203 protein-coding genes, 2 tRNA genes, 2 pseudogenes and 1 riboswitch (2 of these 208 running past the window's edge) are annotated in these 230,686 nt (G+C 52.0%); of the genes and pseudogenes, 99 read left to right on the top strand and 108 right to left on the bottom strand.

The window, feature by feature from the left end; genetic code table 11:
* The 4 genes from K1Y77_RS05100 to K1Y77_RS05085 all read right to left on the bottom strand — a co-directional run.
* Positions 1-1,594, bottom strand: the beginning of a protein-coding gene (locus K1Y77_RS05100; protein ID WP_264430675.1) for an NAD-glutamate dehydrogenase. It extends 3,230 nt beyond the left edge of the window; 1,594 of the gene's 4,824 nt are visible here — the first part of the coding sequence; the start codon lies at positions 1,592-1,594; the stop codon falls past the left edge of the window.
* Between the two features lie 170 nt (positions 1,595-1,764).
* On the bottom strand, positions 1,765-2,880 hold the full coding sequence (gene trmA / locus K1Y77_RS05095; RefSeq protein ID WP_030070180.1) for a tRNA (uridine(54)-C5)-methyltransferase TrmA: 1,116 nt from the start codon (positions 2,878-2,880) through the stop codon (positions 1,765-1,767).
* A 57-nt stretch (positions 2,881-2,937) separates the two neighbouring features.
* Complete coding sequence (murI, locus tag K1Y77_RS05090) at positions 2,938-3,735, bottom strand: glutamate racemase (protein WP_264431423.1); 798 nt, start codon at positions 3,733-3,735, stop codon at positions 2,938-2,940.
* A gap of 112 nt (positions 3,736-3,847) precedes the next feature.
* Positions 3,848-4,393 carry a hemerythrin domain-containing protein gene (locus K1Y77_RS05085; RefSeq protein WP_030070178.1) on the bottom strand — a complete coding sequence of 182 codons (546 nt, stop codon included), beginning with the start codon at positions 4,391-4,393 and terminating at the stop codon, positions 3,848-3,850.
* A 270-nt stretch (positions 4,394-4,663) separates the two neighbouring features.
* On the opposite strand from K1Y77_RS05085, the gene K1Y77_RS05080 reads away from it, so the two are divergent.
* The gene (locus K1Y77_RS05080) at positions 4,664-6,007 is read left to right on the top strand and encodes a replication-associated recombination protein A (protein ID WP_264430673.1); all 1,344 of its coding nucleotides are present in this window, start codon (positions 4,664-4,666) and stop codon (positions 6,005-6,007) included.
* Positions 6,008-6,076: 69 nt separating this feature from the next.
* On the opposite strand, the gene lolA is transcribed toward K1Y77_RS05080, so the two are convergent.
* Positions 6,077-6,730 carry an outer membrane lipoprotein chaperone LolA gene (gene lolA, locus K1Y77_RS05075; protein WP_030070176.1) on the bottom strand — a complete coding sequence of 218 codons (654 nt, stop codon included), beginning with the start codon at positions 6,728-6,730 and terminating at the stop codon, positions 6,077-6,079.
* Positions 6,731-6,898: 168 nt separating this feature from the next.
* The gene (locus tag K1Y77_RS05070) at positions 6,899-10,303 is read right to left on the bottom strand and encodes a DNA translocase FtsK (RefSeq protein ID WP_264430671.1); all 3,405 of its coding nucleotides are present in this window, start codon (positions 10,301-10,303) and stop codon (positions 6,899-6,901) included.
* 118 nt (positions 10,304-10,421) lie between these two features.
* Between K1Y77_RS05070 and aat the strand changes: the two genes are divergently transcribed.
* The 3 genes from aat (at position 10,422) to infA (ending at position 12,297) form a co-directional block, all read left to right on the top strand.
* On the top strand, positions 10,422-11,174 hold the full coding sequence (aat, locus tag K1Y77_RS05065; RefSeq protein ID WP_264430670.1) for a leucyl/phenylalanyl-tRNA--protein transferase: 753 nt from the start codon (positions 10,422-10,424) through the stop codon (positions 11,172-11,174).
* A gap of 30 nt (positions 11,175-11,204) precedes the next feature.
* Complete coding sequence (locus K1Y77_RS05060) at positions 11,205-11,939, top strand: arginyltransferase (protein ID WP_030070173.1); 735 nt, start codon at positions 11,205-11,207, stop codon at positions 11,937-11,939.
* A gap of 139 nt (positions 11,940-12,078) precedes the next feature.
* The gene (gene infA / locus K1Y77_RS05055; RefSeq protein ID WP_007111068.1) at positions 12,079-12,297 is read left to right on the top strand and encodes a translation initiation factor IF-1; all 219 of its coding nucleotides are present in this window, start codon (positions 12,079-12,081) and stop codon (positions 12,295-12,297) included.
* A gap of 194 nt (positions 12,298-12,491) precedes the next feature.
* On the opposite strand, the gene clpA is transcribed toward infA, so the two are convergent.
* From clpA to K1Y77_RS05040, 3 genes are all read right to left on the bottom strand, one after another.
* Positions 12,492-14,768, bottom strand: a complete 2,277-nt coding sequence (clpA, locus tag K1Y77_RS05050) for an ATP-dependent Clp protease ATP-binding subunit ClpA (protein WP_264430643.1) — start codon at positions 14,766-14,768, stop codon at positions 12,492-12,494.
* A gap of 138 nt (positions 14,769-14,906) precedes the next feature.
* On the bottom strand, positions 14,907-15,230 hold the full coding sequence (clpS, locus tag K1Y77_RS05045) for an ATP-dependent Clp protease adapter ClpS (RefSeq protein WP_035536235.1): 324 nt from the start codon (positions 15,228-15,230) through the stop codon (positions 14,907-14,909).
* Positions 15,231-15,547: 317 nt separating this feature from the next.
* On the bottom strand, positions 15,548-17,785 hold the full coding sequence (locus K1Y77_RS05040; protein ID WP_030070170.1) for an NADP-dependent isocitrate dehydrogenase: 2,238 nt from the start codon (positions 17,783-17,785) through the stop codon (positions 15,548-15,550).
* A 286-nt stretch (positions 17,786-18,071) separates the two neighbouring features.
* On the opposite strand from K1Y77_RS05040, the gene K1Y77_RS05035 reads away from it, so the two are divergent.
* The 9 genes from K1Y77_RS05035 to K1Y77_RS04995 all read left to right on the top strand — a co-directional run bounded on the left by K1Y77_RS05035 (position 18,072) and on the right by K1Y77_RS04995 (position 26,990).
* Positions 18,072-18,674 carry a pseudouridine synthase gene (locus K1Y77_RS05035; protein WP_030070169.1) on the top strand — a complete coding sequence of 201 codons (603 nt, stop codon included), beginning with the start codon at positions 18,072-18,074 and terminating at the stop codon, positions 18,672-18,674.
* Positions 18,671-19,132 carry an NUDIX hydrolase gene (locus tag K1Y77_RS05030; RefSeq protein ID WP_030070168.1) on the top strand — a complete coding sequence of 154 codons (462 nt, stop codon included), beginning with the start codon at positions 18,671-18,673 and terminating at the stop codon, positions 19,130-19,132. Before K1Y77_RS05035 ends, K1Y77_RS05030 begins: the two co-directional genes overlap by 4 nt.
* A 73-nt stretch (positions 19,133-19,205) precedes the next feature.
* The gene (gene mnmA / locus K1Y77_RS05025; protein ID WP_264018592.1) at positions 19,206-20,348 is read left to right on the top strand and encodes a tRNA 2-thiouridine(34) synthase MnmA; all 1,143 of its coding nucleotides are present in this window, start codon (positions 19,206-19,208) and stop codon (positions 20,346-20,348) included.
* Complete coding sequence (gene hflD / locus K1Y77_RS05020; protein ID WP_264018593.1) at positions 20,345-20,983, top strand: high frequency lysogenization protein HflD; 639 nt, start codon at positions 20,345-20,347, stop codon at positions 20,981-20,983. The genes mnmA and hflD overlap by 4 nt, the downstream gene beginning before the upstream one ends.
* A 147-nt stretch (positions 20,984-21,130) precedes the next feature.
* A complete protein-coding gene (gene purB, locus K1Y77_RS05015; RefSeq protein WP_030070165.1) occupies positions 21,131-22,516 on the top strand; it encodes an adenylosuccinate lyase in 1,386 nt (461 codons plus the stop codon).
* 55 nt (positions 22,517-22,571) lie between these two features.
* Positions 22,572-23,753, top strand: coding sequence for a cupin domain-containing protein (locus K1Y77_RS05010; protein ID WP_030070164.1), 1,182 nt, complete (start codon positions 22,572-22,574; stop codon positions 23,751-23,753).
* A gap of 2 nt (positions 23,754-23,755) precedes the next feature.
* Positions 23,756-24,178, top strand: a complete 423-nt coding sequence (locus tag K1Y77_RS05005; RefSeq protein ID WP_264430640.1) for a GNAT family N-acetyltransferase — start codon at positions 23,756-23,758, stop codon at positions 24,176-24,178.
* A gap of 447 nt (positions 24,179-24,625) precedes the next feature.
* Positions 24,626-26,224: an isocitrate lyase gene (locus K1Y77_RS05000; RefSeq protein WP_030070162.1), complete on the top strand. Its 1,599-nt coding sequence runs from the start codon at positions 24,626-24,628 to the stop codon at positions 26,222-26,224.
* 298 nt (positions 26,225-26,522) lie between these two features.
* Positions 26,523-26,990, top strand: coding sequence for an outer membrane lipoprotein (locus tag K1Y77_RS04995; RefSeq protein WP_030070161.1), 468 nt, complete (start codon positions 26,523-26,525; stop codon positions 26,988-26,990).
* Between the two features lie 141 nt (positions 26,991-27,131).
* On the opposite strand, the gene K1Y77_RS04990 is transcribed toward K1Y77_RS04995, so the two are convergent.
* Positions 27,132-27,413, bottom strand: a complete 282-nt coding sequence (locus K1Y77_RS04990; RefSeq protein WP_030070160.1) for a hypothetical protein — start codon at positions 27,411-27,413, stop codon at positions 27,132-27,134.
* A gap of 178 nt (positions 27,414-27,591) precedes the next feature.
* On the opposite strand from K1Y77_RS04990, the gene K1Y77_RS04985 reads away from it, so the two are divergent.
* Positions 27,592-28,074, top strand: a complete 483-nt coding sequence (locus tag K1Y77_RS04985; protein WP_009722554.1) for an FKBP-type peptidyl-prolyl cis-trans isomerase — start codon at positions 27,592-27,594, stop codon at positions 28,072-28,074.
* Positions 28,075-28,145: 71 nt separating this feature from the next.
* Here K1Y77_RS04985 and nikR read toward each other — a convergent pair whose 3' ends face one another.
* Complete coding sequence (gene nikR, locus K1Y77_RS04980; RefSeq protein ID WP_030070159.1) at positions 28,146-28,547, bottom strand: nickel-responsive transcriptional regulator NikR; 402 nt, start codon at positions 28,545-28,547, stop codon at positions 28,146-28,148.
* 119 nt (positions 28,548-28,666) lie between these two features.
* Between nikR and K1Y77_RS04975 the strand changes: the two genes are divergently transcribed.
* From K1Y77_RS04975 to K1Y77_RS04955, 5 genes are read left to right on the top strand one after another with little or no spacing between them, the layout of a single operon-like run.
* The gene (locus K1Y77_RS04975) at positions 28,667-30,247 is read left to right on the top strand and encodes an ABC transporter substrate-binding protein (RefSeq protein ID WP_264430635.1); all 1,581 of its coding nucleotides are present in this window, start codon (positions 28,667-28,669) and stop codon (positions 30,245-30,247) included.
* Entirely contained in the window at positions 30,238-31,218 is a 981-nt protein-coding gene (locus K1Y77_RS04970) for an ABC transporter permease (RefSeq protein WP_030070157.1), read from the top strand. The genes K1Y77_RS04975 and K1Y77_RS04970 overlap by 10 nt, the downstream gene beginning before the upstream one ends.
* Positions 31,215-32,015, top strand: coding sequence for an ABC transporter permease (locus K1Y77_RS04965; RefSeq protein ID WP_264430633.1), 801 nt, complete (start codon positions 31,215-31,217; stop codon positions 32,013-32,015). Before K1Y77_RS04970 ends, K1Y77_RS04965 begins: the two co-directional genes overlap by 4 nt.
* 15 nt (positions 32,016-32,030) lie before the next feature.
* Positions 32,031-32,885 carry an ATP-binding cassette domain-containing protein gene (locus K1Y77_RS04960; protein WP_264430632.1) on the top strand — a complete coding sequence of 285 codons (855 nt, stop codon included), beginning with the start codon at positions 32,031-32,033 and terminating at the stop codon, positions 32,883-32,885.
* A complete protein-coding gene (locus K1Y77_RS04955; RefSeq protein ID WP_030070154.1) occupies positions 32,878-33,522 on the top strand; it encodes an ABC transporter ATP-binding protein in 645 nt (214 codons plus the stop codon). The genes K1Y77_RS04960 and K1Y77_RS04955 overlap by 8 nt, the downstream gene beginning before the upstream one ends.
* Here K1Y77_RS04955 and K1Y77_RS04950 read toward each other — a convergent pair.
* From K1Y77_RS04950 to K1Y77_RS04935, 4 genes are all read right to left on the bottom strand, one after another.
* Positions 33,479-34,666: an MFS transporter gene (locus K1Y77_RS04950; RefSeq protein WP_030070153.1), complete on the bottom strand. Its 1,188-nt coding sequence runs from the start codon at positions 34,664-34,666 to the stop codon at positions 33,479-33,481. The two genes, K1Y77_RS04955 and K1Y77_RS04950, sit on opposite strands and share 44 nt — an antisense overlap.
* 36 nt (positions 34,667-34,702) lie before the next feature.
* The gene (locus tag K1Y77_RS04945; RefSeq protein ID WP_030070152.1) at positions 34,703-35,341 is read right to left on the bottom strand and encodes a C40 family peptidase; all 639 of its coding nucleotides are present in this window, start codon (positions 35,339-35,341) and stop codon (positions 34,703-34,705) included.
* Between the two features lie 106 nt (positions 35,342-35,447).
* Complete coding sequence (locus tag K1Y77_RS04940; RefSeq protein ID WP_264430628.1) at positions 35,448-37,913, bottom strand: DUF1266 domain-containing protein; 2,466 nt, start codon at positions 37,911-37,913, stop codon at positions 35,448-35,450.
* A gap of 273 nt (positions 37,914-38,186) precedes the next feature.
* Positions 38,187-38,429 carry a GlsB/YeaQ/YmgE family stress response membrane protein gene (locus K1Y77_RS04935; protein ID WP_264430626.1) on the bottom strand — a complete coding sequence of 81 codons (243 nt, stop codon included), beginning with the start codon at positions 38,427-38,429 and terminating at the stop codon, positions 38,187-38,189.
* A 159-nt stretch (positions 38,430-38,588) separates the two neighbouring features.
* Here K1Y77_RS04935 and K1Y77_RS04930 point away from each other — a divergent pair, with 159 nt between their 5' ends.
* From K1Y77_RS04930 to K1Y77_RS04915, 4 genes are all read left to right on the top strand, one after another.
* Entirely contained in the window at positions 38,589-39,458 is an 870-nt protein-coding gene (locus K1Y77_RS04930) for a D-hexose-6-phosphate mutarotase (protein WP_030070149.1), read from the top strand.
* Between the two features lie 61 nt (positions 39,459-39,519).
* Complete coding sequence (locus K1Y77_RS04925; protein WP_030070148.1) at positions 39,520-39,708, top strand: hypothetical protein; 189 nt, start codon at positions 39,520-39,522, stop codon at positions 39,706-39,708.
* Between the two features lie 4 nt (positions 39,709-39,712).
* Positions 39,713-41,101: a YcjX family GTP-binding protein gene (locus K1Y77_RS04920; protein ID WP_030070147.1), complete on the top strand. Its 1,389-nt coding sequence runs from the start codon at positions 39,713-39,715 to the stop codon at positions 41,099-41,101.
* Complete coding sequence (locus K1Y77_RS04915) at positions 41,098-42,135, top strand: YcjF family protein (protein WP_264430623.1); 1,038 nt, start codon at positions 41,098-41,100, stop codon at positions 42,133-42,135. Before K1Y77_RS04920 ends, K1Y77_RS04915 begins: the two co-directional genes overlap by 4 nt.
* 68 nt (positions 42,136-42,203) lie before the next feature.
* Here the strand turns inward: K1Y77_RS04915 and K1Y77_RS04910 are convergent, their stop codons facing one another.
* From K1Y77_RS04910 to K1Y77_RS04880, 7 genes are all read right to left on the bottom strand, one after another.
* Positions 42,204-43,325 (bottom strand): ABC transporter ATP-binding protein, encoded by a 1,122-nt coding sequence (locus K1Y77_RS04910; protein ID WP_264018602.1) that lies wholly within the window; start codon positions 43,323-43,325, stop codon positions 42,204-42,206.
* Positions 43,326-43,509: 184 nt separating this feature from the next.
* Entirely contained in the window at positions 43,510-44,388 is an 879-nt protein-coding gene (locus K1Y77_RS04905) for a carbohydrate ABC transporter permease (protein ID WP_030070144.1), read from the bottom strand.
* Complete coding sequence (locus K1Y77_RS04900; protein WP_264430621.1) at positions 44,381-45,295, bottom strand: carbohydrate ABC transporter permease; 915 nt, start codon at positions 45,293-45,295, stop codon at positions 44,381-44,383. The genes K1Y77_RS04905 and K1Y77_RS04900 overlap by 8 nt, the downstream gene beginning before the upstream one ends.
* A gap of 80 nt (positions 45,296-45,375) precedes the next feature.
* On the bottom strand, positions 45,376-46,671 hold the full coding sequence (locus K1Y77_RS04895) for an ABC transporter substrate-binding protein (protein WP_030070142.1): 1,296 nt from the start codon (positions 46,669-46,671) through the stop codon (positions 45,376-45,378).
* 154 nt (positions 46,672-46,825) lie between these two features.
* The gene (locus K1Y77_RS04890) at positions 46,826-48,298 is read right to left on the bottom strand and encodes an ATP-binding protein (protein ID WP_264430619.1); all 1,473 of its coding nucleotides are present in this window, start codon (positions 48,296-48,298) and stop codon (positions 46,826-46,828) included.
* Positions 48,295-49,020 carry a response regulator gene (locus tag K1Y77_RS04885; RefSeq protein ID WP_264430618.1) on the bottom strand — a complete coding sequence of 242 codons (726 nt, stop codon included), beginning with the start codon at positions 49,018-49,020 and terminating at the stop codon, positions 48,295-48,297. The genes K1Y77_RS04890 and K1Y77_RS04885 overlap by 4 nt, the downstream gene beginning before the upstream one ends.
* Before the next feature lie 120 nt (positions 49,021-49,140).
* A complete protein-coding gene (locus K1Y77_RS04880; protein WP_030070139.1) occupies positions 49,141-49,938 on the bottom strand; it encodes a Cof-type HAD-IIB family hydrolase in 798 nt (265 codons plus the stop codon).
* 196 nt (positions 49,939-50,134) lie between these two features.
* Here K1Y77_RS04880 and K1Y77_RS04875 point away from each other — a divergent pair, with 196 nt between their 5' ends.
* Complete coding sequence (locus K1Y77_RS04875; protein WP_030070138.1) at positions 50,135-52,075, top strand: exoribonuclease II; 1,941 nt, start codon at positions 50,135-50,137, stop codon at positions 52,073-52,075.
* 141 nt (positions 52,076-52,216) lie between these two features.
* Here K1Y77_RS04875 and K1Y77_RS04870 read toward each other — a convergent pair whose 3' ends face one another.
* Both K1Y77_RS04870 and K1Y77_RS04865 read right to left on the bottom strand, forming a co-directional pair.
* On the bottom strand, positions 52,217-53,353 hold the full coding sequence (locus K1Y77_RS04870; RefSeq protein ID WP_264430617.1) for an extracellular catalytic domain type 1 short-chain-length polyhydroxyalkanoate depolymerase: 1,137 nt from the start codon (positions 53,351-53,353) through the stop codon (positions 52,217-52,219).
* A gap of 38 nt (positions 53,354-53,391) precedes the next feature.
* Positions 53,392-53,808: a CopG family transcriptional regulator gene (locus tag K1Y77_RS04865; RefSeq protein ID WP_030070136.1), complete on the bottom strand. Its 417-nt coding sequence runs from the start codon at positions 53,806-53,808 to the stop codon at positions 53,392-53,394.
* A 291-nt stretch (positions 53,809-54,099) separates the two neighbouring features.
* On the opposite strand from K1Y77_RS04865, the gene K1Y77_RS04860 reads away from it, so the two are divergent.
* The gene (locus K1Y77_RS04860; RefSeq protein WP_264430615.1) at positions 54,100-55,218 is read left to right on the top strand and encodes a glycosyltransferase family 4 protein; all 1,119 of its coding nucleotides are present in this window, start codon (positions 54,100-54,102) and stop codon (positions 55,216-55,218) included.
* Positions 55,196-56,236 carry a lysylphosphatidylglycerol synthase transmembrane domain-containing protein gene (locus tag K1Y77_RS04855; RefSeq protein ID WP_264430614.1) on the top strand — a complete coding sequence of 347 codons (1,041 nt, stop codon included), beginning with the start codon at positions 55,196-55,198 and terminating at the stop codon, positions 56,234-56,236. Before K1Y77_RS04860 ends, K1Y77_RS04855 begins: the two co-directional genes overlap by 23 nt.
* A gap of 67 nt (positions 56,237-56,303) precedes the next feature.
* Here the strand turns inward: K1Y77_RS04855 and sucD are convergent, their stop codons facing one another.
* From sucD to sdhC, 9 genes are all read right to left on the bottom strand, one after another.
* Positions 56,304-57,176 carry a succinate--CoA ligase subunit alpha gene (gene sucD / locus K1Y77_RS04850; protein WP_009722518.1) on the bottom strand — a complete coding sequence of 291 codons (873 nt, stop codon included), beginning with the start codon at positions 57,174-57,176 and terminating at the stop codon, positions 56,304-56,306.
* Positions 57,176-58,342 (bottom strand): ADP-forming succinate--CoA ligase subunit beta, encoded by a 1,167-nt coding sequence (gene sucC, locus K1Y77_RS04845; protein WP_009722517.1) that lies wholly within the window; start codon positions 58,340-58,342, stop codon positions 57,176-57,178. Before sucC ends, sucD begins: the two co-directional genes overlap by 1 nt.
* 149 nt (positions 58,343-58,491) lie before the next feature.
* Positions 58,492-59,931: a dihydrolipoyl dehydrogenase gene (lpdA, locus tag K1Y77_RS04840; protein ID WP_030070133.1), complete on the bottom strand. Its 1,440-nt coding sequence runs from the start codon at positions 59,929-59,931 to the stop codon at positions 58,492-58,494.
* A 114-nt stretch (positions 59,932-60,045) separates the two neighbouring features.
* Positions 60,046-61,608 carry a 2-oxoglutarate dehydrogenase complex dihydrolipoyllysine-residue succinyltransferase gene (odhB, locus tag K1Y77_RS04835; protein WP_264430608.1) on the bottom strand — a complete coding sequence of 521 codons (1,563 nt, stop codon included), beginning with the start codon at positions 61,606-61,608 and terminating at the stop codon, positions 60,046-60,048.
* A gap of 38 nt (positions 61,609-61,646) precedes the next feature.
* A complete protein-coding gene (locus K1Y77_RS04830) occupies positions 61,647-64,481 on the bottom strand; it encodes a 2-oxoglutarate dehydrogenase E1 component (RefSeq protein WP_030070131.1) in 2,835 nt (944 codons plus the stop codon).
* Between the two features lie 407 nt (positions 64,482-64,888).
* Positions 64,889-65,599 carry a succinate dehydrogenase iron-sulfur subunit gene (locus K1Y77_RS04825; RefSeq protein WP_030070130.1) on the bottom strand — a complete coding sequence of 237 codons (711 nt, stop codon included), beginning with the start codon at positions 65,597-65,599 and terminating at the stop codon, positions 64,889-64,891.
* Positions 65,600-65,626: 27 nt separating this feature from the next.
* Positions 65,627-67,399: a succinate dehydrogenase flavoprotein subunit gene (gene sdhA, locus K1Y77_RS04820; RefSeq protein WP_030070129.1), complete on the bottom strand. Its 1,773-nt coding sequence runs from the start codon at positions 67,397-67,399 to the stop codon at positions 65,627-65,629.
* Between the two features lie 3 nt (positions 67,400-67,402).
* Positions 67,403-67,750 (bottom strand): succinate dehydrogenase, hydrophobic membrane anchor protein, encoded by a 348-nt coding sequence (sdhD, locus tag K1Y77_RS04815; RefSeq protein WP_030070128.1) that lies wholly within the window; start codon positions 67,748-67,750, stop codon positions 67,403-67,405.
* Positions 67,744-68,121 (bottom strand): succinate dehydrogenase, cytochrome b556 subunit, encoded by a 378-nt coding sequence (sdhC, locus tag K1Y77_RS04810; RefSeq protein WP_198023687.1) that lies wholly within the window; start codon positions 68,119-68,121, stop codon positions 67,744-67,746. The genes sdhD and sdhC overlap by 7 nt, the downstream gene beginning before the upstream one ends.
* Positions 68,122-68,609: 488 nt before the next feature.
* Here sdhC and gltA point away from each other — a divergent pair, with 488 nt between their 5' ends.
* Positions 68,610-69,896, top strand: coding sequence for a citrate synthase (gltA, locus tag K1Y77_RS04805; protein WP_030070126.1), 1,287 nt, complete (start codon positions 68,610-68,612; stop codon positions 69,894-69,896).
* Between the two features lie 114 nt (positions 69,897-70,010).
* On the top strand, positions 70,011-70,892 hold the full coding sequence (locus K1Y77_RS04800) for an NAD(P)-dependent oxidoreductase (RefSeq protein ID WP_264430605.1): 882 nt from the start codon (positions 70,011-70,013) through the stop codon (positions 70,890-70,892).
* A gap of 420 nt (positions 70,893-71,312) precedes the next feature.
* Here the strand turns inward: K1Y77_RS04800 and K1Y77_RS04795 are convergent.
* The 3 genes from K1Y77_RS04795 to gltX all read right to left on the bottom strand — a co-directional run bounded on the left by K1Y77_RS04795 (position 71,313) and on the right by gltX (position 73,190).
* Positions 71,313-71,388: transfer RNA gene (locus K1Y77_RS04795), tRNA-Glu, on the bottom strand.
* An 83-nt stretch (positions 71,389-71,471) separates the two neighbouring features.
* Positions 71,472-71,547, bottom strand: a tRNA-Ala gene (locus K1Y77_RS04790).
* A 164-nt stretch (positions 71,548-71,711) separates the two neighbouring features.
* Positions 71,712-73,190 (bottom strand): glutamate--tRNA ligase, encoded by a 1,479-nt coding sequence (gene gltX, locus K1Y77_RS04785; protein WP_264430603.1) that lies wholly within the window; start codon positions 73,188-73,190, stop codon positions 71,712-71,714.
* A 302-nt stretch (positions 73,191-73,492) separates the two neighbouring features.
* Between gltX and K1Y77_RS04780 the strand changes: the two genes are divergently transcribed.
* The gene (locus K1Y77_RS04780) at positions 73,493-74,017 is read left to right on the top strand and encodes a helix-turn-helix domain-containing protein (protein ID WP_030070123.1); all 525 of its coding nucleotides are present in this window, start codon (positions 73,493-73,495) and stop codon (positions 74,015-74,017) included.
* Positions 74,018-74,038: 21 nt separating this feature from the next.
* On the opposite strand, the gene K1Y77_RS04775 is transcribed toward K1Y77_RS04780, so the two are convergent.
* Positions 74,039-74,611: a hypothetical protein gene (locus K1Y77_RS04775; RefSeq protein WP_264018607.1), complete on the bottom strand. Its 573-nt coding sequence runs from the start codon at positions 74,609-74,611 to the stop codon at positions 74,039-74,041.
* A 401-nt stretch (positions 74,612-75,012) separates the two neighbouring features.
* On the opposite strand from K1Y77_RS04775, the gene dusA reads away from it, so the two are divergent.
* A complete protein-coding gene (gene dusA / locus K1Y77_RS04770; protein WP_030070121.1) occupies positions 75,013-76,041 on the top strand; it encodes a tRNA dihydrouridine(20/20a) synthase DusA in 1,029 nt (342 codons plus the stop codon).
* A 75-nt stretch (positions 76,042-76,116) separates the two neighbouring features.
* Here the strand turns inward: dusA and K1Y77_RS04765 are convergent, their stop codons facing one another.
* Positions 76,117-77,571 (bottom strand): catalase, encoded by a 1,455-nt coding sequence (locus K1Y77_RS04765; protein WP_264430600.1) that lies wholly within the window; start codon positions 77,569-77,571, stop codon positions 76,117-76,119.
* 233 nt (positions 77,572-77,804) lie between these two features.
* Positions 77,805-78,836, bottom strand: a complete 1,032-nt coding sequence (locus tag K1Y77_RS04760; protein ID WP_030070119.1) for a succinylglutamate desuccinylase/aspartoacylase family protein — start codon at positions 78,834-78,836, stop codon at positions 77,805-77,807.
* A gap of 205 nt (positions 78,837-79,041) precedes the next feature.
* Here K1Y77_RS04760 and K1Y77_RS04755 point away from each other — a divergent pair, with 205 nt between their 5' ends.
* Together K1Y77_RS04755 and K1Y77_RS04750 are read left to right on the top strand one after the other, a co-directional pair.
* The gene (locus K1Y77_RS04755) at positions 79,042-79,653 is read left to right on the top strand and encodes a TetR family transcriptional regulator (RefSeq protein WP_030070118.1); all 612 of its coding nucleotides are present in this window, start codon (positions 79,042-79,044) and stop codon (positions 79,651-79,653) included.
* A 62-nt stretch (positions 79,654-79,715) separates the two neighbouring features.
* Positions 79,716-80,648, top strand: coding sequence for an alpha/beta fold hydrolase (locus K1Y77_RS04750; protein ID WP_264430598.1), 933 nt, complete (start codon positions 79,716-79,718; stop codon positions 80,646-80,648).
* A gap of 10 nt (positions 80,649-80,658) precedes the next feature.
* Here K1Y77_RS04750 and K1Y77_RS04745 read toward each other — a convergent pair whose 3' ends face one another.
* From K1Y77_RS04745 to K1Y77_RS04720, 6 genes are all read right to left on the bottom strand, one after another.
* Positions 80,659-81,336, bottom strand: coding sequence for a hypothetical protein (locus K1Y77_RS04745; protein ID WP_404813842.1), 678 nt, complete (start codon positions 81,334-81,336; stop codon positions 80,659-80,661).
* A gap of 246 nt (positions 81,337-81,582) precedes the next feature.
* A complete protein-coding gene (locus tag K1Y77_RS04740; protein WP_264430596.1) occupies positions 81,583-83,604 on the bottom strand; it encodes an oleate hydratase in 2,022 nt (673 codons plus the stop codon).
* Positions 83,605-83,835: 231 nt separating this feature from the next.
* Positions 83,836-87,033 (bottom strand): efflux RND transporter permease subunit, encoded by a 3,198-nt coding sequence (locus K1Y77_RS04735; RefSeq protein WP_264430594.1) that lies wholly within the window; start codon positions 87,031-87,033, stop codon positions 83,836-83,838.
* Positions 87,033-88,301, bottom strand: a complete 1,269-nt coding sequence (locus K1Y77_RS04730) for an efflux RND transporter periplasmic adaptor subunit (protein ID WP_264430593.1) — start codon at positions 88,299-88,301, stop codon at positions 87,033-87,035. Before K1Y77_RS04730 ends, K1Y77_RS04735 begins: the two co-directional genes overlap by 1 nt.
* Before the next feature lie 92 nt (positions 88,302-88,393).
* On the bottom strand, positions 88,394-89,872 hold the full coding sequence (locus tag K1Y77_RS04725; protein WP_264018613.1) for a TolC family outer membrane protein: 1,479 nt from the start codon (positions 89,870-89,872) through the stop codon (positions 88,394-88,396).
* A gap of 278 nt (positions 89,873-90,150) precedes the next feature.
* Positions 90,151-90,996 carry a fructosamine kinase family protein gene (locus K1Y77_RS04720; protein WP_030070111.1) on the bottom strand — a complete coding sequence of 282 codons (846 nt, stop codon included), beginning with the start codon at positions 90,994-90,996 and terminating at the stop codon, positions 90,151-90,153.
* 286 nt (positions 90,997-91,282) lie between these two features.
* On the opposite strand from K1Y77_RS04720, the gene K1Y77_RS04715 reads away from it, so the two are divergent.
* Positions 91,283-91,594: an NGG1p interacting factor NIF3 gene (locus K1Y77_RS04715; RefSeq protein ID WP_264018615.1), complete on the top strand. Its 312-nt coding sequence runs from the start codon at positions 91,283-91,285 to the stop codon at positions 91,592-91,594.
* Positions 91,595-91,638: 44 nt separating this feature from the next.
* Here the strand turns inward: K1Y77_RS04715 and K1Y77_RS04710 are convergent, their stop codons facing one another.
* The gene (locus tag K1Y77_RS04710) at positions 91,639-92,196 is read right to left on the bottom strand and encodes an NUDIX hydrolase (RefSeq protein WP_030070109.1); all 558 of its coding nucleotides are present in this window, start codon (positions 92,194-92,196) and stop codon (positions 91,639-91,641) included.
* Positions 92,197-92,290: 94 nt separating this feature from the next.
* Between K1Y77_RS04710 and K1Y77_RS04705 the strand changes: the two genes are divergently transcribed.
* Genes K1Y77_RS04705 through K1Y77_RS04690 form a run of 4 tightly spaced genes read left to right on the top strand, consistent with a single transcriptional unit; the run spans position 92,291 to position 95,876 of the window.
* Positions 92,291-92,950, top strand: coding sequence for a CoA pyrophosphatase (locus K1Y77_RS04705; protein ID WP_264430589.1), 660 nt, complete (start codon positions 92,291-92,293; stop codon positions 92,948-92,950).
* The gene (locus K1Y77_RS04700; RefSeq protein ID WP_264018616.1) at positions 92,947-93,642 is read left to right on the top strand and encodes a 2OG-Fe(II) oxygenase; all 696 of its coding nucleotides are present in this window, start codon (positions 92,947-92,949) and stop codon (positions 93,640-93,642) included. Before K1Y77_RS04705 ends, K1Y77_RS04700 begins: the two co-directional genes overlap by 4 nt.
* 6 nt (positions 93,643-93,648) lie before the next feature.
* Positions 93,649-95,181: a PAS domain-containing sensor histidine kinase gene (locus K1Y77_RS04695; protein ID WP_264018617.1), complete on the top strand. Its 1,533-nt coding sequence runs from the start codon at positions 93,649-93,651 to the stop codon at positions 95,179-95,181.
* Positions 95,178-95,876 carry a response regulator transcription factor gene (locus tag K1Y77_RS04690; RefSeq protein ID WP_264430585.1) on the top strand — a complete coding sequence of 233 codons (699 nt, stop codon included), beginning with the start codon at positions 95,178-95,180 and terminating at the stop codon, positions 95,874-95,876. The genes K1Y77_RS04695 and K1Y77_RS04690 overlap by 4 nt, the downstream gene beginning before the upstream one ends.
* Here the strand turns inward: K1Y77_RS04690 and K1Y77_RS04685 are convergent.
* Entirely contained in the window at positions 95,873-96,838 is a 966-nt protein-coding gene (locus K1Y77_RS04685; protein ID WP_264430583.1) for a L,D-transpeptidase family protein, read from the bottom strand. The genes K1Y77_RS04690 and K1Y77_RS04685 overlap by 4 nt on opposite strands.
* Before the next feature lie 508 nt (positions 96,839-97,346).
* Here K1Y77_RS04685 and K1Y77_RS04680 point away from each other — a divergent pair.
* Positions 97,347-97,814: a PRC-barrel domain-containing protein gene (locus K1Y77_RS04680; protein WP_030070103.1), complete on the top strand. Its 468-nt coding sequence runs from the start codon at positions 97,347-97,349 to the stop codon at positions 97,812-97,814.
* A 172-nt stretch (positions 97,815-97,986) separates the two neighbouring features.
* Here K1Y77_RS04680 and K1Y77_RS04675 read toward each other — a convergent pair whose 3' ends face one another.
* From K1Y77_RS04675 to K1Y77_RS04665, 3 genes are all read right to left on the bottom strand, one after another.
* The gene (locus K1Y77_RS04675) at positions 97,987-98,409 is read right to left on the bottom strand and encodes an OsmC family protein (protein ID WP_030070101.1); all 423 of its coding nucleotides are present in this window, start codon (positions 98,407-98,409) and stop codon (positions 97,987-97,989) included.
* Positions 98,410-98,535: 126 nt separating this feature from the next.
* On the bottom strand, positions 98,536-99,396 hold the full coding sequence (locus tag K1Y77_RS04670; RefSeq protein ID WP_030070100.1) for a flagellar motor protein MotB: 861 nt from the start codon (positions 99,394-99,396) through the stop codon (positions 98,536-98,538).
* 3 nt (positions 99,397-99,399) lie between these two features.
* Entirely contained in the window at positions 99,400-100,188 is a 789-nt protein-coding gene (locus K1Y77_RS04665) for a MotA/TolQ/ExbB proton channel family protein (RefSeq protein ID WP_030070099.1), read from the bottom strand.
* Positions 100,189-100,450: 262 nt separating this feature from the next.
* On the opposite strand from K1Y77_RS04665, the gene K1Y77_RS04660 reads away from it, so the two are divergent.
* Positions 100,451-101,356 (top strand): DMT family transporter, encoded by a 906-nt coding sequence (locus K1Y77_RS04660; protein ID WP_030070098.1) that lies wholly within the window; start codon positions 100,451-100,453, stop codon positions 101,354-101,356.
* On the opposite strand, the gene K1Y77_RS04655 is transcribed toward K1Y77_RS04660, so the two are convergent.
* The 6 genes from K1Y77_RS04655 to K1Y77_RS04630 all read right to left on the bottom strand — a co-directional run bounded on the left by K1Y77_RS04655 (position 101,310) and on the right by K1Y77_RS04630 (position 106,971).
* The gene (locus tag K1Y77_RS04655; RefSeq protein WP_264430578.1) at positions 101,310-102,155 is read right to left on the bottom strand and encodes an MOSC domain-containing protein; all 846 of its coding nucleotides are present in this window, start codon (positions 102,153-102,155) and stop codon (positions 101,310-101,312) included. The genes K1Y77_RS04660 and K1Y77_RS04655 overlap by 47 nt on opposite strands.
* Positions 102,156-102,260: 105 nt before the next feature.
* Positions 102,261-103,256: a gluconate operon transcriptional repressor GntR gene (gene gntR / locus K1Y77_RS04650; RefSeq protein ID WP_030070095.1), complete on the bottom strand. Its 996-nt coding sequence runs from the start codon at positions 103,254-103,256 to the stop codon at positions 102,261-102,263.
* Positions 103,257-103,378: 122 nt separating this feature from the next.
* Positions 103,379-103,903, bottom strand: coding sequence for a gluconokinase (locus K1Y77_RS04645; RefSeq protein ID WP_030070094.1), 525 nt, complete (start codon positions 103,901-103,903; stop codon positions 103,379-103,381).
* Positions 103,904-103,915: 12 nt separating this feature from the next.
* A complete protein-coding gene (locus K1Y77_RS04640) occupies positions 103,916-105,196 on the bottom strand; it encodes a TRAP transporter large permease (RefSeq protein ID WP_009722466.1) in 1,281 nt (426 codons plus the stop codon).
* Positions 105,197-105,198: 2 nt separating this feature from the next.
* Positions 105,199-105,825: a TRAP transporter small permease gene (locus tag K1Y77_RS04635; protein ID WP_264430576.1), complete on the bottom strand. Its 627-nt coding sequence runs from the start codon at positions 105,823-105,825 to the stop codon at positions 105,199-105,201.
* Positions 105,826-105,897: 72 nt separating this feature from the next.
* A complete protein-coding gene (locus K1Y77_RS04630) occupies positions 105,898-106,971 on the bottom strand; it encodes a TRAP transporter substrate-binding protein (protein ID WP_030070087.1) in 1,074 nt (357 codons plus the stop codon).
* Positions 106,972-107,221: 250 nt separating this feature from the next.
* On the opposite strand from K1Y77_RS04630, the gene K1Y77_RS04625 reads away from it, so the two are divergent.
* Positions 107,222-107,671 carry a MarR family winged helix-turn-helix transcriptional regulator gene (locus K1Y77_RS04625; RefSeq protein WP_030070085.1) on the top strand — a complete coding sequence of 150 codons (450 nt, stop codon included), beginning with the start codon at positions 107,222-107,224 and terminating at the stop codon, positions 107,669-107,671.
* Between the two features lie 153 nt (positions 107,672-107,824).
* A complete protein-coding gene (locus K1Y77_RS04620; protein WP_030070083.1) occupies positions 107,825-108,250 on the top strand; it encodes an organic hydroperoxide resistance protein in 426 nt (141 codons plus the stop codon).
* Here the strand turns inward: K1Y77_RS04620 and K1Y77_RS04615 are convergent.
* Entirely contained in the window at positions 108,247-108,942 is a 696-nt protein-coding gene (locus tag K1Y77_RS04615) for an aspartate/glutamate racemase family protein (protein ID WP_264430574.1), read from the bottom strand. The two genes, K1Y77_RS04620 and K1Y77_RS04615, sit on opposite strands and share 4 nt — an antisense overlap.
* Before the next feature lie 168 nt (positions 108,943-109,110).
* On the opposite strand from K1Y77_RS04615, the gene yghU reads away from it, so the two are divergent.
* Both yghU and K1Y77_RS04605 read left to right on the top strand, forming a co-directional pair.
* Positions 109,111-109,974, top strand: coding sequence for a glutathione-dependent disulfide-bond oxidoreductase (gene yghU, locus K1Y77_RS04610; RefSeq protein ID WP_030070079.1), 864 nt, complete (start codon positions 109,111-109,113; stop codon positions 109,972-109,974).
* 125 nt (positions 109,975-110,099) lie between these two features.
* On the top strand, positions 110,100-110,330 hold the full coding sequence (locus K1Y77_RS04605; protein WP_030070077.1) for a DUF2798 domain-containing protein: 231 nt from the start codon (positions 110,100-110,102) through the stop codon (positions 110,328-110,330).
* 134 nt (positions 110,331-110,464) lie between these two features.
* On the opposite strand, the gene K1Y77_RS04600 is transcribed toward K1Y77_RS04605, so the two are convergent.
* The 13 genes from K1Y77_RS04600 to K1Y77_RS04540 all read right to left on the bottom strand — a co-directional run bounded on the left by K1Y77_RS04600 (position 110,465) and on the right by K1Y77_RS04540 (position 124,531).
* Positions 110,465-112,576 (bottom strand): TonB-dependent siderophore receptor, encoded by a 2,112-nt coding sequence (locus tag K1Y77_RS04600; RefSeq protein ID WP_264430573.1) that lies wholly within the window; start codon positions 112,574-112,576, stop codon positions 110,465-110,467.
* Positions 112,577-112,883: 307 nt separating this feature from the next.
* Entirely contained in the window at positions 112,884-113,201 is a 318-nt protein-coding gene (locus K1Y77_RS04595) for a DUF6693 family protein (RefSeq protein ID WP_030070073.1), read from the bottom strand.
* A 108-nt stretch (positions 113,202-113,309) separates the two neighbouring features.
* Entirely contained in the window at positions 113,310-113,831 is a 522-nt protein-coding gene (locus tag K1Y77_RS04590) for a DUF421 domain-containing protein (protein ID WP_030070071.1), read from the bottom strand.
* 74 nt (positions 113,832-113,905) lie between these two features.
* A complete protein-coding gene (locus K1Y77_RS04585) occupies positions 113,906-114,226 on the bottom strand; it encodes a hypothetical protein (protein ID WP_030070069.1) in 321 nt (106 codons plus the stop codon).
* 26 nt (positions 114,227-114,252) lie between these two features.
* Complete coding sequence (locus K1Y77_RS04580) at positions 114,253-115,242, bottom strand: lipid A deacylase LpxR family protein (RefSeq protein ID WP_030070067.1); 990 nt, start codon at positions 115,240-115,242, stop codon at positions 114,253-114,255.
* 190 nt (positions 115,243-115,432) lie between these two features.
* The gene (locus tag K1Y77_RS04575) at positions 115,433-115,972 is read right to left on the bottom strand and encodes a YaeQ family protein (protein ID WP_030070065.1); all 540 of its coding nucleotides are present in this window, start codon (positions 115,970-115,972) and stop codon (positions 115,433-115,435) included.
* Positions 115,973-116,038: 66 nt separating this feature from the next.
* The gene (locus tag K1Y77_RS04570; RefSeq protein ID WP_030070063.1) at positions 116,039-116,734 is read right to left on the bottom strand and encodes a glutathione S-transferase family protein; all 696 of its coding nucleotides are present in this window, start codon (positions 116,732-116,734) and stop codon (positions 116,039-116,041) included.
* 135 nt (positions 116,735-116,869) lie between these two features.
* Positions 116,870-117,643, bottom strand: coding sequence for an enoyl-CoA hydratase-related protein (locus tag K1Y77_RS04565; protein WP_030070062.1), 774 nt, complete (start codon positions 117,641-117,643; stop codon positions 116,870-116,872).
* Between the two features lie 131 nt (positions 117,644-117,774).
* Positions 117,775-118,623, bottom strand: a complete 849-nt coding sequence (locus tag K1Y77_RS04560; protein WP_030070061.1) for a 3-hydroxybutyryl-CoA dehydrogenase — start codon at positions 118,621-118,623, stop codon at positions 117,775-117,777.
* A 17-nt stretch (positions 118,624-118,640) separates the two neighbouring features.
* Positions 118,641-120,272, bottom strand: coding sequence for an acyl-CoA synthetase (locus K1Y77_RS04555; RefSeq protein WP_264018634.1), 1,632 nt, complete (start codon positions 120,270-120,272; stop codon positions 118,641-118,643).
* A gap of 128 nt (positions 120,273-120,400) precedes the next feature.
* Positions 120,401-122,191: an acyl-CoA dehydrogenase gene (locus K1Y77_RS04550; RefSeq protein WP_030070059.1), complete on the bottom strand. Its 1,791-nt coding sequence runs from the start codon at positions 122,189-122,191 to the stop codon at positions 120,401-120,403.
* Positions 122,192-122,371: 180 nt separating this feature from the next.
* Positions 122,372-123,742, bottom strand: a complete 1,371-nt coding sequence (locus tag K1Y77_RS04545; RefSeq protein ID WP_030070058.1) for an MFS transporter — start codon at positions 123,740-123,742, stop codon at positions 122,372-122,374.
* Between the two features lie 150 nt (positions 123,743-123,892).
* Positions 123,893-124,531, bottom strand: coding sequence for a class I SAM-dependent methyltransferase (locus K1Y77_RS04540; RefSeq protein WP_264430566.1), 639 nt, complete (start codon positions 124,529-124,531; stop codon positions 123,893-123,895).
* Positions 124,532-124,571: 40 nt separating this feature from the next.
* On the opposite strand from K1Y77_RS04540, the gene K1Y77_RS04535 reads away from it, so the two are divergent.
* From K1Y77_RS04535 to K1Y77_RS04520, 4 genes are all read left to right on the top strand, one after another.
* Positions 124,572-124,955, top strand: coding sequence for a VOC family protein (locus K1Y77_RS04535; protein WP_264430564.1), 384 nt, complete (start codon positions 124,572-124,574; stop codon positions 124,953-124,955).
* An 87-nt stretch (positions 124,956-125,042) separates the two neighbouring features.
* Complete coding sequence (locus K1Y77_RS04530) at positions 125,043-125,435, top strand: DUF4870 family protein (protein WP_030070052.1); 393 nt, start codon at positions 125,043-125,045, stop codon at positions 125,433-125,435.
* A gap of 3 nt (positions 125,436-125,438) precedes the next feature.
* The gene (locus K1Y77_RS04525) at positions 125,439-126,371 is read left to right on the top strand and encodes a lysophospholipid acyltransferase family protein (protein WP_264430562.1); all 933 of its coding nucleotides are present in this window, start codon (positions 125,439-125,441) and stop codon (positions 126,369-126,371) included.
* A gap of 17 nt (positions 126,372-126,388) precedes the next feature.
* Entirely contained in the window at positions 126,389-126,739 is a 351-nt protein-coding gene (locus tag K1Y77_RS04520; protein ID WP_264430561.1) for a DUF4870 family protein, read from the top strand.
* Between the two features lie 17 nt (positions 126,740-126,756).
* On the opposite strand, the gene K1Y77_RS04515 is transcribed toward K1Y77_RS04520, so the two are convergent.
* Both K1Y77_RS04515 and K1Y77_RS04510 read right to left on the bottom strand, forming a co-directional pair.
* A complete protein-coding gene (locus K1Y77_RS04515) occupies positions 126,757-128,166 on the bottom strand; it encodes a mannose-1-phosphate guanylyltransferase/mannose-6-phosphate isomerase (protein ID WP_264430559.1) in 1,410 nt (469 codons plus the stop codon).
* Positions 128,163-129,776, bottom strand: a complete 1,614-nt coding sequence (locus K1Y77_RS04510) for an alkaline phosphatase family protein (RefSeq protein WP_264430557.1) — start codon at positions 129,774-129,776, stop codon at positions 128,163-128,165. Before K1Y77_RS04510 ends, K1Y77_RS04515 begins: the two co-directional genes overlap by 4 nt.
* 176 nt (positions 129,777-129,952) lie before the next feature.
* On the opposite strand from K1Y77_RS04510, the gene K1Y77_RS04505 reads away from it, so the two are divergent.
* The 4 genes from K1Y77_RS04505 to K1Y77_RS04490 all read left to right on the top strand — a co-directional run bounded on the left by K1Y77_RS04505 (position 129,953) and on the right by K1Y77_RS04490 (position 135,509).
* Positions 129,953-131,482, top strand: coding sequence for a glucan biosynthesis protein (locus tag K1Y77_RS04505; RefSeq protein ID WP_030070041.1), 1,530 nt, complete (start codon positions 129,953-129,955; stop codon positions 131,480-131,482).
* Complete coding sequence (mdoH, locus tag K1Y77_RS04500; RefSeq protein WP_264430555.1) at positions 131,475-133,454, top strand: glucans biosynthesis glucosyltransferase MdoH; 1,980 nt, start codon at positions 131,475-131,477, stop codon at positions 133,452-133,454. The genes K1Y77_RS04505 and mdoH overlap by 8 nt, the downstream gene beginning before the upstream one ends.
* A complete protein-coding gene (locus tag K1Y77_RS04495) occupies positions 133,454-134,236 on the top strand; it encodes an FkbM family methyltransferase (protein ID WP_264430554.1) in 783 nt (260 codons plus the stop codon). Before mdoH ends, K1Y77_RS04495 begins: the two co-directional genes overlap by 1 nt.
* Before the next feature lie 484 nt (positions 134,237-134,720).
* Positions 134,721-135,509 (top strand): creatininase family protein, encoded by a 789-nt coding sequence (locus K1Y77_RS04490; RefSeq protein ID WP_264430553.1) that lies wholly within the window; start codon positions 134,721-134,723, stop codon positions 135,507-135,509.
* Here the strand turns inward: K1Y77_RS04490 and ribA are convergent.
* The gene (gene ribA, locus K1Y77_RS04485) at positions 135,506-136,609 is read right to left on the bottom strand and encodes a GTP cyclohydrolase II RibA (RefSeq protein WP_264018645.1); all 1,104 of its coding nucleotides are present in this window, start codon (positions 136,607-136,609) and stop codon (positions 135,506-135,508) included. The genes K1Y77_RS04490 and ribA overlap by 4 nt on opposite strands.
* Positions 136,610-136,673: 64 nt before the next feature.
* Between ribA and K1Y77_RS04480 the strand changes: the two genes are divergently transcribed.
* Positions 136,674-137,531 (top strand): RibD family protein, encoded by an 858-nt coding sequence (locus K1Y77_RS04480; RefSeq protein WP_320055284.1) that lies wholly within the window; start codon positions 136,674-136,676, stop codon positions 137,529-137,531.
* A gap of 63 nt (positions 137,532-137,594) precedes the next feature.
* Here the strand turns inward: K1Y77_RS04480 and K1Y77_RS04475 are convergent.
* From K1Y77_RS04475 to K1Y77_RS04460, 4 genes and pseudogenes are all read right to left on the bottom strand, one after another.
* Positions 137,595-138,476: pseudogene (locus tag K1Y77_RS04475) on the bottom strand (lysylphosphatidylglycerol synthase transmembrane domain-containing protein); the annotation flags it as partial.
* 4 nt (positions 138,477-138,480) lie between these two features.
* A complete protein-coding gene (locus K1Y77_RS04470) occupies positions 138,481-140,445 on the bottom strand; it encodes a glycosyltransferase (protein WP_264430550.1) in 1,965 nt (654 codons plus the stop codon).
* Positions 140,442-140,840, bottom strand: a complete 399-nt coding sequence (locus K1Y77_RS04465; RefSeq protein WP_009722429.1) for a 6-pyruvoyl trahydropterin synthase family protein — start codon at positions 140,838-140,840, stop codon at positions 140,442-140,444. Before K1Y77_RS04465 ends, K1Y77_RS04470 begins: the two co-directional genes overlap by 4 nt.
* A gap of 78 nt (positions 140,841-140,918) precedes the next feature.
* Positions 140,919-141,908 carry a zinc-dependent alcohol dehydrogenase gene (locus K1Y77_RS04460; RefSeq protein ID WP_264018648.1) on the bottom strand — a complete coding sequence of 330 codons (990 nt, stop codon included), beginning with the start codon at positions 141,906-141,908 and terminating at the stop codon, positions 140,919-140,921.
* 257 nt (positions 141,909-142,165) lie between these two features.
* Between K1Y77_RS04460 and K1Y77_RS04455 the strand changes: the two genes are divergently transcribed.
* The 3 genes from K1Y77_RS04455 to K1Y77_RS04445 all read left to right on the top strand — a co-directional run bounded on the left by K1Y77_RS04455 (position 142,166) and on the right by K1Y77_RS04445 (position 145,080).
* On the top strand, positions 142,166-142,888 hold the full coding sequence (locus K1Y77_RS04455; protein ID WP_030070024.1) for a CDP-alcohol phosphatidyltransferase family protein: 723 nt from the start codon (positions 142,166-142,168) through the stop codon (positions 142,886-142,888).
* Positions 142,889-143,223: 335 nt separating this feature from the next.
* Positions 143,224-144,876 carry a sodium:solute symporter family protein gene (locus K1Y77_RS04450; RefSeq protein WP_264430545.1) on the top strand — a complete coding sequence of 551 codons (1,653 nt, stop codon included), beginning with the start codon at positions 143,224-143,226 and terminating at the stop codon, positions 144,874-144,876.
* A gap of 72 nt (positions 144,877-144,948) precedes the next feature.
* On the top strand, positions 144,949-145,080 hold the full coding sequence (locus K1Y77_RS04445; protein WP_009722425.1) for a putative transporter small subunit: 132 nt from the start codon (positions 144,949-144,951) through the stop codon (positions 145,078-145,080).
* Between the two features lie 202 nt (positions 145,081-145,282).
* On the opposite strand, the pseudogene K1Y77_RS04440 reads toward K1Y77_RS04445, so the two are convergent.
* Positions 145,283-145,507 (bottom strand): annotated as a pseudogene (locus tag K1Y77_RS04440) (class A beta-lactamase); the annotation flags it as partial.
* Positions 145,508-145,801: 294 nt separating this feature from the next.
* Here K1Y77_RS04440 and K1Y77_RS04435 point away from each other — a divergent pair.
* A complete protein-coding gene (locus K1Y77_RS04435; RefSeq protein WP_264430541.1) occupies positions 145,802-146,365 on the top strand; it encodes a manganese efflux pump MntP in 564 nt (187 codons plus the stop codon).
* A gap of 116 nt (positions 146,366-146,481) precedes the next feature.
* On the opposite strand, the gene bla is transcribed toward K1Y77_RS04435, so the two are convergent.
* Positions 146,482-147,339 (bottom strand): class A beta-lactamase, encoded by an 858-nt coding sequence (gene bla, locus K1Y77_RS04430; RefSeq protein ID WP_406567282.1) that lies wholly within the window; start codon positions 147,337-147,339, stop codon positions 146,482-146,484.
* A 186-nt stretch (positions 147,340-147,525) separates the two neighbouring features.
* Here bla and K1Y77_RS04425 point away from each other — a divergent pair, with 186 nt between their 5' ends.
* Entirely contained in the window at positions 147,526-148,347 is an 822-nt protein-coding gene (locus tag K1Y77_RS04425; RefSeq protein WP_264430539.1) for an aldo/keto reductase, read from the top strand.
* A 73-nt stretch (positions 148,348-148,420) separates the two neighbouring features.
* Here the strand turns inward: K1Y77_RS04425 and K1Y77_RS04420 are convergent, their stop codons facing one another.
* Positions 148,421-149,392 (bottom strand): hypothetical protein, encoded by a 972-nt coding sequence (locus K1Y77_RS04420; protein WP_264430538.1) that lies wholly within the window; start codon positions 149,390-149,392, stop codon positions 148,421-148,423.
* 223 nt (positions 149,393-149,615) lie between these two features.
* On the opposite strand from K1Y77_RS04420, the gene K1Y77_RS04415 reads away from it, so the two are divergent.
* From K1Y77_RS04415 to thiC, 3 genes are all read left to right on the top strand, one after another.
* Complete coding sequence (locus K1Y77_RS04415) at positions 149,616-150,560, top strand: integron integrase (protein ID WP_264018657.1); 945 nt, start codon at positions 149,616-149,618, stop codon at positions 150,558-150,560.
* A 93-nt stretch (positions 150,561-150,653) separates the two neighbouring features.
* Positions 150,654-150,810, top strand: a riboswitch (TPP riboswitch).
* A gap of 78 nt (positions 150,811-150,888) precedes the next feature.
* A complete protein-coding gene (gene tenA, locus K1Y77_RS04410; RefSeq protein WP_264430536.1) occupies positions 150,889-151,587 on the top strand; it encodes a thiaminase II in 699 nt (232 codons plus the stop codon).
* Between the two features lie 44 nt (positions 151,588-151,631).
* Complete coding sequence (thiC, locus tag K1Y77_RS04405; RefSeq protein ID WP_264430534.1) at positions 151,632-153,578, top strand: phosphomethylpyrimidine synthase ThiC; 1,947 nt, start codon at positions 151,632-151,634, stop codon at positions 153,576-153,578.
* A gap of 59 nt (positions 153,579-153,637) precedes the next feature.
* Here the strand turns inward: thiC and K1Y77_RS04400 are convergent, their stop codons facing one another.
* Both K1Y77_RS04400 and K1Y77_RS04395 read right to left on the bottom strand, forming a co-directional pair.
* Entirely contained in the window at positions 153,638-154,717 is a 1,080-nt protein-coding gene (locus tag K1Y77_RS04400) for an NAD(P)-dependent alcohol dehydrogenase (protein WP_030070002.1), read from the bottom strand.
* A 207-nt stretch (positions 154,718-154,924) separates the two neighbouring features.
* On the bottom strand, positions 154,925-155,581 hold the full coding sequence (locus K1Y77_RS04395; RefSeq protein ID WP_264430533.1) for an amino acid kinase family protein: 657 nt from the start codon (positions 155,579-155,581) through the stop codon (positions 154,925-154,927).
* A 224-nt stretch (positions 155,582-155,805) separates the two neighbouring features.
* Between K1Y77_RS04395 and K1Y77_RS04390 the strand changes: the two genes are divergently transcribed.
* Positions 155,806-157,272, top strand: a complete 1,467-nt coding sequence (locus K1Y77_RS04390) for a DASS family sodium-coupled anion symporter (RefSeq protein ID WP_320055283.1) — start codon at positions 155,806-155,808, stop codon at positions 157,270-157,272.
* A gap of 81 nt (positions 157,273-157,353) precedes the next feature.
* Here K1Y77_RS04390 and K1Y77_RS04385 read toward each other — a convergent pair whose 3' ends face one another.
* The 6 genes from K1Y77_RS04385 to K1Y77_RS04360 form a co-directional block, all read right to left on the bottom strand.
* Positions 157,354-157,533 carry a CsbD family protein gene (locus tag K1Y77_RS04385; protein WP_030069995.1) on the bottom strand — a complete coding sequence of 60 codons (180 nt, stop codon included), beginning with the start codon at positions 157,531-157,533 and terminating at the stop codon, positions 157,354-157,356.
* 362 nt (positions 157,534-157,895) lie between these two features.
* Complete coding sequence (locus tag K1Y77_RS04380) at positions 157,896-159,224, bottom strand: TRAP transporter large permease (protein ID WP_030069993.1); 1,329 nt, start codon at positions 159,222-159,224, stop codon at positions 157,896-157,898.
* Positions 159,221-159,736, bottom strand: coding sequence for a TRAP transporter small permease subunit (locus K1Y77_RS04375; RefSeq protein ID WP_030069991.1), 516 nt, complete (start codon positions 159,734-159,736; stop codon positions 159,221-159,223). Before K1Y77_RS04375 ends, K1Y77_RS04380 begins: the two co-directional genes overlap by 4 nt.
* A 91-nt stretch (positions 159,737-159,827) precedes the next feature.
* Positions 159,828-160,880 (bottom strand): type 2 periplasmic-binding domain-containing protein, encoded by a 1,053-nt coding sequence (locus tag K1Y77_RS04370; RefSeq protein WP_030069990.1) that lies wholly within the window; start codon positions 160,878-160,880, stop codon positions 159,828-159,830.
* A gap of 367 nt (positions 160,881-161,247) precedes the next feature.
* Positions 161,248-161,757 carry a porin family protein gene (locus K1Y77_RS04365; protein ID WP_030069988.1) on the bottom strand — a complete coding sequence of 170 codons (510 nt, stop codon included), beginning with the start codon at positions 161,755-161,757 and terminating at the stop codon, positions 161,248-161,250.
* A 117-nt stretch (positions 161,758-161,874) separates the two neighbouring features.
* Positions 161,875-162,795, bottom strand: a complete 921-nt coding sequence (locus K1Y77_RS04360) for an EamA family transporter (protein ID WP_030069986.1) — start codon at positions 162,793-162,795, stop codon at positions 161,875-161,877.
* 153 nt (positions 162,796-162,948) lie between these two features.
* On the opposite strand from K1Y77_RS04360, the gene K1Y77_RS04355 reads away from it, so the two are divergent.
* Both K1Y77_RS04355 and pta read left to right on the top strand, forming a co-directional pair.
* Positions 162,949-164,133, top strand: coding sequence for an acetate/propionate family kinase (locus K1Y77_RS04355; protein WP_030069984.1), 1,185 nt, complete (start codon positions 162,949-162,951; stop codon positions 164,131-164,133).
* Positions 164,130-166,313, top strand: coding sequence for a phosphate acetyltransferase (gene pta / locus K1Y77_RS04350; protein ID WP_030069982.1), 2,184 nt, complete (start codon positions 164,130-164,132; stop codon positions 166,311-166,313). Before K1Y77_RS04355 ends, pta begins: the two co-directional genes overlap by 4 nt.
* Before the next feature lie 111 nt (positions 166,314-166,424).
* On the opposite strand, the gene cyoE is transcribed toward pta, so the two are convergent.
* Both cyoE and K1Y77_RS04340 read right to left on the bottom strand, forming a co-directional pair.
* Complete coding sequence (gene cyoE / locus K1Y77_RS04345; protein WP_030069980.1) at positions 166,425-167,348, bottom strand: heme o synthase; 924 nt, start codon at positions 167,346-167,348, stop codon at positions 166,425-166,427.
* A gap of 253 nt (positions 167,349-167,601) precedes the next feature.
* Positions 167,602-168,369, bottom strand: coding sequence for a DeoR/GlpR family DNA-binding transcription regulator (locus K1Y77_RS04340; protein ID WP_030069978.1), 768 nt, complete (start codon positions 168,367-168,369; stop codon positions 167,602-167,604).
* A 261-nt stretch (positions 168,370-168,630) separates the two neighbouring features.
* On the opposite strand from K1Y77_RS04340, the gene K1Y77_RS04335 reads away from it, so the two are divergent.
* The 7 genes from K1Y77_RS04335 to cdd all read left to right on the top strand — a co-directional run bounded on the left by K1Y77_RS04335 (position 168,631) and on the right by cdd (position 175,643).
* Positions 168,631-169,473, top strand: coding sequence for an outer membrane protein OmpK (locus K1Y77_RS04335; protein WP_264018666.1), 843 nt, complete (start codon positions 168,631-168,633; stop codon positions 169,471-169,473).
* A gap of 33 nt (positions 169,474-169,506) precedes the next feature.
* A complete protein-coding gene (locus tag K1Y77_RS04330) occupies positions 169,507-170,790 on the top strand; it encodes a NupC/NupG family nucleoside CNT transporter (protein WP_030069974.1) in 1,284 nt (427 codons plus the stop codon).
* An 83-nt stretch (positions 170,791-170,873) separates the two neighbouring features.
* Positions 170,874-171,680 carry a deoxyribose-phosphate aldolase gene (gene deoC, locus K1Y77_RS04325; RefSeq protein WP_030069972.1) on the top strand — a complete coding sequence of 269 codons (807 nt, stop codon included), beginning with the start codon at positions 170,874-170,876 and terminating at the stop codon, positions 171,678-171,680.
* Positions 171,680-173,032, top strand: coding sequence for a thymidine phosphorylase (gene deoA / locus K1Y77_RS04320; protein ID WP_030069970.1), 1,353 nt, complete (start codon positions 171,680-171,682; stop codon positions 173,030-173,032). Before deoC ends, deoA begins: the two co-directional genes overlap by 1 nt.
* Positions 173,032-174,276 carry a phosphopentomutase gene (locus K1Y77_RS04315; protein WP_030069968.1) on the top strand — a complete coding sequence of 415 codons (1,245 nt, stop codon included), beginning with the start codon at positions 173,032-173,034 and terminating at the stop codon, positions 174,274-174,276. The genes deoA and K1Y77_RS04315 overlap by 1 nt, the downstream gene beginning before the upstream one ends.
* 210 nt (positions 174,277-174,486) lie before the next feature.
* Complete coding sequence (deoD, locus tag K1Y77_RS04310) at positions 174,487-175,212, top strand: purine-nucleoside phosphorylase (protein ID WP_030069966.1); 726 nt, start codon at positions 174,487-174,489, stop codon at positions 175,210-175,212.
* 23 nt (positions 175,213-175,235) lie between these two features.
* A complete protein-coding gene (gene cdd / locus K1Y77_RS04305) occupies positions 175,236-175,643 on the top strand; it encodes a cytidine deaminase (RefSeq protein ID WP_030069964.1) in 408 nt (135 codons plus the stop codon).
* Between the two features lie 156 nt (positions 175,644-175,799).
* Here the strand turns inward: cdd and K1Y77_RS04300 are convergent, their stop codons facing one another.
* The 3 genes from K1Y77_RS04300 to K1Y77_RS04290 all read right to left on the bottom strand — a co-directional run bounded on the left by K1Y77_RS04300 (position 175,800) and on the right by K1Y77_RS04290 (position 178,868).
* A complete protein-coding gene (locus K1Y77_RS04300) occupies positions 175,800-175,988 on the bottom strand; it encodes a hypothetical protein (protein WP_264430524.1) in 189 nt (62 codons plus the stop codon).
* A gap of 632 nt (positions 175,989-176,620) precedes the next feature.
* Entirely contained in the window at positions 176,621-177,310 is a 690-nt protein-coding gene (locus K1Y77_RS04295) for a CBS domain-containing protein (RefSeq protein WP_030069953.1), read from the bottom strand.
* Between the two features lie 127 nt (positions 177,311-177,437).
* Positions 177,438-178,868: a hypothetical protein gene (locus K1Y77_RS04290; protein ID WP_264018671.1), complete on the bottom strand. Its 1,431-nt coding sequence runs from the start codon at positions 178,866-178,868 to the stop codon at positions 177,438-177,440.
* 113 nt (positions 178,869-178,981) lie between these two features.
* Here K1Y77_RS04290 and K1Y77_RS04285 point away from each other — a divergent pair, with 113 nt between their 5' ends.
* Together K1Y77_RS04285 and K1Y77_RS04280 are read left to right on the top strand one after the other, a co-directional pair.
* The gene (locus K1Y77_RS04285; RefSeq protein ID WP_264430521.1) at positions 178,982-180,001 is read left to right on the top strand and encodes a J domain-containing protein; all 1,020 of its coding nucleotides are present in this window, start codon (positions 178,982-178,984) and stop codon (positions 179,999-180,001) included.
* Positions 180,002-180,030: 29 nt separating this feature from the next.
* A complete protein-coding gene (locus K1Y77_RS04280) occupies positions 180,031-180,498 on the top strand; it encodes a hypothetical protein (RefSeq protein ID WP_232222331.1) in 468 nt (155 codons plus the stop codon).
* Here K1Y77_RS04280 and K1Y77_RS04275 read toward each other — a convergent pair.
* On the bottom strand, positions 180,415-182,931 hold the full coding sequence (locus tag K1Y77_RS04275; protein WP_264430518.1) for a mechanosensitive ion channel domain-containing protein: 2,517 nt from the start codon (positions 182,929-182,931) through the stop codon (positions 180,415-180,417). The genes K1Y77_RS04280 and K1Y77_RS04275 overlap by 84 nt on opposite strands.
* Positions 182,932-183,059: 128 nt before the next feature.
* Here K1Y77_RS04275 and K1Y77_RS04270 point away from each other — a divergent pair, with 128 nt between their 5' ends.
* Positions 183,060-184,067 carry an amidoligase family protein gene (locus K1Y77_RS04270; protein ID WP_030069943.1) on the top strand — a complete coding sequence of 336 codons (1,008 nt, stop codon included), beginning with the start codon at positions 183,060-183,062 and terminating at the stop codon, positions 184,065-184,067.
* Between the two features lie 29 nt (positions 184,068-184,096).
* Complete coding sequence (locus tag K1Y77_RS04265; protein ID WP_030069941.1) at positions 184,097-184,765, top strand: gamma-glutamyl-gamma-aminobutyrate hydrolase family protein; 669 nt, start codon at positions 184,097-184,099, stop codon at positions 184,763-184,765.
* Between the two features lie 62 nt (positions 184,766-184,827).
* On the opposite strand, the gene tpx is transcribed toward K1Y77_RS04265, so the two are convergent.
* Positions 184,828-185,331: a thiol peroxidase gene (gene tpx, locus K1Y77_RS04260; protein WP_030069939.1), complete on the bottom strand. Its 504-nt coding sequence runs from the start codon at positions 185,329-185,331 to the stop codon at positions 184,828-184,830.
* A 150-nt stretch (positions 185,332-185,481) separates the two neighbouring features.
* Here tpx and K1Y77_RS04255 point away from each other — a divergent pair, with 150 nt between their 5' ends.
* Positions 185,482-186,198 (top strand): glutamine amidotransferase, encoded by a 717-nt coding sequence (locus K1Y77_RS04255; RefSeq protein ID WP_264430516.1) that lies wholly within the window; start codon positions 185,482-185,484, stop codon positions 186,196-186,198.
* On the opposite strand, the gene nfi is transcribed toward K1Y77_RS04255, so the two are convergent.
* The gene (gene nfi / locus K1Y77_RS04250; RefSeq protein ID WP_030069934.1) at positions 186,191-186,883 is read right to left on the bottom strand and encodes a deoxyribonuclease V; all 693 of its coding nucleotides are present in this window, start codon (positions 186,881-186,883) and stop codon (positions 186,191-186,193) included. The two genes, K1Y77_RS04255 and nfi, sit on opposite strands and share 8 nt — an antisense overlap.
* Positions 186,884-187,041: 158 nt before the next feature.
* Entirely contained in the window at positions 187,042-188,754 is a 1,713-nt protein-coding gene (locus K1Y77_RS04245) for a DEAD/DEAH box helicase (RefSeq protein ID WP_264430512.1), read from the bottom strand.
* A 520-nt stretch (positions 188,755-189,274) separates the two neighbouring features.
* Between K1Y77_RS04245 and K1Y77_RS04240 the strand changes: the two genes are divergently transcribed.
* Both K1Y77_RS04240 and K1Y77_RS04235 read left to right on the top strand, forming a co-directional pair.
* Entirely contained in the window at positions 189,275-189,472 is a 198-nt protein-coding gene (locus tag K1Y77_RS04240) for a CsbD family protein (RefSeq protein WP_030069930.1), read from the top strand.
* Between the two features lie 59 nt (positions 189,473-189,531).
* Positions 189,532-190,014: a PRC-barrel domain-containing protein gene (locus tag K1Y77_RS04235; protein WP_030069913.1), complete on the top strand. Its 483-nt coding sequence runs from the start codon at positions 189,532-189,534 to the stop codon at positions 190,012-190,014.
* Positions 190,015-190,124: 110 nt separating this feature from the next.
* Here the strand turns inward: K1Y77_RS04235 and K1Y77_RS04230 are convergent, their stop codons facing one another.
* Both K1Y77_RS04230 and K1Y77_RS04225 read right to left on the bottom strand, forming a co-directional pair.
* On the bottom strand, positions 190,125-191,135 hold the full coding sequence (locus tag K1Y77_RS04230; protein WP_264430509.1) for a glutathione S-transferase family protein: 1,011 nt from the start codon (positions 191,133-191,135) through the stop codon (positions 190,125-190,127).
* Between the two features lie 99 nt (positions 191,136-191,234).
* Entirely contained in the window at positions 191,235-192,155 is a 921-nt protein-coding gene (locus K1Y77_RS04225) for a LysR family transcriptional regulator (RefSeq protein ID WP_030069911.1), read from the bottom strand.
* Between the two features lie 658 nt (positions 192,156-192,813).
* Between K1Y77_RS04225 and K1Y77_RS04220 the strand changes: the two genes are divergently transcribed.
* Positions 192,814-194,478, top strand: a complete 1,665-nt coding sequence (locus K1Y77_RS04220; protein WP_030069910.1) for a peptidoglycan DD-metalloendopeptidase family protein — start codon at positions 192,814-192,816, stop codon at positions 194,476-194,478.
* 81 nt (positions 194,479-194,559) lie between these two features.
* On the opposite strand, the gene K1Y77_RS04215 is transcribed toward K1Y77_RS04220, so the two are convergent.
* Positions 194,560-196,200, bottom strand: a complete 1,641-nt coding sequence (locus K1Y77_RS04215; protein ID WP_264430506.1) for a L,D-transpeptidase family protein — start codon at positions 196,198-196,200, stop codon at positions 194,560-194,562.
* A gap of 100 nt (positions 196,201-196,300) precedes the next feature.
* On the opposite strand from K1Y77_RS04215, the gene K1Y77_RS04210 reads away from it, so the two are divergent.
* From K1Y77_RS04210 to K1Y77_RS04175, 8 genes are all read left to right on the top strand, one after another.
* The gene (locus K1Y77_RS04210; RefSeq protein ID WP_030069908.1) at positions 196,301-197,026 is read left to right on the top strand and encodes a murein L,D-transpeptidase catalytic domain family protein; all 726 of its coding nucleotides are present in this window, start codon (positions 196,301-196,303) and stop codon (positions 197,024-197,026) included.
* 224 nt (positions 197,027-197,250) lie between these two features.
* Positions 197,251-198,348, top strand: coding sequence for a CZB domain-containing protein (locus tag K1Y77_RS04205; RefSeq protein ID WP_030069907.1), 1,098 nt, complete (start codon positions 197,251-197,253; stop codon positions 198,346-198,348).
* Positions 198,349-198,469: 121 nt separating this feature from the next.
* A complete protein-coding gene (locus K1Y77_RS04200; protein ID WP_264430502.1) occupies positions 198,470-199,489 on the top strand; it encodes a patatin-like phospholipase family protein in 1,020 nt (339 codons plus the stop codon).
* Between the two features lie 306 nt (positions 199,490-199,795).
* Positions 199,796-201,148: an MFS transporter gene (locus K1Y77_RS04195; RefSeq protein ID WP_264430499.1), complete on the top strand. Its 1,353-nt coding sequence runs from the start codon at positions 199,796-199,798 to the stop codon at positions 201,146-201,148.
* A gap of 77 nt (positions 201,149-201,225) precedes the next feature.
* Positions 201,226-202,563: a nitrate regulatory protein gene (locus K1Y77_RS04190; RefSeq protein WP_264430497.1), complete on the top strand. Its 1,338-nt coding sequence runs from the start codon at positions 201,226-201,228 to the stop codon at positions 202,561-202,563.
* An 82-nt stretch (positions 202,564-202,645) separates the two neighbouring features.
* Complete coding sequence (locus K1Y77_RS04185) at positions 202,646-203,335, top strand: SDR family oxidoreductase (RefSeq protein WP_030069903.1); 690 nt, start codon at positions 202,646-202,648, stop codon at positions 203,333-203,335.
* A 130-nt stretch (positions 203,336-203,465) separates the two neighbouring features.
* The gene (locus K1Y77_RS04180) at positions 203,466-204,470 is read left to right on the top strand and encodes an LLM class flavin-dependent oxidoreductase (protein ID WP_264018682.1); all 1,005 of its coding nucleotides are present in this window, start codon (positions 203,466-203,468) and stop codon (positions 204,468-204,470) included.
* 27 nt (positions 204,471-204,497) lie between these two features.
* Positions 204,498-204,992, top strand: coding sequence for a GNAT family N-acetyltransferase (locus tag K1Y77_RS04175; protein WP_264430495.1), 495 nt, complete (start codon positions 204,498-204,500; stop codon positions 204,990-204,992).
* Between the two features lie 59 nt (positions 204,993-205,051).
* Here K1Y77_RS04175 and K1Y77_RS04170 read toward each other — a convergent pair whose 3' ends face one another.
* Together K1Y77_RS04170 and K1Y77_RS04165 are read right to left on the bottom strand one after the other, a co-directional pair.
* On the bottom strand, positions 205,052-205,600 hold the full coding sequence (locus tag K1Y77_RS04170; protein ID WP_030069900.1) for a DUF1415 domain-containing protein: 549 nt from the start codon (positions 205,598-205,600) through the stop codon (positions 205,052-205,054).
* 96 nt (positions 205,601-205,696) lie between these two features.
* Entirely contained in the window at positions 205,697-206,365 is a 669-nt protein-coding gene (locus K1Y77_RS04165; protein WP_030069899.1) for a GntR family transcriptional regulator, read from the bottom strand.
* 190 nt (positions 206,366-206,555) lie between these two features.
* Between K1Y77_RS04165 and K1Y77_RS04160 the strand changes: the two genes are divergently transcribed.
* From K1Y77_RS04160 to K1Y77_RS04125, 8 genes are all read left to right on the top strand, one after another.
* The gene (locus K1Y77_RS04160) at positions 206,556-207,113 is read left to right on the top strand and encodes a chromate transporter (protein ID WP_030069898.1); all 558 of its coding nucleotides are present in this window, start codon (positions 206,556-206,558) and stop codon (positions 207,111-207,113) included.
* A complete protein-coding gene (locus K1Y77_RS04155; protein WP_264430492.1) occupies positions 207,110-207,640 on the top strand; it encodes a chromate transporter in 531 nt (176 codons plus the stop codon). Before K1Y77_RS04160 ends, K1Y77_RS04155 begins: the two co-directional genes overlap by 4 nt.
* A gap of 111 nt (positions 207,641-207,751) precedes the next feature.
* Complete coding sequence (locus K1Y77_RS04150) at positions 207,752-208,732, top strand: Bug family tripartite tricarboxylate transporter substrate binding protein (protein WP_030069896.1); 981 nt, start codon at positions 207,752-207,754, stop codon at positions 208,730-208,732.
* 65 nt (positions 208,733-208,797) lie between these two features.
* Complete coding sequence (locus K1Y77_RS04145; RefSeq protein ID WP_264430490.1) at positions 208,798-209,268, top strand: tripartite tricarboxylate transporter TctB family protein; 471 nt, start codon at positions 208,798-208,800, stop codon at positions 209,266-209,268.
* A 16-nt stretch (positions 209,269-209,284) separates the two neighbouring features.
* Positions 209,285-210,793: a tripartite tricarboxylate transporter permease gene (locus K1Y77_RS04140; RefSeq protein WP_264430489.1), complete on the top strand. Its 1,509-nt coding sequence runs from the start codon at positions 209,285-209,287 to the stop codon at positions 210,791-210,793.
* A gap of 35 nt (positions 210,794-210,828) precedes the next feature.
* The gene (locus K1Y77_RS04135; protein WP_264431417.1) at positions 210,829-212,436 is read left to right on the top strand and encodes a gamma-glutamyltransferase family protein; all 1,608 of its coding nucleotides are present in this window, start codon (positions 210,829-210,831) and stop codon (positions 212,434-212,436) included.
* Positions 212,437-212,550: 114 nt separating this feature from the next.
* Positions 212,551-214,398, top strand: a complete 1,848-nt coding sequence (locus K1Y77_RS04130) for an ABC transporter ATP-binding protein (protein WP_264430487.1) — start codon at positions 212,551-212,553, stop codon at positions 214,396-214,398.
* A gap of 291 nt (positions 214,399-214,689) precedes the next feature.
* Positions 214,690-215,850: an EAL domain-containing response regulator gene (locus K1Y77_RS04125; RefSeq protein ID WP_030069891.1), complete on the top strand. Its 1,161-nt coding sequence runs from the start codon at positions 214,690-214,692 to the stop codon at positions 215,848-215,850.
* Here K1Y77_RS04125 and K1Y77_RS04120 read toward each other — a convergent pair.
* Complete coding sequence (locus tag K1Y77_RS04120; protein WP_264430484.1) at positions 215,847-218,093, bottom strand: ATP-binding protein; 2,247 nt, start codon at positions 218,091-218,093, stop codon at positions 215,847-215,849. The two genes, K1Y77_RS04125 and K1Y77_RS04120, sit on opposite strands and share 4 nt — an antisense overlap.
* 53 nt (positions 218,094-218,146) lie before the next feature.
* Positions 218,147-218,689 (bottom strand): molybdopterin-dependent oxidoreductase, encoded by a 543-nt coding sequence (locus K1Y77_RS04115; RefSeq protein ID WP_264018688.1) that lies wholly within the window; start codon positions 218,687-218,689, stop codon positions 218,147-218,149.
* 156 nt (positions 218,690-218,845) lie between these two features.
* On the opposite strand from K1Y77_RS04115, the gene K1Y77_RS04110 reads away from it, so the two are divergent.
* Positions 218,846-219,571, top strand: a complete 726-nt coding sequence (locus tag K1Y77_RS04110; protein WP_030069888.1) for a response regulator transcription factor — start codon at positions 218,846-218,848, stop codon at positions 219,569-219,571.
* A 66-nt stretch (positions 219,572-219,637) separates the two neighbouring features.
* Here K1Y77_RS04110 and arfA read toward each other — a convergent pair whose 3' ends face one another.
* From arfA to K1Y77_RS04095, 3 genes are all read right to left on the bottom strand, one after another.
* The gene (gene arfA, locus K1Y77_RS04105) at positions 219,638-219,787 is read right to left on the bottom strand and encodes an alternative ribosome rescue factor ArfA (RefSeq protein WP_084180349.1); all 150 of its coding nucleotides are present in this window, start codon (positions 219,785-219,787) and stop codon (positions 219,638-219,640) included.
* A 205-nt stretch (positions 219,788-219,992) separates the two neighbouring features.
* On the bottom strand, positions 219,993-220,892 hold the full coding sequence (gene cobA / locus K1Y77_RS04100; RefSeq protein WP_030069887.1) for a uroporphyrinogen-III C-methyltransferase: 900 nt from the start codon (positions 220,890-220,892) through the stop codon (positions 219,993-219,995).
* Positions 220,852-223,590 carry a nitrate reductase gene (locus K1Y77_RS04095; protein WP_264430479.1) on the bottom strand — a complete coding sequence of 913 codons (2,739 nt, stop codon included), beginning with the start codon at positions 223,588-223,590 and terminating at the stop codon, positions 220,852-220,854. The genes cobA and K1Y77_RS04095 overlap by 41 nt, the downstream gene beginning before the upstream one ends.
* Before the next feature lie 653 nt (positions 223,591-224,243).
* Between K1Y77_RS04095 and K1Y77_RS04090 the strand changes: the two genes are divergently transcribed.
* The 3 genes from K1Y77_RS04090 to nirD are packed head-to-tail and all read left to right on the top strand — an operon-like array spanning position 224,244 to position 228,521.
* Positions 224,244-225,578 (top strand): NAD(P)/FAD-dependent oxidoreductase, encoded by a 1,335-nt coding sequence (locus K1Y77_RS04090; protein ID WP_264430477.1) that lies wholly within the window; start codon positions 224,244-224,246, stop codon positions 225,576-225,578.
* Positions 225,579-225,580: 2 nt separating this feature from the next.
* A complete protein-coding gene (gene nirB / locus K1Y77_RS04085) occupies positions 225,581-228,088 on the top strand; it encodes a nitrite reductase large subunit NirB (RefSeq protein ID WP_264430476.1) in 2,508 nt (835 codons plus the stop codon).
* Between the two features lie 43 nt (positions 228,089-228,131).
* On the top strand, positions 228,132-228,521 hold the full coding sequence (gene nirD / locus K1Y77_RS04080; RefSeq protein ID WP_264430474.1) for a nitrite reductase small subunit NirD: 390 nt from the start codon (positions 228,132-228,134) through the stop codon (positions 228,519-228,521).
* A gap of 23 nt (positions 228,522-228,544) precedes the next feature.
* On the opposite strand, the gene K1Y77_RS04075 is transcribed toward nirD, so the two are convergent.
* Positions 228,545-229,432, bottom strand: a complete 888-nt coding sequence (locus tag K1Y77_RS04075; RefSeq protein WP_264430472.1) for a MurR/RpiR family transcriptional regulator — start codon at positions 229,430-229,432, stop codon at positions 228,545-228,547.
* A gap of 188 nt (positions 229,433-229,620) precedes the next feature.
* Here K1Y77_RS04075 and K1Y77_RS04070 point away from each other — a divergent pair, with 188 nt between their 5' ends.
* Positions 229,621-230,686: the 5' portion of an aspartate aminotransferase family protein gene (locus K1Y77_RS04070; protein WP_264430471.1), read on the top strand. The gene runs 260 nt beyond the window's last position; only the first 1,066 of its 1,326 coding nucleotides appear in the window; the start codon lies at positions 229,621-229,623; its stop codon lies off the right edge, out of view.

Below are 230,686 nucleotides of genomic sequence, written 5' to 3'. Positions count from 1 at the left end.
TGAAATCTTCTCGGTAACTGGCCGAGAAGGCATCATGGAAATGGTCCATTTGGTGATTAGCGCGCTCTTCACCAAAGCCTTCTATCATTGCTTCTTGAAGCTCATCGCGCCAGCTGCGCGCCAAACGTGCCACTTTGCTCTCTAAGCGCTTAAGATCGTATTGGCTTGGCCCTTCCCCATTAAAGCGCAGAATAAGCTGAATACGAGCTAGCACCGACTCTGACAAGTAGGTATTGAAATCACCAAAGCGAGCGTCTAACTCATCACACAGCATTGCTTGTATACGCTGACGCAGGTCAGTAGAGAAAACGTCTCTTGGTACAAATACTAAGCAAGAGTAAAACTTACCGCTGACGTCTGCGCGAATAAACAAGCGCACCTGGCGGCGTTCACGAATATTGAGGATACCAAGTGCAGTGCTGGCCAAGGATTCCGTGCTGATCTGGAACAGGTCATCACGAGGATACACTTCCAACACTTGCAACAGCTGTTTGCCGTTGTGCCCCTGAGGGTTAAATCCAGCAATATCCATCACGGCTTTCAACTTGCGACGCAGCAGCGGAATATTACGTGGCGATTCGTTATAAACCGTGGCAGTGAACAAGCCAAAGAAGCGCCGCTCGCCAATCACATTGCCGTCATCGTCATAGCGGTCGACGGTAATGTAATCAGGATACGTGGGGCGATGCACCCGGGAGTGATGCGCGCTTTTAGCAAACGACAGTAGCTGAGGCACTAGCACGTAATCGTCATTCTCACCAATGCCTTCTTCAGTGCGGATACGCTCACGGTAGCGTGGCTGGTCAAGGCGGAAAACACCTAACACACTGTTGGGGTCACGCTGCAGCTCTTTGCCTTCTAGCAGATACTCGTCATAACCCAGGAAGGTAAAGTTGTCTTTGAGTAACCACTCTAAAAACGCAATAGCTTCTTCATGATCATCAGGGTCAATTTGCGGCGGACAGTTTTTCTCTAGCTCTTGAATAGCCTCAGTAATTTGTCCACACATGCCATCAAAGTCACTAACCGCCGTTCTCACATCACGCAATACTTCGTGAAGGTTATGCTCGATCTTGGTCAATGACTCAGCATCAGAATGGCGATCAACTTCAATGACCATCAATGATTCGCGCGCTTCAGGCGCGTTTTCATCTCTTGGTGAAGCGAGTTTTTTGAGCTGGTGCTGATCATCACGAGCGACAGCGAAGACGGCATTTTGAATAGCGTGAACCGTTAGGCCACGACGATTGAGTTCGATTCGAACCGAATCAACCAGAAATGGCATGTCTTCGTGTAAAACAGCAACAAAGGTGTGAGTTGACTGCCAGCCATGCTCTTCAAAGTCAGGGTTAAAGATGCGTACTTTGGGACTTTTTAAGTCATGGTGCTGCAGAAACTGCCAAATCGATAGTGTGGCCCCATACAGGTCGTCTAAGCGTCGATCTACCAAATCTTCCACGGGAACGGTGGCATAAAAATGGCGAGCAAACGCTTCAATCTCTGCTGAGCGCTCCGGCTCCAGTCGCGCATCCAATCGCTCTTGTAGCTGCTTTAAAAGGTCTCGCCGACTCTCTTCGATCGCAACGTAATGCATCCATCACCTCGACTGCCTGGGGCCACTATTTAGGCCAAAAAACGAAGGACAATAGGCCTTTAGGCCAAACTATCCATTAGCTTACGCTACCGATGCTCGTCCCCCTAACCATCTGACAGGTTATTCATGGTGTATGCCGCTTGTGCATCATAAGTACTATTGACAAGCTTTTATTGCCCACTGTTTTTGCGCGTGAGTAATACACCGCATTCACAATGTTCTGTGAACGGAAACTGATCAAATAACGCAAACCGTTCAATATGGTGTGTTTTAGTCAGTATGGTTAAGTTTTCAGCAAGCGTCGCTGGATTGCATGAAATATAGACGATTTGGGCGTATTCGCTGATTTGATGGCAACTTTCCGCGTCCAGTCCCGCTCTTGGTGGGTCGACTAGTACGGTTGAAAACTCATACGCATCCAACGCCATCTCCGTCACTCGGCGGCCTGTTTTCTCGCCTTTTAGCGCCAGCGCGAACTCCTCAGCGGACATTCTTGCCACCTGGGCATTGGTCACGCCGTTAGCCTCCAGGTTGACGTTAGCACTGGCTACCGAGGTGCGGGAAATTTCCGTTGCCAGTACGCGTCGGAAGTTCTCTGCTAACGCAATGGTAAAATTACCGTTACCACAGTAAAGCTCCACCAGGTCTTCATCTTGTCGTCCGGCGGTGGCCTCTCTCGCCCAGCTAAGCATGGTCTGGCAGATATGCGCGTTTGGCTGAGTAAAGCTGTTTTCGACCTGCTGGTAAACCAGCTCGCGGCCATCAACGGTTAAGCGTTCCCACACGTGATCACGGGTTAGCACTAGGCGCTGTTTGCGAGAACGACCAATAATCATGATGCCAAGCGCTTCTTCCAGTGCGCGGGCCTCAGCTTCCCAGGTATCACTTAGTGGGCGATGGTAAATCAGCGTGACCAACGCCTCACCGGACAACGTGGTTAAAAACTCAACCTGAAATAAGCGGCGGCGAAGTTCATCGCTGGCAAGAAACGCTTCTCGCAGACGCGGCATCAGCGCATTGATATGCTCACTGGCGACAGGAAACTGATCCAAGCGCACAACCCGCTTACTTTTGGGATTGTCCGGATCGACCTCAAACATAGCGTAAAAAAGGTCATCATCTTCATGCCAGATGCGAAACTCACAGCGCTGCCGGTAGTGACTGGGCGGCGAAGGGTAAACTTCAAGCGTAGGTGTGGTGAACGCCGCAAAGGTCTTCTCCACGTAGGCTTGCTTTTCAGCAAGCTGTTCAGCATAACGTTCGGGTTCTACAGTGGGGATCGCCAAGGTGGCTCCTCTTTGAAGTCAATAACATGAATAAAAATAAACAATCTAACAGGGTGACTACACTACGTTAGGAATTGTTAATCGTTGTGGCGCTTGAAAGCCAAAGCGTGCCAGTCCGTTAGTAAGCTGCTCTGCTGGCGCTGTTGTAAAGCAACGCCCATCGTGGGTGTGGTTATCTAAAATAGTTGCCACTTGGCCTACTCGACGGGCAATGGCGTCGCCAGAGTCTACCCACACCAGCGGTACCGGCGACAGGCTAATTAACTTGGGCTTCAACAGCGGGAAATGAGTGCAGCCCAGCACCACAGTATCGAGCGCTGGGTTAGCCTGGGTAGCTTGCCATAAAGGCATCAGTGCTTGGTTTAATCGCTGCTCATTTATCGGCGCCTCTGATAGCCACGCTTCTGCTTCCGTAACCAGCGCATCTGCCGCTACCTTAGTGACTAAGCAGTCACTTGCGAAGCTGTTAATCAACGCCTGAGTATACGGCCTGTTGACGGTCGCCGTTGTGGCGAGCAACCCGATATGACGCGTTTGACTACTTAGCGCGGCAGGCTTGATCGCAGGCACCGTACCAACAACCGGAATATCCAGCGTTTTTCGCAACCCATCTAACGCCAACGTACTGGCAGTATTACAAGCAACCACCAAGACACTTGCCTGGCAGGCGTCTACCGCTGCTTTGCACACCGCCACAATACGTTTAGAAAGCGTCACATCATCGCGAAGACCGTAAGGCAGCCAAGCGTTATCACAGGCATAACACATTGCTAAATGGGGGTAGTGTCGGCGAAGCGCCTGAGCAACGGAAAGCCCGCCCACACCTGAATCAAACAGCAGTACAGGCCCCAACATCACTGTTTACCCATTTCATATGCTATAGGCACGTCTAACCTCTCAAACCGCCAATAAAAACGGGGCGCTAGTTTAGCATGCCCCGTTCCACTTTGACTGTTTGCCTTACACGCTATAACGATGGCACTTCAGCACCCCGTAATTCGGCATATAGCTCTGGGTAGGCTTGCTGTAAGCGCTCTAATTCCTTTTCGGCACCCTCGGGCAATGCTTGACGCAATTCTTCCATATCCTCTTCGCTAAAATGTTTGTCAATCAGAGGGAACAGTCCCTCTCTTTCATGACGGAGGTAGGCACGGTGTGCATCAAGATACGCTTTCAACGCCTCAGCAAAGCGATCCATTGGCAACACGTTATCCATTAAGATCATGTCGATATCATCAGATAAGCGGGAAAGGCGCGGCTTTAATTTACGATAGTCGCTGGCCATTTGCTCCATCAATGGAAGGTGTTCTGGCGCTTGCTCCTGCAGGCGCTCGACGCAAATTTTTTCCAGCGGTGACGCAAAGCCATCCATATAGGACAAAATGTAGTCCACTACTTCCCGCATCAGCTGAAAATCGGGACGCTCACCGCTCGCTAGCGTTTTGTGTTTAAGCTGTAACACATGGAGCATTCGCGCCATGTTGGCATGATCTAGACGCAGTTGGTTTAACATCTTGCCGTCTCCTTTGTAAGTGCCTTACCTTTCGCCCATACCTTACCAACGCTTAGGCACGTGAGCATGAGCTGGGTTCAACTACACTGGTGTTAATCTTTACCATGCGCCCTTTGCCATCACCAAGGCAAGCAGACGATTATCAATCGGTTATGCCCAAAGGTAGCCTGACGTTACATTATTTACCACAGACACGTGTGAATCGTTGGTTGTTCAACAACGACACTTACGCTGGAAGTTTAGGTGGTTTGTTTATTAGGGAACGTTTATATGGATTTGTTTGACCGCACGCCCTCTACTGCGACCACTGTGGGTGAAGAAGCTCCCCTTGCCTACCGTATGCGCCCACTGACCCTTGACGATTTTGTCGGCCAGCAGGCATTAGTGGGGTCTGAAAAACCCCTACGTCGAATGGCAGAGTCCGGGGTCGTACGCTCAATGATTTTATGGGGGCCACCCGGCGTGGGGAAAACCACGCTAGCAGAGTTACTAGCACATGCTTCTGGCGCTCATCTTGAGCATTTAAGTGCTGTCATGGCCGGCGTGAAAGAAATTCGTTCAGCAGTAGAGCGAGCCCAACAACGCACATCGCCTACACTTCTATTCTTAGATGAAATCCACCGTCTAAACAAGAGTCAACAAGACGCGTTGCTGCCCCATGTGGAGTCTGGCCTGCTAACATTGATCGGCGCAACGACAGAAAACCCCTCTTTTGAAGTTAACTCGGCGCTACTCTCCCGGGCTCGGGTCTATGTACTTAAACCACTGAGCCATGACGAACTTATCCAGGTGCTATCCCAGGCGTTAAACGACCCGGAGCATGGCCTAGGAAAACGCAGCATTGAGGTGGAAGAGGGAGTATTAGAGGCGCTTGCTCATGCTAGTGCAGGCGACGCACGTCGCGCGCTGGGACTGCTAGAAACGGCTTGTGACTTTACTGTGCAACATGGTGATAAAGAGGTACTACATAAAGCGGTATTAGCCGATGTTGTAGGTCATCAATCAAGCGCCTTTGATAAGCAGGGTGATGCTTATTACGATTTATTATCAGCAATTCATAAATCGATTCGTTCATCACGTCCTGATTCAGCGCTACTTTACATGGCACGTTTTTTACAGGGCGGCGGCGACCCGCTTGATATTGTGCGCCGCTTAACGGCGATTGCCTCAGAAGATGTAGGAAATGCTGACCCACGAGCACTGCCCCTGGTCATTGCTGCTTGGGATGCCTATTTACGTTTAGGCGACTACGAGGGCCAGCGTGCGATTGCCCACGCCGCCGTTCATCTAGCGGTTGCGCCAAAAAGCAATCGTATTGACCGTGCCTGGAAGGCTGCACAGCAGTTTGTGCAGCAGCAACCCCAACTGGAAGTTCCCAACTACCTTCGTAACGCCCCGACCAAATTGATGGAGCAGTTGGGGCACGGCCAAGGGTACCGCTACGCGCATAACGAACCCTATGGCTATCCTGCTGGCAGCGCCCATGACTGTTGGCCAGACGAATTGCCCAAAATGCGCTTTTATGAACCGAGCGAATTTGGTCAGGAAAAGCGCTTTGGCGAGATAATGGCGTGGCGGGAACAGCGTGACCAGGAAGCTGATCAGGCACCCTAGGGTGCCTGGTCCAATCATTGTGCAGAGTACATTATTGCAAGCAGTGTATTACTTTTCTCACAGCTTTTTTTACAGCTCTTCACGGATAACATCAGTGCCATCAGGAATATCAAAATTGAATAAGCTGCGGTCAATACTACCGTTACGGGTAATATCGCTGAACGTAATTGCGGTACGCTGGCCGGTACTGTCCATCATCCACAGTTCAGTTAAAGTCTGATCGTCAAAGACCATGCTCAGCTCTTCGAATAGCGTATCCGCTGAGATAGGAATCAGCGTAAACACGTCGTCACCGTCCTGCTGTTCATGAAATACGTCATAGCTAGCAGTTAGATCGTTTGCACTGCCTGAAAGCAACAGCGCTGGGGTATGTGTGACTCGGTCATCCATCGCTTGAACGGTGACCTGCTCAAGATCCGGATCGTAAAGATAAACATCTTCTCCATCAGAAACTACCACTTGGGAGTAAGGCGCTTCCACTTCCCAGCGCAGCATGCCAGGACGCGAGAGCCACATTTCCCCACGGGCGCTTTGTAAGCGCTCGCCACCACCGTCTAAAATCTGCTGTTCAAACGTCGCTTGATAGTTTTCTAGCGGGTCAAGCCGCTCAGTAAGACGCTCTGCGGCGTCATTGGCCCACGCCATAGGCGCTGCAAAGGCTAGCCCTAGCGCGCTGGCTGCTAACGCTAACGATGATGAGCGTCGAATATGGGTATCGCGCATTATTTTCTCCCTAGGCAGTCATTGCCGGATAGCGGACGAGGCAAGGAGCGTGAAGACGATCCGTGTAGCCTCTCAGACGCAAAACGCGCCGCAGGGTTTCACCTACGGCGCGACTTTCACGCTTATTGCATTATTGAAGCAAACGCCAGACACTTGTTAAAAGATAAGTCAGTGGCCTATCGGTGGCGGCGCCAGCACTTCGCGGGCACCGTTAGACCCCATAGAAGTAACCACGCCAGCACTTTCCATTGCTTCTACCAAGCGTGCAGCGCGGTTATAGCCGATTTTAAAGCGACGTTGCACGGCAGAAATAGAAGCTTTGCGCGTTTCAGTAACGAACTGAACTGCTTCATCGTAAAGCGCATCCTGCTCTGCATCATCACCATCTACGCCCTCAGCCTCAAGACCCGCCAGCGCATCTGCAGTCACACCACCTGACAGAATTTCTTCGATGTACTCAGGCGCACCACGTCGTTTCCAATCATCTACGACCCGATGCACTTCGTCATCATCTACAAAAGCACCATGTATCCGGTTAGGCGGCCCTGAGCCAGCGGGTAAGTACAGCATATCGCCATGGCCAAGCAAGCTCTCTGCGCCACCCTGATCCAGAATGGTACGCGAATCAATCCGTGACGATACCTGGAAGGCCATACGCGACGGAATATTCGCTTTAATTAACCCTGTTACCACATCAACCGATGGGCGCTGGGTAGCCAAAATCAAGTGAATTCCCGCTGCACGCGCTTTTTGTGCTAAGCGAGCAATTAGTTCTTCAACTTTTTTCCCGACGATCATAAACATGTCGGCGAATTCGTCGATCACCACTACAATGTAGGGCAGCTTTTCAAGAATCGGCGGCGTTTGATGCATTTCCCAAGGCTGCGGCTCCCAAAGCGGGTCAGCCACCTGGGCGCCTGCGTTTTTAGCCTCATCTAAACGCCCATTAAAACCTGCAATGTTACGCACCCCCATCGCCGCCATTAGCTTGTAGCGGCGCTCCATTTCCGCAACACACCAACGCAGACTATTAGCAGCTTCTTTCATATCAGTGACCACTGGCGCCAAAAGGTGCGGAATGCCATCGTAAACCGACAACTCCAGCATTTTTGGGTCAACCATGATCAGCTTAAGCTCATCAGGGGTCGCTTTTAGCAGCATGGAAATCAGCATGGCGTTAACACCGACTGACTTGCCTGACCCTGTTGTACCCGCCACCAGCAGATGGGGCATCTTACCGAGATTGGCGACAACGGGCCCTCCACCAATGTCTTGCCCCAACGCCATGGTCAGCGGCGAGCTTTCCTGTTGATAGCGGTCAGAGTCGATTACCTCACGCAGACGGATCATTGCCCGATGAGGGTTAGGTATTTCAATGCCAACCGTTGGGCGTCCTGGAATGACTTCAACCACACGCACACTCTTAACCATTAATGAGCGTGCAAGGTCTTTGGCAAGGTTACTGATTTTAGAAACTTTCACCCCAGCCGCCGGTTTAATTTCAAATCGGGTGATAACCGGACCAGGCCATGTATCAACGACTTCTGCCTTAACCCCATACTCACGTAGCCGCACTTCTAACAGCTCTGCCATATCAGCCAGCTGCTGCTCCGTATAGTTAGGCTCATGCGGCTCAGGAGGTGTCAACAACTGAAGACTAGGCACATCCCCTTCTGGCTCATCGAGCGTTTCAAATGCTGGACGCTGACTCTGCAGATGCTCAACAGTCCATAGGGTAGGAGTACTGTCTGGCTCTTTTTCCTCAGAAGCCCTCAAGCCTGGTGAGCCAGCCTCGGGCGATTGTGCAGAGAGCGTTGGCTCTCGGCGTGTCGCGGTGCTGGCTGGTGTTACTGCCGACGGGGCGTCGTCGTCTTCCTCATCATTCCATACTGGCTCAGGCACGACTTCGGGCACTCTTTCAGAGCGTGGTTCAACGGCCGGCGAAGGGCGAACGTCATCACCTGGAGGCGTTATAGCAGGTGCTTGTTCGCGTTCAGGCAAGCGCGTGGAAACGGGTGCTATATCATCGCACTCATGGTCATCGTTCCACTGAGGTGTACTTGCATCGCGCTGCTGTATTTCATGCGCTGACTGAGACATCGGCGGTGACTGATGCTCTGTGTCATCGCCTGAAACGTCTGAAGGTGAGTGCAATGAAAGCTCTTCTTCTCCGGGTAAGCCAGGAGCAGGTCGTGAAGCTGGCTGTTGATCTGCGGGCTCATCGAAAGCAGGCTCTTTAAACGCAGGCTCACTCGGCTCACGTTCAGGCTCAGACTCTTGAGTGGACAGCGGTATCGAAGGCGTTGGCTCGCTGTCTTCATCGTTGATGCGCACCGCAAAAGCATCTTCACGTGGCGCGCTGTCCGGCCTTGCCAAAGTGCGTTCTACCTCTTTTTCTTTTTCCACCTCTTTTTCTAGGTCTTTTTCTAGGTCTTTTTCGTCCTTATGATCTCCATTACTCACCGCTCTATGTTCGGCAACGGGCTCTTTTTTAGTGTCTGCTTTAGCTGCAGGCTGTACTTCAGCGGATGCTGAAGACTGTCCAGCCTCAACCGAAATATCTTGAGAAGCGTTTATATCAGGCGTTGGCTGTTCACGCTTAGGCATTGCTTGGGCTGGCAACGCTCCCGAAAATGCAGCCGCTTCCCATGGAATAGACGTATCTGTCGTGGCAGAAAAACTAGGCTCACGACGTGTTTGGCGGTTTTCTCGTGCAGGCTCCGGCTGGCGATGTTCGTCTTCTAGGTTAGAGCGCTGCGTATTACTTTCTTGCTTTGTTGTTTTAAACTCGGTGAGCGGCTTCTCTTTTACTTTTTGAGAGGCAGCCTTTGCGGCAGCTCTCACAGCGGCACGTTGTGCACGCTTTTCACGCCCTTTAGCGCGCCGAGCGCTGAACCAGCCCCCTACTTTACATAGACGACGACCAAGCTCATCAGCCACCTGTAACCACGACATGCCACTAAACAGCGGAAAACCGATCAATATTAGCGCAGCAGAAATAAGGCCCACGCCACCACTGCTGACCAGTGGTTTTAAAGTATTTACCAACCCCTCGCCTAATATCCCCCCTGATGCGTAGGGCAACAGACTGTCAGGATGGTAAAAATGGAGTGCTCCCAGCATAGTGGTGCCGAACATAAGCAGTACCAACCCAGCAGAGTGCACGGCAATCGCCACTGGGTCGATTTCAAATCGTACCTGGCGCGACCTCATTAACCACCAAGCAGCATAACCAAACATGCCCGGCCACCATAAAGCGCTGGCACCCAGCAGTGAATAAAGCACATCCGCAAGCCAGGCCCCTACAGGGCCCATCCAGTTCTGAACATCCGTTTCTGGCCCTTGATAAGACCAACCTGGGTCAGCTGGGTCATAACTAAACAGTGCTAATAACAAAAATACACATAGCGCAAGCAGCACCACGACTACGCCTTCGCGCGCCGCACCCTGCAAGCGCAGGCCAAACCGGCGAGCTTTCTCCTTTGCCGCCGTCACTCGCCCAGTAGTGGCCTTTGATGATGGTTGACGCGAGTTACGTTGCGTTCGCTTGTCTACCGCCTTATTTACTTTCAAGCGATTCTCCCTTTACACCTTAATGGTGTCTTTAATCCACTTGCGAGTTTGCATCATACCGAGCATCCTTTCGCCGTCACAGAGCTTCTATCGAAGTGTCTAGTAACAGGAGCAATCAATGTTACCCTGGCTTTCATCGCCACAGCCTATCTTTCCTTCTACCGACCTAGCTCTCGACTCCCCTAACGGCCTTCTTGCCGCCGGCGGAGAGCTTTCTCCATGCTGGCTAATCAGTGCTTACCAGAAAGGTATTTTCCCATGGTATAGCGACGATGAGCCTATTCTATGGTGGAGCCCCAACCCACGCATGGTATTGCAACCAGAACAGTTTAAGCGACGTCGTAGCCTTGTGAAGCGATTGCGTCATGGTGGTTTTATTGTCACCTTGGATCAACAGTTTGAAAACATTGTTAAAGCATGCGCTGCGCCACGCCCTGGTGAGCCCGGCACCTGGATCAATCAAGATATGCGTGACGCCTACCAACGCCTGCACGAGCTAGGTATCGCACATAGCATTGAAGTACATCTTGAAGGCCAGCTAGTGGGAGGGCTTTATGGCGTAGCAATGGGGCCTGTCTTCTTTGGTGAATCGATGTTTTCGCGAGTGCCCGATGCTTCTAAAATTGCTCTCGCCCACTTAGCCCATGCGATGCAGCACCATGAGGGTAAACTTATCGACTGTCAGATGCATACCCCCCACTTGGCAAGCCTTGGTGCGACAACAGTCGCCCGCACGTCGTTCATCAACTATCTTGAAAAGTGGTTGCCTGACAAGGCATTTAACTTAACGACTATGACCAATGAAGCGCCTACTGTACCTGGATCGCCGTGGCTCGACGCCATCGCTTCGACTCATCGCCCAGAATGGTAAACGTATTCAGATTAACCAAGGAGGCAAGCCGTGAGTAGTAACGCTCCTCGCCGCCCTGTGCGGGATTTGCGCTTCTTCCTAACCGTTCCTCATGCTTGCAGCTACCTTCCAGGCAAAGAGGCAACCACCCTGTTTCTGGATCCCCAGGAATCTCCCGTTCCCGGCGTTTATGACTCGCTTTCGTTACTAGGCTTTCGCCGTAGCGGACGCCATTTATACCGCCCCCACTGTGAGGGGTGTAATGCTTGTCGCTCGGTACGCATTCCCGTCAGCGACTTTAGCGCTAATCGTACCCAACGCAAAATTCGTCGCATCAATGCCGATATTGTTACGCGCATAGTACCTGCCCGCTATGAGGCTGATCATTACACGCTTTATGCAGACTATATTCGTTTACGTCATGCTGATGGCGACATGTATCCTCCGAGCAGAGAGCAGTATCGTACTTTTTTAACGCTTGAAGAACCCTATGCGCATCTTTTAGAAATGCGTCTAGAAGGAAAGCTCGTCGCAGTAGCAGCCTTTGATCAGCTTGAGCATGGACTATCAGCTATTTATACGTTTTTCAGTGTTGATGAGGGCTTGGAAAAGCGATCCTTGGGAACCTTTGCTATTCTCAAGCTAATAGAACTTTGCGGTGAAAAATCGCTACCTCACTTGTACCTTGGGTATTGGATTGAGGAGTGCCGAAAAATGCGCTATAAGCGGGCGTTCACCCCTATTGAAGTACTCGACGGACGCCATTGGCGGCCTTTAATTTACTAAACTTGCCAGCTTTTTTGCCTTGCTGGCAGGCTTACGGCACAATATAGCGCTGCTTACTGGGTAACCGTCACCTGACGACGCCCATTGAAGTGACTGATTAGACCAAACCATTACGTTAAATAAGTGAGGATCTGCCTATATGGCACGCGAAGATCATATTGAAATGGAAGGCGTTATTGTTGATACCCTTCCCAACACCATGTTCCGTGTTGAGCTGGAAAACGGCCACGTCGTTACCGCTCATATTTCAGGCAAGATGCGCAAAAACTACATCCGTATCCTGACAGGCGACAAGGTAAAAGTAGAGCTGACGCCCTACGATCTGTCAAAAGGCCGTATTGTTTATCGCTCGCGCTAAGACTTGGTAACGCTTTCAAGCAAACACTGCCCGCGCATGCACGCATCCCGTTTTTAAATGCAGTGCAAACATAGCGTAAGTACGGCGCCGCTCTCTGGAAACGACAACGCCCCGTCGATGACAGGGCGCTGTGCTTTAGTGAAGTAAGAGCGTGAGGTTTTAGGTGTAAAACTTAGTCAGCCTTAGCGCCCTTTTCAGGGCGCATCCGCCATCTCCGACTCCGTTGATAAATGCAGCTCACCTTCTTCAAGGTTAACATGCACAATACCGCCTTGATCAGCCAGCTCGCCAAATAGAATCATCTCAGCCAACGGCTTTTTCAGTTTCTCCTGGATCAAGCGGGCCATTGGGCGTGCCCCCATATCGGGGTCATACCCCTTCTCTGCCAGCCAGTCTCTCGCCATATCATCGACTTCAAGCTGCACACGCTTTTCGTCTAACTGTGCCTGCAACTCGATTAGGAATTTATCGACAACGTTACGCACAACCGACATTTGCAGCGCATGGAATTGAATAATGCCATCCAAACGATTGCGGAACTCAGGCGAGAAGGTGCGGCGAATCACTTCCATCGCATCCGTTGAGTGATCCTGGTTCTGGAAACCGATAGAGCGCCGTGATGCCTGCTCTGCCCCAGCATTGGAAGTCATGATTAGGATAACGTGACGGAAATCCGCTTCGCGGCCATTGTTGTCTGTCAAACGACCGTGATCCATGACCTGCAGCAGCAGGTTGAACACTTCAGGATGCGCCTTCTCAATCTCATCTAGCAGCAATACACAATGCGGCTGCTTGGTGACAGCTTCAGTTAGCAGCCCACCCTGGTCATAGCCTACGTAGCCTGGCGGGGCACCAATCAAACGCGAAACCGTATGGCGCTCCATGTACTCCGACATATCAAAGCGTACTAGCTCAATACCCATGATATGCGCCAACTGCTTAGCCACTTCGGTCTTACCAACACCAGTTGGACCAGCAAACAAGAAACTCCCCACCGGCTTATCTGGCGATTTCAAACCTGCACGGGAAAGTTTGATAGCAGCCGACAGGGTATCGATGGCTTCATCTTGTCCGAACACCAACATTTTCAGGTCGCGATCAAGCTTTTCAAGCAACTTACGGTCAGAACTTGAAACACTTTTGGGCGGAATACGCGCAATAGACGCCACTACCGCTTCTACCTGCTCAACATCAATTGTATTCGCCCGTACTTCCGGCGGCAGCATACGCTGATGCGCGCCCGCCTCATCAATCACATCGATAGCTTTATCAGGTAGGTAACGGTCATTAATGTAGCGATCAGCTAAGCGTGCGGCACTTTCTAAGGCGCCATCGGTGTACTTAAGCTCATGATGCTCTTCAAAGCGAGACCGCAATCCTTTAAGGATTTTGATGGTGTCATCCACCGAAGGTGCCAGCACATCCACTTTTTGGAATCGACGAGCCAGAGCACGATCTTTCTCAAAAATGCCGCGGAACTCCTGGAATGTTGTTGAACCAATACAGCGCAACTCGCCGGATGAAAGCAATGGCTTCAACAGGTTAGAGGCATCCATTACACCGCCAGACGCTGCACCAGCTCCAATTACGGTATGGATTTCATCGATAAAGAGCACGGCATTAGGCTGCTTGCGTAATTCACTAAGCAGACTTTTCAGACGCTTTTCAAAATCACCGCGGTATTTAGTACCCGCCAATAGCGCACCCATATCCAGCGAGTAAACCACTGCATCGGCGATAACGTCAGGCACATCTTCTTCAACTATACGTTTCGCCAAGCCTTCTGCAATGGCAGTTTTACCAACGCCAGCTTCACCAACTAGAAGTGGGTTATTCTTACGACGGCGGGCAAGAATTTGCACCACACGCTCAAGCTCATGGTCACGGCCAATCAATGGATCTATTTTGCCTTGACGCGCCTGCTCATTCAGATTGGTAGCGTAACCGGTTAACGGATGCGCAGCACCTTCTGCACTACCCTCTTCAGCATCTTCACTCTCTTGGGAAGATGGCGAAGGCGCAGGGCCATGACCGGAGACTTTAGAAATACCATGAGCGATGTAGTTAACCGCATCTACGCGCGCAACGCTTTGCTGTTTTAGGAAGTAAACCGCTTGGCTTTCCTGTTCAGAGAAAATAGCGACCAGTACATTAGCACCGGTAACTTCGCTCTTGCCAGATGACTGCACGTGGAATACCGCACGTTGCAGTACGCGCTGGAATCCAAGCGTTGGTTGTGTTTCGCGGTCCGCTTGGCTTTCAGGAATCAATGGTGTGGTCGAATTAATAAAATCCTGCAGATCGGACCGCAGCTTATCGAGATTCGCCCCACACGCCTTCAACACGTCAACTGCTGACGCATTATCCAGCAACGCCAGAAGCAGGTGCTCAACGGTCATAAACTCGTGGCGCTTTGAGCGAGCCACGGTGAAGGCCGTGTTCAGGGTAAGTTCAAGTTCTTTGCTCAGCATGGCAGTCCCCTTTTCGCTACTACCTAGGGCGTGTCGCCACCTAGGGCTTGCGTCGGATCAGTTTAATCGACCGGCACTTTCAACATCGGGTACAAACGGCGCACTTGCAAGGCCCATCGCTAATTTTTTTCAACGCTTTCAGTCGGCAGCTTCGATATCGCTCATTAAAGGATGCTCGCATTCGCGGGCATATTCGTTTACCTGGTAACTTTTCGTTTCAGCAATATCCCGTGTAAAGATACCGCATGTCGCTTTGCCTTGGGTATGCACTGCAAGCATCACTTGTACCGCTTGCTCGCTATCCATATTAAAAAACCCTTGTAATACCTCAACAACGAATTCCATCGGCGTGTAATCATCGTTATGAAGTATCACTTTGTACAAGGGTGGCCGAGCTAGTTCAGGATCAGCCGGTTGAACGGCTAAGTCATCATCATAATCAGGCGCATCAGGCCGAGTCATCCCTGCATGCAGGGTAGCCACGATGTATGGGCTGTCTGTAATAGGCATAAGCAGCAAGGTTTATCGTCTCTTAGCTGGCGGGTGGTGTCTTACGGCGCTTGAGTCATCCATCCTAGGCGTCAATGACTCGAAATCTCATTACTCCAGCTTGGCTTACCACAGTAAGACGCCCAATCCCAGCAAGGGTTCATGGAAAATATAAAATTAGCATATTACATAAGACAAAAAACCCTCGCCCACTAAGGCGGGCGAGGGATATCACAGCGTTTTCATACGCGTTGCTCAGCGGCAGCGCAGATTGCTTGTGATTTAAGACCTTAACCGTTAGCGACCATTGCAAGGGCTTCGTTGAGCGTCTTGCTCGGGCGCATGACTTGGCTCGCTACTTCCCCATTCGGGTGGTAATAGCCTTTAAGGTCAACAGGCTGGCCTTGCACGCTATTCAGCTCGTCAATGATCGTAGCTTCATTTGCTTTCAGCGTTTCTACCAAGCGAGCAAAGCGTGTTTTCAGCTCAGCATCTTGATCCTGGTTTGCCAATGCTTCTGCCCAATACAGCGCCAGATAGAAATGGCTGCCACGGTTATCAAGCTCACCCACTTTGCGTGAAGGTGACTTGTTGCTTTCTAGGAACTTGCCGTTAGCTTCATCCAACGCTTTCGCCAGCAGCTTAGCACGATCATTGCCAAACCGTTTGGCAAGGTGCTCCAAAGAAGCAACTAGCGCCAAGAACTCACCCAGGCTGTCCCAACGCAGGTGGTTCTCTTCAAGCAACTGCTGAACGTGCTTAGGTGCGGAACCACCAGCGCCTGTTTCAAACAGACCACCGCCATCCATCAACGGCACGATAGAAAGCATTTTGGCGCTCGTACCCAACTCAAGAATCGGGAATAAGTCGGTCAGGTAATCGCGGAGAATGTTGCCTGTCACCGAGATCGTGTCGAGACCACGAATCACACGCTCAAGGGTGTAACGCATCGCCCGAACTTGGGACATGATGTGGATTTCAAGCCCATCAGTGTCGTGATCCTTGAGATACGTTTTGACCTTCTTGATCAACTCGTTTTCGTGCGGACGGTAAGGGTCGAGCCAGAAGACGGTGGGCATACCAGAGTCACGGCAGCGCTCCACGGCCAGCTTAACCCAGTCGCGAATCGGCGCGTCTTTAACCTGACACATACGCCAGATATCGCCCTGCTCTACGTTCTGCGATAACAGCACTTCGCCGGTATCTAGGTCAGTGATGTTCGCCACGCCATCTTCTGGCACTTCGAAGGTCTTATCATGAGAGCCGTATTCTTCAGCTTTCTGCGCCATCAGACCAACATTAGGTACGGTACCCATAGTGGCTGGGTCAAACGCACCGTGCCATTTACAGAAATTGATCATTTCCTGATAGATACGCGCGAAGGTCGACTCAGGCATGACGGCTTTGACGTCCTTGAGACGACCATCGGCACCGTACATCTTGCCGCCAGCACGAATCATCGCTGGCATAGAAGCGTCTACAATCACATCGCTGGGCGAGTGGAAGTTGGTGATGCCACGAGCCGAATCAACCATTGCCAGCTCTGGGCGCTTGTCATGGCACGCATGCAAGTCACTAATGACCTCATCACGCTGAGATTCCGGCAAGGTCGCAATCTTGTCGTAAAGATTAGCGATACCGTTGTTAACATCGACCCCTAGCTCTTTGAACAGCTCACCGTGCTTTTCAAAGGCGTCCTTGTAGAAAATTTTAACGCAGTGCCCAAACACGATGGGGTGCGAGACCTTCATCATGGTTGCTTTAACGTGCAGTGAGAACATCACACCGGTCTTACGCGCATCTTCGATTTCACGCTCGTAAAAATCCAGCAGTGCTTTCTTGCTCATAAACATGCTGTCGATGATTTCGCCGTCAAGCAGCTCGACTCGTGGCTTGAGCACCTTGGTTTCACCGCTGGCGGTGATCAGCTCCATTTTGACGTTGCGGGCGCGATCCAGGGTCATCGACTTCTCACCATGGTAGAAGTCGCCGCTATGCATGTGCGAAACATGGGTACGCGATGCTTGGCTCCACTCTCCCATCGAGTGCGGATACTTGCGTGCGTACTCTTTCACGGCCTTTGGTGCGCGACGGTCGGAATTACCTTCACGCAATACGGGGTTAACTGCGCTGCCTTTCACTTTGTCATAGCGCGCTTTGATATCTTTCTCTTCGTCGCTGCTTGGGTCGTCCGGATATTCGGGTAGTTTGTAACCCTGTTCTTGCAGCTCTTTGATCACAGCACGCAGCTGCGGCATAGAGGCACTAATATTTGGTAACTTGATGATATTGGCTTCGGGAACCTTAGCCAGAGCACCCAATTCAGCCAAGTGATCTTCGATACGCTGCTCTTCGGTCAAGTAGTCTGGGAACAGAGAGAGAACGCGAGCCGCCAGGGAGATATCACGGGTTTCCACCTCGATACCAGCAGCGTCGGTGAATGCATCAATAATCGGTAGCAAAGAGTATGTCGCGAGCGCAGGTGCCTCGTCGGTGAGCGTGTAGATGATCTTCGGCGTTTTAGACATTTTGCGTTAACCTCTTTTTTCTATCGCTGTGATTATAAAGATCCTGAGCGACGCGACTCATTGAACGAGAGACCATGCCGCGAAGCAGGCGGGGCCATATAATTGGCTTTCCCGGTTATCAATCGGTGGTTCTTACGGCAGTTCTTTCTATAGTTTTGCAGTGATAATAATGGCAACTCCAGCGCGATTTGACCGCTGTTTGAGAGCTAGCCCGAAGTATACCAGCGCTGCATTTTAATCGCATGAGAGATTGTCGACAAATCAAGGGCGACCCCTAAACGAAATTATGAGCACCCTATATTTATTGCATAAACCCTATCGCATGCTTTCCCAGTTTACTGATAAGCAAGGCCGAGACACATTAGCCAATGTTATCGATATGCCTGGCGTTTACGCCGCAGGCAGGCTTGACTACGACTCGGAAGGCCTTTTGCTATTAAGCGATGATGGAAGCCTTATCCACCGTATTGCCCACCCGCGACACAAACAGCCCAAAACTTACTGGGTGCAGCTCGAAGGGCAGATTGATGATGAGGCAATGAGTGCCCTGAAAAACGGCATCACGTTAAAAGATGGCCCCACCCAGCCAGCAAAAGCGCGGCGCATTGAGCCACCTGCCATCGCCCAACGCGACCCAAGGATTGACCCTAAGCGCCACCCAACCACCAGTTGGATAGAGTTAACCATTACTGAAGGCCGCAACCGCCAAGTTCGTCGCATGACCGCCCACGTGGGCTTTCCCACGCTGAGGTTAGTACGCGCAGCCATTGGCCCATGGCAACTTGGCGATCTGGCCCCTGGCGAGTGGCGCAAAGAAACACTACACGCCCCACGCCCCACTAAAGCACCAAAGCGCAGCGGCACTCCTCGGCACAGGCACTCAAAATGAGCAGTAAGACAATCAAAAACGCCATCATCAGAAGCACCGTTGCCTGCGTGATTCAGCGCGACGACCGTTTTTTGATGGTGGAAGAAGCCCGCGGCGGTAGGCAAACCGTTTTTAACCAACCGGCTGGGCATGTAGAGCCTGGCGAAGGGCCGATGGCAGCCATTTTGCGCGAAGTGCAGGAAGAGACCGCTTGGCAGGTGACGCTAACCGACTATTTAGGTCTTTACGTATTCCACACGCCAGAAGGCCTTACCTTTCATAGTCATGGTTTTATAGCGACACCAGACGTCATGCTCTCGTCACCCATTGATAGCGATATCACCGCCACTCACTGGCTCACATTGGATGACATTAAAGTCCTCGGCGATGCCGGTCGGCTGCGCAGCCCCCTAGTGCTTAAACGAATCGAAAACGCCATTAAGGGCCACTGTTACCCTCTGGCTGTGATTCATGAGTGAAGCACTCGAAGCACCAAGCCTCCATCGTGTATAATCAGCGCCCAATTGCACACTACTTCAACTGAGGATGCCAATGACATCCACCCATGGCACGTCTATTCCTGAAGCGCCCGAGACCCAAAAAGTAATCGTTGGTATGTCGGGCGGCGTTGACTCATCGGTTTCTGCTCTCCTTCTACTCCAACAAGGGTACGAGGTTGAGGGCCTGTTTATGAAGAATTGGGATGAAGACGACGGCACCGAATACTGCACGGCAAAAGAAGACCTTGCCGATGCAGAGGCCGTGTGTGAGAAGCTGGGCATCAAGTTGCATACGGCCAATTTCGCATCCGAGTATTGGGATAACGTCTTCGAGCACTTTTTGGCCGAATATAAAGCGGGCAGAACGCCCAATCCCGATATTCTATGTAACCGAGAGATCAAATTTAAGGTCTTTCTAGACTACGCTGAAATGCTAGGCGCCGATAAAATCGCAACCGGGCACTATGTTCGACAAGGAGTTCGCGAAGGGCGTCCACGCCTGCTAAAAGGTGTGGATAGCAATAAAGATCAAAGCTATTTCCTACACGCTGTGCCTGAAGCGGCAATTGCCCGTACTCTGTTTCCTGTTGGTGAGCTGGAAAAACCTGTCGTTAGAGCCTTGGCAGAACAGCACGATCTTATTACCGCCAAGAAAAAAGACTCTACTGGTATTTGCTTTATCGGTGAGCGCCGCTTCCGCGACTTTTTGCAGCAATACCTGCCCGCACAACCCGGCAACATTGAAACGCCCGAAGGCGATGTCATTGGCAAGCATATGGGACTGATGTACTACACCCTGGGACAGCGTCAAGGGCTAGGCATTGGTGGCTTAGCCAACTATTCGGAAGACCCATGGTACGTGGCGGCCAAAGACCTTGAGCGCAATGTATTGATTGCCGTCCAAGGCAAGCATCACCCCCTGCTGTTCACCAATGCATTGGCCACTGAAGCCATGGACTGGGTCGCAGGTGAACCGCCAGCCGCACATGGCCGTTACACCGCCAAAACCCGCTATCGTCAAAGTGATTGCCCGTGTGAAGTCCATGCGTTGCCCGACGGCACTGTTGAAGTGGTGTTTGATGATCCTCAGTGGGCGGTAACACCTGGCCAGTCATTGGTACTTTATGATGATGATATTTGCTTAGGCGGCGGCGTTATTCGCGCCATTTGGAACACCACGGAGACCGCTGCATGAGCGCTACCCCTATTCATCGCGCACCAGATTCTCAAGCCGCGCGTCAAGCACTAGCGCTGGCCGGTGTCTTTCAATCCGCTAGTTTAGTAGATGAACTCGCGCGCACCGGGCAAGTCGATCCCCGTGCCTGGGAAACACTCATCAATGCAACCGTGGACACCAACCCAGCAAGCTTTGAGGCTATTTATGGCGGCCACCCCAACAATTTACGCCGCGGATTAGAAACACTCGAAGCCCTGGTTGGCCGTAAACAAGCTAATCCTGTGGTTCTCCGTTACGGTTTTTCGCTGCTACTTTTAATGAATAAACTGCGCACCGACCGCCATATGATGGAGTTACTTGGTCAAAAGCTTTCCCATGTACAGGGACAGGCAGAGCACTTTGGCAGCACCCATGAAAATGTGATTGCAAGCCTCGGTGATGCCTACCAAGAGACCATTTCGACGTTTAAAACCCGCATCGTGGTTCAGGGCGATCCCTCTTTACTGCAGACTCGTATGATGCCCGAAAGGGTGCGCGCCTGCTTGATGGCCGGCATTCGTTTTGCGCTGTTATGGCATCAGCAAGGCGGCCGTCGCTGGAAGCTTGTTTTCCAGCGTAAAGCGTTGAGGCGGGCGCTTGATAGCCTTGGCTAACGCGCCCACCGCTCATCTAGGCACTTCGAGCCATTTTTTTGAACTATTGTTTTCGGACCATTGTTTTCGAATCATTGTTTTCGAACCATTATGTTCGAACTCTTGCCTTTAGAACCACTGTCTTCAGACCACCTTGGAAACCAAGCCATGCAACTCTCTGCTTTGACCGCCCTCTCCCCCGTTGACGGACGCTACGGCGCAAAAGCCGCCGCCCTACGGGAGCACTTCAGCGAATTCGGTCTTATCCGTGCTCGCGTGATTGTGGAAGTGCGCTGGCTGCAGCGCCTTGCAGACCACAGCCAAATTGTCGAAGTACCGCCGCTATCAGTCGAAGCGACGGCTTTTCTTGAGCAGTTGATTCGTGACTTTTCTGTCGAAGATGCCGAACGCATTAAAGAAATAGAGCGCACCACCAACCACGATGTCAAAGCGGTTGAGTATTTCTTGAAAGAGAAGATTGCGGGGCAACCCGAGCTCAACGCGGTCACTGAATTTATTCACTTCGCTTGCACCAGCGAAGACATCAACAATCTTTCCTACGGCGTTATGCTGGCGGATGGCCTAAAAGCCACTCTGCCCACCCTGCATGAAGTCGCCGATGAGATTGCTAAATTGGCCATTGCGCACGCGGCTCAACCGATGCTTTCGCGCACCCATGGGCAAACTGCCAGCCCCACAACGCTAGGCAAGGAAATGGCCAATGTGGCCTATCGGCTTAAGCGCCAGCTCAAACAAATCGAACGTGTAGAAATACTAGGTAAAATTAATGGTGCTGTGGGTAATTACAACGCCCACCTGACAACCTACCCAGACATTGACTGGGAAGCCAACGCACGCACCTTTGTGGAAGGCTTAGGACTAAGCTTCAACCCCTACACCACACAGATTGAGCCCCACGACTACATTGCCGAGCTTTTCGATGCAATTTGCCGCTTCAACACCATTTTGATCGACTTTGATCGCGACGTATGGGGCTATATTTCGCTGGGCTACTTCAAGCAGCGCACTGTTGAAGGCGAAATTGGCTCATCAACCATGCCGCATAAAGTTAACCCGATTGACTTTGAGAACTCGGAAGGCAACCTGGGCCTGGCTAACGCGGTGCTAAGCCACCTAGCTCAAAAGCTACCGATTTCACGCTGGCAACGCGACCTGACAGACTCCACGGTGCTGCGTAACTTAGGCGTTGGTTTGGCCTACGGTCTGATTGGCTATCATGCCAGCCTCAAGGGGATCAGCAAACTGGAAGCGAATCCTGAGCGCCTAGCCGAAGACCTGGATAACAGCTGGGAAGTACTGGCCGAGCCAATTCAAACGGTTATGCGTCGCTATGGCATCGAAAAGCCCTACGAAAAGCTTAAAGAATTAACCCGCGGCAAACGTATTGATCAAGCAGGCTTTGCTGCTTTTATTGATACGCTTGAGCTACCCGAGTCGGTTAAAAATGAGTTAAAAGCCCTCTCTCCTGCCAGCTATATTGGTAATGCGAAGGCTCAAGCCGAAGCACTTAACCAGCGGCTTGCTGCACTCTAAACGACGCACTGCGCCCTTAGTAAGACGCAGCGCTCATTTGAACTAGGATAACGCCATGAGCCAACACGATAAGCCACTCACATTGTTGGGCGATTTAACGCCCGAAGACTTCTTGGCCAATTACTGGCAGCAGAAGCCGCTGCTGATTCGTGGCGCTATCCCCGATTTTATTAGCCCCATCGACCCCGATGAGCTAGCCGGGCTTGCCTGCGAACCCGGTGTAGAAGCGCGTCTTGTGGAAGAAAAAGGGCCTGATGGCCCCTGGCAGGTTTCACACGGCCCGTTTGACGACGCCACCTTTGAGCGGTTGCCGGAAGGCAACTGGAGTCTCCTGGTTCAAGCCGTTGATCACTACGTACCATCTATCGCTGCACTAATGGATGAATTTGATTTCCTTCCCCGCTGGCGATTGGACGACATCATGGTCAGCTATGCGCCGCCTGGCGGTAGCGTCGGCCCACATATCGACCAATACGATGTTTTCCTATTGCAGGCTAGCGGCCACCGACGCTGGCAACTAGGCGGCAAGCAGCCAGACAATGCGCCCATTATCCAAGGTATCGATCTACGTATTCTTGAAACCTTTGAGATTGAAGCTGACTCTGACTGGACGTTAGCACCAGGCGATATGCTCTACCTTCCCCCTGGTTGGGCGCACCATGGCGTTAGCCAAACCGACGACTGCATGACTATCTCGGTAGGGTTTAGGGCACCATCAGCGGATGAAGCCATTACATCCTACGCAGACTATCTCGGAGAGCAGCTTTCTGACTCTCACCGCTATAGCGATGCAGGCATGGCACCTGCCAGCCAAGTCGGTGAGTTCGATGATGCTGCCGTTGAGCGTATGCGCCAGTTCGTACTTTCCACTTTGGATAATCCTGAGCAAATAGCTCAGTGGTTCGGTCGCGTCATGACCCAACCGAAATATATTGACCAAGTAGCGCCCCTTGAAGTGCCAATGACTGAAGCTGACCTTGTTGCTCAACTACAACACGGTGAACCACTGTTTCATATGCCAGGTTCCCGCTTTGCTTGGCGAAGCGATGCCAACGGCACCACGCTCTTTGTAGACGGCGACGGACATCCTTGTTCAAAAGAACTTGCCAAGCGGCTTGCCGACCCGTCACCCATGTATGAAGACGTACTCGCCATTGATGGGGCGGCAGCCCTAATAACACAGTTAGTAAACACTGGAAGCTTAGGCTTTATGGGCGAAGAGGATGACGAGGAGTAGCGGTGTCGACGACAACAATCATTAACGGTGATTGGAGTACGCTAAAGGACGAAGCCTCCGAAATACGCCGCGTGGTGTTTATCGAAGAGCAATGCGTACCGCAAGAGGAAGAATGGGATGGCCGTGACGAAGAGTGTCGCCATTTCATCGCCTATTTTGAGGGTCAGCCAGTGGGAACGGCACGACTGCTACCCGACGGCCATATTGGGCGTGTTGCGGTAGTAGATGGCGCGCGTGGCGCTGGCATTGGCTATCAACTCATGGAAGCTGCCATACAGGCTGCCCAAGAAGCTGGCCATCACCATGTAGCACTGAGCGCTCAGTTACACGCCCTAGCCTTTTATCAGCGCTTAGGTTTTATAGCGCATGGCGACATCTTTATGGATGCTGGAATACCTCATCGGGAGATGTCACTAACGCTGTAATCTTCCTTTTTCACCACCGTTGCAATCAAACAATGAAAGCGCCATTAACCATGTGGCGCTTTTTTTTACCCTATTTACAGCTCATCTGACGAAAAACGACTACACAAACAGTGCGTTTTACTACGCTCCTGTAGTCGAGCTACAACCCCTTCTGCCCCCAAGTGACAATTGTTGAACCTGCCGTTCTCGTTGATAGTTATTGCACCGCAGCGTTATGGCGAAAACTTTAACGTCGCCAAACTGAAAACGCTGTAATCGACGTTTAAAGAAGCGCCTCAACAACAGTTACTCTTTGATGCGACGTTTGGCTAAGAGACGTTTTGCTCTGAGACAATTGGCGTAGAGACAGCGCGGTGAATTTCGATAATGCTGAACACATCTTCGCAGGTGCAGCATAAGAATAAGCTAACTTGCGAATAGCTATCACGACCCCGGAGGAAACAGCTTATGTCAGGACTGCTCGACGATATCAAAGCAATGGCCCAACTGCGCGAAGCTCAAGGCGGCAAATGGGAAGCGATCAAACCTGAATACGCTGCACGCATGCGTGCTCAGAACCGTTTCCATACCGGTTTGGACATTGCACGTTACACGGCAAAAATTATGCGTGAAGACATGGCAGCCTACGATGCTGATACGTCTAAGTACACGCAGTCTCTGGGGTGCTGGCATGGTTTTATTGGCCAGCAAAAAATGATTTCCATTAAAAAACATTTTGGTACTACCAAGCGTAGCTACCTTTACCTTTCAGGCTGGATGGTTGCTGCCCTGCGCTCTGAATTTGGCCCGCTGCCCGATCAGTCAATGCATGAAAAAACGTCGGTCGCTAATCTAATTGAAGAGCTTTACACCTTCTTGAAGCAAGCAGACGCATGGGAACTTAACCACCTTTTCCGTGCCCTGGATGATGCTAAAGAAGCAGGCGATAGCGCTAAAGAACAAGAGCTGATCAGCAAAATCGACAACTACGAGACGCATATCGTACCGATCATTGCTGACATCGATGCTGGCTTTGGTAATGCCGAAGCAACGTACCTGCTGGCCAAAAAATTCATCCAGGCGGGTGCTTGCTGTATCCAGCTTGAAAACCAGGTTTCCGATGAGAAGCAGTGCGGCCACCAAGATGGCAAAGTCACCGTTCCCCACGAAGACTTCCTGGCTAAAATCAATGCAGTGCGTTACGCCTTCCTTGAGCTTGGCATTGAAGATGGCGTTATCGTGGCGCGTACCGACTCGCTAGGCGCAGGTCTTACTCAGAAAATTGCAGTCACCAATGAACCCGGCGATCTGGGCGACCAGTACAACAGCTTCTTGGATGGCGATGTCATCGAAAATGCTAGCGATATCAATAACGGCGACGTAGTCATCAAGCAAAATGGCAAGCTAGTTAAGCCAAAACGGTTGGCATCAGGCCTCTACCAGTTCAAACCAGGTACCGGCGAAGACCGCGTTGTGCTTGACTGTATCACCAGCCTGCAAAACGGTGCCGACCTGCTGTGGATTGAAACTGAGAAGCCCCACGTTGGCCAAATCGCCAGCATGGTTAATCGTATCCGCGATGTTGTGCCTGATGCGAAGCTGGTTTACAACAACTCACCGTCGTTTAACTGGACGCTGAACTTCCGCCAGCAAGTATTCGATGCCTGGGAAAAAGAAGGCAAAGATGTGTCTGCTTACCAGCGTGACAAGCTGATGGGTGTTGAGTACGACAACACCGAGCTTGGTCAGCTAGCAGATGAGTGGACACGTAACTTCCAGCGTGACGGCGCTCGTGAAGCAGGTATCTTCCACCACCTGATCACGCTGCCGACCTACCACACGGCCGCACTCTCCACTGACAACTTGGCAAAAGGTTACTTTGGCGACGAAGGCATGCTGGCCTACGTTGCAGGAGTACAGCGCCAGGAAATTCGTCAGGGCATCGCTACTGTACGGCACCAGGACATGGCTGGCTCTAACATTGGCGACGATCATAAAGAGTTTTTCCACGGTGATGCAGCCCTTAAAGCCGGCGGTAAAGACAACACCATGAACCAGTTCGGCTAAACGCAACGTTAAGTTTGCAGAACACAACAGGGGGCTAAAGCCCCCTGTTTTTTGTCGTTTTATATCAAGAACACTCTTCCCTTACCTTCCTAAACTCCTTCCATTAAGCATCGTGCCGGTTTTTACACATTGCTTTCTTAATACTTGTCTACACTTTAACAAGTGATCTTTTTTCTGGTTAGCTAGTCAAATCTAATCGCTTAGGTTATCTTTAGCGAACACTGTTCTATAACTAACCAACGCATCGCCATCGCAGCTGCCCTGCAGCCATGCGGGTCAAGACACACTGGAGGTTTGAATGAAACGTTTACTACCGATTGCAGCATTGAGCATTCTCACGCTGGCAGGCTGTGCAAACACTGCGCCTTATTCAGGTGATGTATACCGTGGCAATCAAGCGCAAACAGGCCAAAGCGTCACCTATGGCACCATCGTTGCGGTTCGTCCTGTACAAATCCAGGCTGACAGCCGTACAGGCAACTTGTTGGGCGGCGGCGGCGGCGCTGTCATCGGCGGCCTGTTGGGTAGCCAAGTAGGTGGCGGCTCTGGTCGTCAGTTAGCCACCGTCGCGGGCGCATTGGGTGGTGCCATTGCTGGTACTGCGGCAGAAGACCGCGCAAACCGTATTAATGCATTAGAAATGGAAATCCGTCGTGATGATGGCACCGACGTCATCGTAGTACAGAGCGCTGACCGTCAGTATCAAGCCGGGCAACGTGTTCGCTTGATTGGTAGTGGCGCTAACTTGAGCGTAGCTCCCTACTAAGCACACTTGACCAAGCACTCCCATTCAATAATGTAGTTAGCGCTGTAACAGAAAAATGCCCGGCCAAATCAATTTGGCCGGGCATTTTTTCGCCTTTGTTAACGATTAACAAGGCATGTTTTAGTCAATCACTTGAATGCATTAGTGGGTCACTTTATTGCTGGCCCAGTTGGCAAGTTTAGCAATAATCAAGCCGATGATGGCCAGCAAGATAACGACAAGAAGGATGTCGACAGGGCGAATCAAGGTAGTTGCCCCCAGTACAGCTAATGCTATTACCCACAGATAGCGGTTCTCCCCATGGGTTTTTAATACGCCAGGTAGCATTTTATCCAATCCCTGGCTTACACCATTATCCCAGCGTTTATTCGCAAAGTAGGCAATTAGCACAAAAGCAATAACCCAAATCAATAAGATCGTCATAACCAACTCCAGTGAAGGTTGTCTTAGGGGGAAAAAAGATTGTCGTAGGGTATCCCCGGTTACCCCGTGGCGCAATAGCGCCAAAGGTGTGGTAGGTGGAAAAAGCCTGCTTACCCCCTGACAAGCAAGCTCTCACGCGTTACCATGTTGGGACATGCACTCACCGAAAGGTTATTAAATGCAAATTGCGCAAAACTCGGTTGTCGCGTTCCACTACACCCTGACCAATGATGCAGGTGAAGTGCTAGACAGTTCCGAAGGCCGTGAGCCGCTGACGTATCTACACGGCGCTGGCAATATTATTCCGGGTCTGGAAAAAGAACTCGAAGGCCGTGCCGAAGGCGATAAGCTGAACGTAAAAGTAACCCCAGAAGAGGGCTACGGTGAAGTTCAAGAACAGCTGATGCAAGAAGTACCTCGCGATGCGTTCCAAGGTGTTGAAAGCATTGAGCCAGGCATGCAGTTCCAAGCTCAGACTCAAGGCGGCCCGCTAATGGTTACCGTCAAGAAAGTGGAAGGCGACACAGTTGTGGTTGATGGCAACCACCCACTGGCTGGTCAGCACCTTAACTTTGACGTTGAGATTGCGACCGTTCGTGAAGCAAGCCAGGAAGAAGTCGAGCACGGTCACGTGCACGGCGAAGGCGGCGTAGAGCACTAAGTTGCTGATCGCGTGCTTAAAGGGCGGCCTAGGGCCGCCCTTTTTAATGGGCGCTCCTCCACTTTCCCTCTTTACTCCTCAGGGATAATCACTAACTGGCCATAGCGCACGCTACGTGACGATGTCACTTCATCAGAAAACTGCTTTAAAGCGCTACCCTGTCCCTTTAATAGCGCCACTTCCAGACAGCTATCCTGATTAATATGCACATGAAGCGTCGATAGCGTTAGATCATGATGATCATGAGAGTGTCGGGTTAAGCGTTTCGATAAATCCCGCGCTGCATGATCGTAAACATAAACGAGCGCCCCCATGCACGGCGCTTCGGGCGCAACCTCCTCTTTGGCTTGCTTTAACCCACTCCGTGTTAAATCGCGTATCGTCTCTGAGCGGTTTTGGTAGCCGCGTGCATGCATCAATGCATCAACCTCGCTCAGCAGGTCTTCATCCAGCGTTACCGTTACTCGTTGCATACTCTCTCCTCAACTCACTATGCCACTACACTTCCCAAGTGCGGCGCCGCCGTGACTTCCAGCCCTCAAAGTATGATGTTATTGTAAAAACATCATACGGTCGGTTTCTGGGGTGCCTAATGCGTCGCACTATCTTACTGGGTCTGGCGGCTACGTGCGTAGCGCTTAGCTCCCCCGCCTTCAGCAAAGATCAATTAGTTTTGGCGATAGGTGGTGAACCCGAACAGGGCTTCGACCCACTGTTGGGCTGGGGCCAATACGGTAGCCCGCTTTTTCAATCGACGCTGCTGACACGTAACCATGATCATTCTCCGGAAGCCGGCTTAGCAACCGCATGGGCACTGTCAGAAGATCGACTCACCTGGACGCTCACTCTTCGCGATGATGCCCGCTTTGGTGACGGCACACCGCTGACTGCCAAAGATGTTGTCTACACCTTTAATGCCGCCAAGCAAGCTGGCGGCCGAGCCGATTTAAGTGCTCTAAACAAAGCCAGCGCCATTGATAACACAACCGTAGAAATCTCTTTAAACGCGCCGCGTATTACCTTTATTGATCAGCTAATGACGCTCGGCATCGTTCCTAACGCTAGTAGAGACAACGGTTATCGAGAAGATTACGGCAGACGACCGCTTGGCTCAGGCCCTTATCGCCTAGTCGAATGGCAAGAGGGTGAGCAACTAATTGTTGAGCGGAATCCCTATTTCTATGGCCCCTTACCGGCCTTTGAACGACTAGTGTTTGTATTTACTGGCGAGGAGTCTACGTTAAGTGCGGCCCATGCCGGGCAGCTTGACCTTGCTGCGGTACCACCAGCGCTTGCCACCAACCTGCCAAATCATATGCAGCGCATCGTCATGGAAAGCGTTGATAATCGAGGTATTTTATTTCCTATGCAGCCTGCCACAGGCGAGCAGGCCGCGTCTGGCGCTCCTATCGGTAACGATGTAACGTCTGATCTCGCCATTCGCCAAGCTATCAACCTGGCACTGGATCGCGAAACGCTAGTAGATGTTGCTCTGAACGGTTTTGGCCGTCCCGCGTTTGGCCCTGCCGATGGGCTACCCTGGAGCCTTGATGACGAAGCCTTTACAGCACCTGACAGTGATCGTGCCAATACAATACTTGATGCAGCTGGCTGGGAGCGCCGTTCCGACGGGCTACGCTATAAAAACGGCCAGCCCGCCCGTTTTCGGCTGACCTACTCCGTCAGTGACACCACTCGCCAACTACTCGCTCAGGTAAGCGCCGAGATGGTACGCCCCCTGGGCATTGAGATGCAGCCGACTGGCCTTCACTGGGACGAAATACAGCGTGAAGCATTGCACCAAGACGCCATTGTATTTGGCTTTGGTAGTCACAGCCCACAAGAAGTGTACTACCTGTTTCATAGCCAGCACGCAGGGTTTGGCTTCTATAACAGTGGTTACTACACAAACCCAATAGTGGATAGTCACTTAGAGGCTGCTCAAGCAGCCGCTGGAGCAGAAGAAGCTAACCGTCACTGGCAAGCCGCCCAGTGGGATGGCAATACAGGCTATGGATTTAGAGGTGATGCTAGTTGGGCATGGTTGGTTAACCTCACCCATGTGTATGCCGCCAACACCTGTCTGGATCTTGGAGAGTTAGGCATTGCTCCTCACGGCCACGGCTGGCCGATTACCGCCAACCTGCTTGAGTGGCGATGGACGTGCGGTTGATTCAGACACTAGCAAGCCGCCTACTACGGCTAGCGTTGGTGTTGCTATGCGTCGCTGCAGTGTCATTTGGGTTAGTCATGCTCTCACCAATTAACCCTGTGGATGCCTACCTTGGCCCACAAATGGCACAGGTCAGCCCTGAGCAGCGCGACTTGATCGCTGAAAAGTGGGGCTTTGATGCCTCGCCTGCCGTTCAATTTGGTCATTGGCTAAGCCAATTGCTAAGTGGCGAGTTAGGTTGGAGCCATATCTACAATCAACCGGTTAGCGAGGTTATCACTCAGCGTTTCCAACGCTCGTTTCTCTTGCTGGGTAGCGCTTGGCTAATGTCGTTGGCTGTCGGCTTTGCGCTGGGCATCATCGCGGGTGCGAAAGAAGGTTCATTACTTGACCGGCTGATTAGTGGCTACGCCTATATAATCGCCTCAACACCTGCTTTTTGGCTTGGCATGCTGGCAGTAATGCTGTTCTCCGTTTATCTCGGCTGGACCCCAACCTGCTGCGCCGGGCCTGTAGGCGTACTCAACCAAGACGTTAGCACGCTGACGCGATTACACCATTTAGTACTACCGATAACGACACTGGCTCTGCTAGGTATTGCCACCATCACCCTTCATACCCGCGCACGCATGATAGCGCTGATGAACTCCGACATTGCCCTCCACGCTTTCGCTCAAGGGGCCAGCCGATCTGATATCGCCTGGCGTCATGGCCTACGTCATGCCAGCCTCCCAGCACTAACACTCGCTTTCGCATCACTGGGTGAGTTGTTTGGCGGCTCCCTATTAATTGAGCAGGTATTTGCCTACCCAGGCCTTGGTCAAGCCACCATTGAAGCAGGACTTCGCAGCGATGTTCCCCTACTTCTTGGGATAGCACTGTTTACCGCGCTGTTTGTAAGTGTCGGAAACCTGATCGCAGATAGCCTGTACCCACTTATCGACCCGCGCATGGCAAAGGAACAGCCATGAGGATGAACCAGCCACGCTTAGCTGCCGCTGGCTATATTGGTCTTCTACTGATATTGCTGATGTGGCTAATAAGTAGCCAATGGTGGGCAGGACATAGCGCAGCACACATGCAGTTTGATGCGCGCCTTATGCCGCCGAGCACCGATCACTGGCTGGGCACCGATGCTCTTGGGCGTGAGCTGTGGGCGCGAACTCTGGCTGGGTTAAGGCTCAGCTTCTGGGTCGGGCTAAGCGCTGCCCTACTCGGCACACTCATTGCGTTAACGCTCGCCACACTGGCTACACTCTCAACCAAGTTAGACGCTCTCGTTAGCCTGCTGATTGACACGCTGTTAAGTGTCCCACACCTTATACTGCTACTGTTGGTGGCGTTTGCGCTGGGCGGCGGCACACAGGCGGTGATTATTGCGGTGGCACTTACTCACTGGCCAGGGTTAGCCAGGATACTGCGGGCGGAACTCTTTTCCCTACGACAAGCCCCCTATATCGCCATTTCCCAGGCACTAGGAAAAAGCCGCCGCTTTATTTTAGTACACCACTTACTCCCCCATGTACTCCCCCAGTGCATTGTTGGCGCGCTGTTGTTATTTCCTCACGCCATTTTGCATGAAGCCGCACTGACTTTTCTGGGCGTGGGTTTAGACCCTACCCAACCCGCTATTGGGGTATTACTAGCCGATGCCATGCGCTACTTAACCGGGGGGTTTTGGTGGTTAGGGGTCTTCCCGGGCCTAGGGTTACTGCTGATGGTGCTATCGATTGATCGTTTAGCGGCGCAATTGCGTCGTGCCCTATAACGGGAGGAAATTAGCATGCTGCGGTTAGAAAACCTGACGCTGCAATTGCCCTACTACAAGCACTGGTGGAGAAGAGAGTGGTCCACCTGCATTGATAACCTGTCATTAAGCCTACAACCCGGTGAAATACATGCGGTGATCGGCGCATCGGGCGCAGGAAAAAGCCTGCTAGCCTATACGATTATGGGGTTACTGCCGGAAGGGGCAAAAACTAGCGGGCAGCTATTTTTTAAAAATACACGGTTGACTACTGAGCGCCAGCGCCAGCTAAGAGGCCGCCAACTGGCCCTCATTCCGCAATCGCTAAATGCTCTAGACCCTCTCGCTAGCAGCCAACGGCAAGTCAGCTGGGCAGCTCGTCGAGCAGGGCAAAGCAAAACAGCCGCTTGGCTCAGCGCAGAGCGTGCACTAAATCATTATCAGCTAAATCAGCACGCCCAACGGGCATACCCCTACCAGCTTTCAGGCGGTATGGCGCGGCGTGTTTTAGCCGCCATGGCTCAAATAGGTAACGCTAGCCTGATTATTGCCGACGAACCTAGCGTAGGCTTGGATCCTCAGCAGCGCGATCGTGTATTGGCTTCTCTTAAGGCGCTAGCGCTTGAGGGTAAGGCAATCATGCTAATTACCCATGATTTGCGCCATGCGTTACCCGTTGCCGACCACGTAACCATACTGCGCAAGGGACAGTGCATTGAAACCACCCCTGCCAGTGCCTTTCAAGGCACTGGGGAGCAGCTTAAAAGCGCCTATGCCAGCGCGCTATGGAACGCTCTACCCGACAACACCTTTAGTACTCAGGTACGTGCTGACGAAAGCACCACCCGTGCTGATGCCATCGACCTGCCTAAGGAGCTAACCGTTGCTTGATGCACGAAACATCACCTTTGGCTTTCATTCACAAGCACCTCTGTTAACGCAACTTTCGCTATCGCTTGAACGGGGAGAGTGGCTGGGACTAAGCGGTGACTCAGGAGCAGGCAAATCTACGCTAGGAAAACTCTTAGCTGGCTTACTGCGGCCACAACAGGGTGAGATTTATGCCGACGATAAACCATTGCTCTCTCGTGGGCTGCGGCCGGTACAGTGGCTGCCGCAATCACCAGAACTTGCGGCCAACCCACGTTGGCGAGTAAAGAAATTACTCTGCGAAGCATGGTGCCCTCCTAAGTCGTTGATGCAGGACTTTGGCATCCAACCTGATTGGCTATCTCGTTTTCCAAGCACCTTATCTGGCGGAGAATTACAGCGGGTATGCGTATTGCGGGCATTAGCCCCAGGCGTGCGCTATCTGATCGCTGATGAAATCTCGACTATGCTCGACCCTATCACCCAAGTAGAACTATGGCAGGCGGTAAGAAAGGTTGCAGAACGCCAGCGACTTGGCGTGTTAGTAATTAGCCATGACGCGGCGCTGCTAGGGCGATTGTGTTCTAAACGCTTCCATTTAGCCCAAGGTACGCTTAGTACCGTTCACGATGCTCGAAGCGCCATAAACCAACGCTAATGATTAACGTGACGCAAAGCAGTAGCCAAGACCCTATCGCGACGCCCTGCCACTGCGCCCAGCGCCAAAATGGCTCTAGCCAGAACCCGCCAACACTTGCCCCAAGGTAGTAAAAGACCAGGTAAAGCGCTGAGGCACTGCCCCTAGCACCTTGGGCATAGCGGCCCACCCAGCTAGAGGCCAGCGAATGCGCTAAGAAAAACCCAAACGCGTTAATGGTGAGACCAACAATAATCAGCGGCAGTGAATCGACCAGCGTTACCGCTGTCCCAAGCATCAAAATAATGATGCCTATGCTCATGCAACTCGCAGGTGAAAAGCGTCCAGCCAACCGGCCTGATACCGTGGACCCGAATGTCCCTCCCAGATACGTAAGAAAAATTAGCCCCAAACTGCTAGCCGCCAATTGATAAGGCTCGCCAGCCAAACGAAAGGTAATATAGCTGTACTGATTAATGAAAATTAAAAAATTAATACCGCCCAGGCAATAAGCCGCTAGCAGCACCGGCGTGCGCAGATGCCCGAGCAGATCACCAGCTGCTTGGCGAAATTTGAAACGCTTGGGCGTAAAAGCTCGGCTATTGGGTAACAGGCGCCAAAAGACCGCGCACCCTACTACCGTCATAATACCTACAGCTAAAAACGCTGCTGAGGGACCACCTAAGGCAGCCGCGCCCCCTCCCACGATACGACCGCTAATACCGCCCAACGAGTTAGCACCTATGTACAAGCCAACCGCACTGAGTAAGGCATGTTGTTCAAACTCATCCCCCATCCAGGCAATAGCAACGGCAGGCAGCCCGCCCAACACAAAGCCTTGCAGTAAACGCAGCAGTAATAAACTTTCAAAGGTAGGCGCAAACGCTAACGCAATAGAGAGGCCGCCTGCCATTAGCAGCGTAATGCGCATAATAGTTTCACGGCCAATCGCATCAGAAAGGGGACCAAATATGAGCAGCGCAAAGGCAAGGGAAAGTGTAGAAACAGACATCAAAAAACTGACACCCAAAGTAGATACCCCATAGGTATCCTTTAGCCCGGGCAGCAGCGGTTGCGGGACATATAAGTTAATAAAAACAAGAAACGACCCCAAACAAAGGGCCGCTGTCGCGCGCCACCAGGCGCGCGTTTTAGCTTCAATCATGCGATGTCCACGTTATGCAGCACTGATAGCAGACATTTATGGCGTGTAGCGACTACCTAGCTGGGCAAGGTTGGTCGGCTCTAGCGCGCGGCGAGACTGCCAATAGTAGCGCTGCCAGTAGCTATTATCCAGACGGGAAATCATTACTCCCTTGGAAGAAGAGGCATGTAGAAAACGGCCATCTCCTACATAAATGCCCACATGATTATATTGACCTGGGGGGCGGAAGAAGACCAGATCGCCCGCCTGCAGCTCTTGGCGGTCGATCGGGCGTCCCTCATGTACTTGATCATAGGTTGAGCGTGGCAACTCTAAATTGAATGTGTCACGAAAAACATTTCTGACCAAAGCAGAACAATCAATACCTTGCTCCGAGGTTCCACCAATACGGTATGGCGTCCCAGCCCAGCGCTGGTGCTGTTCTAACAGTGCTTGACGAATGATCGTAGGTGGCGGCGTCTGAAGGCTACGCAGTTGGCCAGTGGCGTTACTGACCGGAGACATTGCGAGGTTTTCACCTTTTGCCAATCCCGGCAGCGCCATTGAGAAATAATTCTCGGGTGGCTCCATGCCCTGGCGTGAGGCAGAGCCCGCACAACCAGCTAAAACAGCGACAACAGCACAAACACTTACAACACGGACAGCGGTCACAGCGGGGTGTGGCGACGCAACCATGTGATTAACCTCGTAAAAGTAAAATTGTTTAAACAAAAAAAAGGATGAAAAAACTCATTTTTTCAAACCCAGGACTATAAGCTAATTACTCTATGTTTGGCGAGCCTCAATGCAAGATTCGCTGATCGCCTGGCAGCGTATCAATATGCAGCGGTGCAAAATGACGCGGTTTATTACCTGGAAAATCAAGACTCGCCCAAGGGCCAGCCAATATAGGCGCACCACATAACCACGCGACTAATGCCTGTCGAAACCCCGCCAGAAAACTTTCTCGCTCAGGTGTGTCGCCCATAAAAAATGAAAAACCAGCGTACATTCCCGCTGAATACTCTTGCCAGCCAGAATAGTGGTCAGCCGCCAACTTATAAGCCCGATCCAACACGTCAGCAAACGCTTGGCGGTCTAACCAACCCAGCTGGCGCGCGGCAATTGCGAGATCAACTAATTGAGCAATGTCCCAAGCAGCCATATCAACATCATTACAACCATCTTCATTACTTTGTACCCTGCGTAAACGAAGCAGATGATGACGCTCCTCCTCGGCACACTCACCCGACTCTAAAATAGCGATTTCGGCATCTAAACGTTCAGGGTTAAGTGTGTAAGGCGCATAGTTAATCTGGTACTCCTGACGATCCCCAGATTCCAGCATGAAGGTCAAAAAGTCCTGCATGTCATCAGCACTCGTCAGATGATAATGGCTTTCTACCCACTCACGGATATCAGCACACTCTCTGGGACTCTCCACTTGAGGCTCGCTCCACACGGCACTATTGAGAGGCCCAACCAACGACATGGCCGTAAAATGACTAAGCGTTGGCCGCTCGCCAGGTTCGCACCATGCATCAGGACGCCAATTCAACCAATGAAAAAGACTACCGGGGTCTTCTAAGTGCCAGGCAATTTCGTTGATTAATGAATCGTGCTCCGGCTCTGGTAGGCAGCTTTCCCAGGCAAACCATGCTTCTAGCAAACGCTTTGGCGTGGCATAAAAGCGACACAGGCAACTCCGCAACGCACTGGCATGCGTCATCAGTGGTTCACGCTCAAACAGGCTGCTATCCAGCGCCATGTGTAGGTAGAACGCAAACTTCTCTGCCATATGGATAGTAGCAGCGTGACGGCTAACCCCTTTTACGGCGTTACGCTGCTTTAGCTCGTCAGGCGTAGGTTGACCAAAAGGTGTCTGCGACGGCGGCATTACGCCATGAACGGCATCTGCGGCAAGCTGATTAAGATGGTGGGCCTGGGCAGGCAGCCAGTAGCGCGCTAGTGCTTGGTGCCCCTCGTCAGCATGCAGACCTAACGAATCCTGAAGATAGACCGCCGCCTCAGCACGGCGCTGCTCTGAAATAGGCGCTGATGGATTCAACTGACGTAGCATCACATCAGGCTCTCGCACGCTAGCCAGGGCCAGTAACCAATGATGAGAAGTATTTCTCCACTGTTTAATACGTTCGCGAGAAGCGCTCAGCGTTGGCTCATTCAACAATGCTCCTAGCGGACATTTCCACGGACTGTGAAGCGCCTGCGTCAGCAGCTTATGTCGAGTACTAGGCGTCATACCACGCCGATCCACCCCTTCAAATAGGCTTTGGCCGCGCATGTAAGCTTTCAGCACCGCATACCAATCATGGTAGCGCCGACTTATTAAGTCAGCCGCATGCGCTGCGAGATCATCAGCCTCCGCTTGGCTTAACCAGCCACAGCAAGCGCCTGCCCATGCCAACTCCACCAGTCGTAGCCAATCCCACGCGGCCCACTCCAATGGCTCCCCTTGACTAACAAATGTGGTCAACACAGGTGCATAAGGGGCATCTGCAACAGCACTCCGCTGCCACTCTTGGCGTTGAGCATGATCCATCGTGAGCAGTTCACGGGCCTCGATGTCCCAACTCTGCCGCTCTCCCTGGGCGCTTAGCCACAGCATTACTTCAAGCAACTGATCCCGGTCGTGAACTTGCCAAATGCGCGCCAGCCACTGGGTGGCATCAGGCCAGTCAGCAGTACTTGCTGGATAGCTGACTATAGAACGAAATAGTGCACATAGTCGCCACGGCTGTGCTGACGGGTCTTCCGGCCATAGCGCCTGCGGTTCAGGCAACTGAGCCAAGGCGGTTACAAGGGCTTCCCACGTAATGCCTTCGCCTTCACTTTCTAAATCCGCTAATGCTTGGCAGGCATCAATAAACCGGTCATCTGCACCTGTTTCCCACCCTTTCACGCCAAGCGCACGGCGCAGATCGGAAAGCCAAGCACGCAGGTCACTGTAATCAGACGTAATACGGCGGGTAATATGGTGTGCCCACGTTTGCGCCTGAAATTGTGTCAGCCAGCCTGCTGCGCCTGCTAGCGCTGTCCACTCTAGCGCCCCCAATAGTCGATCAGCCTCACTGGCTGGGGCATCGAGGGCGAAAAAGAGTTGATCAGCCAGCTCGCCACGGTGTGCAATACCTAGCTGTAGCAGACGTTGTTCGGCTGCTCCCGCATCCACCGTTAGTGGATGCGGCGTAAAGGCCCAATCGCACAGCACAAGCTGTTGAGCCCACCAGGCATTCAGTGCATCGGCCAAAAGACACCTCTAAGAAATAGGAAGCTATTAATAAACGCTATAAAAAAGGGGAGTAGCCTACTAGGAGAGGCCACTTAAAAAAAAGAGACGTCGCTATAGCGACATCGTCAAAAGGGCATCGCTAAAAGGACGTCGCCAAAAGGACATAGTGTAACGGAAAGTGGCGCTAAGGCCGATAGAGAAGAAGCGTTAAAACGAGGCTAAAACCAAGCGCTCAAAACAGCGCTGCCCGGCACAGGGCCGGGCAGCAAATAATGCACTAGGTTGGCTACGCTAAGTGCTTTTAACTTTACTGATTATCCATAACAACACAACTGCACCGACAGTTGCGGTCACCAACGAGCCGATAAAGCCACCCGCTTGCAGACCTAACAAGCTAAATAAAAACCCGCCGAGCAGTGCGCCAACAATACCGACACCAATATTGCCTAAAATGCCAAAACCACCGCCACGCATGATGTTGCCAGCGATCCAGCCAGCCAAACCACCAATAATCAACCACGCAATAAAGCCCATAGTGCCTCCTTGATGTTCACTTTCGTCAGGGTTTTACCTATAACATCTTAACTGCAACGTTTTATCCGCAGTGTTTTACGTATAACTATTGCTTGTCCTACCATAGCACACGGCGCAACTGTTCTGCCTACTTGATGCCCGCTCTTATAAGGAAACCCTATGATTCCCGATTCTCTCAAGCAATTACTGTCTGATATAGACGGCCACCAACAGGTAACTTGGCAGGGGCGCGACATAGTGCTTTTCAAGATGGCTTGGGGAGAAATGGCGGTGAGTCTACAGGGCGCACAAGTATTGCACTTTCAACCCGACGGTGACACTGGCTGGCTTTGGGTTACACCCACGCCACAGGCGCTTCCTGGCGCGATTCGTGGTGGTATTCCGTTGTGCTGGCCCTGGTTTGGCGATGAGCGTTATGCCGATGAAAGTCCTGACCGTAACGGCCCTTTCCACGGGCTTGCTCGTCACGCTCAGTGGCGCTTAGATGCGGTTGATGATCATGCTGAAGGTATTGAAGTTCACCTCTCTCCTGTTGACTCCTTACATAGCCAGCTAACCGCGCGCGTTATCATTCAGGCTAACGCCCAACGCTTGAACGTCGAATTGATCAGCGAAAATATTGGTGAAGCACCGGTCAAAACCAGCGGTGCACTTCATACCTATGTGGCTGTCCATGATGTACACCAGTGCCGTATAGAAGGGTTGGCTGGCGCACGTTACCTAGACAAGCTGCGCGGCTTTGCAGAAGACCAACAGCAGGGCACACTGGCCGTTCGCGGCGCCGTCGACCGTATTTATCACACCAACGAGACCGTACTGTTGAACGATGGAAAGCGCACTCTTCGTATTGCCAAACAATCCAGCGATTCAACCGTAGTGTGGCACCCAGACAGCGATTTGCCCACCGATACGCCTGCCGACGCGGCACGTCATTTTTTGTGCGTCGAAGCTGCTAACACCCGCCTAGACCCAGTATGGCTAGTCCCCGGTGCACAACACCTGCTAGGTACGACATTAAGCCGCGGTTAACCCTCGGTTCATCAACGCTTTGTTATGATCAAGGCAACCAAATATTTTCACGGGAGACATGATGGATCCACAGCAATGGCTGGAGGCTGCCACGCTTGCCTTTAACCTCATCGGCATGGTGGTATGCTTAATTGGTTTAACACTTGCTCAGAAAATGAAGCGCCGCTGGCCAGGGTATAGCCTCGCAGTGGTGGGATTTATTATCGCCACCTTACCCATGCTTTCCCAGGTTGTATTAATAAGGAATTGATAGGATGCGCCAGCCGTTAAGTCGCGAACTGAGCAATTTATTAGAGCGAGGCCGTGACCGGCAATTAAGGCTGGCCGTGACGGGCCTGTCTCAAGCAGGAAAAACTGCGTTTCTAACATCGTTAGTTAACCAGCTACGCCACGCGGGAGTGGAAGCTCAGTTAGATTTACTGCCTGCTGCCCGAGAGGGCCGTTTGCTTGGTGCACAACGTCTTAACCAACCCGACCTTGGTGTGCCACGCTTCCCCTATGACCCTGGCATGGCGGCGCTGCGCGACACCCCACCGCGCTGGCCAGAGCCCACCCGTGGCATCAGTGAACTGCGCTTACAGCTGCGTTACCGCCCTGCCCAACAAGGCTGGTTCACCCCAGATATTGCCCACTTAACCCTCGACTTATTCGACTACCCAGGCGAGTGGCTGCTGGATTTACCTCTGTTACAGCACGACTTTTACAGCTGGTGCCAGGCGCAGTCATTGCATGAAGGACCGCACCGGAAGGTGTTATTCAACGAATGGTTAGCGGAGGCGGAACAACTAGACCCTGCCGCCGAGGCCGATGAAGCTAAACTGGCAGCGCTCGCAGATGCCTATGCCCAAGGCCTTCGCCGGGCCAAACAGGCAGGATTTTCAGATCTTCAGCCAGGACGTTTTTTGCTTCCAGGCGAGCTAGATGGCGCGCCAGTACTGCAATTCTTCCCGCTACCTGAATTAAATGCATCGAAAGAAACCTTGGAAGCACTACCCGATACTAGTATTTACGCCACCTTGGCAGCACGCTTTCGCTACTACCAACAGCAAGTGGTGCGGCCCTTTTATCGTGACCATTTCCGTCGTTTCGACCGTCAGATTGTGTTGGTCGATGTGCTTGGTGCGCTTAATGCAGGGCCGGAACGCTTTGAAGACCTTTCCCGTGCGTTGCGCCAACTGATGCAAAGCTTCGATTACGGCAAGCGCAGCCTGCTGACGCGCCTGTTTGCACCGAAGATTGACCGCCTCGCCATTGCCGCCACCAAAGCTGATCACGTGACGCCCGATCAGCACGCCCATGTTGTGCAACTGCTGGAGGCGTTACTTGCTGAACCGCTTAAAGATCTGCGTTTTGCCGACATCCCGGTGAAAGCATTGTCACTGGCAGCCATACGCGCCACTGAGGCCCGTGAAGTGCTCCACGAAGGTAAACGCACCCCCGCACTAAAAGGCACCACCCTGGAAGGCGAAGATGTGCTGGTCTACCCAGGTGATGTGCCCAACCGCCTTCCAAAACCCGACTTTTGGCAGCAACAGGGCTTCGACTTTCCTAGCTTTCGCCCAATGTCTGTTGACAGCGAAGCGCTTTCACACATCCGTATGGACGCCGCTATCGACTGGCTGATTGGAGATAAACTGATATGAGCAACCCTCAGCCGCGCCGAGATTTCCAGACAGAAGAAGCATCCGTCCCTGGCCCTGAGCAGTTGCGTCAGCGTGAAAGTTTTGCCGCGACTGAATCGCATCAGCCGCTGACGACCCAGGCAGACGTCAAAGCACTTCCGGAAGCGAGCCTGAGCACGCCCCGAAAGCGCCGTTGGGGGCTGATGTTTGCCCTGGTCGGCGGTGCCACTTTGGGCAGCGTAGAACTGGCCACCGGCATTCCAGACGCCGTTGCCCAGTCACAGTGGATGTCCATGGCCTGGCAGCTGTTTGGCATTAGCTTGATCGGTTTAGGTGGTCTGTCGTTGTTGAAAGAGCTTGGCCGTCTGCGCCGCTTAAAGCGCCACGACCAATTACGCCATGACCTTGCCGAACTGCCACAGCGCTCTACTAAGCAAGCCCAATCCATGGCAGAGCAGCTGAAGCGCCAGCTAAAACTGGGCGACGATGATCCTCATTGGCAGGCATTTCAACGCGCCTGCCAGCCCCACCACAGCGGTGAAGAGATACAAACACTGCTGCGCTACCACCTACTGGCACCTCGTGACCGTGAAGCCCAACGCCTGATTACCCGTATGTCCGGCGAAACCGCCATTATGGTGGCTATCAGCCCGCTTACATTAGTGGATATGGCTCTGGTGGCCTGGCGCAGCCTTGCCATGGTCGACAGGCTCTGCCGTCTTTACGGGCTTGAGCTTGGTTACGCCAGCCGACTAAGGCTTTTCCGTAATGTGCTGCATAACATGGCCTTTGCCGGGGCCAGTGAACTCGCCACTGACGCCAGCATGGATATGCTTTCACTGGATTTGGCAGGTAGGCTTTCCACCCGCGCGGGCCAAGGCTTGGCCACAGGCCTACTGAGCGCCCGTTTAGGGCTACGCGCCCAGCGCCTATGCCGCCCGGTGGCCTTTACCGATGAAGAACAACCCAAGCTGGCCGATCTCCGCCAAGATCTGTGGCGGCAAATCAAACGGCTCGATAAAGATGCCGCTCCCACCACGCGCCCTCAAAAGTAAGCACATTTCGTAAGCTAAGCACCCTCCCATCAAGTAATGCTGAATGCCTTTGTGGGAGGGCGTTTCAGTTACGCCAAACGCTGTTCAGTCTCGGCATCAAATAGCACAGCACGAGCCATATCGACGCGCAGCGACAAGCGTTCGCCGGGTGCAATGGCGCACTTAGGCCCTACCCTGGCAGTGATTTCCTGCTCACCCAGCGGCAGGCGTAGCAAAATATCGGCACCGGTCGGCTCAACGACGCTTACCTTGGCCTCCATTAACGTCCCTTCCGCCTGCTCACTTAGCCGCACATCTTCTTCGCTGAAGTGTTCTGGTCGCAGCCCGAGGATAATCGGCTTATTCAGCTGTTCCACGAGTCCCGCTGCGTTGCGTTCAGAGGGCCATGGTAGCAGGACATCGTCTTCGTCAGGCGTGGCAATCCGCAATGCATAGCCATCTCCCGCCCCTTCAAGCCTCGCGCGAATAAAGTTCATCGACGGTGAACCCATAAAGCCTGCGACGAACATATCGACCGGGTTGTTATACACCTCATCGGGACTGCCAAGCTGTAAGATATGACCATCGCGCATTACCGCAATGCAGTCGGCCAGGGTCATTGCTTCAACTTGGTCGTGAGTGACGTAAACAATCGTGGTGCCTAAGCGCTGGTGGAGCTTTTTAATCTCGGTGCGCATATCCACCCGCAGCTTGGCATCCAGGTTGGATAGCGGCTCATCAAACAGATACACCTTGGGTTCACGGGCCAGCGCCCGCCCCATGGCCACACGCTGACGCTGACCACCGGAAAGCTGGGCAGGCTTGCGTTCCAACAGGTGGGAGATTTGCAGTAGATCGGCCACGCGCTCTACGGCAGTGATACGCTCGGCTTTGGGCACCTTGCGCATTTCCAGGCCAAAGCTGATGTTTTGCCGCACGGTCATACTCGGGTACAGCGCGTAGGACTGAAACACCATAGCAATATCCCGTTCAGCGGGCGTGCGCCAAGTGACGTCTTCGCCGTCGATATAGATATTACCGCTCGTCACGGGCTCCAGCCCAGCGATGGCATTCATCAGCGTGGACTTACCACAGCCAGATGGCCCCACCAAAATAAGGAATTCACCGGAATCAATCGAAATACTGACATCTTTCAGCACCCGCTCGCTGCCGAACTCTTTGCGCACGTTGTGAATTTCTAACGCTGCCATAATGAAAATCCCATTGTAAAGCGACTGACAAACTCCACTTAGTTGGATCGGTCAAAAGCCGCCCGTAGCGGGGGTCTTTCGCCATGGATGGCGAAAGTAGCGCCCATGGATGGGTTCACAGCGCCCCCGCCGAGGGCTGCTTCTGACCGTCTAGAAATGGTTGCTGCCATTCACTTAGTTGTTATTAGCCTTTCACGGAGCCTGCCGTCAGCCCGCGCACGAAATACTTTCCGGCCAGCACATACACCACCAGCGTTGGCAGTGCTGCAATCATTGCGGCGGCCATATCGACGTTGTACTCACGCACACCGGTGGACGTATTCACCAGATTGTTAAGCGCTACCGTCACCGGCTGGGTGTTATGGGCAGAAAACGCCACGCCGAACAGAAAGTCGTTCCAAATCTGGGTGAACTGCCAAATCACCGACACCACAATAATCGGCGCGGAAACCGGCAATAAAATGCGCCAGAAAATGCGGAAGAACCCCGCGCCATCCAGCTTCGCCGCCGAGACCAGTTCGTTAGGAATACCAACATAGAAGTTGCGAAAAAACAGCGTAGTAAAGGCGATGCCAAAGACCACATGCACCAAAATCAGCCCTGCACGGGAGCTTGATAGCCCCAACCAGCCCAGGGTTTGTGCCATGGGTAGCAGCACCACCTGAAACGGAATAAAGCAGCCAAATAGCATCAAGGCGAAGACCAACTCAGAGCCTTTAAAACGCCATTTAGTCAACGCATAGCCGTTTAGCGCCCCGACCGTGGTGGAGATCAACACCGCAGGAATCACAATCGCAAAGGAGTTCCAAAAATAACCGCCGACACCTTCACAGCGCATACCGGTACACGCTTCTCCCCAAGCCTTTGCCCAGGGTTCAAGGGTTGGGTTTTGTGGCAGCGACAGGAGCGTCCCCGCGCTGATTTCACTCAATGGTTTGATAGAGGTCATCAGCATGACCACCAGCGGCAGGATATAAAACAGCCCCGCCACGATAAGTACGCCATAAAGCACAGCACGCAACAGCCGTGCGGCAGGCGTTTGCCGACGAATCACGTTAGCCATGTTTGCGGCTCCTTAATTCGGAATAAAGATAAGGAATCAGGATGGCCAGCACACCGCCGAGCATTAACATGGCGCTGGCAGAGCCAAGCCCAATCTGGGCACGATTAAAGGCATGGGTGTACATAAAGGTGGCCGGTAGGTCAGTGGCGTAGCCAGGCCCGCCACCGGTGAGCGCTACCACTAAATCAAAGCTCTTAATCGCAATATGGGCCAGAATCATCACCGCGCTGAACACCACTGGGCGCAGGCAAGGCATCACTACTCGCCAGTAGATGCGCGGCAAGCTGGCACCATCTAACTGAGCGGCTTTGACGATACTGTCATCAATGCCGCGCAGCCCTGCCAAAAAGAGCGCCATCACAAACCCTGATGCCTGCCAAACCGCGGCAATTACCAGGGTGTAGATGGCCATGTCCGGGTTAACAATCCAATCAAAACGAAATGACTCAAACCCCCAGCTTTGCACCATCGCCTGGATACCCAGCTGGGGATTCAGCAGCCACTTCCACACCACCCCGGTGACGATAAACGACAGCGCCATGGGGTAGAGATAAATGGTACGCAGCGCGCCCTCTTGGCGAATTTTTTGATCCAGCAAAATTGCCAGTAGCGCGCCAATCACCAAACAGATCACAATAAACAGCACGCCAAACAGCATCAGGTTGGTAGAAGCTACCCACCAACGTTCATTGGCCATCAGCCGCGCATACTGGCCAAAACCAACAAAGTCGTAGCTTGGTAGCATGCGCGAGCTAGTTAGCGACAACACAAAAGTCCACAGCATAAAGCCGTAAACAAAAAACAGAGACACCGCAACAGAGGGTGCAAGCACCAAACGGGGTAGCCAGGCTTGCAGCCAGCCAGACGCCGTTGGCCTCGCGTGTATACGCGTTGTGGATTCGCTCATGAGATAATTCCTCGCCAGTCAGCCGCTAGCGCCGCCGTTGCGGCGGCGCTGTTACGTCACTTATTAAAAGTACGTGGGGCTTAAAAAGAGGCGGTTTCAGCCGCACTCACCAACCGTTGGGCGGCTTCATCGGCAGGCATAGTGGTATCGTTGAAGTAGTTAGTTACGACATCAAAGATCGCTCCCTGAACATCCGCGCGTACCGCCATCCCGTGAGCCATGCTGGGCACCAGGCCACCCTCATCAGCAGTGCGTTGGAAATCAGCAAGCGACTGTTGGGCACAGCTATCGAACTCACTCATATCTAGATCGGGGCGGGCAGGAATGGAGCCTTTGGCAAGGTTAAAGGCTTCTTGGAAGGTCGGCTCTAACACTAAGCGTGCCAGGGTTTGCTGGGCATCGCGCTCGGCGTCGTCAGTTACACGAAACATAGCCAAGCTATCGATATTAAATGTGAACGCATCTTCAGTGCCGGGAGCTGCAGCGCACAGATAGTCTTCACCGGCCGTAAGACCTGCGGCAGTGAACTCCCCTTTTGCCCAGTCGCCCATTAGCTGAAAACCTGCAACACCTTCAATCACCATGGCGGTGGCAATGTTCCAATCGCGGCCGGACATGCCCTCATCCATCAGCTCGCGCAGGCGCTTAAAATCTTCTAGCGCGGCGATCATCTGCTCTCCACCAAGAGCTTCAGGGTCTAGCTCCACCAGCGCTTGCTGATAAAATTCGGCGCCTTGACTACCCAGCACGACACTTTCAAACACCGTGGCGTCTTGCCACGCTTGGCCACCATGGGCTAGCGGTACAAAACCAGCCTCGCGAATGGCTTCACCTGCGGTAAATAGCTCCTCAAGCGTAGTAGGCATTTCAACACCTGCCGCTTCTAACACTTCAGGATTTGCCCACAGCCAGTTAACGCGGTGAACGTTCGCGGGTACGGCAACATAGTGGCTGTCGTAGCGCATAATATCGGCAACACTCTCGGGCAGTAGGTCGTTCCAACCTTCAGCGGTGGCGACGTCGTCTAAATCCCCCAGCAAACCAAGCTCGCCCCACTCCTGAATTTCAGGGCCTTTAATTTGCGCGGCGGAAGGCGGGTTGCCGGACATGGCTCGGGATTTAAGTACCGTCATGGCGGTTTCACCCCCACCACCGGCCACGGCAAAATCCTGCCAGCCATAGCCTTCGGCTTCCATTAAGTCTTTAAGAACATTAGCTGCCCGGGCTTCACCGCCGGAGGTCCACCAGTGCAGCACTTCCACTTCGTTAGCATGGGTAGTGCTGGCCACCATGCTGGTGCCAGCCGCCAGGGCTAACGCCAACGCAGACTTCTTAAACGTGGACAGGTCAACAACGGACATATTAATAGTGGGCATGGCTCGCTCCTGCTGTTTTTATTGTGTTGATACGCTGTGGTATCGACTGATGGCCGATCAAACGACTCACAGCAGAGTACGCCACCCAGGCACACAACGGGAGTTACCGAGTCCTGCATAGTCTTGGCAGTTTGTTACTAGTGTTAGTGGTTTATTACAAACCTGTAATACTTGTTTGGCGTGGTAGCGTTAACGTGGCCACCAGCCCCCCTTTTGAATGGTTAGATAAGACAATATCGCCCCCATGGGCGCGGGCAATATGCCTGGCAATGCCAAGCCCTAGGCCGCTGCCACCGGTGTAGCGGCTTCGCGAGGCTTCCAGGCGCACAAAAGGCGAAAACACTCGGGAAAGCTGCGTATCAGCAATACCTGGCCCATTATCATGAATGCGCAACGTCACAATCCCCGCCTGCTCTTCCAGCGTGACGGTTGCTTTCTGGCCATAAAACACCGCGTTCTCAAGCAGGTTTGCCAAGCAGCGTTTTAGCGCCAGCGGCTTAACGGTCAGTGGTACTACGCTGCCACAGAGAGATACCTCTCCACCATGTATACGCAGCTCTTCGGCAATCTCCAACAGCAGCGCGTTAAGATCTGTGGGTTGTGGCTCTTCATGCAGGTCCAGTCCTTTTACCGAGGCCAGTGCGCCTTTGACCAGCTCGCTTAATTCATCAAGCGAGGCACAAAAACGTACACGCTGGACGGGGTCATCGAGCATTTCAGCCCGCAGCCGCAACCGTGTAATGGGGGTTTTAAGATCATGGGAAATCGCCGAAAACAGCCGCTCGCGCTCATCAATCTGTTCGCGAATACGCTGCTGCATCCGGTTAAAGGCCGCCGCAGTGGCGGCCACTTCTTTAGGGCCACTCTCTTTGAGTGGCGGACTATCCAAGTCATCGCCCAACTGGCGTGCCGCTTTTGAGAGCCTTGCCAACGGTCGGGTCACACTGGTAATGCCCAGTAGGGAAAGCGCTAACACGCTGAGCAGCACCAACACGCCAACTAATAAACGCTCTTCAGACAGCCAGCGATAGCCGCTAAAAATATCCGGTACGCCCAGCAGTGTGGCCACGTAAAGCCAGGTGTCAGGGGCCAGCTCCAGTTGCACCACTAAGATCGGTGGAGACAGTGGCTCCATTAACAAACTGTGCTGCCCCCAACGGGGTGGTAAATCATAAAGCAGCACTTCGTTATTGAAGACACGCAAGGTTTCCGGGCGGGAAAACTCCACCACTACATCGTCGATGGAGAGTTGTTGGGTCAAGATAGCGCGTACATTGTCGACCACGACCTCTTTTTCCGGGCCGCTGCCAATATCTTCGACGGGAATACGCCGCTCATTCACGCTAACGAAGAAGCGCGTGCCGCCCATGCTACGCAGCTGATCCAGTACAATGTGCCGGTAATCTACCGGCAGCGAACGGAAAAACCGCATGGTCGAGGCAATACTGAAGGCCATATTGCTAGAAAGCTCATCTAACTGTTCCAGCTGGCTGGCCCGCACCTGGGAAGTCCATAGCGCATAGCTGGCCGCTTGAGCGGCCAGAACACCTGCAATCATGATGATGACAAAGCGCCCGCGTAGACTGCTGGGTAACCAGCGTGCGAGTTTGCGCTTTACGCCTTTCACGAAGCGGGTTCAACCATGGCAGTCAGCACATAGCCAGCCCCTCGCACGGTCCGAATCAGCTGAGAGTGCTGCGCATCTTCCCCCAGGCGTTGGCGCAAACGGCATACGTGTACGTCAATCGAGCGATCCAGCGGCGGTGCTTCACGACCGCGGGTCAATGTGTAGAGATCATCGCGGGTAATGACCGTGGCTGGCCGCTCCAGAAACACCTGTAATAGCTGAAAATCTGCGCCGGAAAGTGCGGTACGAATGCCTTCTCGGTCGATGAGTTCGCGGGTCATGCGGTCAAGCTGCCAGTCACCAAAGCGCACCCAGCGGGCCTCTTGGGCTGTCGCGACCGTTGCGACAGGCCTAGCACGGCGCAGCACCGCTTTAATCCGCGCCAGCAGCTCGCGAGGGTTAAAGGGCTTAGCGATATAGTCGTCAGCGCCTAATTCGAGCCCCAACACACGGTCAGTATCATCAGCACTGGCGGTGAGCATAATAATCGGTATGTCGCTGGTTTTGCGCAGCTCTCGGCAGATGGTAAAACCATCATCTCCCGGCATCATAACGTCAACAATCAACAAGCTTGGCGTTTGCTTGGCCAGCTGCTGATAAAGCGAATCCGCCCCGTCGGCGGTCAACACGTGATAACCGTGACGCCCTAAATAGTCTGCCAGTAGTTCGCGAATTTCCAAGTCGTCATCAACGACCATCAAGGTAGCAGGCGTGGTAGTCATGGTAGCAAAGCGCCCCTGGGTTATTATCACTCGTTATTATCGTTGTCGGGGCTAGATGATGGTGGAGTGACCACCCTATCGCAAGCGGCCATCGACCAAGGTGGCAGCGCGAAGCGTTTGTTACAGCCCAAAGCGCTGTTTCAGCCACTCGGCAACGGCTGCTTCGCCATGGTGGCCGATACGTTCAGCCCCCTTTATACGATCAAATAGTGCCGGGTGGGCATTGGCCATTACCTGAGCCTCCCCTGCCAAGTTAAGCATTTCAATGTCGTTTAGGTTATCGCCAAAAGCCAAACACTCTGCCGGTGTCAGCTTTAACGTTTCCAGCAGCGCCGTTAAGGCCACGCCTTTATTGACGCCACCGGCCATAATTTCCAGAGCGTCCGCAGTGGAGTAAGTAATATGCAACCCCTGCCCATGTGCTTGATGGGCCTGAACTTCCAGTTGCGCTAATGAATCTGGGTCACCCAGATAGAGCACTTTACCAACCCCCTTGGCATCCATCTCTTCCGGCGGCACGACCTCATAAGTAAAGCCGGTCGACGCATGTAATGACAGTAGATGTGGTGCCTCGGCATCGACATGCCAACCGTTTTCGCGGTAAAGGCTGAGCCGCACCTGAGGCGGGCGCGGCAGCTGAATAAGTGTTTCGGCATGGGCTGGTTCAAGATGCGTCGCGCTCAACAGCGTGCCAGCAGGGTCATGAGTATACGCCCCGTTGGTACTGATCAAATGGATCGGGATATCCAACTGATCGCGAAACACCCGCATATCGTGATAGTGGCGGCCAGAAGCCAGCGCGACATGATGGCCTTGCATTACAAGCGCCCTCAACACCTCAATCGTGCTTTCATGCAGCCGGTGGTCGCTGCCTAACAGCGTACCGTCAAGGTCGGAAACGATAAGGCGTGATGTCATGGTGCACTCCTTTTTAAAAAGTAGAGAGGCTAGGAAGAAGTGGGGTTTTATGTTTATTTTCGAGCTTAACCGATTTAGCTAGGCACGGGTAAGTCATTGACCTGCCAATGGTGGCCCGACTTCCTTCAGGGGATAATTGGCGCAGCCTTTAGGAATCCGTATAGTGGCAGGCTACTCTCGCCAACTGATTGAACACATGCTGCAAAACAACTCATTGCTTGCCCAGCTTAAGCAACAGATCCGTGACACCACCCCACGCGCTGAAGGGGTGATTAAAGCCACCGAAAAAGGATTCGGTTTTCTTGAAACCGATAGCGGTGAATCCTATTTCGTGCCGCCCCCCGCCATGAAGCAGGTACTGCACGGCGACCGCGTCGAGGCAGTGATTCATGAAAACGGCGATAAAAAGTCCGTTGAGCCTGAAAAGCTTATTGAAGCTGGGCTTGACCGCTTTGTTGCCCGTGTTCAGAAGCGCGAAGACCGTTTAGCCGTTGTGCCCGACCATCCGTCGATTCGCAACGTGCTGAAGGCGCGCATCAAGAACAGCCTGGATGAAACGACCATTGCTGATGGCGACTGGGTTGTCGCGCGGCTAGTACGCCACCCGCTGAAAGAGAATGATCGCGGCTTTTTCACACAAATTGACGAACTGGTGGCTAAGTCCGATGATCCCACCGTTCCGTGGCGCGTCACTCTCGCCCGCCATGCGCTGGAACAGGAGTGCCCAGACGCCGGCACCGAATGGCCACTGCATGATGAGGGTTTAACCCGTGAAGACCTCACCGCGCAGCCCTTCTTCACCATCGATGGTGAAAAAACTCGCGACATGGACGACGCGCTACACGTAGAAGCGCTGGAAAGCGGCGGTTGGCGACTGAGCGTTGCCATCGCTGACCCAACGGCCTACGTTGAAGAAGGCCATGCGGCCGACCTTGAAGCGCGTACCCGTGCTTTCACGGTCTATCTACCCGGCCAGAACGTAACGATGCTACCGGAACAGCTGGCGGACGACCTTTGCTCGCTATGGGAAGGCCAAGAACGCCCTGCCCTTGCTTGCTCGTTAGATATTAATGCCGACGGCAGCCTGGGTGATTACCGCTTTTTTGCGGCTAACGTAAAATCTCACGCCAAACTAGTTTATGACCGCGTTTCCGATTGGATTGAAGGTCAAGGTGACTGGGCTCCCGCCGACAATATCGCTGAGCAGCTGAAAGCACTGCGTGATTTGACTGAGGCACGGACCGCTTGGCGCAACGAGCATGCCCTGGTATTTAAAGATCGTCCGGACTATGTTTTCGATCTGGACGAGGCAGGCAACGTACTGGGCATTCGTACCGAAGATCGCCGCATCGCCAACCGTATGATTGAAGAGTCGATGATTGCCGCCAACGCGTGCTGTGCGGATTTCCTCGCCAAGCATATCGGCCACGGTATCTTTAATGTACACCGCGCCTTTGAGCCTGAAAAAGCCGAATCTGCCCAAGAATTCTTGGCAACTCAGGAAATCGAGGTCGCCCAGGAAGCACTGACTGAGCTGGCTCACTACAAAGAGCTAAAGCGTGCCCTTGAAAGCCGTGATGATGCCTGGCTGGACGCACGTCTGCGTCGCTTCCAAGGCTTCACCAGCATGTCGGCTCAACCTGGCCCGCACTTCGGCCTAGGGTTACCGGCTTACGCCACCTGGACCTCGCCTATTCGTAAGTACGGCGACATGGTCAACCACCGCTTGATTAAGCGCGTGCTTAAAGGTGAACAAGCACCTGCGGAAGCCAGCCAGCAGCTCACTGAGCAGCTCACTGAGCGTCGCCGCCTGAACCGTATGGCAGAGCGCGACGTAAAAGATTGGCTCTACGTACGCTACTTAACGCCGGCCGCTCAGAACCAGGACGCCTTCGATGCGGAGATCATGGCGATCAATCGTGGCGGCATGCGAGTACGCCTGCTGGAAAACGGTGCTACCGCCTTCGTACCCGCTCCGCTGATGCACAGTGATCGAACCAAAGTGGTCATTGATGATAAAGAGGGCCGCATTCAGATTGAAGGCGAAGAGCGCTACAAGTTAGGTGACAACGTGCGCGTTGCGCTAACAGAAGCCCGCGAAGAAACCCGTTCGCTGGTAGCAAAGCCGACGGCGTAAAACCTTCTATATATAAACCTTCTATATAAACTAACTATAGAAACTTGTTAGAAAACCGGCTAGATAACTGGTTAGGTAAACAACAACGGCGCCCTAAAGGTGCCGTTGTTGTTTTTTCCAGGCAATAAAAACCCATTACCTTTAGCTAGGCTGCTGATGCTGCACGAAAAAGCGCAGCATTTCCTGCGTGGCATTAGGGCCTTTAGGATCTGTATAGCTACCCTTCACGCTCCCCCCGGACCAGGCGTGGCCTGCTCCATGGATCTTCCACTGCTCCAGGCGTGGCTTGCCCGCTGAATCATAATGCGTGGTACGCGTGTAGGCATGACCAGTGGCGGCTTTTCCCTTCTCTACCATTGGCTTATAGGCACCCTCTGCTGGACGCAATGCACCGTATTGGGCGGCAACGCGATCCGCATTATTGGGGTGCACGGTGGTGTCGCGGTCGCCATGAAAGATAATAGCGGGCACATCTGATGCCCATTCGGCCTCTGGCTTTTTACCCCTATTACCAAGTGGCCCTGTGCCTCCTTGCATAACACTCAGCGCGTCGGGAAGGCTTTTTGCGACACCGTGGGGCAGCCCAGAGTGAACACCTACCGCTGCAAACAGATCCGGATAGGTCATCGCCAGCGTCGTCGCCATGGCCGCCCCCGCCGAGAGCCCTGCCACGTAAACTCGGCTCGCATCGAGCCCATGCGTATCAATAACGTGGCGAGCCATACCCGCTAGAATCGAAGGCTCTCCTCCTTCGCGCTGCTGGTCTTCCGCTTTGAACCAGTTCCAGCATTTCGAATGATTAGCACTGATCGGCTGAGCAGGATAGAGCACGCAGAATTGCTGCGTATCAGCCAGCTGATTCATGCTGGTTCCAGCCGCAAAGTCATCGGGATTCTGTGTGCAGCCGTGCAGCATAACCACTAGCGGTAATGCCTGCCCCTTATAGCCACTGGGGATATACAGCTTGTAATCACGCGAGCCAACATGATTAGAAAAACGCCCAGCCGTAAACGCGCCCGCGCTGGCTTTCCGGCCGTGACCACATGCAGACGATGAGGCTCTCGATGCTGGCCTTGATTTCGATACAGTACCGTCTTCGTCGACAACCTCACAGGTTCCCTCAAAGATATTGCCACCCTGGTAGGGCTTGACTGGCGCTTCTTCCCCATTCGACTCAGGTATTGCGCCCTGGAGAAGTGCCATGGCTTCATGCAACTTGCCTGCGCGCGTCAGCCGCGTCGCTTCTTCCATTCGCTTATTCATGGTGGCGCCAATCATGGTTAACATCCTACTTCCGCTTAGCGGTTAAAAGTCATTCAGTGAGTTCGGTCTGCCAACGCGGCCTTCACCGCTTTGCTAGCATGTAGGGCACCTAGCACCACCACCGATTCAATTGTGGCACGGGCAAGCTCTGGCGTTACATCGTCAGCAATGCTGGCCATCCCCAGCACTTGAATCTGCAGCTTTTCACCTGCCGACTGCAGCGCCTCCAAGTCCCCTCGAGTGTAGTGTTCAAGCCCTAGCACGAACGCCTTGCGGGTTATGGTTTGCTTAACCACTTCAGCATGTGTCGCCAATTGGTTACGAATGGCCGTGCGTATTAGGTCAGTACGGTTTGAATAAAACCCCTCTTGAACCAACAAGTCGATTTGCCCCAGGTCGACCACCCCAAGGTTAATGGTGATTTTTTCGCTGGAATCGCCGGACTTACGGCGTAGTTCATGCACGCTCATGTGTCATTCCTCGTTGCGCCCACTCTCCAGGCAAGAGTAGCTCAAAACCATTTTAAAATACCTGCAAATACATCCAATATAACTCCATATACCATCCATATGGATGTTATATTAATCTTCCCACGACATGTGTCAAGCAATGAGACGAGCGAAAGCGTTTCAACAGCATGCAGTTTGATGGGGAGTTAACACAGATGAGCGGGTAATCAACGACCTAGCTAAGCTGTCGCTGAATTGACTTATTTCTCCCTTATGGTGAAGCAGTGACGCTTTTTGGATTTGGAGGTTCGCTTGCACATCGCAGATGTGACGATGTTTTATGCCCCCGCTAGCGGCGGTGTACGCACCTATTTACAAGCCAAGCACCGTGTTTTATCTGGGACTCCCCACCTGCGTACCAGCTTGCTGGTGCCAGGATCGGAGCGAGATAGTCTTGGCGATCACCACACCTTACCCGCATTGCACCTCCCCTTGGGTCAGGGGTATCGGTTCCCACTGAGAGGGTCACACTGGCGTGATGCGTTGATTGATCTTAAGCCAGACCTTATCGAGGCGGGTGACCCCTATGTAACGGCGTGGGCGGCTCTCGCGGCGGGACAAAAGCTTGGGGTGCCGGTGGTAGGGTTTTATCACTCAGATCTTCCGCGCTTAATGGGGGATCGCTTTGGCCGCTACGTTGAGAAACGCTTAACGCGCTATGTCAAAGACCTCTACTGCCAATTTGATAGCGTGTTAGCCCCCTGTAACGCTATGGCGAATCGCTTAAGAGAGTGGGGAGTCGATAACGTTCGCGTACAGCCATTAGGGGTCGATTTAAACCATTTCCACCCCCAGCAGCGTGACCCCTCTTTCCGTCAAGGCATGGGTATACCCAGTGATAAAAAACTGCTGATCTTTGTGGGACGTAATTCCCGCGAGAAAAATATTGATGTGCTACTTGCAACGATGCGCCAACTCGGCAGCCATTATCATTTATTGCTGATGGGGCCTGGCATGCCCCATCAGGTACCCAACAATGTCACTGTCGTGGATCGCTGCTGTGGCGCGCACGAGGTGGCGAAAGCACTGGCCAGTAGCGATGCCCTGCTGCATGCAGGCACCCGCGAAACATTTGGTCTAATCGCTCAAGAAGCGATGGCATGCGGTATCCCTGTTGTAGGAGCAAGAGCCGGTGCGCTGGCTGAAAATGTGCCGCTAGGCGCAGGCATACTGTGCCAACCCCTCGACCCAAGCGCCATGGCTGAAGCTTGCACAGTCCTGTTCAGCAACGACATTGTCGCCAGCGGCCGTTATGCCCGTCATTATGTCGAACGTCTGTTCAGTTGGGATAACGTTATCCAGTCACTACTTGAGCACTACATCGACCTTTGCAATATTGAACGGCCCAATGCCCTCGCCCACCACCACTAAGCCTCAACGGCTGCTACGTTTTCGCCCGCTGCATGGTTTTATGCTGGCTGGGGCGCTCTTAATCCCACTAGTGCTTACCACTTGGCTAGGCGGCGTTGAGGCGCTGCAGCGTATTAAAAAGTTTCCCTTCGAGTTAGTGCTGTTAATGCTGCTACTGGCGTTTCTGTGTTGGAACCTGAATGCAGCAAGACTGCGACTAATGCTAGACGGCCGAGCGGGTCAACTCGGCCAACGTGGCGCACTGGGGATCGAGCTAGCGTCTAAGTTTGCACTATGCGCTACACCAGGAGGGAGTGGCGGCGCAGCTACTCTGCTGTTACTACTCGCACGGCGCGGCTTACCTCCCGCCAAAGGGGCGGCAGTGTTCTTGATTGACCAGGGCTGCGACTTGCTGTTCTTTCTCGCCATGCTGAGCGGCTTGGTGCTTTTTTCACTGGTTAGCGACACCCAGTGGCCGCATCAGTCCCTAGTACAGTGGGCGCTCGTCGGTTTAGCATTCATGGCTACGCTGGTCAGTGTTGTTATGTACTATTTGCCAAGCCTGCTGCGTGCAGGCGGCGTTATAACAGTCTGGCCAAGCCGTTATCGACGGCGCTGGCTAACACGCCGTTTATTACGATGCCGACATGCACTCAAAGCCACCCTCGCACTTCCACGCACAACACTACTCGCGATGATGCTGCTGACCACAGCGCATTGGTTAATGCGCTATAGCTTGCTCTATATAGCGGTGCTAGGCGTGGATGGCCATGCCGATTGGATGTGGACATTTTTAACCCAAATGCTGGCCATGGCGGCTAGCCAGCTTAGCTTTCTTCCCGGCGGCGCAGGAGCTGCTGAAGTGGGGGTTGGCAGTTTGTTGCTACCCTTAATGGAGCGTGAGCAGGCCGCAGCAGCCGTCTTAGTGTGGCGACTGGTGAGCTATCACCTTTATTTGGCAGTAGGGGCGCCTCTCTTTATTCTTTACAGTTACCGAATGCTGCGCCAAAAAACCGACACTAAAACATCAAAAAGTTAACCATGCACCAATGAATAAGGGCGCCTTGAAAGGCGCCCTTATCGCGTGCTTCGAGAGGTCAGTTGGCTTACCAGCCAGTCACTTCTTTCAGTGCATCGCCGATCTCAGCCAAAGAACGCACGGTTTTAACACCAGCATCTTCCAGAGCAGCAAACTTCTCATCGGCAGTACCTTTACCACCAGAGATGATCGCGCCCGCGTGGCCCATGCGCTTGCCAGGAGGTGCAGTCACACCGGCAATGTAGGAAACCACAGGCTTAGAAACGTTGGCTTTGATGTAAGCCGCTGCTTCTTCTTCAGCCGTACCACCGATTTCACCGATCATGACGATCGCTTCGGTTTTCGGGTCTTTCTCGAACATTTCTAGAATGTCGATGAAGTTAGAGCCTGGAATCGGGTCACCACCGATACCGACACAGGTAGACTGGCCGAAACCATGGTCAGTTGTCTGCTTAACGGCTTCATAGGTCAGGGTGCCTGAACGCGACACGATACCGACTTTACCCGGCTGGTGAATGTGGCCCGGCATGATGCCGATTTTACATTCACCGGGTGTGATAACACCTGGGCAGTTCGGGCCGATCAGACGTACGCCCAGCTCGTCGCATTTTACTTTTGCTTCGAGCATGTCTAGCGTCGCGATGCCTTCGGTGATGCACACGATTAGCTTGATACCCGCGTTAGCGGCTTCAAGAATCGAGTCTTTACAGAACGGTGCCGGAACGTAGATCACGCTGGCTTCAGCACCGGTTTTCTCAACCGCTTCTTTCACGGTGTTGAAAACGGGCAGGCCCAGGTGAGTCTGGCCGCCTTTGCCCGGTGTAACACCACCGACCATTTGCGTGCCGTAGGCAATCGCCTGTTCGGAGTGGAACGTGCCCTGGCCACCGGTGAAACCTTGGCAGATGACCTTGGTGTTCTTATCGATCAGGATGCTCATTACTTGCCCTCCGCTGCTTTTACAACCTGCTGAGCCGCGTCGGTCAGACTGGTAGCAGCGATGATGTTCAGACCGCTAGACGCCAGTTTTTCAGCGCCCAATTCAGCGTTGTTACCTTCCAGGCGTACAACTACCGGAACGTTAACACCGACTTGTTCAACAGCACCGATGATGCCTTCAGCAATCATGTCGCAACGAACAATACCGCCGAAGATGTTCACCAGAACCGCTTTGACGTTGTCGTCAGACAAGATGATCTTGAACGCTTCTGCAACGCGCTCTTTGGTCGCGCCGCCGCCAACGTCCAAGAAGTTAGCAGGCTTGCCGCCGCTCAGGTTGACGATGTCCATGGTACCCATGGCCAGGCCAGCACCGTTAACCATGCAGCCGATGTTGCCATCAAGTGCTACATAGTTCAGTTCCCACTTCGCCGCATCCGCTTCACGCTGATCTTCCTGGGAAGGATCGCGCATCGCCTGAAGATCTGGGTGACGGTATAGCGCGTTGCTGTCGAGTCCCAGTTTTGCGTCGAGGCAGTGCAGATTGCCTTCGTCGGTAATCACTAGCGGGTTAATTTCTAACAGCGCCAGATCCTTATCATGGAACAGCTTAGAAAGGCCCAGGAAAATCTTGGTGAACTGCTTGATCTGGTCGCCTTTAAGGCCCAGAGCAAAGGCCAACTCACGCGCTTGGTAGGGTTGTGCGCCGACCAGCGGATCGATCTCAGCTTTCAGAATCTTTTCCGGCGTTTCTTCAGCAACGGTCTCGATTTCAACACCGCCTTCGGTAGAGGCCATGAAGACCACGCGACGGGTAGTGCGGTCAACAACGGCGCCAAGATACAGCTCATCAGCGATATCGGTGCAGGTCTCAACCAAAATCTTAGCAACCGGCTGACCTTTTTCGTCAGTTTGGAAGGTTACTAGGTTCTTGCCTAACCACTGCTCGGCGAAAGCTTTTGCTTCGGCCGGATCTTTAATCAGCTTAACGCCGCCCGCTTTACCGCGGCCACCAGCGTGAACCTGGGCTTTAACTACCCACATGTCACCGCCGATCTTTTTGCACGCTTCTTCGGCTTCTTCGGGAGTGTCCACGGCAAAGCCTTTAGACACTGGTAGACCATAATCAGCAAACAGCTGTTTGCCTTGATACTCGTGAAGGTTCATCGATTCATGCCATTGGTTGCATGTGACTCGAACGATGCCCCGCTACTTTAAAAGCGGGACATCCCCGTACTTTCGACTCTGATGACTAGCCTCACAGAGCCGAAAGTGTTGCGCCACCTGTCGGTGGCGCTTGGTTGTTGCTTAGCGAATTACTTACGCTTCTTACGGTTAGCCATATGAATGGCATGGCCTTCTACCGCAAGTGCTGCTTCGTGTACGGCTTCCGACATGGTCGGGTGTGCATAGCAAGTCAACGCTAGGTCTTCGGCACTGGAACCAAATTCCATTGCAATCACGCCTTGAGCAATCATTTCGCCCGCGTGTTGACCAACGATATGCATACCAAGAATACGGTCAGTTTCCGCATCGGCAATAATCTTAGCGCTGCCTTCGGTGGCATTGTTCGCCATCGCACGACCACTTGCCGCAAATGGGAAGCTGCCGGTCTTAACTTCAATGCCTTTAGCTTTGGCATCTTGCTCGGTCATACCGACCCACGCGACTTCCGGGAACGTGTAAATCACGTTCGGAATCGTGTCATAGTTCATCTCGGCTTTATGGCCAGCGATAATATCAGCAACCATGATGCCTTCTTCAGATGCCTTGTGCGCCAGCATGGGGCCACGCACACAGTCACCAATGGCATAAACACCCGGTACGTTAGTGCGGCACTGGTCATCAACAAAGATAAAGCCACGCTCGTCCAGCTCAACGCTAACGCCATCGGCAATGACGCCTTTGGTGTAAGGGCGACGACCAACGCAAACAATCAGTTTGTCGAAGGTCATTTCCTGCTCGCCGTTGGCATCGGTGTACTTAACGATGACTTCATCGCCATTGGTTTCAGAACCAGTGACGCGGGCGCCCAGTTTAATATCCAAACCCTGCTTCTTGAGCAGTTTTTGTGTTTCTTTAGCGATTGCCGTATCGACCATCGGTAAGAAACTATCCATCGCTTCCAGAACGGTAACTTCAGAACCCAAACGGCTCCAAACGCTACCCAGTTCCAGGCCAATAACACCAGCACCGATAACACCCAAACGCTTCGGTGTTTCCTGGAATTCCAGTGCGCCGGTAGAGTCAACAATCAAGCCTTCGGTTAGCGGCGTCGGTGGGATTTCAACCGGCACGGAACCTGCGGCAATGACGATGTTATCAGCGTCGTACGTGGTGGTGTTGCCGTCTAGATCAGTGACTTCAACTTGCTTACCGGAAACCACTTTACCGGTACCTTCGATAGCGGTAACGCCGTTAGCCTTAAACAAGCCTGAGATGCCGCCAGTCAAGTTCTTAACGATCTTGTCCTTGCGAGCCATCATCTTTTTGACGTCCATGGTGACGTCACCGGCATTGATACCCATATCGTCGAAATCGTGCTTGGCTTCAACGTACTTATGCGAGGCTTCAAGCAACGCTTTAGACGGGATACAACCGACGTTCAAGCACGTTCCGCCGTGAACGACATTGCCTTCTTTACCAATCCATTTTTCAACACAAGCGGCTTTCAGGCCCAGCTGCGCAGCGCGGATAGCCGCTACGTAGCCACCAGGGCCTGCACCGATAACGATCACATCAAACTTGTCAGCCATGTTGGCTCCTTTAGCTTGGTTGCCTCCTCCCGTTTGAATCTAAATCGGGCAGGAGGCAAGGTGCGATTGCATTAGAACGCTAATACAGCAGCGGAGGCGGATCAACGCGCTCCGTTATACGTCCAGCAGCAAGCGAGCCGGGTCTTCCAGCAGCTCTTTAATAGTAACCAGGAATCGTACCGCATCTTTACCATCAATCATGCGGTGGTCGTAAGAAAGCGCTAGATACATCATCGGGCGAATCTCGACCTTACCATTCACAGCCATGGGACGATCCTGGATTTTGTGCATGCCCAGGATAGCGGTCTGAGGCGGATTGATAATCGGGGTCGACATCAACGAACCAAACGTACCGCCGTTAGTAATAGTGAAGGTGCCACCGATCATGTCATCCATGCCCAGCTTGCCGTCACGACCACGCTTACCGAAATCAACAATGGTGCGCTCAACGTCAGCAATCTTCATGCTGTCAGTGTCACGCAGTACCGGTACAACTAGGCCACGATCCGTTGATACCGCGACGCCAATATCTTGATAACCGTGGTAAACGATATCGGTACCGTCAATAGAAGCATTAACATCCGGGAAGCGCTTGAGTGCTTCAGAAGCCGCTTTCACAAAGAAGCCCATAAAGCCCAGTTTAATATCGTGGGTTTTCTGGAACGTATCTTTGTACTGAGCACGCAGGGCCATGATTTCAGTCATGTCCACTTCGTTGTACGTGGTCAGCATGGCAGCGGTTTGCTGTGCCTGAACTAGGCGCTTAGCAATGGTTTGACGCAGACGCGTCATCGGAACGCGCTTCTCAACGCGATCCCCTTCTACTGCCGGTGCGGCAGCAGCTTTCGCTGGGGCTGAAGATTTCGATGCTTTTTTGGCAGAGCCGTCTTTCACTGCTTTTTGCACGTCTTCTTTCAAGATGCGGCCACCTTTGCCGGTGCCCTCAATCTTAGAAACATCCAGATCATGCTCAGCGACCATTTTGCGGGCAGCAGGGGCTAAGATTTTATCACCAACTTTCTCATCAGAGCCTTCGTCATCGGTACCCGCAGCGCTGGAAGAAGAGGTACTGCTGCTCTCTTCACTTGCACCACCAGCACCTTCAGTGAAGACGGCTAGAATCGCTTCGGATTCAACTTGGCTGCCTTCTTCGGCTTTAATTTCAGCCAGTGCGCCATCAGCCGGTGCAACAACTTCTAGCACAACCTTATCGGTTTCGATATCGGCCAGCACCTCATCGCGCTTAACCGCCTCACCTACCTTCTTGTGCCATGTTGCCACGGTGCCTTCCTGAATAGACTCAGGGAAGCTTGGGGCTTTTACGTCATGCTGCTTACCACCGCTGTTACCGCCGCTGGTTTTTTTCTCTTCTTGCTTATCGTCTTTCTTTTCGTCTTTTTTAGCATCAGAAGATGATTCTTCTTTGCTGCCAGACGCGTTGCCTTCACCAATTTTGCCCAGCACCTGCTCTGACTCAACGGTATCGCCTTCTTCGGCCATTACGTCAGTCAGGGTACCCGCTTCCGGTGCGACGACTTCGAGCACCACTTTGTCGGTTTCGATTTCAACAATCAGCTCGTCGCGTTCGACGCTGTCACCCGGCTTTTTATGCCACGCAGCCACAGTGCCTTCGGCAACGGATTCCGGAAAGGTTGGCGCTTTGATCTCAGTAGCCATGTCGTTTCCCTTATATGTTCTCTAAACCCGGTGGGCGCTTATAGGTTAAAAGCGTCTTCCACCAGCTGGCGCTGCTGTTCAGTGTGGACGGACATATAGCCAGCTGCCGGTGCGGCAGAGGCAGGACGTCCTGCAAATTTCAAATCACGTCCGAAGCCATCTTTCAGCATATCGGCCACGGCGCGCATGTGGTGCTGACTTGAGTACCAAGCGCCCTGGTTCAGCGGCTCTTCCTGGCACCACACGATGTCTTCCACATTGGCATACGCCTGGAGCACTTCCAGAAGCTCTTCTTTCGGGAAGGGGTAGAGCTGCTCAAGACGAATAATCGCCGTATCATCACGCTCGTTTTCTGCACGCCAGTTGGCTAGGTCGTAGTACACCTTGCCAGCACACATAATAACGCGAGTCACTTTCTCTGCCTCAAGATTCGCTTGATCTGGCAAGACCATGTGGAACTTGCCATGAGCGAGATCTTCTAGGCTAGATACTGCTTCTTTATGACGCAACAGCGACTTCGGCGACATCACTACCAACGGCTTACGCAGCGGGCGAATGACCTGACGTCGCAACAGGTGATAAATCTGTGCAGGTGTCGTCGGCACACATACTTGCATATTGTGCTCAGCGCACAGCTGCAAGAAACGCTCTAATCGAGCAGATGAGTGCTCAGGGCCTTGCCCTTCATAGCCGTGCGGCAACAGCATGGTTAGGCCACACAGCCGGCCCCATTTGGTTTCACCAGAGGATATAAACTGGTCAACCACCACCTGGGCGCCATTGAAGAAGTCACCAAACTGGGCTTCCCAAATGACTAAGTCGTTTGGCGCTGTTGTAGAGTAGCCATATTCAAAGGCCAACACCGCTTCTTCTGACAAGAAAGAGTCATGAATCGTAAAGCGCGGCTGACCATCAGACATGTTCTGCAACGGCACATAAGTAGAACCGTCTTTCTGATTGTGCACAACCGCATGGCGGTGAGAGAACGTCCCACGACCAACATCCTGACCGGTAATACGGATCGGGTGGCCCTGATCAAGCAGCGTGGCATACGCTAGCGTTTCAGCGAAGCCCCAGTTAAGCCCCATGCCGCCCGCCTGCATTTTGCGACGGTCTTCATAGATCTTAGCGACCTGGCGCTGAACTTCGACCCCGTCAGGGATATCGCACATTCGTGCTGCCAACTGTTGCAGACGCTTCATATCGAAGGTGGTGTCTGCATCGCCAGTCCACTCGTGTCCCAGGTAAGGCGCCCAGTCCACAAACAGTGAGGTATTCGGCTCTTGCACCAAGGCATTTGCTACGTGGTTACCTGCCACAAGATCATCGCGGTAGGTTTCAACCATTGCCTTAGCATCTTCTTCTGATAGTACGCCCTGTTCTACTAAGCGCTGAGCATAGAGAGAACGCGAAGAAGGATGATCTTTAATTTTGGCGTACATCATTGGCTGGGTGCCCGATGGCTCGTCGGCCTCGTTATGGCCGCGACGGCGATAGCACACCAAATCAATAACAACATCTTTTTTGAACTGCTGACGGTAGTCCAATGCCACCTGGGTTGCATGGATCACTGCATCGGGATCGTCGCCGTTAACATGGAAAATCGGCGCCTGAACCATCTTAGCAATATCGGTACAGTACTCAGTAGAACGTGCATCCAAGGGGTTCGAGGTTGTGAAACCCACTTGGTTGTTAATCACGATATGTACTGTACCGCCGGTCTTATAGGCACGGGTTTGAGACATCTGGAATGTCTCCATGACCACGCCTTGACCAGCAAATGCGGCATCACCATGGACGTTGATTGGCAGTACTTTACTGCCCTCTTCGTCATTACGGCGATCTTGACGTGCCCGCACTGAGCCTTCAACCACTGGCGCAACAATTTCCAAATGCGACGGGTTAAAGGACATGGCCAAGTGAACTTCACCACCAGGCGACATGACGTTAGAGCTAAAGCCTTGGTGATATTTTACGTCACCAGAACCACGTTCGATCACCTTTTTACCGTCGAACTCATCGATCAATTCAGCGGGATTTTTACCCAAAATATTGACCAGTAAGTTGAGACGACCACGGTGAGCCATGCCAATAACGACTTCTTTGGTGCCATAACCGCCGGAGCGCTGAATCAACTCGTCCATCATTGGAACAAATGATTCACCGCCTTCCAAACCAAAGCGCTTTGTACCTGGGTACTTAGACGCTAGGTAATTTTCCAGGCCTTCAGCAGCGGTGAGGCGCTCCAGCACGTGCTTACGCACGTCATCGCTGAATTTCGGCGCACTTCGCACCGATTCAAAACGCCGCTGCAACCAGCGTTTTTCTTCGGTATCGACGATGTGCATAATTTCGCAGCCGATGGAGCGACAATAGGTCTGCTCCAGTGCGTCAACGATCTCACGCAACGGTGCTTTATCGATACCTAGAAAAAACGAGCCAGTCTGGAACTCGGTGTCAAGATCAGCCTTAGAAAGCTGATGAAATGACAGATCGAGGTCTGGGACGGGGGTGGGATTACGCAGTCCTAGCGGGTCGATATTGGCCTTCTGATGGCCACGAAAGCGGTATGCGTTAATCAGCTGCAGGACTTTCACCTGCTTCTTATTCTCACCGCTATCCGCAGCGGCGGCTACCCGACCTGGGCGACTTTCACGACCCAGTTGGTAGAACTGATCACGAGTGGGGCTTAGTGGAACATCGTGGGAGGCACTGCCTTCAGAACGTGGCAGCTGATCAAAATAGCTGCGCCATTCGTCTGAGACAGAATCAGGATCGGCGAGGTACTGCTCATAAAGCGCTTCCACGTAGTGGACATTGCCACCACTAACGTGAGAGGAACGCCACATCAACTCCATTATGCCTTGTTGCATCTCTCGGTCACCCTGCACTGATGGGGTGGTATCGGTATCGCTGCAATCGCGCAACGACATCGCTATTGCCCTGCCGGCGGGGCGGGACATTTGCCGGCGGCGCCGACCGTAGGCCGGAAGCCCTGTTCATACTGCATTTTCGTAACGAACTACGCTACGAATTTCATTACGAACTAATATCGCTTAGCATTTACTGCACGACGCGTTTCTTTATTTGGTCATACTCAATCAGTTCATGCTCAAAAGCCGGTACTTGCGGCACCGGCTTTTAAACTTGGCTGATAAGGTAGTGCGACGCGTCGCCGCACCACCAAACCTCCCTATGATAACAAGCGAAGCGCCACGATTTAAGTAGCTTTATGCAGCAACTTACGCGGCGCTCGCATTTTTTTCATAGGATTAGGCGTTTACGTCGCATCGGCCAGCAACATTTCACGAATTTTACCAATTGCGCGGGTCGGATTTAGCCCTTTTGGACATACCGCAACGCAATTCATGATCCCGCGGCAGCGGAAAACAGAGAACGGATCTTCCAAGCTTGTAAGACGTTCACGGGTAGCCGTGTCGCGCGTATCTGCAAGGAAGCGGTATGACTGGAGCAAACCAGCCGGACCAACAAATTTATCCGGATTCCACCAGAAAGATGGGCAAGACGTAGAACAGCATGCACACAGGATACATTCGTACAGACCATCTAGCTTGTCGCGCTCTTCTGGCGATTGCAGACGCTCAATCGCTGGTGCTGGGGTATCATTTTGCAGGTACGGCTGAATACGCTCGTACTGCTTATAGAATAGCCCCATATCAACGACCATATCGCGGATAACCGGCAAACCAGGCAGCGGGCGCAAGGTCAGCTTATTGCCTTTAACGACGTCTGACAGCGGCGTAATACACGCCAAACCGTTCTTACCATTCATATTCATACCGTCGGAACCGCACACACCTTCGCGGCAGCTGCGACGGAAAGCAAGCCCACTATCCTGCACTTTCATCAGGTGCAGGACATCTAGCACCATCAAATCGCGGCCTTTCGTATCGACCTGGAACTCCTGCATATAGGGCGCGGAGTCGGTTTCCGGATTGTAGCGATATACGGATACCTGAAGGTTAGACATGGTGACTCCCTCTCATCAGTGCAGAGATTAGTAGGTGCGAACCTTAGGCTCGAACGTATCAACAGTTTTAGGCTTGAAGTTGACGTCGCGCTTCTTCAGCTCTTTCGTGGCCGGGAAGTAGAGCGAGTGCTTCAGCCAGTTGACATCATCACGGTCAGGATAGTCGTAGCGCGAATGCGCGCCGCGGCTTTCATTACGCTCAAGGGCAGCAATCGCCGTTGCTTCTGCCACTTCCATGAGGTTATCAAGCTCTAACGCTTCAACACGCGCCGTGTTGAAAGCATTGGACTTGTCCGGCAGGTGGGCATTGGCAATACGGCTGCGCAGATCCGCTAGCTTTTTGACACCTTCCTGCATGTTTTTCTCTTCTCGGAATACACCAAAAGAGGTCTGCATGATGTCTTGAAGCTCTGCTTTAAGCTCAGGAATGCTTTCGCCACCTTCCGACTCATTCCAGCGCGTAATACGCTTCATCGCTGACTCAATATCAGACTCAGAAGCATCTAGGTATTCAATACCTTCGTTAAGCGCGCCTTCAATAAACATACCCGCCGCACGACCGAATACCACCAAGTCTAGCAGAGAGTTACCACCCAAGCGGTTGGCACCGTGAACCGATACACACGCCGCTTCACCACAAGCGAACAGACCGTTAATGATATGATCGTTGCCGCTTTCGTCCTGGGTAATTGCCTGGCCATGAATATTGGTCGGAATACCACCCATCATGTAGTGGCAAGTAGGCACGACAGGAATCGGGTCTTTGGCAGGATCGACGTGAGCGAACGTTTTCGACAGTTCAACGATACCCGGCAGACGCTTACCAAGCACCTCTTCGCCCAGATGGTCAAGCTTCAAGAAGACGTGATCACCCTTCTCGCCACAGCCTCGGCCTTCAAGAATTTCCATGACCATAGAGCGTGCAACTACGTCACGGCCGGCCAAATCTTTGGCGTTCGGTGCGTAGCGTTCCATGAAGCGCTCACCGTCTTTATTGATCAGGTAACCACCTTCACCACGGCAACCTTCAGTTACCAGGGTACCCGCACCGTAGATACCGGTCGGGTGGAACTGCCACATTTCCATATCCTGCATCGGGAAGCCAGCACGTAATGCCATGCCAATACCGTCGCCCGTATTGATCAAGGCATTAGTCGTAGAAGCATAAATACGGCCGGCACCACCAGTGGCTAGCACCGTGGCTTTCGATTTAACGTGGACGACTTCGCCTGTCTCGATGCACATAGCGATACAGCCCACTACGTCACCGTTGCTGTTTTTCACCAAATCAACCGCATACCACTCATTTAAGAATGTGGTGTTGTTCTTGAGGTTGTTTTGGTAAAGCGTGTGTAGCAATGCGTGGCCTGTACGGTCTGCGGCTGCGCAAGTACGAGCCGCTTGACCGCCTTCGCCGAAGTTTTTCGACTGCCCACCAAACGGACGCTGATAAATACGGCCATTATCGAAACGTGAGAACGGCAACCCCATGTGCTCAAGCTCAAAGACTGCCTTCGGGCCTTCTGAACACATGTATTCAGCCGCATCCTGGTCAGCGATATAGTCGCCGCCTTTAACGGTGTCATACATGTGCCAACGCCAATCATCATTCGGATCTGAAGAGGCGATTGCGCAAGTGATGCCACCTTGAGCAGAAACCGTGTGAGAGCGCGTCGGGAACACTTTGGACAGTACTGCTGTCTTTTTACCGGACTTAGCCAGTTCAAGAGCGGCACGCAAGCCAGAGCCACCGCCACCGATGATAATGGCATCAAACGTCAAGCTACGAAGGTTAGACATGTATCAAGCTCCCCACAGAATTTGAATGCCCCATACCAGGTACACGAAGATGGCCAGAATAATCAGGGTCTGGGCACCTACGCGCTGGCGAGTGGACTTGAGGTAATCGGTGGTGACCGTCCACAAACCGATCCAGGCGTGCGCTGCAATGGAAACAAACGCTAGCAGCGAAAAAATACGCATCCATGTTTGCTCGAACAATCCGCTCCAGGCGTAATAATCCAAATTAGGATTGAACAGCAGGTAAGCAACGATAAAAATGGTATATAAAGCCAGAATTACCGCTGAAACGCGCTGCATCAGCCAATCGGATAACCCGCTACGGCCAAAACTTGTGATGTTGGTTACCATACCCAAACTCCTGCCAAAATAATCAGAACGGCGCTGACCACAACTGTGATCTGTGCTTTTTTCACACCACCTTCAAGGGTCACACCGATATCAGCATCCATTAGCAAGTGTTTAACACCTGCCACAAAATGGAATGCCAATGCCGATAACAAACCCCAAGCAATGAGTTTGGCTAGGAAGTTAGTGGCCAGTGCGTTGCTGACACTATCAAAGCCAGCAGGAGACGATAGCGATTTACCCAGCGCCCAAAAAGCGAAAATCAGGCCAACGAAGAGGATGACACCCGTAATACGGTGTGTAATCGACGTTAGCGCCGGTAGTGGGAAATGTATCGTAGTAAGGTCTAGGTTTACGGGTCGTTTACTATTCACGGCGTTATACACACTCTCTTGGCCCGCTCTGCGACAGGTCGGGCATGGCCCGAGCGGGCAGTGGTTGCTGGAAGGGGCTCGGCCGTTGCCAAGTCGGGCACGACCACCTACCTGCCGGTCGCGCGCCGTGGATTATAAGAACCTTCGCCCCTGCTGACAAACCGAACTCAGGCTTAACTCGACTATGGTGCAAGAAAAATGCAGCCAACCCGAGTCGATTTTGCGATGCAGCATGGTTATAGTGACAGTAGATTGAGGATTTGATAAGCCTGTTGACGTGTCGCCAATCCCCTGACACTTCGTTACTATGAACTCCTTTTTCATCATATACAAAAACTATCCACAACAACAATATTTGTACAAGGATACCTAGCGTTTAGGCTAATTGACAAAATGGCGCACACTTCTATAGTGGGCGAGCCTTTTTGCCGGCGCGGTATGCGAAACAACGACCTTACGTCCCAAACCGAATTCGAAAGGAGGCCAGCATGGCTGACAGGAAAGCAACATTGACGGTAGACGGTCTAGAAAAATCGATCGAACTACCCATGTATTCCGGCACACTTGGCCCCGACGTCATCGACGTACGCAGCCTGGGTGCCGAAGGCCTGTTTACCTACGACCCCGGCTTCATGGCCACTTCTTCTTGCCAATCAGCCATTACGTATATCGATGGCGGAAAAGGGATACTGCTACACCGTGGCTACCCTATTGATCAGCTCGCTAAAGAGTCCAATTTTGTAGAAGTTTGCTACACCCTGCTGTTCGGCGAATTGCCCAACGATGAACAGTACGCTGATTTTGAATCACGCATTCGTAATCACACCATGGTTCACGACCAAATCAACAACTTCTTCAAAGGGTTCCGCCGCGATGCGCACCCAATGTCTATCTTGTGCGGTGTTGTTGGTGGCTTAGCTGCCTTCTATCACGACCACATGGACATCACCCAAGAAGAAGATCGTGTGATCAGCGCTATTCGCCTCATTGCAAAAATGCCTACCCTGGCGGCAATGTCACATAAATATAACGTTGGCCAGCCCTTCAACTACCCGCGCAACGACCTGAGTTATGCAGAGAACTTCCTCTACATGATGTTCAGCAACCCGTGCGAAGAGTACAAAATCAATCCGGTATACGCGAAAGCTATGGACCGCATTTTTATGCTTCATGCGGACCATGAGCAAAACGCCTCTACCTCTACCGTACGTCTAGCAGGCTCAACCGGCGCTAACCCCTTTGCATGTATCAGCGCAGGTATTGCAGCGTTGTGGGGCCCAGCACATGGCGGCGCGAATGAAGCCGTACTAAACATGCTGGACGAAATTGGCGATGACTCAGAAGAGAATATTCAGCGCTTTGTCGATAAGGCAAAAGATAAAGACGACCCCTTCAAGCTAATGGGCTTTGGCCACCGCGTGTATCGCAACTTTGACCCGCGCGCCAAAGTAATGAAAGAGACCTGCGACGAAGTACTAGCCGAGCTTGGCCTAGCCGACGACCCGCAGCTCAAAATCGCCAAGCGCCTTGAGCAAATCGCCCTGGAAGATGAGTACTTCATCGAGCGCAAGCTGTATCCAAACGTCGATTTCTACTCTGGCATCATCCTTAAAGCCATGGGCATTCCGACCAACATGTTTACCGTGATTTTCGCGGTATCTCGCACCATCGGCTGGATCTCTCACTGGCATGAAATGCTCAGCGAAAGCTATAAAATCGGCCGTCCGCGCCAGCTGTATATCGGCCACGATATGCGCGACTATCCTAAAAAATAACGCTGCAATAACAACGCAGCGTCACTAGGATAATAAAAGGCCACCCCATGGGTGGCCTTTTGCTTATCGTAAATCCACTTTTCTTTGTTACACCCTTCACTAACAAGGTGCTCTATGCGAACAATCACCACGGTTGCCTTTATTGGCCTCGGCGTTATGGGCTACCCCATGGCAGGCCACCTCGCCCAACAAGGCTTAACAACGCGTGTTTACAACCGCACCAGCAGCAAAGCCGATGCCTGGGCAAAAGAGCATGGCGGCACCGCCCACGCCACCCCTAGAGAAGCCGCCGAAGGCGCCGACCTTGTATTGGTATGCGTTGGGAATGACGATGACGTCAGGCAAGTAACGACCGGCACCGACGGCGTTTTGAGCAGCATGACAACCGGCTCCTTCCTCATCGACCACACCACTGCTTCTGCAGACCTAGCCCTAGAACTAGATACCGTCTGCCGTGAACAAGGCGTTGGCTTTTTAGACGCTCCTGTGTCCGGCGGACAGCAAGGGGCTGAAAATGGTGCCCTGACAATTATGTGCGGTGGCGAGCAAGCACATTTTGATGCCGTGCAGCCGATTCTCAACCACTATGCTCGCGCCGTCACACTGATGGGCAGTGCCAGCAGCGGCCAACTGACCAAGATGGTCAACCAAATCTGCATTGCTGGCTTGGTGCAGGGGCTTGCTGAAGGCTTGCACTTCGCCGAACAAGCAGGTCTTGATCAGCAACAAGTAATCGATGTGGTTTCTAAGGGTGCTGCCGGTTCATGGCAAATGGAAAACCGCCACAAAACAATGATTGCCAACGAGTACAATCATGGTTTCGCTGTGGACTGGATGCGTAAAGATTTAGGGATATGTTTAGAACAAGCTCGCCGATTGAATGCCACGCTGCCTGTTACCGCACTTGTTGATCAATTTTATGCAGATGTACAACGCATGGATGGCGGCCGTTGGGACACTTCGTCGCTATTAAAGCGCCTACAAAAGCCAGAATAACGCTTGACATTTAAACTCCTCGATCTTGAAAAGGGTTTTCCACACTATCTGTGGATAACCCTGTTCACAACCACTACAAAACGTCCCACAATCGCCATGAACAGTGACCTAGCCTTAAATTGGTCATTTTTTAACCTAACATAACTTGTTGATTTAAAATGGTTTATGCTAAATCACTGATTTTTTGAAGTGATAATGCGAGGTTGTGCACAACCCCTTTCACAAACCTGCAAAAGTGGACAAGTCAAGCACAAAATCATCAAAAAACGATCGAAATAGACGCGATTTCAGGTAGCGACGTTAGCGATAGGAACGCAAAAACCGACAGATGGGCTGCGCCATTGCCTTTAATTAAAATGCGTATTTTAAGAATTTTTTTCTAAAAGCAGATTTGAAAAAAATAACGAGGGAAGTAGGAGGTGGCGTCCCATAGGGGGTTCGAACCCCTGTTACCGCCGTGAAAGGGCGGTGTCCTAGACCACTAGACGAATGGGACGTTATTAACCTGATAACAATACGGTCTTTAGACGCTATATAGAAAATCTCTTCATAAGAATTAATGATCGGAGTTTTCAATATTGGTGGAGCCTAGCGGGATCGAACCGCTGACCTCAACACTGCCAGTGTTGCGCTCTCCCAGCTGAGCTAAGGCCCCACATGTCTTGAAGACGGAGCGTATAGTACTGATTACGCCCGCCTTCGTCAAGCCTATTCGATACCAGCGGTGCAAAAACATAGCAGTAACATGCAGATCGCACCTTCTTTATTTCTTATGCTCTCACTATCCCTGTCGTTACCATCCGCATCTCGCGTTACCGTCTACAGCTCACGAAACTCTTTTTCGAAGCGCTTGGCCTGCTTCTTGGAAACGCCACCCAATACCTCAATCGCACTGCGCAGCCGTGCTCGTGTTACGTCTGACCCCAAGATCGCCATGGCATCCATTACCGACGTGCTTGACGTACTGCCTGTAATAGCAATAAAGACAGGGGCAAGGAAGCCCTTCATTTTAATATCAAAATGCTCAGCCAGCACTTTGACCTCAGCCAATAACGCCTCTTTATGCCAAGCAGGCACCGCTTCAAAGCGCCACACTAAGAACTGCAGTAATTTGACGAGTTCTTCTTTTTCAAGCTTCACGCTATCAAAGTCGTCTTCCGTTAGCGCAGGCAGGCCAGAGAAAAAATGCCCAGCTAGCGGAATCACTTGGGAAAGCGTTTCCACACGAGGACGTACCTGAGGCAATATTTGCTTCACATACTCCTCATTGAATGCCCACTCGCGAAGTGCACGAAGCAGCGCGTCGTCATCTAAATCTTCACGAATATAGACGCCGTTCAACCACGTCAGCTTTTCAAGATCAAATACCGGCCCACCCAACGATACCCGTTGAACATCAAACTCAGCCATCATCTCTGACAGGCTAAATTTCTCGCGCTCATCGGGCATCGACCAGCCCATGCGGCCCAAATAATTGGTGACGGCCTGAGGCAAAAAGCCCATCCGACGATAGTAGTTAATCGACGTCGGATTTTTCCGCTTGGAGAGCTTAGACTTATCAGGATTACGCAGAAGCGGCATGTGGCACAGCTGCGGCATATCCCAACCGAAGTATTCATATAGCAGCTGATGCTTCGGCGCTGAGTTAATCCACTCTTCGCCGCGCAACACATGGGTAATGTTCATCAAGTGATCATCAACCACGTTGGCCAAGTGATAGGTAGGCATGCCATCTGACTTCAGCAGAATTTGAGCATCAACTTGCGCCCATTCAACTTCGATTGTGCCGCGCAACATATCGTTCACCACACAAACGCCTGTACTCGGCACCTTCATACGAACGACATAAGGCCAGCCTTCCTGCTCACGACGAGCTTGCTCATCTGGGGCCAACGCTAGGTCAACTGGCTTCAAGGCCAAGTGCATACCGGCCGCTTTGCGCGCTTCTCTCAGTTCATCCAACTCTTCACTGGTGCGGTAACACTTAAAGGCATGCCCTGAATCCATAAGCTGCTGAGCGTACTGAGCGTAGATATCACCACGCTCGCTTTGCCGATACGGACCATGCGGGCCACCCACATCAGGGCCTTCATCCCACTCTAGGCCAAGCCAACGTAAAGAATCTAAAATCATCTGTTCTGATTCAGCGGTAGAGCGAACCCGATCGGTGTCTTCAATACGCAGAATGAACTGGCCGCCATGTTGGCGCGCAAAACAGAAATTAAATAGCGCAATATAGGCAGTTCCTACATGCGGGTCACCCGTCGGAGAAGGCGCGATACGAGTACGTACGGTCATCAAGATGTCCTTTTGGCAATAAAGCGTCACGGCATTATACGCACCCTTAGTGCAACCAACAGTATCTTGCAGGGAACGAGTTTGACTTAAAAGCGTCTGATCGAGAGCTGAAAGCTCACGGATAGGAAAAAGCTCACAGATAGGAAGATGCGCGTTAAAGCACAATCACTTAGTATGGCGAAGTACCTATGATTCGTGTTCATACTTGAAAACGCTTCGCGATTTCAGTATGTAAAGAACGCCGCCGAGTAAGGTGGAAGTACATTAAACGAGCTTATTTGGCTCATTGATAGGAATATAAAATGGAATCGCTAGGCTCACGTATCAAGCAACTGCGGCTTCGGGCCAAGCTCAACAAAGCTGCCCTTGCACGTAAAGTAGGCGTATCAGATGTCACCATTTCTTATTGGGAATCCGGAGCTATCAAACAAATCGGCCATGAACGTCTTGTTGCGCTCGCTGATGCCCTTGATTGCTCTTTAGCGACTCTTTTAGAAGGTGACAGTGCTCCCCCATTGCTAACCCTGACACATACCGGCCCCCTCCCCTGGGAACAGGTTCAGGCAACCACAATGACGGTACCACATCATCTGCCGCTAAAGATTGACTGGAAAGCCCCCTGCGTACTGGCAACTCCCGGCCAAGAAACGGATTTCTCTCCGGTGTCAGTAGGCGACTTAGTGCTATTAGGCCCTACCCATGTATTTCATAAAGCTGGCCATTATCTGATCCAGCGTGAACAAGGTTATGTTATTGAGCACTTTGCTAAAGCGCCCAGTGATACCACCATACATGCGGTACTGCTAGCACACTGGTCTCCTGCCTAAAGCATCTTATCTCCCCACATCCTACATTTCTTCAACCACGTCCACCTGATCGCGCGTACGCCTTGGTTCACTGCCCACTAAGAAGCTGCGCGAATAGGTGGCCACCTGCCCTAGTCCATGGCGAGTCTGGGTAACCAGCTCGCCAGCTAAGTGCTCTCCTTCATTGCCAATGCGCGCCTGCACCGAACTAGGCTGCACAGATGCTTCTGAAAGCTGAACCCTCACCATATATCTTCCATCTGGCAACCCGCTGCCAGAGCCAAAGGGGCCAGCATTAAACTTCCCGTCCAAAACATTGGTGCGCGCCTGCCAACGAACACGACTTATCTCACGCTCAATGGTTACCTGGATAAGGGCACCTTCCGGCAAATTGGTTTCGCCTTCTACCATTAAACGACGATCAGAGCGCAGAGAGGCCTTAGTCGAAATAGCTACGACAAGAGGATCAATCACCTCTTTTGGTTCGGCGCTTTCCTGTGGGCTAGGCGTTTCAACGACCGGCTCTGAGGGCGACTCTTCTTCCTGACTACCACAGCCAGCCAGCAGTAACACACTCACCAACACAAAACTGATACCACCTAGTGTCTTATGCATAGAGACTCCTCAACAACGAAATATCAGCTTACCACTGCCTAGCCCTCATCACATTGAATTAGACCGCAAAAGAAGCAAAGTGCTGCAAGGCTCACAAGAGTTATACAAAAACTAAACGCCAATAGCACGGCAAACGAAAAACACCTCATCATTTCGTCGCTAATCTGCCTGAAATATCAGAATAAAACACTGCACCGACCGACTGCCAGAAACATCGCTAACGCTAGCCAGCGACACGAGACCACCTACCTAGCGTCATACATAAACTGAATGACGGTGATTTCGGGGACTTGCTTTGTACTCAAACCCGCTTTTTGCGTACAATCGCTCGCCAACTACTCCCCTTGCTGCTAAGCAATTACGACAGGCTTATACCGCATCGCATGATGCAAGTGATTGATATGACTAAAACAAGCCCAGCAGATGCTGCCCGTCTGTTTTCTGTGGCCCCCATGATGGATTGGACAACTCGCGATTATCGCGCGTTTGCACGCACGTTAACCAAGCGGACATTGCTGTACACCGAGATGGTGACCACTGGTGCCATTTTGCATGGAACGCCACGTGAGCGCTTTTTGGGTTACAGCGATGTTGAGCATCCGATTGCATTGCAGTTGGGTGGCAGCGATGCGGGCGAGCTTGCTGAGTGCGCGGCGATTGCCGAGGCGTGGGGGTACGACGAGGTCAATCTGAATGTCGGCTGCCCCAGCGACCGAGTGCAGAACAATATGATTGGCGCTTGTTTGATGGGCTACCCTGAAAAAGTAGCGGCAGCGGTGAAAGCTATGCAAGCGGTAGTGTCGATTCCGGTCACGGTGAAGTGCCGTATCGGGATTGACGATCAGGATGAAGATGCTGACCTGGCGCGGTTTATTGAGATCGTGGCGGCGGCAGGTTGCAACGTCTTTACCGTTCACGCGCGAAAGGCGTGGCTGCAGGGTTTGTCACCTAAGCAGAACCGGGATGTGCCGCCCCTTAACTATCCCCGCGTGCACCGTTTGAAGCAAAGCCATCCAGAGCTGCATATTGGCATTAACGGGGGGATCAAAACCCTTGCCGAGTGCAAAGCACAGCTTGAGCACGTAGACAGTGTGATGGTGGGCCGCGAGGCATACCAAAACCCGTGGCTACTCGCCGGGGTGGATGAGCAGCTGTTTGGTGAAGCAGGACCAGCACGCACGCGCCTGGAAGCGGCTAACGCATTTCGCCCCTATATTCAGCAGCGGTTGGATGAAGGGGCCAAGTTGAATCACATTACCCGCCATTTGCTGGGGTTATTTCAGGGCTGCCCAGGGGGTAGGCGTTTCCGACGCCACTTATCTGAACATGCCCATAAAGAGGACGCAGGCCTGCGGCTTTTCGATGAAGCGCTTAGTTTAGTTCGCGAACCCGAAACAGAGACCCCGGAAGCACTACAGCCCACGACCTAGTTCGGCTATGGGCTGCAGTTAGCGACAGTTGAGACGACGCCTAGCGGCGTTGAGCGCGCTAGGCGTCAAACACCGCTATGGATTGCGAACGCCCTGCTCAATGCGCTCGCCGATTTCTTGATCAATATTGCGCCAATATTCAAAGGCACGTGCTAATACAGGCTCAGTAACGCCACCGGATAAGTGTCCTACCACGTTCGATACTAAGCGATCACGCTGGGTATTATCCATTACTTCACGCACTAGCGCATGAGCTTGGCTCCAGTCGTCATCATCTTTTCTCAGCGTATAGGCCGCGCGCACAAACTTTCCGTCAGTCGACCACACCGCATCTTCTGGGTAACGCTGAGCATCGGCTTTCGGCCCGCCTTTGCTATTGGGCGTATACACCGGATCGGTAGCGTGTCGAATACGCATCGCGCCACCTTGGCTATAGCTATGTACGGGGCACTTTGGGGTATTCACGGGGATATGCCTGTAGTTCACACCCAAGCGGGCACGGTGCGCGTCAGCATAAGAGATAGAGCGTGCCAATAGCATCTTGTCCGGTGATAAACCGGTACCTGGCACCATGTTATTAGGCTCAAATGCCGCTTGCTCAATTTCGCTATGAAAATCCGTAGGATTACGATCAAGCGTCAGCTTACCGACTTCGATTAATGGGTAGTCCTTATGAGACCACACCTTGGTCAGATCGAAGGGGTTAACGCGATACGTTTTGGCATCCTCAAACGGCATAATCTGCATCTTGAGCGTCCACGTAGGATAGTCGCCCCGCTTTATGGCCTCGAACAAGTCACGACGATGATAATCCGCATCACTGCCGGCCATTTGATCCGCCTGCTCTTGGGTCATGCATTTAATGCCTTGATCAGTTTTGAAGTGATACTTCACCCAAAACCGTTCACCTTCAGCATTTACCCACATATAGGTGTGGCTGGAGTAACCGTTCATATGCCGCCATGTGGCTGGCACACCTCGATCACCCATCAACCATGCCACTTGGTGAGCTGACTCAGGCGCTAGTGTCCAGAAATCCCACTGCATATCGTGGTCGCGCAGGCCATTATCCGCACGGCGTTTTTGCGAATGGATAAAGTGCTGGAATTTCATCGGATCGCGGACGAAAAACACAGGGGTATTGTTACCCACCATGTCGAAGTTACCTTCTTCGGTATAAAACTTAATCGAGAAACCCCGGGGGTCGCGCCATGTGTCAGGGCTGCCGCTCTCCCCTGCTACAGTTGAAAAGCGGATCAATACGTCAGTCTTGGTGCCCGGTTGTAGAAACTTGGCTTTGGTGTAGGAGCTAACATCGTTAGTTACCTCAAAGTGTCCAAAGGCACCACTCCCCTTTGCGTGTGGCTGGCGGTCAGGAATCATTTCACGGTTAAACGCCGCCATTTGCTCCATCAAATAGTGATCGTGCATAACAATGGGGCCATCAGGCCCTACCGAAAGCGCATGCTCGTCGCTTGAAACCGGAATACCTGATTCGTTCGTAGTGGGGTGCTGGCTATCACGGCTCATAACACTTCCTCCTTGTCACATTCGACATGGCACGATCTGTACCACTGGAAAAAGCCGCCTTTAACGATCTATATTAATCTAAGCTAAAGCGGCTACCCCACAGGTATAGCCAACTCATCTGCATCACGCCATTTGTGATCCGGCTTCTTTTGCTATTGAGTTAATAGTTTTTAACTATAATATTGAATCAATAACTTTAATCTCGCACCAAAAACACGCATCAATACATCGTATCAATACATCGCATCAGGCTGAGGCGTTAGGCTTGATTGAAAATTCTCAATGGCTGTCTCAGCTTCCTCAATCTCATCAAAGCGGGCAATGTGATAAAGCGCTTCACCTTCGTTCGCTAGCGGCAATCGACTCATACCAATCACAATACCATCGGCCATGGAGAGCACTTCGCCCTCATCGTTACCAAACGGGTCAGCCACTTTACCGAGCACTTCGCCTTTTGCCACCCGGGCACCTAGGCGCACTTTGGGTCGTAAGATGCCGTCGATAGGTGCCCGCGCCCAGCTAGAGCCATTGGCAAGTTCCGCAGGCATTGGCGAGCGGCGACGCTGCTCGCCCGCTAGCATGCCTAAACGTCGCATAACTCGTAAAACACCACGCACGCCGGGGGCAATTGCCCACTCATCAAAACGTAGCGCCTCACCCGCTTCATAAGTCAGCACAGGGATACCACGGTTTTGCGCATAGTGGCGCAAACTACCTTCACGGAGCTCTGCATTAAGCACTACGGGCGCGCCAAATGCATCGGCCATGCGCTCCGTTTCACTGCCTGGCTGGAGCTGGGCACGAATCTGCGGAAGGTTGGTACGGTGAATAGCACCGGTATGCAAGTCGATAATATGCGTGGCGTGATCGACAATTTCATCGCGGAATAGCGCCGCAATGCGCCCACCTAACGAGCCCTTTTCACTGCCCGGGAAACAGCGGTTCAAATCGCGGCGGTCTGGCAAATAGCGCGTTTGCTGTAAAAAACCGAAGACATTCACCACGGGTACCGCAATTAACGTACCGCGCAAGCTGTTAATTGCCTTGGAACGCAGCAAACGACGAACAATCTCTACCCCATTAATTTCATCACCATGAATGCCACCACACACCAACATGACCGGGCCATCTTTACGCCCATGCACGACCTCAACCGGAATATGCAGCTGTGTGTGGGTGTATAGGCGTGCCACAGGCACATCTATTTGTAAGCGTTGGCCAGGCATTACAGTGTGCCCTGCCAAAATAAAAGGTGCTCGCGCCATGCTGAAATCCCTATAACGTGGGTAATGACGGTTTCATTTCGAAACAGCGTTTCCAAACAAATCTTATACGTCTTTCACTGAAATAACGACTTTACTAACCTAGGTTATGAGCTAAAACAATTAACCATACAGTTTTGAATGTAAAAAGTGATGCACATACGGTAAAATGTGACTATCCCGTGTCACTTATTGAGGTTACGTTTTTATGGCAAGAAAAACCAAAGCGGAGGCTGCTGCAACTCGCGAAGCGCTGTTGGATGCGGCTGAAGAAGTGTTTTTCGCAAAAGGCGTAGCTCGCACATCGCTGGAGCAAATTGCCCGTCATGCTAATCTGACGCGGGGTGCCGTTTATTGGCATTTTAAAAATAAAGGCGACTTATTTATGGCGTTGGTGGAGCGTGTCCGCATGCCTTTCCAATCCTTAATGGAAGAGGTCAACAACGCTGACCCTACCCTCTCGCCACTTACCGCTATTCAGCTTGCTTGCCATGCTGGGCTTAACCGTTTGGAACAGCCATCTCATCAGCGCATTTTGTCGATTCTTCTGCATCGCTGCGAATTCTTTAGCGATATTAATCCGATTCAGATGCAAGATGAAATCGCTGATGAGTGTTTCGACGAAATGCTGTTGGTCTTTCAACTGGCCCAGCAGCAGCAGTTACTACGCGATGATCTGTCCCCAGAGGTGGCAACCCGGCTGATGCAAGCAGCACTGGGTGGTTTGTTCCACGACTGGCTGCGTAATCCTGAGTCTTTCTCGCTACGTGAGCGTGGCGGTGAACTTATCGATACCTTAATCACCATGATGCAGCGCTAACCATCTCGCTGCAATGCAGCAATACACCTATACTGAGCGCATTGTCAGCATAGGATTATGTTATGGATGCATTGGAATTTGTTCGTGTCCGCGAACTTGATATTGCTGTTCGTATTTGGAACCCCAGCGCACCGCGCACGCTGATTGCGTGGCATGGCCTTGCGCGTCACGGCGGCGACTTCGAGGCACTTGCACACCAGCTAGGCAGCGACTGGCGTATTCTTGCGCCGGATACGCCTGGTCGCGGTCTTTCCAGCTGGTCACTGTTTCCTGCCCACGACTATCTTTACAGCCACTATATGACGGTGGCGATCGCTATTTTAGATCATTTCCAGTTAAAGCAAGTCGACTGGCTGGGCACGTCCATGGGAGGGCTACTGGGCATGCTGCTCGCTGCCGATAAAACGCATAGCCAACGGATTTCTAGACTTATCCTCAATGATGTTGGGCCTGAACTGAATAAAGAGGGACTCATCGCACTCTCCAGCTATTTCAGCCTAACCCATCGCTTTACGAGCTTTGTGGATCTACAAAAAGAACTGATGCAGCACTACGCAAGCTTTGGGATCATCAGTGACGCTGAGTGGCGGGCATTAGCACTTGGCAGCGCTCGGCGGCTACCAGATGGGTGTTGGACTTACCACTTTGATCCACGCATTGGTGAGCAGTTTATCCATGACACACCACGAGACACATGGGCAGATTGGGCGAACATTCACTGCCCTGTGATGGTAATTCGAGGTGCTGAATCAACGCTACTGGATGCCGAAACGCTGCCTAGAATGAAAGAGGTACAACCTGGCTTGGTCACCTTCACCGCCCCAGGCTGCGGCCATGCTCCTATGCTGAATCATCCCGAACAAGTCACACCGCTTCGTCAGTTTCTCGATACGCCACTGAGCGCTTTCACCTCCAGCAAACCAGCAAGTGCTCCTTCTACGTCGCTTCCTATTGCACAGTGGATTGTTAAACAGTGGCGGCGGCTATTTGGCTAAACAACACCCACTAGGTGGAATAGCCATTTGAATGATGTTTGCGGTGCAAGCGCAGCTTATTCACACGAACGCGCGTATCGAGATATTGCTGCTCAATCACACTACGGTATGCGCCTTCGTCGGCAAGATATTTCACTAGCACCCGGCGCTCGCCCGTTTGTGGGCAGTCTCCTGCTTTACAGTGCAACCTAACAGCACTGCTGGGTTCATTTTCCAGCTGAGCCGAGGCGTATTCATCATTCTGGCGTTCAGAAACAACGACAGTAGCGCCTAATAAACAGCGACGATTGAACGGCTGATAGCGATGAAGCGCGCGTTGCACTGAGTGGCACACGGCCGCCGCAATCGGCGACGCAACCGCAAATGATACCCACAGTACAAGCACGCCGACAGGCACTCTCAACATACCCAGCGATAACCAGCGCAGGGCCAGTAGCTCAATAGCGAGCGAAATTACCCCCGCAAAAAGTACCAAAATACTTAGCGCAAGCGTGGCGGGTACACCTGCAAAGCCTAACGACACAAGTGTGCTGGCCATGTGGTCGTCGCGCAGGCTATCGCGCTCAAACAGCTCAAGCGGTGCAAGCCTAATTAACACCAGTAACCAGTAGAGTGCTGTCAAAGCCAATAAGAGGGTAAAAACGATCGTAGGAAATTGCAGTGCAGCGGAAACAAGCGAGTGAATCATGGCGTATTCTCCTCCAGACAAAGCCTGGTGATGTTTTCGCTTGATGTTATCTTTATTAGCACAAGCTAAAAACAGCGATCTCTTTTAGCGTAGACCACCTTACGCGTTTATGTGTTTAGCTAACTTGATGCCCATCACTTAACAGTCGAAAGTTCAGCCGTGAGCTTTATGCGAAAGGCGTCCCCTACTCACCGCGCGATGGCGGTGAGCGGGAAATAGTAAATAATTAATATAAATGAGCGTAAATCAGCGACGCCCACGCAGCTTATCCCTTAGCTCCTGAAGCCGGCTTTTAACGTCGTCAAGAGTATGATTGTCGCCTATTAAGCTACGAATAGCCTGAAGCTGGTGATCCAATCGTCCATGGTGGTGAAGATCATCGGGGGTTTCATCTGCACCAAGCGGCAGTACATTTTCAAAGTAGGTCCCACCCAGTAGACGGCGTAATACACCTTCGCCTATAAACGCGTCGTCGCTGTTCAAGGTGCGGGTAGCTCGCAGCAAACGACGCACGTCGTATTGACCAGGATAGATATCCGGCACCTGTTTTTTAAGCCCAAGTAAGCTGTAGACGCCAATACGGGCTGTTCTCACCGAACTTTCCAGCGTGAACACAACATCGTTATGGGTTTCTACAAACTGACCCATACAGGCCAGGTTGGTGCAGCCTTCAGGAACCACCTCAGGGCGATCTCCCTTAGCTCTTGGCATAAATTGAGCGGTGATATAGGGCATTAGCGCGATACGGGTTTTGGTAGCGGCTACTATGGCATCAACTTGATCAATCAAACCAAGGTGGTAGCACATTTCAGTCAACACTTCTTTGCCGGTGCACGCTGGCATTGGCTTTTTGACATAGTCGCCGGGCTTGTCCATCAACAAGGCGTATGTCCACAGCACAATCACATCGTCGGGCTGGTCGGGGAAGTGCGGCTGGCGATTGCAGGTAAAGCTCATTAACCAGGAAGAGTCTGTAAAGGTAATAATCCCACCGGTGGCTGTGAACCCTGAATAAGGATCGTTAACCGACAATTCCTTAAGCTTATCCATCAAAGGCGATGGTTTACAGGTAAGCGTTACAGACTCCCAGGTAGAACGCGGAACGTCCCCGCAGAACTTTTCTGGCTTCCCAAAAATGTCAGATTTTTCTGCGAGATTCTTCCACAGTTGCCAACCTGATCCCACGCCAGCCTGCCCTTTATCTTTCAGCTGTGGAACGGTGTCATCATCGCCATAAGCAGTATCTTCGGTCATCGAACCCGTGGTGACGAACACCAAGTCGCGGGGACCGACCGTGATGGCTTTACCGCCGTTACTACCGTGACACTGAATGGTGGTGACGGTTCTACTGCCGCCGTCCTGAGTCTCCATGCCTAGGTTTTCGACAACCGTATCGTACTCAATCTTTACACCCTGATCCTTCAGCCAACTCATCAGTGGTCGAACAAAACTGTCGTACTGGTTGTACTTTGGAAATACCAATGACGTCATGTCGTTAAGGCCATCCATCAGGTGCAGGAAGCGATGCATATATAGCTTCATTTCGAGCACTGAATGCCAGTTTTGGAAGGCAAACATGGTGCGCCAGAAGGTATAGAAATTAGTGTCTAGGAAACCTTCACTAAACCACTGCTCTACAGTGACATCATCCAGATCCTCTTTACGCGCTAGCAGTAGCTTGATGACTTCCAGCTGCTGGCGTTTGGTGAGGTTCATGGTGGAAAAATCTTTGATCTGGCCTTGCTTTTCCAACAGGCGCGCTTTTGACCAGTTTTTGTCAGCGTCATTTACAATGCGGTACTCATCTAGCACAGTAAAAGGCGGCGGCAACTCAAGCGCCGGTATTTCCGAGAAGACGTCCCAGAAGTTCTGGTAGGTCATCTCCATTTCACGGCCTCCGCGCACGATATAGCCTTCTTCCGCGTTACCAGCACCATCCAACGAGCCGCCCTCTATGCTCTGCTCCTCTAGGAAAGTGATATTGCCAGCGGGCATATGACCGTCACGAATCAGGAAGAAAGCAGCAGACAACCCAGCAATACCGCCACCAACGATCCAGGCGTGACGCTGCTCAATACCCTCGGTCGGAAGTGGCCGGTTGTTGGTATAGCTGCCATGCAAATCGGCGGGTGGAAATGGCGTGTCGATACCGTTATGCAAGTGTCTTGATGAGGCGTCTGGCGTAATATCGAGAGGCTGCTTCTCGAGGGCGTCAATATGAGCTTTCAGCTTTGAACCAGATATTTTTGAAGGGTTAGAGTTGCTCATTGATAGCTATCCTTTTCTGGGCAATTACTATCAATAAAGTGTAGTTTAAAAAACCTAACAGCCTCTAAAAAACCATAAATAACTAATGTAAAAATTCGAAAAATTAGCAATATTAATTGTTTCCACTAGCGCTACCGGCAATTAAGCCATTTAGGTCGACAACAAAATGGCCACTATAAAAAAACGGGCACCATGTTCACATGGTGCCCGTTCGCCAATGACTAAACAGCGTTACGGCTGATCGTGACCTACCGCTGCCTGTCCGTTGCGACTATCTCGCTCTTGGTCAGGATGGCGTTTACGATAGAGCCAGTCGGAAACCGTGGCAATCATGGCGTAGAAGCTGGGAATAAACAGGCTTCCCAGGGTTGCGACAGACGCCATACCCACTGCAACGGTGGTACCTATGTGGTGACTACTCACATCACTCGCGCCAGTAGCCAGTGCCAACGGCAAGGTGCCGAAGATAAAGGCAAGTGACGTCATCACAATAGGGCGGAAGCGAAGCTCCGCAGCAGTAATCGCTGCTTCACGAATCGACTTACCCTGCTCTTTGCGCTGTAGCTCAGCAAACTCAACGATTAATATCGCGTTTTTGGCAGCCAAGCCGACCACCACCAACATCCCAATCTGTACGTACACACTGGTATCTAACCCTCGTAGCACAATGCCGCCGATCCCCCCTAGGAAAGCGAATGGCGTAGCCGTCAACACTGCGAGCGGTAGCGACCAGCTTTCGTACTGAGCCGCCAGGATTAAGAACACCATCAGGATACCAAACACGATGGCAAGTACGGCGGTATTGCCAAGGTTAGACTCTTGGTACGCTGTTCCTGTCCAGCCCATGCCCCAGTTTCTGCCTAACGTTTCCTGAACCACTTCTTCCATGGCTTCAATCGCCTGGGCAGAACTGTAGCCTGGAGCTGGGTTACCTTGGAACTGAGCACCTGCATAAACACCGAAGCGGGATACAACCGCCGGACCCGTTTGGCGTTCAAGCGTGACGAACTCGGAAAGCGGTATGCGATCGCCATTGCCACTACGCACATAAACGCTGCTGACATCATCCGGTGTTTTACGGAATTCATCTTCGTTCTGTAAGTAGACCTGGAAATTGCGGTTTTGGTAACTAAAGAAGTTAACAAACCCATTACCGAAGGTATTGGCAAGCGCTGAGTTGATATTCTCAAGCGCAACGCCATAACTGAGTGCTTTTTGCTGGTCAATCTCCGCACGGTAAGAAGGCACATTGACATTAAACGTCGTGAATACGCGACTTAATGCTGGGTGTTGGTTCGCTGCCTGCATAATTTGCAAGGACGCTTGATAAAGCTCACGCGTGGAAGCGCCCTCAAATGATTGCAAGTAGCCAGTGAAACCACCCGTTGTAGAAAGCCCCATTATCGGCGGCACGTTAAACGCCATCGCCGAACCACCATCAATACTCGCGCCCAGCTGCATAATACGGCCGACCAGCTCATTTGCTGTTAGCTCTCGCTCAGCCCAGGTTTTCATGTTGATAAACATGATGCCACGAGCGGTATTAACCGCGCTCGACAAAATGTCATAGCCTGCGACCGCAGAAGAGTACTCAACGCCAGGAATATCTTCTATCTGTGAACTAAGTTCAGCCATATAGGCTTGGGTTCGGCTAAGTGACGCGGCATCGGGCAATGAAACACTGACCAGTACGATACCTTGGTCAGTTTCAGGTACAAGCGTGGAAGGCGTATTCGCGTAGAGCCAGTAAGAACCAGCACCGACCGCCACGGTTAGCGCGAGCGCTAACACCCAGAAGCGCACCAGCTTTTTCACGAACCACATATACGCGGCGGTAAAACCAGCGAAGAAACGGTCAAATAGGCGCAGCGGCGTGGTAATCGCTCGCCGGAACGCAGACTGTTTCGTTTTATGCAGGTTATGCTTAATGAAGATAGCCGAGAGCGCGGGGGTAAAGGTCAGTGCCATTAGCGCTGAAAGCGCCACTGATATCGCCACGGTAATCGCAAACTGCTGATAAATTTGGCCGGTAAAACCACCCAGAAATGCCACCGGCACAAATACCGCCGCCATAATCAGCGACGTGGCAATAACCGGGCCGCCCACTTCTTTCATCGCACGAATGGTCGCATCACGCACCGAAATATCATCTTCTTCGCTCAGTACCCGTTCGACGTTTTCAACCACCAGTATCGCGTCATCCACTACGATGCCTATCGACAGCACCAAGGCAAACAACGTAAGCAGGTTGATGGAGAAGCCAAACAAGTAGAAGCCTGCAAAGGTGCCGATAACCGACACCGGCACGACTGACATAGCAATGACTGTAAAACGCCAGTTCTGCAAGAAGATAAACAGAATAACGATAACGATCAGAAACGCTTCGATAAAGGTCTTTAATACGGTTTCTACAGAGGCATCAATAAACAACGTGGTGTCGTAAGGCGTTACATATTCAAGCCCTGGCGGGAAGCGCCCGGCAAGCTCTTCCATGGTAGTGCGTACCGCATCAGCGGTTTCCAACGCGTTGGCACCCGGCTGCTGGTTAATAATAATGGGCGTCATCGTGGCGCCGTTTAAACGAGCATCCACGCCATAAAACGACGCACCCAGCTCAATCCGCGCCACATCTTCTAAACGTAGCGAAGAGCCGTCTGGATTGGTGCGCAGAAAGATATTGCGAAAATCATCGGTGCCCGACAAACGACCACCGGCGGTAATCGTGTAGGTATAAGCGCGCGGTTCGCTTTGTGGCGTTGCCGCTAAGTTACCCGCAGGGATCTCGGTATTCTGCGCGCGAATAGCGCTGGCCACTTCACTGGGCGTCAGGTCGTACTGAGCGAGCTTGTCGGGATCCATCCACACCCGCATCGCAAACTCACCGCCGCCTAACACTTCGGCATTACCTACACCGGGCACTTGGCGTAGCTCATCTAAGATATTTAATGTGGCATAGTTCTGCATGTAGATCTTGCTGTAGTCACCGCTGGGTGACGTCAAGGCAACAAGCATCAAAATAGAGTCGGAGCGTAACTCGACCGTTACCCCTTGCGATTGTACCGCCTCGGGTAGCTGTGAAAGTGCGCCCTGCACTCGGTTGTTCACGTTGATGGTGTTGATGTCACCATCCGTGCCGATATTAAAGGCGACACTCAGACTCATGGTGCCGTTATCAGCGCTGTTTGAGGTCATATACAACATGTCCTCAACACCATTGATGGCCTCAGCAAGTGGTGCTGCGACGGTCTGCGCCACTGTTTCAGCATCTGCCCCAGGGAACTGAGCCTGCACCGACACCGTGGGAGGTACAACGCTGGGATACTGCTCAATCGGCAATATTCGCATTGCCATCGTACCTACCAGCGTCAAGATAATCGCCAAAACGGTAGCGAAGATCGGTCGGCTGATAAAGAAGTTGGAAAAGTTCATTATTGCGCGCCCTCTTCCTCTTCTGCAGGCTGTGCGTCAGCCTCCCCTTCCTGCATTGCCTCTGCCTGCTCGGCTTCTTGCTGAGCCTCTTCCTGCTCTGCTTCTTCGACAATAGCGCCAGCGCTACCCTCAAACGGCTGAGGGTCAATTGCCCTGCCTGGCTCTAAACCAGCAGGGTCACCAACAACAACGCGCTCGCCAGCAGAAAGACCATCACGAATGATCTGCCATGGGCCAGCCACTTCTCCGAGCTGAACCGTACGCTCGCGAGCTTTATTGTCATCATCAACAATAAAGACCTGCGGCCCCATTAAACCCTGAGTAACGGCAATTTCTGGCACGGCCAACACATCAAAGCGCTTCAAGCCTTCAATACGAACCCGCACGAACTGACCAGGCAACACCGCGCCATCGGGGTTGGCAAACGTTGCTGACGCTTGCACCGTGCTGGTGCCGGTATCAACTCGGGAACCAAGAAAGTTCAGGCGGCCTTCAAGCTCTGTGTTATCGCCGTTAGTTTGCCCTGGCACACTCAACCGGGCGGTAATGTCTGATGCGCTCCCGCGCTCTCCCAGTTGACGACGCAGTTCAAAGGCATCCCGCTGGGGTAGCTGAAAACGTACTTCAAGGGGATCAAGCGGCGTGATAGTGGCCAGTTCAGTCCCTGGCGTCACTAAGTTACCTACATTTATTTGGCTTAAGCTGATCATGCCAGACACGGGAGCAGTGACGTTTGAATAGCCTAAATCAAGGTTAGCGCTGGTTAAGGCAGCTTCTGCTTGAGCTACACTGGCTTGGGCAACCCGCTGGTCAGCCAGTGCTTGATCATACTGCTGACGACTCACCGAGTTTTGGCTTAACAGCTGCTCAAAGCGCTGCGCATCGCGCTGGGCACGTGCCAACTCAGCGCGCGCACTTTGTAAGTCAGCCTCACGCTGATTAACCGTTGCTTGGTAGAGATCTGGCTCAATGGTATAGAGCCGATCACCCTGTTCTACCAATTGTCCAGGCTCAAAATGGCGCTCTTCCAGGAACCCGTTTACCCGCGCCACCAACGTGACTTCACTATCGCTGCGCAGCAGCGACGGATACGATTTATCTAGCGGAATATCCTGACGTGCAATTTCAGCAACTTCTACCGCATAAGGCGGCGCTTCCTGCTGACCAGCCTGCTGTTCCTGAGGCTGCTCCTGACCGCATGCGGCTAGCGCCAGTGCAGCTATCAGCGTCACTAGACTCGCTCGACCTGAGTGAATCGTCTTCTTCATACATCGGTTTCCCATTCTTCTTTTCAACATTGACGGATAGCAGCACAGCGCTCGATTGATTTAACGTGTTAGAAAACGAACGTTTTGCTAACTTATGCACCTGGCGTGGGCGGCGCGCCAATCTCCATAGCCCGCTGGTAGGTGTCAGGGCTACCACCCTCAGGCAGCGTGAAATTCACCTGATCGCCCGTTAGCCATGCATTGACTTCTTCGATCGCCTCAACGTCCAGCAAACCAGCCTGTTGACGCAATGACAGTAAGTTCACTACGTAGTCGTAGCGTGCCTCTGCGTAGTTAGCAATGGCGTTATAAAGGTTCTGTTCAGCGTTTAGCACATCAACAATATTACGCGTGCCTACTTCATAACCAGCGCGAGTTGCTTCAAGGGCGCTGCGGTTAGAAACGATTGCCTGTTGGCGAGCTTCAACGGTCTCGACATTATTGCTGACTTGAGTATAGAGCGAGCGGACCTGCTGGATAGTAGTACGGCGCTGGGACTCAAAATCGTACTGGCTACTTTCAAGCAGGAAGGTCCCTTGGCGGATACGAGCACTGGTGCTGCCACCCGTATAAATAGGCAAGTTCGCTGAAACGCCCACCTGGCTTGACGTGTCGTAACCACTGACCTGATCTCTATCACTATCTGCGTATTGATAGTTAGCGAACGCCTGCACTGTGGGCATGCGTCCTGCACGCGCAAGCTCAACGCCTACGCGAGAAAGCTCAATGCCTGCCTGCTGGGCCAGCACCTGCGGGTTACGTTCAATGGCTTGCTCTACCCAGTAATTGCGATCCGAAGGCGTTGGCAAGGCAATCGGCATTGCGTCGCCCAAGGCATCAATACTGGCGTAACGCTGCCCTGTTAGCTGTTCAAGCACTTCAAATGCCACCTGAAGATTACTTTCTGCAGCGATACGATCCGCACGAGATTGATCAAAACTCGCCCGCGCTTCTTCAACCTCAGTAATCGCAATGAGACCAACTTCAAACTGCTCTCGCGCTTGTTCAAGCTGGCGACCAATCGCACGCTCTTGGGCTAAGCGCGCCTCTAACACTTCATGGGCACGTAAAATATCGAAATATGCGCTGGCAACGTCAATCAGCAACTGCTGTTCAGTGGCAGCCAAGAGATACACTTGTTGATCAATCTGACGCTCAGCCTGATTCACTTCCTGACGCGCCACTTCGTTAAAGAGCGCTTGCGTCGCTTCAAGGCTTAACGACACCGTGTTGAATCGATCGTCACTGCCTCCCACCCCTGCTGTACCAGCACTCTGTTCGGCTCCCTGCCCTGCACTCCTCGCGAAGGACTGGCTTTCATACTGCTGATTATGAACAACGTTTCCAGAGGCATTTACCTGGGGCAACAATGCTCCACTTGCCACGTCACTTGCCGCTTCAACACTTGAAAACTCAGCACGTGCCGACGCCAAGGCAGCATTATTATTAAGCGCGTCGCGGGTGATATTGATTAGATCTGCCGCGTGAGCTGGCAGCATGAAAGATGATGTAAGGACTGCTAATAGCAGGGGACGAAAAGGGGCATTGACTGCCCAGTGTGCCAGTCGCATGGGATTGCCTCTAGGTGTCAACGTAGGGTGGCGAGTCGGATAGCCATTCTAAAAGATGGCATTATAGTTACATTCATGTATGTATGCTAGGCTTGAACTTAACCTAAATGTGTGGACAGTGTTACTTATAAATAGCCGCACTGCACAAGACTCTCTTTTACCTTAGTTCAAAGCGCACTGAGCTGGCAGTTTTTTAGCACGACCTTTAACAGGCCCAACAGCTGAACCATCAGTGCCACTGTGAACGGTAATCACAAGCTGTTTGAAGTGCTTCCATATTACTCTTCAAAAGCCTCCAGCACTGCCACACAACGTTCAACGGCGCTGCGATAGCCGGAACCAAACATCAACAGATGATTAAGCAACGGATAAAGCTGGAAAAGCGCTTCTCGTCTTGGCCAGTCGATTGGCTTATTGCCGTCCCAGTAAGCATCAAAAAAAGGTGTGCCTGGCGATCCAAATAGAGTCAGCATAGCCACATCAACATCGGGATAATGGCGATAAACAGAAGGGTCGATCAGTGCCGGCCCTCTTGTGGTCGTCAGCACATTGCCCGCCCATAGGTCCCCATGAATAAGGCTGGCAGGCGAATCTGGCAACCATGTTTCTAATTGGCCTGCTTGGTGTTCCACACGGCTGCGCAAGGCCTCATCCAGCAGCCCCTTCTGATAGCAGGCTTGACTAAGAGGCAGTAAACGTCGTTCGCGCTGAAACGCACGACCATCTGACAATGGGGCGTTGGGCTGGGGCGTACGCCCACAGGCATTGTCCTGATGCCAGCCATGGGCATCACCTATCACTCCATGCAACTCACGTAGCTCCTCGCCCAAAGCGATGCTACTCTGGGTGTTTGCAGGTTTGGTATCGAGCGACTCTATCACCAGCCACCCCATTGACTCACCTAGCACCTCAGGGATCACTAATGAAGTGCCCGCCCCCTTGAGCGTGCGAAGCCCTTCGGCTTCACCAAGTAATCGCGCAGGGTTATCGTGTTTGATAACGACTTGCCCCTGGCGAGTCATTAAGGCGTAAACAGCAGCTATGTCACCACCACTGAGTGGCTGAAGCTTATCAGTGGGGATTAATCCCAGCGTATCCAGCAAGTTACTCAGATTGTTATCCATAACGCTCACTCTGAACCGTTGACGTAGCGATCATTCGCTTAGCTTTTTCCTACTCACTTCTAGATGCTTAGTTTTTAGATGCTTAGTTTTTAGATACTTAGTTTTTAGATACTCTATTTCTAACCAACCTGTTTCTAACTATTTTGTTTCTGTAAGCTATTCTTTGTTTGTTTTTATACACTTTGAACGTTACAAGGTCGTACCGCTGCTGGGCAATCCCTCTGGCTAGGTGATCATTCTGAAAGCAGCGTTACCTTGCCTGCGCTAATTTTGGAGCCTGATTACTATGTACAAGCTGGCTTTTTTTGTTCCCGTTGAAGATGCCGAGAGTGTTAAAGAAGCGGTGTTTGAAACAGGCGCTGGGCGAATTGGTGATTACGAGGCCTGCTGTTTTCAAACCCGCGGCATCGGGCAGTTTCGTCCGCTAGAGGGCGCAGAGCCACACCTAGGCAAAGTGGGCACGCTTGAAACTGTTGAAGAGGTAAAGGTGGAGCTTGTCTGCCAAGATGAGCACATTCAGGCCGCCATTGCCGCTTTGAAATTAGCCCACCCCTATGAAGAGGTGGCCTATGATGTTTGGCAATTAGCCGATCTGTAATTCAGCGATGCCCTGCATTAAAAGAGCTTAGGCACTAAAAGAGCTTAGGCACTGCCAAAATAACGCTCCCTGTCTTCAGGGGTAATTGCGCTGATGTGTAGCGGGTAGTGGGCGCTTTTTCGATCTTCATAAAAGTGCTGCAGCGTGCGCTCAATCGTGGGAAAGGCAAGTTCATCCCAGGGGATCTCATGCTCTTCAAAAAGGGCGACCTCTAGGCTTTCAGGGCCTGCGCTAAAACCACCGAGAAGCTCTGCACGGAAAATCATATACACTTGATTGATATGAGGTAGATCAATGAGCGTGTATAACCCTTCCAACTTGACCTCTGCAAAGGCCTCTTCCCAGGTCTCTCTTGCGGCGGCCTGCTGAGTGGTTTCGGCATTTTCCATATAGCCCGCTGGAAGTGTCCAGTACCCTTTACGAGGAGAAATCGCCCGCTTACACAGCAATATTTTATCGCCAATTACCGGCAACGTACCCGCCACAATACGTGGATTTTGATAATGAATAGCGCCACAGGCATCGCATAAATAGCGTGAACGGTCATCGCCTTCAGGAACAGCAAAACGGACTTTTTCACCACACTGACTACAAAAATTCATCGCGTTTTCTCTACGGCTGATGGGGTAAGGCTTTGACGTACTTGACGTCAAACACCGCTGCTGGGTAAAAGAGAACAAAGCAAAGGGAAACCCTATGTTAGAGAAACTGCGCAAACAGCTGCAACAGCACTCTCCTCAACGGCTAGACCACGTTGTAATGCCCGAGGCTGCCGTGCTAATGCCGATTGTTGAGCGACCTTCGCCCACGCTGCTATTTACACGGCGGGCTAGCCATCTCAGCACTCACAGTGGCCAAGTGGCGTTTCCCGGTGGCAAACGCGAGGCCTGTGATGCCGATCTCTACGCCACGGCACTTCGCGAGGCAGAAGAAGAGATTGCGCTAGCGCCCTCCTTTGTACAACCCTTGGGAAGGTTATCAGATGTTATTTCACTACATGGCATCCGCGTCACGCCGTGGGTAGGTATTATTCCGCCAGATTTACCGCTGGTAGCAGACCCCTCAGAACTAGACACTATTTTTGAAGTGCCACTCAGCCATTTTTTAGACGACAGGCGCACCCACACCGATGTGATTACAGTAGACGGGGTTGCCCACTATGTGCCCAGCTACCACGTGGATGGCTACGTGATTTGGGGGCTTTCTGCCATGATGCTGGTAGAACTGCTGGCAGAAGGTTTTGGTATGGCTATTGATCTCTACCAGCGCCCGCCAGGAGCGTTACGTCACTATCCTGAGAGAAGCAGTCGCCTACTCAAAGCAACTCGCATGCCAACGAAGAGAACCATGAAATGATTGCCTCTGCAGCGCCAAACTCCTTACCCAATAGCAATAGTAATAGCCCACCAGCGATCAATCCTATCGCCCATGTTGCGCTGGTGGATGCGCTTGTTGAGCACGGTTGGTACGTGGGTAAAAACGTGATAGACCTCGATCTTTGCCAAGCGCTGCACCGTGAGCTGCACCATATGGCTGAACACGACGTGCTTGCCGAGGCAGGCATTGGTCGTGGCAAAGAACATCTCCTTCGCAAAGATATTCGTGGCGATGCCATTCACTGGTTAGATAGAGAAAGCGAAGCCCAACGCCGCTACCTTGATGCCATGGCAGAACTCCAGCAATCCCTCAATCAGGCGCTTTTCCTGGGGTTATTTGAGTACGAGGCTCACTTTGCCCACTACCCCCCAGGCGCATTTTATCAACGCCATGTCGATAGCTTTCGGGGGCGAGCTAACCGAGTGATTTCAACCGTCGGTTACTTGAACCCTCAGTGGCCATTAGATGGTGGCGGAGAGATGGTCATTTATCACCCTGATGCCCCCTCTCAGGAAGTCGCCCGCGTGGTGCCCGAAGCCGGCACGTTCGCCTGTTTTTTATCCGAAACCATTCCTCACGAGGTAGTGCCAACGCAGCATCCACGTGCCAGTATTGCTGGCTGGTTTAGGCGCAACGCCTCGCTGGGTGGCGTGCTCGACCCGGCGCACTGACACGCGATGAGCACCGTTAACGAAGCCACATTAAGTGCCAGGATCAAAGCGCTAGAAGCACAAAATGCAGCGCTGGAAGAAGAGAAACGTCATTATCAGTGGCTGGCAGAAAGTACCACTGACTTGATATCTCGCCATGCCCGCGACGGTACGTTTTTATATGCCTCTCAAGCAGCGCGCGACTTACTAGGGTACGAGCCAGAAGAACTGATTGGCGTGTCAGCCTATCAGCTGTTTCATCCCGCTGACTTAAGTGATCTATTAAACAAATCACCCCGGGTCTACTATCACGACGGTTTTTATCAGCAAACGTATCGGTTTCGGGCCAAAGCAGGCCACTACATCTGGTTTGAAACTACCAGTCGAACCCGCCGAGACACTGCCACAGGCGAGTTGATTGATATTTTATGTGTGTCGCGGGATGTGAGTCGCCGCGTCCATGCCGAAGCCACCCGAGAGCGTTTAGCGCAAGTGGTCGAATCCACCACTGACTACGTGCTTTTTTTAGGACCTAACCAACATATTTTTAGCGCCAACGAAGCCGCCCGGCGCTGTTTCTCACTCCCACGTGATGCCATGCAAGTTGCCCTGGCAGCGCTCTACCATGCTGACTCGCTGGCTCTTTTAGAGCAAGTCGTCTTCCCAGCCGTTGAACGCTATGGTTCCTGGAGTGGCGAACTAGAAATGCTGAGTGCAAACGGGACAGTGCCGGTACTTAGTGTTGTGCTTACCCATCGCAGCCGCGGGGCAGAACCTGGGCACTTTGCGCTGATTAACCGCGATATTAGCGTGCGTAAAGCGGCCGAATCCCAGGCACGTCGGCACCAAGAACAAATTGCCCATGCCAATCGATTAGCCGCTGCCGGAGAGCTTGCGTCTAATATTGCCCATGAGCTCAATCAGCCCTTAGGGGCCATCGCCAACTATACCAGCGGCGCCCTGCTGAAAGCTAAGCATACGCCCAATCTGCCCGCCAGCGAGCTACAGTTGCCTCTGGCCCGCATTGATGAGCAAGTACAACGCCTTGCCCAGCGACTCCGACATATGCGCAGCTTTGTGCGTAAACGCAGCCACTGCGTCAGGCCCCTGGCACTTGAACATGTTATTAACGCCGCTTTTCAACTGTGCAACTGGCAATATCAACAGGCTTCTATTCAACTTACCCAACAATTACCCCTTGGGTTGCCACGTATTTATGCGGACCCTATTGCCCTTGAGCAAGTTATCGTTAACCTATTACTCAATGCACTCACCGCTAGCCGTGACGTTTCTGGTGCTGACAGAGTCATCGTTGCTGCGCAAAAAAGCGGTAATCGGCAGCTTACCCTTAGCGTTAAAGACCTGGGCCCAGGCGTCGCACCAGCCCATCAAGGGTCAATTTTTGATGCCTTTTTCACCACCCGCGATGAAGGGTTGGGAATGGGCTTAGCGATTAGTCGTTCACTCATGGAAAGCATGGGGGGTGCCCTTACTCTGCGCCCTCAGCAAAGCTCGAAAGGCGCATGCTTTGACATAATACTTCGTACAGAAACAACATGAACGCGCCATCGGTGCATCACCAGGAACCAATGATGACTAGCAGTGTTGAACATAAATCCATCGCCACCATTGCGGTTGTTGATGATGATCAGGCACTGCGTGAATCGCTGGTTTGGCTGCTCGAATCAGTTGGTTTAACCGCTCAAGCATTTCATGATGGCGAGCAATTTCTAGCTAGCCAGCATGATGAATTAGGCGCACTACTGCTTGATGTTCGCATGCCGGGAATGAGTGGACTGCAAGTGCAACAGCAGTTGGTGGATCAAGGCACTACTCTGCCGGTCATTATGATGACGGGGCATGGCGATGTCCCTATGGCGGTGGCTGCACTGAAAAACGGCGCGTTTGATTTTATCGAAAAGCCGTTTAATCACCAGCAGCTGATTGACAGCGTACAGCAAGCATTAGGCAGCGCTCATCAACAGCAACGCGCTAAGCAACAGCTCACCCTGTTGCGAACACGCTACCAATCTCTACGCCCAAAAGAGCAACGCATTGTGATTCACGTGGCAGAAGGAATGACCAGTCGTGAAATTGCCGAGCATATGCAGATTAGCGGCAAAACCGTCGAAGTCTATCGGCTGAGAGCGATGAAGGCCATGCACGCTGCAAATTTAGCAGAGCTCGTTCGACAAGCGGTGGCGCTAGAACTCGTTTCTCCGCTCAGCGCCACTTATTTTGATGGCAAGGCCTAACTAAGCGGAACAAGTTGGCCATTCGCTTTTTCCAGCACATTACGCACTTGTTCGTAATCCATGCTGTGCTCATCACCCTCATGGGCCTCAATTAGGCTAACCACTTCCAATAGCGTCTCCATACCAAAGCTCTGCTCATCCGTGGGCGAAAAAGCTTGTACATAGGCATTACCGTCACTTCCCCAACCCACCTTAACTGGCGTGTCGACAATATTCACCTGTGTGCCAACTGGAACACGCCAGAACACAGATTCAATGTCTTCTGGGTGCATACGAATACATCCCCGACTAGCGCGCATACCAATACCGTCAGGCTGATTAGTGCCGTGGATTAGGTAACCAGGTATATCCAGCAAAATGGCGTATTGCCCTAATGGATTATCCTCACCTGGTGGAACAACCGATGGCGCAGGATCACCGCGTTCCGCGGCTTCTCGGCGAATAGATTCAGGTGGATACCATGCAGGATTTTCTAAACGCATGGTAGTTTTAGTAATGCCTAGCGGCGTATTGAATGCATCGCGGCCGATGCCAATGGGATAGGTTTCTACCCGTGGCTCTTTACCCTCTTCCACTTCTGGATAGTAATAAAGGCGTAGCTCGGCGACATTAATCACAATGCCAGTACGCGGCTCATCCGGCAAAATATATTGGCCGGGGATTGTCACTTCAGTACCCTCGCCAGGAACCCAAATACTGGTATCAGGGTTAGCCATGCGAATTTCTTCATAACCAACGTTATGCTCACGGGCAATATCGAGCAGGGTATCCTCTTTTTTCGCCATAACAGTATACATCTCACCCACCATATTACCCTCATCGGGGAGAGAAAAATGGCCTTTGGGTAACTCACTCTCACTGGCAACAGCACTGGATGCAAACAGCCAAGCGCCGAGGGCTACACTGCTAGCCCACAATTTTTTAACCTGCCGAAGCGTTTGATATCGCGTGATAAGCGTCATGGGATTTCCTTTTTTATATAACCCCAAGGCACTCTCTCCTGTAGGGCAAGGTGGCTAAGAATATGGACAAGGGGTCTCATTGGGTCAACTCGACAGACTGTCGCAGCAATCTAAATGCCTACGACAATCTCAACGACCACTATCATCTCAACGCCCACTATAAGTGCGCGTATCGTTGTATGTGATTTTAACGTTTATCAATAAAACTAACACGTCCTGGTTTAACGCTGACGAGCTTTTGAGTTGATATTAATTAAGAGTTCTTCATTCCCATTGCAATACAGTGCACAGCACCTACCTTTATAAGTGCCTGCATACAGCAATCAGCAATATGCAGGGCTTACTCATCACCAACAGGAATAGTAGCGCCACCCGATAAAAGGAACCTACCGGGTAGAGTTGGTTAGCAAGGAGCATGAAGAGTACCAACTACCTTACCGCTACGATGTTACTTAGGCATTAACAGATTACCTGTTAACACCTTTATAAAAATGCAAGGAGCAAAACGATGAAAACGACGTTTCTCAGCACGCTGATTATTCCTACTTTTATTGCTGTCGCTGGCGTTGCCCAGGCGAGTGATGACAATCAGACTGGTATGGAAGCCTCTTATCTGACCCATGCGCCGGAAGGCACTTTTCACGCAGATTCCCTGACCGGTAATCAAGTAAAAAGTAGCGTTGAAAACGATGAAGACATCGGCACCATCAATGATTTAATCATTGATGAAGATGGGCAAATTAATGCCGTTGTGGTGGGCGTAGGTGGTTTCCTTGGTATGGGCGAAAAAGATATCGCCATTGAGTGGGATTCGCTTGAACTTACCAAAGATGAAGATAACGAAGATTACATTATTACGGTAAATGCATCCGAAGAAGCGCTGCAAGATGCCGAAGAATATGATCGTGATCGTGACAATGACCTTGAAACAGAGCGTGATACAGAGCTAAACAACAGCGAGAATGACGACGAGTAATACTCGTTATTTAAGCATCGTTCGCCAAGGTAATGGACCGCGGTGCTCTAAAGGGCCTTGCTAACAACAAGGCCCTTGTCATGAGCGATGTCCTGAACGCTATATATTTTAAAAAAACCGTAAAAAAGCGCTGCCTACTAGCAGCGCTTTTTGGTGTTATCTGGCGTTCAAATCATCCCTTTAATGTTGCTTCCATGGTTATGTCAGCATTTAATACTTTGGAAACAGGGCAGTTCGCTTTAGCCGTTTCAGCGGCTTCTTGAAAAGCAGCATCATCGGCACCGCTTACGCTGGCAACAACGTCCAAATGAATACTGGAAATATCGAAGCCTTCAGCACTTTGGGAAAGCGTTACGCGAGCATTAGTATCAATAGCCTCAGCGGTAAAGCCTTTCTCTCCAAGAATCATCGAAAGCGCCATTGAAAAACAGCTTGCATGGGCAGCGCCAATTAACTCTTCTGGGTTGGTGCCGGGCGCACCTTCAAAGCGCTGTTTGAACGAATAGCCAGCATCCAATGCTCCACTTTCCGTCGCTACATTACCCTGTCCTTCTTTAAGGCCACCTTCCCAGCGTGCACTTGCTTTACTATCCATTACGTTCTCCTTTCCTTTGATAGTTAGCGTCAACTCGTTTTCAGGCCACATACACTGTGACCATTAACACACTCAGCGTAGCTGATTCTATCACTGATGCCGAATTCAGCCCTTAGCCAGACTGAATTAAGGGGCAGGCTGTATGGCAGCCACGTCGCTTAAGCTGCTTTCCATTGAGCGAATTGAGCGTTCTTCCCGCTCTTCAATCGGGTCATTAATATCAATTTTTAGCTCAACACGACGATTAACTGCGCGTCCCTCAGGCGTCAGATTTGACGCAAGAGGCTTCGTATCAGCAAAGCCTTGTATCATCAACCGCTCAGCAGAAAGTGTTTCAGTAGATACGAGTATGTTGGCAACGGAAGATGCACGCAGAGCAGCTAGATCCCAATTGCTTCGAAAACGAGAAGTGCTAATTGGCACGTTGTCCGTATGTCCCTCAATCGAAATCGTTCCAGTGACGGCAGCTAATACCGTTGCCAGCTCCTCTAACAGTTCAGCAAACGCAGGCGTAACCTCAGCATTACCTGACCCGAAGGTGCCCTGCTCAGCAATTCTGACCACCACACGAAATCTATCAACTTCTATATCGGTGACACCTTCTAACGACGATGTTTTCAATAGCTCTTCCAAGCTAGCGGCTAACTGTAGAGTACGTTGCTGTCGCTGCGCCTCAAGCATACTGCGCATAGACTCCAGCTGCGGCTGCTGTTGGGTAGTCCGCTGACGTACTTCATCTAGTAAGGTACGGTCCGGTACAGCGGGAGAGAACTGTTGAAACACCGCGCTAGTACCCATGGGTATCTGCGTTGCCTCCACTTCGCGCTGTACGCCAAAGGCTTTTGATAACTCTTCGGCAACACGACGAAATTTTTCAGCATCGATTTCTGCAAACGACAATAGCAACACAAAGAAGCATAACAACAGCGACATTAAATCCGCGTATGTCACCATCCATGCAGGAATGTTTGTCTTCTTTTGAGCCATGGACTACGTTCGCTCAGCAGCAGCGTTGGTATCGTTCGAGCTTTTCACACTGCGATGCTCAGGTGGTAGATAAATAGTCAGCATTTGTTCAAGTACACGCGGATTCTTATCGTTTTTGATAGCAATCAGAGCGTCAATCCATAGCTGCTGCATTTTTGCTTCCTGCTTCATCCGCACCCATAGTTTCTCGGCAATAGGATTGGCAATCATCGTTGCAATCATGGCGCCGTATAGTGTGGTTAATAAGGCAACGGCCATGGCAGGTCCGATCAACGAGGGATCGCCCATATTGGAAAGCATTTGTACCAAGCCAACCAGTGTGCCAATCATCCCCATTGCAGGCGACACTTCTCCTAACGCTGAAAACACTTGGCCGCCAGCCTCATTACGTTCCAAGGTGAGCAAGCGCTCCTTTTCGGTCATGTCCTTAATCATTTCGGCGCTATAGCCGTCGGCTAGCATTTGTAGGCCTTTCTTGAGAAACGGGGAATTTACCTCTTTGTTTTCCAAGGCAATCATACCCTCGCGTCGGGCTACTTTTGCCAGTTCAACGAGCTCTTCAATACTATCTTTAACGCTAGGTAGCTGAAATTTAAATGCCCGCGCCGCCGCTTTGAAGGCAAATTTAAATTGGGTAATACTAAACTTTGCCAGCACCACAAACAGGCTTCCCCCAACTACCAGCAGCAGCCCAGTGGGGTTCATAAACACCTCTGGAGAGGTGCCCAGGATTACAGAGGCCCCCACTAAAACAGCAGCCCCTACCAAACCTATTAGCGTCGCGAGATCCACGGCCTTTCCTCAAGAATGTAAATAAATGCTAACGTACAATTTGCCGAGACAGTAGAGTTTCATTGCATTAGCGTCAACGTCAAATCTATAACATTACAAAGATTGACAATTTCTCACTCTGCTTTTTTAGCAAAAACTGGTATGCAAGTAGCCGTTTACATTCGCTTTCTTAAAAATTCTCGCTAAGCTAAGCGCTTCAGTTTCATTCTCTCTGTCATGCCCATTACTACAAAAACTGTCACTGCCCATTTAAGGACACTTCATGTCGTTGGCCGATGCACTGCGTTTGCTGCTACTTTCTTCCCTATGGGGGCTATCGTTCATATTTATGCGCGTGGCTGCACCGGAATTTGGGCCTATTCCACTCGTATTAATAAGAATGGGAGTGGGCGCATTACTCTTAGTGCCGCTACTGCTAAGCCTTCGCTATCTAACGCTTATTTGGCAGCATAAAGGATCGTTATTGATACTTGGCATCGTTAATCATGTGCTGCCTTTCTCGTTGCTAGCGTTAGCCACCACTCGCCTAGAAGCAGGGTTCACCTCTCTTATTAACGCCACTACACCAATTTTTACCGCGTTATTAGGCGCTGCCTTTTTTGCCACCCCCATCCAACGCCAACAATATCTAGGGCTAGCCCTGGCACTGCTTGGTGTCTATGTGTTGTCGGCTAATCGGCTAGATTTCACTCTAGGGGGCGACGGCTGGTTTATTGTTGCCGTACTGGGTGCGACGTTCTGTTATGGAATTGCCGGTAACTACTCGAAAACCCGCTTGAGTCATCTCCCCAGCCGAGTATTAGCGGCTGGCAGCAGCGCAATGTCAGCATTGGTGTTATTAATACCCGGTCTGCTGCTCTGGCCTAGCGAGCCTGTCAGCATGCTCGCCTGGGGCAACGCACTGGCGCTGGCGATGCTAAGCACCACACTAGCGTTCCTGCTTTACTTCGGGCTATTAGCCAGCGCAGGCGCTACCGCTACGTCAACCGTTACCTTTTTGATTCCTGTTAGCGCGCTGCTGTGGGGGTACTTGCTGCTTAATGAAACGCTTAGCCTTCAAGTGGTGACTGGCATGGTCATTACCCTAGCAGGCACCGCCATTGCTACCCGACTATTAAGGTTTAGGTCTCGCGGTGTGTTGACACCACCTCGTCCCCCACACGAATAGTACCCTCTTGCCCTGCGGTTAACGTGGCGTTTTGGCCAAAATGCGCGCCTTTAAGGTGAGGCTGAGTATTCAGAGAAAGCAGTGTTTTCAGTGGTTCTGCCTGCACCGGTACGGTACCGGTTTGCTGGTCAACCGTGGTAACTTTGCAGCGCTGACAGGGTTTGCGTAGCGTCAGCTCATAGCTACCTTGACTTGCGAGTGTGGCCCACTGGTCTTCCGCCCAAGCATCATCACAATCAATTACAATATTCGGCCGAAAACGATTCATCGGCACAGGGGATTGTCCACTGGCAACCAGCGCTTGATTCAAGGCGTCCAGAGAGCCGGTGGTGGTTATCAGGAAAGGGTAACCATCAGAAAAGTAAGTATGGGCCTCGCCTCCCGCCAGAAAATCCTCTTCAACAGCACGGGTAAATTCAGTAGCGAAGCGCACCAAGCTGATGCCTTGCGCTTGCTCACCTAACGCCGCCATCAGCCAGTGCGATACGTCTTCGCTTTCTGGCAGTGCTTTACAGTGGTCGTTCCACACTTTCACAAGCCGTAAATTACCCTGGGGGTCTTCAAGGGGAATCGCAATCGGTTCTACCTTAGGGTGAGAGAGCACCAGTGCTTGATCGGTTAATTCAACCGCGATGGTGGCAAGCTCTGGTAGCTGGCGCTGGGTGACAAAACGCTGCTGAGCATCCACTAACATCCACCGGCGATCCCAGGCCAACCCATGGCCATGGAGTTTACTTTGAGCAACATTAATTCCCTTCAGAGATTTAACCGGATAGACGGTGAGCTGGGTAATTTTCATGGCAGTTTCGCACTCAATATGGCTTTTCTTTTGATGGATTTTTCATGGCCAAGCTTTAACCACTAGCCTATCCAGTTTGCCAGTTCGCCGCTAGCGACTCAGCGACTAAAGCGTTTTACCCACCTCAATCCGATACCCCAAGTCCATCACTTGGTGTTCAACTGATTCGCCACGAATACGTGACAGTAGCGTTTTCGCAGCCGCTTCACCAATAGCTTGCCGAGGGGTAATAACGCTGGCAAGACGCGGTGTCATTGCTTGACCAACATCGTGACCATGAAACCCGGCAATTGCCATCTGTTCGGGGACCTTAACGCCATGGCGTAAACACTCAAAGTAAGCGCCCACCGCAACATCGTCGTTGGTGCAGAAAATACTGTCAGCGCTGGGATGATCACGCTGAATTTCCTGCATGAGTGCTGCCCCGACACTATAGGAAGAGCGCTGACTGCTCTGTAGCGTTATCGGCGTTAACCCCTGCTCCTCCATGGCTTGGCGGTAACCTTGTTCACGCTGGCGTGTCCGCTCATCTAGACGCACAGCCAGATAAATCACCTGGCGTCTGCCACGGCGAATCATCTCACTCACCATCTCGTAAGCGGCCTGCACGTTATCGTAACCTACCGCTTGCTGCAGTGGCGGGCGACGGGTATCCATAATTTCCACAATAGGAATACCCGCTGTCTCCAACATCCGCAGGCTACGCGGCGTGTGATCGCGATCAGATAAGATAACGCCATCCACATTGTAAGAGAGTAACGAAGCCAAGCTGCGCTCTTCCAGCTCAGGGCTGTAACCATAGTGAGAAAGCATCAGGTGATAGCCTGCGGGTTCGGTGTACGCTTCGATACCCACAATGACATCGGCAAATACTTGGTTGGTTAGCGATGGAACTAACACGCCAATAGAGTGGCTAGTAGCCCGAGAAAGCAGATCTGGTGCCCGGTTGGGAATATAGCCAAGCTGTTCAGCAACGTTGAAAATACGTTCGCGAAGCCCTTCCGATACCGTATCAGGAGCCCGCAAACAGCGGCTGACGGTCATTTTTGTCGCGTCAACGCGATCAGCAATATCTTGTAATGTCGGGCGTTTTTTCTTCAATGGCGTCACTACTTGTTCTGTTAAACACGTAAGTCTGTTAACTCTCTCTTAACGACACGGCTTTCTTAACGGCACAGAGGCCACACCATAGCGAATAGTGCGGCCCCATCCTAATCTTAAGCCTAATGAACGCGTGTTTGGGGCGCTAGCATTACCGTAAAGTGCTCGACAATCTCGCGAGGCGATAGCGCAATGGAGACGGATACCGCTTCATCACTGCTTGGCGGCTCTAAATCGGCAAGCTGACTCGCCAGCATATTATCACCTTTAAAGAAGTGCCCCGGCCTGGTTTCTAAGCGTTGACGAAGAAGTGCATGGCTGCCCTCTAGATACAAAACACTCAGCGCAGGGTCACCTTCGCGCAGCCGGTCACGATAGCGTTTTTTAAGGCCTGAACAGGCGATGACCACAGATTCATTACGCGCTTTATACGCGGCGAACAAGTCAGCAAGCGTTGCCAACCAGTCACGACGATCATCGTCATTAAGCGGCGTGCCGCTGGCCATTTTAGCCACATTCGCCGGTGAATGATGGTCGTCACCGTCAATGAATGTTGCGCCCAGTTCTGCTGCTAACTGTTGTCCGATATGAGACTTCCCTGATCCAGAAACGCCCATGACAAGAATACGATGTGATGGCTTATTCACTCGATACTCCTATCAATTGCCGCGCACGGCGGTGAGATCAGGCAGCCAAGTAACGATGCCAGGGAACGCAATTAGCACTACCAGAACAACGATCAAGGCGGCGTAGTAAGGCAGCATGGCTTTTACCAGAGATTCCATAGACACCTTGCCGACACCACACCCAACGTACAGACAGGTGCCCACCGGCGGAGTTAACAGCCCAATGCCTAAAATAAAGGCCATTAGAACACCAAAATAAGCGGCATCGACGCCTACTGATGTCACGATTGGCGCAAGCATTGGTGCCATAATCACCATGGCTGGTGTTAGGTCCATTACAAACCCCACCAACAGCAGTAGCCCCGCTACAATCAGCAGCAGCAAAAACGGCTCCTGGGTAATCGCCTGTACTTGGCGCACTAAGGTTTGCGGCACCATATTAATGGTTAGAAACCAAGCAATTACGGTGGCAAATGCCAATAACATCATCACCATGCCAGTGAGCCTTGCGGTGCGAATTAACATTCCACCTAACTCACTGAGCTTAAATTCACGGTATACCAGCAGAGAAATAGCCAGCGAGTAGAGCAGCGCTGCAACGGCAGCTTCGGTGGCAGTAAACACGCCGCCAATAATACCGCCAATCACGATCACCGGTAGCACCAGCGCTAACCAGGCATCTTTAAAGGCTTTCCATAACCGATCCCAGCGGAATTGGCGCACGCCGCCACCCTGCTTGCTCGCCAGAATAAAGGTGGTCACCATTAGCGCGGCACCAATTAACAGGCCAGGCACAATCCCCGCGATAAATAGGCGACTGATCGACGTCTCGGTCACAATGCCATATAAAATAAGCGGTATAGATGGCGGAATAATAATGCCGATCACCGATGACACGGTGTTAATCGCCGTGGCATTTGCGGCGGTGTAACCTTGCTGTTTCATCGAGGGGATCATCATCGCGCCGGTCGCTGCGGTATCCGCAACCGCCGAGCCGCTAATTCCGCCAAAAAACATCGAACCGGTAATGGCTACCTGGCCAAGCCCGCCGCGCATAAAGCCCACCAACGCGCCAGCAAGCTCCATCAAGCGTCGTGCAATGCCCCCGTTGCTCATCACTTCGCCGACAAGAATAAAGAACGGAATCGCCAGCAGCGGAAAGCTATTCACACCACGAATTGACTGCTCAATCATAATCGATAGTGGGATATCAGAGAGCACCGCCATGACTAAGGCTGCTACCCCTAGGCCAAATGCAATCGGCAAACCAATCACAATAGATGCCAATAAGATGGCTAGAAAAATCCACAGCATGATCAACGCTCCCCTGGTAAGTCAGCCGATTGGCGATGTGGTTGACGGATAACCCCCACGCTGACCCACATACGCCAGAGCGATACCGCCGCGATAAAAATGACGCACAACACCAACGACAGGCTTACCAAACTTAACGGCACCCCCATGATGGCGGAGCGACCGCTTGAGCGCGTGAGCACCTGATAACCGCCCCAAATCATCACCAGCATGAGCCCAGCAATAATTAGGTGTTGTAAGAAATAGAGCATGTGCGCGACACGCAACGGTAAACGCCTCACCAGCGCATCGACAGCAATATGCTCATAGCGAGCAAACGCCGCCGCGGCACCGATAAAGACCAGCCAAATAAACAGCATGCGCGCCAATTCATCGACCCAAGGCAGTGAATGATTGAACACAGAGCGGCCGACGACATTACTGGAAACTGCGACAATCAGCGCCGCTAAAATAGCGCCAATCAAATACTCCATCGCAAGGGTTAACCAGCGGAACAGCACAGGCCCCTGGCGAGTCTCAGTATCAAGCTCAAGTAGTTTGCGATTAGGATCATTCAAATAAACCGACGGGTCTTCCAACACTGGCGCTTTCGAGGTCACCGCGTTTGGGGGAGTAGAGGAGGTAGTCATAAAAACTCCGAGGGGCACTGACAAGTCGGGCAGGCGTGTGTGCCTGCCCGATGGAGCGCTATACGTTGCAGATTAGTTGCTGCTGTCTTCCACGATTTGCTGGATTTCAGCAATCAAGTCTTCACCGATGCGCGGTGCCCACTCTTCATAAACAGGCTGCACGGCGTCTTGAAAAGCGGCTAACTGCTCATCATCTAAGCGGGTAATTTGCATACCGCGTGCTTCTAACTGATCACGCGACCAATCGTCATACTCGGCAGAAAGCTGGATTTCGTACTCAGCCGATTGGCGAGCGGCTTCCTGCACCAGTGCTTGATACTCAGGCGCCATGCGGTCCCAGGTGCGTTCGGAAAGCATCATGATAAATGGCGTATAAACGTGGCGGGTTTCGGTGCCGTAATCCTGCACTTCGTTGAAGTTAGAAGTCAGGATGGTGCTCCATGGGTTTTCCTGGCCATCTACCACGCCTTGCTCAAGCGCCGAAAATAGCTCGCCGAAGGCCATTGGTGTTGGGTTGGCACCTAACGCTTCCCAAATTGCCAAGTGAACCGGATTCTGCATGGTACGTACGCTTAAGCCGCGAACATCCAAGCCAGCCACATCTTCAGGTGATTCAACGGGCCGCGCGCTGTTAGATAGCTGGCGGTAGCCGTTTTCAGAGAACGTTAGCGCCTTCAAGCCTGTGCCTTCAAACGCATCTAGCATTTCCTGCGCCACATCACTTTGCATAACAGCGATCGCTGCTTCACGGCTCGGTAGCAAGAAAGGAAGGTCAAACGCAGAGAGCGCTTCAACGTATCCAGTCGTTGCCGAGCTTGAAGGGTAGGTCATATCCAGCGTACCGGTTTGCAGCATTTCCATCATTTGGACATCGTCGCCCAACTGACTGTTGGGGAAAACATTAACTGTAATACGGCCATCGGTGCGCTGCTCAAGAATTTCACCGAAGTACTGGCTAGAGAGAAACTGCGGCGATGTTTCGGATAGGCCGATGCCCATACGCAGGGTGTGGCTTCCGTGGTCAGCCACGACGTCGCCTTCAATGGCGGGCGGGTCAGAAAGTTCTGGGCTTTGAGCGTGTGCCATGCCGAAAGTCAGGGTGGTCGCACCGACCAGAGTAAGCGTGCTGCGCCAGATTGTTGTCATGACGTTATCTCCAAAAGAGTCGTTGTTGTTGGTTGGCTATTTACTGTAAGGCTATCGAATCGATATCGGCCATCAGGCTTGTGATTTGTGTTCCAATAAATTGTTACCGGTAACATTCGATAGGTGAAGGCTAGCTATCGCAGCACGTGGTGTCAAAACAAAACGTCTAACTTACGACCAACGTCTAGGGATGGCCTCACATTGCCTCGCACGCTACATTACACGTTATGCATCTTGTTCTGGAGTCGACATGCCAGCGTTAGCCCCTTGTAGCGAATTAGAGCTAGATCACCAGCTCTGCTTTGCGCTCTATTCAACATCGCTGATGATGACCAAAGTGTATAAACCTCTGCTCAAAGAGCTAGGACTCACTTACCCGCAATACCTCGCCATGCTGGTACTCTGGCAAGAAGATGGCCTTACAGTAGGCGCCCTAAGCAAGCGCTTACTAACAGATCCTGGCTCGTTAACGCCGCTACTAAAACGGCTTGAAAGTGATCAGCTACTTATCCGGCAACGTAGCCTTCACGATGAACGTGTCGTTGAATTATTTCTGACAGATAAAGGCCGCTCGCTTCGTGAACAGGCGCGCCACATTCCCAGCTGCGTCGTCAACGCCAGCGAAAAATCAGTAGAAACCCTCAACCAGTTAAAAGAGGATTTAGTTCAACTGCGCGAAAGCTTACAAAAGGTCAAGTAACCCGCTGAACCTAGCAAACCACTACTTGTTTACCACTGCCTGTTTACCACTGCCTGTTTTAAGGCTATTTACTTGCGCACAAAATAAAGCTGCACTAAATTAAAACACCAAGCACAAGCTTGGCCCATAACAACCACTTATAGGAAATGATTTATGTCTATTGAAACTGTTGCTTACCGCGCACACGCCCACGCTACTGGTGGCCGTGAGGGTCACGCTAAATCCTCTGACGGCGCACTAGATGTGACGCTCAGCACACCTAAAGAGCTTGGTGGCGCAGGTGGCGAAGGCACTAATCCCGAACAGCTGTTTGCTGCAGGCTACTCTGCTTGCTTCCTAGGCGCACTTAAGCACGTCGCCAGCCAGGAAAAAGTCAAACTTCCCGACGATACCCAGATTGATGGCAGTGTAGGTATCGGCGCTATTCCTACTGGTTTCGGCATTGAAGTTGAACTAAAAATTAGCTTGCCTGGTTTGGAAAAAGACGTTGCCCAAACACTCGTCGACAAAGCCCATATTGTTTGCCCCTACTCCAACGCTACCCGCGGAAATATCGATGTCACACTGACGCTGGTTTAATTACCTAGCGCCCACTCCACCGCTTTGCTTGCGTGCAGAGCGGTGGTGTCATAAAGGGGTATTTGGGTGTGATGTTGCTCAACCAACAGCGCTATCTCTGTACAACCGAGTATCACCGCCTGTGCGCCCTGCTGATGTAGCGACGTGATAATATCTAGATAACGCGCACGCGATGCGTCGTGAATTAGGCCATGGCAAAGCTCATCGAAAATGATCTGGTGCACCTCGGCACGTTCTTGTTCGTTAGGGATAACGACATCAATCCCAAAGCGCTCTTTTAGGCGTGCCTTGTAAAACGCTTGCTCCATCGTAAAACGGGTGCCTATTAACCCAACCCGAGTTACGCCATCACGCTGACATTTTTCCCCGGTAGCATCGGCAATATGTAAAAAAGGAATCTGAATAGCGGACTCAATCGCAGGCGCGACGTTGTGCATGGTATTGGTAGCCAACAGTAAACATTCTGCCCCAGCTTTTTCAATGCGTTTGGAAGCGCTTGCGAGTAACTGGCCAGCAGTTTGCCAATCGCCCTGTTGTTGCAGCGTTTCTATTTCAGCAAAATCAACACTTATCATCACAATCTGCGCTGAGTGAAAACCGCCAAGAGCCTTATTAATCCCTTGGTTTAGCGCCTGATAATAGCTTTGGGTCGACTCCCAACTCATACCGCCTAATATGCCAATAGTCCGCATAAAACTTCTCCATGGTAACTAACTATTTATTATCAGGCTAATAACCCGCTATCCTTTTAGCAGCGTTATACAGCCCGCATAAAGACTGACCATAACGATTAGGCAGGTACACAACATCGGGTGAGTCGCTGCACCGCCCCTTTTTACTTGATTAAGATAGAGGAAAACATGAGCGACAACACAACCTATACCCCACCGCGCGTTTGGAAATGGGAAGCTGGTAACGGCGGAGAGTTTGCTAACATCAATCGCCCCATTGCTGGTGCGACCCACGAGAAAGTACTGCCCGTGGGTAAGCATCCGCTGCAGCTGTACTCTCTTGCAACCCCAAACGGCGTAAAAGTCACCGTAATGCTCGAAGAGCTGCTAGAACAGGGCATTAAACAAGCGGAATACGACGCTCACCTGATACGAATAGGCGAAGGTGATCAGTTTGGCAGCGGCTTTGTTGAGGTTAACCCCAACTCTAAGATTCCAGCGCTAATGGATCACAGCACCACCCCGCCCCAGCGGGTTTTTGAGTCAGGTGCGATTCTGCTTTACCTGGCCGAGAAATTTGGCGCGTTCTTACCCAACGACCCGGCTAAGCGCACCGAGTGCCTATCCTGGTTATTTTGGCAAATGGGCAGCGCGCCTATGCTTGGCGGCGGCTTTGGTCACTTTTATGCTTACGCACCTGAAAAATACCAGTACCCGATTGATCGCTATACCATGGAAGTGAAACGTCAGCTGGATGTACTGGATCGCCACTTAGCGGATAACCGCTTTATGGCAGGTGATGAGTACACCATCGCAGATATGGCGATTCATCCATGGTATGGAGCACTGGTCAAAAACCGCGTGTATGAAGCAGCTGAGTTTTTAGAAGCCCATACCTATCAGAACGTTTTACGCTGGACAGAGGAGATTGACGCACGCCCTGCCGTTCAACGTGGACGGATGGTTAATCGCACCTGGGGAGAGCCTAGCGAACAGCTCCACGAACGCCACAATGCCAGTGATTTTGATCACAAGACCGAAGACAAGCGTTAAGTCCGCAAGCAGTATGTTAATCGATGCTTCTGCATCAGTTAGCGATTGCCAAGGAGGGCGATGTGTCTGAGTTTCACTATCAACCTTTAATTCATCATTAATAGAGCCGTTGTCAGAGGCAGTCCATGTTTGATCCAAAATACGCCCAGCTAATATTTTCTTTCTTAATGGCACTGTTTATGTCGTGCATTATGTCGCTGGTGATTACGCTCTACAATGTCGGCTTTATTGATGGCATTGTCTTTATTTGGCTGAAGGCGTGGCTATTTGCTTTTGTAGTAGCCCTCCCAGTCATTAACCTAGTCTCTCCTGTTGTGCGACGATTGGTTAAAGTACTTATTAAGCCTCCACACTAACCGTTTATATCAAACTAACAGACTAAGAACTTAGCCTAAGAACTTAGCCCAAGAACTTAGCTTAAGCAGCACCAATAACACCGGGCCTGTTTTGCAGGCCCGGTGTCAAGGTAGATGCCGCGTTATAACGCTACTTAAAACTGGTAGCGAACATTGCCTGTAATGCTACGGCGGTCTCCATACCCACAATCACCACCTTCGTAGCGACACCAAGAGATAGTTTCTTCATCTGTGGCATTTTTCACATCAACCGAAAAGTCCCACTCGCCCATCGTATAACCCACCATGGCGTCATACAGTGTGCTGGACGGCACAATAGGGGCATCGCCAGAACCAACGTTATCACCCACATAACGCACCCCAGCACCAATACGCCAGTTGCTTCCGACATAAAGGCGGTTCCACCAGGAAGCTTGCTCTTCAGCAACAAAAGGTAGTCGGGCACCGGTACTATCGTTGGTCGCGTTTAAGTTGGTGTACGCCAGCTGTGTCTCGAACTGCTGCCAGCGTTTATTAACTTGCAGTTCCCAACCGTCTACCACCGCACCCACTTGCTCAACACCCCCTGGAGTTGCACCATCGCTAACTCGATTATTTTGGGTAATATCAAAGTAAGCTGCGCTAATAGCCAGCGACTGATCTGACGAAACATACTTAAAGCCAATCTCTTCTTGATCGCCAGTGGTGGGTTTCAATGGGCTAGGGTTCGCCGTTCCATCGCTACCCAAATTCATCGAAAATGCTTCTGCATAGCTCACATAAGGCGAAAAGCCATTATCGAAACGGTACATCAAACCTAGCCGCCCGGTTGTTTCGCCTTCATCGCTAACTGTATCGGGTCCTGACAGCGCTAGGGTGCGGTTTTCAGCCCAATCCCTGCGTAATCCTGCAGATACAACGACCGGGCCAATTTCAATGTGGTCGGCCAGGTACACCCCGACCTGCTCAATTTCATTATCGGGACGATCGGTTGGATTGAGCGTATCTAGCTGCAGGTTGCCATATTGGGGGTTATACACATTAAAACGGCCGCCCTCGCCATACCCGTAATAGTAGTTATCCTGAGACCAGCGGGCATCCTGACGGTCAATACCGGCGATCAGCGTATGCTGTGTGCCTCCTAGCTCAAACTCTCCTTGCATGCGCGCATCCATATTCAAAATGCGCGTTTCAGCATCTGCTGTGAAGATCGTGCGATTCACATCACCATTAGCATCAGGAACACTAGGAATATCCACCCAATGCTCGCGGGTTTCAGTGCGGGAATCGGTGTAGCGCGCGGTAGCTGAAAAAGCCCAGTTCTCATTTAACTGGTGATCAACAAACAGCGTTGTCTCCGTTTTTTCACTATCGTAACGATCCCAGCCCGGCTCACCAACAAAGCGCTCAGAGCCAATAAAGCCCTTGGAACCCGGTTCTAACGTGCCTACCTGGGGCAAAAACTGAGCAGATACCTGGCTTTTATCTTCCTGGCGATTGAACAGTAGCGTGATACTGGTATCGTTACTGGGACGCCAAGTAAACGAAGGTGCAATTAAGTAACCGTCATCGGCAACATGATCCACCTGGGTATCACTATCTCGAGTCAAACCAACAACCCGATACAAGAACGTGCCCTCTTCATTTGCAGCACCGGTGAAATCAAACGCCAGCTGTTTGCGATCGAAAGAGCCGTACTGAGCCCAAACTTCCCCGCTGCGCTCTTCTTGGGGCAGCTTAGAAACACCGTTAATAATGCCGCCTAGGTCAGCTTGGCCATACAGCATAGAAGACGGCCCGCGCAGCACTTCAACACTTTCCAGCGCATAAACATTGGTTCGCGTTGTATTGTAAGAACCATACAACTGGCGCAGGCCATCCAAGTAGCGTCCAGCATCTAACCCGCGCACTTTGGCGCTATCGCCACGGGTATCAAAGCCAAAGTTACCGGCGTAAACACCGGGAGTATAGAGCAATGTATCTTGGATATTTTTAGCACCGCTATCTTGTATAAACTCTCGGTCAATAACCGACATAGAAAATGGCTGCTCTGCCAGCGGCACATCGAGTTTGCCGACACTAGGCTCTCGCTCAGCATCGATATAACCGAAGCGACCTGCTGCGTCAGCAGTTACTTCTACGGTTCCAAGGTCGACGCTGTCATTCGGTGTGCTGTCTTGCGCTTGAACGCTTGAAATAGCCGCCGTCGACGCAAGCGCCACAGCAACGCTTAGCCGACGTAATCGAAAAATAGGTGCAGATGTCATCGTGAAAGATCCCAGAGCGAATATTAATATTAATGATAGTAATTTTTATTCGCAAAAATATAGAGACCTGCTCAAACGATGTCAATGTGCTGATGTAAAAATCAGTCGCAGGACAGCAAACGAACGAGGGAGGGGTTTTCCTGCAGGGTTACCTGCAGGGTTACCTGCAGGAGAAAATTAACATATGCCATTATGTACGGAAGGAAAATACCAATGCTGCGTCTCTTAAGTTGCAAACTTAAACGTCAAAAATGCAGCTAAAGGTGTAACGCGAGAACAGTTGCCTTTTATTCTAACTAGCGATTAATTACTGGACGCGAGCATTATTCAGCGCATAATTCCACACGCGATAAAAGTAAAAAATATACCCAAGTCCAAACGTTAAAATTGAGATAATCATCCACAAAATGATATGTCCAATATTGCTAAAAATATTGATATCGCAGACCATTTTACGTTCTACGCCGGTTGCACTATCTACCACAGAGGTACGATTAATGACAAAGCGGGCAAACGAATAGGGAAAGAAAAAAAGTGCAATTCCAAAGGTAATAATGGTGAGTATCAGCCAAATCAGTAAGTGCCCAATAATATCGAGAATAGAGAGATTCGCTTTAATATTCATAGTGCGCCCTTAAACGTTGAGAAACAAAGTGGCGCAGATTACCACTCGCTTGTGTAAGCGTGAATGGAAAATTGCCGCTATGGCTATAAATTTATTATTTTTAATAGTTTAGCGAAGTCCGCGAACGCCGTTCAGGCTTGAACCTGTACCTTCGTCTTCCCGCTTAACAACACTAAGCGAGCCGTCTGTTTCAAGTACGACTGCTTGCGCTGCTTCTAGGCTTGCAAGGCCACTGCTGCGAACAGCAGAGCGCACTTCATCTTTGGTGACCCGAGCCTTGCGCAACGAGGTCGTTAAAAACTCTCCCTGATACAACAGCATCAATGGTTCGCCCGTCACCAAACGCTTTACCCAACTAACGCGTACGCTAAGCCATGTAATCACAAACTGAAGCGAAATCAGCAAGGCTAGTGCTAGCGCTCCTTCGGCTAAAGCAATGTCTTTTGAAAGCAGCACGGTGGCCAACGTAGACCCCAGCGCGACGGTTACAATTAAGTCAAAGGCATTCATTTTAGACAGCGTACGATTTCCTGAAATACGCAAAAACACGATTAGGACGGCATACGCCAATACGCCGACGATTAACGTGCGCAGCAAACTTTCCCAACCGCTATAAAAGACCATATCCATATGAATCACCTCCTAAATAGCTATTAATGGAGGAATAGCTGACACCTCCTTACATTCAGGATAGCAACCACCACTTAGGAGTGCGATGCCCACCACTCCGCGTACGAGCTATTGTGGGGTGCAAGGCCGCTTTCATCGGGGGCGCCATCTTGCCACCAAACCGGCCCACGCTCCCCCAACAGTTCCTTGGCAGACTGCACCGCCTCACGTGCTTGACGTAGCGCTATTTCGTCGTTTTGTTGCTGAGCGCTGCGCACCGCTCGGCGGGCTTTCATCAGTGCTTTTATGTGGGTACGTTTTTCGTCATCGCTCAAGCGTGGATCGGTACAGCGCCATAGCCGGTTTTTAGCCACAAAATAGCGGCTATCCGGCGTATGTGGATACTTATTGGCCATACCGCTCCCCTTCGCTTGTAGCCTTATTAAAAGCGTTTCGTTAGCGTCATTGACCCGAATTTGTCCTGCTCATCTTGTCCATCAAACTCACGGGTACGCTGAACAGCAGCATAGGTTACTTGCCAATCTTCCCAGGCTATCGCAAGGCCTGCGGAGGCTTCTGCTAGCCACTCCTCACGGTCAACAGAATGACTATCCCTGAACGTATTACCATCAAGTGTTAGGTTCTGCGCCATGTAGTAGCCTTCTACATTCGCAAACAGATACCACTGCCACCCACGATGACCATTCATTAAATGGCGGCTACCCGGGTTAGGGGTAAGTGTAGGAATGCCTTCAGCATCATCACCCCAGCGAACGCTATAACCAGCACTTGCATAGGTGTACATGTTACCTAACGCGGCACCTACACTGGGGCCGTGTGAAAATTGTTTACCGGCCAGCGGTACGTCATTCCACCACTGCCGCCGAAGGGTTAAATTCACCAACGCCTCATCGCCCAGCTGGTTTTTCCAGCCACGAGGGCGGTCACTATCAGTAACGCGGTGTACTTCACGCTGAATACTGTCAGCAAGAGAGGAAGGCCCCACAACACCAACATCAAGATGTAAATCGGTGGCTTGCGTCCATTGCCCCTTCGGTACGTCTTCATAAAGCGACAGACCGCCGTAGACCAGACCTGCATAGGGGCGATCGTCTTCGATCAAAGCGCGCTGTTCAATATCGTTCGGCGTATAAATCTGATGAATCAAACGATAAGACGCTCTATCCGCTTGACCGATAAGACTATCGGGTAGCGCTGTCGAAAGGCGTTGTAACCAACTTTGCTCTTGCGGCGTAAACGTCCAGTTAAGCTCGAAACCACTGGTGAAGTGGCCATCATCGCTACTAGCAAGACCATCATTTTCAAGCTTAACAGACAGGGCACTGTCGCTAGCCATAGCCACCGAAGGCAACACGCTTAACGGCAAAATAAAAGGCATTACCTTCCTGCACAGAGCAGAGGTAGTATTCATAGCTCAATCCTTGAGTATTGGTGGTATGCGAGGGTGATCAACTATTAACAATCATGAATGATTGTAAGTAATAGCATGAATAGATAGCAAGCGTACTTTCTTGCTATCTATTCGCTAACTCACTGGCTATCACGACTTCCTGTCTTGGATAGTGTCAACATAATGTGGGTAGCACTACGTGCTTAACCATCTAACGGTCTCGGAGCAGCCACTGCGGTGTCACTTCATGCTGGCCGTTTTCATCGGTAATAAACAGTGAGCCATCACTGATCATAACCGCCCAGTTAATAGACCGCGGCAGCCCCTCTGCGATAGTCGCAAGCGCCTCTTGGGGTAGTCCCGCCACGTGCACATTCTTGAGTGCCGCTACTGCTGGCAACACTTTATTTTCCCACAGATCCACTCGCCCATAAGCCAACAGCGAAACACGCTCCGCACGGCGTGAACACCAGGTAAGACGCTCAGCATCTGGTAGGCCGACTTCTATCCAATGTAGCACGCGGCCATCTAGGCTTTTCTCCCAAAGGGCTGGCTCGTCCACATCGGAAAGGCCACGACCAAAAGCGAGTGCTTCGCTGTACCATAGTAGGTAGGCGATCAGGCGTGCGCACATCCGGTCTTCAGTTTCAGAAGGGTGACGGGCCACCGTAAAACGCAGCGTCTCGTAAACATTGCGATCAAGGTCCGTCAGGTTGACATCAACTTTGTAAGGGGTAGCACTCAACGCCATTAGAAATATCCATCATAAATTTGCGCCAGTGTAGCGGAATTATCGAAACACCGGGCAACAGGCGCGCTACAACGCGCGGTAATCGTTTAATAACGTGGCGTTTTTCAGCGTCTCATGCTCATGCATTGGCTCACGCCAAGTTTCTGCCAGCGCTGCCTGGTACCACTCCTCCATCGCAGGATGAGTGAGTAGCCGTTGCACATAAGCCAGTGATGCCTCGCTCAGCTGCAGGTTAAATGTCTGTATACGAAACGCGACAGGCGCGTAAAACGCATCCACTGCGGTAAACTGCTCACCTGCCAAAAAGGGGCCACCGAAGCGCTGAAGGCCTTCCTGCCATAGTGTATCTAGCCGTGCCACATCATTGTTTAACCCTGCTGAACGATTGTTGAGCACAACACGCACGCCGCAATTCATTGAACACTCATTGCGCAGTGCACCAAACCCACTGTGCATTTCGGCACTGGCACACCGTGCCCAGGCACGCGCCGTTTTTTCGTGGGGCCACACTTCAGGATAGGTGTCAGCCAGGTACTCAACAATAGCCAACGAGTCCCAGACTGCCACCTCGGCATCAGAATCTACCAAGCATGGCACTAAGCCGGTAGGAGAAAAACGTGTAAAGGTGGCATGACTTTCTCCCATGCCACCCTCAAACGGCATAACGTGTTCATTGAAGGGAATGCTCAGCACTTTCATCAGCACCCAAGGGCGCAGCGACCAAGATGAGTAATTCTTGTTGGCGATGTACAAATCAAACATAAACGCTCCTTGTGAATGCCGACAGCAGTCAAGCTAAGTATTGATCATGTAGTATGGATTATATAACTATCGAGCATAAAAGAGGGGTGACGTAGCCGCCACCCCTTAAATGAGCAAAACGTAGTTTAACGCAGGTTAGAAATTAGGTTTACGCTTCTCAACGAACGCGCTCATGCCCTCTTTCTGCTCTTCGCCAGCAAAGCAGAACGCAAACAGGCTAGTTTCCAGCGCTAGGGCGCTATCAAGATCTTGGTCTAACCCATCGTGAACGGCTTGCTTTGCACCACGCACCGACTGAGGGCCGTTACCTTTGAGCTGTTTAGTCAGCTCTTCCACATAGCTTTCAAGCTCGGCCTGGGGCATCACACGGTTAACTAGCCCGATGCGCAGCGCTTCTTGGGCATCGATTTTGCGGCCGGTAGTGACCAAGTCAATTGCCATGGCGGGGCCAACACGGCGCGGCAAACGCTGGGTGCCGCCAAAGCCAGGAATCACACCTAGCAACACTTCAGGCTGACCAAAAACAGCGTTGTCGCTAGCTACCGCCCAGTCGCAGGCCAGCGCCAATTCGCAGCCGCCGCCAAGGCAAAACCCGTTCACTAGCGCGACCACCGGCACGGGCAATGTTTCTAGGCGTTTAATAGTACGCAGCGCTTGAATGGCAAAAGCGCGCGCTTCTTCCGGGGTTTTATCACGCATTTCGGTGATATCAGCACCGGCAACAAACGACTTTTCACCGGCACCGGTAATAATAACGGCGCGTAAATGAGGGTGCGTTTCAAGCTCCACAAGGTGTGATTCTAACGCACTGAGCACCTCGCTATTCAGTGCATTCAATGCTTTAGGGCGGTTAATCGTCAACCGCACCATGCCATCGTTATCAACTTTTTCAATCACTGCATCGCTCATACAGGCTCCTTAATTGTTATTACGCATTAAAAGTGAACACCTACCAACCCTAGCGAACGCTTGGTTGGTAGGCAATCACTTCTTTTGTCGCGCTTGACTGTCCTGATCCGCTTACCCGTACTTACCCATGCTCACTCGTAGATATGAAAGCCTCGACCGCTCTTACGTCCCAGGTAGCCCGCATCCACCATACGCTTTAATAGTGGGCAGGGGCGATATTTAGGATCGCCAAATCCGTCCTGCAGCACTTCCATAATGGCCAAACAAACATCGAGACCAATTAAATCCGCCAGCGCCAACGGCCCCATTGGGTGCGCAGCGCCCAGCTTCATCGCTTCATCGATGGCCTCTGGCGTTGCGGTTCCTTCTTGCACAATAAAGGCGGCTTCATTGATCATCGGCACCAACAAACGATTCACCGCAAAGCCCGGCGCATCACCAATGGGCACCGCCGTTTTACCCAGTGCTTTGGCCAGCGCCTCTATACGCTCAACGGTGGCATCAGAGGTTTGCTCAGCACGAATTACTTCCACTAACTTGAGCACCGGCACTGGGTTAAAAAAGTGCATGCCCACAACCCGCTCGGGGCGTTCGCACACCGCCGCCAGCCGCGTTAGCGAGAGTGATGAGGTGTTCGAAGCAAGAATCGCGTCGCTGCTTAAATGACTAAGGTCACGAAACAGTTTCTCTTTCAGCGCGGGCTGCTCTGGTGCAGCCTCAATAATAATGCCGCAGTCACTCAACGCTTCGAGATCAGTAGTCGTGGAAAGCCGCGCTAAAGCCTCCTGCTTAGCTGACTCGCTGATTTTTTCTTTCGCGACTAGCTTGCCAAGGCCTTTATCGATGTTGCCCTGGGCACGGGTAAGCTGCTCATCGGCAACGTCATAAAGGCGAACCGTAAAACCACTGGCGGCGACCACCTGGGCGATCCCCTGCCCCATGGTGCCTGCTCCCACTACACCGACTGGTTGTTCACTCATCGTTTGTTTCCCCTGAATCAGTGCTGTTTGGCTTCTTCGCGCAGCACAAATTTTTGAATTTTGCCCGTGGACGTTTTTGGCAGCTCACTAAAAATGATTGTCTTGGGTACTTTGAAACTCGCTAAATGCTCTCGGCAGTGAGCAATAATGTCGGCTTCAGTAATTTCACCATAACCGATTTTTAATTTAACAAACGCACAAGGCGTCTCGCCCCATTTTTCATCGGGCTTGGCAACAACGGCGGCTTCTTCTACTGCTGGATGGCTATAAATGGCATCTTCCACTTCGATGGTGGAGATATTTTCACCGCCGGAAATAATGATGTCTTTAGAACGGTCTTTAATCTCGATGTAGCCATCGGCGTGCCAAACCGCGAGATCACCAGTGTGATACCAGCCACCTTCTAGTGCTTTCTCAGTGGCTTCGGCATTTTTCAGATAGCCTTTCATCACGTTGTTGCCACGCATCAAAATTTCACCGATGGTCTCGCCATCCTTCGCGACAGGCTCAAGGGTTAGCGGGTCAGCGACACACAGCGCTTCGAGCATGTGGTAGCGCACCCCTTGGCGCGCCTTGATTTTGGCACGGGATTCCAGCGGCAGCTCATTCCACGCTTCACGCCAGGCACAAACCGTCACCGGGCCATAAACCTCGGTTAACCCATACACATGGGTCACCTCAATGCCGAGTTTCTCAACCCCAGCAATCACGGACGCAGGCGGTGCGGCACCCGCGGTGGTCACTTTAACCGGATGATCAAATTCACGCTTCTGGTCAGCCGGTAGGTTCACAAGGCCGTTCAGTACAATCGGCGCACCGCTGAAGTGCGTGACCTTCTCATCGACAATAAGGTCATTAATCCGCTTTGGATCAACTTTGCGCAGACACACGCTAACACCGGCGTTGGCGGCAATCGTCCAGGGGAAACACCAGCCGTTGCAGTGAAACATCGGCAGCGTCCAAAGGTAGACTGGATGGTGCGGCATCGCCCACTCTAGGATATTACTGACCGCGTTTAAGTAAGCGCCACGGTGATGGTAAACGACTCCTTTTGGCTTGCCCGTGGTGCCCGAGGTGTAGTTCAGTGAAATCGCTTGCCACTCATTGTCAGGCAGCTTGTAGGCATAGTCAGCATCACCCTCTGCGAGCAATGCTTCGTACTCAACGTCACCGATGCCTTGGGTTTCGCCTAAAAACTCTAGATCGAAAACGTCAATAATCAGCGGTTTATCGTCTAATAGGGCAACAGCTTCGTTAATAACCTGTGCAAATTCCGGGTCAACCAGAATAGCTTTCGCCTCACCATGGGCCAGCATATAGCTAATTGCTTCGGCATCCAGGCGAATATTTAAGGTATTGAGCACGCAGCCTGCCAGAGGCACCCCAAAATGAGCTTCAAACATCGCCGGAATGTTCGGCAGCATTGCCGCCACCGTTTGGCCTGGCTGAATACCACGCTTTTCAAGCGCCGACGCCAACTGGCGGCAGCGGGTCCACGTTTCTCCCCAAGTGCGGCGGGTTGTGCCATGCACCACCGCCGGGTAATCGGGGTACACCGCCGCCGAACGCTCAATAAAGGTCAGCGGAGAGAGCGGTACATGGTTAGCAATTGTGGGGGGCATGCCTTGCTCAAAAATAGAAGCATTCATAAATCACCTTTATGTTATTGGTTAATACGCACATTAAAACGACCGTTTAAAGACAGCTAAACGTAAGCCGCCGACCCAGAGGGCCGGCGGAAATTAACGAATGAAGCCATCCTGCTTCCCACCATCGTTTATGGCGTTAATTCAAAATCATTTAAGCACTGCATACCCGCTTCAATAACCGCACGTTGTGCCCGGCCAGCAGGCAACCACTGAGTAATAACAAAATTGGCACTACACAGCTTGGCACGATAAAACGGCTCGTCACTACCTTTTTGCAGCGCACTGGTCGCGTGCAGTGCGGCATTGCCCATTTGCCAAGCGCATAGCACGTGGCCTGCGAGACTGAGCAACGGCGTTGCATAGGCCTGCACTGCGTCTGGGCCCGTTTCCGGGTCACTGCCTTGCTCAAGCACAAGCTGCATGGCGGCCCGCAGATCGTCAGCACCAACCGCTAACGCGCTGCCCATCCCCGCTAAGCTAGGCTCTGAACGCATTGTTTCAGCGGTTTTTTGCACTTCGTCAATTAATGCAGATAACGCGGCACCACCGTCACGCTGTAACTTACGGCCTGCCAGATCGAGGGCCTGAATGCCATTCGTGCCTTCATAGATAGGCGCAATTCGTGCGTCTCGAAGTAGCTGGGCGGCCCCCGTTTCTTCCACATAGCCCATCCCGCCATGTACCTGAATACCCATCGAGGCGATATCCACGGCTTGGTCGGTCGAAAAGCTTTTAACAATAGGGATCAGCACATCGGCACACGCCTGGGCAGTTTGCCGCTCGGTGTCACTTTCACTGTGTCGGGCAAGGTCAAGCTGGCCAGCACAGTAAAGCGCCAGGGCACGAAGGGCATCGGTACGGGCCCGCATCGAAAGCAGCATCCGGCGTACATCTAAGTGGTCGCTGATCGTGCATTCGTTACCACCGCGAGATTTAGGCGAACGCCCCTGGGTGCGATCCAAGGCGTAGGCAAACGCATGCTGACAGGCACGCTCTGCTACACCAATACCTTGAATACCTACTTTGTGACGCGCTTCGTTCATCATGGTGAACATGTGGTTAAGGCCACGCCCTTCTTCACCCACTAGATACCCGATAGCACCGCCATTTTCGCCAAAGCTCAAGGTACAGGTAGGCGAACCATGAATGCCCAGCTTGTGTTCGATAGAGGCACAGGTGACGTCGTTGCGCTCGCCCAACGAGCCGTCTGCATTAACCAGGAACTTCGGCACTAGGAACAGTGAAATGCCCTTGTTGCCTTCGGGCGCATCGGGTTTACGCGCCAGCACAAGGTGAATGATATTTTCGGCAGCGTCGTGTTCGCCCCAGGTGATATAGATTTTTTGGCCGCTAATGCGGTAGTAGTCGCCTTCGGGGACGGCTTTGGTGCGTACTTTAGAAAGGTCGGAGCCTGCCTGAGGCTCCGTTAGATTCATAGTACCTGTCCAGGTACCTTCGACTAACTTGGGGAGATAGGTCGTTTTTAGCGCTTCGCTGCCATGATGCGCCAGCGCTTCAATCGCACCTGCTGTCAACATAGGGCAAAGACCCAGGGCCATATTGGCACCGTGAAGCATTTCTTGAACGGCGCTGGCGACCACCTCAGGTAGGTTTTGTCCGCCTAACGCTTCAGAAACACCAATGCCGTTCCAGCCGCCTTCCACATACGCCTGATAGGCAGCAGCAAAACCCTCAGAGGTGGTCACACTACCATCGGTATGTCGCTTAGCACCTTGACGGTCACCAACACTATTTAGCGGCCCCCACACGTCACCTGCGAGTTTTGCTGCCTCTTCCAGCACCGCCTCAACCAAGTCGGGCGTGGCTTCTTCAAAGCCTGGCAGTGCAAGCGAGCGGTGCGCGAGTAACTCTTCGAGTACAAAGCGCAGATCGCGTACCGGCGCGGCATAATAATTCATGGCAAAACCTCAGCGGAAATCGGTGATAAATAGCAACTAGTAAAAACACTATCACGAATAGTAGTTTCACTACTTTCATCACACCATTAGCCCAAGGTCTCACCTGCTGAATTAATATCAGCCTGCTAGCTGCGTTTTTGTCTACGTTTTTAGCTACGTTTCACCCACTCTCAGCACTGGTTATCGACGTGCATCAGTTTCCACATCATCGTAATAAACAATATGGGTTTGATCTTCTGAGGGTGGGCCAACGATGGGTTCAACAGCATCCACGTCAGGTACAACATCAGAAAGGTCTTCCAGGTGCTCGTGCTCAAGTGCGCCTTGCATCAGTTCCTCAGTCACCACTAGCTCTGCACCTGCTGCTGTCATTGGTGTTGTCGGTGTAAAGGGAGCCACAGGAACTGGCGCTGGCCGCACACTACGCCGCCAGCTGAAAAACAAAACAAAAAACAGGCTCAGTGAGCCAAACGCCCAGAACAGCCCAGCATCGCCCATGGCGGTCATTACCGGGGATATCATGAGCGGGCTGATGGTAGCCCCTATAGAGTTGATCAATAGCAAGCCCTGGCTCATGCGTACCAGCGCGCCTGCCGGGGCACGATCAGCCGCATGGCTCACTGCCACTGGATAAAGCGCAAACACACCGCCGCCCAGTAAAAACAGTAGCGCCGCCAGTAAAGGGGTCGATAGCGGCAGCCATATCATGGCCACAGAAATAACCACACAGAAAGCGCTGATGGCGATCAATACGATTTGGCGGTCGTGGCGATCAGACCAGCGACCAATGGGGTACTGAAGCAGCATGGCGCCAAGAATCACGACGGCCATCATTTGGCCCACCTGATTAACGCTCATACCAATGCGCTGCAAATACAATGGCAGCAAGGTGTAAGCGGCAGCCACCACCATACCAGACCCCAAACTCCCCATTACCCCTGTTGGCGTCATCGTAATCAAGCGGTGCGGGGGTAGCGGTTCAGCGTGTTCCATAATCGGCGACACCCGAGGAATCATGGCCATGGGCAACACTGATAACGACGCCAACAAGCCAATCACCATAAAGGGAGCCGTCACCCCCATGGCACTGGTCACACCCAATAGCAGCTGCCCCAGCACACCTGCGGCATATAGCGAGATCATATACATCGCTAGCAAACGGCCACGTACTTTTTGATCGCCTGAAGTCAGCAGCCAACTTTCAATGACTAAGTAAACACCCACGGTTGCCCAGCCGCCAATCAAGCGCAGCACAAACCAGGCCCAAGGGTCGAAAAACAGCCCCTGCAGCAGCACCGTGACAGCGACCAACGAGGCAAAGCTACCATAAGCACGAATGTGGCCTATGCGCAGTAGCAAGCGGTCGTTGAATAGCGCCCCCAAAGCTAAGCCAATGAAGTAAGCCGAGGAGACAATACCAATCATCGTTGCCGACTCGCCCGCTGCATCTAGCCGCACGGTAATCAGCGTGGCGAGAAAGCCATTGCCAATCCCAAGAATAAACAGCCCTAATAAGGGCGCTAGCGCCATAGCTAGCAGTTGCCGCGACATGTATACCTCACCTTGCCTGAATAAAGAGCAGTTAGCCGTTAGCTCGCCTATCTCAAGCACGCCATTACATTAGGCAGGCAGAAAACGGGCGCGCAATTATTGCTTTGAATGCCACAAAGTCAATGCTTTTTCATAGCGATGGGATGTAAATTAGTGTTTTTTAAATATTGCTGTGTCATTACCAGGAAATTCCACTGATAATCCGTGCTGCTCAGCCCACCAACAAAACGTCGCTTCACTGAAAAAACACACATGGGTTGGGTCATTAATATAGTGCCAGCGGGCAAACGCCTCTGGGGTACTGACACGCTTTGTCATTATCCCAAGATAGCCACCAGGGACTAATTTCTCGACCAGTTGACGCAATTCCTCACCAGGCAATGACAAATGCTCTACCACTTCGGTGGCAGTAATAAAGTCATATTGCCGATTGAGCACCTCAGCATCAGCGGCGTAAAAAATATCGTAAACTGCCATTACAAACCCCGCCTCTTCAAACATCACTGACAGCGTAGGTCCTGGGCCACAGCCAAAGTCCAGCCCTTGGGCACTTTGCGGTAGCTTAGCCACTAGCGGGTCAAATAAACGCCCCAGAAATCGCCGATATCCCGTATCATGCGGCGAATTCTGATGTTGGTCGTACTCTGCTTTTTCTTGACGTGCATCTAAATGCTGCTCGGCAGGCACAAACACCAAAGCGCACGTGGCACACTGGTAGTAATCGCGGCGACGGTCTTGGTGATAAAACGCAGGTTTAGGCATATTGCATAGCGGGCAGCGTCGCATCATCGTATTCTCATGTTTTACGTTTGTTTTTAAGGAAAGTGGCATGCTCTCAGGTTTGGACCATCTTGTTGTTACGGTGACTGATATGGGTCGCGCCGTGGATTTTTACTCCCGTGTGCTGGGACTAGATGTGCGCTACCGAGACGCACAGCGGGTAGATCTTATGCTAGGCGATACAGCCCTACGTCTGCATCAAACCGATACCGATATTGCGCCTGTTTCTGCTACCCCTACCCCTGGCAGCCTGGACTTGTGCCTACGCTGCCAATTGCCGCTGGATGAGTTCAAACAGCACTTGGATGCGCTGGCTATTGAGGTAGAGCTTGGCCCGGTTGCACGCCAAGGCGCTAACGGCGCGATTGAGTCGATTTACTTACGCGACCCTGACGGTAATTTACTGGAAATTTGCCGACCTGCTGCTCGCTAATGATAAGCCGCGCCAGCCGCGCTATCATAGTGAGCTTTAACGGCGCCCTTTAGGGCGTCTCATAGCGAATAGCAAAAAGGATCGGTTATGCGCGACGATGCCAACAAAGCACCTTTGGAAGGTGAAGTAATTAACGAAAGTAAGTCCACAGAACAGCCAGATACCACCATGGCAATGGTGATTTACGCGCTTTACTTGGCAAGCTTTTTGGTAGGGTTTACTTCGTTGATCGGCATCGTCATCGCCTATGTCTATCGAGGCAAAGGCCCTGAATGGCTTGATGAACACTACCGCTACCAGATTCGCACGTTTTGGATTGGGCTGCTCTACGGCAGCATTGCCTCTCTGTTAACGTTTATCCTGATTGGCATTCCTATGCTGTTGGCGTTGGCCGTATGGTTTATTGTTCGCTGTGTGAAAGGCTTTAAGGGCTTGCAGGAGAAGCGTGCGCCAACCAACGTTGATAGCTGGTTCCTGTAATTTATGACAGAACAGCTACCTTCTAAAAAATCACTTTTCCAAGCACGTGCCATCACGACCCTTTGGAAGCTACTAGCGCGTTGGCCGCTAGCCGCGCTATGGCGTATTGCCGTGCTGTTAGGCCCGCTGGTCTATCGCTTTAGCAAACGAGAGCGCCAGGTGACGGAAATCAATCTGGAAGTGGTCAACCCAGAAGCCACTGCCAGCCAGCGCAAAGCGCTTGCCGTACAAAGCCTGCGCCACTCGGCAGCGACTATGCTGGAACTTGGCCATGCGTGGATGGCTGCTCCCGAAAAAGTAGAGGCCAGCATTTTATCGGTTCATGGCCGAGATAAACTCGACAACGCCCGTGCCGATGGCCGCGGCGTCATTGTACTTGCTCCACACTTTGGTAACTGGGAAGTGCTTAATTTTTGGCTCTCAAGCCACTTCCCTTTCACCGCCATGTACGAGCCACCCAAAATTGCTGACCTTGAGCCTATTATTCGCCATGGCCGCGAGCGCATGGGAGCAAGCTTGGTACCCACCAACGCTAGAGGCGTTGCTGCCCTTCTCAAAGCACTCAAGCGCAGTGAAGCCATTGGTATCTTACCGGACCAAGAACCGAACTGGGGCAGCGGTGTATTCGCTCCTTTTTATGGGCGCGATGCTTATACGGCAACGCTGCTACCGAAACTGGTCGCCCGTACTCAGGCAAGGGTAGTCATCGGCGTTGCCTTACGGGTGCCTGGCAAGGGGTTTGAGATTCATTTCCTTGACGCCGATGAGCGGGTTTACAGCGCCGATGATGTAGTCTCAGCCACCGGTGTTAATGCCAGCGTCGAAGCGTCAATTGCGCTTGATCCTGCGCAGTACCAGTGGGAGTACAAGCGCTATCGTAAAGTCATAGAGCAGCAACAAGGGCTGGCAAACGCCAAAAAATTTCGGATTTACTAACGGGTAACGAGGTAGACATGTCCCAGCGTTATAGTCCCAAAGAGGAAACGCGCCCACCACAAATCATTTACGCGCTCTACTTAGCGGGCTTAGTAACCGCCAATATTACGCTGTTGATTGGCGTTATAGTCGCTTACGTATATCGCAAGGAAGCGGCACCGTGGCTGCAAGCTCACTACCGCTATTTAATTCGTACGTTTTGGATAGGCTGCCTCTACTTTATCGTCACCTTCACCCTTAGCTTAATGCTAGTAGGCACCTTGCTATGGCCGTTATTAGTCATGTGGCTTGGTGTGCGCTGTATTATTGGCTGGGTCGCAGTACGAAAAGGAGAGCCACCTGCCCGCCCTGGAAGCTGGCTCTGGTAATAAAGTATCCACTCCCCCTATTCATCACTGTGCCGAGCATATACATCATCTAATCGCTCGATATCATCTTCTCCTAAATAGCTGCCCGACTGGACTTCTATCAACTCCAACGGAATTTTCCCTGGGTTCTCCAACCGGTGCAGCGCACCAATAGGGATATAGGTGGACTGGTTCTCACTGACAAGAAAGGTCCGCTCGTCGACAGTGACTTGGGCGGTACCACTCACGACGACCCAGTGTTCAGCACGGTGGTGATGACGCTGCAGTGAAAGCCGCCCTCCAGGTTTCACCGTGATGTGCTTCACTTGATAACGCTCGCCACTATCCATAGCCTGGAAGCTTCCCCAAGGGCGATGAACTAACGGCGCAGCGTGGGGTTCACGTCGACCCGCTTGAGTGAGTGATGCCACCAGCTGTTTGACCTGCTGAGCCTGATCGCGGTGTGCAACGAGCACGCTGTCGGATGTTTCCACTACGATCAGATCTTCAACACCGAGCGTTGCCACCAGTCGGTGCTTAGCAATAACAAGCGAGCGTTGCGTGTTGGTCAGGATCCCGTCACCGTTAACCACATTGCCAGCTTTGTCGGGCGTTTGCGCTGCCCACAGCGCATCAAAACTGCCAATATCACTCCATTGGGCATCCAACGGGACAACGGCCGCTCGGTCACAATGCTCCATTACAGCGTAGTCGATTGACTCCGCCGGTGATGAGCAAAATGCGTCTTCACCTAAACGTAAAAAATCCAAGTCACGATGAGCATCGTTAACAGCCTGTTGGCAGGCTGCCAGCATGGCTGGCTGCAGCCGTTCAAGTTGAGACAGGTAAGTGGATGCTTGCAGTAAAAACATACCGCTATTCCACAGGGTATTGCCTGCCTCTAAAAGATGCTGAGCACGCTCTACGCTAGGTTTCTCGATAAATGACGAGACCTGGTGACCACCGCCCACAGGGCTGCCACATGCAATATAGCCATAGCCTGTTTCTGGATAGGTAGGGACTACGCCAAACGTAACGAGATACCCTTGGGCAGCAAGCGGTTCTGCGCAAGCGACACTGTGAGTGAACGCTGCTACATTGCCGATAACGTGGTCTGCTGGAAGCACAAGTAGCAGTGGATCCTCGCCCGTTTGACGCGCTAATAGGGCAGCGCAGGCAATTGCCGGTGCCGTGTTACGCCCTTCTGGCTCTAATACCAACGTTCCCGGCAGCCCGCTCTCCCGCAACTGTTCCGCCATTAAGAACCGATGAGCATGGTGTCCCATCAACATCGGCGGCTGGGCATCTAACCCGGACAACCGTGTAAGCGTTTGCTGCAGTAAGCTTTGAGAAGACGTTAAGCGTAAGAACTGCTTTGGCATCTGCTCACGAGAGAGTGGCCAAAGCCGCGTACCACTACCACCACTAAGGATGACAGGCTGGATCATGGTGTCGTCCCTGTCGTTGACAAAGAAGAGGTTAATGCTGGCGTGCCAAAGTCTTGCTGTAACCAATGGCGCAGCTGGCTCATTTTCGCGGCCTCCTCAGGGCTTTCCAGTGACGGCAGCATGCCATCAATAAAACCACGTGCTTTAAAAGGCTCTAGGAGTCGAGGGTCACCGCTAATCACATGCACAGGTACCGCCGCACTGGCATTGTCGCCGGTAATCAGTGGTGCCGCCTGATGGTCTCCAAGTACAATCAATAGAGTGTTGTCGTCAACCACTCGCTCAGCCCAGCGCCCTGTGACCTTCACAGCGTAGTCTATTGACCACGCGTAATGGTCACGGATGCGCTCAATATCCTGCCAAAGTACTTCTGGCGGATCGCCAGCCTCCTCCCAGGGGGCGAAAACACGCCCATCGCCTATCATCGACCAGTCTTCTAAAACAGGCAAAATTGGCGTCCATGGCGCATGGCTAGAAATAAGCGCAAGTTGCGCGAACACCGGCGTCTCACCTAACAAATGTCGTTGGGTGTAATCCAGAGTGAACTGATCGGGCATCGTGACCCAGTTCAGCGGTGGGCCTGCATAGGGTAAATCTTTCGCTGCTGCAATCTCATCAAACCCGTAGGCCAGCCCTTCCGGCCAAGCCAATGTAATGGCTGGCATGACACTGAGCGTCCGCTGCCCAGTGCTACTAAAATCACTAATAAGCGTTGAATGATCGCTCTCCAGCATCAGCCGATACCATAGCTGATTATCAATCCAGCGACCGCTTAATGCCGTGGCATGGGCAAGCCAAGACTGACCTCCTCGAATAGGCGCTTCTAGCAACCCCGAAACAGCGTGTAGATCGCGCTGTCCCAAACGTTGCTGTATGTCATCTAGCGTAGGAAGTACGACATTGCTGTAGCGAGAATCATTAATGGCCGATACACCATAAGATTCAATAAACGTTAATAAGACGTTGCGCCCTAACAGACCAGGTAAGGGTCTAGGCTCCAACGGTGTATCCTGCAACTGTTCGGTAAACGCTACTCTTGCCCGATGGGTCGCCACCACCTGCTGCCACTGGAAACGCGTGGTGTTCACAGCAGGTAACGCTGATTTAGCGACTAATCGCTTGCCGTTAGCCTCGAAAATCGCAAAACCCGCTGCTGTAATCATTAACAGGATGGCTGATACCCCTGTAGCCCGCCATAGAGCTAAATGTTTAACAGGTAAGAGTAAGCGCTGCATCACCCATAGACTACCTAGCAGGGCCGCACTGCCAAACAACATCAGGAAAGTTGCTGCCACTTGGCCTACATTACCTACTAGCAAATGGTAGATAGAGCGCACCAAGGGCACGTCCAGATAGAGGTTAAGTGATCGCCCAAACGCGGTGTGTGTGGCTGCATCGCCTAAATTGGCCGCTGTTATCAAAGCGAGCCAACCTACCAACAAAATAGCCATCCAACGGCGTAAATTGCCCGGGCGAATTAGCAGCATCATTGGCGCTATTAACCAAGCTTCCCAAGCAATTAGAGGAGAGCCAATCTCACCGAAACGCCACCAAAGCGGCACTACCAATAGCAAGTTGAGCGTTACACACGTAAGTAGAAGACGAATCATCAGCGCTTCAACAGCATAGCAATCACCTAGATTTTATACGCTTAATGGAGTTTAAAGCTTGCACACAACCATATAAATCATATACCAATAGGATTAATGGTATAACTTTTGTTGAAATATTTCATATACTGATTTTATGGTTACCACGTTGGCATGCAATCGAAAGGAACTCGCCCATGAGTGTTCGTACTGCAGCAAAATGGATGTTGTCATTCAACTGCTTGATCGCCTTTTCTGCAGTTGCCAACAATGACGTTATTTTTGACCACGTTATCGAGCGCGCTCAAACCTTAGCAGATACGCCTTATCAAGCTCCAGATGAGACGCTTCCCAGCGCTTTGAAGTCGTTAGATTACGATCTGTATCGACAAATCCGTTTTAATCCCGAGCGCGCCTACTGGCGCGATGAAAGCCCTTTCAGTATGCAGCTATTTCATAGCGGATTTATATTTCAAACACCCGTCACAATTAATGTGGTCGAAAATGGTGACGTTGTACCACTCTCTTTCTCGGCCGATGACTTCCAGTACGACGGTAATGCTAACCGCTTGTTGGAGAATGACTTAACGGGCAGCGGACATGCAGGCTTTAGGCTGCACTATCCTATCAATAATGAGGATTACGCCGATGAATTTGCTGTTTTCCTTGGCGCAAGTTACTTCCGTCTAGTAGGGCGTGATCAAGCCTATGGCCTTTCTACCCGCGGACTTGCTATTGACACTGCGCTAGCCAGTGGTGAGGAATTTCCTGAATTTCGCGAATTTTGGCTCTATAAGCCTGATGAAAATTCTGACAGCATTACGCTTCTCGCACTTATGGATAGCCCATCGCTAAGCGGTGCCTACCGCATTATGTTAACGCCAGGCGAGAACACTGAGGCTGAGGTAGAAGCAACGCTCTTTGCACGCTCTGACATAGAAAAGCTTGGGATAGCGCCGCTCACCAGCATGTTCACCTTTGGGGAAGCCAGCACCGAACGACCAGATGACTTTCGCCCCCAGGTACATGATTCTGATGGCTTACTAATACACACAGGGGCCGACGAGTGGATTTGGCGGCCGTTGCAAAATCCCTCATCGGTTCGCGTATCAGCGTTTATGGACGATGGCCCCTCCGGGTTTGGTCTAATGCAACGGGAGCGAGACTTTGGTCGCTACCTGGATCTTGAAGCACACTATCACCGCCGCCCCAGCCAGTGGGTAGAACCCCTTACTGACTGGGGGCCAGGGCATGTAGAGCTAGTCGAGATTCCCACGCCAGATGAAACTCACGACAATATAGTGGCTTACTGGGTAGCTGAGGAAGCGCTCACTGCTGGCGAGTCTCGCCACCTTCACTATCGAACGTTTACGCTCAATAAACAGCCCGAAACTAACTCACTGGGCAAGGTTGTACGTACCCGCCATGGAAGCGCAGCGGTTCCAGGCGAGACCGACTCGCCCTCTGCTGATCAGCGCCAATTCATTGTCGACTTCCAGGGCGGCAAACTGGATGACCTGACATCAAGCGAGCCAATCGAGCTGGACATTAACGTGCAAAATGGCGAGGTATTGCTACCTCAAGTCAAAACGCTACCCAACAACGGACAACGGGCCACTTTCCGATTGCCCCCTAGCAGCGAGCCCAGAGATATCCGGCTACGGCTGATGGTTGAAGGAGAACCCATTACTGAAACCTGGAATTACGTGTGGTACCCCGATGCCTGATCTCCACGCATTGCGGCCTTCAATCCCCTGGCTTAACAGTCGCCGAGCCTTCCTTGCTTGTGCGGTGTTAGCTACAAGCATCGGTGGCTGCCTCGTAATGGCAAAGGTAGTTGCTAATCTGGCCATTGGTTGGCAGCTCACTATGCTAATACTGTTTGCATTTACGTTTAGTTGGATAGCATTGGCATTTTGGGGGGCACTATGTGGGTTTGTGCTTTGTGCGCTACGCCGCGATCCACTCAGCTTACGTCGCCAAGCTATTGTGAACCCTAATGCCAGCCTGCTAGTCAGCCGCACCGCACTCGTAATGCCTATTTATGCAGAGCCTCCCATCCCTACCATTGCAGGACTAGAAGCAACGTGTCGTTCACTTCTCCAGCAAGCAGAAGCGTATGTTGCAGGGACTCCCAGTGCTATCAACAAATACTTTGAAGTGTTTGTGCTAAGCGATACCCAAGAGTCGGCCATGGCAGATATCGAAGCGGCCCATGTGGCTGCTTTGCAACAGCGCCTTGCCGGACAAATAGCCGTTCATTATCGGCGACGCCCTAATAATGACGGCCGAAAAGCAGGCAATATTGCAGAGTTTTGTCGCCGCTGGGGCCGCCGCTATGACTACTTGGTGGTGCTAGATGCCGACAGCCTAATGAGTGGCGCTACGCTGCTGCACTTAGTACACCGGATGCAGCGCCAACCCAGCGTAGGCCTTATTCAAACGGTCCCTATTCCCGTTGGCCAACGTACTCTATTTGGCCGTTTTACCCAGCTAGCCTCAGCACTTTACAGCCCGATGCTGGCAGCGGGCCAAAGCTTCTGGCAAGGTGATGCGGCAAATTACTGGGGCCACAATGCGATCATTCGCACACGCGCCTTTATGGCCCATGCGGGGCTACCTATCCTCTCAGGTAAGCCACCGTTGGGCGGGGAGCTATTAAGCCACGACTTCGTCGAAGCGGCACTTCTTAAACGGGGCGGCTGGCAGGTGTTACTGGATACCTCTGCGACCACCGCCGTATCCCGACATAACCCTTACGCCAGCGCGTCACACAACAGCTTTGAAGCCATGCCGAGCAACATGCTCGACTTTGCCAAGCGTGACCGCCGCTGGCTACAGGGCAATCTGCAGCACTTACGCTTACTCACCGGCGCAGGGTTTCACCCGATTAGTCGACTTCACTTTTTATTCGGCGCGTTTGCCTACCTTTCTTCGCTTGTTTGGCTTGGGCTTCTACTCTGCACCAGCCTCATGGTGGGTTATCAAGCCATTGAGTCCACGTCAAACCCGCCGTTGCCTGAAGCCCTCTCGCTGGGGCTGTTAAGCGTAACGCTGGGTATGCTGCTCGCCCCCAAACTGCTGGGTCTATTATTAACGTTCTGGCAATGCCCCCATGCGTATGGCGGGCGACTCAAGCTTGTCACCAGCACGTTATTAGAAATTCTGTTTGCTGCTCTAATTGCACCGCTGATGATGGCGTGGCATAGCTTATTTATCGTCAACGTATTGATTGGCCGAGCCATTGACTGGCAAACCCAACACCGGGGAGAGCGTTCGCTAAGCTGGCGAGAAACATGGCACCACACTGGGTGGATGACGCTGTGTGGTATAGCTTGGGCAGGCACGATGATGCTTTTTTCACCCTCTGCGTTTGGTTGGCTAACTCCCGCATGGCTTGGATTGATTGGAGCCGCTCCACTGGTGAAATATTCCAGCAGTGCCACTTGGGGAAGCCTCGTTAGCCAAAAATTCGGCTTACTGCAAACACCCAGTTCAGCACAACAACCACCACTTTTGGAGGAGTTTGCCGCGTTAGAAAGCCGCAGCCATCAAACCAGTGCTACTTTATCTCGCCCGTCGCTAACACTTTCTCTAGCGCTTCCCCAGGAACAGCCAGGCGATATGCCCTGCCAGTCATTTCGCTATCACATTCAAACAGCAACCAAACATGCCCCACCCATTAAGGAGCCTTACTAATGCCTTCTGCTTTTTTCCATCGGCTCCGCAGTACCAGCGGTATGGCGCGTTCACTGTTTATTTACTGGCGGCCAGGAAGGCAAAGGAGCCTAAAGCAGTTATATCGTCCGTTTATTCAACCAGGCGATATCGCTTTTGATATTGGCGCTCACTTAGGCGACCGTAGTGCCGCCTTCCACGCGCTAGGTGCTAAAGTAGTGGCATTAGAGCCACAACCAGCACTGGCCAAATGGTTTAAACGGATACTCAATCGACCGAACATTACGCTCTTACCACTGGCCGCTGGACCGCAATCCGGCCATGCGGATATCGCTATCAGTGTTAGCAACCCGACCCTCTCTACCTTAGCGACCGAATGGCGACACCAGGTGGGCGAACGAAACCCCGGCTTTCAGCACGTACAATGGGAACAGCAGCTAAGAGTGGAAGTCACTACTCTGGATCAGCTCATTGCCACTTACGGCGAGCCTAGCTTTATAAAAATTGATGTTGAAGGGTTTGAAGCAGAGGTACTGATGGGGCTTAACCACGCGGTAGCAGCGCTTTCGGTAGAGTTTGTTGCGGGCGTGTTAGAGGTCAGCCATGCCTGCGTTGAACAGCTGTCCCGCCTTGGCGACTACCGTTTCAATGCAATTGCCGGTGAGCAGCGCCACTTCCGCTGGGCAACCTGGCAATCCCCTGAAACCATTACCCAGTGGCTCAACGATGGCGTCGACGGCTTGGCCTCTGGGGATCTCTACGCCTGCCGTGCCGACCACCCGCTGTTACGCGCATCCGCCTAATTCTTCAAAAAACGATTTTAAAACACGGGCTTTAAAACACGGGCTTTAAAATACTAATACCAGTCAGTTAAGGCTGACTGGCATTATCCCCTAGCCCCATATAACAAAGCGGCCACCTCACAAAGCGAGCACTGCATGTCATTCCCGAGTCAACGCACCGTCATTCCCGAGTGGGGTTATCGGGAATCCACCTTGACCTTGGCCTGCAGCAGCCCGAAACCCCAGATCAACATGGATTCCCGCTAAGGGCCTGCGGGAATGACGAAGTGGCAGGGCCTGCGGGAATGACGAGGCTGGCTCGGAGGGCTGGGATGGAGTCACCGTCAGGCACTTATTAAACAAAAAACCAGCCCATCAGCTAATGCCAGTCAGGCTTAACTGACTGGCATTGGGCTTTAAAATATAGCTTTTAAAACATAGTCCTTAAAACATAGTCCTTGAAACATAGTCTTTAAAACACGGGCTTTAAAACAAGAGAACCTACATGATTTATCACTGGCAAACCCTCACCGCTCCCCAACTCGCCTCGATTGCCGAAGGTGATCCAGTTGCAGTGATCACCCTGGGGGCCATTGAGCAGCACGGTACGCACCTGCCATTAGGTACCGACCTGATCATTGGAGAAGGCTTACAAGCTGCCATGTTAGCCATGATTGACCCAGCGCTTGATGTGTTATGCCTGCCATCAATTGCCGTCGGTGCGAGCGACGAACACGCCAGTTTTGCTGGAACACTTAGCCTACCCGCTCCACTCGCCATCGCGACATTAGAAGCTTATGGCAAAAGCATTGCGAGTACAGGGATAAAAAAGCTGGTGTTGATTAATAGCCACGGCGGCAATAAAGCCGTGATGGACCTTGCCGCATTAACCCTACGCAAGCAATTTGAAATGCGCGTAGTGAAAGCCACTTATACGCGGCTACCGCCGTTGGAAGGCGCTATTAATGCCGATGAGCTGCGCTACGGATTGCATGGCGGCCTGCTGGAAACCGCCATCATGCTACATTTAGCGCCTGAGCTTGTTCAGCTCGATAACTACCAACCTACCCCACCGGCAATGCCTAAAGGTGACGCACTGGTCAGCCCAGAGGGTAGCGCCGCGTTTGCCTGGCTTGCCGAGGACCTGAGTACGTTTGGCGTTGCCGGTGATGCAACGGATGCTCATCAAGCATTAGGTGAACGGCTAGTGAAGCACTACGCCACTCAGTTGGCACAGGTGGTGGCCGAAACCGCCCACCTGCCACCGCTTATCACGCGGAAAACGTCAGATTAACGCCCACGTCCTTCAAGTACCTCGTCTAAGAAATGCCCTGCTCGATTGGCTTTGGCGCTTAGGTAGCGGTGATTGTGATCCGTTACACTGCCGTAGAGCGCTTGACGTGAGACGACTTCAACACCGCCTTCACGCAGCGCTGCCATTTTTAGCGGGTTGTTGGTCAACAACTGAACTTTATCGATCTCTAGCGCATTGAGCATATCCACCGCGACGGCGTATTGACGCTCGTCGTCGCCAAACCCTAGTACTTGGTCGGCATCGACAGTGTCTAAACCGCCATCTTGCAAGGTGTAGGCGCGCAGTTTATTGGCTAGACCAATCCCCCGCCCCTCTTGTGCTAAATAAAGCAGCACGCCGCCACCCATGGCTTGAATATCGGCCACTGCATTACGCAACTGTTCGCCACAGTCACAGCGCAGGCTGCCGAACAGATCACCAGTGAGGCAAGCCGAGTGCATACGCAAAGGAACTGCCCCAGGGATAGTAGCCAAATCACCAATCACTACGGCCACATGCTCACGTAACCCGTCAGGCTCACGGAACAGCACAAAGCGGCTTTCAGGCGCTTCTTCCAGGGGAATACGCGCCTCGCTTACACGCTTTAGCATCCCCGGTGCGCCAGCTAAACACTTCTCTGCATCCCGGGCATTAACTTCTAACAGCTCACCTTTTGATAGCTGCTGAGCAATATGCTCGGCGGATGCCGCACTGACCTCAGCGCACAGCGCCGCCGGTATCAACAGCGCACGGCGCATAAGCGCCACAGCACCTCGCTCCCCTACGCCTGCAGGCTTCAGGCCGCTTAACAGTGAATGGGCCTCCGACGCTTCATTGGATACAGCAAGGTGATGCAAATCACGCTCACTGATTTGTTCGGTGAGCGGTAAGCAAGCCGCATCCGCTTTCAGCGACATGCCCATTGCCTCCAAACGATGACGCGTTAATACCAACGCTGGCCGAGAGCCGGAGAGTTTCGCCAGTGAATCGACCGACACACTGCCTTCAAGTGCCTGTACCAACAGGCGTTGCTCTCCGGTATTAATCACCACGGGCAATCCACGGCGAATATCGAAAATAGCGCGTTCAATGTGATACATGTAGGCCTCCAAGTTGCCTGTTGGGGCGGACAACGTTTGCTTGCGTCGGGCAACATGGCCCCGCATGATGAGTTGCTGTTTTCTGAATGGAGATACCATGCCTAGTACCAATGAAAAGATGATCGATATCGACCAAGCGTGGGCATGGTTGCTGGACGTTCAACAGGGCATCAGAAGTGACGCCACAATGACGCTTGATACCCATGGCTGCTGGCACTCTTCTATCACTGTTACAAGCGCCGCGCAGGAGCTGTTGACGTGTTTGCTGCCACTGGTGCGTCATTCGAGCTGGGTGGTTGCGCAACTGGGGCAGAGCCTGGATGGGCGCATCGCTACGGAAAGCGGTCACTCCCACTACATCAATGGCGTTGAAAGTTTGGTGCATCTGCACCGTCTGCGGGCGCTGGCAGATGCCGTAGTGATTGGCGCGGGTACGGCGAGCGCTGACAACCCCCAGCTCACAGTACGCAACGTAACGGGCAAGCACCCTACCCGTGTGGTGATTGACCCACGTGGCCGCGTGCCGACTGATTTGGCGCTGTTCAACACGTCTACCGCACCCACGCTGCATCTCACCGGGCCAGAGGCAACGGTGGCGCCAACGTCCGCCGAACACTGCGTGCTGCCGTTGGATACCAATGGTCAGTTCCGCCCCGCCGACGTTATTACCTGGCTGGCAGATCGTGGCCTTACGCGGGTATTGGTAGAAGGCGGCGGCGTTACTGTTTCGCAATTCATTGAGGCGGACGCGGTTGACCGTCTGCATTTGCTGGTCGCGCCACTGCTCATCGGTTCCGGCCGACCTGGGCTGCAGATGACGCCCATCGACACCCTTGAGAGCGCCCTGCGCCCGACGATGCGCTCTTTCCGCTGCGGGGACGACACGCTCTTCGACGTAGTGCTGAGTGGGCGCACTGCCTGACGGAGAACTGGACGGCGTAGCGCGTGTTCGTGAAGCCAGCGCTGCCCAAATGCCTGGCAGACTACCCATCAGCACTAACACACCATAAGCCAGTGATATCGCCACACCTTGCGCCGAAGGCAAGCCAACAAACATCCAAATGCCTGCGGCGGCGCCTTCCCGTAACCCCCACCCGGCAATCGAAAGGGGTACCAGCATGGCAAGCAGTAACACTGGAGCCAACGCCAAAATATCTAATGTCGCCAGTTCAATGCCGATTGCCCGAGCCGCACAGACCATCACTAGGCCATAGCTAAGCACGATAGAAAGAGAAGAGATCAGTTGCCGTGGCCATACGTCACGCTGCAATAGCCCGCGGCGCATATCCTGTCCTAATGCAGCACACCAAGCGGGTAGCGTTACCGCCGAGCGCTGCAACCAGACAATCAGCGTCACACCGGCCACTATCACGATAACCGCTACGCCCGCCACTACCATCAAGCCACTGAAACCCAGCGCCGTTAGCCAGAGTGGTGACGTGAACAAGGCGATTAGTGTGTAAAGTGCGATCGCAAATTGCCCAGAAGCACGCTCAATCACCACCGCACGCCAAGCACTACCCTTTGAAGAAGACTGACGAGCATGGCGATGGGCACGACCTGCATCACCCAACACGCCACCTGGTAAAAGTTGGTTAACCAATAATGCTAAGTAGTATTCCCGCAGTGCATAACGGTAGCGCAACGGCACGTCGATTAAGCCTGCCGTCAACTGCCAACGCCACGCACTCAGCATCACTTGCAGAACGCTGATCAACAGCGCCAGAGCCATCCAACCCGGCGCAAAGCGCTGCACTTCGGCCATCACCGCGTCTGGCTCTACCCACAGGGCTACAGCGGCCAGCAGCCCTAAGCTCACTAGCCCTTTTTGCACCCACGGGGTTCTCAGCCAGCGCCAGCGTCTCATGGGGTTAGCCCTCGTCCGCTGGCAGCGCCAGTAAGTCGCGGTGGCCCACCCAAATACCGATCTCACCTTCGACCACATGACGTAAGCGTTCATCGCGCCACTGGGCAATCCGTGACGCCGCCTCTGGAGCCTGTTCGGTGGCAGCGTTCGCCCACCCTTCAACTAATGAGCACATTAAGGGGTACTGCGCTGGCTTGCCCGCCGCCAAGTGCCATGGTGTTTCAGCCTCGTTAACACGATAACCGTGGACAGCCATCGCTTTAGCTAGCGCGCTGTGAGCATCGCCGCCTAATGCACCGCCTAAGCCCTTATCCCGACGCTGGTGCGCGTTGAACAGCTCGCTGATCCAGCGATCGTCAAGGTCGTTCAGAGGTTGCTGCTGGGCATTGGTAAAGTACCATTCGCCGGTAATGCTTAGAGTGATAAGAAGCGCTTGCCGATGTTTAGCACACTGTGCCGCCAAGGCATCAATCCACGCTTGAGATACTAAATCGATCAGCGCAGATGCCGTTACTACGTCGCAGTGCGTAAGTGCTGGGTGGTCAAGCTGTTTAAGGGAAACACAGTGGGTTTCCACCTGTAGCGGTTCGCCTTTACCCGTGTTCAATTGGCTGGTTCGTGAGTAGGCTTCATTAAGTAAGGCGGGATCATGGTCAATCAGCATCCAGCACTGGGCATGGTGCAAGCGAGGCGCAAGAAACTGGCTATTACTTCCGCGTCCACAGCCTAAATCCGCCAGTGTTATTGGCGATGAAGCTTCTGTCAGCAGTGCAGATTCTGCTCTGTGCTGTTTTTCTGATAACCAGCTTGCTAACGCATCCACCAACGCTTGGCTACGCGAACTGGCATCGACGCCTTCACGCAGCGACAGCCAATCCGCTGCAAACTGGCTTCCCGCCGACAATGTCGAAGATCGCTGCAGCGCCTCGGCAAACGCCTTTCCTGCAGCCTGCCAGTCGCCCAAACGGTCGCGCGCAGCGGCGGCACCTGCACGTAGTTCAGTGCGTAGTGTCTCATCGTGGCAGAAAGCCACCAGCGCGCTCGTCAGCGCCTTCACATCCCCAGGCGCAACACTAATGCCAGCCCCTTTGGGCAAGGTATCCCGCAGCGCACCGCCGGTGGTGGTGATAACGGGTAAGCCATGGGCTAGCGCTTCAGTGACCACCATGCCGTAACCTTCATACCAAGAAGGCAACACCAGTGCATGAGCGTTCTGATAAGCGGCTTCCAGGGTTGCGGCATCACATTCGCCGTGAAGCGTTACACGATCACCAAGCTGATGGTTGTCGATCAGCGTTTGAACGCGATCCGTAAATGCAACATCACGAGCACCGCCAAAGCAGTCGCATCGCCAGTGCCCACGCTCAACATTCGCCAAGGCTTGAACTAAAATGTCCTGCCCTTTACGCGGAGTCAGTGTTGCCACGCATAGCAGACGAATAGGTTCGCTAGGTTGTGCCGCGGGGCTTACAGGGGCACGTTCAACCCCAGGTTCCACCACAGTGATAGGGGCACTAAATGGCAGCTCATACTGCTCCGCCAATGCTTTTACACGACGCTCAGTAAAGCGACTGGTCACAATTACCCTATTTACATGGGCCAGGCCACACAGCTCGCTTCGGTGAAAACGCTGCTGATCTATCTCATTTAAGCCCTGCTCATCGCCCAACGGATGATGCAGTAACGCAGTGATATCCAGGCGCTCAGCGTGGTTAGCCACCACATCGGGCAATGCCCCCATGGCTAGTCCATCGATAATGACCTGCGCATAGTCCTGCAAGGCGGAAAGCGTATTGGCTAGCGCTTGAGCTGCTTCATCATCGGCATCAGGAAAACGCCCGGCCAACCCCACCACATTGATAGATAGCCCACGCTCGCGCAGCGCAGCAACAATATGGGCATCATAAATATACCCACCGGTACGCTGGTCTGGATCGCCAGCCACTATCAAGGTAAATGGCTGACTCATAGCGCCCCTTCATAGCTTGCCCACGCCACATGAGATTCGTGCAGTTTGATCTCCATATGCGTCAGCCCCTGAGCGGTGGTACCCATTTTTCCTGCTTTGATGGCAGCCGCTAGCTGGTCAAAAATCACCTTGGCCATAAATTCTGTGGTGGTGTTTTTACCGCTAAACTCGCTCACCTCATCAAGGTTGCGATAGTTGTAATCCGCTAGCACCTCTTTAACCGTTTCACTGGCTAAACCGATATCAATCACTAGACCATCTTGGTCAAGTTCAGGGCGCTGAAACACCACGTCCACCACATAGGTGGCACCGTGAGTGCGTTGGGCAGGGCCGAATATTTCGCCATTAAAACTATGGGCAATCATAAAATGGTCACGAACGCATAAACGGTACATAGACACTCCTGTCGTATTAACTGGACCTTTTTTAGCCAGGTCGTTCTAACTAATTCGCACTTAATTAAGCCGCATTAATTAAGCGGGCAATGGATAACGAATTCGATGGCATAGCGCTGTGCTCCTTGGCCCAAACAGAGCAGGTGCCAGCGTTGGGAAATCGGCAAAATCGCTCTCACCGCTGATCAGCGCATCTAACCGCTGATCGGCGAGTAAGCGTAAAGCGAGGGCTAAACGGCGTCGATAATTCCAGCGCGGCTGCAACTTGGCAGGCAATTGCCCAACCTGGCTGGCGCTAAGCGTTAAGCGCTGGGAGTGAAAAGCGCCACCAAGTGGCAGCGATACGTCGCCTTCGCCAAACCAGCTCATTTCAATCACGCGGCCTTCATTGCCCAGCAAGCCCATAGCCAGTCTCAGGCCATCCGGCTGTCCACTAGCATGGATCACGCAGTCTTGGTCGGTGGGTGCCTGTTCTGGTGTACAGAAGGAAATACCCAAATGCGCTGCCAGTGCTTCTCGCTCGGGATTAATGTCGATCAAGCGTACTTCTACCCCCGGAATTTGCGCACACAGATACGCCACAAGTGCACCAACGACGCCAGCACCCACCACACAAACGCGCTCGCCAAGCATAGGGTTAGCATCCCACACACCGTTAATGGCGGTTTCCATATTGGCGGTTAGCACAGCACGATAAGCGGGCACATCGTCGGGAAGCGGCAAAACAGCATCAACAGGTACCACGTAATGATCCTGATGCGGAAAAAGGCAAAAGACGGTCTTATCGACGAGATGACGTGGCCCTTGCTCCACATGGCCAATACTGCAGTAGCCATATTTCACAGGGGTGGGAAATGCGCCTGTCTGAAAGGGCGCGCGCATCCGTGAGTATTCACTCTCAGGCACCCGCGCGTTAAATACGAGCGATTCGGTGCCGCGGCTCACGCCGCTATAAAGGGTACGGATCCGCACCTCATTTTCGTCGGGAGGCGCTAGTGGCTCCTGTTTAAGCTCACCATGCATGGGGCGAGTCACCCAAAAAGCCGTAGCAGTATCAGGCGGCAACATGACATTTCCTTATGGTTTAAGCGCTTCATCCATCCTTACAGCATAGCCTTATTAAGACTTGTTCACATTTCACGACTTCCCTACAGCGTAGCGTAGAAAGGGAAACGGTTGCTTAACCCATGTGAACGCGAGGATGATTTAAAACAAATGTACTCACATCATGGACAACCTTACCTTCTTATACAAGAATGGTACATAGGAAAATATTTGCACACTTTAATTCAACCGCGGGCCAGTGCACCGCTCTGTGAGTCAGCATGTCTTCTTTCTCTAACACCTCCAGCGTCTCTTTGCCCAAGCGTGTTTACACCTTGGCTGAGATAGCATTGGCCAGCTTATTGCTCGTAGGCTTGGGTGCGATGTTACCGGCATTAGTCGCCAGCGCTGCAAATTGGTGGTTAGCGGCTGGCTTCTACATTGTGATGGGCGCACTGGTGGTTTGTTTTTGGCCCCATGGCCCGCTCGGTTGGGCAAACCGGGTAACGCTTGGGCGCGGCGTACTCGTCGCCATCGTGGCAGGGGCGCTGGCAGCGAATGCTTTTACCAACGCGATTTGGCTATGGCTAGCGGTCGCTGTTATCGCGCTATTACTGGATGGTGTGGACGGCTGGATTGCTAGACGCACTAAAACCCATACCACGTTTGGCGCGCGCTTTGATATGGAACTGGATGCGGTATTAATCCTGATACTTTGTATAGGCTTATTGCAGAGCGAAAATCTAGGCGCTTGGGTACTACTCATTGGCGGCATGCGTTACTTATTCATCGCCGCTAGCTGGTTTTTTCCGTGGTTAAAAGCACCGTTATTTGAAAGTTTCCGCCGTAAAGCAGTGTGCGTATGGCAGGTCGTTGCCCTGCTGCTGGCGTTAACGCCACTCACCTCTCCTCTTGCTGCCAGCCTGCTTGCACTGAGCGCATTAATCACACTCATCTACTCATTTGGCTTTGATGTGTGGTGGCTGTTTAAACAGCACCATTAATTGCTCTATCAAGACCATTTCCCGCCATCCATTGGCCTCATGCCGGGCTTCAACCTGTACTGTTCGCGCTTAAGGGAGTAGGGTAGCTATCCGGATCGACCCCACGTGCGCTTTATTTCAGCTCACTGTTTGCGTTAATTCGGCCCCTCTATTTAAGGCGTTTCCAACCAACGCCTGACACGTGCACGACCAGGCTGCCAATCGCTGCCACTTCTCGCTACAGACATACCTAGAAAGATGTTCTGTTTTTTGCTTACGTCCTGTCGCGGCCGCCCCGTTAAGGGAACTGTGGTTGCCATTTAGGATGCTAGGGCTGCAAAGCCTATGGGTATTTAATGAACGAAGAAAATTTCTATCAATTCTCGACGCTGACGGTTATTGCCTTGCTGTTAGCCTTTTACGGCGGCACGTACCTGCTGACACTGCTGATCAAAAAGAAAAAGGAAAATACTGACGCCTTTATGGTGTCCAATCACCAGATTGGCTTTGGTTTGGGCGCTGCCAGCATGACCGCCACCTGGATCTGGGCAGCCTCGTTCTACGGTGCCGCCACCTCGGGTTACACCTACGGCATTTCCGGCCCTTTACACTACGGGTTGTGGGGCGCGCTGATGATTCTGTTCATCTACCCCTTTGGCCGTCGCTTTCGAAAATTGGCCCCGAACGCACACACCCTGGGTGAACTTATCCATGCCCGCCATGGCTCTTCTAGCCAGCTGATTCTTGCCTCCTCCAACATTCTGGGCAGCATCATTAGCCTGATGGTTAACTTCACCGCGTCTGGTGCGCTGGTCTCAGTACTCTCGCCACTCTCTTTCCAAGCTGGCGTCGTGATCGCTGGGGTCGGGGTGCTCTCTTATACGCTGTGGTCGGGCTTCCGCGCGTCGGTACTCACCGACTTTGCCCAACTGATGGCAATGATGGCGGTCGCCATTCTGATTATTCCAGCGGTAATGTTTGCCCTCGGCGGCCCACAGACACTATCGGATGGCATGAGCCTACTCACCCCAGAGCAGGCAAATCTGTTCTCGATGGATGCGATCCTCAATCAAGGCGCACCTTTCTTTGTTGCGGTGCTGGCCTACGCGATTGGCAACCAGACCATCTCCCAGCGGCTATTCGCTGTGCGTGAAGACCATATCAAACCGACCTTTATCACCGCGACCATTGGTTACGGTGCGATTGTTATTGGCCTAGGCATGATTGGCTTGATGGCGCTGATGACCGGTATGGAGCCCATCGGTGGTGACATGAACAACCTGATACCGCAAATGGTGTCGATGTACCTCTCACCGGTATTTATAGGGCTGTTCTTTATCCTGGTCATTGGCTCGCTCTCGTCTACCGCTGACTCAGACCTTTCCGCTATGTCCGCGATTGTGATGGCCGATGTGTATGGTAAGAACATCGCTAAAAACAAACCTGACCCGACCAAAATGCTATTTATTGGTAGGTTGACGATGATTGTCGCAACGCTGATCGGGGTGATTCTCGCTAGTTTCTCGATGGATATTCTGATTATGCTGGTCTTCGTTGGCGCACTTTGGGGGGCCATTGTGTTCCCGGTCATCGCCAGCTGCTTCTGGGATCGAGTCACCAACACGGCCTTTACCTCGGCTGTAATTGCAGGCCTAGTAATGTTCTGTATCGCACGCTTCGAGTTAGTGCCTATGGTCAGTATGGTCGCGGGGCTGTTTGAGTTACTCGCTGCCGTGGGCGGCGGCGTGGTGCTCGGCCTAATGGCATTTGGCTTCTGCGGGCGTAGGATCGGTGTGATCGTCGGTGTACTCAGCGCCATTGTGCTGGCCTACTTCAGCATTGGTTTCCTACGGGAGTACACGGTACTGCTAGCCTCATTAATGGCATACGGCGTTAGCACTCTTGTTTGCATCGCAGTCAGCCTGATGAGTTCGAGCAAGTTCGACTTCTCGCAAATCGATCAGAAAGTGATCAACTACGACCCAGCCAAGCCTGCCGCGCAACGCTAAGCCCAGCGTGACGCTAGAATCACTTCAAAAGCTGGTGTGCCATCGCGCACCAGCCAACTAACAGGAAAGCACATGCAAACCTTTATATTAGCGTTATATGTCCTTATCTGGCCGTTGATCTCACTGGCTATTTTCGCGGTTATCGGTATCGCCACCATCAAAGACATACGCGTTGCCAAGCGCGAAAAGCGCGAGCTGGTATAAGCGCCTCTCGGTTAACTGAACAGCCCACCTAGGGCTGTTTTTTTTTAAGGGCGCATTTTAGGGCTGGGTATTCTCCATCACATACTCAGCTACCGCCTGATAGGCAGACAGTGATATTGGGTCGTTAGCGGCATTGCCTGCCACCGGGTCCTCAATATAGCGAGAACTACTGCGGCATTAGCGCCTGAACCGCCGCTTTTTATTACTGGCCTTGTAACATCTGCTGAATCACTTCCCCTAGAGACGCAATAGCCGCATTGCGCGCGTCAAACGACGCCTCGGTTTCGGTGATATAAAACACCACTACCATAGGCACTTGCTGGGGCGGCCAAATAATCGCGGTAATTAAGCGAGAGCCGTAACCGCCCGCACCAGTTCTGTCTGCTATCACCCAATCAAATGGCATGGCGGCACGAAACAAACTATCAACCCACCGTCTTTCCTTAGAAAACAACTATTTTTATAGCTAAACATCATCAACATAAAAATCAATAAACCAACAATCACTTTAAGTTTATTTAATTTCAGAAATACAACAAAATAAGCCAGTAGCCACATTGTTAGCCAAAGCTATATTTGTTCGCTATAACAAACTTTATTTTTTGTTGACCAACTTGTTATCAAAGTAAAAGCTGATAGGATTCAGCGCTATTAAAATCCTACTTTAACACTCGAGTATGTTGTTCCACACATCTAGCCTCATTAAACGAGCACTACTATCATGACACCTGTTGCCCTGCTTTTTTTAGCGGTTTCCATGTCGGCGGATGCGTTTGCGGCGTCCATCAGCAAGGGGGCAGAGCTGCGCAAGCCCCGCTTCCGACACGCTGTAGGCATTGGTTTAATATTTGGCATTATCGAGGCCACCACCCCGGTACTGGGCTGGGTGGCTGGCAAGGCTTCTCAGCAGTATGTAGAAACCTGGGACCACTGGGTCGCGTTTACGCTACTGACCATCATCGGCCTGCACATGATGGTCGAAGGGCTGAAGAAAGAAGAAAAAGTAGCGCATCGCAAACAAACCCTGTGGCTGCTGGTACTAACCGCCACTGCCACAAGCCTAGACGCCATGGCCGTGGGCGCAAGCCTTGCGTTTATTGATGTGAACATCATTACCACCAGTCTCGCCATTGGCCTTGCTACTACGGTGATGGCTTCCATGGGAACGCTGTTAGGCCATAAATTTGGCAAATACGTAGGCCACTGGGCAGAAATCGCAGGTGGCGTTGTATTGATTGGGATTGGCGTAATAGTGGTGGTGGAGCATACGATCTTTTTATCATAACGCGGCCATGCGTAAGTGCTGCTTAAAAAAAGTGGCAATGAACGAACAGCACTATTATTTGCTCTATTTAAGTATCGCGATATAAAAATGGGTGGCTTGTTCGCCACCCATTTTTATTAGTTTTCCGCTAACACTTCTTGAATCACTTCCCCTAGAGACGCAATAGCCGCATTGCGCGCTTCAAACGACGCCTCGGTTTCGGTGATATAAAACACCACTACCATAGGCACTTGCTGGGGCGGCCAAATAATCGCGGTAATCGAGCGAGAGCCGTAACCGCCCGCGCCGGTTCTGTCTGCTATCACCCAATCAAACGGCATGGCGGCGCGAAACAAACTATCAGCCACCGTATTGCCTTTCATCCAGTCTTCCAACTGCTGACGGGATTCACCCGACAACACCTCCCCAAGCACCAGCTTTTCCAGCGTGGCGAGCATGGCGTTGGGCGTGGTAGTGTCGCGCTCATCCCCTGGCGTGGCTTCGTTCAGCTCGGTCTCAAAGCGGTCTAACCGGGTAACGGGATCATCCATGCTGCGCGCAAACGCCGTGATGGATTCCGGCCCACCAAGGGCTTGCAGCACTAGGTTAGCGGCGGTGTTATCGCTGGTGGTCATGGTGGCATCGCACAGCTCAAACAGCGTCATCGGCTGGTGGCCTGCGTACTGCTCGGTGACTGGCGAGTAAGTCACCAGCTCAGATTCTTCAAAACTAACCTCGGTGTCCAGCGCTAGCTGCCCTTCATCTACCTGCGCCAGCAGTGCGCCGCAGGCCAGGGTTTTAAAGGTGCTGGACATGGCAAAGCGCTCATCCGCATTCACTTCCCAGCGCTGCCCCGTGGCTAAATGGTGGGCCGCAAAGCCAATACGCGCGTCCAAGGCGTGTTCAATGCGCCCAAGTTCAGCGGTAATGCTATCTTCGTGTGCCATCACAGACGCAGAGGCGAGAAATAAGCACATCGATAACGCAGCACGCATCCAGCGTGGTGGGCGGTGGTTCATTGTCTGGATTCCTAAACAGTAAGGGAAAACGATGGCATTGAGTTTAGCAGGCACATCCCAGCGGGCCTAAAGGGAGGCGACGCTTGATACGAATCATCTAAGATTGACCCATCATTGCAATTGCAGCGAGCATTCTAAACAGTATGACCACAGGAGATAGACATGCAGACGATTGAGCTAGGCGGAGACAGCGTACCCCGTATCGGCCAGGGCACCTGGCATATGGGCGAAGATGCCGGGCAGCGCCAAGCTGAAATCAGGGCGCTGCGTGAAGGCCTGGACCTGGGCATGACGCTGATTGATACCGCCGAGATGTATGCCGAAGGCGGCGCTGAAGAAATCGTTGGCCAAGCGATCCGCGAGCGACGCGACGAGATGTATCTGGTCAGCAAAGTCTACCCGCACAACGCCAGCGCCAAAGGTGTTCAAGCTGCCTGCGAGCGCAGCCTGCGCCGACTGGGCACCGACACGATTGATCTCTACCTGCTGCACTGGCGTGGACAGTACCCGTTAAGCGAAACCGTGGAAGCGTTTGAGCGGCTGCGCGAGCAAGGCAAGATTCTGCGTTGGGGTGTATCGAACTTTGACGTTGACGACCTAGCCGAGCTAGACGCGCCCGCGTGCGCCACTAATCAGGTGCTCTATAACCCCGAAGCACGGGGCATTGAATACGACCTGCTGCCCTGGCAGACGCAACACAACATGCCGCTGATGGCTTACTGCCCCATTGGGCAAGGCGGCGCGCTGCTGCATAGCGCCGCCCTGCAACGCATCGCCGACAAACACAGCGCCACCCCCGCGCAAATCGCCCTTACCTGGGCACTGCGCCACCCCGGTGTGATTGCCATCCCGAAAGCCGTGAGCCTGGTTCACCTCAAACAGAACGCCAACGCAGATAGCATCAGGCTCGACGAAGATGACCTGGCACAGATAAACGCCGCTTACGCGCCACCAGTACGCAAGCAGGGTTTAATGATGGTATAACGCCCGGCTCACGCGCCGGTTTGAAGCCGCGAAGCGGCGGAAAATCGGTCGCCGTGCAGCCGATTGTTAGCATTTATTTTCGACTTGCTGTGACTGGTTTGGCTAGCCATATCTCGAAAGGCCTGATGACATTCAGTTCCGGCACTTTTTCATTTTTCGAAACTTTAGCCAAATAGAAGAGAACATCTTTACTTCCATTTAAGTCCGGCTTATCAAACCACTCACCCTTAAAATTTAGAACACAATAAATACCGTAAGACGCTTCATGATGGCGCATGTATTCTGGAAGTTGTACTAAATATCCATGCTCTAGATCTTGAGCATGCGCCAACTTAACTTCAATACATATTTTTTCTAACTTACCACCTATATTAGCTAACAAAAGGAAATCCACATTTCCAGCACCTGAGTGTGCTTCTGGTATCACCTCAATATCCGAAGCGAGCATTTGATCCGATATGAAACATTGCAACAGCGGTTGAAGTTCAGGCTCTGTCTTTGGGACTCTCTGAGATATTTTTCTTCCATCGTACACAATATTCCAGAAAGATTTGTAAGCATCCGCTTGAGATACTTTTTGAGATATAGTGCCCAGCGCATGATGAACTTTCTGGCGAAACTCAGCCGTAGTTCTGAAGCCTACATTTGGCAGCATTCCTTGCTTTCTCGCCCACTTAATAAGCGATTGAGGCGGACCTTCGGTCGGAGTTGGCGCTGCACCAGTTTTATTGTTTCCTTCACCTTTTCCTGCAAATATTTTAATCTCCGAGTGGCTCCAGACTGCAAAAATCAGCAGCCCGTTGCTTTGATCCAAATCCTCTAAAGTTAAAACCGATATCACATTATTTCTTTGAAATATAAATTCGTTATCTTTGTACGCAAACGAAAATATGAAACTCTCATATTCTATATAGAAAAGAAAACCTTCCGGATTTTCTGATTTTTTGTTGAATGACAGCTGTAAAGTTCCCTCTGAGGTCAACAGATCCAAGGGAACTAGAAAGCCGTCAAATGAGGCATCTATGTAGATTTTCGGTTCACTCATGGTCATGCCTCGAATGCTAACAGTGATTATACGCCTCGCTACAAAACCCCAATAAACGCGACGGCACATTCATTGGGGTTTTATAGCCACCCAATTTGACTCTACCCCATTGATTCCCAAGAGAGCAAAGCCAATTTTGGCAGCCTATCCAAAATTCGCGTGCTTGCGTGTTTTTCCCTGCTCAATAATACTGTATCCATGAACAGTAATAGGAGTGGCTCTTATGAAACTAATGGAACGCGTCAAGGCGACCCTGCGGGTCAAGCGCTATAGCCTCCGCACTGAGAAAACCTATTGCTACTGGATTCGCTTTTTCATTCGTTTCCACAGAATGCAGCATCCTGCCAATATGGCGGGCAATGAAGTGCGGCAATTTTTGGAATATCTCGCGTTAGAAAGGCACGTCGCTGCGGCAACACAAAACCAGGCACTCAATGCTATCGTGTTTCTGTATCGCCACGTGCTAGATCAACCGCTGGGTGAGGTGGGTAATTTTAGCCGGGCTAAGCGCCCTAAACGCTTACCTGTCGTGCTTTCCCACCAAGAGGTGATGGATGTGTTTGAGCATCTGTCCGGCTCCATGCTCCTGATTGCATCGCTGATGTACGGCTCGGGGTTACGAGTCTCCGAAGCTTGTCGGTTACGCGTAAAAGATATCGATTTTGCGCGCCACGTCATCACTGTCCGTGCAGGCAAAGGCAATAAAGACCGCACGACGCTGTTGCCACCCTCATGCGCTCAACCATTACATACCCATATACAAATCGCTGAACAACAGCTGACCTCTCGCATTGAAACAAACGCAATTCCTGTATCATTGCCCTACGCGCTGGATAGAAAATATCCCAATGCAGGCATTTCCCTCGCATGGCAGTGGCTTTTTCCTTCATCCAAGCCCTGTTTCGATGAGTGGGGGCGTGTCGTGCTACATCACATCCATACTTCTGCCGTACAAAAAGCCGTTAAATATGCCATGCGCTCCTCTTCTTTAACGCGCCCAGGCTCATGCCACTCTTTACGGCATAGTTTCGCGACTCAGCTGCTTAGCCAAGGCACTGACATTCGCACGGTTCAAGAGTTGCTAGGCCATAAAAGCATCGAAACCACCCAAATATACACCCATGTGTTGGGGAATGGATTTGCAGGTGTTAGAAGCCCGCTAGGTTAGCCAAGTGCATTAACATTTCTAAGAAGCTTGCTATTCACTCAATACCTCACCCCCTTGCATCTCGTCTCTCCTCCTCCTAGACTGCTTGGCACTAACTGCTTGACGGGGTGCCGGTGAATCCGGCTGAGATGGCGCAGGGCGTATCCACGTGATACTGCCAAAGCGCTGGTCCCGCTGAACCTGATCCGGCTAATGCGCTGCTCCTGACGAGCGCGCGGGTACCGGCGTAGGGATCAAGCGATGGCCTCGGCTTAGTTTCACGCCACCTTCTGCGCCATTTCCTCGATCTCAACCGCCCGCCCTCCGGATCATTACTACCGGAGGCACCATGGGCTACCGCTTTACTGATCTTACCAACGCCTGCCATAACGACTGGCGCGCCTATATTGAGCACGATTTTGTTCGCCAACTAGGCAGTGCCACGCTTCCTGAACCCGCGTTTCGCCACTATTTAAAGCAGGATTACCTGTTTTTGATTCACTTCGCCCGCGCCTACGCGTTGGCTGCCTATAAAAGCCCTACGCTGGCTGATCTGCGCCAAGCCCATGAAGGTTTAAAAGCCATTGTGGATGTGGAGCTGGGCCTGCACGTGGGCTTTTGCCAGGAGTGGGGGATTTCCGAACAGGAGCTGGCGGAGCTTCCCGAAGCCAGAGCCACCTTGGCGTATACCCGCTACGTATTAGACACCGGCAACCGCGGCGACCTGCTCGATTTGCATGTGGCGCTGGCCCCTTGCCTGGTGGGCTACGGCGAAATCGCCAACTGGCTGAACACTCAGCCTTCTACCCTTCGCGGCGCGAAAAACCCCTTTGATGCCTGGATAGCGATGTACGAAAGTGAGGAATTTCAGGCCGCCATGCAGGCAGAGCTTGAATGGCTCAACGCCCGCCTTGCTGATGTTACCCCTGCCCGCTTTGCCGAACTGAGCAAGATCTTCCGCGATGCCACGCGTCTAGAAATCGACTTCTGGCAGATGGGCCTGCACCTGATAGACGCCGATCTTGAAGGCCAGAGCCTCGCTCATTAAGTCAATACAACAACCACAATCAACACTGAAGGAAGACGACCGTCATGACGAAGACTTTAAACACTAAAACGTTAAAAACTAAGGCCTCAAAAAGTAAAACCAGCCACTTTTTAGCGGAAACCGCCCAGGTCGATGCCGCTGCCATTCAGCCGCTACCCGCCTCGCGCAAGGTGTACGTTGAAGGCTCACGACCCGATATCCGCGTGCCGTTTCGGGAAATCACCCTATCGCCGACTAAAACCAGCAGCATTGATGAAGAGAACCCGCCGCTGCTGGTGTACGACACCTCTGGCCCTTACACCGACCCAGCCGCCAACAATGATTTACGCAAAGGCTTACCCGCCCTGCGCCGCGCCTGGATTGAAGAGCGCGACGATACCGAGTTCCTTGACGGCCCCACCAGTGAGTACGGCAACCGCCGCGCTAACGACCCGACACTTGCCCAGTTGCGTTTTGATTTAACTCGCACCCCACGCCGGGCAAAACCAGGCAAGAATGTCACCCAACTGCACTATGCGCGCCAGGGCATTATTACCCCTGAAATGGAATTTATTGCCATTCGCGAGAACCAGCGCCGCCAAACGTTAGGCACCGCTGAAGTGGAGCGTATTCTTGGCCACCAGCACCCTGGCCAGAGCTTTGGTGCAAAATTGCCGGAAGAGATCACGCCGGAATTTGTGCGCGACGAAGTCGCCCGTGGGCGCGCAATCATCCCCAACAATATCAACCACCCAGAATCCGAGCCGATGATTATTGGCCGCAACTTCCTGGTGAAGATTAACGGCAACCTGGGTAACTCGGCCGTTACCTCGTCGATTGAAGAAGAAGTCGACAAAATGACCTGGGGTATCCGCTGGGGATCGGACACCATTATGGATCTTTCCACCGGCCAGAATATCCACGAAACACGTGAGTGGATCATCCGCAACTCGCCGGTGCCGATTGGTACCGTGCCGATCTATCAGGCGCTTGAGAAGGTCAACGGCGTGGCTGAGGACCTAACCTGGGAAGTGTTCCGCGACACCTTGATTGAGCAGGCGGAACAGGGGGTGGATTACTTCACCATTCACGCGGGCGTGCTGCTGCGCTATGTGCCAATGACTGCTAACAGGGTGACTGGCATTGTCAGCCGTGGCGGTTCCATTATGGCTAAATGGTGCTTGTACCATCACCAGGAAAGCTTCCTGTATACCCACTTTGAAGAGATCTGTGAGATCTGTAAGCAGTACGACGTAGCGTTTTCGTTGGGCGATGGCCTGCGCCCCGGCTCAGTCGCCGATGCCAACGACGAAGCGCAGTTCGCCGAACTCGAGACCCTGGGCGAACTAACCAAGATCGCTTGGAAACATGATGTTCAGGTGATGATCGAAGGCCCTGGTCATGTGCCCATGCACTTGATTAAAGAGAACATGGATAAGCAGCTAGAGGCGTGCCATGAGGCGCCTTTCTATACGCTTGGCCCACTGACCACCGATATCGCTCCCGGCTACGACCACATTACCTCGGGCATCGGTGCGGCCATGATTGGCTGGTTTGGCTGTGCAATGCTCTGCTATGTGACGCCGAAAGAGCACTTGGGCCTGCCGAATAAAGATGACGTCAAAACCGGCATCATCACCTATAAGATTGCGGCCCACGCAGCGGACTTGGCCAAGGGCCACCCGGCAGCACAGCGTCGCGATAACGCGCTTTCCAAAGCACGTTTTGAATTCCGCTGGGAAGACCAGTTCAACCTGGGGCTAGACCCAGACACCGCTCGCGAATACCACGACGAAACCCTGCCGAAGGACTCTGCCAAAGTGGCGCACTTCTGTTCCATGTGTGGGCCGAAGTTCTGCTCGATGAAGATCAGCCAGGAAGTACGCGATACTTATCGCGACCGCGCACCGGAAAATGCCGCCGAAAGCGATTCCGAAGCCGTCAAGCGTGGTATGCAGGAGCAAGCGGAGAAGTTCCGCCGTGAAGGCAGCGAGCTGTATCAGGAGGTTTAAAACAGCAATCCCTAGATAATCCCGCTGCTAGGTGGGTGGCTCTTGAGCTTACTTGAGCACTATGAGACCTCAAGAGCCACTTTCAACACGCCGTCGCGCTGGTGAGAAAATAGATCGTAAGCCTCGACAATATTCTCCAGAGCGTAGCGGTGGGTAACCATCGGGCCAAGATCTATCCGCCCGGCGGCAATAATGCTCATCAACCTGCGCATGCGCTCTTTGCCGCCAGGGCAAAGTGACGTAATGATCTTGTGGTCTCCAAGCCCAGCACAGAAAGCACCCAGCGGAATCGTCAAGTCTTCAGAGTAAACGCCTAAGCTCGATAGCGTGCCGCCAGGCTTTAACACCCGCAAGGCAGATTCAAAGGTTTGCTGCAGGCCGAGTGCCTCAATCGCCGAATCCACACCGCGTCCACCGGTGAGTTTAAGAATTTCTTCAACGACATCCACCTTACGAAAATCCAGTGCCACGTCAGCGCCCATTTGCTTGGCCATTGCCAACCGCTCATCGACACCATCTACCGCGATAATCATCCCCGCCCCGCGTAACCGCGCGCCTGCTGTCGCACATAGCCCAATTGGGCCTTGGGCGAACACCACCACGGTATCGCCAATTTTGATACCTGCTTTTTCGGCACCCGCAAAGCCGGTCGACATGATGTCAGGGCACATCAGCACTTGTTCGTCGGTTAGGCCATCTGGCACGGGAGAAAGGTTGGCCTGGGCATCCGGCACCAATAGGTATTCCGCCTGGGCACCGTCGATGGTGTTACCAAAGCGCCAGCCACCCATCGGCTTATACCCATGGCTGTGGTGGCCGCCATCCTGCGAGCAGCAATCATCCTGGCAAGCATAGGAGGTAAAACTGGGGCAAATCGCCCCGGCGATAACCCGCTGGCCCTCTTGGTACCCCTTCACGTTGGCACCCAGCTTTTCAATTACCCCCACCGGCTCATGGCCGATGGTTAAGCCGCGCTCAACGGGGTATTCGCCTTTTAGAATGTGCACGTCGGTGCCGCAAATCGTCGTGGTGGTCACACGCATCAGCGCATCATTGGGGCCAATCTCGGGAATGGGTTTATCGTCAATTTCAATCCGGCCAGGCTCAACAAAAATAGCCGCTTTCATCATGGTAGGCATAGGACAATTCCTCACAGAGGGTAGTCATGGCACTTCACCATTAAGCGTAGGCTATTAAGCGCTAGCTGATGGCCACTAAAACTGCGTCATATCAAGTTTTAGGCTTCTAGGTGAGCAGCTTATTGTTTGTAATAAAAAGCCATGACAAGAGCGCCTTTAAAAAAAGCTAATGCGAGGCTCCTTAATAAAGCTTCTCAGCAACAGCACCTAATAAAAATTAATGTCTTGTAGGCTGGTGCTACCGCGGGTGCCTGCTATTCCCTGAAGAATTTCTTCGATATCCGCCAATGCACCAATAACCGCTTCTTTTCCGGTATTTCTGCTGTAGCGGCATGCCGCTTCTATTTTTGGCCCCATGGAACCCGCCGCAAACTGCATATCATCTAGTACATCCGGATGAGCACTGGCGATCGCCTTCTGGTTTGGCCCTTTCCAGTCGACATAAGCGGCATCTACATCCGTCGCAATGATCAGCAAATCAGCCTGCAATTGCTCAGCGAGAAGAGCTGAACAGAGATCCTTATCGATCACCGCCTCTACGCCATGGAGCTTATTATTTTCGTCGTAAGCAGTAGGGTTCCCTCCCCCGCCAGCACAAATGACGATAGTGCCTTTTTCCTTAGCCAGGCGCTCGGCTTCATCCTCTGTATAAACCGGGCCTATCGGCTTGCTGGGGTGCTGAAACGCAGGGTCATCAAGGTCAACTTCCACCTGTGTTAATAAAGTAGCCAACGGAACCTCAACCGACAGCAGATTGCCAAGCTCCTGCTCAATCATGTAACCGATCATGCCTTCCGTTTCTGCTCCTAGCACATCCAGTGGATAGGCGCTGACATCCGTGTAAGCGGCCCCTTGTAGTGCCAAAAGACAATTAATAACGGTTTAATATAAATTAATCTATTTAAAGAATATGCTACTAGTCAGGCACATAATCCCTTTTAGGGAAAACATCCATTGACCCATCTTTGACGTAGGGCAAATCGTCTTGCACCTGCTTGGAATAGACTAAAGTAGAGACTAGGCGTCCTCTTCTCTTACTGCTGGTGGACGTGTCACTTATACTTATTTCATTGATATGGACTTCTATGATGCCAACTCTTCCTTTCAAACCCTGGTCGACCGCAATCGCTGTGGCGATCACCCTCTTTATTTGGCTGGTGATTCCTTTGCCTGAAGGGTTAACGCCAAATGCTTGGCTCATGTTGGCAATTTTTGTCGGCACCATTGCCGCGATTATTGGCAAGGCCATGCCGATTGGCGCGATATCTGTGATTGCAATTTCTATTGTCGCGGCAAGCGGTGTTACCGGCGATACACCAGGCGAAGCCATTAATGTCGCCTTAAGCAGTTATGCCAACCCGCTTATCTGGTTAATTGCGATTGCGATTATGATTTCACGAGGGTTGATCAAAACCGGTTTAGGCGCGCGCATTGGCTACTATTTCATCTCTATTTTCGGCAAACGCACGTTGGGGATTGGTTATGGCCTCGCCTTTTCAGAGCTGTCTATTGCGCCCGTTACCCCAAGCAATACAGCCCGGGGCGGCGGTATTATTCACCCTATTATGCGCTCGATTGCCCATAGTTTTGATTCACATCCTGAAGACAATACCTCGGGCAAAATCGGCAAATATTTAGCACTGGTGAATTACCATAGCAATCCGATCACCTCGGCTATGTTCATCACTGCCACCGCTCCGAATCCATTGACTGTTCAACTTATCTCATCCGCTACCGGAGCCGAAATACAGCTGAGCTGGCTAACCTGGGCGATCGCCATGCTGCTCCCGGGCTTGGTCGCCATCCTGGCGATGCCGTACATTCTGTACTTGCTTTATCCGCCTGAAATTAAAGAAACGCCGAATGCCACGCAATTAGCAAAGGACAAGCTAACCGAGCTGGGTAAGCTGAGTCGAAATGAGGGCATCATGCTGTTCGTTTTCTTCGTGCTGCTGTTACTTTGGGCGGATATCCCAGCGATTTTCTTGGGGGATGCAGTAACACTTAATACTACAACGTCTGCGTTTATTGGCCTTTCCATGCTGCTGCTGACCGGGGTATTAACCTGGGAGGATGTGCTAAAAGAGAAAAATGCCTGGGATACGCTGTTGTGGTTTGGCGCACTTATCATGATGGCCAGCCAGCTTAACGAAACAGGCCTCATTACTTGGTTTTCTGCAAATATGCAGGACTGGATTACCATGATGGGAATTGGCTGGGCAGGTGCCTCTGCACTGCTGGTGCTAACGTTCCTTTATACCCACTACTTTTTTGCCAGCACTACCGCACATATCACCGCAATGATGGCGGCATTTCTCACCGTTGGCTTAAGCCTCGGTGCTCCACCCATGCCTTTTGTGCTGATTATGGCGGCTACGTCTTCCATCATGATGACATTAACCCATTACGCCACCGGCACTTCGCCTGTGATCTTTGGCTCAGGCTACCTGACGCTGGGAGAGTGGTGGAAAGCTGGTTTTATTATGAGCGTGGTCAATCTGCTCATTTGGGTAGTCGTCGGTGGCTTATGGTGGAAACTTCTTGGCCACTACTGAGTAGCCTCTTAAAGCAGTGGTTACCTAAAAACCAACAGAGGCCATTGGCCTCTGTTGGTAGTGGGGTAACTTGGTTAGACGTTATTTCTTAGCCTTTTCCTTGGCATCACCTTTGCCTTTTTGAAGCTCGCCTTCTGCTTGCTGAACCTTGCCCTTGGCTTCGGTTTTTTCGCTTCCCGTCGCCTTTCCTACTGCTTCCTTAACATTGCCAGCAGCTTTATTAGCCGAGCCTTTCATTTTATCTTCTTTGCCATTTTCCATGACTTACACCTCTAATCCGTTAGTGGAGAAGACACCGCACGCTAAATGAATTTGTGTATCGCGTCGCGGCTCCTTTATTAGCGTAGCCCTTGTTAGTAACGTTACCTCAATTACTTTCGTTAAATTTTCATTCGTGAATTAGCTAAATTAAGGTTAGCGAACCTGCCTTTGCTACCCACAGGTGCTGGCGCAAAATATTCAAGGGGTAGAGGCATGACAGGCAACATACTCTAGCTCTGACATTTTTCCCACGACTAACGACTTACCACAGCATGCTAAAAAATTTCTTTTCTTCTAGATGGAGCCAAAAAAAGCCGCCTTTTTAAGGGCGGCCAACAGAAAGGGGGGTTACTTACGTTCAACTAGCGCCAGGAAGGACCACCCATTACATCCGGTAACCATAGCGCAATTTCTGGAAACGCTAATACCAAGGCTAATACTACAAGCTGCGCTAAAATAAAGGGTACAACCCCTTTGTACATATGCTTCAGCGTTACTTCAGGAGGAGTAATTGCCCGGAGGTAGAAAATAGCAGGTGCCAAAGGAGGCGTCAGATAACTGGTTTGCAGTACCACTAAGAAGGCGACACAGAACCAGATTTCATCGAAGCCCAGCATTCTTACAATGGGCATTGCCACAGGGATAATGATAAGTACCACGGAGATCAAATCCAGTACAAAACCTGCGATAAAAGCGATCAGCAGAATAAGGCCTAGAATCATCCAAGGGCTCAAGCCTGTGTCCATTAGTAAGGCTTGCACCGTCGCCATTCCTCCTGAGGCAAAAAATACCCCAGCGAACATACTCCCCCCCATCACAATGAGCAGAATCATGGCTGAAATATTGACGGTCTTCACGGCCGATGCCCAAAGTACCGTTACCTTTAAGTTACGGTATGCAGCGGCCAAAATGATCGCACCCAAAGCACCACATGCTGCAGCCTCTGTTGGTGTAGCCAAGCCCATAAGAATGGTGCCAAGCACAGTAAAAATCAGCAGCATGGTAGGCACCAACGCGACTAGCGTAATACGTATCTTTTCACCTAGCGCAATATCCGGCGTCTGCTCTTCAATGCGTGGTGCCATCTCAGGTTTAAGATAAGCAATCCCAATGATGTAGACCAGGAACATGACTGCCATTAAGAAACCGGGTATTAGCAAACCGCTAAACAGCGATCCAACCGAGACCCCAGCGACAGGACCAAGAACCACTACGGTAATAGAAGGCGGTATCGCAGTACCTAATGACCCACTGGCACAGATGGTGCCTGACATCAGACTTTTACTGTAGTGATGCTTAAGCATCACCGGAATAGCCAGCATGCCAATCACCGCTTCTGTCGCCCCCACAACACCGCTGGAAGCAGCAAACAATGTTCCTAAAATAATCGCACCGATGCCTAGCCCACCGGGTAAACGACGCGTCCACATGTGAATTGCTTCGAACAAGCGCTCGGCAATGCCTGAACGCTCAAGCATGGCGCCCATAAAAATAAACAGCGGTACTGCCGCAAGAATGGAGTTAGATGCCGTGTCTTCAATTTTGGTCAACAGCTGATAAGCCGCCACATCGCCAAACTGAATAATACCAAATCCGGTTGCTACCAGAATCATTGAGAAGGCAATGGGAAAACCAGCAATAATTAGTGTCATCAAAGCAGGAAACATCAGCAACGCAAGATAGCTACTCATTCGGCTAGCTCCTTAACGTGATGTTTACCAGTTATCAAACACACTGATTTCAACAACTCGGCAATTACCTGAAGGGCTAGTAGCGCAAAGCCAACAAACCATACCGTAAAAATCGGCCATACGACTGGGTTCCAGGCTGAGCGTCCCGAGCGTTCGTTGGTTTCAAACGCAGAGAGAGCGTACTTGGAAAGCTCCCATACCAGCCACACTAACACCGGCAGGAACAACACATAGCCAATTGCCCGTATAGCGGCATTGGCCTTTTCGCTCAGCTGTAAAGACACAATGTCCACGCTGACGTGTTGGCCGATACGCAACGCATTGGCCATCCCCAGCATAAACATTGCTCCCATTACCATATAGCTGACTTCAAAAGCCCATAACGTAGGGCGGCCGGCAACGTAACGGCTGAGCACTTCAATGATTAATGCGCCAATTAAAGGAAGTACAAGAAGAGCGCCCAACCAGCCAGCAAAGCGGGTCAGCGCCTCTATGGATCGGATTAGTTTCATGACGGAATCTCAGCGTATAAGGGGGACAGGCAGCAGACGCCAACAAAAGAGAGGCCCACTAAGGCCTCTCTGATCATTTACCTAATCGCTGTTAGCGACCCATAACACCAATCGGTAGACGATATTCCGACCAGCTATTCATATCATTTTTAAAGGAGCGCTGAGATTCAAGAACACGGGCAAACCACTCGTTTTCAGCGGCGTATTCATCTTCCCACTTAGTCGTTTCTTCATAAATGGCGTCGATGAAGGATTGATCCAATTCTACTATCTCGTTAGGACCGTCCACGAGTTCTTGATAAGCTTCTAAGTCAGCAAACGAGCTAGCTAGCCACGTATCAAACACCGATAACTTACCTGCAAGACGCAGCATACGCTGATCTTCTTCGCTCAGCTCTTCCCATGTATCACTATTGACTTGGCACTCAAGAAAGCCACCCGACTGGTGTACACCAGGCGTAATAACGTATTGCGCAACTTCTTGGAAGCCTGTTGGACGGTTCATTTCAGGACTTCCCCACTCGGCAGCATCAATAACGCCACGTTCCAGGGCGCTGTAGATATCACTACCTGCCATAACTACCGTAGAAGCCCCTAGGCGAGAAGCAATTTCTGCCCATGCGCCAGAAGTCCGCAGTCGCAGCCCCTGGAAATCTTCAAGCGTCCTGACAGGCTTATTAGAGTGGAGGAAAATTTCGGTGCCGAGGATGGCACACGGGAACGCTACAACATCGAACACTTCACGACGATACTCTTCGTAAAGATCTGCACCACCACCCTCGTACATCCATAGCATAAACTCTTCAGGCGTTAGGCCGCTTGAGTGACCTGCCAATAGAGCGGTGGTTGGGTCAGTGCCATAATCATAGTTAATGTAGTTATGACTTACCTGGGCAACCCCCGATTTAACACTGTTGGTAACTCGCAGTGCGCTGCCCAGCGTGCCGCCAGGATAGACCTCGATAGCGATTTTTCCGTTAGTCAACTCATTAACGCGATCTGCAAACATCTGTGCATCACGCTCAAGCCACGGGCCACCGCTCCACGGTGTTGCCATACGCCACTCGATTTCAGCGGCACTTGCAGCAGTTGCAAGGCCGACACTTAGTCCTACTGCCAAGGCGATTTTACTAATTTTATACATGGTAGTTTCCCTTTGTAGAGCGTTATGAGGTTGTTCGCTGGCTACCTGTAATAGTTATTAATTTTCAACACTATCAGCTTCGCAAACGCAGCATTTGGCCCAAACTCTGCAAAAATATGCTCATCCTCAGAAATACGGGCTAATTTTGCTCTCAGCCTTTTTCACAGCCTTAGTCAAGGGGAAAACCAATATCTACCAAACTAATCAATGCTCCTCTCTCAACATCGAGAACCCACCAAAAAGCCCCTACCACTTAACTACGTGATAGGGGCTACATGGTGATGCCTGAATAGATACGCCCGTACTAGGTAATCTTTGTAACGATACACCTCGATCAGCGCATGGTTACTGTTTTAAAGTGACAGTCTTAAAAACGGTACTTTAGACCCACGCTGGCAGCATCGAAATCATAGGCAGATTTATCCAAGTAACGCATATAGTCCGCACCTACAGAGACATTCGGGGCGATATCCATTTCCGCGCCTGCACCGTAGGAGAAACCGGTTTCACGGTCGTTGTTAATATCTACCTCAGTGAAGCCCGCTAAGCCGTATAAACGCACTTCAGGTGCAATGGGTACAATACCTTTCGCATAGGCACCGGCGACATGATCTAGCTCAGCGCCGCCATCAGAACCGCCAGACCCTAAATGCGCTTCCAGGGCAAAATAGTCATTGAACTGTGCCCCACCGCGGAGACGTAAGCCAACGTCATCGCGGGAAGAGCCTCTTTCTGGGTTCAGGCTCCAAAACATGGCATCACCGCCCACATATCCTTGTGGGTACTGGAAGGGCTGTTGCGCTTGAGCCGATGCCGCGAAAGTACTCGCACCAACGAAAAGCGCGGCGGAGGTAAGTGATAATACGGTCATCTTCATAAGTTAAACCTCAGTTAAAAAACAGCGTTTCCTTACACTTTTTAATTGTGGCTCAACCCTATCGAGAACGCAATTTAACAGCTCAACTTGCATTTAATTTCCTTTTTCCGCTCCAGCTTAACGACCTTTAGAAAGGCTGAGCACAACAATGCCACCAACCACCACTGCCCCGCCAACCAGTTGGCTTGGGCTAAGCATCTGTCCTAGAACGATATAACCAAGTAATAAAGACGCTACTGGCTCGAAGTTCATCACCGGGGCATTGCGCGCCATATCCAGGCGAGGCACAAAAATAAATAGTAGGGAAAAAGCACTGCCATAGAGCAAAGCCAATAAGGCTAGTCCTGTCCAGCCTGCGCTGTTATCCGGCAAGCTCATTCCCCCAGGCACTGCGCCCAGCAACCCGCCAACAATCATGACAATAAATACCGTTTGCATGGTCAACAAGCTACGGAACGTGCTGCCAACCCCTGCCAGTCGATGCTCAGTAACCCAGAGCGCACAAGCAAACGCAAAAGCGGCAGTTAACCCAAATCCAATACCGGCTAACCATTCAGGCCCCATGGCATTAGCATCCGCAAACCAACTCGGTATATCGAGCACCACTAACAGCCCAATTAAGATCGTGCCCATAATCAGACAGCTACGCAGTGAAGGCCGAGACCCGCCTAGTGCCCAACTTAACAGCGCTAGTTGAATAGGAAAGGTATTGACCAGCAGGAGCGCAATAACCACCGGCAAGCGTGCAACCGCTGAATAAAGACTCACGCTTTGAATAGCAATAAGCAGCCCTACCGCTAATTGCCATGGCCAGGTGCTGGGAGGTAGCCAGAGTCGCTTCTTCTGAACTAGTACCAACGTCAGCAAAATCAAACACGCCACGCCTGAGCGCATTAATACCGCAAGCAGCAAGCCAGTGCCGTTATCAAACGCTAACCGCGCGGAAACGTGGTTGGCAGCAAACATCGTCGCTACTGACATCATCAAAAGAATGGCTAAGTGACGCGGCAGCAGCACGGGTAACGGCGAAGAAGACATAAGAAAAAAACGGCTCATTTTCAGTGGGTATGTCGTCAGAGTGCCGACATTTTAAGGTTAAGGCTAACCCAATAGCCCGCTAATATCATGCAACGCAGCATGCTAAACTAAGGTCTACCCCAATTTTATGCTAACTACTTTATAAAGGTTGTTATGAACACATCGGTGCTGGTCATTAACTGCGGCTCATCTTCTATTAAATATGCGTTGATTGATTCAGACCCTAATGCATCACGGTTAGCGGGTTTAGCAGAGCGACTAGGCAGTAGCGAAGCCTGTTTAAAGGGCAATACTAGCTCAGGTAAACGCTTCACTCAGACACTACCCAATGCTGATCACGCTGAAGCGCTGAAGGCCATTCTTGAGCGACTAGAAGGTCGAGTACCCGGTGCAGTTGGGCACCGTATTGTTCACGGCGGCGAGCACTTTACCCAGGCGGCAATGATTGACGATCATGTTATTGATGCAATTGAAGCCACTGCAGCGCTTGCGCCACTGCATAACCCGGCTAACTTAGCGGGCATTGCCGCTACCCAAGATGTGTTTCCTGACCTGCCTCAGGTAGCCGTGTTTGATACTGCTTTTCACCAAACACTGCCCCCACGGGCCTACCGCTACGCACTACCTGAAGCGTTGTATACCGAATACGGAATCCGTCGCTACGGATTTCATGGCACTAGCCATGCATATGTCAGCCAGCGTGCCGCCACATTAAGCAACCGCGGTGCAGGCGGCTGGCTGACCGCTCACCTAGGTAATGGCTGTTCTACTAGCGCCATCTGGAATAACCAAAGCCTGGATACCAGCATGGGGCTTACGCCGCTGGAAGGCTTAGTGATGGGAACCCGCAGCGGCGATGTCGACCCTGGCTTGCATGCTCATCTTCACCGCCAACTAAATTGGTCACTGGATGAGATTGACAACGTACTTAACAAGCAAAGTGGCTTATTAGGCCTTTCCGGCCTGACCAATGATATGCGTGAGGTCGAAGACCAAGCGCTGGCTGGTCATAAAGGTGCCAAACTCGCGCTAGACGTATTTTGCTATCGGATTGCTAAATCGCTAGCGGCCCTCTCCTGTGCCCTGCCACAACTCGATGGCATTATTTTTACCGGCGGCATTGGTGAAAACTCACCCACCGTTCGTCGTAACGTATTGGCACTATTACCTCACTTTCGTTTCAGTGTCGATGATGTGGCTAACGAAGCCACCATTCGCGGCAAAGAAGGCAAGGTGGATAACGCCGATCACCATGGTCCCGAAGTATGGGTCATTCCCACTGATGAAGAGGGACGTATCGCCATGGAAACCCGCCACTGCGTGGAGACCTCTGAATGAACAACGCTACCGAGCAGCCCCAGGCTATCTTACTGGTGCCTACTAGCATGGGAGCTGGGTTAACCTCCGCTTGCCTAGGGTTAATTCAAGCGCTGGATACCATCGGCCTGAAAGCCGGCTTTTTAAAGCCATTTATGCAAAATGAGCTAAACGGCCCAGGACTGGACCGTTCAACGGCGCTGGTGTCGCGTACGCTGAATCAACGCCCGCCCTCACCTATTTCCCAGGCACGGCTTGAACGTTTACTACGCGATGATCAAACCGATGAGCTGATGGAAAACGTCGTTGAGCTCTTTGAGCAGGTCACCCAACAGGCCTACCGAGACGGCAGCGCCTTAGACTTAGTCGTGGTGGAGGGCGTTGTTCCTACCCAACACACCACCTATGCGACCCAAACCAATGCCCAACTCGCCGACGCCCTGAATGCACGTATCATCCTGGTCGGTACTGGTGATTTAAACGAACCGCAACAGCTTGCCGAAGAGCTGGATATGCATGCCAGAAGCTTTGGCGGTGTTAGTTCCAGTCGCACGCTGGGCGGCATTTTAATGCGCATGAAAAACCTGCCCTATGGGCAGGAAGACGATCTTTCTGCAGCACCTGGCACAATTAAACCCCACCTTGAAGAGCCAATACTCAATGAACTGCGCCGCTATTCACCAGCGCTAGCAACCGACAGTTTTCATCTGATTGGCGTGGTGCCTTACAGCAATACCCTGAGCGCACCGCGCACTTTAGATGTTGCGCGGGCGCTGAATGCCACCATGCTCAATGAAGGGGAAGCCATTAGCCGCCGCGTGCTTTCTACCAGCCTGTGCGCGCGCAGTGCCGCCAACGCACTGCATATTTTCAAACCGGGCAGCTTGGTCGTCGCCTCTGGTGACCGTGATGATGTGATACTAGCATCCGCGCTGGCCACCATGAACGGCACCCAGCTAGCAGGCGTACTGTTAACTAATGGCTTCCTGCCTAACGACAACATGATTGAAATGTGCCGCCCGGCGCTTAAAACCGGCCTTCCGGTTCTGGTAGTAGAGACTGACAGCCTAACCACTGCCCAGAACCTCAGCCAACTCAGCCGCGAAATCCCTATGGATGATTTCGAGCGTGCCGAACAGGTGGCACGTTATGTGGCTGCCCACATGGATTTAGAGTGGCTAAAAGCGAAGCTCAGCCGTGGCTACATTCACCGCCTGTCGCCGTCAGCGTTTCGTCACCAGCTCGTTAAGCTTGCCCAGCAGGCCAAGAAGCGCATTGTGTTGCCTGAAGGCGATGAGCCACGCACCATTGAAGCCGCGATTGTGTGTCAGCGCCGTGGTATTGCCGACTGCGTGCTGCTCGGCAAGCGCGACGATATTGAAAACGTTGCCCGTCATCGCGGCCTGACGCTGCCAGATACGCTAACTATTATCGACCCTGAAAGTACCCGAGCAAAATATATTAGCCCTATGGTCGAACGCCGGCGCGGCAAGCTAAATGAACTCACTGCTGAAGGTCAGCTGCAGGACAACGTGGTACTTGGCACCATGATGCTGCAGTTAGATGAAGTCGATGGCCTTGTATCCGGTGCGGTACACACCACTGCCAATACCGTGCGCCCAGCCTTCCAGTTGATCAAAACTGCACCGGAATATAATCAAGTATCATCGATCTTCTTTATGTTATTGCCGGAACAAGTTGTGGTCTACGGAGATTGCGCGGTTAATCCTGATCCAGACGCAGAAACACTGGCAGAAATCGCTATTCAAAGCGCTCGTTCGGCAGAAGCGTTTGGTATTGAACCGCGTGTCGCCATGATCAGCTACTCCACCGGTGATTCCGGCACAGGTGCCGATGTTGATAAAGTGCGCGAAGCTACCCGCATTGCCAAAGAGCGCGCTCCACATCTCGCGATCGACGGTCCTTTGCAATACGATGCAGCCGCTATTGAGAGTGTTGGCAAGCAAAAAGCCCCAGACTCCCCTGTTGCGGGCAAAGCAACGGTGTTTGTTTTCCCCGACCTGAACACAGGTAACACCACTTATAAAGCCGTACAGCGTAGCGCTCGTGTGGTCAGTGTAGGCCCGATGCTGCAAGGCTTGAACAAGCCGGTTAACGATCTTTCCCGCGGTGCCATGGTCGACGATATCGTTTACACCATTGCACTCACCGCGATTCAGGCGAGCCAGCGGGAAAGCTAGGCCACTAGCCACTCTTTGTACGCACTACTAAAACGCCCCGAACAGATAATGAGCTGTTCGGGGCGTTTTAGGTTCAGCGTCAGAATTTATCGTTCAATGAGCGGCGAAGTATCACGCCCACATCGGCACCATGGCTTCCAACACCATGACTAGGCTCATGGCGGTAATAGTCAGGATGGACACGCCAAACACCTTTTTAGCCCAGCGCACGTCATCACCCAGTCGAAAGCCACATAATGCTAAGTAAAGCCAGTAGCCCCCCATTGCCAAGGCCACGAACAGGTAGCCGGCGCCCGCTTGGCTTGCCAGTACCAGTGCCAGTGAGGCAGGAATAAACGCAATGATATAGCCAAGAATATGATGCTTGGCTCGTTTAATACCATGCACTACCGGTAGAACAGGGATCGAGGCACGCCGGTAGTCCGCATAACGAAAAATCGCAATCGCATAAGAGTGCGGCATCTGCCACAGACAAAAGATGACCAGTAGCATGAAAGCACCGCTATCAAACTGCCCTGTCACCGCACAGTAACCCACGACCGGCGGCATTGCCCCAGAAAGACTACCCACCAGCGTGCCGTATTCAGAGTGCCGTTTCATATAGAGGCTATACAGCCCTACGTAAACCCCCCAGCCGATCACCGCTAATGCCACCGTCAAGCCATTGGTACCCAAAGCCAAACACACCACACCCGCTACCCCAAGCAGCGCCGACACACCTAGCGCTTGGGTAATAGAGACACGTCCTTTAGCCAGAGGGCGATGGCGAGTGCGCGCCATTAGCGCATCAATATCGCGGTCTATAACATTATTGCAGGCACAGCCAGACGCGATGACCAGGGCAATGCCCACCATAACAGCAGCAAACGTTATCCAATCGAATGTTCCATGAGCGGCTAAAAAATAGCCGCCGAGCGTTGCGATCAAATTGCCACCAATGATCCCTGGCTTGGTTAGCGCCAGCAGGTCGCGCCAACGGCTGGGCGCCACAACTAATCGATCATCATGTTGAGATGCGGATGCTGCATGATCCATAACGAGCCCCCTACCACCAGGACGAGTATCGCCAGAATTAAGACGAAGGATGCCAAGTCTCAACCTTCGTCCGCTTTGTTGTTTTTGTGCGTATGCGTTATCAGCTGAGCCAACATCTGAAGCGCAGCTATACAACAATAATGGCCGCCAACTGGCGGGCATCTGTTTGACCGTTCACTAAACGCCATCACGGTTAGCACTAAAGATAGCAGAAGTCCGGCGACTTACGATTTAACGCTGCTATCGTAAGAGGTTAGGCAACCGTCACGCTTAGTGATGCCCGAGGAAGGCAATCAAGCAATTTAGGTGCATGCTCATCGTCGGTTACGACAATGTCGAAATCGGATAACGCGGCAAAATAGGCAGGACGCACTAAACCAAATTTACTGGCATCGACAATCAATAGGCGCTGCATAGCAGTCGCAATGGCGGCCTGTTTTGGCGCCACTTCGTGAAAATGGAAACAGCTAACCCCCCTTTCGCAATCTACCCCCGCCGCAGAGATCAGTGCTTTATTAATGCCTAAACGCTCAATAGCAGTACGCATACCATCACTGCCAAACGATTGCGACGAAGCATAAAACAGCCCCCCTAGCAGCACTAACCGCACATTCGGCAACGCGGCTACTGCATTTGCCACGTTAAGGGCATACGTCACCACAGTCAGCTCGCGGAAATGGCTAAGCTGGCTAAGCAACGGAATTAGCGTTGAACCGCAGTCGATAAAAAGTGTATCGCCCTCTTCAATCAAGCTAGCAACTCGCTGACAAAGGCGGTGCTTAATTTGATAGTGGCTCGCCTGCTGTTCAGTCAGATCGTACACCGGCGTTACGCCAGGGTAGCTTGCCATGACTAACCGACCGCCCAATAAGCTAATCGTCGAAGGTTGCGTAGTAACGTCCCGACGGATCGTCATTTCAGAAACACCACACAGCTCAGCAGCATCGCGTAGATGCAATGTTCCCCCACTGGCAAGCGCTTCTTGCAACCTTGCCAAACGCTGAGCGCTTCGGTCATTCATGGCAAACCTCTCCTTTAATCCCAAGTTCAGATGTTATTTGCTATCAGCGCTTAGCGGCTATTCAAAACCTATGCTGGGCCAGCCCTCATGATATTTCCACTGCCATACACTGCCTTGCGGCCATGTGAGATTCATATCACATATACATAGCGTTGATGTCGTAATACTTGCAAATCAACGTTAAAAAAATAACACTCAATGTTATAATTTTAACATCACCGCCAGCCCACACGACCCATAACAAACCTTGTTGAGGCTTTCATGACTGCTCAAACCCCTTCACGTTCCCCTTTCGTCACGCTTGGCGCTGGCGTTTTACTAGCAAGTTCTATACTGGCAACCCCGGTATTCGCAGGCGATAGTCAGCCGCAACCCCTTGACCGCCTGTGGTCGTTTGCCAACGTGTCAGTCAATTACCTAGACTGGTCGAATGGCACTGAGGCACGCACCGCGAATAATGCAGCAAAAAGCGATTTTACCTTCGTTGAAATCGAAGGCGGCGTTGGCTTTAGCTGGGGTGAATTTTACGGCTTCTTCGATTTCGAGAATCCGACTAATGACCAGTTTGACGAATCGAGCGGTGGTAAAGACAACTTTCGTACCGCAGGAAAAGTCACCTCGCATATCTATTTAGGCGACAGCCCGCTATCGATCTACGCCCACCTGTACGATTTCCGCGATTATGGTTTCAACGCCCGCGAGCAGGATCAAATTCTCGGCCTCGGCTACCGCACGACGTTCGACAACGGCCTATGGTTCAAACCGTTTATTGGTGCCGCACGGGTACAAAGCGATGGCTATACCGGCATGAACGGCTACATGGCAGGCTGGGTAGCAGGTTACGACTTTACCGCATTAAACCAGAACTTCAGCGTTACCAATTGGCATGAACAGACCTTTGGTCGTGACAATGAGTACCTGGAACAAAACTACGTAAACGGCACCGCAGGTAGTGTGGGCACCAACGGCGCGCTTAGCTTGTGGTGGCATCCTTCTGACTTAATTACCACTGGCGTGCAGTATCGCTACTCAGAGAACAAACTGGGTACCCCGAACGCTTATCAAAACGCGATGATTTACTCCATCAAGCTAAACTTGCTGTAATCGCTCCACTTCACACGCTCGGAAGGTACCCACATGACCCTCATCATGAGCCTGGTAGGTATGGTTACGCTGGTAATCATTGCACTTATCTTCTCTTACGACCGTAAATCGATTCGGCTACGCACCGTGCTCGGCGCCTTTGCCATTCAGGCGGGTATTGGCGCATTTGTGCTGTATGTGCCCTTTGGCCAAGCAGTTTTACAAGCTATTTCGTCCGGCGTTAGCCAAGTATTGGTCTACGCCAATGACGGTATTGGCTTTCTGTTTGGCGGCTTAGCCGATGTCGACAACGTCGGCTTTGTTTTCGCTATTAAAGTACTCCCCGTGATTATCTTTTTCTCGTCACTCATCGCGGTACTTTATTATGTAGGCATCATGCAGTGGGTTATTCGGATTTTAGGCGGCGCGCTGCAAAAAGCCCTTGGCACTTCACGCACCGAATCGCTTTCTGCCACGGCAAACATCTTTGTTGGCCAAACCGAAGCGCCTCTAGTAGTACGTCCGTTTATTGCCCGTATGACACCTTCTCAGCTGTTTGCGGTGATGTGCGGTGGCCTGGCATCGGTGGCCGGCTCGGTACTGGCGGGCTACGCAGCATTGGGTATACCCATGGAATACTTGGTCGCCGCTTCGTTTATGGCGGCACCGGGTGGCCTACTGTTTGCCAAGCTGATCATGCCTGAAACTCAAGACGCGACCGATAGCGACAGTGTTTCTAGGGTAGAAGAAGAGCTTAAAGAGCAGGAAGATAAACCGGCCAACGTATTGGATGCAGCGGCAGCGGGCGCCACGTCAGGCATGAAACTTGCCGCCAACGTCGGTGCCATGCTGCTCGCGTTTATTGCGCTAATTGCCCTTATTAACGGCATTTTAGGTGGCATTGGCGGTTGGTTTGGCTTTGAATCACTCAGCCTTGAACTGATTCTCGGCTGGCTGTTTGCACCGCTTGCCTTTCTACTTGGTGTCCCTTGGGAAGAGGCCACGCTGGCGGGCTCGTTTATAGGTCAAAAACTGGTGGTGAATGAGTTTGTAGCCTTTATCAACTTGGCTCCCTACATTGATGGGGAACAGGTGGTAGCCGCCACAGGTCAAATGATGACACCGCACACCATGGCAATTCTTTCCTTTGCATTATGTGGTTTTGCCAACCTGTCATCCATTGCCATTTTGCTGGGCGGTTTAGGCAGTATTGCTCCTACTCGCCGCAAAGAGATTGCCCGTTTTGGCGTGAAGGCCGTATTAGCCGGTACACTCTCTAATCTAATGTCAGCCTCTATTGCTGGCTTCTTTATTGCGTTGAGTAGCGCCACAGCTTAACGCAGCGTGTACGACCCTTTGCAACGGGCGCTGCTGTTTTTACGCAGTGCCCGTTTTGTCTTTTATTTATCTGTGAGAATTCCATGACTGCGACTGCCTCTCCTCAGCACACTCAAGCCCAACTTACCCAAGCTGCCCGCCAAGCACTCACCCTCATGGATCTAACGAGCCTAAACGACAGTGACACCGATAGCACGATTGAAGCGCTCTGCCAGCAAGTTAAAACACCCTTTGGCAACCCAGCAGCGGTATGCGTTTATCCCCAATTTGTGGTTACCGCGCAGCGTGCGTTAACCGCTCATAAGCTCAATGACCAGGTTAAAATTGCCACGGTTACTAATTTTCCTAACGGTGGTGACGACATCATGGGCGCCGCCCGTGAAACCCGCGACGCCGTCGCTTCCGGTGCCCATGAAGTGGATGTGGTATTTCCCTACCGCGCGCTAATGGCAGGCGATGAAGCCACCGGCCTTGAGCTGGTCGAAATGTGCAAAGCCGCCTGCGCCGGCCAAGCAAAGCTAAAAGTCATCATTGAATCGGGCGAACTCAAAGATCCTGCGCTTATCAAGCGTGCCAGTGAACTGGCTATTGAAGGTGGCGCAGACTTTATTAAAACATCGACGGGTAAGGTTGAAACAAACGCCACCCTGGAAGCCGCTGAGATCATGCTCAACGTGATTAAAGCCAGCGGAAAAGATGTTGGCTTTAAAGCCGCCGGCGGCGTGCGCACCGCTGAAGAAGCAGCCGAGTATCTAGCACTTGCTACTAATATTATGGGCCCACAGTGGGTAACGCCTGAACACTTCCGGTTTGGTGCTTCCAGCCTGCTGGGTAATTTATTGAATACGTTAAGTGGCGTCTCACTCTCCACGACTGAAGGAGGTTATTAATGTCGTCTACCGCTTCCCATCACGCTCTCCTGCCTCAGGAACTGATTCGCCTGAAGCGCGATCAACAGCCGCTTCCAGCGGAAGAGATCAAAGCCTTCGTGCAGGGTATTGCCGATGATCGCATCAGCGATGCCCAGATTGGTGCCTTCACCATGGCGGTGTTCTTAAATGGCATGAGCCGTGAAGAAGTCGTTGCACTGACCACAGCGACCAGAGACTCCGGCCATGTCATGCAGTGGGATTCCCTCAACCTCCCAGGCCCAGTTGTCGATAAACACTCCACTGGCGGCGTTGGTGATCTAGTGTCGTTGGTACTCGGCCCCTGGGTCGCCGCCTGCGGCGCGTTTGTGCCGATGATTTCAGGTCGTGGCCTTGGCCACACTGGCGGCACCCTGGACAAGCTGGAATCGATCCCCGGTTACGACCCCTACCCTGCGCCAGAACGCTTTAGCAGCGTGGTGAAATCCACCGGTGTAGCGATTATCGGCCAAACCGGCAACCTGGCCCCCGCCGATAAACGCATTTACGGCGTACGTGATGTGACCGCCACCGTGGAATCCATTCCACTAATTACCGCCTCTATTCTAGGTAAAAAGCTGGCCTCCGGTTTAGACGCCTTAGTGATGGACGTTAAGGTTGGCAGCGGCGCCTTTATGCCCACGCCGGAAAAATCCCGCGAGCTTGCCAAGAGCATCGCCAACGTGGCGACCCAGGCCGGCACGCCGACCACGGCCCTACTCACCGACATGAGCCAGCCGCTGGCCCCCTGCGCTGGCAACGCGGTCGAAATCGTCGAGACCCTAGCCCTGCTGCGCGGCGAACGTTCTGATAGCCGTGTGATGCAGGTTACTCGTGAACTTGCGGTAGAAATGCTGATGGCGGGTAAGTTGGCCGCTAACCGTGAAGAAGCCCTGACTAAGCTGGAAAAAGCGCTCACATCAGGTGCGGCCGCGGAAGTCTTCGCCCGGATGGTGCGCGAGCTGGGCGGCCCCGCCGACTTTATGGAACGCTCGGATAGCTACCTAGCTACTGCACCGGTCATTCAGCCGGTGTATCCCGAGCAGAGTGGCATCGTACAGCGCATCGACACCCGCGCCGTCGGTATGAGCGTCGTCGAGCTAGGCGGTGGCCGCCTGCGCAACGACGCTAGCGTCGATCACAGCGTCGGTTTTAGCGATATTGTCGAGATTGGCGATCGCGTCGATAGCCAACGACCGCTCGCCATGGTCCACGCCCGTAGTGAAGACGCAGCCAACCGCGCCGCTGCTCAGCTACGTGCCGCCATGATCCTTGGCGAAGACGTTGCCGTAGCGGACACCCTGCTTCAAGACACCTTCCGAGGAGAAGCCTAATGCGTCGTGCGATTGTAGTCGTCCTTGATTCGTTTGGAATTGGTAGCGCTCCCGACGCTGACAAGTTTGGCGACCAGGGAGCTGACACCCTGGGCCACATCGCGGCCGCCTGCGCCCGCGGTGACGCCGATACCGCTGAACGCTCAGGTCCTCTGAAACTGCCGAATATGGCGGCGCTTGGGCTGTTCCACGCCCATCGCGATGCAACAGGAAGCGTGGCTGAAGGCGTTAGCCTACCGACCCAATTAAAAGGCGCGTACGCCCACGCCAAAGAGATTTCTAGCGGCAAAGACACCCCTTCCGGCCATTGGGAAATTGCTGGCGTACCAGTACGCTTTGACTGGGGCTATTTTCTCGATAAAACCAACAGCTTCCCCGCCGAGCTGTTGGAAAAAATCGTGCAACAAGCCGATCTGCCTGGTGTGATTGGCAACTGCCACGCCTCTGGCACCGAGATCATCGCCCGCCTGGGTGAAGAGCACGTCCAAAGCGGCAAGCCGATTGTGTATACCTCAGCAGATTCCGTGTTTCAGATTGCCGCCCATGAGGAACACTTTGGTTTAGAGCGTCTCTACGCCCTATGCGAAACCGTGCGCGAACTGCTTGCGCCCTACAATATTGGCCGCGTGATTGCCCGCCCGTTTATTGGCGATGACAGCAAAAGCTTTGCCCGCACCGGCAACCGCCGCGACTACAGCGTCGAGCCACCCAGCCCCACCGTGCTGCAGAAACTGGCAGATGCGGGCGGTGAGGTCGTCTCGATTGGCAAGATCGCGGATATCTACGCCCATTGCGGCATTACCCATAAGATCAAAGCCAGCGGTCACGATGCGCTGATGGAAGCCACGCTTAGTGAAGTAGCACGCACCGCTCAAGAATCCAGCGACCGCCCGACCATGATCATGACCAATTTTGTTGATTTTGATTCGGTGTACGGCCACCGCCGTGACGTGCCGGGCTACGCCGCCGCGCTTGAGCATTTCGATGCCCGCCTGCCGGAACTGCTTGCCGCACTGAACGATGACGACCTGCTGCTACTCACCGCCGACCACGGTTGCGACCCCAGCTGGGAAGGCACCGAACACACCCGCGAATATGTGCCAGTGATGGTGCATGGCGCAGGGTTTGCCCCCGGCCCGCTAGGCGAGCGCGACACCTTTGCCGATATCGGCCAGACATTAGCCGCCTTCTTCGCCGTTGAAGCGATGGAAGACGGCAAGAGCTTTTTACCTAAAGCGGCTTAAAGGCCGATGACAAATCATTACACACTATTGTGCAAGGCCAGTATCAACCCGTAGCGGGGGTCTTTCGCCAAGGCCGGAAAATGTTCCCAACAATTCCGGCATTTCCGCCATCCATGGCGGTCAGATGGCGAAAGTAGCGCCCAGGGAAGGGTTTACAGCGCCCCCGCCTAGGGTTGTTCGGGCCAATCATTTTTTAGATAGGAGCGTTTTATGGCAACACCACATATCAATGCTGAGATGGGCGATTTCGCGGATACCGTTCTGATGCCCGGCGACCCGCTACGCGCCAAGTACATCGCCGACACTTACCTGGAAAATGTTCGTCAGGTCAACGATGTACGCAGCATGCTCGGTTATACCGGCACTTACCAGGGCCGTGAAATTTCGGTCATGGGCCACGGCATGGGCATACCGTCAGTGTCTATTTATGCCAAAGAACTGATTACCGACTACGGCGTTAAGTCGATTATTCGTGTGGGTTCCTGCGGCGCGGTGCGCGACGACGTCAACGTGCGTGACGTGGTCATTGGCATGGGTGCCTGCACCGATTCCAAAGTGAACCGTATGCGCTTTAACGACCACGATTTCTCGGCCATCGCTGACTTTGAGCTGACCAGCCACGCGGTAGCAGCTGCCAAGGCGCAGAATGTGCCGGTAAAAGTCGGCAATATCTTCTCAGCGGATCTGTTCTACAACCCGCAAACCGAAATGGCTGAACTGCTCAAGCGCTACGGCATCGTGGGTGTGGAAATGGAAGCGGCAGGCCTTTACGGCGTGGCGGCAGAGTTTGGCGCTCGCGCGCTAACCATCTGCACGGTATCTGACCATATTCTGAAAGGTGACTCGCTCTCCAGCGCCGACCGCCAGACCACCTTCAACGATATGATGACGATTGCGCTAGACACAGTACTGCGCGACGATGCCGCTAAGGCCTAATCGCCATTTATGAGGATAATGCCATGAGCCAAGCGGATAAGGCACTGGTTGACACGCTGCTGACCACCTTGGGCAATGCTTATGCGCCCTACTCTAATCACCCGGTGGCCGCGGTAATGGAGTGCCCGGATGGTCAGCAGTTTGCGGGCGCCAACGTGGAAGTGGCGCACTATAAGGGGCTGTGTGCGGAAGCCTCGGCGATTTCCGCCATGATTACCGCTGGACAGCGCGAGCTTGCCAAGGTGTACGTGATGGGGCCAGGTGAGCACCTGTGCACCCCCTGCGGCGACTGCCGCCAGCGCATCCGTGAATTCGCTACCCCAGAAACGCAAATTATGGTGCTTTCCCACCAGGGCGACGTGCTAAAAACTTACACCATGGAAACACTACTGCCTGACGCCTTCGGGCCCGAGCAACTGCCACCGCGTTAAAAAGTAATTAATTACATAAACCGTGACTAAATCGGGCAAAACTTTTGCCCGATTATTTTTATAAAGTTACGTTAATGCTGAAGCAAGCAATCGTTACTCAACTTGATGCATATAGAACCAACTTCAACATCATTCTACTAAACTATAAAAGCGCTCTCAGCCTGTATCTTTTGATGGCTGGATTTTAATAACGATATGATCAGGAGAAGGCTGCATGATAAATGCTTCGTAGCTCTCACTATGGGTTTCCACATGGCTTTGAAAACGTTCCATAACATCAATTAGCTCATTAGCTAACGTCTCTTTTTGTAAGGGTGTCAAAGCCATTTCAAATGTTCCATCCATCGTGAGTCCGTATTGTTCGGCACAATACGCTAGAAAGCCGCTGAACACCCACCAGTTACGACACTACGCAACAAGATTGTTGTTAGCTAGCTAATTAAATCGTAGCAACGTTCATACAACAGAAAGCCGCACAACCATGATAGAAAACCACGCTTCTTTAGAACGCTTATTGTTTATTTTTCTGTATCAAAAGCTATGGAAAGCGCCTAAATAGACGACACGTTACAGCACCTTACCTTAGCCAATACTAATCTACATATACTCTCTACAATCAAACCAAGCTTCAAAATAAAAATGTAAAGTTTGACGCAATAGCCAAAAAACTTTCAGGCTAAACATCAATCACGTACTGTCTATTTATTCACGAATGACGGGGTGCTCACGAACCAAAAAGAGAAAACTCTTATCGCCTTATATAGCATCACCGCTTTTCGGATTTGACACTAACTCGGAAAGAAGCACTGAACAACCCTTACCTTACGTTTAACAAATTTTGACATTCTGCACATTGCCAAACGTTACAGTTCGTGAAGAAGTTTTTGACATTCTCACCACCCAATCGCCAATCATTTGTTTGACAAAAAAAGCTCGCCGCACAAAGCGACGAGCTGTCTAAGTGAGGAAAAAACGCCTCAGAAGTAGCCTGCACCGCGTGGCATCATACCAAGGTGATTTTCAACACTCTTTACACCCTGTGTATTTTCCGCCGCGACAGTCACCGCTTGCTTCTGTTCTGCAGACTCGACTAGCCCCCAAATTTCTACGGCTCCACCATCGACAATCACACTGAAACTTTCGGTTCGTACGCCGGTGTTACTGTCGATCTCTTTGAGAATCGCTTCACGAATAGAACGATCGTCCGCAGGCGACTGGGTCGGCGCAACAACCGCGTTGGCAATTCCTTGTAGTAAGTTTGCGCGACTGACGATACCCACTAACTTTCCATCTCTTACCACTGGCACACGTTTTATATGGTGCTTTTCTAATAGGCGAGCAATGGTATGCAGCGGTGCATTCTCTTCGACGGTTAATGGATTAGGGGTCATTATTTCATGCGCCTTGCGACCATGAGATTTAATATATGCCCCTGCGTCTTTGCCAGCACTGAAAAGGGATAGCCACCAAGAGCGGTTATCACCCGTCTCATCCTTCACGCGACGCATCAAATCGCCTTCACTTACAATTCCTAACACCCTGCGCTCGTCATCGACCACAGGTACGGCACTAATGCGATGTTCAAGTAGCATCTGTGCGATATCGCGCACATTTGCGTCAGGGCCTACACACACCACGTTGGGTGTCATAATGTCGATAGCTTGCACGGTATCATCCTCCAGGCGGCAAGGTTACAGCCGCAAATTATATTGCTCACCTTTTGAGACTAGTGTGCAACCGGAGATTTCGCTATGCGAGCCTAGCATCAGTGGCAATCTATTGATCCAACGCAGTTTATTTGTTGGCTTTAGCCACATTTTCTTCAGCGACTTTTTCGACATCAACAATACCTGAGCGACTCACCACCACTTTCCACCGAGCGAGGTAGGTTGTGTCTTCACTCCCGGTTTCACGAATAACCAAGTTAAACAGGTGGCGCCTTTCAACACTCTCTCTAACAGCCTGCCCTTCTTTCAAACGGTAAATGAAGTGCTTCTCTTTGCTCATTAGGCGCGTCAGCATGGAAAGGTCAATATGCAACGTTTCACGGGTATGTTCGTAGCCGCTTAAAAACCGGGTGGGTGACATACGTGAGCTGGAACGGTAATGAAGCACCTCTTCCTCACGTTGAGCGACTGTGCGGCGACGCATTTGTTGAATATCTTCATCCAGTGCAGCATAGCGTTTATAGTCGAACCACTCTAACTGCCGTCCGACCGATTGATTACGGGTGGGGTCAATATATTGACGGCGCCATTTCGGCCTTCCACGTCGAAGCCAGCGCCATAACGTATTGCGTAGATCGTCTTTAAACACTTCCCGCATCGCATAAAGCAGTGCCATTGCTAGCACAAACAGCGCCGTAACATCACCCAGCACGCTGCGTAAATGGAGCACACCCAGTGATACAAAGGTCATTACTACTGCTGTAGCCAATGCTTTTACGGCTTTTTGTTCGCCGCTGCCAAGCTCTAAGGCGCGCTGTTTCAACGTAATTGGATGCTCAATAAGTCGTCGTAACAAGCGCATTTTATTCGACATACGGGTAGGGTCGTCCATTACCCGCTCAGCGTTATACTCCTGCTCTTTTCGGTAATCACTTTCCCGTTGGCAGACAATGATAAAGCGGCGCTTAATCTCACTAAATTCTCCACCACGAGGCATATGCGCTACTAATGCCAACAGCTGCTGCTCAGTAAACCAAGAAAGGTAATTATCGATATTGGCAAAGTATTTATAGAGCCGCTCATCTGTAGGCGAATTGCGACGCAACCGTTTAAGAATGCCTTCGCTCAAATCGCTCATTTCATAGAGTTGATCACGGAGAGCATCGGCGAGTTCTTGGAACTCACCACTCTCTTGGCGCTGATCGCTGGGGGCATGACGCAGTTTTCGAGCCCGAACCAGCATTGCCTGTGTCGTTCGTTCTAACGCACCAACGTATTGGTAAGCGTATAAACTTAAGCTTAGCCGATAAGAATCGCTGCCTAGCTGATTGCGGCTCGCTAACCGGCTGTGAACCAGCGGCAAATGGTACTCATCACTATAGTAAGTACGTGAAACGTTGATCGCGCCGTGATAAAACGCTTCTTCGGAAATAACATGGGTGCTAAGCCCAAGCTCTTTGGGCACAAATAGGTAAACATCGAGCGTGTGCGACGTTTCTTCCTTGAGCCGTCGAGTGAGCCTCAGCTGAAAGCTGTTTTTACGCTCAACATTGATCACCTAACGAATCTCCTACTTCATTGCGTAACGCGATGATATACCATGGCCAATCATTATCAGGCTGGCCTGTTTAAACACCGCTGCGGTCACCGTCTTTGCCTTGGAGCCAGGGAATGTCCATTGCCCGTTTTTCACCCTTTGAGCTGTTGCTGCTAAAAAGCCGCAGCCAAGTGGATACGGCAACACTACTATTGCTAGCTTGGGTGCTTGTGCATCGCCAACAGGTGACCGAAGGCCAGCGGCGACGCCGTCTAGCCCAGGTCACCGCGCAATTTCGCCACGGGCACGAACTTGGGCCAGTGATGGGTATTGCCCATAGCCAAGACCTTCAAGCTATTCAGCTTGCGGCTGAGGTGGTGCGCAAAGAGTGTTCCAACGAGCGTAGTCTAAGCATACTTCACCAAGCGATTACTGTTGCTACCGACGATGGCGACTTATCCTTAAATAATCATTATATTCTAGGTTTCCTTGCGGACTTGCTAAACGTCACGCCTGCCACGTTCAACACTCTTTTTCATGAGCTAATGGGTAAGCCACTACCACCGGCAGAGGATCCAAGTCGAGACGCTTATTGGCAAGTGCATGATCCAGACTATCACGCGCGCAAAGCACGCGATGCACATGCTGCGGAGCAGAAGGCAAAAGAGGCTCAGGAAAAAGCAGAACAGGGCCAACGTGCTAAAACGGAACAACAGCAACAAAAGCGGCAAAATAAACAGCACCAACAAAACGAAGCCCGCCGAGAAAAGGCCCAAAAGGAGCAGGCCAAGCAAGAAAAAAACAAGCAAAAAGAGCGCCGCAAGCAACAAGAACACAGCCAACAGCAAGAGCGTCAGCGCTGGCAACAAGAGCAGACTCAGCAGGAAGAAACACGTCGCCAACAGCGACAACAACATCGACAACAACAGGGAGAACGCCCCTCACCGCCCCCTGATAGAACCACTAGGGCGCTGGCGGTATTAGGGCTGACGCCTGGCGCGAACCGTGCCGATATACGCCGCGCCTATCGACGCATGGCACAGTTGCACCATCCTGACCGGTTCTATTCGGCGAGTGAACACCAAGTCGCAATGGCCTCAACGCGCTTTCAGCGGATCAAAAGTGCCTATGACTATTTAATGCAAAACACCTAACCAGATTAGTGTTAACACTAACGGGCTCAGTGCCCACACCGACGGCGAGTATCAACTCGAACATTATGCGCGACTTGTATCAACGACTGGCTCTGACACCCGATGCGAGCGATCAAGACATCGAAAACGCGGTGGCGCACTGCCCAAACAGCGCACTGCGCCAAGATGCTGAAACCGTGCTGGGCGTTGCAGAGCATCGCGACGCTTACAACAAGCTCCACAAAACGGTCAGTGATATAGGCCAGTTACGGGCTAGGCTTGGGCTAACCCACGGAGCGCATTGGCAAGGTAATGTAGCCAATGACTTTTCCCTGCCCCCCGATAACGCCATCTCACGCCATGATGAGCTGATTGACCGCGTTAGCCTAGCGGTATCGCTTTATAACCGCTGGAGACGTTTTAAAGGCCCATGGTTACTCATCACCCTGTTCACCCTTGGCGTTGGCATAGGACTCGCCCTTGGGCTCACCTTGGGCCTTGGGCTTGGTATGGGATGATAATCCGGCCCGCTCTCGGTCATCTCGGCGCATTTCTGCTTCTGTCGGACGCGGAGCGGGTTTTGGTGGCGTAGGTCGCTTATGGGGGCTATTGTCGCCGCCCTCATCGCTGGTCTTTCCCCTCAAGCTCTTGTCTCCCCCGCTCTGGTCACCCGGCTCGTCAAGCGTGAAATCGGTGCCAGTGCTCTCTGTTTTCATGCTCTCTGTTTTCGTGCTCTCTTCGGGCATACGATCTTGCCTACTATCTTCCGAGCGTGCTTCCATGCTGACACTGAGACGTGGTACGCCCAGATCGATCTCCTGCGCTTCCATGCGTTGCTTCAATAGAAGATTAAAGGCACGCGATACATCCCACTGCATTTCGGGCGCTGTGCGAAAACGCATTCGCAGAATGGGGCATCCATCCTCAAACCCTTGGATACCCTGCATTTCTAAGGGTGACCAAATATAGTGGCGCATCATAGGATCTTTGCGAAGCTCTTGCGCTGTTTCTTGCATCAGCGTAATCGCATCATCAATTTTCATCGCATATGGGATACGAATCCGCATCAACGCAATCCCGAACTGGCGCGACATGTTATGAATCGACTCAATACGGCTAAAGGTAATGATATGGACAACACCATCCAAATCACGCAGCTTCACTGTGCGTAGCGTTAAGCCCTCAACAGTCCCCATGTGGCCATTAATCTGAACGAAATCGTCCACGGCTAGTGAATCTTCAATCAGAATAAAGATCCCGGTGATTAAATCCTGCACCAACGTTTGGGCACCAAAACCAATCGCCAAGCCGATAACACCCGCACCCGCAAGTAGTGGCGTAACGTTAACCCCAAGATTTGCTAGCCCGGCAATGACTGCGATAATCAAGATCGTGACAAAAATCACATTACGAATCATCGGCGTAATGGTTTGCGCCCTAGCTTGATTCACTCGCCTACCACGAGAGCGCGCAGATGACGTTAGCGCCCGCTGAATCGCCGTATCAGCAAATATCCATACCAACCAAGCCAGTAAAATAGTTGACCCTAGGCTTACCAACGCTTGACCAATGCGGGCACTAGCTACCGCTTGTTGACCAAGGCCAAAAAGCGAACCGCCCCAAACCTGCATAAACAGTTCAGCGAACACCATCCAGGCGCAAAGGTGAGCAAGTACAAAGCCAAAGCGCTCTAAGCGCTTACGATACTGACTGTAACGGCGACGATGACGGCGTTTACCTAAGCGCTCAGATTGACGTCTCAGCAAGCCCGTCACCACTAACGTCAATACCAATAAACTTGCTGAAATAATCGAGCGTGCAAGCGCTGTACCCACATCTCCTACGGTAATAAAGATGGCCAATAATGAGCCGCCTACCAGCAATAGCGCAGGAATATGCCAGAGGCCGCCCAGTGCACGAATCATTTCAACGGCGGCGCTAGCATCCCGGCGCTGCTTGTAAGGGCGGTTACAGATCAAATGGCGGACAGGTCGTTTAAACTTAAATATGAAGCGCGCCGAAAGCAGCGCCGCCAGCATATTCGCAAGGACCGAAACCAAACTGGAAAGCTCACTACCCAACAACTCAACCAAACGAGTGGAATTTACTGCGTCGCCCAAAGCAATTAATGCGCCAATCACAAACAGGCCGCGCAAGGCTTTTTGTTGCAGCACCTGTACCGCTGTAAAACGGTGGCCTCGGCTGAAAAACGCGATGACCGTTTCAATCACTACCGATAACGCACGACCACAGACACACACATAAGCGATAACCAATACAACCGTACGCCCTGGGCTGTAAGGTAATATCTGCCCAATCCCCAACGTAATCGCGAATGACAGCGCCCAAGGCAGCATACGGCGTAAAAAGTGCATTGCCAGTAGCCATGCTTTTGGGTCTCGCGGTAAGTCCAGCGGCCATTCCCGCCGCGTGGCGATTAAGCGACCAAACGCAATCATAACGACCAACAGCACCACCCAAACAAACGCAAGAACGGCACCGTCTGCCACTGCACGCACCGCTTCACCCTGGTCGGCTCCATCATTTAATGCGCGTAAATCGGCAGCCCCTTGGACTAATTGTCGTGACCATTCGTCAATCGGTGAATCACCAGCCTGAGCCTGCTCACCAATATCAGACAGGGTATCGGCTAACGCACCTAATAAACCTTGATGGACGATTTTGTCCTCTTGGGTTGCATCGGTGGTGAGCTGTAATTCACGCAGGGAGTCCAGCAACGCTTTACGCTGCTCTTCGTTCTCCAACATTGAGATCACATCATTAAGCGAGCTTTGGAAACTTTCATCACTAACGCTCTGCTCTTCTGATGCATTATTGCTGCCGCCCAGGCTAGGCAGAGAAACACCTTGTGCTTGAGCCTGGGTTGCCAGACTTATGAACAGCGTTAAAAAAACGCTTAACACGATATTAATTATCCAGTGCTGTCGCACATTTGACTCCCGGAAATAGACCGACCTGACCCGTCGGTTAGTTAGCGTTTACTTAATTTAATACCCTCAGCCTTAACGCGTGACTATGATAGGCTGGTGGCCTAAACGTTCACCTCAAGGATACCGAGATGACGCTGCAAGCTCCTCCTAACCGTACTAACAGTAACGGAAAAACAAGGCGCGTCGGTGTAGAAATTGAATTCGCCGGACTGCCGCCGCGTGATACCGCTGAACTGGTACGCGAGCTATTTGGAGGTGAGCTTAACGTGGTAAGTCCCCATCGGCTACTGGTAGAAGCAACACGATGGGGGGAGTTCGGTATCGAGCTAGATACCCAGTATGCCCATCCTGACAAGACGCTACTGGAAGACCACCATGAAAGCGATAGTGAATGGGCACGCCAGCAGCATCAGCGGCGAATCGAGTTCCATCAAAAGACCCGCGAACTGATTGGCGACATGGTCACTGGCTTAGTGCCTACAGAAATTGTCTGTCCACCGATTCCTTGGGATGAGCTAAACGAACTAGACCAACTATTTGATGCCCTTCGTGATAAAGGCGCAAAAGGAACAGATGCCAGCTTACTCTATGGATTTGGACTGCATTTAAATCCTGAAGTAGAGCGTTTTGACGTTGATTACCTTTTATCGATGATGCAGGCCTATTTGCTACTAGCCAGCTGGCTACGTGATGAAATAAAAGTCGACATTACCCGTGAAGTACTGCCACACGCGAACCCATTTCATAAAGAGTACGCGCTAAAAATTCTCGACTCTGGCTATCAGCCCGACCTAGATACGTTTATTAATGACTATCTACACTACAACCCTACGCGGAATCGGGAGCTAGATTTGTTACCGTTATTTGCCCATCTACGCCCAGATCACCCCCATGAACTGCTGCATGGACAGCTCACCAAACCACGTCCCACCTTTCACTACCGACTACCAAACGCGCAGCTCTCGCATCCTGGCTGGGGGTCGGTAGTGGAATGGAATCGCTGGGTCGAGGTAGAAAAGTTAGCCGCAAACAGTAATGTACTGCGTGCGCGCTGCGATGAATATATTGCCGAACACAGCCAGCCTTGGTGGAGACGCTGTAAAACGAAGCTGCTTGGCCTATTTAAGTCATCCTAAATACACTGCCTTAGTGAGAACTTGCCAGCATGTCTCGACCGCTTATTGGGATTACAACCTCTGATCAAAAAAGTCATCTAGCCTGGTGGTTTGACTGGTTCGCCGTATGGCGCCATGGGGGTAAGCCGCTGCGCTTATCTCCTTCACGCCCCTTGCCTGAGTACTTAGACGGTCTAATTATTGGTGGTGGCGATGATATTCAAGCACATCTTTACGGCGGCGAAGTACAGCTAGACGTACGGCTGGATCCGGCCCGCGATGAACTGGAACTCAATCTACTCGGCCGTTTTATTCCGCAAAACACCCCTGTGCTGGGAATTTGCCGCGGGGCTCAACTAATCAACGTCCATTTGGGCGGCACTCTCGACCCTGACATCTACACCACCCATGAAGGGCTTAAGCGACGGCGTACGGTTTTACCACGCAAAACCGTAGATATTGTCGGAGGTAGCAAGCTTTATCAGCTACTAGGCGTCACGTGGTGTCGCGTGAATAGCCTGCACCATCAGGCGGTTAATAAAGCTGGTGACGGCATTAATATTGTTGCCCGCGACCGGGATGGGCTAGTGCAGGGAATTGAGTCCACAAACCATGACTTTTTAATCGGCGTTCAGTGGCATCCGGAGTGGCTTATCTTTAACCGCCCCCAACAGCGCTTAATCAGCGCACTAGTGGCGGCGGCAAAGCATGAACGCTAAGAACAGACGCTGATAAGATGCGCGATAGACCGGCACGCATTGCGCTGATCAGTGCTTCAACATTAGCGCTTTAGTGACGCTAGCGCTGCATCGTAATTTGGCTCATTTTTCAGCTCACTCACCAGTTCACTGTGCAACACGCGGTTATCCGCGTCGAGCACTACCACGGCACGAGCGCACAATCCTTCCATTGCACTATTAGCAAGCGCGACACCCCAGGCCTCTTGGAACTCTCGATGGCGGAAGGTGGACAAGGTTTCCACATTATCCAATCCCTCTGCGCCACAAAAACGCTTAGCTGCAAACGGCAGATCAGCAGACACGACCAGCACAACGGTATTATCCAGTTGCGAGGCCAGCTCATTAAACCGCCGTGTAGACACCGCACACGTGGGCGTATCCACACTTGGGATAATATTCAACACTTTGCGCTTGCCCGAGTAGGTGTCAAGGGTGACATCCTCCAGATCAGTATTGGTAAGCGTCATCAGAGGAGCAACATCACCTGGAGCAGGCAGCGTGCCCGCAACATCCATAGGCTCGCCAGCACGGGTTATCTTTTGCATATAAGGCTCCTAATATAAAGCGAAAAAGGTGTATGGTGAGACGTATCAGCTTACAGGGTAATACCCTGATTGGGCTAACCTTTCCTCTGACACAACGCATCTCACACGATCCATATTTCACGATCCATCTCAAACAACGACGGGAACGCCATGACCTCTTTAGTCATTATCAAAACCGGTGACGCTTTTCCTGAAGTGGTCGATCAATACGGTGATTTCGAACAGCTCTTTATTAATCAACTGACGACTGCACTGCCAGAACACGTGTCGCTAAGCGTTTGGGATGCACGCAAACAAGGCGTTCCCTCTTCTCCTACCTCATTCGCAGGCATTATGCTCACGGGGTCCCATAGCATGGTGAGCGAACAGGAGCCGTGGAGCGAGGCGCTAAAACCTTGGCTTGTGCAAGCGCTAGACGAGAATGTCCCTATGCTTGGCGTGTGCTATGGCCACCAGCTAATGGCATCGGCCTTCGGTGGCATTAGCGATTACCACCCTGCAGGAAGAGAATCAGGAACGCGCAACGTACGGCTTACCCAAGCGGGCAATCAAGACCCTCTCTTTAGCATGCTACCTTCACACTTTCCTGCCCACCTGACCCATGCGCAAGCCGTCATGCAATTGCCCCCTAACACCACCGTGTTAGCGCATAACAGCCACGATGCTCATCAAGCGTTGCGTTATGGCCCGCGTCAGTGGAGTGTTCAGTTTCACCCGGAGTTTACCCCCGCAGTCATGCATGCTTATATCGAGCGCCAGAAGGCCGCATTGCGCGATCAAGGTGAAAATCCTGACGCACTTATTAATGCCATCACCGATACTCAAGCAGCCTCTGGCCTGTTGCGCCATTTCCTACGTTTTATATAAGCCGCTTTTGGTCGCGTCTTGACGCAAGCCGATCCGCTAGTCGCGTGGGTTCTGGTAACTTGGTGCGCCCTAAACAGCGCACCACCCAGTCAAGCGATGTTTCAAGGGATAATCGATGTCCAGGTGATACGAATACCGGCTTCACATTTTCCCTCGAGCGTAGCACGGCACCAATAACGTCTTTACCTGATGTTAGAGGCACCCAATCACCACGCATATTTCCCACCTCTTCATACTGACCCGTTAATCGGGATTTAGCGATGCCGACCGTCGGTAAATTTAGCCATAGCCCCAGGTGAGCAGCTACGCCAAGCCGTCGAGGATGGGCAATTCCCTGACCGTCGACCATTACCAGCTCAGGTCTGATCGTAAGCTTAGCGAACGCTTCCAGAGCGGCTGGAATTTCACGAAAAGAGAGCAGGCCAGGAATATAGGGCATACGCGTTGGTTCACGATGAACCACCTGCTCTACCACAGCCAAATGCTGTGTGCTGTCAGGCTGCCACATTAAAACAACGACCGCTGCCCGAGTAATATCACCGCCTGCTTCAAACCCAATATCCACCCCTGCGATGTGCTGTACAGAGTCGATACGATCAGCAGTTTCGAGTCGTTTTGCCAACGTTTTTTGCAGTGCTATCGCCTCTTTTGGAGCTAGATTCCATTCATGTAGTGACGCGTCCATGCATGTCCCTTTTGTTGATTGATGACCGTACTAGCGTAGCTCAACTTTCCGGCGACAATAACAGGCAAAAAAAATCCCCTTACGCCGTTAAGCGTAAGGGGATAGAACGATCGTTAAACGTCGTTTTGAAGCACCACTATAGGGCGCTACACATTAACTTAAGCGCGTTCGCGGCGACGAACTGGCGCATCACCATCATCACGGCGACGACGTGGCGCACGCTCAGGAGCGCTGTCTTCACTGATTTCTAGCGGGCGGCCAGCAACACGGGCACGTGCCATTTTCGCCAGAATTGTGGAAGGCAAACCACTGGGCAGCTCAACGACCGAGAAAGCGTTACGAATATCGATACGACCGATACGACCGCCTTCGATACCACCTTCGTTCGCCAGTGCGCCAACCAGTTGGCCAGGCTTAACGCCATCTTTATGGCCAACGGAAACACGGTAACGAATCATACCTTCGCTAGGTGCGCTGGAACGCTCGCGACGACCACCTGGCTTGGCACCAGGCGCGCCATCACGCATCGGCTTCTCTTTACGCGGTGCCTGCAAGCGACCAATCGGTGCTTCGTCAGCACGCGCCATAGCGGCAAAGGCACAGGCTAGCTCAACGGCGTCATGGCCTTCTTCTACCAGGCGCTCAACCAACGCACGCTGTTCTTCAGCACCTTTGGTCAGTGCCGCCACAACGCGATGATGGAACACTTCATCACGGTGAGCGCGAATAGCTGCTTCGTCTGGCAGCGGCATTTCGGTCATTTTCTGACCGGTCGCCTGCTCCATCCAGCCCACTTTACGGCCTTCACGGAAACCTGCGAACGTAATCGCGATACCGCTACGCCCCGCACGACCGGTACGACCGATACGGTGGGTATACGCTTCTGCGTCTTGGGGCAGATCGTAGTTAATAACGTGAGTAATACGCGACACGTCAAGACCGCGCGCAGCGACGTCTGTCGCAATCAACACATCAACTTTGCCGCGCTTCAAACGTGTAATGGTGCGTTCACGCAGGCTTTGGTCCAGATCGCCAGACAGACCAGCCGCGTTAACACCACGCGCTGTCAGCTGTTCAACCAGCGTGGTACAAGCAGCACGAGTACGCACAAAGACGATGGCCCCATCGACTGGCTCAACTTCCAGAATACGTGCCAGGGCTTCGAGCTTAGCACCACCATCAACACGCACAATGCGCTGCTCAATGTTTTCGCCGGTTGTGGTGCGCGACTCAATCGCGACTTTCACCGGATTAACCAAGTAGCGGTTAACAATGCGCTCGATTTCAGTCGGCAGCGTTGCCGAGAAAAACACACGCTGAGCATCTTTAGGGGTATCGGCAACCACGCGTTTTACGTCGTCGATAAAGCCCATGCGCAGCATTTCGTCAGCTTCATCCAGCACCAGTGCTGAAAGACCGTCGAGTTTCAGACTACCGCGATCTAGGTGATCGATAATACGGCCAGGGGTGCCAACAATGACTTGGGCACCGCGCTTTAGCGCGCCTAACTGTTCACGGTATTCTTGACCACCACAAAGGATCGCTACTTCAAGACCCTTAAGGTTTTGGCCATATTTACTGAACGAAGCCGCAACCTGCTGAGCAAGTTCACGGGTTGGAGCCATAACCAGTACTTGAGGCTCGCGACGGGTAAGTTCTAAACGCGATAACAATGGCAATGCAAACGCAGCAGTTTTGCCGGTGCCGGTTTGTGCTTGGCCCAGCATATCGCGGCCTTCCAACAACGCAGGAATAGTCTGCGCCTGGATCGGCGAAGGAATTTCGTAGCCTTGTGCTTCAACAGCAGAGAGAACGGCAGGCAACAGAGCAAGATCGCCGAAGCTCGGCGAAGCGACAGAAGTCGAGGTCATTAATCACACCTTGGTAGGCCGGTTTTTCCGGCAAAAAACATCGTAAGCGTCTCTGACTCTGCTTGTTAATACGCGTAACCGTGCATATTAATAAGCAAGGATCCGCAAAGCGGATATCATCATCAGTGGAGTCGGAGACGCCGGTCGCACCTAGCATTCGGTTAGCAAACTCGCGTTAGCGGGCCAACCGCTGTGGCGACCTTCTGCGCCGATTTCACCCGTTTGGTGAAATGCTGGAGGCGCGCCATCTTCACAGCAATGAACATCTGCAGTTGGCAAGATGTTCCCGCAAGCATTTCGCTTTGTAGTCAAAGCTACATTGGAAACTGCTTATCGTCGTGATGGAGGGGTCAACACATGCGAGGAGGGCGCATCCTAACATCGCAAATAGCTTATGACTAGTTTTTTTACATTTACCGCTATCAACATTCAGACTTGCACATACTCGCTGTTCGTCTAACCTGAGAGATGCCTACTGATATTTATTAACTAATGTTCACTAACTTCAAGGAGTGATGCTATGAACTGGGATCAGATAGAAGGCAACTGGAAAGAGATGAAGGGAAAAGCGCGCGCCAGCTGGGGTGAACTAACTGACGATGAGCTTACCCAAATTGGCGGCAAAAAAGATCAACTTGTCGGCAAGTTACAGCAGAAATATGGCTTGGAGCAGGAAGAAGCCGAGCGGCGTGCTGATGATTGGGCGAACGGCTTATAAGATTGGCCGAGTAACTGCGTACTTTACATCGCACATTGATAGCCCCATGGAGAGATGCTATGCGTAAATCACTATTCACGACCGCGATCAGTGCTGCCTTTCTAAGCAGTTTAGCGTTTGGTGTTCAGGCGTCTACCGAACCCCAAGGAATGTACTCTGCTGACGATATCCTGGATGCAGAGGTGTTCTTTAACGGCGGTTCTGGCGAAGAAATTGGTGAAGTCGAAGACATACTCTTTGATGAAGAGATGCGAATTTCGGCGTTGGTGATCGAGAGCGGCGCGGTGCTAGGCCTGGGTGGTCGCGAAATTGTCGTCAATTCTGACCAATTTACATTGGAAACCCATACAGAAAGTGACGGCGATACCGAACACCGCATTATGCTTGATGCCTCTCAAGAAGAGGTTGAGTCGTTCCCCACCTATGATCGTGATTGGTGGGAGCAGACCAAAAACAATGCGCGTGATGCATGGCAAACCACCAAAGAAGGCGCTCAAAGCGCTTGGCAGTCTACTCGCGAAGCCGTTAATGATAACGAGTAAGCGGTTTAGCTTAAATCGTTCAATCTAGCGGTTAATTAGCAAAAAGGGCCACCCAATTTCTGGGTGGCCCTTTCTATTAACAATGACTCTTAGCAGTAGTTATTTATAGCCTATGATGCTCGGCGGCGAATGCCCTGCCCTGGTAAGCGTTCACGGTCATGAGGACGTTCTAATCCTAATAGCGGCCCGGCAGGCACGATGCGGGTTGGATTAATCGTGTCGTGACTGTAGTAATAGTGGCGCTTTATATGATCCATGTTGACCGTCTCTGCTATACCTGGCCACTGATATAGTTCGCGAACGTAATGGGCGAGATTTGGGTAATCTTCGATGCGCTTAAAATTACATTTAAAATGACCATAGTAGACAGCATCAAAACGGATCAGCGTAGTGAACAGACGAATATCCGCCTCCGTTAACCATTCTCCCGCTAAATAGCGATGCTCACTCAAGCGTTTTTCCATGCGATCCAAGGCATCGAATAGGGCCTGTACGTGTTTTTCGTACACCTGCTGCTCTGTTGCAAAGCCCGACTTGTAAACACCGTTATTAATATGGTCGTACACATCATCATTGACGTCATCAATAATGCTACGCAAGTCTTCAGGATAAAAATCTAAATCATTACCGGTTAACTCATCAAACGCGCGATTAAAAATGCGCATCAAATCAGCTGACTCATTATTAATTATTGCACTGCGTTGTTTATCCCAAAGCACCGGCACTGTGACCCGCCCCGTATAAGCGGGGTCAGTCATGGTATAGAGTTGATGATGATAATCGACGTGATTGATAGGATCCCCGCTGGCACCTTCGCTTTGATCGTATGTCCAGCCCTTATCCAGCATTAATGGACTGACGTGTGAGGCGCCAATGAGTGATTCCAGCCCTTTTAGCTTGCGCATAATGAGGATTCGATGCGCCCAAGGACAGGCAAGCGATACGTAAAGGTGGTAACGATCTGCTTGCGCGGGATAGCTTCGCCCATCTGTTTCAGCCCCTGTTTCAGCTGCTTCACCAATCCAATCACGCAGCTGAGCAGACTCGCGGACAAATTCACCGCCATGCTTTTTAGTGTCGTACCACTGATCAACCCATTCGCCATTAACAAGCAGTCCCATCGGGGCGCCTCCTGTTGTAATAAGAAAATGCAACAAACGCATTATTCGTACTGATTACATTCAGCATACGCCCGCCTACCAGATGCTCAAGCGGATGTTTTACGGTGATTCATTCGAGGAAATCGAATCCTGAGGGCAGAGTTCTGTTACTCCCTGCTTCAATGCTTGCGCCATGGCATGGGCTGCAGGACCCGCTCGGTCTCGGTCTCTAAATATCAGTTGCATTGGCACCTCACGAATCCCACCAGCGCTTAGCGGTAAAGGCTTTAGCTGCCCAGAGGCAAGTTCATCAGCAATCCGGGTTTCTGGCATCCAGGCAAACCCTAACCCACGCGTCAGCATATCCAACGAGGTATGTAAGTGACTCACTGTCCAACGCTGCTCTGCTTTAAGCCATCCCGCATTGGTAGACTGGCGTAGCGCTGAGTCACGCACCACCAGTTGCCGGTGTTGGGCAAGATCACGCAAATCCAACGAACGTCCAAGCTGATGTAAAATATGCCCCGGGTGTGCCACCGCAATAAATCGCACATTAACCAATGGCTCCCCTAAAAAGCCTTGCGCTTCAATACCTGAGACCACCAGGTCAGCACGGCCATCGTGAAGCATTTCCGTACCGCCATTAAGCACACTTTCATGTAGCTGCACTCTGACTTGAGGATACGTTTCCGAGAAACGCTCAAGTGCTTTCGCTTGGGCGGCGGCTGGAAAAATTTGATCAATCGCCACCACCACTTCCGCTTCCAGCCCTGCTGCCAAACGTGTCGCCACGTCTTCTAATGAGGCGGCACTTTCAATTAACTGGCGTGCTCGGCGCAGCAATAGCTCGCCTGCTTCAGTTAAACGCACCTGCCGGCCTACCGGCTCCAATACCTGAACACCCAACTGCTCTTCTAGCTTGTGCACAGCATGGTTAAGCGTAGATGGGCTTTTATGAATAGCCTCCGCCGCCCGCGCAAACCCACCATGGTCAACAACGGCTGCCAGCATCTGCCACTGTGCAAGAGTTACTCGAGACATTTCGATTCCCTCGACGCTAAACAGCGAAATAATCCGCTTAATCTTCGAAAACCCTTCTAGGATGCCAGGAAAAAGCGCTGAGTACTTGCTTATAAACAATTATTCCTATTCAGCAGACTGCCCTAGCCGGCTTACTAAGCACGACAGCACCTTCAACAACTGCTTGTTAACAGCTGCTTGTTGAGGCTAACTTTGCCAGATACAGAAAAAATCAATTTATTACAAAAAAAGAAATTCTATACCACGTGCCTTTCACAGAAAGCGCCTTGCAATCTAAAGATTGTGCTTAGCAATCAGTTTCTGGTGTGTGGCGGGCTTTCAAGCACCTACAACTTATACAGACCTATCACAAGACCACTACAACTCCACCATATCCTTAATTTTACTTTTAATAGTGAGTGAAAATTATTGCCTATCACCACTTCCCTATGGTTAATTAGCGTATTAATTTATTTCCTCGGCTTTTCAAAAAAATAATTTTTTTAGCGAACAGTGTTCAAAAACAGCGCTCCTTATCTTATTGTTTCCTCATTCCAGTAAAAGAGCATTTAGTGTATAGGCATACAGTCTGTTCACTCTTGCTGTCATGGGGTATGGTTCCTGGGTTCACTTTCTTTCATGTTACTTATTTATCACGAACTCGGCGGCCCATTTACCCATGTTGCGAATTCTTTATTCGCTGCCCCGCACGCATAAATTGTTACTGTTACCTGTGGCTACTATGGTCACTGTGCTGGGCACACAAAAGTTAATCACGACCTATCACGATCTAAACCAAACTCACACACCGCTGGAGAGCGTGCTTGTACCGCTTCCCAGCGATTCTGCTCCTGGGGTTCCTTCGTTGCGCCAAGAGCGCACTCCCGTTGCTGAAGCCATTGATAGAGCCTCACGCGCCATTGATGCTACGCGCGACCATATCCCGCTGGACGATCTCACACCAACGGAAATTGTCGACCTGGATGTGATTACCAGCGCAGAAGCCTCCATGGCTAGCGTCGTAACAAATGCCCCCCATGCTAGTACTCAGCTTGATGAAGGTGCGCTTCACATGGCCGTGGTATTAGGGACGCTTTCAAGTGGCATGCTTGATGTCGACAATACATCCTCTGTCGAAATTGCCGATGCTACTTCGTATGAAGACTATGGCATTGAGCTATTTGATGATGTCTCGTTTCTTGAACTGGAACTTGCCACAGACGAACCCTACGTTCCTAAGTGGAAGACGCATATTGTCGAGTCTGGTGAAACATTTGCACTGCTAGGACAGGAGAAGTTGGGCCTTGGCTACAGCGAAGTGCTGACACTGCTAGAGGGCCTAGAAGATCCGCGCATGTTCACTCATTGGCGCGCCGGTCATAGCTTCGACTATCAGTTAGATGAAAATGGTCGTTTACTGTCTCTGCGTATGATGAAAAACACCCGCGACGGCATCTTACTTGAGCGGGATGAAGAGCACTTTGCCGCCACCATTATTGAGCGCCAAGGTGAAGCAGTACAGCGCCTTTATGCAGGTAGCGTAAGCGGTAGCTTTGCACGCTCTGCCCAAGCAACGGGCTTAAGCAGCGGTGCCGTTACCGAACTAACCCGACTACTTGAAAAGAAACTCGACTTTCGCCGCGACAGTCGTCGAGGGGATCGCTTCCAGGTGTTAGTTGAATCAGACATGATTGACGGAGAAGCGCTCGATTCTCGTGTTCTAGCGGTTAAGTATGACGGCGAACGCATGGACTTAACGCTCCTTCGCAATGCCACCGATAGCAACTTTTATACACCCGAAGGAAGCAGCTTAGACCCTGCTTTTTCGCGCTATCCCTTTGAAGGCAGCTATCGTCTGAGTTCCCATTTCAACCCGCGCCGCAAACACCCTGTGACTGGCCGTATCAGCCCCCATAACGGTACCGACTTTGCAATGCCCATTGGTACTCCCATTGTGGCTCCGGCCAATGGCCGAGTGGAACGGGTAGGCAATCATCATGCCGCTGGACGCTACATTGTCGTTCGCCATGACAACGGTTACCGCACCCGCTATTTACACCTTTCACGCCCCCTAGTGACTCAAGGCGAGCGCATTGAAATGGGCAAGCGCATTGCACTCTCAGGCAATACAGGGCGTAGTACGGGACCTCATTTGCATTACGAAGTCATCGTTAATAACACCCCAGTAAACGCAATGAACGTAGAACTGCCTGAAAATACCAGCCTTAGCGGCGACACGTTAATTGCTTTCCAGCGCCAAGCTGAGCCAATGCTGGCAGCATTAGATAGCGGTGAAACAGGCACTATCAGCGTTGCCAACTACGAGCGCCAAGAAGAGCAGTAAGCTACTCGCTTTGCATTAAACAATAACGCCGCCCTTTTTTGGGCGGCGTTATTGGTTTGAATGTATCAACCACTTATCACGTTAGACGGCTTGTGATAGAGCGGCCAACAAACTGGCATCACGGCGATAAATATCATCGCGAAACTCAACCTCCCCTTGGGCATTCGGCCAGGCAGTTAAGTAGTGCAGTGCCACAGGAATGCGCTGAGGCAGATTAACATTACGATCACTTCCACTGCTGCTAAGTAACGAAGATAGCTGATAGCGACTACCACTATCCTGAAGCAGTAGCTGCGCAAACTCCATGACGCCTTCAACGCGGACACAACCAGAGCTTAGTGCTCGCTGGTCACGCTGAAACAACCCTCTTGCTGGCGTATCGTGTAGATAGATCATTTCACTATTGGGAAAACGCACCACTACACGGCCTAGCGGATTACCGCCACCGGATACTTGACGCAGCATCACAGCACCAGGCCGTTGCCAGTCAATGGCATCAGCGTCAAGCCGCTCACCGGAAGAACTTAACACTTGAATATTGCGCCGTGCTAAATAGCCAGGGTCTCGCCTTACCTGAGGCAGCACGTCCTCACGCATAATAGTCGGCGGAATCGTCCATGAAGGGTTTACGGTTAAGTGGCTAATCGCCGAATGGATAATCGGCGTTTCGCGCCGTGGTGTGCCAACCACAACGCGAGCATCCCAGTGCTCACCATTAGGCCGAGTGTAGTGCAATCGATAACCGGCAATATCAACCCAAACTCGTGGCTCATCAGTTTGCGTAGGTTTAATCCACCGAGCCCGTTCTAAGTTGACACGAAGCTGATCGATACGCGAAGAGAGTGGGGTGTTCAATGCAAGTCGCGTGCGCTCACCCACAACACCATCTTCTTGCAGCTGATGACGACGCTGAAAACGTCTAACTGCCCTTTCCAACTCCGCATCGTAGGTGCGCTGGTCACTAATGGCTGATTGCACGCCAATCATTGGGTAAGCATTGCTATCCGCGGCCAGTAGGTTAGCATCGCCCCAATAAGCCAAGCGCTGTCGCAGTATCTGCACATCTTCGTGGGTATCACCTGGTCGAAGCGCCTCCTCTCGGCCCGCCAAATAGGGGACGCTACCTTTTTCAGCCAGCGTGCGGTAATGACGTAGTGCCTCGCGTAGCTGAGCATACTCCGATGATGAGGGCCTCACATAGTCAAGCGCGCCCTGAATATCATTATTTTCCAGCGCATGGGTGATGCGTAACAGCGAGTAACGACGTTCAGGCCTAGGGATATCCCATTTAGGCTCGACCTCGTTTGGATTCACCTTGCCCCGCGAAAGATGTTCAAGCGCTAAAAGCAAGGCTGTCGTGGCCTGAATATCAAAATCAGCTTGCGCTAACTTCCCCGCTTGTTGGCTAGCTTGAAAGGCATCTAACAGGCTGTCAGCGTCGTAATCCTCAGGGTTTAAGCCATCGTCTTCAAGACTGTTTAACGCCTTCACCAGCGCTTCAACATGTGTAACATCTTGCCAGGCGGGCTGCTGATTTAGCTGCTGGTAAAAATCCTTAATCGGCAGTAACGCATTCGTTTGCGCCTTTGTTTGTTGAGCTAACACCTGCTCAAGCGAACCTGTCTCTGCTTGTGCGCTATTAACCAGATGGGGCGCTTGGGTCAGCGTCAGACATAGGGCCATCCCTATCGCCCATCGTCTTATTAACGTTGTCTCGTTCATCGCTCCTCCTTGCGTTACTATTCATCGCTGTTCGCTGTCTTTGTTTATCATAGCCGTTTACATGTCTCCTTCGTCGATATCTATTGCAGGGTTGCTCTCTATGTCTTTTTGCTTACGCGCCTCTACCATCGTTTTATCGCTTCCACTGGTGTTATTGAGCCTTCCTTTACAGGCTGCTAGCTTTTTTGCTCAGGTCGCTTCTGCTGCGCCTCCCGGCGTTTCTCCTTTACATCATCAATTACTGCAACTAGCACCAACGGCGACGCCAGAAGCACTTCGGCTCGCGGCTCAGTCACTTAGTTGCGCCGATCCTGACGCTGAGCGTTTAGCCGTCATTGACTACTCGCTACCCTCCACCGAGCCACGTATGTGGGTTTTCGATCTACATCAGCATACACTGCTATTTGAAGAGCTTGTTTCCCATGGACAAGGTTCTGGGGATGCGGTGGCTGAGGTGTTTTCCAATATTCCTGAAAGCCATCAATCCAGTATCGGTCTCTTTCGCACAATGAATAGTTACTATGGGCGTAATGGCTATTCACTGCGCTTGGATGGCTTAGAGCCTGCGGTGAATGACCTCGCATTCGAACGAGCGATCGTGATCCATGGCGCTGACTACGTTAGCGACGATTTTATTACCCAAACCGGTAGGCTAGGACGTAGCCACGGCTGCCCAGCCGTGCGTGAAGATATCACGTATCCGCTTATTGATAGCTTGAAAGAGAACCAGTATGTGTTTGCCTACTACCCTGATGAAGAGTGGTTGGCGACATCACAGTTTCTACGTTGTCCAAACGATAGGGCTCATCACTTGGCTCAACGCTGATAGTGGATATTTTGTTCCCATGGAGCGTCAAACAGGTCACGCCGACTGCTCTGAAAGACTGACCTTTAAGTCTGATCCAGACACATTAAGAAACCTATACCCAAAAATCGCAAGAGGCTGGTTTTTATCATTAATAGACTGTAAGTACGGCGCTCATGGCAACCACCTGCAATACTTTGTGACAAAACATCACAATGCTATTGACTCGTTCGCAGGTACTAGCCATGTTTGCTTTTATGCACCCTTATCAAACCATCCATCGCCTTGAACAAGAAGTGGCAGCGTTGAATGCCCAGCTAGAAGCTGAAAAAAAACGTCAAGGTTGCCGTGCAATCAGCTTGATGACGCCGATTGAGTCACTCAGCATGCTTCAGGCCAGAGGTGCAGATATGCTTTGCTCGTTGAGCAAAGGCGTAGAAGTCCACGCTCAGCATCTTGCCACCGAACAATCCACTCTCACCGACACCTTTAGCCGTCTCCACATAGCCGAGCAAACCGCACAAACATTGCAACAACACCGGCAACGCTGCCAGCAAACAGACGCGTATTTATCATCTTCGTTAGTGACGGAACAAGCCTTTCACGATATACGTCAGCTAAGTAGTGAATTAGCGCATAACGCAGGCCATACAAAAGCATTAGCTATCACTGCGGCCTTGGAAGTCGCCCACTTCCATGAACAACCGGCAGGCATGCCAGCGATTGTTAAGGATTTGCAAGAGCTATCTGAACACTCCCAACAATTAGCACACCAGCTAGCGCAATGGATTGAGCGCACCGCATCACACGTTATCGAAGATGCCAAGATCCGTGACTATCAGCAGCAGGAAATAAAGGCTTTAACCAGTGCCGCCCAGTCAGCAGAACATGTCATTGAGCAGTTGATAGACCAATCACGCCACATGTATAAAGTCATCCACCACAGTACAACCACTGCTTACTTGCACGCCGCCAAACTTGAGCATGCAGTATGGAAAAGCCGCCTTTATAAGCAGCTACTTTCAGCCCACTTTGAAGAGAGCCTAGAGGATCACCAGCACTGCTCACTTAGTCACTGGTGCCTTACAGGGGATGGTCGTCGCTACCAGTACACGCAAGCTTATAAGGCATTAGCTGCTCCCCATAAGCGTTTTCATGAAAGCGGTTTGGATGCCCTCACGTTTGCCCGCCAAGGTGACCATAATGGTCAGCTTGCAGCGCTAGCCATGATGGAAGAGGCCAGCAGTCAGCTAGCACTACAGCTTGATAAATTGATGGAGCATGCCGTTTATGAGACCCCTCTTGCCATAGGCCACTCCTCACCCTTAGCAGATTCTCCTTAACATCGCGCTCTAGGGTCTTTTGGTGATGTACGCCTTTTTAACTGGCATACACTAAACACATGCTTTTATGCCATGCTGGGTGGGTTACCGCATTTAATCACCCACTCAGCAGGGAAAAGTGATGTCGCAGATCAAAAAGATAGACCTTGCCTTACAGGGCGGAGGTGCCCACGGCGCTTACACTTGGGGGGTTATCGATCGATTGCTTGAAGACGACCGTATCGACATTGAAGGCATCAGCGGCACAAGCGCTGGTGCGATGAACGGTGTGGTCATGGCAGATGCCCTTACCCGCGGTAACAAAGAGACAGCTCGCCAAGCGCTGCACCAGTTTTGGAAAGCGGTTAGCCGAGCGGGTATGGCAAGTCCAATTCGTCGCTCACCCCTAGACGTGCTGACCGGTAACTGGTCTCTCGATCATTCACCAGGTTATGTGGCCATGGATCTTTTAAGCCGCCTGGTCTCCCCTTACCAACTGAACCCTCTTAATATTAATCCATTACGCGATATTGTCGCCGAACATATTGATTTTGAGCGTGTAAGACGCTGTGAGCAGCTTAAGCTATTTGTGACAGCTACTAACGTTCGCACCGGAAAACAGCGCGTTTTTCGCCGCGAAGAAATGAGTGTAGATGCGGTCATGGCCTCTGCTTGCCTGCCTTTTGTATTTCAAGCTGTTGAGATAGAAGGCGAGGCGTATTGGGATGGCGGTTATATGGGCAACCCTGCGCTATTCCCGTTAATGGAGGAGTGTAGTGCCCGAGACATTCTGCTGGTACAAATTAACCCTATTAGCAGGGAAGAAGTACCTACCTCTGCCTCAGCCATCATGAACCGCCTCAACGAAATCACCTTTAATTCAGCCCTGATTAAAGAAATACGCATGATTGCGCTGCTCAAACGCACACTAGATGAGCAAGGAATAGAAAACTGCTATCAGCAAGCGCTCTTCCACCGCATTAGTGGTGAACAGGCGCTGGAGGATCTCTCAGTATCGAGCAAAATGAACTCAGAGTGGGCATTTCTATGTTATCTGTTTGAACAAGGTCGCACTGCTGCCGAGCGCTGGCTAGAAACGCACTTTGACGCGATTGGTGAGCGTTCAACGCTGGATATTGATGCTGTTTATTTACACGACTAACCGGCACCCACATGTCGCACATCTGTGCCATAACTGTATCACTGTGGTGCATCAGCAACGTACATAGCAAACTTCCTATCAATCACACGTAAAATAACTCCCTGACTTTATTTGCAAAACTGTCTTATGGCGAACTAATTGCTTCACTCTTACTAAATGATGGTAGGCGTGGACCAGGCCCAACGGGTACGAGTGCGTCGAACCTGCCCTTCAATGGCGAAGGCATGTTCTCGTCAACAACATAGTGCTTTTTTAAAAGCGCCTGTTTTGACCCACTCGTATTATGCTTGCTCTGTGAGGCCATCCATGGACATTCGCAATAAAGCTAACCGCATCCGGCTACTAAATTTTTCTACTCCTCAAATGCGTGCTTTCCACTTCTCATGGTTCGCGTTCCATATCTGCTTTTTTGGCTGGTTTGGTATCGCTCCCTTGATGGCAGTGGTCCGTGAAGATTTATCACTCACTCAAACCCAGATCGGCAATACCATTATTGCCTCCGTTGCTATTACCGTTATTGTCCGCCTGCTCATTGGCGTGCTGTGCGACAAAATTGGACCTTGTAAAACCTATACCGGTTTGTTGATGCTGGGGGCCGTGCCGGTCATGGGTATAGGTTTTGCCAATAGCTTTGAAACTTTCTTACTCGCTCGTTTAGCCATCGGTGCCATCGGCGCGTCTTTTGTAATTACCCAATATCACACCACGATGATGTTTGCGCCGAATGTGGTTGGCACCGCCAACGCCACCAGTGCTGGCTGGGGAAACTTGGGCGGTGGAACAACACAAATCCTAATGCCGTTAATTTTTTCGGGTTTGCTAATGCTTGGCGTCAGTGAAACGCTGGGGTGGCGTCTTGCCATGGTGGTACCAGGTGTGGTGCTGTTTTTTACTGGGATTGGCTATTGGCTGTTTACCCAAGACGCCCCCGATGGCAACTTTAGCGAGCTGCGCGCCCGCGGTGAACTACCCGAAGCCACAGGTGAAAATAGCGCAGTACAAAGCTTTCTAGCCGCAGCAAAAGATATTCGCGTATGGGCGCTGTTTATTGTTTATGGTCTCTGCTTTGGCGTTGAGCTAACCATCAACAATATTGCCGCTATTTACTTCTTCGACAAGTTTGACCTGACCCTGGCAACCGCTGGGTTAATCGCAGGTTTATTTGGCCTGATGAATATTTTCGCCCGTACTCTTGGCGGTGTCTTTTCAGACCTATTCGCCAAGCAAGGCGGTTTAAAGGGGCGCGTACGCTGGCTATTTATCGCCCTGCTGTGTGAAGGCATCGCGCTTATTGCCTTCTCACAAATGCATATTTTAAGCCTCGCAATCGGCATCATGCTGGTATTTAGTCTATTTGTGCAGATGGCCGAAGGGGCAACCTTTGGCGTGGTGCCCTTCATCAATAAAAAAGCACTGGGGGCAGTCGCCGGTATCGTGGGGGCAGGTGGCAATGTCGGTGCTGTCTCTGCCGCTTTTTTATTCCGTAGTGAAAGCCTCAGTTATCAAGAAGGGCTTTTTTATCTTGGCATTACCGTCTTAGTACTCGCTTCGTGCGTGCTGGTAGTCCGTTTTAGCGATGCAACAGAAACCGAAGAAGCAACAGCCTATCGTGATGCAGTCGGCGATGATACGAACGCAGGCGCACTTTCACTACGCTAATGTCTACTTACCCCTCTGTAGGCGTTTCACACCACAGAGGGGCTTTCATCTCAGGCGGGGAGTTAAAGGAAACGATTATGTCTTCAGCCCAACAGCTACTCTTAACTGCCCTTCGATGCGATATCGACAGTCTGCACCATTTAGCCACCACCTCAGAGATCGTTGGCGACATTAGTGGTTTTATTCATGCGCTCCAACGTGAGCGAGGGGCATCAACGATTTACCTTGTCTCTAAAGGTAAGCGGTTTGCCACTCGGCGCAAGGAGTATGTAGAGCGTAGCCAAGTAGCCGAAGCGGTTATGCGCCAGCGATTAGAAGCATTAACCAAAGAAGCGCGGCCACAGGCAGCAGCACGCTTAATCAGAAGAGTCGCTGCGGTTTGGCTTGCCCTGGACGACCTGGACACGCTGCGGCAAGCGATCCATTCGTTTGCTGTTTCACCTGATGCGGCAACACAAGCACTTAATCACCTCATTAGTGGCCTTCTTGCCATTGTCTTTGAAGCAGCAGATACCTCGGCAGACCCGGATATCACTCGCGCACTGGTGGCTATTTTTCATTTGATGCAAGGTAAAGAACTGGCTGGACAAGAACGTGCCTGCGGTGCCTTTGGCTTTACCCAAGGGCATTTTGACGATGCTCACCGCGAACTGCTGAGCCGATTAGTCCGCGATCAACAGCGCTGCTTTGCTACTTTTGAAGAGTTTGCCTCTGCTGAGGCTCTGCGCGCTTGGGAACAGGCTCTCTCGCCGAGGACACTCGCAGGGATTCAACAACTGCGTAACACTGCTTATCATACTTGCCACCATCCTCACCGCCACCCCCAACAAAAAACCTCCATAGACGACACATACACAGACAAAGCACACACAGACAAAGCACACACAGACAAAGCGCTGGGCGAAACATGGTACGAACTGACAACGTTACGTATCGATAGTATTAAAACCGTTGAGGACACCCTAAATAGTCAATTAACGGCGTTATGCCATCAAAAAATTACACAGGTCCAATCAGCCTTAGAGCAAGCTGAAACACCTCAAGGGAAATCCCCACTCGCTCCGTGTGAACAACTCCTAGCCTTAAGCGACAATCAACCATTAGGTGAGTTAACCGCCAGCGCCTTAACATCACCATTAGGGCGTTCATTGATTGAGCTTGCCCACGCCCAATCAAGCCACCTTCAAGGCCTTAGTGATGAGCTGGAAAATACCCGCAAAGCATTGCGTGAACGTAAGCTGATTGAACGTGCTAAAGGGCTTATCATGGCGTACCAGGCAATGACCGAAGAAGAAGCCTACCGATTTTTGCGTAAGACATCGATGGATCAAAGCAAAAGCATGGCCGATATGGCGCAATCGATACTCGACCTATCTTCTATGCTGAAACGCAAAGAAGAAAAGCACATACACTAGCTTAAACAGCCCATTTGCAACACGGTGACCAATTAGCCATTCTAATAGCTCCCCTTTTATAAATGAGCTAGGAGCACACGCTATGCAGCACCGTGTCCTAATGATTACTGGCGCATCAAGCGGAATTGGTGCGGCCACCGCACGAGCAGCCTCACGTGAAGGTTATAAGTTAGTGCTGGCCGCTCGCTCTACCAACAAACTTACCGCACTCGCCCAAGAGCTTGGCCCGGAAAATGTGCTGACATGTGCGTTGGATGTCACCGACATGACACAACAGCAAGCCATGGTCGATCAAGCAATTGAAACATTTGGTCGTATAGATGCAGTCTTTGCAAACGCTGGGCGTGGTGGCTCCCCCGGCGGCTTTAGCGGTGCAGATCACGATGCTTGGCGTGAGATGATCCTGACCAATATTTATGGCGTAGGATTAACGCTTCAGGCCTGCCTTCCCGCGCTAAAGCGAAGCAAAGGGCATGTGTTGTTAACCGGTTCAGCCGCTGGTCGAACCACGATTCCAGGCTCGATGTATAGCGCCACAAAGTGGGCGGTGACGGGGATCGGTTACAACCTGCGTGAAGAACTACGCGGAACAGGTATGCGCGTTACCTTAATCGAGCCTGGCATGGTCGATACCCCCTTCTTTGATGAACCGCCAGAACACGCACTTGAAGATCGTGATATTGCTAACGCTGTGATTTATGCACTTTCTCAACCCGCGCATGTCGATGTGAACGAGATTTTAATACGACCGACACCTCCACCGACTAGTTGACGTTGCTAACTGGCACTAGCGACACCTTGCATTTCTTCTTACGTGCCCACATAACATTGAGATACCTAGCGTGCTAATAAAAAGTGCGAATAAATCTAGCTGACCATTTGTTCTTCTACCCAGGTGTCTTATGAGCCAACTCGCCAATACTGCTATTTCCGTACTGGATTTAGCACCGATACGCCAAGGCGGTAGCGCTGCCGAAACATTTCGCAATAGTGTGTCTCTAGCGCAGAAGGCAGAACAGCTTGGCTACACCCGTTACTGGCTGGCAGAACACCACAACATTGCTGGCATTGCCAGCGCAGCAACTGCGGTCTTGATTGGTCATGTGGCAGGGCAAACGTCCACTATTCGCGTGGGCAGCGGTGGCATCATGCTGCCCAATCATCCACCGCTGGTGATTGCCGAGCAGTTTGGCACCTTAGAAACGCTCTACCCTGGCCGGATTGATTTAGGACTCGGCCGTGCGCCTGGCTCAGACGGTGCCACCATGCAGGCTATGCGCCGTAACGCTCAGGCGGGCGTCGATGACTTCCCACAACTACTTAATGAATTGCGAAGCTACTTAGCGGATGCTGATCCACAGCAGCGCGTCAAAGCTGTACCTGGGCAAGGCACCCACGTGCCTATCTGGCTACTTGGCTCTAGCGGTTATAGTGCGCAGCTAGCCGCTAAACTTGGGCTCCCCTTTGCCTTTGCAGCCCAGTTTGCACCGGGTTACTTATTTGAAGCGCTGCGGCTTTATCGTGATAACTTTCGGCCGTCGGAGCACTTAGACAAACCCCATGCCATGGTAGGATTGCCCGTTATCGCTGCCGAAAGTGATGCCATGGCCCACTACTTGGCAACGACCTCTCAACAGAAGTTTCTTAGCCTGATTCGCGGTAAGCCGACTCAATCACAGCCACCGGTTGAGCAAATGGACTGGACACCTATGGAGCGCTCCCAAGTAAGCCAGTTCCTAGGCGCAGCCATCATTGGCGGACCCGCTACGGTCAAAGCGGAACTAGAGGCCTTTCAAGCGCGTACTGGCGCTGATGAACTAATGATCAATAGCGATTTTTATGATCATGCCGACCGCTTGCGTAGTTATGAAATTGTCGCAGACGTTGTTCGATCACCGCTTAACTAAAACGCTCACTACGATGACTTATAACCGATGACCCCACTGCGCTTTACGCCCATGACCGACGATGACTTTGCGGCTTTCTGGCCACATTTTCAGTCGATTGTCACGGCACAAGAAACCTATGCGATTGACCCTGAGATCACCTTTAAAACGGCGTATACATTGTGGTGCGAGCAGCCTAAGGCATCATTTGCAGTAAAAGATGATCAGGGCGAGTTACTGGGCACTTACTATTTAAAAGCTAACGCCGCTGGCCCTGGCCAGCACGTTTGTAACTGCGGCTACATGGTCTCGCCTGCCGCCAGGGGGAAAGGTGTTGCCCGCCAGATGTGCGAACATTCGCAGCATATCGCGCGCCAGTATGGCTTTGAAGCGATGCAATTTAACGCGGTAGTGTCCACTAACGAGGTGGCCGTCGCCCTTTGGCAACGGCTAGGGTTTGCGATTGTCGGCACCATTCCTAACGCCTACCGGCATGCGTCCCTTGGTTTTGTCGATAGCTACGTAATGTATAAAGCGCTTTAGTGGCCGCTTGATAAAAAGGGCAGCGCTTTATAAATAGGACATCCGTTTAAAGGGTCTGGTTATTTAAGGCAGCGTTGTAGAAGCTCTTCAGCTGCAGCGCTGCCTAATTCGGTTAAGTGGGCAATATTTCGCTCAGGGATTTGTTCCGTATCACCATAGAAATCAATGGCCTTTTCAACACTAGCCTCGCGCAGTAGATGAACCATCGCGTAGGGCGAGCGGTTGGTGTAATTAGCCGCGTCCCCAGGCTCAGCATCAGCAAAGCAGTAATCAGGGTGGAAAGTTGCTAGCTGATAAACACCTTCATACCCTAGGTCTGCTAACAGGCTTTCGGCCAGTTCGACATAATCCAGGTAGTGGTCGAAGCTTTTAAACAGCGTAGGAAATACCAGCAGCGTGGTTTCCGTTTCTGGGTGCTCGTTCAACCACTCCACTTCGGCTATTAGTTCTTCCAACGCCACGTCGATTTTTTTCGAGCGCACCACCTCAATCCGAACCTTACCACCGTCAAGTTCCCGCTTAGCAAACGGGCATATATTGTGCTCGACGATAAAGCTGCGTACCCATGCCTCTGTCTGTTCCGCTACTTGCTTATCTGCCTCTTGCATCGTGCCTGCTACCTTACATTAAAGTGGCTGCCACCACGGTTAGGACTGCCCGTGTATCTGTAAGAAACAGTGTACCTGCAAGCACCCACAAATGCTTCAGGCGTGGGCCTGGTAGCGCGCCAACGCCACCTCATAAGATTTATGTATATGATCATCCATTAGCGCACGGGCCGCTTTGCCATCTCGATGTAGCGCCAACTCAACCAGCTCATGGTGTTGTTCATCCAACTCTTGGCGAATGGAAGGCATTTTGGGTCCCAAACGACGATAACGATCAAACTGGTCGTGAAGCTGCTCAATAAAGCGCAGCAACCACACCGATCCACAAGGCGCGACCAGCGTGCGGTGAAATTGGGTATGCAGTCGTTCCCACTCCTCCCCTTTATCGAGCGATATATCCGCTCGTTTTAAGCGATGCGCTGCCGCTAACAGGTCAGCCTCCCACACCGCATCACCGTGGGCAATCGCGCGTTCAAGCGCCATGCCCTCAAGCTCCGTACGCAGCCTGGCAATATCATCAAGCTCTTCCCGAGATAGCTTTGGCACCCTAAAGCCGCGTTGATTTTCTTGGATTAATAATCCATAGGCCGCCAGCTTATTTAACGCTTCACGCAGCGGACTTAACCCTACTTGGTAGTGCTCTTTCAGGGCGTTAATCGCCAGCTTTTCTCCGGCAGCAAAGCGACCACCGACTAAATCCCTACGAAGTGCGTCGTAAATAGGGCTTGAGGCTGTACCAGCGGGAAGGGGGATGTGTTTGTTCATTCCGTGATCCTTTTGCGTATCTTCGCGAACGCGTCTGTTAACGGAGATTCTATGGCTAGGTGTTGACGCCTCACAACAAGCTCACCTATATTCTATTTTAGACAAAATAATCGATTTTTTACCATACAAACGATAAATAGGCAGGCCTTATGCTTTTGATTGCAATGCCCTCTCTACTGGCAATGGGCACATGAAACAATCAGCACTTTTTTGGGCTTTCTTCCGCGTTGGCATTTTTGGTTTTGGCGGCGGCCCCGCCATGATACCGCTGGTACGCGCTGAAGTCGTCACTCGCCACAAATGGTTAACCGATGAAGAGTTTGCCGATGTGCTTGCCATTGGCAATACGCTGCCTGGGCCCATTGCGACAAAAATGCCTGGCTATATTGGCTACCGAGTAGCCGGTATTAGCGGCTGCATCGCGGCGGTGATTGCCGTCATTCTGCCGATGATCGTGGCGATGATTGTTATGTTAGGCATCTTCAGCCGTTATCGCGACGTTGCCTGGATACGCGGTATGGGGCAAGCCGTTATACCTGTCGTTATGGTGATGATGGGGCAATTAGCCTGGGACTTCTTCGACAAATCCCAAGCCGCGCTTGGCTGGCTAGCCAGTGCAGCCATGGCAATCGTCGCCGGTGGGCTCATTTACTGGTTAGGCGTGCATCCTGGCTGGGTGATTGGAGCCATCCTGCTAACGGCCTTATTGCGCCCCACAGGTAAAAAGCGCGCGGAGGGCTCTGTATGATTTATTGGGAGCTTTTCTTAGCGTTTTTTATCCCTAACATTATTGGCTACGGCGGCGGCCCGGCAATTATCCCTCTTATTGAAGCGGAAGTGGTTGGTCGCTACGGCTGGATGACTTCTCAAGGGTTTGCCGAAACGCTGGCCTTAGGTAACGCTCTACCTAGCCCTATTGCCACCAAAATGGCCGGCTATGTGGGTTATGACGTAGCGGGCATTGGCGGTGCGGTGGTGGCAGTATGCGCAACGGTGATCCCTTCTCTACTGCTGATGTTGGGCGCGCTGGGGCTGCTTTATCGGCACCGCGACTCTCCCCGTGTAAAGCGTATGAGCCAGTGGGTCCGGCCAGTTATCGCGATAATGATGGCCTGGCTCACTCTCGGTTTTTTCATGGAAAGTATTACTACCAGCGGTGCACTACATACCGTTGTCCTGGGCGTTATTGCGGCTATTGCTCTTGTGCGTTTTAACACTCATCCCGCATTTGTTGTTATCGGCGCATTGATTTATGGAGGGCTCTTCCTGGGCTAACCTGTTTTCACTGCAGACAATAAGAACCCACTATGGGATCACGCGCTCACCACCCCGCTGCTTTACAGCAGCGCATCACCACACCAACTCAATCAAAAAAGGTGTAGCAGAATGACGCGTTCAAAACTTGCTCTAAGTACCACTCTCGCCGCCATTGGACTGACCTCCAGCATGGCCTTCGTATCCGCCGCTCAGGCTGACTATCCTGAGCAAGATATCCGTTTAATTATTCCTTACGGCCCTGGTGGCGCAACGGATATTATTTTTCGCTTGATATCACAAGAAGCAGAGCAATATCTCGGTGAGTCAATCGTCCCTGTCAATATGGCAGGCGCCGGTGCAACGCTAGGGTCGCGCAATGTAAAAGACGCTTCTCCAGATGGCTATACGCTACTGGGCAGCCACGACACGATTGCGCTGTCAAAACTCGCTGGCACCGTTGATTACTCTTTCGATGCCTTTGAGCCCATCGCCCTGCTTACCCAAACGATTAATATTCCCTCTACCTATGCAGGGCACGCCGTTAACAGCGCTGATGAAATAGCCGATTACGTCAGCGAGAATCCCGGCCAAGTGCGCTTTAGCATGATCCCCAGCTCTACCGACCACTTCTTCTGGGCACAATTCTTTGAAGAAGCGGGTATTGATATGGCCGATGTGCGCCTTGTTGGCTATCCCGACACAGGCCAGCAGGTATCAGCGCTAATGGCTGAAGAAGTCGACTTTGCAATGTTTAACCTACCGTCAGGGGGAGCGTTCTATGAAGATGGCACCTTCAAGCCATTAGGTATTGCCCACCCAGAACGATTAGACAGTCTGCCGGAAGTGGCCACCCTGCGTGAACAGGGTATTAACATGGATCATTCGACCAGCCGAGGTGTTTTTGCGCCCAAGGGCACTCCCCAAGAGGTTCTTGATACTGTGGCACAGGCTTACGGCCAAGCCCTAGAAAACGAGCAGGTGAAAAGCCGCATCGAAAATGAGTTTGGCTCTGTGGTGCGCTTCCTGGCCGGAGATGACTATCAGGCATTTTTAACTGAAAACGAAGCGGCACTTTCAGCAGCTGCTGAAAACATCGATTTTCAGAACTAACGCCCACATTTCCAAGCAAACGCTCCCAGCGTTATTTCTCCTGGGAGCGTCTGGAGGCATCGCGAATGCTAACCCTTACGAAAGACCGCGCTCTGGCGCTGGCGCTGCTTTTAATAGTGGCTGTCATGTGGGTAGAGTCTGGCACTATCCGTCCTCCTACTAGCTGGCAGCCTTATGGATCAGCGCTCTTCCCACGTATTTTGCTTATCACTATTGCGCTACTTTCCATCATTATCCTATTACGTTCGTTGTTTACTAAGGTAACGCCTCAACCTTCTTTGGGAAGAGCGATCACCGAATGGTTTCTACGTCGTAAAACCATTGTCGCCTTATTCTTCCTCTTTGGGCTTTATGCTGCCCTGCTACCAGTACTGGGGTATATCGTCGCCACCATGAGTTTCTTGATCGCGTCCTTTGCCCTGCTATTGGGAATCGATACAAAACGAAAGTGGGCCATCAATTTAGGAATCAGCTGCATATTCGTGCCGCTGGTATTTGTAATTTTTCGCTTCGGCTTAAATGTTTGGCTGCCCTAATGGTGAGGAATCACAAATGAGCGACTTTTTTCTTCAAGCGCTGACAGAAGTGGGCAGTCCTGCTGTTATGGGGTTAATCATTCTTGGCGTTCTTTTCGGTATTGTTGGAGGCAGCATTCCTGGCTTTACCGTGACAATGGCGATTCTGGTGGTGTTTCCCTTTACCTTCGCCATGGATCCTGTCAGCGGCGTTTCCCTAATGGTTGGGGTTTTTGTCGGCGGTTACTCAGGCGGTATTGTATCTGGCGTAATGCTGGGGATACCTGGAACGCCTTCCTCAATCACCACCGTTTATGACGGCTACCCCATGGCGCAACGTGGAGAACCGGGCCGTGCTTTAGGCATTGGCGTGATGGCATCGTTTCTTGGCACGCTGATTAGCGTTGCTGTACTGGTCTTTTTTGGCCCTTTAATCGCCAGCTTCAGTATGAACTTTCGCCCATGGGAAATTACTGCGCTGATTGTTTTTGCATTAACGCTGGTCGCAGGGCTTTCCAACGGGGCTCTGTTAAAAGGGCTACTGGCGGCGGCCATCGGGCTACTCATCACCACAGTCGGTTACGATCGTAACAGCAATTTGCGCTTTGACTTCGACCTACCCGCGCTAAGTTCGGGTTTCGAAATGCTGCCTGTAATGATTGGCGTATTCGCCTTTTCACAGCTGCTCGGCAATATCGAAAAGATGCGCGATGAGGGCACTAATGGAAAAAGCGTCGATACTAACGTCACTATTCCTTATCGTTTGATTATGAAGGATATGGCCGGCCAAAAGCTCAATACGCTGCGCTCCTCACTGATTGGTAGCTTAATTGGTGCGCTACCCGGCACCGGCGGCACCGTGGCTAATTTTGTAAGCTACGATCAAGCTAAAAAGTTTTCACGCCGTCCTGAAGAATTTGGTAAAGGCACACCTAGCGGTATTGTCGCCTCGGAAGCCTCAAACAGTGCCGTTGCCGGTGGTGCATTCGTTCCCACACTGGCGCTGGGCATTCCTGGCGACCTGCCAATGGCTATTATGATGGGTGTGCTCATTCTTCACGGCATTACCCCAGGGCCAATGATGTTTGAACAAAACCCGGTTCTGGTGGGAGCTATTTACGCCAGCCTATTAATTGGCGCCATTGCAATGGTGCTATGCAACCTTCTGCTGGTGCGCTGGTTCGCCAAAATATCCCTTATCCCTCAGCAAATCCTGGTACCGGTTGTTCTGATGCTGTGTGCCATCGGTGCTTATGCATTAAACAACAATGTATTCGATATTTGGGTACTGTTTATTTTTGGCGTGATTGGCTATCTGCTGTGGAAAGCAGGCGTGCCGCTTACCCCGTTAATTCTGGGGGTTGTGCTAGGCAATAATCTAGAGCGCCAGTTATTCCGCGCCTTGGAACTCGACCCCAACTGGCTGACTTTTTTAACACGGCCGCTTTCTGCCCTGTTTTTGGCACTAGCCGTTGCTTCGGTGGTGTTCTCACTTTACCAAGACCGCAAAGTTAAGCGCCTTCAACAAGCCACTCCATCGCCATAAATAGTTTTTCTTATGCCGCTGCAAAGGATTTTATGATGCAACACAATGCCCTTTACTACCCAAGCGCCTCTCGCCGCATGGCCACTTTTGGCAAACGCGGCATGGTGGCAACCTCACAGCCATTAGCTGCCCAGGTAGGTATTAGCATTTTACAGCAGGGAGGCAATGCTATTGATGCGGCCATTGCCACCGCCGCAGCGCTCACCGTGGTAGAACCGACCTCCAACGGCATTGGCAGCGATGCCTTCGCCATTGTGTGGGTGAATGGCAAGCTGCATGGCCTTAACGCCAGTGGCCCAGCCCCTCAAGCAGCGACTATCGACGCCCTGAAAGCACTCGGCCATGACACGATACCCAACCACGGTATGCTGCCAGTTACCGTACCTGGAGCACCCGCCGCGTGGGCTGCGCTTTCCGAACGCTTTGGCAAGCTGCCATTTGCACAGCTATTAGCCCCAGCCATTGCTTTGGCAGAAGAAGGCTTTGCCGTCACCCCGGTTATTCATCAAATGTGGCAAGAAGCCTTCGATACCTACTCGGCTTACCACGAGGCATCTTTCCAACCTTGGTTTGCGACCTTCGCGCCAAAGGGTCATGCGCCTCGTCCTGGCGAGCTATGGTCATCACCTGATCACGCCAAAAGCTTACACGCCATTGCGAACACAAACGCCAAGGCTTTCTACCAAGGCGAACTGGCAGAAACAATTGACGCCTTTTCCCGCGAAAATGGTGGTTTGCTGCGAAAAGAAGACCTTGCCGCTTACCAGCCTGAATGGGTAGACCCCATTAGCGTTCGCTATAAAGGACACGATATTTGGGAGATCCCCCCCAACGGCAGCGGTATGATCGTGCTCCAGGCGCTCGGTATGTTAGAACGTTTAGAAGCCTGTCCAGGTGACACCTTAGAAACTCTCCACCGTCGCATTGAAGCAACGAAACTGGCCTACATGGATGGTTTCAAACATATTACTGAGCGTGCTGACATGGCACCTACCACCGAGCAGATGCTTGATGACAACTATTTGAAAACGCGAGCCGCGCTGATTGGCGAGCAGGCAGTTGATCCTGTCCACGGCAACCCCTTACAAGGCGGCACCGTGTATCTTGCAACCGCCGACAGCGACGGCAATATGGTGTCGTTTATCCAGAGTAATTTTAAAGGCTTCGGCTCTGGCATGGTGGTTCCAGGCACCGGCATTAGCCTGCAAAACCGCGGCTGGTCGTTCTCCCTAGACCCTGAACATGCCAATGCATTAGCCCCCGGCAAACGCACCTACCACACCATTATTCCTGGTTTTATTACCAAGGATAACCAAGCCGTTGGGCCGTTTGGCGTGATGGGCGGTTATATGCAACCGCAAGGACAGTTACAGGTAGTAACCGCCATGTTGGAAGACCACTTAAACCCCCAGGCAGCGCTAGATATGCCACGCTGGAAGTGGACCAAAGGCACCACCGTGGAAGTTGAAGCCGACTTTCCCAACCACCTTGCCCTGGCGCTGGCACGTCGCGGGCATCACATTGTTAAAGTAGCTGATTCGATCAGCTTTGGCCGTGGCCAGATTATACTGCGCGACCCCGACAGCGGCGTATTGCAAGGCGGTACTGAACCACGTACTGATGGCGCTGTATTGCCACTTTAAGTTTGTTTAACCACCTACAGCCATGCGGTTGATTGTCTGCACGGCTGTAGGCTGGCTATCAACGCCAAAGCATCGCATCATGGCACTCTTCTTTAAAAGCTATGTTGCTAACTAATGACACCACCCCCTTCTGCTCCCGCTCACTCCCCCTTCAGCGGTTTTTTTAGCGTTTTTCGCTATAGCCGACGAGCACTCGCCCTAGTGTGGGAAACTTCCCGCTGGATGATGCTTGGCTTAGCGTTATGCACCCTGGTGGCAGGCGTACTGCCTGCCGTGGCCGCCTGGGTAGGCCAGCTGATTGTTGATGGCGTGGTGGCAGCAATGGAAAGCCATCAATCTTCAAACAGTGTCAACCTATGGGAAACGTTAACACCGGTCTTGGGTTTAGTGGCCTTGGAAGGCCTTATTATTGCGCTGATCGCGCTGGCTCAGCGCGGCCTGTCAGCCCAACAATCGCTGCTGCGTGCGCTACTAGGCCAGAAGGTCAATGTGATGATTCTTGAGAAAGCGGGCACGCTTTCGCTTAGTCAATTTGAAGATTCAGAGCTTTACGACAAACTCACTCGCGCACGCCGCGAAGCATCTACCCGCCCACTCGCGCTAGTGAATAAAACCTTCGGATTGCTGCAAAATGCTATTTCACTGGCTAGTTTTGGTTTTTTGCTCGTCCAGTTTTCGCCCTGGGCGCTGCTCATTTTAGTAGCAGGCGCCCTACCGGTGTTTCTCTCGGAGGCAAAGTTTTCCGGCGATGCCTTCCGGCTATTTCGCTGGCGTTCACCGCAAACCCGCATGCAGATGTACCTGGAAACCGTGCTGGCCCGAGAAGACAGCATTAAAGAAGTAAAACTCTTCGGCCTTGAAGGCCTGTTCCTGCAGCGCTACCGAGATATATTCACCCGGCTGTTTGCCGAAGACCGCCGCCTCACGTTACGCAGGGAAAGCTGGGGTTTTATTCTCGGTTTATTGGGCACACTGACGTTTTACGCCGCTTACGGCTGGGTGGTGGTCGAAACGGTGGCCGGGGCACTGACACTTGGACAAATGACCATGTACTTAATGGTATTTAAACAAGGCCAGGGAGCGTTATCGGCAAGCCTGACAGCCATTAGCGGCATGTACGAAGATAACCTCTACTTATCGAACCTTTACGAATACCTAGAGCAGCCAACGGAAGCCGAAGGAGGCCACCTCACCCAGGGCGCAATACCTGGCGACGGGCTTCGCTTTGAGCACGTCAGCTTTTCCTACCCAGGTGGCAGCGAGGTACTGCACGATATTTCTTTGCACTTAGCCCCAGGCAACAGCATTGCACTCGTTGGCGAAAACGGTTCAGGAAAAACCACGCTGATTAAGCTATTAACACGGCTTTACCACCCCACCAAAGGGCGTATTCTGCTGGATGGTAGCGACCTCAACCATTGGAATACCCAAGCATTACGGGAACGGGTGGGCGTGATTTTTCAGGATTTTGTACGTTACCAGCTGACAGTGGGGGAAAACTTAGGCGTGGGAGACACCCAGGCCTTTAGCGATGAACAGCGCTGGCACCAGGCGGCCCATGAAGGCATGGCCGATGGCTTTATTGACCGCATGCCTGATGGCTACCAAACCCAGTTAGGGCGCTGGTTTAAAAATGGCCAGGAGTTGTCAGGTGGCCAGTGGCAAAAAGTAGCGCTGTCGCGCGCCTACATGCGGAAAAATGCCGATATTTTAGTGCTGGATGAGCCTACCGCAGCGATGGATGCCGCCGCCGAAGCAGAAGTCTTTGCGCGTTTTCGTGAGCACAGCCGCGATAAAATGACGATTTTAATTTCTCACCGTTTTTCGACGGTGCGCAGTGCCGACCAGATCATTGTGATCGATCAAGGGGCGATTATTGAGCGTGGCACCCATGAAGAACTGCTAGCAGTGAATGGTCGGTATGCTTCATTATTTCATCTGCAGGCAGAAGGCTATCAATAAAAAAGTAATAACAATTATTACTATTAAGGGCAATTTCACACCATTATCGAGACCAAAAAGTTAAAAAAGGTTACATAAAAGCCTTCCCTATCGACCCTCGCTCACTTTCTAGTTATTGTTTATTAACATTTGTCTATTCTAGAGGAACAAGATACGTCATATTCCCTAGACCTAGAGAAGTACCCAAAAGCTGGTAAATGACTGATGCCGTTTTCAATAGCGGTGCACACTAGAAAATAAAAACGCCTATGCTCAGAAGTCGTTGCGTGGTGAGTGGTTGAAGGAAGAGTTATGCCGTTGAGTGCGTTGGTCATTGATGATGACAGTGATGTGCAGCTACTGGGTAAGATGTTGCTCTGTAAGCGTGGATACGAGGTAGTAACAGCTGGCAGCTTGGGCGAGTTGGCTAGAAGACCTGCGTTACTGGATGCTGAACTAATTTTACTTGATTTTGGTCTGGGCGAATTTACCGGGCTGGATATTCTTGATTATCTTTATGATTTACGCCTGAACGCGGCTATTCTCTTACTTAGCAGTTGTTCGGAAGAAACAGCGTCTCATGCTATTGCTGCGGGTAGAGCCAGAGGCTTGAAAATGCTTGGTTTTCTGCCTAAAGCCAAACTTCTTACGGGTCTCTCACCATTTCTTGAGCAGCTACAGGCATTACCTAAGCCCCCTACCCGTGATGAGCTGGCAAATGCTATTCAAGCAGGGCATCTCTATTTAGTCTTCCAGCCTAAGAAAAACTTACAGACTGGGCACATCATCGGCGTAGAAGCGCTTGTGCGCTGGGAAGACCCCCAGCGCGGTATGCTATACCCAGATACCTTTATTCCATTAGCAGAAAAGAGTGGGCTAATGGGGCCTCTCACGTGGTGCATTCTTAAACTTGCTTTTGCTCAGCAAGAACGGTGGCAGGCGCGCGGCTGGGATCTCCAAATTGCGGTCAATGTGCCAGCCGCATTTTTACAATCTGAGCATATGCTAGAAAAATTTGATGAGCTGACCAAACACCGTACTGCTTCGCTTCACTACCTTACCCTGGAGCTAACAGAGTCGGTAGGTGTTGAATGTCTTGGCTATGCGCGCCATATTCTAGAAGCTCTACGCCAGCGCGGTTGCAGGTTAGCACTTGATGACTTTGGCACGGGTTACTCATCACTCATACAACTGTATCGGCTACCATTTAATGAATTAAAAGTTGACCGTAGTTTCGTATCGCTCATTGATCATGATAGCCGTGCACTGGCAATTACCCTGTCGGTTGTTGATCTCGGCAAACAACTAGGTATGACCGTCGTCGCTGAAGGCATTGAAAATGAAGCCCAGCAAGCACTGCTAATAGACGCTGGCTGCCCAGTTGGGCAAGGCTATTTTATTTCCCGTCCTTTAACCGCTCAGGCATTCAACGACTGGATGGCTAAAACACTCACGAAACTTACCCACAACTAAAGAGCTAACAAGCCTGCATCAGCTAAGGCCCGTTGCGATTTTTCGCGTAACTGCACGAGAGCATTAACGTTTTTAGCTAATTCGGATGTTGCTGCATTGAAAGCGGACTCTTCTAGTTGCCTAGCTTGTTCTGCAATGGCAAGACAGCCCAAAGACGCTGCAGCTCCTTTTAAAGAGTGCGCTTCATCGCGTAGTGCTTCTCTTTGTTCGCTCTCACAATAGCGAGAGAGCTTCTCCAGACGTTCATTTAAGCGGGTAAAAAAAGCGGCTAACAACGTATTAAGTGGCGTTGACTCGAACGTCTCTCTCAATTCATTGCAAATATAAGGGTCCAAAATTTGCTCATCGTTAAGCACTTCGTTTTGGCAGTGTAATACCTGTTGTGCCGGTTGACTTGAGTACTCGTGAGGGGGCACTTCAACCGTCCCCGCCACGATATAGCGACTAATCGTTTGATACAGCTCAGACCGGGTAAAAGGTTTATGGATCATACAATCCATGCCGCTTTCAATACAGCGTTCACGGTGTTCAACCATAACATTCGCTGTCATTGCGATAATTGGCAGGCGTGGTAACTGATTGGCAGCTTCAAAGGCTCGCCAGCGTTTAGTGGTTTCGACACCATCAAGTATAGGCATCTGCATATCCATTAATACTAAATCTAACTGGGCAGCATGTTCTTGCAAATACTCAAGTGCTGCAAAGCCATTTTCTACCACCGTACTACGCTGTCCTAACTGCTCGAGCATAACATTTGCCACTGTTTGGTTAACCGGGTTGTCCTCTACGATAAGAATATGGTGGTCTTCAGCCAGCTCTAGTCGAGGTTCTTTATGATGAAGAACCTCCACACCCTCTGCTAAGGGCATCGTCACTACAAACCAAAATCGGCTACCAAGTCCAGCTTCACTGGTGACCCCTATTTCACCACCCATCGCTTCCACCAGCCGTTTACAGATTGCCAGCCCCAAGCCAGTACCTTCATGTCGACGCGCTATAGAGGTATCTACCTGCGAAAAAGCGGAAAACAATCGCCCTTGATCAGCCGTGGCAATACCACAACCAGTATCACGTATCTCTATAAATAGCTGATCGTTACCCTTAAGGGCCGCATGAAATTTGACAAACCCCTCATCCGTAAATTTCAGCGCATTATTAATCAAATTCATCATTACCTGCCGCAGCCGTGCAATGTCTCCACACATAAATTGCGGCAGTGCTGGGTCAATAGAATAACTGAAGGTCACCTTTTTATTTTTGTCCTGCAGCTGATAGCCTGTACAAAGCTCAATAATGCAGGCTTTTACATCAAAGGCGCGCTCATCTAAGTCTAAACTTCCACTTTCAATTTTAGTGTAATCTAGTATATCGTTGATCACAGCACGCAAACTTTCTGCACTGCGTTTTAACGTAGACAAATAGGCTTTAGCTTTTGGCTCGTTAATTTCATAATTTAATAAATCCGCCATACCCACGACGCCGTTTAGCGGCGTACGTATTTCATGGCTCATCACTGCCATAAACTCCGATTTAGCTTGGCTCGCTATTTCAGCTTTCTTAGCCGTTTCTCTAAGTTCACGGCTTTTTACTTCTAATGCGTGGGCTTTTCCTAAACTGATGCGCCCTTCTCTAATTAATGCGTTCACCAACATCCCACCCGAAAACATGAGAAGAAGCAATAGCATTAAGGCAAGCCCATAAAGCTGTATCATTCTTTCACGTTCAAGGTTACGCATACTTGCTACATTAGCATTAGTTTCTATTAACACATTGCTCGTCAAACCCTGTAGCTCGACGGTTTTAGCAAGCATTTCTACCATGACCGATTCGATAATTGCTTCTGAAGCATCTCTTTGGGGCTCTAGCAAGTCGTCCATGTCATTAATAAGAAGAGTAGCCTGCTCCAGCAACCTATCGACTCCCTCTATTTCTGCAACAGCTAGACTTATTTCTCCTTGTTGGAACAGCATTTTTCGACTGTATAAAATCTCAAAGCGAAGTAAAAGATCATCAACAGATACATTGCCAACCTGACTATCTACTAGCGTTAAATGAAACTCCCGTACTTCTCTATCAAACTGATACCCTGCCCACACTAAATTTTCTAACAACCTATTTTCAATAGCATGCTGTCGTTGAAAGATAACGCCGCCGGTAATAATCGCCGATAGAAAAAAAAGGATCGCTGAGAAAGTAGCGACCCTGACGCGGCGTGAGAGATAGTGCTTAAAGATTGGCAACATAACAGTTATCCGACCGCAGTAGCTTATTGAACGCCTCTTTTATGCTGTCGCCATCACTCTATGACGACACGTTTTACTTGCCACACAGAGCGCGTCAATATTTCTTCATTTAATAAAGACGGCGTTTCATCAAAAGGATAAATCACAAACAACGGCCCGTGGTCTCTAACGCGCAGAGGCTTTCCATCGGCACTCATAGCCAAAATCACATCGTGATCGTAAAAATCGCTCACTGGAATAGACGATGCATAGTCATTTAGCGCAATGACCTTAACCTGGTCACCATCTGCATCAACAGCTTCTAAGATGGCGCGCCCTAGCGGGCCTTCAAAACTCACAACGCCATCGTGCCAAGGGGTACTGGTAATGGTCGTGTGTTGACTCAATGCCTCAAGCATCGCTTTATCAAAATGCGCTTCGTCACCCACATTGGTTATCTCAATATTCCCACCAACTTCCAGAACCACTCGCCCGGTTGGCGCATTGAAAGCACTTGCCGTTGTTGCAAAACTTATTGTTGCAAAAACTATTGTTGCAAACCCCATGCATACACTAGCGACATACCAGCGTAGCTTTTTATTTAATTGCCTAGCCATTATTACCCTCCTCATTTTTAGTCAGTATACCCCTCAGAACCAAGCGTTAAATGTAAATCTTTGTGTCAGACATACTAATTAAACTAGAATTGACCCCATCGCCAATCATTTCAACGGTGTGGAACTTATCACGCTGTATATTGTGGGTAACGCGTTATGCATGTCGGTGTGCTTGAGGACGACCTCGACCAACAATCTTTTATAGAACAATGCCTTATATCTGCAGATCATCAAGTTTCACTGTTTGGCCGTGCCAGCGAACTCCGTCGAGCGACCCAAGAAACGCTCTTTGATTTTCTTATTATCGATTGGCGGCTGCCGGATGGTTGCGGTATGGATATGGTAGGTCATTTACGCCAAAACGATGGGTGGCTAGGCCCCATTCTGTTTATTACTGCCAGCCAAAACGAGGAAGATGTTGTACAAGCGTTAGAGCAAGGGGCTGATGATTTTTTAGCTAAGCCTTTACGGCCAAGAGAGTTAATCGCACGGGTGAATGCGCTTGGCCGCCGCGCTGGCTACGAGCCGCCTAAATCGGCCATGAGCTGCCCTGATGTTTTTTCCATTAATTCAGAAGAGCATACTATTAGCGTAGCAGGAAAATCAGTGGTACTAACCGAGCGGGAATACTGTCTGGCAACGCTGTTTTTCTCCAAAGTTGACAAACTGTTAACGCGTGCCCACTTACTTGAATTGGTATGGGGAATAAAAGGCAGTGTTTCTACTCGCACGGTTGATACCCATGTCAGTCGGTTACGACGCAAGCTAGAGTTAGATGGTCGCCATGGGCTTCGTCTTCGCAGCATTTACCAGTCAGGATATCGAATGGAAATGTCGCAAACGGCCATTGAAAAAGCCGACACAGTAAGTCGGCCAAGCTGATGGGAGCTGCTCGGTAAACAGGCCGAGCAGTAAGGTGCCTGGGGAAGGCATCGCCAAAACGCCTGTTCAAGCGACTTGGCGATGCCCTCGCTCTGAGGCTTTGCCTTTGCGGGAGTAGCTACCCTTGCCTTTTTTCGGTGTTTGCTGCTGCATTTTGAACATGGGCGTTCGCAGCTGCGCTTTCAGTGCGTTATCGCGTATTTTGCCTTTTTTCACGGTGTACTCCTCAGTCTTTTGAAAACTTAGTTTTTGAAAGCTTAGTCTTTGAAAAAACAGTCTTTGAAAAAACAGTCTTTACCAATAGACATTAACAAACGCTTATCTGGCGACGCAATCGTTTGTCCTGCCCTGACTGTTGCCGCCATTCCTATTTGTTTCGCCGCTCCTGTGACCCAATGAGATTGATCAAGTTCCCAATGTCTTACGATGACGTTTGATCACTATAAGTGGCTAACGTGCTCGCGGCAGGACTGTCTGCCACCATGCTCACCACGCTGCCCACCATAATCAGGCATGGCGAGGGTAACGGTTGAGCAGCGAGTCGCGCGGGCATGTCCGCTAACGTGCCCACCAATGATTGCTGTTCGGGCTGGCTAGCATTGGCCACCAACATAATGGGCCACGTATCCGGCAGACCCGCTTGGCGTAGGCCGTGGCAAATAGCGTCTACTTTGGAAAGCCCCATATAAAACACCAGGGTTTCATCCTGACGGGCAAGGTTGGCCCAGTCCGGCGTGCCGCCCTCCCGACACAGTTGCGCTGTGATAAAGCGCAGCTGTTGGGCGTGGCCACGGTCTGTTAACGGAATTCCCATGCCAGCAGCGGCTGCCGATGCAGCGGTAATGCCTGGCACTATTTCAGCGGATATTGCGGCATTTGCTAATGCTCCCAGCTCCTCACCCATGCGCCCAAACACGCCTGGGTCGCCACCTTTCAAACGCACAACCGACTTGCCCGCCCGAGCAAGCGAGACGATCAGCGCGCCTATCTCATCCTGAGGCACACTATGATGCCCGCGGGCTTTTCCCACGTAATAGCGTTCGGTGCCTGGCGGTATCAGCCCCAGCACATCGTCCCCCACTAATCGGTCATAGACTACCGCATCGGCCTGCATTAATAGTCGCGCTGCCTTTAGGGTGAGCAGTTCCATATCGCCGCTTCCTGCACCGACTAAATAGACCGTTCCAGAACGGCATTCGCCGCTAAGCGGAAGGCGTAAGCGCGTGGCTGATTCGCGGCCAAAGGGCGCTAACACCCGCTGGCTCAGGCGCATAAAGGCCTCAGGCCATTTCTGGGTTAGTTGTTTGCTTAGCGCACGCATTTGGCCGCTCCTCTTCAAGTAATGATTTTAGTTCTGGAATACAGCTGCCACACTGGGTGCCGCAGGCCAGCCGCGCACCAAGGGCTTCCACGCTGGTGTCGCCACTGCGGATAGCCTTAACAATAGTGGCTTGTCCTACCTGATGACAGCTACACACCACGGGGCCTGCATCTACCGCGCCATCATCGCAACCTGCCAGTAGCCGCTGGCGATGAGCAGTGTCTAGCGTAACGTCTTTAAAGCGCGCCTCAAGCCAGGCTAACCCAGGCAACTCTTGCGGTGGCCCTACCATTAGCCACCAGCGCAACTGGCCCTTCACTACCCCTGCCGCGCGCAGCCTGGCACTCGTGCTATCCTCGCACCACAGCGATGCAGGTACACCCAGCCACGCTTCTACTGTTGCTAACCAGTTACTGACCGGTGCCGTATCGGCAAGCTGCCAGCGCTCGCAGCTGCCCATGGGAATACGCGACCAATAAGCGCTCTTACACCAACGGGGGCTACCCGTGTTGGTTTGCTCATTTGCCACCAGCAGCGTTGCTTGCCAAGCCATGTCAAGCTTCGTTAATGCCACCGCGCCCTGCTTACTTTCCGGCTGGCCAGACACGGGGTCGGTATAGCCGGTGAGCAGTGCACCGCTGCGCCCCTGCTTGGTAAAACAGTCGGTCCAGTGCATGGGCACGAACACTTCCCCTTGCCGCTGGGCGTTTGAAATACGCACTCGCCCACGGTACTCACCTTCAGTTGCCGACAGCATCGCAAGCCCTTGGTCAGAGACGCCCGCATTGGCCGCATCCACAGGGTGCAGCTCAATAAATGGTTCTGCCCGATGATTCATCAGCCGCGGTGCTCTGGCGGTGCGGGTCATAGTGTGCCACTGATCGCGCACACGCCCAGTATTCAGCCGCAGCGGATAGGTGGTACTAAGCCTCTGTTCGGGCAATCGCGGCGTAATCGGCAGTAGCTTAGCTCTACCATTGGCCGTGGCAAACACCCCCTTTTCAAACAGCCTTGGCGTGCCCCGAGGCGCAGCGTGATTAACCGGCCACTGAATCGGCGAGAGCGCATCATAAGCGTCCTGCCCTTTGCCTGCCAGTCCCGAGATATCAAACAGCCGCTTGCTCGTACCGCTGTTTTCAAAGCCGGATAGCCTAGCGTGCTCGTCGAAAATTTCCCATGGGTGGGAGTAGCTAAACGCTTCTGCAAAACCCAGGCGCTTGGCAACTTCGCAAATAATCCACCAGTCGTGCTGAGCTTCGCCAGGGGGAGTCAGCATGCCGCGCTGGCGGGAAATACGTCGCTCGGAATTGGTGACCGTGCCATCTTTTTCTGCCCAACCAGACGCGGGTAGCACAATATCGGCGTAGGGCAGTAGATCAGTGTTGGCAACGCATTCCGAGACAATCACTAACGGACACCTTGCCAACGCACGGCGTACCTTTGCGCCATCCGGCATGCTAACGGCCGGGTTGGTTGCCATTACCCATAACGCCGTAATCTCACCGCGGTCAATGGCATCAAACAGTTCAACCGCCTTATGGCCGGGGGCATCTGGCAACACGGGTGTTAAGTGTTTTGTGGCCCAAAAGCGACTGACCAGATCAAGCGCACCGGGGGTGTGGTAGTCCATGTGCGCTGCCAACTGATTAGCAAGCCCACCCACTTCTCGACCGCCCATGGCATTGGGTTGGCCAGTAATTGAAAACGGCCCAGCCCCCGGCAGGCCAAGTTGACCGCCCGCCAAATGGCAATTAATGATGGCATTACACTTATCGGTGCCACTGGTTGACTGATTGACGCCTTGGGAATAGAGCGTGACGACATGCAGTTGGCTGGCAAACCAGTAGTAAAAGGTTTCTAAACGTTCAGGGTCAACGTCACAGGCTACTGCAACATCATGCACGCTGCCAGCGCTTTGCTGAGCGGCGCTTAATGCCTCGTCAAACCCTTCGGTATGACCTTCAAGATAGACGCTGTCTAGCCGCTGGTGTGCTGACATCCACGCCAATAGCCCGTTGAACAAGTAAGCATCGCTGCCCGGCCGAATGCCCAGATACAGGTCGGCAATTTCGCAGCTATCGGTCACTCTTGGGTCGATGACCACCACGCGCATCAGTGGATTGCGCTCTTTGGCAACTTTCAGGCGCTGATACAACACTGGATGGTTCCAGGCCAGATTCGAGCCGACCAACACCACCAGCTCCGCTTCTTCTAAATCTTCATAGTTACAGGGTACCGCGTCAGCGCCAAACGCGCGCTTATAGCCCGCCACTGCCGACGCCATACACAGCCGCGAATTGGTATCCAGATGCGGCGTGCCTAAAAAGCCTTTAAACAGCTTATTAGCCACATAGTAATCTTCCGTTAACAGCTGCCCCGAAAGATAGGCGGCAACCGTATGATTGCCATGCGCGTTACGCTGCGCCTGTAAACGCCGTGCCGTTTCGGTTAACGCCTGCTCCCAGGAAACGTCTTTTCCACCCACCCGCGGGGATCCCAAGCGGCCGTGCGCTCCCAGCGTTTCATGCAGCGCCGTGCCTTTAACACACAGGCGCCCGTAGTTAGCAGGGTGTTCACGATCCCCTTCCACTGCAATGACGCTGCCACTGTCTAATGTCGCTTTTACTCCGCAGCCAACACCGCAGTAGGGGCACGTGGTGCGGATATCACCTTCAGCGAGCCGTTCAGCCTTTGGCATTGCGTTTTCCTCCGGCGTTAAAAAGCAAAAAGCGCCCAAGCGAGCCTCTCAAAAGAAGCCTGCCTGGACGCCGTTGTCTCAGGGGCACCACCCTGGGTGCCATACTCATCAGTGGTTTGCTGCAGTTAGTGTTGTTCGTTGCGCTTAGTCGTTGTGTTTTATTTGGCTAATACACTGCAATGAGCCGTTATTACTTGTTACCAATATTTTTGCAAACAATAAGCCCAAACCGCTTAAAAAAATTAAATAATCTTAAAAAACAGAAGTTTAAAATAACTCACGCAGCCTTTTGGCAGCCCTTACAGTGCCTTTTATTGGGATGAGCGACCTATGACCGTGCGCAGTGCTCGCCAAACGCACTAATAGTGTGCGCTTACTCAGTTACTCAGGTGCAGGCTTGTGGGTACCTCAAAAATCAAGCAACTGATTAAAAAGGATTAATTCATACCAAGGAAGGAGCTGGCTAATTTTTTGCTGCTTACTGAGCATAAGAGACAACTTGGCAGCCAACGGCGGCTGCACAGCGTACTCAATGACGTGACTTAACGACGCTAACGGGCAACGACGCCCCTGATGCACCTTTCTTAATGAAAGGCTGTGTCAGGGGCGTTTTTTTGTTGCCTGACACACATGTTGAATTGAAGGAGCCACCTATGGAAATCACTTCCCGGTGCTCACCTATCGATCACCTCGTTATCATTGGTAATGGCATGGCCAGCCATCGCCTAATTGAAGCGCTGGTCTGCCACCCACAACGGCCAGCACAGATCACCGTTATTGGTGAAGAGCCCGTGCCTGCCTATAACCGCATTTTGCTTTCTCCTTTATTAGCAGGCGAGCTCGCCACCGATGCGCTTACTTTTCGTGACCAGGCATGGTACGACGAACAGGGCATTACCCTGCTGCTCGGCGAAAAAGTCGCCACTATTGATCGCAACAACCGCAGCCTTACTACGGATAGCAACCGCCGCTTGCATTACGACCGCTTAGTGATTGCGACGGGTTCACGACCAACGATGCCAAAGATTCCCGGCATTGCGCTTGCGGGCGTTCATGGCTTTCGCGACGTGCAAGACGCCACCACCCTAGCCGCTATCGCACAGCGTGGTGGTAAGGCGGTCATTATCGGCGGTGGCCTGCTTGGCCTGGAAGCCGCCGAAGGTCTGCGCAAGCGCGGAGGCCAAACACTCACGGTTAGCGTACTTCAACGCAGCACGCGTTTAATGAATCGCCAGCTGGATGAAACCGCCGCCCAACTGCTGGAGAACACCCTGAGTAAGCGTGGTCTCCACATCGAAACAAACGCCTCGCTTGCTGCACTGGAAGATAACGGCCACGGACGCGTCAAGGCGGTCATGCTTAGCGATGGCCGCCACTTACCCGCCGATAGTGTGATTGTCGCGGCGGGCATTACGCCCAATGTAGCGCTGGGGCAACAGGCGGGACTTAGCTGCGAACGAGCCATTGTGGTTGACGCGCACCTTTCCACGTCTGACCCACATATTTCTGCCCTAGGCGAGTGCTGCCAATTTGAGCAGCACACCTATGGGCTAGTGGAGCCGATTTGGCGCCAGGTTGACGTATTGGCAGCCGTGCTGTGCGGCGAAACACCCGATGGCTATCAAGAGGCTCCTACCGCTACCAAGTTGAAAGTTAGCGGCGTAGCACTGTTCGCGTTTGGCCCTACCGAAGCAGCCCCCGAACATGATGTGTTGTGCTATCGCGATCCAGAAAACGGCGACTACCGCCGCCTGCTGCTCCGCGATGGCCAGCTTGAAGGGGCAGTGCTGTATAGCGACACCCGCCACGGCCCTTGGTATTTCGAGCAGGCCTTGGCAAGCATTGACCTGACGGCTTGCCGCCAAGCACTACTGTTTGGCCCAGCCGATGTCGAGGCATTGCAAACACAGCACGCTGATAACGCGCCCAGCCCTGCTTCTTCATCATCGTCTTCTTCATCTCACCCACCGACGTCAGAGGCGGCATAACCATGGCAACCCTAACAAAACTGATCATTATTGGTAACGGCATGGTCGGCCACCACTTGGTCGAACAGCTGGTTGAGAGCGAGGCACTGGGACGTTTTCAAGTAACCGTGTTTGGCGAAGAGCGCCAACGTGCCTACGACCGCGTGCATCTTTCAGAGTACTTTAGCGGACGCGACGCAGAGTCGCTTGCGCTATGCGAGGCAGATTACTACACCACCCATGGCATTAGTTTGCGCAGCGGTGAGGCGGTCACTCGCATTGATCGTGAACAGCAAACCGTAATCACTGCCCAGGGCAGCTACCCGTATGACCAGCTGGTTCTGGCCACCGGCTCCTTCCCGTTTGTGCCGCCCATTCCCGGCAACGACAGTGAAGGTTGTTTGGTGTATCGCACGCTGGATGATCTGGACGCCATTCAAGCAGCAGCAGAAAACGCAACAAATGGGGTGGTCGTCGGTGGTGGGTTACTTGGGTTGGAAGCCGCCAATGCGCTACGCGATCTTAATCTGGATACCGCTGTGGTTGAGTTTGCCCCACGCCTGATGCCCATGCAGGTAGATAACGAAGGTGGTGAACTACTCAAGGAAAAAATTGAAGCGCTGGGCGTCCAAGTGCTTACCGAGCGCGCTACCCAGCGTATCGAACCTGGCGAAACCAGCCGCCTGCGCATGGTATTCCAGGATGACAAGGTACTGGAAACCGACCTGATAGTGTTTTCAGCAGGCATTCGTCCACAAGACACCTTGGCGCGCGAATGCGGTTTGAGCATTGGCGAGCGCGGCGGCGTGGTTATTGATGACCAATGCTACACCAGCGATCCTGCCATTCTCGCCATTGGCGAAGTCGCGCTATGGAATGAGAGTATTTTTGGTTTAGTCGCCCCAGGCTACCAAATGGCCAAGGCAGCGCTGTCCACCCTGACGGGCGGCAACACACACTTTAGCGGTGCCGATATGAGCACCAAGCTGAAGTTACTGGGTGTGGATGTGGGTTCTATCGGCGATGCCCATGGTACTCAAAACCCCGGTGCGCGCATGTTTCGCTATCTCGACCCACTCACCCAGGTGTATCGCAAGATGGTGGTAACCAGCGATGGTAGAAAGCTGCTGGGCGCAATGTTGGTAGGCGATAACAGCGCGTACGACACCCTCTTACAGTACTACGCCAACGGCATTGAGCTGCCCAAAGAGCCCGCTTCGTTGATTCTTCCCCAGCAAAGTGGAGCCGCCCCAGCACTAGGCCCAGACGCGCTGCCTGAAACCGCAATGATTTGTTCATGCCATAACGTTACTAAAGGCGATATTTGCACCGCCATTGATGGCGGGGCCGCTGACCTTGGCAACGTCAAAGGGGCGACCAAAGCCAGCACGGGCTGTGGTGGCTGCACCGCACTGCTCAAAAGCGTGGTTGACCATGAGCTGGAAGCGCGCGGTGTTGAAGTCGATAAATCACTCTGCGAGCACTTCGCCTATACCCGCCAAGCGCTTTACGACATTGTGCGCGTTGAAGGCATCAAAACCTTCAGTGCGTTAATTAAAAAGCATGGCAACCCCGAGTCTCACTGCCTTGGCTGCGCTATTTGCAAGCCTGCCGTCGCCTCTATTCTGGCGTCCTGCTTTAACGAACCAATCACCGATGCTGCTCACGTGCCGCTGCAAGATACCAATGACACTTTTATGGCCAATATGCAGAAAAACGGCACCTACTCGGTGGTGCCGCGCATTGCAGGCGGTGAAATCACCCCCGATAAGTTAGTCGTGCTGGGGCAAGTGGCCCAGAAGTACCAGCTTTACACCAAAGTCACCGGCGGCCAGCGCATCGATCTGTTCGGCGCACGCTTAGAAGACCTCCCCGCTATCTGGGGCGAGCTCATTGAGGCCGGTTTTGAAACCGGCCACGCCTATGGCAAGTCGCTGCGCACGGTGAAGTCCTGTGTTGGCAGCACGTGGTGTCGCTACGGCGTGCAGGACAGCGTGGGCATGGCGATTAAACTTGAAAACCGCTACAAGGGCCTGCGCGCGCCCCACAAGATTAAGTTTGGTGTGTCAGGCTGTACCCGGGAGTGCGCCGAGGCTCAAAGTAAGGATATCGGTATTATCGCCACCGAAAACGGCTGGAATTTATACGTCTGCGGCAACGGCGGCATGCGCCCACGCCACGCTGAACTGTTCGCAACAGATCTTGATGACGAGCAGCTCTACCGCACCATTGACCGCTTCTTGATGTTTTATGTACGCACCGCCGACCGCCTACAGCGCACCTCCGTGTGGCGGGAAAATCTCGACGGTGGGCTTGAGTACCTTAAAGAGGTCATTCTGGAAGACAGCTTAGGCATTAACAGCGAGCTTGAGCGGCAAATGCAGCACGTCGTTGATAGCTACCAGTGCGAATGGGCCAACGCCATCAGCGACCCAGAGAAACTCAAGCGCTTCCGTAGCTTCGTCAACGATGCGCGCCCCGACCCGTCCATCATTATGACCTCCGAACGCGGTCAGCTACGTCCTGCTTAAACACGACATAATCGCAAACCAGACAACACGAATGAGGTAACTGATGACTGCGACCGCACTCAAACACACCGTGAGCACCGACACCTGGCAACCACTGTGTACGAAAGCTGACCTAGTGGCATTTTCCGGCGTTGCTGCTTGGTTGGACACCCCAGAAGGCCCCGCCCAAGTAGCCATTTTTTACTTACCGGGACAACGTTCCCAAGAAGAGGAGAGAGAACTCTACGCCCTCGACCACTTTGACCCGTTTTCTAACGCTAATGTCATTGCCCGCGGCATTATCGGTGATGTAAAAGGCAGCCCGGTGGTTGCCTCGCCACTCTACAAGCAGCGCTTTCGCCTTGAAGATGGCCAGTGCTTAGAGGATGAGAACGTCAAACTACGCACCTGGAAAGTCGCGTTCAAAGGCGAAGAGGTATGGGTACAGGGATAACTGACAGCGGCTTTGCGATGACGTCACTCCCGTCGAGGAATAGCGCTCGCATAGGTATTCAGGCTCAAGAAATGTTCATCCGCCCGCTGCAACGCATCGAGTGCCTGTGGTCGGTCATCTTCTGCTAATAAGGTGCACAGCACTTCTGAGATAGCTAAAGCGGGCGTTAACGTATGGAAAAAGCTGTCGCTTTCCGTAGGGCAAAAAATGGTCTGATCTGACAACCCAACCAAGGGCGATACTTCACTATCGGTAATCGATAGAATCGTAAGCCCCTTGTCTTTTGCCAACTGCGTCAGTTCCAGTGTCGCGACTGCATAGGGTTTAACAGAGACCACCAGTATGACATCGTCGGGCGTGGCGCGAATTAGTCTGTCGCCGCCGGTGCCCGCCGGCCCCTCTAGATGAACCGAACGATCGCCTAACAGTGACATCACGTAGTGGAAGTGCCACGCCACGGAATGGCATGAACGCAAACCTAGCACATACACTTTTCTCGCTGATTTCAGCGTATTAGCAATGGCTTCTAACCGTTGCAGCGAGTCCGGTTCACAGAGCTGAGAAATCTGAGCACTCAGCCCATGTAACATATGCGCGGCAATAGTGTCGTTGGCCGCGGCTGTCGCACCCTCGGTTCGCTGGCGGACCTTAGCGGCAAAGCCATCATTACCCCGCCGTAGCGCTGCCACATAGTGCTCGCGAATATCATCGTATCCTTGCTTTCCCAGAAACTTAGCCAGCCGTGTCATGGTGGCAGGCTGCACGGCCGCATGGCGCGCCAATTCGCGCATAGAAACCAATGCCACCTCATCTGGGTGTTCCAATACGTAGCGAGCTGCCTGCTGGAGCTGCGGCGACATGGCATCGTACTGGGCGATAATCTGTTCCCTTAAAGGGTCGCGCTGCGGCATGAGTATTGCCTCTTATACGGGCTTATTAAAACAGCCGCCGATTTAAACGTTACTGTCTTAAAAAAACAATGATCTACATGTTTTATAAAAAACAAAATGATTCAATTGTTGCAAATCTTAACCAAGTTGTGCCAATCTTCTCCTTATGGCGTGCTCACATCGCTTAGTGACCATAAGGAACCGTCTCCATGACTCGTATTCTTCATCGCAGTATCGGCCCAACCCTCCCTCATGCCGCGTCGGCGCAAGGTGTCTACATTACAGACACTGCTGGGCGCCGATACTTAGATGCCTCAGGAGGCGCTGCGGTCACCAGTGTGGGGCACGCTCATCCAGAAGTGCTGGCGGCGATGCGCGCTCAAATTGATAACCTTTGCTACGCACACACCTCGTTTTTCACCACCGACGCTGCCGAGGCGCTGGCCGAGAAGCTCGTCAATTTGGCACCTGAAGGGTTGAATTACGTCTACCTTGTGTCAGGTGGATCAGAGGCCGTTGAAGCGGCGCTGAAGATGGCACGGCAGTACTTTGTGGAAATTGGCGCCCCCCAGCGCAGGCATATTATTGCCAGGCGGCAGAGTTACCACGGCAACACCATTGGTGCATTGGCAACCGGTGGCAATGCGATGCGGCGTAAGCAGTTTCAGCCCATCCTGCCAGAAACTCATCATGTCTCCCCCTGCTATGCCTATCGTGAGAAAGGCGCCGATGAGTCGCCTGAGGCTTACGCTATTCGGCTGGCAGACGAGCTCGAAGCGAAAATTCTGGAACTCGGCCCTGAAGAAGTCATGGCGTTCGTTGCCGAACCCGTCGTAGGCGCCACCCTCGGCGCTGTCGCCTCTGTCGCGGATTACTTTAAACGTGTGCGTGCGATTTGCGACAAATATGGCGTACTACTGATCCTCGACGAAGTGATGTGCGGCATGGGGCGCACCGGCACGGTCTTCGCCTGCGAGCAAGACAACGTCATACCGGATATCGTCACAATAGCCAAAGGCTTGGGCGGGGGTTATCAGCCGATCGGCGCGGTGATGCTGTCCGGCAAAATTTACGACAGCTTCGCCAACGGTTCTGGCCTGTTCCAGCACGGGCATACTTACATCGGCCACCCTGTTGCCGCGGCAACTGCTAACAAAGTGGTTGAAATCATTGCGCGCCCCGAGACACTTGCCAATGTAAACGCCATGGGCGCGAGATTACAAAACGGTTTGGAAGCAGTTCTCGGTGCATCCCCTTATGTTGGCGATATCCGGG

The organism is Halomonas qaidamensis (assembly GCF_025917315.1).
In the GTDB taxonomy this organism is placed as follows: Bacteria; Pseudomonadota; Gammaproteobacteria; order Pseudomonadales; family Halomonadaceae; genus Vreelandella; species Vreelandella qaidamensis.
The sequence above is the reverse complement of the archived record's forward strand: the minus strand, read 5'-3'. Positions and strand labels throughout refer to the sequence as shown.

What these genes read in the sequence shown, in the direction of transcription:
- murI (WP_264431423.1), bottom strand. Translation starts at nt 3,735, where the DNA reads ATGTTGGGGCCTGTACTGCTGTTTGATTCAGGTGTGGGCGGGCTTTCC.
- K1Y77_RS05085 (WP_030070178.1), bottom strand. Translation starts at nt 4,393, where the DNA reads ATGTTAAACCAACTGCGTCTAGATCATGCCAACATGGCGCGAATGCTC.
- K1Y77_RS05080 (WP_264430673.1), top strand. Translation starts at nt 4,664, where the DNA reads ATGGATTTGTTTGACCGCACGCCCTCTACTGCGACCACTGTGGGTGAA.
- lolA (WP_030070176.1), bottom strand. Translation starts at nt 6,730, where the DNA reads ATGCGCGATACCCATATTCGACGCTCATCATCGTTAGCGTTAGCAGCC.
- aat (WP_264430670.1), top strand. Translation starts at nt 10,422, where the DNA reads ATGTTACCCTGGCTTTCATCGCCACAGCCTATCTTTCCTTCTACCGAC.
- infA (WP_007111068.1), top strand. Translation starts at nt 12,079, where the DNA reads ATGGCACGCGAAGATCATATTGAAATGGAAGGCGTTATTGTTGATACC.
- clpA (WP_264430643.1), bottom strand. Translation starts at nt 14,768, where the DNA reads ATGCTGAGCAAAGAACTTGAACTTACCCTGAACACGGCCTTCACCGTG.
- clpS (WP_035536235.1), bottom strand. Translation starts at nt 15,230, where the DNA reads ATGACTCGGCCTGATGCGCCTGATTATGATGATGACTTAGCCGTTCAA.
- K1Y77_RS05040 (WP_030070170.1), bottom strand. Translation starts at nt 17,785, where the DNA reads ATGTCTAAAACGCCGAAGATCATCTACACGCTCACCGACGAGGCACCT.
- K1Y77_RS05035 (WP_030070169.1), top strand. Translation starts at nt 18,072, where the DNA reads ATGAGCACCCTATATTTATTGCATAAACCCTATCGCATGCTTTCCCAG.
- K1Y77_RS05030 (WP_030070168.1), top strand. Translation starts at nt 18,671, where the DNA reads ATGAGCAGTAAGACAATCAAAAACGCCATCATCAGAAGCACCGTTGCC.
- mnmA (WP_264018592.1), top strand. Translation starts at nt 19,206, where the DNA reads ATGACATCCACCCATGGCACGTCTATTCCTGAAGCGCCCGAGACCCAA.
- hflD (WP_264018593.1), top strand. Translation starts at nt 20,345, where the DNA reads ATGAGCGCTACCCCTATTCATCGCGCACCAGATTCTCAAGCCGCGCGT.
- purB (WP_030070165.1), top strand. Translation starts at nt 21,131, where the DNA reads ATGCAACTCTCTGCTTTGACCGCCCTCTCCCCCGTTGACGGACGCTAC.
- K1Y77_RS05010 (WP_030070164.1), top strand. Translation starts at nt 22,572, where the DNA reads ATGAGCCAACACGATAAGCCACTCACATTGTTGGGCGATTTAACGCCC.
- K1Y77_RS05000 (WP_030070162.1), top strand. Translation starts at nt 24,626, where the DNA reads ATGTCAGGACTGCTCGACGATATCAAAGCAATGGCCCAACTGCGCGAA.
- K1Y77_RS04995 (WP_030070161.1), top strand. Translation starts at nt 26,523, where the DNA reads ATGAAACGTTTACTACCGATTGCAGCATTGAGCATTCTCACGCTGGCA.
- K1Y77_RS04990 (WP_030070160.1), bottom strand. Translation starts at nt 27,413, where the DNA reads ATGACGATCTTATTGATTTGGGTTATTGCTTTTGTGCTAATTGCCTAC.
- K1Y77_RS04985 (WP_009722554.1), top strand. Translation starts at nt 27,592, where the DNA reads ATGCAAATTGCGCAAAACTCGGTTGTCGCGTTCCACTACACCCTGACC.
- nikR (WP_030070159.1), bottom strand. Translation starts at nt 28,547, where the DNA reads ATGCAACGAGTAACGGTAACGCTGGATGAAGACCTGCTGAGCGAGGTT.
- K1Y77_RS04975 (WP_264430635.1), top strand. Translation starts at nt 28,667, where the DNA reads ATGCGTCGCACTATCTTACTGGGTCTGGCGGCTACGTGCGTAGCGCTT.
- K1Y77_RS04965 (WP_264430633.1), top strand. Translation starts at nt 31,215, where the DNA reads ATGAGGATGAACCAGCCACGCTTAGCTGCCGCTGGCTATATTGGTCTT.
- K1Y77_RS04960 (WP_264430632.1), top strand. Translation starts at nt 32,031, where the DNA reads ATGCTGCGGTTAGAAAACCTGACGCTGCAATTGCCCTACTACAAGCAC.
- K1Y77_RS04950 (WP_030070153.1), bottom strand. Translation starts at nt 34,666, where the DNA reads ATGATTGAAGCTAAAACGCGCGCCTGGTGGCGCGCGACAGCGGCCCTT.
- K1Y77_RS04945 (WP_030070152.1), bottom strand. Translation starts at nt 35,341, where the DNA reads ATGGTTGCGTCGCCACACCCCGCTGTGACCGCTGTCCGTGTTGTAAGT.
- K1Y77_RS04935 (WP_264430626.1), bottom strand. Translation starts at nt 38,429, where the DNA reads ATGGGCTTTATTGCGTGGTTGATTATTGGTGGTTTGGCTGGCTGGATC.
- K1Y77_RS04930 (WP_030070149.1), top strand. Translation starts at nt 38,589, where the DNA reads ATGATTCCCGATTCTCTCAAGCAATTACTGTCTGATATAGACGGCCAC.
- K1Y77_RS04925 (WP_030070148.1), top strand. Translation starts at nt 39,520, where the DNA reads ATGGATCCACAGCAATGGCTGGAGGCTGCCACGCTTGCCTTTAACCTC.
- K1Y77_RS04920 (WP_030070147.1), top strand. Translation starts at nt 39,713, where the DNA reads ATGCGCCAGCCGTTAAGTCGCGAACTGAGCAATTTATTAGAGCGAGGC.
- K1Y77_RS04915 (WP_264430623.1), top strand. Translation starts at nt 41,098, where the DNA reads ATGAGCAACCCTCAGCCGCGCCGAGATTTCCAGACAGAAGAAGCATCC.
- K1Y77_RS04910 (WP_264018602.1), bottom strand. Translation starts at nt 43,325, where the DNA reads ATGGCAGCGTTAGAAATTCACAACGTGCGCAAAGAGTTCGGCAGCGAG.
- K1Y77_RS04905 (WP_030070144.1), bottom strand. Translation starts at nt 44,388, where the DNA reads ATGGCTAACGTGATTCGTCGGCAAACGCCTGCCGCACGGCTGTTGCGT.
- K1Y77_RS04900 (WP_264430621.1), bottom strand. Translation starts at nt 45,295, where the DNA reads ATGAGCGAATCCACAACGCGTATACACGCGAGGCCAACGGCGTCTGGC.
- K1Y77_RS04895 (WP_030070142.1), bottom strand. Translation starts at nt 46,671, where the DNA reads ATGCCCACTATTAATATGTCCGTTGTTGACCTGTCCACGTTTAAGAAG.
- K1Y77_RS04885 (WP_264430618.1), bottom strand. Translation starts at nt 49,020, where the DNA reads ATGACTACCACGCCTGCTACCTTGATGGTCGTTGATGACGACTTGGAA.
- K1Y77_RS04880 (WP_030070139.1), bottom strand. Translation starts at nt 49,938, where the DNA reads ATGACATCACGCCTTATCGTTTCCGACCTTGACGGTACGCTGTTAGGC.
- K1Y77_RS04875 (WP_030070138.1), top strand. Translation starts at nt 50,135, where the DNA reads ATGCTGCAAAACAACTCATTGCTTGCCCAGCTTAAGCAACAGATCCGT.
- K1Y77_RS04870 (WP_264430617.1), bottom strand. Translation starts at nt 53,353, where the DNA reads ATGATTGGCGCCACCATGAATAAGCGAATGGAAGAAGCGACGCGGCTG.
- K1Y77_RS04865 (WP_030070136.1), bottom strand. Translation starts at nt 53,808, where the DNA reads ATGAGCGTGCATGAACTACGCCGTAAGTCCGGCGATTCCAGCGAAAAA.
- K1Y77_RS04855 (WP_264430614.1), top strand. Translation starts at nt 55,196, where the DNA reads ATGCCCTCGCCCACCACCACTAAGCCTCAACGGCTGCTACGTTTTCGC.
- sucD (WP_009722518.1), bottom strand. Translation starts at nt 57,176, where the DNA reads ATGAGCATCCTGATCGATAAGAACACCAAGGTCATCTGCCAAGGTTTC.
- sucC (WP_009722517.1), bottom strand. Translation starts at nt 58,342, where the DNA reads ATGAACCTTCACGAGTATCAAGGCAAACAGCTGTTTGCTGATTATGGT.
- lpdA (WP_030070133.1), bottom strand. Translation starts at nt 59,931, where the DNA reads ATGGCTGACAAGTTTGATGTGATCGTTATCGGTGCAGGCCCTGGTGGC.
- odhB (WP_264430608.1), bottom strand. Translation starts at nt 61,608, where the DNA reads ATGGCTACTGAGATCAAAGCGCCAACCTTTCCGGAATCCGTTGCCGAA.
- K1Y77_RS04830 (WP_030070131.1), bottom strand. Translation starts at nt 64,481, where the DNA reads ATGCAACAAGGCATAATGGAGTTGATGTGGCGTTCCTCTCACGTTAGT.
- K1Y77_RS04825 (WP_030070130.1), bottom strand. Translation starts at nt 65,599, where the DNA reads ATGTCTAACCTTCAGGTATCCGTATATCGCTACAATCCGGAAACCGAC.
- sdhA (WP_030070129.1), bottom strand. Translation starts at nt 67,399, where the DNA reads ATGTCTAACCTTCGTAGCTTGACGTTTGATGCCATTATCATCGGTGGC.
- sdhD (WP_030070128.1), bottom strand. Translation starts at nt 67,750, where the DNA reads ATGGTAACCAACATCACAAGTTTTGGCCGTAGCGGGTTATCCGATTGG.
- gltA (WP_030070126.1), top strand. Translation starts at nt 68,610, where the DNA reads ATGGCTGACAGGAAAGCAACATTGACGGTAGACGGTCTAGAAAAATCG.
- K1Y77_RS04800 (WP_264430605.1), top strand. Translation starts at nt 70,011, where the DNA reads ATGCGAACAATCACCACGGTTGCCTTTATTGGCCTCGGCGTTATGGGC.
- gltX (WP_264430603.1), bottom strand. Translation starts at nt 73,190, where the DNA reads ATGACCGTACGTACTCGTATCGCGCCTTCTCCGACGGGTGACCCGCAT.
- K1Y77_RS04780 (WP_030070123.1), top strand. Translation starts at nt 73,493, where the DNA reads ATGGAATCGCTAGGCTCACGTATCAAGCAACTGCGGCTTCGGGCCAAG.
- K1Y77_RS04775 (WP_264018607.1), bottom strand. Translation starts at nt 74,611, where the DNA reads ATGCATAAGACACTAGGTGGTATCAGTTTTGTGTTGGTGAGTGTGTTA.
- dusA (WP_030070121.1), top strand. Translation starts at nt 75,013, where the DNA reads ATGACTAAAACAAGCCCAGCAGATGCTGCCCGTCTGTTTTCTGTGGCC.
- K1Y77_RS04765 (WP_264430600.1), bottom strand. Translation starts at nt 77,571, where the DNA reads ATGAGCCGTGATAGCCAGCACCCCACTACGAACGAATCAGGTATTCCG.
- K1Y77_RS04760 (WP_030070119.1), bottom strand. Translation starts at nt 78,836, where the DNA reads ATGGCGCGAGCACCTTTTATTTTGGCAGGGCACACTGTAATGCCTGGC.
- K1Y77_RS04755 (WP_030070118.1), top strand. Translation starts at nt 79,042, where the DNA reads ATGGCAAGAAAAACCAAAGCGGAGGCTGCTGCAACTCGCGAAGCGCTG.
- K1Y77_RS04750 (WP_264430598.1), top strand. Translation starts at nt 79,716, where the DNA reads ATGGATGCATTGGAATTTGTTCGTGTCCGCGAACTTGATATTGCTGTT.
- K1Y77_RS04745 (WP_404813842.1), bottom strand. Translation starts at nt 81,336, where the DNA reads ATGATTCACTCGCTTGTTTCCGCTGCACTGCAATTTCCTACGATCGTT.
- K1Y77_RS04740 (WP_264430596.1), bottom strand. Translation starts at nt 83,604, where the DNA reads ATGAGCAACTCTAACCCTTCAAAAATATCTGGTTCAAAGCTGAAAGCT.
- K1Y77_RS04735 (WP_264430594.1), bottom strand. Translation starts at nt 87,033, where the DNA reads ATGAACTTTTCCAACTTCTTTATCAGCCGACCGATCTTCGCTACCGTT.
- K1Y77_RS04730 (WP_264430593.1), bottom strand. Translation starts at nt 88,301, where the DNA reads ATGAAGAAGACGATTCACTCAGGTCGAGCGAGTCTAGTGACGCTGATA.
- K1Y77_RS04725 (WP_264018613.1), bottom strand. Translation starts at nt 89,872, where the DNA reads ATGCGACTGGCACACTGGGCAGTCAATGCCCCTTTTCGTCCCCTGCTA.
- K1Y77_RS04720 (WP_030070111.1), bottom strand. Translation starts at nt 90,996, where the DNA reads ATGGATAACAATCTGAGTAACTTGCTGGATACGCTGGGATTAATCCCC.
- K1Y77_RS04715 (WP_264018615.1), top strand. Translation starts at nt 91,283, where the DNA reads ATGTACAAGCTGGCTTTTTTTGTTCCCGTTGAAGATGCCGAGAGTGTT.
- K1Y77_RS04710 (WP_030070109.1), bottom strand. Translation starts at nt 92,196, where the DNA reads ATGAATTTTTGTAGTCAGTGTGGTGAAAAAGTCCGTTTTGCTGTTCCT.
- K1Y77_RS04705 (WP_264430589.1), top strand. Translation starts at nt 92,291, where the DNA reads ATGTTAGAGAAACTGCGCAAACAGCTGCAACAGCACTCTCCTCAACGG.
- K1Y77_RS04700 (WP_264018616.1), top strand. Translation starts at nt 92,947, where the DNA reads ATGATTGCCTCTGCAGCGCCAAACTCCTTACCCAATAGCAATAGTAAT.
- K1Y77_RS04695 (WP_264018617.1), top strand. Translation starts at nt 93,649, where the DNA reads ATGAGCACCGTTAACGAAGCCACATTAAGTGCCAGGATCAAAGCGCTA.
- K1Y77_RS04690 (WP_264430585.1), top strand. Translation starts at nt 95,178, where the DNA reads ATGAACGCGCCATCGGTGCATCACCAGGAACCAATGATGACTAGCAGT.
- K1Y77_RS04685 (WP_264430583.1), bottom strand. Translation starts at nt 96,838, where the DNA reads ATGACGCTTATCACGCGATATCAAACGCTTCGGCAGGTTAAAAAATTG.
- K1Y77_RS04680 (WP_030070103.1), top strand. Translation starts at nt 97,347, where the DNA reads ATGAAAACGACGTTTCTCAGCACGCTGATTATTCCTACTTTTATTGCT.
- K1Y77_RS04675 (WP_030070101.1), bottom strand. Translation starts at nt 98,409, where the DNA reads ATGGATAGTAAAGCAAGTGCACGCTGGGAAGGTGGCCTTAAAGAAGGA.
- K1Y77_RS04670 (WP_030070100.1), bottom strand. Translation starts at nt 99,396, where the DNA reads ATGGCTCAAAAGAAGACAAACATTCCTGCATGGATGGTGACATACGCG.
- K1Y77_RS04660 (WP_030070098.1), top strand. Translation starts at nt 100,451, where the DNA reads ATGTCGTTGGCCGATGCACTGCGTTTGCTGCTACTTTCTTCCCTATGG.
- K1Y77_RS04655 (WP_264430578.1), bottom strand. Translation starts at nt 102,155, where the DNA reads ATGAAAATTACCCAGCTCACCGTCTATCCGGTTAAATCTCTGAAGGGA.
- K1Y77_RS04640 (WP_009722466.1), bottom strand. Translation starts at nt 105,196, where the DNA reads ATGCTGTGGATTTTTCTAGCCATCTTATTGGCATCTATTGTGATTGGT.
- K1Y77_RS04635 (WP_264430576.1), bottom strand. Translation starts at nt 105,825, where the DNA reads ATGACTACCTCCTCTACTCCCCCAAACGCGGTGACCTCGAAAGCGCCA.
- K1Y77_RS04630 (WP_030070087.1), bottom strand. Translation starts at nt 106,971, where the DNA reads ATGACAACAATCTGGCGCAGCACGCTTACTCTGGTCGGTGCGACCACC.
- K1Y77_RS04625 (WP_030070085.1), top strand. Translation starts at nt 107,222, where the DNA reads ATGCCAGCGTTAGCCCCTTGTAGCGAATTAGAGCTAGATCACCAGCTC.
- K1Y77_RS04620 (WP_030070083.1), top strand. Translation starts at nt 107,825, where the DNA reads ATGTCTATTGAAACTGTTGCTTACCGCGCACACGCCCACGCTACTGGT.
- K1Y77_RS04615 (WP_264430574.1), bottom strand. Translation starts at nt 108,942, where the DNA reads ATGCGGACTATTGGCATATTAGGCGGTATGAGTTGGGAGTCGACCCAA.
- yghU (WP_030070079.1), top strand. Translation starts at nt 109,111, where the DNA reads ATGAGCGACAACACAACCTATACCCCACCGCGCGTTTGGAAATGGGAA.
- K1Y77_RS04605 (WP_030070077.1), top strand. Translation starts at nt 110,100, where the DNA reads ATGTTTGATCCAAAATACGCCCAGCTAATATTTTCTTTCTTAATGGCA.
- K1Y77_RS04600 (WP_264430573.1), bottom strand. Translation starts at nt 112,576, where the DNA reads ATGACATCTGCACCTATTTTTCGATTACGTCGGCTAAGCGTTGCTGTG.
- K1Y77_RS04595 (WP_030070073.1), bottom strand. Translation starts at nt 113,201, where the DNA reads ATGAATATTAAAGCGAATCTCTCTATTCTCGATATTATTGGGCACTTA.
- K1Y77_RS04590 (WP_030070071.1), bottom strand. Translation starts at nt 113,831, where the DNA reads ATGGATATGGTCTTTTATAGCGGTTGGGAAAGTTTGCTGCGCACGTTA.
- K1Y77_RS04585 (WP_030070069.1), bottom strand. Translation starts at nt 114,226, where the DNA reads ATGGCCAATAAGTATCCACATACGCCGGATAGCCGCTATTTTGTGGCT.
- K1Y77_RS04580 (WP_030070067.1), bottom strand. Translation starts at nt 115,242, where the DNA reads ATGAATACTACCTCTGCTCTGTGCAGGAAGGTAATGCCTTTTATTTTG.
- K1Y77_RS04575 (WP_030070065.1), bottom strand. Translation starts at nt 115,972, where the DNA reads ATGGCGTTGAGTGCTACCCCTTACAAAGTTGATGTCAACCTGACGGAC.
- K1Y77_RS04570 (WP_030070063.1), bottom strand. Translation starts at nt 116,734, where the DNA reads ATGTTTGATTTGTACATCGCCAACAAGAATTACTCATCTTGGTCGCTG.
- K1Y77_RS04565 (WP_030070062.1), bottom strand. Translation starts at nt 117,643, where the DNA reads ATGAGCGATGCAGTGATTGAAAAAGTTGATAACGATGGCATGGTGCGG.
- K1Y77_RS04560 (WP_030070061.1), bottom strand. Translation starts at nt 118,623, where the DNA reads ATGAGTGAACAACCAGTCGGTGTAGTGGGAGCAGGCACCATGGGGCAG.
- K1Y77_RS04555 (WP_264018634.1), bottom strand. Translation starts at nt 120,272, where the DNA reads ATGAATGCTTCTATTTTTGAGCAAGGCATGCCCCCCACAATTGCTAAC.
- K1Y77_RS04550 (WP_030070059.1), bottom strand. Translation starts at nt 122,191, where the DNA reads ATGAATTATTATGCCGCGCCGGTACGCGATCTGCGCTTTGTACTCGAA.
- K1Y77_RS04545 (WP_030070058.1), bottom strand. Translation starts at nt 123,742, where the DNA reads ATGTCGCGGCAACTGCTAGCTATGGCGCTAGCGCCCTTATTAGGGCTG.
- K1Y77_RS04540 (WP_264430566.1), bottom strand. Translation starts at nt 124,531, where the DNA reads ATGATGCGACGCTGCCCGCTATGCAATATGCCTAAACCTGCGTTTTAT.
- K1Y77_RS04535 (WP_264430564.1), top strand. Translation starts at nt 124,572, where the DNA reads ATGCTCTCAGGTTTGGACCATCTTGTTGTTACGGTGACTGATATGGGT.
- K1Y77_RS04530 (WP_030070052.1), top strand. Translation starts at nt 125,043, where the DNA reads ATGCGCGACGATGCCAACAAAGCACCTTTGGAAGGTGAAGTAATTAAC.
- K1Y77_RS04525 (WP_264430562.1), top strand. Translation starts at nt 125,439, where the DNA reads ATGACAGAACAGCTACCTTCTAAAAAATCACTTTTCCAAGCACGTGCC.
- K1Y77_RS04520 (WP_264430561.1), top strand. Translation starts at nt 126,389, where the DNA reads ATGTCCCAGCGTTATAGTCCCAAAGAGGAAACGCGCCCACCACAAATC.
- K1Y77_RS04515 (WP_264430559.1), bottom strand. Translation starts at nt 128,166, where the DNA reads ATGATCCAGCCTGTCATCCTTAGTGGTGGTAGTGGTACGCGGCTTTGG.
- K1Y77_RS04510 (WP_264430557.1), bottom strand. Translation starts at nt 129,776, where the DNA reads ATGATTCGTCTTCTACTTACGTGTGTAACGCTCAACTTGCTATTGGTA.
- K1Y77_RS04505 (WP_030070041.1), top strand. Translation starts at nt 129,953, where the DNA reads ATGAGTGTTCGTACTGCAGCAAAATGGATGTTGTCATTCAACTGCTTG.
- mdoH (WP_264430555.1), top strand. Translation starts at nt 131,475, where the DNA reads ATGCCTGATCTCCACGCATTGCGGCCTTCAATCCCCTGGCTTAACAGT.
- K1Y77_RS04495 (WP_264430554.1), top strand. Translation starts at nt 133,454, where the DNA reads ATGCCTTCTGCTTTTTTCCATCGGCTCCGCAGTACCAGCGGTATGGCG.
- K1Y77_RS04490 (WP_264430553.1), top strand. Translation starts at nt 134,721, where the DNA reads ATGATTTATCACTGGCAAACCCTCACCGCTCCCCAACTCGCCTCGATT.
- ribA (WP_264018645.1), bottom strand. Translation starts at nt 136,609, where the DNA reads ATGTATCACATTGAACGCGCTATTTTCGATATTCGCCGTGGATTGCCC.
- K1Y77_RS04480 (WP_320055284.1), top strand. Translation starts at nt 136,674, where the DNA reads ATGATGAGTTGCTGTTTTCTGAATGGAGATACCATGCCTAGTACCAAT.
- K1Y77_RS04470 (WP_264430550.1), bottom strand. Translation starts at nt 140,445, where the DNA reads ATGAGTCAGCCATTTACCTTGATAGTGGCTGGCGATCCAGACCAGCGT.
- K1Y77_RS04465 (WP_009722429.1), bottom strand. Translation starts at nt 140,840, where the DNA reads ATGTACCGTTTATGCGTTCGTGACCATTTTATGATTGCCCATAGTTTT.
- K1Y77_RS04460 (WP_264018648.1), bottom strand. Translation starts at nt 141,908, where the DNA reads ATGTTGCCGCCTGATACTGCTACGGCTTTTTGGGTGACTCGCCCCATG.
- K1Y77_RS04455 (WP_030070024.1), top strand. Translation starts at nt 142,166, where the DNA reads ATGTCTTCTTTCTCTAACACCTCCAGCGTCTCTTTGCCCAAGCGTGTT.
- K1Y77_RS04450 (WP_264430545.1), top strand. Translation starts at nt 143,224, where the DNA reads ATGAACGAAGAAAATTTCTATCAATTCTCGACGCTGACGGTTATTGCC.
- K1Y77_RS04445 (WP_009722425.1), top strand. Translation starts at nt 144,949, where the DNA reads ATGCAAACCTTTATATTAGCGTTATATGTCCTTATCTGGCCGTTGATC.
- K1Y77_RS04435 (WP_264430541.1), top strand. Translation starts at nt 145,802, where the DNA reads ATGACACCTGTTGCCCTGCTTTTTTTAGCGGTTTCCATGTCGGCGGAT.
- bla (WP_406567282.1), bottom strand. Translation starts at nt 147,339, where the DNA reads ATGCGTGCTGCGTTATCGATGTGCTTATTTCTCGCCTCTGCGTCTGTG.
- K1Y77_RS04425 (WP_264430539.1), top strand. Translation starts at nt 147,526, where the DNA reads ATGCAGACGATTGAGCTAGGCGGAGACAGCGTACCCCGTATCGGCCAG.
- K1Y77_RS04420 (WP_264430538.1), bottom strand. Translation starts at nt 149,392, where the DNA reads ATGAGTGAACCGAAAATCTACATAGATGCCTCATTTGACGGCTTTCTA.
- K1Y77_RS04415 (WP_264018657.1), top strand. Translation starts at nt 149,616, where the DNA reads ATGAAACTAATGGAACGCGTCAAGGCGACCCTGCGGGTCAAGCGCTAT.
- tenA (WP_264430536.1), top strand. Translation starts at nt 150,889, where the DNA reads ATGGGCTACCGCTTTACTGATCTTACCAACGCCTGCCATAACGACTGG.
- thiC (WP_264430534.1), top strand. Translation starts at nt 151,632, where the DNA reads ATGACGAAGACTTTAAACACTAAAACGTTAAAAACTAAGGCCTCAAAA.
- K1Y77_RS04400 (WP_030070002.1), bottom strand. Translation starts at nt 154,717, where the DNA reads ATGCCTACCATGATGAAAGCGGCTATTTTTGTTGAGCCTGGCCGGATT.
- K1Y77_RS04390 (WP_320055283.1), top strand. Translation starts at nt 155,806, where the DNA reads ATGCCAACTCTTCCTTTCAAACCCTGGTCGACCGCAATCGCTGTGGCG.
- K1Y77_RS04385 (WP_030069995.1), bottom strand. Translation starts at nt 157,533, where the DNA reads ATGGAAAATGGCAAAGAAGATAAAATGAAAGGCTCGGCTAATAAAGCT.
- K1Y77_RS04380 (WP_030069993.1), bottom strand. Translation starts at nt 159,224, where the DNA reads ATGAGTAGCTATCTTGCGTTGCTGATGTTTCCTGCTTTGATGACACTA.
- K1Y77_RS04375 (WP_030069991.1), bottom strand. Translation starts at nt 159,736, where the DNA reads ATGAAACTAATCCGATCCATAGAGGCGCTGACCCGCTTTGCTGGCTGG.
- K1Y77_RS04370 (WP_030069990.1), bottom strand. Translation starts at nt 160,880, where the DNA reads ATGTATAAAATTAGTAAAATCGCCTTGGCAGTAGGACTAAGTGTCGGC.
- K1Y77_RS04365 (WP_030069988.1), bottom strand. Translation starts at nt 161,757, where the DNA reads ATGAAGATGACCGTATTATCACTTACCTCCGCCGCGCTTTTCGTTGGT.
- K1Y77_RS04360 (WP_030069986.1), bottom strand. Translation starts at nt 162,795, where the DNA reads ATGTCTTCTTCGCCGTTACCCGTGCTGCTGCCGCGTCACTTAGCCATT.
- K1Y77_RS04355 (WP_030069984.1), top strand. Translation starts at nt 162,949, where the DNA reads ATGAACACATCGGTGCTGGTCATTAACTGCGGCTCATCTTCTATTAAA.
- pta (WP_030069982.1), top strand. Translation starts at nt 164,130, where the DNA reads ATGAACAACGCTACCGAGCAGCCCCAGGCTATCTTACTGGTGCCTACT.
- cyoE (WP_030069980.1), bottom strand. Translation starts at nt 167,348, where the DNA reads ATGGATCATGCAGCATCCGCATCTCAACATGATGATCGATTAGTTGTG.
- K1Y77_RS04340 (WP_030069978.1), bottom strand. Translation starts at nt 168,369, where the DNA reads ATGAATGACCGAAGCGCTCAGCGTTTGGCAAGGTTGCAAGAAGCGCTT.
- K1Y77_RS04335 (WP_264018666.1), top strand. Translation starts at nt 168,631, where the DNA reads ATGACTGCTCAAACCCCTTCACGTTCCCCTTTCGTCACGCTTGGCGCT.
- K1Y77_RS04330 (WP_030069974.1), top strand. Translation starts at nt 169,507, where the DNA reads ATGACCCTCATCATGAGCCTGGTAGGTATGGTTACGCTGGTAATCATT.
- deoC (WP_030069972.1), top strand. Translation starts at nt 170,874, where the DNA reads ATGACTGCGACTGCCTCTCCTCAGCACACTCAAGCCCAACTTACCCAA.
- deoA (WP_030069970.1), top strand. Translation starts at nt 171,680, where the DNA reads ATGTCGTCTACCGCTTCCCATCACGCTCTCCTGCCTCAGGAACTGATT.
- K1Y77_RS04315 (WP_030069968.1), top strand. Translation starts at nt 173,032, where the DNA reads ATGCGTCGTGCGATTGTAGTCGTCCTTGATTCGTTTGGAATTGGTAGC.
- deoD (WP_030069966.1), top strand. Translation starts at nt 174,487, where the DNA reads ATGGCAACACCACATATCAATGCTGAGATGGGCGATTTCGCGGATACC.
- cdd (WP_030069964.1), top strand. Translation starts at nt 175,236, where the DNA reads ATGAGCCAAGCGGATAAGGCACTGGTTGACACGCTGCTGACCACCTTG.
- K1Y77_RS04300 (WP_264430524.1), bottom strand. Translation starts at nt 175,988, where the DNA reads ATGGATGGAACATTTGAAATGGCTTTGACACCCTTACAAAAAGAGACG.
- K1Y77_RS04285 (WP_264430521.1), top strand. Translation starts at nt 178,982, where the DNA reads ATGTCCATTGCCCGTTTTTCACCCTTTGAGCTGTTGCTGCTAAAAAGC.
- K1Y77_RS04270 (WP_030069943.1), top strand. Translation starts at nt 183,060, where the DNA reads ATGACGCTGCAAGCTCCTCCTAACCGTACTAACAGTAACGGAAAAACA.
- K1Y77_RS04265 (WP_030069941.1), top strand. Translation starts at nt 184,097, where the DNA reads ATGTCTCGACCGCTTATTGGGATTACAACCTCTGATCAAAAAAGTCAT.
- tpx (WP_030069939.1), bottom strand. Translation starts at nt 185,331, where the DNA reads ATGCAAAAGATAACCCGTGCTGGCGAGCCTATGGATGTTGCGGGCACG.
- K1Y77_RS04255 (WP_264430516.1), top strand. Translation starts at nt 185,482, where the DNA reads ATGACCTCTTTAGTCATTATCAAAACCGGTGACGCTTTTCCTGAAGTG.
- nfi (WP_030069934.1), bottom strand. Translation starts at nt 186,883, where the DNA reads ATGGACGCGTCACTACATGAATGGAATCTAGCTCCAAAAGAGGCGATA.
- K1Y77_RS04245 (WP_264430512.1), bottom strand. Translation starts at nt 188,754, where the DNA reads ATGACCTCGACTTCTGTCGCTTCGCCGAGCTTCGGCGATCTTGCTCTG.
- K1Y77_RS04240 (WP_030069930.1), top strand. Translation starts at nt 189,275, where the DNA reads ATGAACTGGGATCAGATAGAAGGCAACTGGAAAGAGATGAAGGGAAAA.
- K1Y77_RS04235 (WP_030069913.1), top strand. Translation starts at nt 189,532, where the DNA reads ATGCGTAAATCACTATTCACGACCGCGATCAGTGCTGCCTTTCTAAGC.
- K1Y77_RS04230 (WP_264430509.1), bottom strand. Translation starts at nt 191,135, where the DNA reads ATGGGACTGCTTGTTAATGGCGAATGGGTTGATCAGTGGTACGACACT.
- K1Y77_RS04225 (WP_030069911.1), bottom strand. Translation starts at nt 192,155, where the DNA reads ATGTCTCGAGTAACTCTTGCACAGTGGCAGATGCTGGCAGCCGTTGTT.
- K1Y77_RS04220 (WP_030069910.1), top strand. Translation starts at nt 192,814, where the DNA reads ATGTTGCGAATTCTTTATTCGCTGCCCCGCACGCATAAATTGTTACTG.
- K1Y77_RS04215 (WP_264430506.1), bottom strand. Translation starts at nt 196,200, where the DNA reads ATGAACGAGACAACGTTAATAAGACGATGGGCGATAGGGATGGCCCTA.
- K1Y77_RS04210 (WP_030069908.1), top strand. Translation starts at nt 196,301, where the DNA reads ATGTCTTTTTGCTTACGCGCCTCTACCATCGTTTTATCGCTTCCACTG.
- K1Y77_RS04205 (WP_030069907.1), top strand. Translation starts at nt 197,251, where the DNA reads ATGTTTGCTTTTATGCACCCTTATCAAACCATCCATCGCCTTGAACAA.
- K1Y77_RS04200 (WP_264430502.1), top strand. Translation starts at nt 198,470, where the DNA reads ATGTCGCAGATCAAAAAGATAGACCTTGCCTTACAGGGCGGAGGTGCC.
- K1Y77_RS04195 (WP_264430499.1), top strand. Translation starts at nt 199,796, where the DNA reads ATGGACATTCGCAATAAAGCTAACCGCATCCGGCTACTAAATTTTTCT.
- K1Y77_RS04190 (WP_264430497.1), top strand. Translation starts at nt 201,226, where the DNA reads ATGTCTTCAGCCCAACAGCTACTCTTAACTGCCCTTCGATGCGATATC.
- K1Y77_RS04185 (WP_030069903.1), top strand. Translation starts at nt 202,646, where the DNA reads ATGCAGCACCGTGTCCTAATGATTACTGGCGCATCAAGCGGAATTGGT.
- K1Y77_RS04180 (WP_264018682.1), top strand. Translation starts at nt 203,466, where the DNA reads ATGAGCCAACTCGCCAATACTGCTATTTCCGTACTGGATTTAGCACCG.
- K1Y77_RS04175 (WP_264430495.1), top strand. Translation starts at nt 204,498, where the DNA reads ATGACCCCACTGCGCTTTACGCCCATGACCGACGATGACTTTGCGGCT.
- K1Y77_RS04170 (WP_030069900.1), bottom strand. Translation starts at nt 205,600, where the DNA reads ATGCAAGAGGCAGATAAGCAAGTAGCGGAACAGACAGAGGCATGGGTA.
- K1Y77_RS04165 (WP_030069899.1), bottom strand. Translation starts at nt 206,365, where the DNA reads ATGAACAAACACATCCCCCTTCCCGCTGGTACAGCCTCAAGCCCTATT.
- K1Y77_RS04160 (WP_030069898.1), top strand. Translation starts at nt 206,556, where the DNA reads ATGAAACAATCAGCACTTTTTTGGGCTTTCTTCCGCGTTGGCATTTTT.
- K1Y77_RS04155 (WP_264430492.1), top strand. Translation starts at nt 207,110, where the DNA reads ATGATTTATTGGGAGCTTTTCTTAGCGTTTTTTATCCCTAACATTATT.
- K1Y77_RS04150 (WP_030069896.1), top strand. Translation starts at nt 207,752, where the DNA reads ATGACGCGTTCAAAACTTGCTCTAAGTACCACTCTCGCCGCCATTGGA.
- K1Y77_RS04145 (WP_264430490.1), top strand. Translation starts at nt 208,798, where the DNA reads ATGCTAACCCTTACGAAAGACCGCGCTCTGGCGCTGGCGCTGCTTTTA.
- K1Y77_RS04140 (WP_264430489.1), top strand. Translation starts at nt 209,285, where the DNA reads ATGAGCGACTTTTTTCTTCAAGCGCTGACAGAAGTGGGCAGTCCTGCT.
- K1Y77_RS04135 (WP_264431417.1), top strand. Translation starts at nt 210,829, where the DNA reads ATGCAACACAATGCCCTTTACTACCCAAGCGCCTCTCGCCGCATGGCC.
- K1Y77_RS04130 (WP_264430487.1), top strand. Translation starts at nt 212,551, where the DNA reads ATGACACCACCCCCTTCTGCTCCCGCTCACTCCCCCTTCAGCGGTTTT.
- K1Y77_RS04125 (WP_030069891.1), top strand. Translation starts at nt 214,690, where the DNA reads ATGCCGTTGAGTGCGTTGGTCATTGATGATGACAGTGATGTGCAGCTA.
- K1Y77_RS04120 (WP_264430484.1), bottom strand. Translation starts at nt 218,093, where the DNA reads ATGTTGCCAATCTTTAAGCACTATCTCTCACGCCGCGTCAGGGTCGCT.
- K1Y77_RS04115 (WP_264018688.1), bottom strand. Translation starts at nt 218,689, where the DNA reads ATGGCTAGGCAATTAAATAAAAAGCTACGCTGGTATGTCGCTAGTGTA.
- K1Y77_RS04110 (WP_030069888.1), top strand. Translation starts at nt 218,846, where the DNA reads ATGCATGTCGGTGTGCTTGAGGACGACCTCGACCAACAATCTTTTATA.
- cobA (WP_030069887.1), bottom strand. Translation starts at nt 220,892, where the DNA reads ATGCGTGCGCTAAGCAAACAACTAACCCAGAAATGGCCTGAGGCCTTT.
- K1Y77_RS04095 (WP_264430479.1), bottom strand. Translation starts at nt 223,590, where the DNA reads ATGCCAAAGGCTGAACGGCTCGCTGAAGGTGATATCCGCACCACGTGC.
- K1Y77_RS04090 (WP_264430477.1), top strand. Translation starts at nt 224,244, where the DNA reads ATGGAAATCACTTCCCGGTGCTCACCTATCGATCACCTCGTTATCATT.
- nirB (WP_264430476.1), top strand. Translation starts at nt 225,581, where the DNA reads ATGGCAACCCTAACAAAACTGATCATTATTGGTAACGGCATGGTCGGC.
- nirD (WP_264430474.1), top strand. Translation starts at nt 228,132, where the DNA reads ATGACTGCGACCGCACTCAAACACACCGTGAGCACCGACACCTGGCAA.
- K1Y77_RS04075 (WP_264430472.1), bottom strand. Translation starts at nt 229,432, where the DNA reads ATGCCGCAGCGCGACCCTTTAAGGGAACAGATTATCGCCCAGTACGAT.